The organism is Pseudomonas sp. LBUM1674 (assembly GCF_059695635.1).
Map to the genome: position 1 here is coordinate 5,618,622 of NZ_CP166779.1, position 230,686 is coordinate 5,849,307.

The following is a 230,686-nucleotide window of genomic DNA, read 5'->3' on the forward strand; positions in this document are numbered from 1 at the left end:
CGCTGGACAGCAGCCCGGAACTGGTCAACGAAGATCCGCTGGGCGAAGGCTGGTTCTTCCGTTTCCAGCCAACCGACGCCTCGGCTGTTGCCAAATTGCTGGATCAGGACGCTTACGACCGTCTGATCAAAGCCAACGCCGAAGCCTGAGGAGCGCTGACATGACGCAAGTAAATCTAACAACCGCCAACGAATTCATCGCCCGCCACATCGGCCCGCGTGCCGGCGATGAGCAAGCCATGCTCAACAGCCTCGGTTTCGACTCCCTGGAAGCCCTGAGCGCCAGCGTCATTCCGGAAAGCATCAAAGGCACTAGCGTGCTCGGCATGGACGACGGTTTGAGCGAAGCCGATGCACTGGCTTTGATCAAATCCATCGCCGCCAAGAACCAACTGTTCAAGACCTACATCGGCCAGGGCTACTACGGCACCCACACGCCGTCACCGATCCTGCGCAACCTGCTGGAAAACCCGGCCTGGTATACCGCCTACACCCCGTACCAGCCGGAGATTTCCCAAGGCCGTCTCGAAGCGCTGCTGAATTTCCAGACCCTGATCAGCGACCTGACCGGCCTGCCGATCGCCAACGCCTCGCTGCTGGATGAAGCCACCGCCGCCGCCGAAGCCATGACCTTCTGCAAGCGCCTGAGCAAGAACAAGGGCAGCCACGCCTTCTTCGCATCAAGGCATTGCCACCCGCAAACCCTCGATGTACTGCGCACCCGTGCCGAGCCATTGGGCATCGACGTCGTAGTCGGCGACGAGCGCGAACTGAGCGACGTGACGCCGTTCTTCGGCGCGCTGCTGCAATACCCGGCGAGCAACGGTGACGTATTCGACTACCGCGAACTGACCGAGCGCTTCCACGCGGCCAATGCTTTGGTAGCCGTCGCCGCTGACTTGCTGGCCTTGACAGTGCTGACCCCGCCGGGCGAATTCGGTGCCGACGTGGCCATTGGCAGTGCGCAACGCTTCGGCGTGCCGCTGGGCTTCGGTGGCCCGCACGCGGCGTACTTCTCCACCAAGGATGCGTTCAAGCGCGACATGCCGGGCCGTCTGGTCGGCGTCTCCGTGGACCGTTTCGGCAAGCCGGCCCTGCGCCTGGCAATGCAGACCCGCGAGCAACATATCCGCCGCGAGAAAGCCACCAGCAACATCTGCACCGCGCAGGTTCTGCTGGCCAACATTGCCAGCATGTACGCCGTGTACCATGGCCCGAAAGGCCTGACGCAGATCGCCAACCGCATTCATCACCTGACCGCGATTCTGGCTAAAGGCTTGAGCGCACTAGGCCTGAGCGTCGAGCAAGAAAGCTTTTTCGACACGTTGACGATCAAGACCGGCGCCAACACCGCCAAACTGCACGAGCAGGCCCGCGCCCAGCAGATCAACCTGCGCGTAGTCGATGCTGAGCGTCTGGGTCTGTCGCTGGATGAAACCACCAGCCAGGCTGACATTGAAACCCTGTGGCGCGTGCTGTCTGACGGCCAGGCGCTGCCAGACTTCGCTGCGCTTGCCGCAAGCGTTGCAAGCGCGATTCCAAGCGCCCTGGTTCGCCAGTCGCCGATCCTCAGCCACCCGGTGTTCAACCGTTACCATTCGGAAACCGAGCTCATGCGCTACCTGCGCAAACTCGCCGACAAGGACCTGGCGCTGGATCGCACCATGATCCCACTGGGTTCGTGCACCATGAAACTCAACGCCGCCAGCGAAATGATCCCGGTGACCTGGGCCGAATTCGGCGCCCTGCACCCGTTCGCCCCGGCCGAGCAAAGCGCCGGTTACCAGCAACTGACCGATGAACTGGAAGCGATGCTCTGTGCCGCCACCGGTTACGATTCGATCTCGCTGCAACCGAACGCCGGTTCCCAGGGTGAATACGCCGGCCTGCTGGCGATTCGCGCCTATCACCAGAGCCGTGGCGAAGACCGTCGCGACATCTGCCTTATCCCCTCCTCCGCCCACGGCACCAACCCGGCCACCGCCAACATGGCTGGCATGCGTGTGGTTGTGACCGCCTGCGATGCCCGCGGCAACGTCGACATCGAAGACCTGCGCGCCAAAGCTATCGAGCACCGCGAGCATCTCGCGGCATTGATGATCACCTACCCGTCAACGCACGGTGTGTTCGAAGAAGGCATCCGTGAAATCTGCGGCATCATTCATGACAATGGCGGCCAGGTGTACATCGACGGCGCCAACATGAACGCGATGGTCGGCCTCTGCGCCCCGGGCAAGTTCGGCGGCGACGTGTCGCACCTGAACCTGCACAAGACCTTCTGCATTCCCCACGGCGGTGGCGGCCCGGGTGTCGGCCCGATCGGCGTCAAGTCGCACCTGACGCCGTTCCTGCCGGGTCACGGCACCATGGAGCGCAAAGAAGGCGCGGTCTGCGCCGCACCGTTCGGCAGCGCAAGCATTTTGCCGATCACCTGGATGTACATTCGGATGATGGGTGGCGCGGGTCTCAAGCGTGCATCGCAGCTGGCGATCCTCAATGCCAACTACATTTCCCGTCGCCTCGAAGAGCACTACCCGGTGCTGTACACCGGCAGCAACGGCCTGGTGGCGCACGAATGCATCCTCGACCTGCGCCCGCTCAAAGACAGCAGCGGCATCAGCGTCGATGACGTCGCCAAGCGCCTGATCGACTTCGGCTTCCATGCCCCGACCATGTCCTTCCCGGTCGCCGGCACGCTGATGATCGAGCCGACCGAAAGCGAATCCAAGGAAGAACTGGACCGCTTCTGCGACGCCATGATCCGGATCCGCGAAGAAATCCGTGCGGTGGAAAACGGCACCCTGGACAAGGACGACAACCCGCTGAAAAACGCCCCGCACACCGCAGCGGAGCTGGTGGGTGAATGGACGCATCCGTACAGCCGCGAGCAAGCCGTATACCCGGTCGCGTCGTTGATCGAAGGCAAATACTGGCCACCGGTCGGCCGGGTCGACAACGTGTTTGGTGATCGCAACCTGGTTTGCGCCTGCCCGTCGATCGAAAGCTACGCTTAAACCAATGAGGGGGCGGTTGATCCCGCCCCCCTTTTGCAAACACACCACAGTCCTCTGTGGGAGCGAGCTTGCTCCGGGCGGCGTTCCGACGATAGCGGTCTTTCAGTCGACACCTATGGTGAATGTCAGACCGTCATCGTCGGAACGCCGCCCGGAGCAAGCTCGCTCCCACAGGGAATTGCGCCAACTTCCAGATTCCGCCAATTCCCATAACAAGAAACCGGAGAACAACCATGGCTTTAAGCGTGTTCGACCTGTTCAAGATTGGCATCGGCCCCTCCAGCTCCCACACCGTCGGCCCGATGCGCGCAGCCGCGCGTTTCGCCGAAGGTTTGCGCCGTGAAGGGCTATTGACCGCAACCACCTGCGTCAAAGTCGAGCTCTACGGCTCCCTCGGCGCCACCGGCAAAGGCCACGGCAGCGACAAGGCGGTATTGCTCGGCCTGGAAGGCGAACACCCGGACACCGTGGACACCGAAACTGTCGCTGCTCGCCTGCAAGAGATTCGCGGCAGCGCGCGCTTGAACCTGCTCGGCGAACACAGCATTGCATTCAACGAAAAAGAACACCTGGCGATGATCCGCAAGCCGTTGGCCTATCACCCCAACGGCATGATCTTTCGCGCATTCGACGCCGCTGGCCTACAGATCCGCAGCCGCGAGTACTATTCCGTCGGTGGCGGTTTCGTCGTCGATGAAGACGCCGCCGGCGCTGACCGGATCGTCGAAGACGCAACAAAACTGACTTTCCCGTTCAAAAGTGCCAAAGACCTGCTCAGTCACTGCAGCACCTACGGCTTGTCGATCAGCCAGGTGATGCTGACCAACGAAAGTGCCTGGCGCCCTGAAGCGGAAACCCGTGCCGGCCTGTTGAAAATCTGGCAGGTCATGCAGGACTGCGTTGCTGCCGGTTGCCGCAACGAAGGCATCCTGCCCGGCGGCCTGAAGGTCAAACGGCGGGCGGCGGCGCTGCATCGACAGCTGTGCAAGAACCCGGAATCGTCCTTGCGCGACCCGCTCTCGGTGCTGGACTGGGTCAACCTGTACGCCCTGGCGGTCAACGAAGAAAACGCCAACGGCGGACGTGTTGTCACTGCGCCTACCAACGGTGCAGCGGGAATCGTCCCGGCCGTGCTCCATTACTACATGCGCTTTATCCCCGGCGCCACCGAAGACGGCGTCGTGCGCTTTCTGCTGACTGCCGCCGCCATCGGCATTTTGTACAAGGAAAACGCCTCGATCTCCGGCGCCGAAGTCGGCTGTCAGGGTGAGGTCGGCGTGGCGTGCTCGATGGCGGCCGGCGCCTTGTGCGAAGTGCTCGGCGGCACCGTGCAACAAGTGGAAAACGCCGCCGAAATCGGCATGGAACACAACCTCGGCCTGACCTGCGACCCGATCGGCGGACTGGTCCAAGTGCCGTGCATCGAACGCAATGCCATGGGCTCGGTCAAGGCCATCAACGCGGTACGCATGGCCCTGCGCGGCGACGGCCAGCACTTTGTGTCCCTCGACAAGGTCATCCGCACCATGCGCCAGACCGGCGCCGACATGAAAAGCAAATACAAGGAAACCGCCCGTGGCGGTTTGGCGGTCAACATTATCGAGTGCTGATGCCCACGCGCATCCGCACACTTTTTCAGGAGCTGAATATGTCCACCGAACCATTGCTGAAAACCCCGCTGCACGCACTGCACATCGAACTCGGCGCGCGCATGGTGCCGTTCGCCGGCTATGACATGCCGGTGCAATATCCGCTGGGCGTGATGAAAGAACACCAGCACACCCGTGAGCAGGCCGGGCTGTTCGATGTCTCGCACATGGGCCAGATCCGCCTGACCGGCGCCAATGCCGCCAAGGCCCTGGAAACCCTGGTCCCGGTGGACATCATCGACCTGCCGGTGGGCATGCAGCGCTACGCGATGTTCACCAACGAGACCGGCGGCATTCTCGACGACCTGATGGTCGCCAACCTGGGCAACGACGAACTGTTCCTGGTGGTCAACGCGGCCTGCAAGGATCAGGACCTGGCGCATCTGCAACAACACATCGGCAACCAATGCACCATCGAGCCGCTGTTCGAAGAACGCGCGTTGCTGGCGTTGCAAGGCCCGGCTGCCGTCACCGTGCTCGCACGCCTGGCGCCTACAGTTGCGAAGATGACCTTCATGCAGTTTGCCCGCGTGCAACTGCTGGGCGCAGATTGCTTTGTCAGCCGTTCGGGCTACACCGGTGAAGACGGGTTCGAAATCTCCGTCCCGGCCGCCAGCGCCGAAGCCCTGGCGCGCGCCCTGCTGGCCGAACCCGAAGTGGCGGCCATCGGCCTGGGCGCACGCGATTCCCTGCGCCTGGAGGCCGGCCTGTGCCTTTACGGCCACGACATGAACACCGAGACCTCCCCGATCGAGGCCAGCCTGCTGTGGGCCATCTCCAAACCTCGGCGTGCCGACGGTGCGCGGGCCGGTGGTTTCCCTGGCGCTGAAAGCATATTCGCCCATCAGCAAGCCGGTGTCAGCCGCAAGCGTGTCGGTCTATTGCCTCAGGAACGCACGCCAGTGCGCGAAGGGGCAGAGATCGTCAACGAGGCAGGCGACATCATCGGTACCGTATGCAGCGGCGGTTTCGGTCCGACGCTGGGTGGCCCATTGGCCATGGGTTATCTCGACACTGCCTATACCGCTCTCGACACACCGGTATGGGCGATCGTACGTGGGAAAAAGGTGCCTTTGCTTGTAAGCAAATTGCCATTTGTTCCACAACGCTACTACCGTGGCTGATTGACTGTTTCTATAAGTAACGCGATTGCGTTAACAGCGCACTAATGTGTAACGCAATCGCCATAAAACAGTGCGTACCGGCTGCTCTAAGCTTCGTTTATGAACGTTGCTTATAACGATTGAAAACAACTGAACACTTCCAACGCATAAGGCCGCACTAGTTGCGGCACATGCGCGTCGACGCCAGCAAATCCGGGCCCTTCACAGGGCTTGTTTTTTCTCCCGTAGTTGGCGTAGAGTTTGTTCACTGTGTTTGCATGGGTCGCTTGGAATCGTGACCTGGGCAGTAGCCTACAAGTTAGCTACATCCCGTTCGACGTCTTCTTACTCTCCTGCAACCAGCCCCAGTACTCTTTCATGAGAAGGAGACTGTCATTAATTTTTTGCGTCAAAGGAAATAAGAAATGTCCCAACGTCAGAGCGGTACCGTCAAGTGGTTTAACGACGAGAAAGGTTTTGGTTTTATCACTCCTGAAAGCGGTCCGGATCTGTTCGTGCATTTCCGCGCCATCCAGGGCAACGGCTTCAAGAGCCTGAAAGAAGGCCAGAAAGTGACTTTCGTTGCTGTGCAAGGCCAGAAAGGCATGCAGGCTGACGAGGTACAGGCAGAAGCCTAACCTTCTGTTACGAAAAAGCCCCTGATGGTGACATCAGGGGCTTTTTTGTGCGCATAAATCCGTAAAATGGCTTCTTTTGCGCCGAGAGCCCTGCCATGTCGAAACACCTGCTCAAACCCCAGGGTGAGTTTCCCGCCGCTGGCCTGGGGCGTCGCCTGGCAGCGATGTTCTATGATTTCTTGCTGTGTACCGCCCTGCTCATCGTCACCAGCGGCATTTACAAGATCATTCAGATGGCGATCATCGGCGAAGACAAAATGCGCGCCCTGACCGAAGCCGGTGCACTGGACGGTGACCCGTTGCTGTCGACGGTGCTGCTGTTCGTGCTGTTCGGCTTCTTCGCCAAGTTCTGGACCTGGTCCGGCCAGACCCTGGGCATGCAGGTCTGGGGAGTCCGCGTGCAGAACGCCGACGGTACCGCCATCAGCCTGTGGCAGGCGCTGTTGCGGTTTGTGGTGTCGATTGCATCCTTGCTATGCGTCGGGCTGGGGTTCTTCTGGTCGCTGTTCGACAAGCAGAAACGCAGCTGGCATGACATGTATTCCGACACCCAGCTCGTTCGTATCCCGAAGAAGAGCAAGTAATTCAGCCATACGAAAACCACTGTGGGAGCGAGCTTGCTCGCGATGGCGGCGTATCAGTCAATATTGATATGACTGACAGACCGCTATCGTCGGAGCGCCGCCCGGAGCAAGCTCGCTCCCACAGTTTTTGCGACTGGATGATAGACCTCAGGCGTTACCGGCCAGTTTCATCCGCGCCGCCTGGGTAAAGTCGAGCATGCGCTTGAGCGGCCGAATCGCCTGCGGAATCAACGCCGGATCGACAAAGATCTCATTCGTCCCCTCCTTCAAGCTCTTCAGCGTGCGCTCAAGGGTATTCATCGCCATCCACGGGCAATGTGCGCAACTGCGGCACGCTGCGCCGTTACCGGCCGTTGGCGCTTCGATGAAGACCTTGTCCGGGCACAGTTGCTGCATCTTGTAGAAGATGCCGCGGTCGGTGGCGACGATGAGGGTCTTGTTCGGCAGGCTTTGCGCCGCCGCGATCAGCTGACTGGTGGAACCGACGGCATCCGCCAGTTCGATCACCGCCGTCGGCGATTCCGGATGCACCAGGATCGCTGCATCCGGGTACAGCGCCTTCATGTCTTCGAGCTGCTTGGACTTGAACTCTTCGTGAACGATGCAGGCACCGTCCCATAGCAACATGTCCGCACCGGTCTGGCGCTGGATGTAGGTGCCCAAATGCTTGTCCGGGCCCCAGATGATGGTTTCGCCGTTATCCATCAGGCTTTCGACGATCTCCAGCGCGCAGCTGGAAGTCACCACCCAGTCCGCCCGCGCCTTGACCGCCGCCGAGGTGTTGGCATACACCACCACCGTGCGTTCCGGGTGCTGATCGCAGAACGCCGAGAACTCGTCTACCGGGCAACCCAGGTCCAGCGAGCAGGTCGCTTCCAGGGTCGGCATCAGAATGCGTTTTTCAGGATTGAGGATTTTGGCGGTTTCACCCATGAACTTCACACCGGCGACCACCACGGTCCTGGCCGGGTGAGCATTGCCGAAGCGGGCCATCTCCAGCGAGTCGGAGACGCAGCCACCGGTTTCTTCGGCCAGGGCCTGAATGACCGGATCGCAATAGAAATGCGCAACCAGCACCGCGTCCTGAGCCTTGAGCTCGGCAGCGATGGCAGCGCGGTAATAAGCCTCTTCCTCGGCCGTCAGCGGCTTGGGCTGCTTGGCGTCGAGGTGGGCTTGAACCAGAAGGCGTTCGGAAATCTGCGTCATGTTCGCAAGACCTGCAGGCGCTTTCGCGCGAAAGTCGAGTATACACCCGGCTCCGGACCCTTCAGGGTACCGCCGGGAGAGTGAGTATCATCAGGCATGGACAACGTTGAAGCTGCGCAAGGCTACAGAATATCCCGTGGATGCAAAAGATGATTCTGACCTGGCGGTGCAGCCCCGGACCGAGTCGAACTCAAATCGCGGGCAAAAAAAAATCCGGAAATCCTCACTTGCGTGGGCCTTCCAGACTTTTAAAACTGCTACAAAAATGGTGGGTCGTGTGGGATTCGAACCTACGACCAATTGGTTAAAAGCCAACTGCTCTACCAACTGAGCTAACGACCCGCTGTGTGGTGCGCGTATAATACTGATTTTTAAGGACTATTCAACACCCAATTTGAAATAAATCAAAAATAAGCTGTTGGGTCGCTGATTCCGGCCGCCGCGAAGCCTTCTGCACGCAGGCGGCAGCTGTCGCATCTGCCGCATGCACGGCCGTTATCGTCGGCCTGGTAGCAGGAAACGGTCAGGCCGTAATCGACGCCCAGCTTCACGCCGGCCTGGACGATCTGTGCCTTGCTCAGGTTCTGCAGTGGCGCCTGGATGCGAAAGCCATTGCCCTCTACTCCGGCCTTGGTCGCCAGATTGGCCATGCGCTCGAAAGACTCGATGAACTCGGGACGGCAGTCCGGGTAACCGGAATAATCCACCGCATTTACGCCGATAAAGATGTCGCGCGCGCCGAGCACTTCAGCCCAACCCAGTGCAAGGGACAGAAACACCGTGTTGCGCGCCGGCACGTACGTTACCGGGATGCCCTCGCCCGCCACTTCCGGCACATCGATGCTGCTATCGGTCAGCGCCGAACCGCCGATACCATTCAGGTTCAGGCCTATCACCTTGTGTTCGACCACACCCAGGTCGCGAGCGACACGTTCGGCGGCGTACAGTTCGGCATGGGACCGCTGACCGTAGTCGAAGCTCATGGTGTAGCAGCTGTAGCCTTCGGCGCGAGCCATGGCCACGACCGTCGCGGAATCGAGGCCGCCGGACAGCAGGATGACCGCACGTTTTTCAGAAGAATCAAGATGTTCAGTCATTTCAGCGCCCCGGCTCGTCATTCCATAGATATTTATGCAGCTGCAATTGCAGGCGCACTGGCAGGTTGTCCGCCACTACCCAGTCCGCCAGGTCCCGAGCGTTCAGGTCATGATGACTTGGCGAGAACAGCACTTCGCCGGCACGCCGGTCCAGACCGTACTGGATCAGCTTGGACACGGCCCAGTCATAGTCTTCCCGCGAGCAGATGACAAACTTCACCTGATCGTTGGGCGTCAGCAGCTCGATGTTCTCGTAGCGGTTGCGGTGTGCTTCTTTTGAGCCCGGGGTTTTCAGGTCGACGACACGACTGACCCGAGAATCTACCGCCGAGATGTCCAGGGCACCACTGGTTTCCAGTGACACTTCGTAACCGGCGTCACACAACTGCTTGAGCAATGGGATGGCATTGGGTTGTGCCAACGGTTCGCCACCGGTGACACACACATAACGCGGACGAAAACCGGCCACTTGCTCGAGGATGTCGTCGAGGGTGCGAACGGTGCCGCCACTGAACGCATAGGCGCTGTCGCAGTATTGGCAACGCAATGGGCAACCGGTCAGCCGCACAAAAACAGTGGGCAGCCCGGCAGTCCGCGTTTCACCCTGCAACGAGTAAAAAACTTCGGTGATTCTCAATGTGTCTTGCATAGTCGCCACGGGCAGGACAGCTAAACAGGCTGTCCGCCTCCGTCAGGCACTTAAAGGAACCCCGCCAACGCGCAGATCCCAAAAAGCGTGTTTCATAAAAAGGGCGTGAATTCTAACGAAAAAACCCGCGACAAGCGCGGGTTTCTTCGAAACAGGTCAAGCAGCCTTACATTTTTTGCAGATCACGCTGGGCCAGCTGAGCGGCGGAAGTGCCCGGATATTGGGACACAACCTGTTGCAGAATGCCTTTGACCTTGTCGGGATGACCAAGGCGACGTTCTACATCAGCAAGCTTGTACAGCGAATCAGGCACTTTGTTGTGCTTTGGATACAGCTGCGAAACCTTGGCAAATGCCTGGCCTGCGCCTTGCAGATCACCTTTGGCCAGGTTCACTTCGCCCAACCAGTACTGGGCGTTGCCCGCGTATTGGCTATTCGGGTATTTGCGCAGGAATGCGGCAAAAGCCTGGCTGGCCTTGTCGAAATCCTTGGCCTTGATCAGGTCGAAGGCTGCATCGTAGTACAGTTTTTCCTTCGCCGGATCAGCCGGTTCGCTACCCGCGGCGGGTGCTTGAGCGGCGGCTGCCCCTGCTCCTGCACCAGCTGCTGCACCGGGGGCGTTCAAATCGCCACCGGGGGAAGAATTATCGGGAGTCGCGGCTGGTGCAACGCCGGATCCTATGCGCCGATCAAGGTCCTGATATCGCTCCAGGCTCTCCTGCTTCATGCGCGCTACATCATTTTGCAGAACTTCGATGATGCCTTGTTGGCGCGAGATCTGCTCCTGCATCGATTGCAGTTGGTTGAACAGCTCGCCCTGTGCCGAGACAGGGGCCGAAACCCCTCCCCCGGCATAGGCGCCGTTCGTACCGTAACCCGCAGGCGGATAACTGCTCCCGCTATTGTTATAGCCGGAGTTGTCCTCGACCACAGGAACCGCAGCCCACACCGCAAGGGGTGCGAGGCTGAGAGCCAAAACAGTTACAGCACGACGGCACGTTCGCATGGCGAATTACTTACGCAGTTCGACGCGACGGTTTTGAGCCCAGGACTGCTCGTCGTTGCCGGTAGCAACTGGACGCTCTTCGCCGTAGGAAACCAGTTCCAGCTGAGCTGGGGAAACGCCTTGCAGTACCAGGTAACGCTGAACGGCTTTCGCACGACGCTCGCCCAGTGCCATGTTGTACTCACGAGTACCACGTTCGTCGGTGTTGCCTTCCAGAACAACGCGAGCGCCGTTTGCTTTCAGGTCTTTGGCGTGAACGTCCAGAGCGCGCATGGCTTCTGGCTTCAGGTCCGAACTGTCGTATTCGAAGTAGAAAGTGGTGATGGCGCGCAGAGCAGCTTCTTCGCTCAGGGAACCATCAACGGCACCGGTGTTTGCGCCGTAACCAGCGTTTGGATCAACAGCCACTGCGCCTTCACCGGCATTGTCGCCGCCTTTGGACGAGCAACCAACGGCTACGGACAAAGCCAGAGCCAGAGCAGCAAACTTACCAAACTTCAGCATTTCCATCGTGAAACTCCTAATGAACCCCAATGTGTTAAGTACAACGTGTAGCGCCGCGTCAGTTCAGGTAAGGGGACCAGGACGGTTCTCTGACTTCGCCTTGTGCGGTAGGAAGCGGGAGCCTCACGCGTCCATTAATGGACACGAGCATCAAGACTCCCCGGCCCTGCTGGCGGGTGGCGTAGATTACCATGGTGCCGTTGGGCGCAACAGTGGGCGACTCGTCCAGAGTGCTATCAGTGAGGATCTTTACACTACCGCGCTGCAAATCCTGGGCCGCCACCTTGAAATTGGTGAAACCTTCCTGGCGATGAATCATGACCAGGGTCTTTTCGTCAGCCGACAGTTTAGGGTTGGCGTTGTAGTTACCAATGAAGGTCACACGTTCCGCACCACCGCCACCCGCGCTGGTCTTGTAGATCTGTGGCTTGCCGCCACGGTCGGAGGTGAAGTAGATGGTCGAACCATCTTTACCCCAGAACGGTTCGGTGTTGATGCCGGGACCGTTGGTGACACGGGTGATCTGACGCGAACCCAGGTTCATCACGTAGATGTCCGGGTTACCGTCTTTCGACAGCACGAATGCCAGGCGATTGCCATCCGGCGACCAGGCTGGTGCGCCATTCAGGCCTTCGAAGTTGGTGATCTGCTCACGGCGACCGGTGTCGATGTTCTGCATGAAAATGCGTGGACGCTTCTGCTCGAACGAGACATAGGCGATGCGCTTGCCATCCGGTGCGAAACGCGGCGACAGGATCGGCTCGCGCGACTGCAGCAAGGTGACAGCACGAGCACCGTCATAGTCCGAACGTTGCAGCGTGTAGCGCGTGTTCTTCTCGGAGAAACGTTCGGCGGTCACGTACAGCAGACGCGTCGAGAACGCACCCTTGATACCGGTGAGTTTTTCGAACGACTGGTCCGCGATGTAGTGCGACATGTCGCGCAGCTGATCGACGCTGCCCGAGACGCTGCCGGTCAACACTTGCTGTTCGGTGGCGACGTTGAACAGTGCGTATTGAACCTGCAGGCGACCGCCCGCTGGTGCAACGCTGCCGACCATGACGTACTGGGCGCCCAGTGCCTTGAAGTCACGGAAGATGATTTCGCTGGCCTGGCTCGGCTGGCTGATCATGTTCTGCTTTGGAATCGGCGAGTAGTAACCCGAGTTACGCAGGTCGTTACCGATGATTTCGGCCATGTCGTCCGGCAGCACGCTGCCGCCCTGGTTGCCGAATGGAACGACGGCGATCGGAGTAGCCCGATCGCTGCCGCTGGTAACCAGAATGTTTTTTTCATCTGCTGTCGCCATACCTGCCAGGCAGCAGATAACGACAAGCATTCCTCGAAGAAGGTTTCTCACAAGGCTAGATCCTCAGGTGTGAATGTCATCTTGAATGAACGATAGGGAGCGAAATCGCTCGGTTTCATTCCCTGCATTTCTGTCAAACGTCCAATATTCTTGACCGCTGCAACCGCCGAAGCGTCGAACGGACCATCGCCGCTGGACCTGGCCACGCTGACCGAGGTCAAGGTACCGTCCGGCAACATGCCGATTTGCAACACGACCGTCATGCCTTTGCGCGCCGAAGGTGGACGAGCCCAGCCTTCTGCTGCGCGAGCACGAATCAGGTCATCGAAACTGCCGGCGACTTCGTCACCCTGCTCATCCGCCAAGGCCTGCTGACGCTGCGGCGTGTCGGAAAGCAAATCTGCCAGGGCCTGGGCCTTTTTGTCTTCGGCGGATTTACGTGCCGCTTCCTGCGACTTTTTCTTCGCAGCATCGGCAGCAGCTTTCTTCTTCGCGTCTTCGGCGACTTTCTTCTTCGCCTCTTCAGCTTCAGACTTCTTCTTGGCGTCTTCCGCGGCTTTCTTCTTCGCGTCTTCGACGATCTTTTTCTTCGCTTCTTCAGCGGCCGCTTTCTTGGCCTCTTCTTCAGCTGCTTTCTTGGCTTCTTCTTCAGACTTCTTCTTGGCTATATCAGCCAATTGTTTCTCTTCGGCCTTTTTGGCTTCGGCGGTCTTCTTCGCTTCGTCGGCTTTCTTGGCTTCATCGGCTTTCTTGGCTTCATCAGCCTTTTTTGCCTCTTCCGCTTTCTTCGTCTCGTCGGCCTTCTTGGATTCTTCGGCTTTTTGAGCGGCGTCTTCCTTCTTTTGTTCCGCGGCCTTGATCGCTTCCTGTTCGATCTTTTTCTGTTCCATCTGTTCGACTTCGGTCTGGCGCGCGGCGGATTTCTTCGCCTCACCTGCAATCTTCTGATTGGTCTGGGTGGTCGCCTGACTTTTCGATTTCAGCTGGTACAGGGTCGCCTGGACAATTGGCTTGGCCGGCGGCAGTTCCGGTGTGAAGGCAAAACTGACGAACAGCATGCCAAAAACCAGCACGTGCAAGACCAGCGCCCAGACACTAGGCCAGAAATAGCTTTCCGAGGCGGACGGCTCTCGCATTTGCTGCATCAGGGTGCCTCGGTAATCAAGCCAACATTACCGACCCCGGCTTTCTGCAACCCGCCCATGGCACCCATGACGGCACCGTAATCGACGGTCTTGTCGCCGCGGATGAACACCTGGGTGCGCTTGCCGCCTTCGGTACCGGCGCGAATGATCTTGGTCACCGCGTCGGTCATTTGCGGCAAGGTCATGGCCTTGTCCTGCTGCTTCTCGGTGTCGACTTCGCTGCCAAGGTTCCAGTAGTAGGTCTTGTCAGCCTTGATCGAAATGGTCAGGACCTGGGTGTTGTTGTCCTGCGGCAAGGCTTCGCTGGAAACCTTGGGCAGATCAACTTTCACGCCTTGATTGAGCATCGGTGCGGTCACCATGAAGATGACCAGCAGTACCAGCATCACGTCGATGTAAGGCACCACGTTCATCTCGGCAACCGGCTTGCGCTTGCGTCGAGCTCGAGCGATTAAAGCCATTGGAAATTACCTGCTTATTCTTCGCTGGTGTGCACTTTGCGGTGCAGGATCGCCTGGAATTCATCGGCGAAGGTGTAGTAACGGCTCAGCAGGGTTTCGCTGCGGGCAGCAAAACGGTTGTAAGCGATAACGGCCGGGATCGCGGCGAACAGACCGATCGCGGTGGCAATCAGCGCTTCGGCGATACCTGGGGCCACAGTGGCCAGGGTCGCTTGCTGGGCAGTGGCCAGGCCACGGAAGGAGTTCATGATGCCCCAGACCGTACCGAACAGACCGATGTAGGGGCTGACGGAACCGACGGTGGCGAGGAACGGCAGGCTCTGCTCGAGCTTCTCTTCTTCACGGGAAATGGCGACGCGCATCGCACGGGCCACGCCTTCCATGACCGCTTCCGGATCAACGCCAGACTGCTGACGCAGACGGGAGAATTCCTTGAAACCGGCACGGAAGATTTGCTCGACGCCCGAATCCGGGTCAGGGTTGCTGCCCGCCTGGCGGTAGAGCTTGGACAAATCGATGCCCGACCAGAAACGCTCCTCGAAGCTCTCCAGGGCACGTCGACCGGCGCGCAGCAAGTTGCTGCGCTGAAAGATCATGATCCATGAGGTCACCGATGCGGCTACCAGGATCAGCATTACCAGTTGCACCACGATACTGGCATTGCTGACCAGGCTCCACATGGAGGAATGGTCGACGACGTTAGCTTCCACGCTTTATCTCCTGCTTTGAGTGTGTACCCGCGCCGCTCACGTCGGCAAAGGCCGTACGTAGAGCTTCGGGAATGGCCCGGGGTTTTAAACTGTCGGTGCGCACACAGGCCACCAGAAACTGCCCTTCACAGAGCAGCACATCATCCGTAGCCCGCCTGACCTGCTGCTTGAAGCGCAGGCTGGCACGGTTCAATTCGATTACCTCGGCGCTTACCAGCAGTTCGTCGTCCAGTCGCGCCGGCGCGTGGTAACGCGCTTCGCTGGAATGCACGACAAACAACAGGTCCTCACCTGCCAGCGCCGACTGGGCAAAGCCCAGCTCCCGGAGCCGCTCGGTTCGAGCCCGTTCCATAAACTTGAGGTAATTGACGTAATACACGATGCCGCCCGCATCGGTGTCCTCGTAATAAACGCGACAACGAAATGCGAAAGGCCCAAGCCCGTTTTGCGCGCGCATACTCTAGTGCTTACTCCTCAGGTTGCCAATCCGGCCAGGCAACTGTTTTTCATTGTTCTGCGGCTTTCTCGCAAAAGTACGGTCCTAGGACAGCACAATGCCCGAAAATTCAGCGCGCAAAAGTTAATTAATCGTCCACGGCATCGAGGAACTCGTCTACCACGGGCATCTCGCCCAATCGTGACGGAATGTTTAAGCCGAAATGCAGATAGGCATGCCGCGTCACCACCCGCCCCCGCGGTGTGCGCATGATGTAGCCCTGCTGGATCAGGTACGGTTCCAGCACGTCTTCGATGGTGTGGCGTTCTTCGCTGATCGCGGCCGCCAGGCTGTCCACCCCGACCGGGCCGCCATCGAATTTCTCGATCATGGTCAACAACAGACGTCGATCCTGGTGATCGAAGCCGCGCTCGTCGACGTCCAGCAGGTTCAAGGCCAGGTCGGCGATCGGCTTGGTGATGTGGCCCTTGGCCCGCACCTCGGCAAAGTCCCGCACCCGGCGCAGCAAACGGTTGGCGATCCGCGGAGTGCCGCGGGCGCGGCGGGCGATTTCAAAGGCGCCTTCCGGGTCCAGGGGCAGCCCGAGGATGGTCGCCGAACGGCTGACAATCGTTGCCAGATCGGCGGTGTTGTAGAACTCCAGGCGCTGGACGATGCCGAAACGGTCGCGCAACGGGTTGGTCAGCATGCCGGCCCGGGTGGTCGCGCCGACCAGGGTGAACGGCGGCAGATCAAGCTTGATCGAGCGTGCCGCCGGCCCTTCGCCGATCATGATGTCGAGCTGAAAATCTTCCATGGCCGGGTACAGCACTTCTTCGACGATCGGAGACAAGCGATGGATCTCGTCGATGAACAGCACGTCGTGAGGTTCGAGGTTGGTCAGCAGCGCGGCCAGATCACCCGGGCGTTCAAGGACCGGACCCGAGGTGCTTTTGATCGAGACGCCCATTTCCTGGGCGATGATGTTGGCCAGCGTGGTTTTACCCAGCCCCGGCGGGCCGAAGATCAGCGTGTGGTCCAGGGACTCGTTACGGCCACGGGCCGCCTGGATGAACAACTCCATTTGCTCGCGAACGGTCGGCTGGCCAATGTATTCGGCCAGGCTGACGGGACGAATGGCCCGGTCCTGGACTTCCTCGCGGTCACGGGGAGCACCCGTGGCGGCGATCAGACGATCAGCTTCAATCACTTAAATCATTCCCTTCAGGGCGCGACGAATCATGTCTTCACTGCTCAAACCTTTCTCCTTGATCGCGGCAATCGCCTTGCTGGCTTCCTGCGGCTTGTAGCCCAGGGAAATCAGCGCGCTGACCGCGTCATTTTCGGCGGTGGCGACCGGAGCCGCATCCGGCCCGCCCGGCTGGTTTGGCACCAGGGCGAACATCGCCGGTACAGTTTCCCAGGCCTTGAAGCGGTCTTTGAGTTCCACCAGCAAACGCTCGGCAGTCTTCTTGCCCACGCCCGGCACCTTGGTCAGGGCCGAGGTGTCCTGGGACTGCACGCAACGCACCAGCTCATCGACTTCCAGACTCGACATCAAGGCCAGGGCCAGTTTCGGCCCTACACCATTGAGACGGATCAACTCGCGAAAAAAGTCTCGCTCACGCTTGCCGAAGAAGCCATAGAGTAACTGCGCGTCTTCGCGTACGACTAAATGGGTGTGCAAGGTCAGCGGTTCACCGACCGACGGCAAGCGATACAGCGTGGTCATGGGCACTTCCAGCTCATAGCCCAGACCATTTACATCCAGAATCAGGTGCGGCGGCTGTTTCTCAGCCAGTGTGCCGCGCAAGCGTCCAATCACGTTTCAGATCCTTGAGCGTTGGCCAGATCAGTGCTGGCGACTGACGGAACAAGGGTTTTGCGCCGACGACCCAGGCGCAAAACCCTCACTCCATAAAAAATGATTGCCGATGCTATCAGAGACGCAGGCGCCCGCCACGACTGCGTGCCGCGCCCAGGCCATGCGGCAACAGGCTGGAACGGGTGTGAGCATGGCAAATGGCAATGGCCAGGGCGTCCGAGGCATCGATTTGCGGCTTGCTGGTCAATTTCAGCATGTGCATGACCATCATCTGCACCTGCTCTTTATTGGCCGCGCCGGTGCCGGTCACGGCCTGTTTGACCTGGGTGGCGGTGTATTCGGCGATTTCCAGGTTTTCTTCGGCGCCGGCAACGATCGCTGCGCCGCGGGCCTGGCCGAGCTTCAACGCCGAGTCGGCGTTGCGCGCCATGAACACCTTTTCGATGCCCATGGTCACCGGCCCGTAGGTCTGGATGACTTCACGCACGCTGCGATAGACGATTTGCAGGCGTTCGTGCAACTCGCCGGAACCGGTGCGGATGCAGCCCGACGCCACGTATACGCAGCCACGGCCGGTATCACATACCACGCCATAACCGGTGATGCGCGAACCGGGGTCGATACCAAGAATTAAAGTCATAACGCCTGCGGAAAGAGATCGCGGTGGCCTCAGGATAACCGTGTAGGAGCTGCCGAAGGCTGCGATCTTTTGATTTTCGATCTTTAAAGTCAAAAGATCGCAGCCTTCGGCAGCTTCTACAGTCAGGGCGTGTGAAGGCAGCGATCTTTTACATGGGCATCAACCGAGCTGTGCGGCAACCGACTCAGGAATGTCCGCGTTGGAATAAACGTTCTGCACGTCATCCAGGTCTTCAAGCATGTCGATCAGCTTGAGCACCTTCTCGGCGCCTTCCAGGTCCAGTTCGGCACTGGTGGTGGGCAGCATGACGATTTCCGCGTCATCACCTTTGAAACCGGCGGCTTCCAGGGCGTTACGCACCGAGTAGAAACCGGCGAACGAGGTAAACACGTCGATGGACCCGTCTTCGTGGGTGACAACGTCATCGGCGTCGGCCTCCATGGCCGCTTCCATCAGCGCATCTTCATCCACCCCTGGCGCGAAGGAGACCTGGCCCTTGCGCTCGAACAGGTAAGCCACCGAACCGTCGGTACCGAGGTTGCCTCCGCACTTGCTGAACGCATGGCGCACAGCCGCTGCGGTACGGTTGCGGTTGTCGGTCATGCACTCGACCATCACCGCCACACCACCTGGGCCGTAGCCTTCGTAGGTCAGTTCGACCATGTCGTCGGTGTCGGCAGCACCGGCACCGCGGGCCACCGCGCGATCGATGATGTCGCGGCTCATGTTCGCACCGAGCGCCTTGTCCAGCGCCAGTCGCAAACGCGGGTTGGAACCCGGATCAGCGCCACCCTGACGGGCAGCAACAGTCAGCTCACGAATCCACTTGGTGAAAATCTTGCCCTTCTTGGCATCCTGACGTTCTTTGCGGTGCTTGATGTTCGCCCACTTGGAATGACCCGCCATAACTCGCTCCGAATTCTCTTTGAAACATTGCCCGCCACGCCATGACGCGCCAGCCGGCAAACAAAAATCTCGACCTGTCTATAAAGAAAGGGCGCATCCGAAGATGCGCCCGCAAGGTCAGCCTTACTCAGCTTTTGGCGTTTCGCGCAGACGAATGTGCAGTTCGCGCAATGCCTTGGCATCGACCAGACCCGGCGCCTGAGTCATGACGCAAGCCGCGCTCTGGGTTTTCGGGAAGGCGATCACTTCGCGGATCGACTGGGCGCCGGTCATCAGCATCACCAGACGGTCCAGACCGAAGGCCAGGCCACCGTGCGGCGGCGCGCCGTATTTCAGGGCGTCGAGCAGGAAGCCGAATTTCTCTTCCTGTTCCGCTTCACTGATACCCAGCAGACGGAACACCGACTGTTGCATTTCCTTGCGGTGGATACGGATCGAACCGCCACCCAGCTCGGTGCCGTTCAGTACCATGTCGTAGGCACGGGAGAGCGCGGTCGCCGGGTTGGCTTCCAGTTCTTCCGGGGTGCACTTCGGCGCGGTGAACGGGTGGTGCAAGGCGGTGAAGCTGCCGTCGTCGTTCTCTTCGAACATCGGGAAGTCGACCACCCACATCGGTGCCCACTCGCAGGTCAGCAGGTTCAGATCGTTACCGACCTTGATCCGCAGCGCGCCCAGGGCTTCGCTGACGATCTTGGCTTTGTCGGCACCGAAGAACACAATGTCACCGTCAACCGCGCCAACGCGATCAAGGATCGTGTTCAGGGCCGCTTCAGGGATGTTCTTGACGATTGGAGACTGCAGGCCTTCGACGCCCTTCGCGCGTTCGTTGACCTTGATGTACGCCAGGCCCTTGGCACCGTAGATGCCGACGAACTTGGTGTAGTCGTCGATCTTGCTGCGCGGCATGCTCGCCCCGCCCGGTACGCGCAGAGCGGCAACGCGGCTTTTCGGATCGTTGGCCGGGCCGGAGAAGACCTTGAATTCAACTTCTTTAAGCTGATCGGCAACGTCGACCAGTTCCAGCGGGTTACGCAGGTCCGGCTTGTCGGAACCGTAACGACGCATGGCCTCGTCCCAGGTCATGTGCGGGAATTCAGCGAATTCCACATCCAGCACTTCCTTGAACAGGTTGCGGATCATGCCTTCGGTAATGCCGATGATGTCTTTTTCATCGAGGAAGCTGGTTTCGATGTCGATCTGGGTGAATTCAGGCTGACGGTCGGCACGCAGGTCTTCGTCGCGGAAGCACTTGGCGATCTGGTAGTAACGGTCGAAGCCGGCCACCATCAGCAGTTGCTTGAACAGCTGCGGCGATTGCGGCAAGGCGAAGAACGAACCGGCGTGAGTACGGCTCGGCACCAGGTAATCGCGAGCACCTTCCGGGGTGGCGCGAGTCAGGATCGGCGTCTCGACGTCGAGGAAGCCGTTCTCGTCCAGGTAGCGACGGATGCTGGTGGTCATGCGCGAACGCAGACGCAGTTTCTCGAGCATTTCCGGACGACGCAGGTCGATGAAGCGATAACGCAGGCGGGTTTCTTCGCCGACGTCGGAGAACTCGTTAAGCGGGAACGGCGGGGTTTCCGCTTCGTTCAACACTTCCAGCTCGTAGCCCAGCACTTCGATCATGCCCGACGCCATGTTGGCGTTACCGGCACCGGCCGGACGCAGGCGCACCTTGCCGGTCACTTTAACCACGTATTCGCTGCGCACGCGGTCGGCGGCGGCGAAGGTTTCAGCGCGGTCCGGGTCGAACACCACCTGGGCCAGACCGTCACGATCACGGATATCGAGGAAAATCACCCCACCGTGGTCACGGCGACGGTGAACCCAGCCGCAAAGGGTAATTTCCTGGCCTTCCAGGCTTTCGTTCAGTTGGCCGCAATAATGGCTGCGCATCATGGTAGTGGTTTCACTTCTCGTAATTCGAAATTCGGTTGGAGACCTTGCTCATATCCTGCCCTCGTGAAAGGCGCCAGATAAATGCAAGAGCTCGCACGTGTCGTTCAACTCAGGCTCAAGACCCTAGTCAGCTTTGTCGCCGCCGGCCAGGTTCTTCTTGGAACCGGTCTTGAAATCGGTTTCGTACCAGCCGGTGCCGCTGAGGCGGAAGCCCGGCATGGACAGCATCTTTTTAAGCTCTGGCGCCTGGCAGGCAGGGCAGTCGACCAGCGGTGCTGCGCTGATCTTTTGAATGGCTTCCAACTGATGACCACAGGAAGCACATTGATAGTCGTACATCGGCATGGGGGTTGTCTCGGCGATCAGATTGCTACCGCACACGCTGGGTTTTGCGGCAAAGAGCGGGATTATATCCATTAAATGCAGCCTGTGCAGCCGTAAGACTGCACAGATCGACACTCAACGCATTCCACCGCACCGCTAGGCCGTAGCCGGGCAATTCCCTTCCTTCAGGCTGTGCACCACACAGACAACCCGTACCAGCGCGCTGAAATTCTTCACCCCGCCGTGCCGCAAATGCACTTCACGGTCCACGTGAGACAGCAGCGTACTGATCGAGCAACGATTGACCTTGGCCATTTCGCCCAAAATATCCCAAAAAACCTGTTCAAGCCGCAAACAGGTCGCAAAACCATTCAAACGCACTGAGCGGGATAATGGCTGGACCAGCCCCATATCGAATTCGCTGACAAATGGATCGATCCTTATATCCCTGGGTCGACCACCCCTTACCTCGCTTTGCCTGCCTTCATTAACCATACCGTTGACACTCCTTTGCCATGCCTGGTTTGTATAAGAGCCCTGTTGCGATTCTTATAAAAACGCAGACGCAAAGTTATCTCCAGATGACTTTATGACCATCAACGTAGGATAAGCCAACAGCTGAAGACAGATTATGGAGACCGTCCTGGTCAGAACGTTTTCCCACACACCCTGGTGCCAAATCAGTCTAGCGCGAACAACACCGGACGCGTGTCATCCGCGCTCGAGTCTGTTACTGATCCAGCAGTGAACGCAGCATCCACGCGGTTTTCTCGTGGACCTGCATGCGTTGGGTCAGCAAGTCGGCCGTCGGCTCGTCACTGACTTTATCGAGCAGCGGGAAAATCCCGCGCGCTGTACGCGTGACCGCTTCCTGCCCCTCGACAAGTTGCCTGATCATGTTGTCGGCACTGGGCACACCCTCTTCTTCCTTGATAGAAGAAAGACGCGCATAAATGGAATAGGCACCCGGGGCCGGAAAGCCGAGCGCACGAATTCGCTCGGCAATCGAGTCGACAGCCAGGGCCAACTCGTTATATTGCTCCTCGAACATCAAGTGCAAGGTCCGAAACATGGGACCGGTGACGTTCCAATGGAAGTTATGGGTTTTCAAATAAAGTACATAAGTGTCCGACAGCAGGCGCGAGAGCCCCTCGACGATGGACTTGCGATCCTCTTCACTGATTCCGATATCGATTGCCATGTGTTTCCCCTAAAGGTGATGAAATTCATCCGACAGGTGCAGCACCACTCTAGCAAGCCTGTCACCGCACCGCAGCCCTGGATGCCCCGGTGATCTGCGACAAATCGTCCCCGGTGAACCGCTGGACTCCTTGATTTGAGTAGCCTGCGGCTTTGCTGTTAAATAGGCAGTGTGTTGTCAGCCTCTATTTTTCCGGGTGCTGCGCATAGGCTGATAGCGGGTACGTGTCCAACGCCTCTTATTGTTCCGAAGCGAACCGTGCTCCGTCAGCTCTTCCTTGTGAACCGTCTTAACGTGAGTTAATCAAAATGTTGAAAATCGTCCACCTGCTAATGGGCGCAGCAGCGCTGCTGCTGTCCTTCATCCCTAGCCTGCAACCCGAAGCTGTTCCTTACCTGCAACAACCCGATGCGCTGTACCTGGCCTTTTTCGGCCTTCTCAACCTCACCCTCGCACCTGTCATTCCCTACTGGAACAAAGGTGCGCGTCATCAATTGCAAATCCTGGTCAGCGTCCTGCTGGTCCTGGCTGTTGTCTTGCAAACCCTGACGCTGATCGCGAAGATGCCTGTCATCGCCGGTCAACCTGCCGTTCTGTTCAGCCTGATCGCTGCTCTGATCGCCGTTCTTATGCACCTGGCCATCAGCTTTTACAAATCGTCACCGGCCGCCGCGTCGCCAAGCTATGACATGAGCAACCGCGATACTGGCACCGTCAAGTGGTTCAACACCTCCAAAGGCTTCGGCTTTATTTCCCGTGACTCCGGCGATGATATTTTCGTGCATTTCCGGGCCATTCGGGGCGAAGGCCATCGTGTCCTGGTCGAAGGCCAGCGCGTAGAGTTCTCCGTCATGAATCGTGACAAGGGCCTGCAAGCCGAAGATGTGATCGCCGCGTTGCCGCGACGCTGATTCAAGGCTGAAAAAAAACCGCGAACAGCCTGGCTGTTCGCGGTTTTTTATTGCGCGTCCATTGAGCCCCGCGGGTTCAATAGTGCGGCGGCGGCGCTTCTTCTTCGAAGGATTCGAACTGGCCGACCATTTCCTCCTGGCGCTTGAGCAATGCCGCCATTTGCAATTGCAGGCGTTCAACCACCCGCTGCTGTGCCGCCAGCACATCATTCAATGCCTGGATGGTGTCATCCTGAAACGCCATTTGGCTCTCCAGATCGGTAACGCGTGCTTCCAGGCTCATGATTCAGCCCTCCGGAAAAAACGTGAAATCATCGGTTAACACCAGGCGCAGCCGTTCGCGTATCGCCGCGACCTGCTCTGCACTGTAAGGCAACGCCTGGTGCTTGCCCCAGACCGGGGCTGGCCACGCCGCGTCCTCACGCTTGCGCACAATCACATGCATGTGCAACTGACTGACGACGTTACCCAGGGCCGCGACGTTCAATTTGTCCGCGTCGAACGAGTCCTTGAGCGTTTCCGCCAGCGCAGTCGTCTCCTGCCACAGCTGCTGTTGATCTGCGACATCCAACTGAAATATCTCGCTGATATCCTCGCGGCGTGGCACCAGGATGAACCAGGGATAGTTCGAATCGTTGGACAACAGCAACCGGCAGAGTGGGAAATCCCCGATCGGTAGCGTGTCTTGTTGAAGTCGTGGATCTAAAGCGAACATCGCGCGCACTCCCGCCTGGTCATTCATTTTTCAGCTTAGCGCCCGTCCAGTGAGACGGCGCACCAAGCGACAGGACGGCAGCATACCCGCGATTGGCGCGTGCTTCACGCCCAAACCCGTCAAAGCGAGCCTGAGCATGAACAAGCGACCCAACATGGGACATTTTTCGTCGGATCGCACCAACTCAGAACCAACGCGGACAAAAAAATGCCGAAATGACTGATTAACAAGGATGTGTTCAAATTTTCCAGAGGGCGGCACTGTGTGAATTCAGCACAGCGATCAATATTTTTTGCACCAAAACCGCACAGTGCGTCTACGCTGAGTGCGACGGGCATCCGCCGTTTACTCAATGGCGGGGTGAACCGGTAACGTTTTTGGTGGTCACGCAGTCGGCCGAGGTGACGCAACACCATGCAAACCATGGCGTCAAGCACCTGCAAAACAGGCTTGAACCCCAGGTTTCATGAGGTTTTTACAGCGCCAGACAGGCCTTCAGAAAAAAACCGCGATGGATTTCTGATTTGTGCACGCTTGTTGCATTCACACCCACATCGCCTTTATAGCGTCCGCTGGAAGCGGAAGCCGTCAAGGCACATAAAAACAGCGGCAGGGTTGCCCGATGGAGATTCAAACGTTTCACCAGGGACTCTTTTTACCGATACTCAAGCCCAGGAAAACGACGCTGAAGTTGTCAATCCACTTGCGTCGGGGCTGTAAATTTGCGACATCTACCGAGCCATTTGCGACAGGGTCGTAAAGAAGCTGAAAGGTGAGGTACGCAAGTATCGCCAACATGGTCGGCGTGATATAAGTTTGCGCCGACACAAAAAGAAAGAGCCGCCCAGATAATAAACCAGGTGGGACGGCAGTACTCTTCTAAAAACCAAAGGAGCAAATCACGATGCGCGTGATGAAGTGGAGCATGATCGCACTGGCAGTTGCAGCAGCAGCCGGTACTCAATTGGCAACGGCCGCACCTTTCGTAGGCGACCAGGCCGAAGCCAAAGGTTTTGTTGAAGACGCAAAATTCGACTTGCTGCTTCGCAACTACTATTTCAACCGTGACAAGAAAGACGGCGCAGTCGATGACAAAGACTGGACCCAGGGTTTCCACGGTGTATTCAGCTCCGGTTACACCCAAGGCACCGTAGGTTTTGGTGTTGACGCCTTCGGTTACCTGGCGATCAAACTGGACGGTACCGACAAGCACTCAGGTTCAGGCAACCTGAGCACTAACGCTGCCGGCGAAAACAATGACAGCCAGGGCAAGGCAGGCGGCGCAGTCAAAGTGCGCGTTTCCAAAACCGAACTGAAATTCGGTGAAATGCAGCCGAGCACCGCGCCAGTGTTCGCTGTTGGCGGCTCCCGTATCCTTCCGCAAACGGCCACCGGTTTCCAACTGCAGAGCAGCGAAGTCAAAGACCTTGACCTCGAAGCCGGCCACTTCTACTCGGCGAGCAGCCAGGACAAAAACTCCAGCAAAGGTGGCCTGTACGCCAACTACGCCGGTGTTGAAGCCAACACCATCGATTATGCCGGTGGCAAGTACGGCATCACCGAGAACCTCAGCGCATCGCTGTACGGCGCCCAGCTGGAAGACATCTGGAACCAGTACTACGCCAACCTGAACTACACCATTCCAATGGGTGGCGATCAGTCGGTCAACCTGGACGGCAACATCTACCGCACAGACGATACCGGTAGCGCTAACGCGGGCGAAATCAGCAACACAGCCTACTCGCTGGCAGCTGCTTTCTCGTTCCTGAAAGCTCATACCTTCACCCTCGGCTTCCAGAAAGTTAACGGCGACACTCCGTTCGACTACATCGGCGTGGGCAAGAACAACCGCGGCGGCGACTCGATCTTCCTCGCCAACTCCATCCAGTACTCTGACTTCAACGGTCCTGGCGAGAAGTCGGCTCAAGCACGTTACGACCTGAAAATGGCCGAATACGGCGTTCCTGGCCTGAGCTTCATGACCCGTTACGTTAAAGGTTGGGATATCGACGGCAGCAGCACGCCGGCAGGCAGCCCTTACACAGGTCTGTATGGCGAAGATGGCAAACACCACGAAACCAACCTTGAAGCCAAATACGTAGTACAGGCTGGCCCGGCCAAGGATCTGTCCTTCCGCATCCGTCAAGCATGGCACCGCGCCAACACTGACCAAGGCGAAGGCGATATCAACGAGTTCCGTCTGATCGTCGACTACCCGCTGTCGATCTTGTAATCGAAAGCAGTTAGTTTACCGAAATAAAAAAAGGCCCATCTTCGGATGGGCCTTTTTTATTGGCTACTGCATGCTGTTTAACGAATCGGGTTCTGCTGAACCCCTCTGACCGAAAGGTCAAACATGAACTACCCCTTTCATTACGCCGGGGCGGAGTCCTGAACTACTCGAATGACCCGCTGCGGAAACGGAATATCGATCCCGGCCGTTTTCAGCCGATCGCGCGATTGCTCATTAAACATGAACATCACACTCCAATAATCGGCAGTTTTCACCCACACGCGCAGGGAAACAGTGATCGAACTGTCACCCAGGGTGGAAATCACCGCTTCCGGTGCCGGGTCGGTCAATACACGCGGGTCCTTCGCCAGTTCGAGCAGTACTTCACGGGCTTTCTGCAAATCCGCCTCGTAATCCACACCCACATCAAACACCACCTTGCGGGTTGGCTGACGGTTAGTGTTGGTGATGATGCCATTCGACAAATTGCCGTTAGGGACGATGATGGTTTTGTTATCGCCGGTACGCAGCACGGTATGGAAAATCTGGATGCTGTCGACGGTACCGGCCACACCCTGGGCTTCAATCCAGTCGCCAATGCGGAACGGACGGAACAACAGAATCAGCACGCCACCGGCGAAGTTCGCCAGGCTGCCCTGCAAGGCCAGACCAATGGCCAGACCAGCCGCACCGATGGCGGCAACAAACGAAGTGGTTTCCACGCCGATCATCGAGGCCACGCTGACGATCAGCAACACCTTGAGAATAATATTCGCCAGGCTGCTGATGAAGCCTTGCAGCGCCAGGTCGGCGTTACGCAGCGCCAGCAGCCCGCCGAGCTTTTGCGTCACTTTGTTGATCAGCCACCAGCCAATGGCCAGGGTGATGATCGCCAGCAATACACGACTGCCATATTCCATGATCATCGGAATCCAGGCCTGGGATGCCTTGACCAGATTGTCCACTTCAGCATTCAAATCCATCTTCTTTCTCCTGATTCCCGGCTACCCGGCACGCGAAAAATGAGCGGCAGAAAAGACACGCCCTTTGCGGGCTCCATCGTTTCTGCCATCGGGCCTCGGACGCCGAAAACGCCGAGAGGTTCCCGCCCGAAAGGTCAATCGCGGAAGTTGTTGAACTGCAGCGGCATGTCGAAGGTCTTGGCGCGCAGGGCGGCGATGGCTTCTTGCAAGTCGTCACGCTTCTTGCCGGTGATGCGCACCTGCTCGCCCTGAATCGCGGCCTGGACCTTGAGCTTGGCGTCCTTGACGTGGGCGACAATTTTCTTCGCCAGCTCCTTGTCGATGCCTTCCTTGAGGACCGCTTCCTGCTTCATCAGCTTGCCAGAGGCATAGGCATCCTTGACTTCAAGGCACTGCACGTCGATTTTGCGCTTGACCAGGGCCAGCTTGAGGATCTCAATCATTGCTTCAAGCTGGAAATCTGCCTCGGCGGTCAGGTTGACGGTCAGGTCCTTTTCCTTGAACTCGAAGCTGCCTTTGCCTTTCAGGTCATAACGACGATCGAGTTCCTTGACGGCGTTCTCGACCGCGTTGGTGACTTCGTGTTTGTCCAGTTCGGATACCACGTCGAACGACGGCATGTAATTTCTCCAATAAAAGGGCATGCTCGATCACGATGGAGCACGCCTGGCTTGCGGTTAAAATCCGCGCTGATTATAACGGGTCTTTCCCATCATTCACTGCGAGCCTCCCATGCGCGCGATAAACAGAGCAAAAAGCTGATGTCCACCACCTGGCATGTTCTGGGCGCCGGCAGCCTTGGCACCTTATGGGCTACACGCCTGGCGCGAGCCGAGGTGCCGGTCCGGCTGATTGTGCGCGACGCCGCGCGCCTTAAGGACTATGGCGCGGCAGGCGGGTTGACGCTGGTCGAGCACGGTGAAGCACAACGCTATCGCGTCCCCGCCGAGACGCCCGACAGCGCTGAACCGATCAATCGACTGCTGGTGGCCTGCAAAGCCTACGATGCCGAGCAAGCCGTGGCCCGAGTGGCGCCGCGCCTGGCCCCTGGCGCAGAGTTGATTCTGTTGCAGAATGGTCTTGGCAGTCAGGATGCCGTCGCGGCACAGGTGCCGCAGGCGCGCTGCATCAGCGCTTCAAGCACTGAAGGCGCCTTTCGCGATGGCGACTGGCGTGTGGTATTTGCCGGACACGGTTACACCTGGCTGGGGGACGCCGGTCATCCGGTGGCGCCGATCTGGCTGGATGATCTGGACGCCGCAAGTATTCCCCACGAATGGAGCACCGACATCCTGACCCGGCTGTGGCGAAAACTGGCGCTCAACTGTGCGATCAATCCGTTGACCGTGCTGCACGATTGTCGCAACGGCGGCCTGCAGGACCATCATTGCGAAGTCGCTACCCTCTGCGGCGAACTGACGGAACTGCTCGAGCGTTGCGGACAACCGGCCGCCGCCGAGGACCTGCAATCGGAAGTCGAACGGGTGATCCACGCCACCGCCGCCAATTATTCGTCGATGTATCAGGACGTCAGCCACCGGCGCCGGACCGAAATCAGCTACCTGTTGGGTCATGCCTGCAAAGTGGCCTCCCGGCATCAGTTGAACCTGCCGCACCTCAATCAACTTCAGCAACGGTTGAGGACCCATCTGCATAGCCTTGGATTGCCCAGCGAGTGAGCAGCGGCTACGCTGGCCACTTGTTCCTTCTCAGCGATGAACCTGATGCCATTGCGCCAGCGCCTCGAAAACCTTCCAGTCGGCCAGAAACTGCTGGCCGCCCTGCTGGTGCTGTTGACCACCGTCCTGCTGGTCGCCAACCTGACGTTTATCAGCGCTGCGTACTACATTTCCCAGGAAAGCATGGCACCCCAGGCCTTGCAGACCATCGGACGCCTGGTGTCCAACCCGAGCCTGGTGTCCGACGCCCTGAAGTCGCCGCAAAGCGCCGAACGCTTGCTCAACGAACTCAACAGTTATTCCCCCCTGCGCGCAGCGGCCCTTTATGACGGCAAGGGCGAGCGGCTGGCGCAGCTGCAGCATGGCGAAAAGCTGAAGCTGCCGGAGCGCTACCGGCATATCGAATCCTGGCAGGCCACCGAGTTTCGCAGCAATCAAGTGATCACCCTGCCCCGCCCGGGCACTGCGCCCGGGCACCTGTTACTGGTGGCCAGCAGCGAATTGCCGATGGCGTTCTACACCGGCACCCTAACCGCCAGCCTCGGGATTCTGATCTTCAGCGTCCTGTTGTGGCTGGTGATCGCCCGCCAGATCAAACGGCTGATCACCCGGCCGATCCATCAGCTCGAGGAGTTGTCCCGGCAAGTGACCCGGGAGGAGAACTACGCCCTGCGCGCCTCTCGCGGCAACCATGACGAAATCGGCAGTCTTGCCGAGGCATTCAATACCATGCTCTCGCGCATCGAGGCCAGGGAACAGCAACTCAAACGGGCCAGGGATGATTCCCAGGCTGCTTATGATCAGGCCCAGGGCCTGGCCGAAGAAACCCGTCATACCAATCGCAAGCTGGAACTGGAAGTCCAGGTGCGCAGCAAGATCGAAAAGAAGCTCACCGGGTTCCAGAACTACCTCAACAGCATTATCGACTCCATGCCCTCGGCGTTGATTGCCCTCGATGAACAACTCTATGTCACCCAGTGGAATCAGGAGGCCAGCGCCCTGTCCGGCACGCGCCTGGACGAGGCCTTGAACCAGCCGATTTTCCTCGCCTTCGAGCCGCTCAAGCCGTTTCTGCCGCAGCTCAAGCAAACCGTCGAACAGCACACGGTGGCCAAGATCGAGCGCGTGACCTGGTTCAAGGACGAAGAACCCAGGCACTACGCCCTGACGTTCTATCCGTTGATGGGCGGCGCCGGGCGTGGCGTGGTGATCCGGATCGACGACATCACCCAGCGCCTGTCCCTGGAAGAAATGATGGTGCAATCGGAAAAAATGCTGTCGGTTGGCGGTCTCGCCGCCGGCATGGCCCATGAGATCAACAACCCGTTGGGGGCGATCCTGCACAACGTGCAAAACATTCGCCGACGGCTGTCCCCCGACCTGCCAAAAAACCTTGAACAGGCCGAGCAAATCGGTGTTCAACTGGAGACGGTCAACCAATACCTGCAAGCGCGAGAAGTGCCGCAGTTGCTCGATGGCATTCAACAGGCGGGTGCCCGGGCGGCGAAGATCGTCACCCATATGCTCAGCTTCAGCCGCCGCAGCACCCGGCAAATGGCCCCCTGCGATCTGCCGGCGTTGATCGATCAAGCTGTGGAAATTGCCGGTAACGACTTCGACCTGGCCATCGGTTTCGATTTCAAGGGTCAGGCGATCATTCGCCAGTTCGATCCGGCATTGGGCCCGGTGCCCGGTACGGCCAACGAACTGGAACAGGTACTGCTCAACCTGCTGAAGAACGCCGCGCAAGCCATCCACCAGCGCGAAGACGACCGCGAACCGGGGCGGATCATTCTGCGCACCCGGCTGAATCCTCCCTGGGCGGAAATCCAGGTCGAGGACAACGGCATCGGCATGAGCGAGAGCGTGCGCAAGCGTACATTCGAGCCGTTCTTCACCACCAAGGAAATCGGCCAGGGCACCGGTCTTGGCCTGTCGGTTTCATATTTCATCATCACCAACAACCACAAGGGCCAGATGGAAGTGCAATCGACCCTCGGACAAGGCACCTGCTTTACCTTGCGCCTACCCTTGGCGGGCACCCCGCTCGTCTCTCAAGAACTCAATCAGCTATCGAGGTAACCATGGGCTTTCGCTTGTCGAAGATTTACACCCGCACCGGCGACAAAGGCGAAACCGGGCTGGGCGACGGTCGCCGCGTGCCCAAGGACCATCCGCGGATCGAGGCCATTGGCGAGGTCGATACGCTGAACAGTCAAGTGGGTGTGCTGTTGGCCGGGTTGGCGGCGGAATGCGCTGTTTATCCGGCGTTGAACGAGGTGATCGAGATTTTGGCGCCTTGCCAGCATCGCTTGTTCGACCTGGGTGGTGAGCTGGCGATGCCGGTGTATCAGGCATTGGATCTGGTAGAGATCGAGCGGCTGGAAACGGCGATCGATGTGTGGAATGAAGAACTCGGGCCGCTGGAGAACTTCATCTTGCCGGGTGGCTCGGCGTTGATTGCCCAGGCTCATGTCTGCCGCAGCCTGGCCCGCAGTGCCGAGCGGCGGTGTCAGCAGTTGAATGCGGTTGAGCCGTTGGCCGGCGTCGGGCTGGCCTATATCAATCGGTTGTCGGATTTGTTGTTTGTGGTGGCAAGGTTGATTGCCAAGCGGCAGGGGGTTGCGGAGATTTTATGGCAGCCGGCGGCCAAACCCGGAGTTTAGTCGGCGCCTGTCAGGACGCCATCGCGAGCAAGCTCGCTCCCACAGTGGACCGGGTTCTTCCTGAAGAAATGCGATCCACTGTGGGAGCGAGCTTGCTCGCGATGAGGCCGGTAGCCTCACCGCAGAATCAAGCCTGAGGCCAGAACGCCCGAATCCCCGCCACACCCTGCGCCCCTGCTGCCCAAGCCTTCTGCTGCTCCGCCGGGCCAACGCCACCGAGCAAGAACACCGGTTTGCTGAAACCTTCGATCAACGCCGAAGCCTGCTCCCAACCCAACGGCTGAGCATCAGGATGGGTCATCGTCGGCTGCACCGGCGACAGTGTCACAAAATCCACACCCATCTGTTCGGCCAGCGCCAATTCTTCAGCGTCATGGCAAGACGCCGCCAACCAGCGCGACGCCGGTAGCGGGCGGCCTGCTGCTGCGTACTTGCGCAGTTGCTTTGAGGTGATGTGCCAGCCGGCAGACGGAAAATCTCCCAGCCATTCGAATGGGCCCTTGATCATCAACTGCGCCTTGCCGGCACACAGCCCCGCTGCGTCCACCGCCAGATCGCGGTACTTCGGATCGTAACCGTTGGGTGCCCGCAGCTGGATCAGTTTGATGCCACCGGCAATGGCTTTCTGGATACCGCGCAGCAAGGCCGGGGTGTCCAGGTCTTCAGGGGTGATCAGGTACTGCGCCGGGAGTCGTGCCGCCGCAACGATCGGCTGGTTAGCCGCCGGGAACTCGTAGTTCAGCAGGTCACGGTGCGCCACCCACTCCAGAGGCTGGCCCTCGGCCCCGTGAGGCTCGCCGGAAAAGTCGGAGACTTCCCAGACATCCAGCAACACCTGCTTGTCGGGGTAATCATGCCGGACCTTGATCAATGGGCGCGCCGCGTTGACCACGATACCCAGCTCTTCGTTGAGTTCGCGGGCCAGGGCCGTTTCGACGGATTCGTCGTCCTCGATCTTGCCGCCCGGAAACTCCCATAGACCACCCTGGTGTTGGGTATCGGCACGGCGGGCGATGAGGATCTTGCCACTGCTATCGCGGATGACGGCGGCGGCTACGTGCACTCGTTTCACTGTCCGACCTCCTCCAGACCTGCCTTCTGCCAGGCCTTGAAGGCTGGCCATTGGTAGATCGTGTTGACGTAGGCTTCGTCCACCGGGGGCAGCTTCACCTGATAGGTGCGCAGGCGTACCGCGATCGGCGCAAAAAACGCGTCGGCCAGGGTCGCGCCACCAAACAGGAACGGACCGGTTTCGGTCGCGACGGCGCGGCACTCGGCCCACAACGCCAGCATGCGTTCAATGTCTGCCTGGACGTCAGTCGGCATCGGCGACAGCGGGGCGTCGCGGCTCAGGTCGAACGGCATGTTATTGCGCATGGCGAAGAACCCGGAATGCATCTGCGCACAGGCCGAACGCGCCTGGGCACGGGCGGCGGTGTCTTTGGGCCAGAGCCCGGCTTCGGGAAACTGTTCGGCCAGGTATTCGGCAATGGCCAGGGAATCGGCGATGGTGCCGTGTTCGGTCTTCAGCAGCGGGACTTTCGCGGTGGGCGAATGCTTGAGCAGGCGTTCGCGGGTGTCCGGCTGGTTCAGCTTGATCAGTTCTTCGGTGTAAGGGGCGCCAGCCAGGTCGAGGGCCAGGGCGCCGCGCAGGGACCAGGAGGAATACAGTTTGTCGCCGATGATCAGGTGGAGGCTCATGTTCGGGACCTTTTGATGGAGGGAACAAGCCAGTCTATGCAGTGACTGACAGACCGTCATCGCGAGCAAGCTCGCTCCCACATTTGATCCTGCAGTACACACCTGTTGTGTTCACTGAAGATCCCCTGTGGGAATCCTGCAGTACACACCTGTTGTGTTCACTGAAGATCCCCTGTGGGAATCCTGCAGCACACACCTGTTGTGTTCACAGAAGACCCCCTGTGGGAATCCTGCAGCACACACCTGTTGTGTTCACAGAAGACCCCCTGTGGGAGCGAGCTTGCTCGCGATTGTAGCGACACGGTCTAAACGTAATTACGTGCGGTATTCGGCGTTGATCTTCACGTACTCGTGGGACAAGTCGGTAGTCCAGATGGTTTCGCTGCAATCGCCGCGACCCAGTTCGATACGGATAGTGATTTCTGCCTGCTGCATCACCGCCGCGCCCTGGGCTTCGGTGTAGGTCGAGGCGCGGGCGCCACGGCTGGCGATGCACACTTCGCCGAGGAACACGTCGATCTTGCTCACGTCCAGGTCCGGTACGCCGGCACGGCCGACGGCGGCCAGGATGCGACCCCAGTTCGGGTCGGAAGCGAACAGCGCGGTCTTGATCAAGGGCGAATGAGCCACTGTGTAGCCAACGTCCAGGCACTCCTGATGATTGCCGCCACCGTTGACTTCGACGGTGACGAACTTGGTCGCGCCTTCGCCGTCGCGAACGATGGCCTGGGCCACGTCCATGCACACTTCGAATACAGCCTGCTTGAGCTTGGCGAACAGTTCACCGCTCGCGCAAGTGATTTCCGGTAGCGCAGCCTGACCGGTGGCAATCAGCATGCAGCAGTCGTTGGTCGAGGTATCGCCATCGATGGTAATGCGATTGAACGACTTGTTGGCGCCGTCCAGCATCAGGTTTTGCAGTACCTCGCGCGCGACTTTGGCGTCGGTGGCGATGTAGCCGAGCATGGTCGCCATGTTCGGACGGATCATGCCCGCGCCTTTGCTGATACCGGTGACGGTGATGGTCACGCCGTCATGCTGGAACTGGCGACTGGCGCCCTTGGGCAGGGTATCGGTGGTCATGATGCCCGTGGCGGCAGCTTCCCAGTTATTCACCGACAGGTCATCGAGTGCGGCTTGCAGCGCGCCTTCGATCTTCTCGACCGGCAGCGGCTCACCGATCACGCCGGTGGAGTACGGCAGTACCTGGCTGGCATCGACGCCGGTCAGTTCAGCCAGTTTGGCACAGGTGCGCTCGGCGGCGGCCAGGCCTGGTTCACCGGTGCCGGCATTGGCATTGCCAGTGTTGGTCAGCAGATAACGTACCGAGCCTTGTACACGCTGTTTGGCCAGGATCACGGGAGCTGCGCAAAACGCGTTCAGGGTGAACACGCCCGCCACGGTGGAGCCTTCGGCACAGCGCATGACCACGACGTCCTTGCGCCCGGGGCGCTTGATACCGGCCGAGGCGATACCGAGTTCAAAACCGGCAACCGGGTGCAACGTTGGCAAAGGACCAAGACCAACAGCCATGAATGCGCTCCTTAATAAATGATGTCAGCACCGTTTTCAGGAAGAACGGTGGTTTAAATGGCAAAACGCCGCGACGGCTGATGCCGGTCGCGGCGCGGTATTTCAACGTACGAAACGGGTGTTACTGGATCTGCCCGTGGCAATGCTTGAATTTCTTGCCCGAACCGCAATAGCACAGTTCGTTGCGACCCAGCTTCTGTTCGTTACGTACCGGCGCGGTGGCGAGGGCAACGTCGACCTCTTCACCGAGCAGTTGCGGCTGCTCAAGACCCGGTGCTTCATCGTGCTGGAACTGCATGCGCGCCGCCAGTGCTTCGGCTTCCTGACGCAGACGCTGCTCTTCTTCGATCGGGTCTTCGCGGCGAACCTGAACGTGGGACAGCACTCGGATCGAATCGCGCTTGATCGAATCCAGCAGCTCGGAGAACAGCGTGAACGACTCGCGCTTGTATTCCTGCTTCGGGTTCTTCTGGGCGTAACCACGCAAGTGGATGCCATGACGCAGGTGATCCATGGTCGACAGGTGGTCTTTCCACAGGTCGTCGAGCACACGCAGCACGATCTGCTTCTCGAAGGTGCGCAGCGCCTCGGCACCGGCCTGGTCTTCTTTCTCGTTGTACGCCGCGATCAGTTCGTTCAGCAACTTCTCGCGCAGGGTCTCTTCATACAGATGATCGTCTTCGTCAAGCCATTGCTGGATCGGCAATGCCACGCCGAAGTCGCTCTGCAGCGCCGCTTCCAGACCGGCCACGTCCCACTGCTCAGGCAGCGATTGCGGTGGAATGTGCGCACTGACAGTGGCGCTGAGCACGTCCTGACGGAAGTCGGAGATGGTTTCGCCGATGTTGTCCGCGGCCAGCAACGTATTACGCATGTGATAGATCACTTTACGTTGTTCGTTGTTGACGTCGTCGAACTCGAGCAGTTGTTTACGAATGTCGAAGTTACGGCCTTCAACCTTGCGCTGGGCCTTCTCGATGGCGTTGGTCACCATGCGGTGCTCGATCGCTTCACCGGACTGCATGCCCAGGGCCTTCATGAAATTCTTCACCCGGTCCGAGGCGAAGATACGCATCAGGCTGTCTTCCAGCGACAGGTAGAAACGGCTGGAGCCGGCGTCACCCTGACGACCGGCACGACCACGCAGCTGGTTGTCGATGCGGCGCGATTCGTGACGCTCGGAAGCGATCACCTGCAAGCCACCCGACTCCAGCACTTGCTGGTGACGTTTCTGCCAGTCGGCCTTGATCTGGGCGATCTGCTCCGGCGTTGGATTCTCCAGGGACGCAACTTCCACTTCCCAGTTGCCGCCCAACAGGATGTCGGTACCACGACCGGCCATGTTGGTGGCGATGGTCAGTGCGCCCGGGCGACCGGCCTGGGCAATGATCTCGGCTTCCTTTTCGTGGAACTTGGCGTTCAGAACCTTGTGTTCGATGCCTTCCTTGTCGAGCAGATCGGACATGTGCTCGGACGTTTCGATGGTTGCAGTACCCACCAACACCGGACGGCCCTGGGTCATGCATTCCTTGATGTCGTTGATGATCGCCGCGTATTTCTCTTCGGCGGTCAGGAACACCAGGTCGTTGTAGTCTTTACGCGCCAAAGGCTTGTTCGGCGGGATCACCATGACCTGCAGGCCATAGATCTGATGGAACTCGAACGCTTCGGTATCGGCGGTACCGGTCATGCCGGACAGCTTGTTGTACAGGCGGAAATAGTTCTGGAACGTGGTCGAGGCCAGGGTCTGGCTTTCGGCCTGGATGTTCAGGTTTTCCTTGGCTTCGATGGCCTGGTGCAGGCCTTCGGACAAACGGCGACCCGGCATGGTACGACCGGTGTGTTCGTCGACCAGAACCACCTGACCGTCCTGCACGATGTATTCGACGTTGCGATTGAACAGTTTGTGCGCACGCAGGCCAGCATAAACGTGGGTCAGCAGGCCCAGGTTGTGGGCCGAATACAGGCTCTCGCCTTCAGCCAGCAGGCCGACGCTGGTCAGCATGTCTTCGATGAACTGGTGACCGGCTTCGTTGAGCTCGACCTGACGTGTCTTCTCGTCGACGGTGTAGTGGCCGGCCTTGGTGACTTCGCCTTCCACTTCTTCGACGTGCAATTGCAGCTGCGGGATCAGTTTGTTGATCTCGATGTACAGCTTGGAACTGTCCTCGGCCTGACCGGAGATGATCAGCGGGGTACGGGCTTCGTCGATGAGGATGGAGTCGACTTCGTCGATCACGGCAAAATTGAGTTCGCGCTGGAATTTTTCTTCCATGCTGAACGCCATGTTGTCGCGCAGGTAATCGAAACCGAATTCGTTGTTGGTGCCGTAGGTGATGTCGGCGGAATACGCCAGACGTTTCTCTTCCGGCGGCTGGAACGGCGTAACCACGCCGACCGACATGCCGAGGAATTCGTAGAGCGGACGCATCCAGTTGGCGTCACGGCGGGCCAGGTAGTCGTTCACTGTCACAACGTGCACGCCCTTGCCGGACAACGCGTTGAGGTAAACACCCAGGGTTGCCACCAGGGTCTTGCCTTCACCGGTACGCATTTCCGCGATCTGGCCTTCATGCAAGGTCATGCCGCCGATCAGCTGGACATCGAAGTGGCGCATACCCATGACGCGCTTGCCGGCTTCGCGGGCGACCGCAAAGGCTTCCGGCAGCAGCTTGTCGAGGGTTTCCCCTTTGGCGATGCGGGCCTTGAACTCGTCAGTCTTGGCACGCAATTGATCGTCCGAAAGGGCCACCATTTGCTCTTCGAAGGCATTGACGAGTTGCACCGTCTTGAGCATGCGTTTGACTTCACGCTCGTTCTTGCTTCCAAAAAGTTTCTTTAACAAAGGCGCAAACATATCGGCAGGATCTTCCACACTAAAGGGATGGAGGGCGGCCCCGTGAGTCGCCCGAGCAGCCCTCATGGCCGCATGCGAACGAGCATTCTACCCGGAAACGATGGTGAGGAAAGTGGCGTTATTCCACGATGCCGGCACAGCGCTGTGACGGGGCCCACTTAAAATAAGGGCTTTTTGCTGAACTTCAAGCCGTTCACGGCATAAGTTACTCGTTGATTTAATGGGTAAAGCGCTCGCAACGCAATGGGTCGGGCGCATGCGGTGCTTTCTGCTACCATGGCCGCTCTGTTACTTCAGGTGTCTGATCATGGCATTTCGCCCTCTTACGGCCAGAGCACCCGCCGTTCTGCTTCGCGAAGCCAAACCGCTCAAAGCCATCTTTGGCCACGCCCAACGCCTGGGTCATTTGCAACGCCTGGTGGAAAGCCAGTTGCAGCCCGCTGCCCGTGAACACTGCCATGTGGCGTCGTGGCGCGATGGCAGTTTGTTGCTGATTGTCACCGACGGTCACTGGGCCACTCGTTTGCGTTACCAGCAAAAGCGTCTGCAGCGGCAATTGCAGCTGTTCGATGAGTTCGCCAGCCTGACGCGGATTCTGTTCAAGGTGCAGCCGCCGACCGTTCAGCAAGGGGCGGCTGGCCATACCATCAGTTTGTCGACCGATGCGGGGGCAACCATTCAGGCCACGGCCGACGGGATCACTGATCCGAATTTGCGGGCGGCGCTGGAGCGACTTGCGGCGCACGCCAAACCCAAAGCCTGACACAGATCTAACTGTGGGAGCGGGCTTGCTCCGGGCGGCGTTCCGACGAATACGGTGTGTCAGCCAATATAGATGTCGACTGACACTCCGTCTTCGTCGGAACGCCGCCCGGAGCAGGCTCGCTCCCACAATTTGACCGTGCCCGCTTGCTAGCGGCGTTTGCTGCCGCCGAGCAATGACCCCATCAAACCCCGTACCAGTTGTCGGCCCAACTGATTGGCCGCCTGGCGCATCGCCGATTTCAACGCCTGACCGGCCGCCGTGCCGAGGAATTCCCCGGCCTTGTCGGTGAAACTTGGCTCTTCGGCTGCCGGTTTACCTGGAGCGGCGTCTGGCTCTGGGGCCAATCCTTTGCGCCCCATCAGCACTTCATAAGCAGATTCCCGATCAATCGGCTTGTCATACCGCCCCTTGAACGGCGACCCGGCGATCAGCACGGTGCGTTCGGTCTCGGTCAGCGGCCCGATCCGCGATTGCGGCGGTGCAACCAATACACGCTGGACCATTCCCGGCGTGCCCTTGTCTTGCAGGGTGCCGACCAGCGCCTCGCCGATCCCCAACTCCGTCAACACCGACAAGGCGTCAAGTGCCGGGTTCGGCCGGAAGCCCTCCGCCACTGCGCGCAGGGACTTCTGCTCCTTGGCGGTGAACGCGCGCAATCCATGCTGGATGCGCAGCCCCAACTGAGCCAGTACGTCATCCGGCAAGTCGCCCGGCGATTGGGTGACGAAATACACGCCCACACCTTTCGAGCGAATCAGCCGCACGACCTGCTCCAGTCGGTCCTGCAAAGCCTTGGGCGTACCGGCGAACAACAAATGCGCTTCATCGAAAAACAGCGCCAGCAGCGGTTTGTCCCCATCACCACGTTCCGGCAGTTGCTCGAACAGTTCGGCCAACAGCCACAACAGGAACGTTGCATAGACCTTGGGTGCTTCGTGGACCAGACGACTGGCATCGAGCAAGTGAATACGCCCGCGACCATCGGCGCCCGGCTGCAGAATATCTTCGAGTTGCAGCCCCGGCTCGCCAAACAGCGCTTCTGCACCCTGTTGTTCCAGGGTCGCCAGACGCCGCAACAGTGCCTGGCTGGAACCCGTGGTCATCAGCGCGGCGTCGTCGCCCAGCAATTCAGGCTGGTCACGCAGGTGATTGAGCAGCGCCTTCAAATCCTTCAGGTCCAGCAGCAACAGCCCTTCGCGGTCCGCGACCTTGAAGGCGGCATACAGCGCCGATTGCTGGCTGTCGGTCAACTCCAGCAGGCTGCCCAGCAGCAACGGCCCCATTTCACTCAAGGTGGTGCGCAAGGGATGACCGGACTGACCGTGGATATCCCACAGGGTCACCGGATACGCCTGGGGTTTGTGATTCAGCCAAGACATCCCGGCAATTCGCTCGGCGACCTTGCCTTGAGGAGCACCGGCAGCGCCCAGGCCGCACAGGTCGCCTTTGATATCCGCCGCAAACACCGCCACGCCGGCGTCACTGAAGGCTTCGGCCAGGCGTTGCAAGGTGACGGTCTTACCGGTGCCGGTGGCGCCCGCCACCAGGCCATGACGGTTTGCCAGACGCATGGCCTGGGCAATCGGCTGTCCCGCGAGGTCGGCACCGATAACGAGTTGCAGCGAATCAGGCATTTTGTCACCCCATGATTAATCTTTGATCCTTCACGGCCGATATAAAAGACTGAATAGCGTCGGTAATTCCCTAAGGAGAGTACGGAAATATCAGCTTGTTTTCACTGCCGCCCATTGTGCGCTCCTTTATAAAAGCACGCCTTTGGCACCACGACCTAAGCGGAACCCCAAGCCATGAACAAAAACCTGCGTTTCAGCCATAAAATCCTGCTTGCCGCCGCCCTCATTGTCATTGCCGCCTTCGCCTCGTTCACGCTGTACAACGACTATTTACAGCGCAACGCCATTCGCCAGGACCTGGACAACTACCTCAATGAGATGGGGGATGTCACCGCCCACACTATCCAGACCTGGCTGGCCGGTCGTATCCTGCTGATCGACAACCTCGCCCAGAACATCGCGATCAATCCTGAACAGTCCACCGTCGCCAGCCTGCTTGAACAGAAAGCCCTGACGTCGACCTTCATGGCGTCTTACCTGGGAGACGCCACCGGCAGCTTCACCATTCGCCCGGACGCCAGAATGCCCGCCGGTTTCGACCCACGGGTGCGCCCTTGGTACAAAGGCGCCGAAAGCAGCAGCACGGCGACCCTGACCGAACCTTACATCGATGCGGCCACTGGCCAGACCATCATCTCCATCGCCACCGCCTCGAAAAAGGCCGGGCAAAGCGTCGGCGTAGTGGGCGGCGACCTGAGCTTGCAAACCTTGATCGACACCCTCAGCGCCCGCGACTTCGACGGTATGGGATACGCCTTCCTGGTCAGTTCCGACGGCAAAATCCTGGTTCATCCGGACAAAGCCCTGGTGATGAAGACCCTGAGCGAGGCGTATCCGGACACTACCCCGCGGATCAGCAGCGACTTCAGTGAAGTGCAGGTGGACGGCAAGACCCGCATCGTCACGTTCACCCCGATCAAGGGCCTGCCCTCGGTCAACTGGTACATCGGCCTGTCGGTGGACAAGGACAAAGCCTTCTCGATGCTGACCGAGTTCCGCGCCTCGGCGGTCGTCGCGACTGTCATTGCCGTGGCCATCATCATCGCCCTGTTGGGCATGCTGATCCGTATCCTGATCCAGCCGTTGCATGTCATGACCCGCGCCATGGCAGACATCGCCGACGGTGAAGGTGACCTGACCAAACGCCTGACCATCCATAACAACGACGAATTCGGCGTTCTCGGCACCGCGTTCAACCGCTTCGTCGAGCGTATTCACGGCTCGATCCGCGAAGTGTCCTCCGCCACCGGGCAAGTCAACGAAGTGGCGTTACGCGTGGTAGCGGCCTCGAACTCGTCGATGTTCAACTCCGACCAACAGGCTTCCCGCACGAGCAGCGTCGCCGCGGCCATCAACCAGCTCGGCGCTGCCGCCCAGGAAATCGCCCGCAACGCGGCGCAAGCGTCGAGTCAGGCCAGCGATGCCCGCAGCCTGGCCGAAGATGGTCAGCAAGTGGTGGGGCGCAGCATTGCCGCGATGAATCAGCTGTCGAGCATGCTCAGCGTCTCAAGTAGCAACATCGAATCGCTGAACAGCAAAACCGTGAACATCGGGCAGATTCTGGAAGTGATCACCAGCATTTCCCAGCAAACCAACTTGCTGGCGCTTAACGCTGCCATCGAAGCGGCGCGTGCCGGTGAGGCCGGTCGTGGTTTTGCCGTGGTGGCCGATGAGGTCCGTAACCTGGCCCACCGGACGCAGGAATCGGCGCAGCAGGTGCAGACCATGATCGAGGAACTGCAAGTCGGCGCCCGCGAGTCCGTCAGCACCATGAGCGACAGCCAGCGTCACAGCCAGGACAGCGTGGAAATCGCCAACCTGGCGGGTGAGCGCCTGAACAGCGTGACCTTGCGAATTGGCGAGATTGACGGCATGAACCAGTCCGTGGCGACGGCGACCGAGGAACAGACGGCTGTGGTGGAATCGATCAATGTGGACATTACCGAGATCAATACGTTGAATCAGGAGGGGGTTGAGAATCTGCAATCCACGCTGCGCGCTTGTGTTGATCTGGAGCAGCAGGCGGGGCGGCTTAAGCAGTTGGTCGGCAGTTTCCGTATTTAGTGCCTGATAGGGCCCCTTCGCTGGCAAGCCAGCTCCTACAAGGATTTGCGTGAACCCTGTAGGAGCTGGTTTGTCGGACCGCCGCACCGCAGCGAAGGCGGTCTGTAATACACCGCAACCCCCTCACTGACACCCCAGCCGCAAAACCCCAACCGAACAACTATCCTTCATAAAGGTCAACCAAGGGAGAACAACGGACCGGAGGGATGTTCATCGTGCATATCGCTGACATAACCATGTTCTACGCCCCTGCCAGCGGTGGCGTGCGCACTTATCTGGATGCAAAACATCGTCGCCTGGGCATCAAGCCGGGCATTCGCCACAGTTTACTGATCCCCGGATCGTCCTTGAGTGAACAGGATGGCGTTTACACGGTTCCGGCACCCGCCCTGCCCTTCGGCAAAGGTTATCGTTTTCCCCTCCGTCTCGCGCCCTGGCGCAATGTCCTGCAGGATTTGCAGCCCGACCTGATCGAAGTCGGCGACCCTTACCTCACCGCCTGGGCTGCGCTGGATGCCCGCAGGCAACTCGATGTGCCGGTGATCGGCTTTTATCATTCGGACCTGCCGCTGCTGGTCAGCAATCGTATGGGCAACTGGGTCACGACCAATGTCGAAGCCTATGTCAGCAAGCTCTATGGCAACTTCGACCGGGTCCTGGCGCCGAGCCGGGTGATGGCCGACAAGCTGACCGGTCTGGGGGTGAAGAACGTTTTTGTGCAGCCCTTGGGCGTCGACCTGCAGACCTTCCATCCCTCTGCACGGGACCCGGGCCTGCGGGCCGAATTGGGGATTGATGAAAATACTCACCTGCTGATCTTCGCCGGACGCGGCTCCAAGGAAAAAAACCTGCCGGTCCTGCTCGACTGCATGAAACGATTGGGGCGACGCTATCACCTGCTGCTGGTCGGTTCGTCGATGCCAGCCCTGGTGCCGGATAACGTCACCGTGGTCGATGAATTCTGCCCGGCGGCGCAAGTCGCCCGGCTGATGGCCAGCGCCGATGCGCTGTTGCATGCCGGGGATCAGGAAACCTTCGGCCTGGTGATTCTTGAAGCCATGGCCAGTGGCATTCCGGTGGTGGCCGTGGCGGCAGGGGCGTTTCAGGAAATCGTCACCGATCAATGTGGCCTGCTGTGCCCGCCGAACAATTCAATGGCGATGGCCAACGCTGTGCGCGAACTGTTCGGTTCGGGGAGCGCCGTCTTGGGCAAACAGGCCCGCCGCCATGCCGAGCAGCATTACTCCTGGGATACGGTGGTCAACAGCCTGCTGGGGCACTATCACGCCGTGCTCGGCAGCCACTGGCCGCTGATTGCCAATGGTTGAGCTCATGAGCCGGCCCAGCCTGTTACTGGTGCTGCACGATGTCGCACCGCAAACCTGGGCCGATTACCAACCCTTTGTCGCTGCCGTCGACGCCTTGGGCGCGGTGCCAATGACCTGGCTGGTGGTGCCCGATTTTCACAAGCACAATAATCTGGACGTCCATCCGGAATTTCGACGTATGCTCACCGGCCGGGTCATCCGTGGTGACGAACTGGCGCTGCACGGCTACTTTCACTGCGACGAAGGCCCCGCGCCCAGCACGCCACGAGACTGGTTCATGCGCCGGATCTATACCCACGAAGGCGAGTTCTACAGCCTGTCCCAAGACACCGCCCTCGCCCGCCTGCGCGCCGGCATCGAGGTGTTCCGCCGTTACGACTGGCCACTGGCAGGTTTCGTCGCCCCGGCCTGGCTGATGAGTGAAGGCACGCGCCAGGCCTTGCGCCAACTGCCTCTGAGTTACACCAGTGATCCGCAACACCTGTACCGCCTGCCGGATTTCTCTGCGGTCGACGCCCCCGGGCTGGTCTGGAGTGCACGCAGTGCCTGGCGTCGGGGCGTGTCGAAACTGCTCAGCGACCAGCGCGAACTACGCTGGCGGCAGGCGCCGGTGATTCGCCTTGGCCTGCACCCGGTGGACATGCGCCATCAGTTCTCCCGTACTTACTGGCTGCAGACGCTCAAGCGCCTGCTCGACGAGGGTCGCGTGCCGATGACCAAGTCTCATTGGTTGTCATTGCGAACCGACCGTGTCGGACGCGCCGCATGAGTCGCGGGATTCTGCTGCTCGTCGCGCTGCTCGCTGCGGTGCTGATTCCGTCACTACTGGGCGGTAACGAAACCTGGTCTCGACTGCAAAAATTTCCGCTGCAATGGCTGCTGATCATGTTTGGCATGATCCTGCTGTGCTGGGTGCTCAACACAATGCGCTTGCGTTTGTTGCTGGGGGATCAGCGCGACAAGGTGAGCCGGGTCAAAAGCCTCGGGGTGGTCATGGCCGCCGAGTTCGCTTATTGCGCCACGCCCGGCGGCAGCGGCGGACCGCTGACCATCATGGCATTGCTGGCGCGCAATGGCGTGCGTCCGGCCAGGGGCAGCGCCGTGTTCGCCATGGATCAACTGAGCGACCTGCTGTTTTTCCTCTGCGCACTGAGCGGGATTCTGATTTATGCCCTGTTCCAACACTTGAGCGAACGCATGGAGTGGCTGCTGACCGTCAGCGCCGTGTCGATGTTTGGCGGCTTGCTCACCTGCGTGGTGGTGGCGCGCTATCACCGTTTACTGATTCGTCTGAGCGGTCGCTTGCTCGTTCGTCTCAATGTCAAAGGCGCCACACGCCTGCGATGGGCGCGAAAACTCCTGCACTTCCTGGCAGCCTTCACGGACACGCTGAAGTTGCCCTTTCAGACATTGATCACGGTGTTTGCCCTGACTTGCCTGCATTGGGTCTTGCGCTATAGCGTGCTGTATCTGGCGTTGCGCGGGCTCGGAGCGGATTTGCAGTGGGCCTGGAGCTTTCTGATCCAGATGCTTTCATTGAGTGCGGGGCAATTCAGCCTGTTGCCCGGTGGTGCCGGGGCGGCGGAGCTGACCTCAGCGGCGTTGTTGGCGCCGATGGTGGGGAAATCCACTGCGGCGGCGGCGATTCTGATCTGGCGGGCGGTGACCTATTACTTCTATTTGCTGGTCGGCGGGCCGGTGTTTTTGCTGATGCTTGGGCGGCCGTTGTTGAAGAAATTGCTGAAGTTCAAGCAGGCTTAGGAAGTTGCCAGGGCTGAAGTTTTTTTTGATCGTGTACATATCCGTTGCTGCGGTAACGGCCGCTTGGGGTTCCGCCGTCAGGGCGGAACCCCAAGTCGCCGTGACGACAAAAACGGATATGTACACGATCAAAAAACCGGGACGGCCATAACTCGAAGAATATCTCCAGGCTTCAAGACCTATTCACCGATAACCCGTCAACTGCAGGTACAAAGTCAGGCTCGGGATTCAAAGCGTCCCACAACTCGGCAGCACCAGGAAACTCCGTACCATCCTCAGCGCTCAAATCTTGCGGATCATAACGGCTCAAACACCCCTCACCCAACGTGGCGGGCGCCCTTGAAGTGGCTTTATCGAGTGGATCGGCCATAAACATATCCTCAGGTCAAAAACGACAAAAGGCCTGACGCGATTGAACGCCCAGGCCCTTCGAATTTCAACCGCGCAGTATCGCTGTCAGAACACAACGGTCTTGTTGCCGTGCACCAACACCCGATCTTCCAGGTGATAACGCAGGCCACGAGCCAGTACCATCTTCTCGACGTCGCGACCGAAACGCACCATGTCTTCGATGCTGTCGCTGTGGCTGACGCGCACCACGTCCTGTTCGATGATCGGACCGGCGTCCAGCTCTTCGGTCACATAATGGCAAGTAGCGCCGATCAACTTCACGCCACGCAAGGATGCCTGGTGATACGGCTTGGCACCGACAAACGACGGCAGGAAGCTGTGGTGAATGTTGATGACCTTATGGGCATATTCACTGCACAGCGCGGGCGGCAGGATCTGCATGTATCGGGCAAGTACCACCACTTCGGCATCGTGCTGTTTGACCAGGCGCGAGACTTCGGCGAATGCCGGCTCTTTATCCTGCGCATTGACCGGCACATGGTAGTAAGGAATGCCGTGCCACTCGACCATGCTGCGCAAATCGTCATGGTTGGAAATCACGCAGGAAATTTCACAATCCAGTTCGTCGCTGTGCCAGCGATGCAGCAAGTCGGCCAGGCAGTGAGACTCGCGACTGGCCATCAACACCACGCGCTTCTTCTGCTCGGTATCGGTGATGCGCCAGTTCATCGAGAACTCTTCGGCAATGGGTGCAAACGCTTCGCGAAAGGCTTCGATACCGAAGGGCAGCGAATCGGCACGAATTTCGTGACGCATGAAGAACCAGCCACTGAGATTGTCCGAGTGGTGGCTCGCTTCAGTGATCCAGCCATTGTGTGACGCCAGAAAGTTACTGACTTTAGCAACGATGCCGACGCGGTCCGGGCAAGCAATCACCAGCCGAAATGTGCGCATGAGGGTCAAACTCCAGAACTTCGCAAAGGCCGCCATTCTAGCGATTGCGCAGCAAAACTGCAGTATTGATCACGTCTTGCGTTGCACGAAGGCTGGCGACACGGGTTCCGGCTACACCTGTCACCCGCGCGATGGTGTTCTTATAGCCATTCTTCAAGTGCCCAAATGTGACTATCTGTGATGCCTGGTGACGATCATTTAACTGCGCCTCCGATTTGGGACCTATTCAACGCAACTAAATTAAATAAACTCCGGTTAAATGTTTACTTGATGAAACAGCCTGACTATTATTGCCGCACTGTCACCTAGCACCCAGCGCCCAACATAAGGTAGTCCTCATGTCCTTGATCAACGAATACCGTGCCACCGAAGAAGCTATCAAAGAGCTGCAAGCCCGTTTGAAGAATCTGTCCCAAGACGACAAACTGCAAACCGAGCTGGAATTCGAAGGCAAACTGCGCACCCTGATGGGTGAATACTCCAAGTCCCTGCGCGACATCATCGCGCTGCTGGATCCAGAGTCCAAAACCAAAGCTCCGCGCGGTGGCGCAGTAAAAACTACCGGCACCAAACGTGCTCGCAAAGTTAAACAATACAAAAACCCGCACAACGGCGAAGTCATCGAAACCAAAGGTGGCAACCACAAAACTCTGAAAGAGTGGAAAGCCAAGTGGGGCGGTGATGTGGTTGAGGGTTGGGCTACTCTGCTGGGCTAAGCCGCAGCGCTTTGTCAAAGACTCGTCCGCGACAAAAAATAACGCCAGCAGATGCTGGCGTTTTTTTATGCCGGCGGTCAAGCCAGCGATATTTTCGTTTTCACAGACTCAAACGTTTGCGTAATTCCTGAACATAATGGTGCCATTCATTCAGCACCTCTCGCTGAAACGATGTAGCGGTAGCGCTCAATTGGGCTGAGGCTTCGGCGAAAGTTTCCAGGGTATTGGGCGCCCCCCACTCGAATGTCGTCAGACGCTTCTGACAGAATATTCGCCATTGCTGTTGCTCTTCGAAACTCAACGTATCGGGGAAGTTGCGTGCGCGATATCGAAACAATAATTCCGGCAAGCGTTCATCATCGAAAGGCCAATGCGCTTGTGCCAACTGTGCAGGGTCCGCCGCCCTGACTTGCTCACAAAGACGCCGATCGCGATCACCGATAAAACCATCGTATAACTGTTGCTCGGGATCCTGGCTCGGAGTGAAATCCTCGTTGGCATAAATGGCCTGAACTTTATCTCGCCAAACTGTTTGTGCGTCACTTAGTCGCAGCGCGCGCTCCTGGTAGAGCGCCATGTCCAGTCCCAGCCGTTGCTGATCTTTGGGACGAAGCACCGACAGCGGCGCCACCACGGGACATTTATTGATGTGGATGAGCTTGAGCGGTACCGGCAACTCGCCATCAGCCAGGTCATCGCGACGGGTATACAATCGCTGGCGCAAGGCTTCGGCATTCAGGTCAAGCAAGCCCTGGGGCTCGAGGTGCAAGTCACAGACAATCAAGGCGTTCTTGTTGCGCGGATGCCAGGCCAGGGGCAACACCACCCCGATATAGTTGCGCGCCGCCGAAAAACGTCCGGAAATGTGCACCATCGGCTGCATCAGTCGAATCTGATCCATCACTTTCTGTTTACCGCGCAATTGAAACAGCCAGTCATATAACTTCGGCTGCTTTGCGCGAATCAGCCGCGCAAGGGCAATCGTGGCGCGAACGTCCGACAGCGCTTCATGGGCATGGCCGTGATCGATACCGTTGGCGGCGCTCAGGCGCTCCAGCTTGAGCGTCACCCGCCCCTCATCATCCGTCGGCCAAACGAGGCCATCAGGGCGCAAGGCGTAAGCCGCACGCACCACATCGATCAGGTCCCACCGACTGTTGCCGCCTTGCCACTCACGCGCATACGGGTCGAAAAAATTGCGGTACAAGCTGTAACGGGTCATCTCGTCGTCGAAACGCAACGTGTTGTAACCGGCCCCACAGGTGCCGGGCGCAGCCAGTTGGGCATGCACCCGGGTCATGAAATCGGCTTCGCTCAAGCCTTGCCCGGCCAGTTGGGTCGGCGTGATACCGGTGATCGCGCACGCCGCGGGATGAGGCAGGATGTCATCACTGGGCTGACAATAAAGATTGACCGGCTCGTCTATTTCATTGAGTTCAAAGTCAGTGCGAATCCCCGCCACTTGCAGCGGACGGTCGCAACGGGGATTGATGCCCGTGGTTTCATAGTCGTACCAGAAGATCGAGGTCACGGGCTATTCCTGAACTGAAGATCGGCAAAGTCTAGGCGTTCACACCCCGCCCCGGCCAGTCATCTTGCCATTCAATCACCTCGGCCGCTTAATCGTGCACTACATAGTGATGTCGTTTTCCCCCGGGAGGCTGCTAGCATCCCACGGACAGACTCCCGATCAGGCCACATCATCAGGTTGCCCATGCTCGAGACCACAGCACCGCCAAGGAAAGCAACGCTGTCCCCGCCACTGGATACGCGGCTCCAGATCGAAACGCCGGAAGGCATCGACTTGCCATTGCGCCCGGCCGGGTTGATGGTGCGTGCGCTGGCGTTCTCCATCGACCTTGGCCTGCGTGGGTTGATCCTTGGCCTGCTGTTTATTGTCCTGGCATTTCTCGGCAAGCTCGGCGCCGGTCTTGGCTCGATCCTGCTGTTCGTGGTGAGCTGGTGGTACATGGTGCTGTTCGAGGTGCTCAATCAGGGCCGCTCGCCAGGCAAGCAGTGGATGGGCCTGCGGGTGGTCCATGACGATGGCACGCCAGTCGGCTGGTCTGCTTCGCTGCTGCGTAACCTGCTGCGATTTGTCGACATGTTGCCGTTTGGCTATTTCCTTGGGGCCATCAGCTGCCTGCAGCATCCCCACTTCAAGCGCCTCGGCGACCTGGCCGCCGGCACGCTGGTGATCTACCGCGAACAACCGCTCACCCGCCCCCAATTACCTGTCGCAGAGCCCCGGCGCCCGACCTTTGCCCTGGCGCTGGCCGAGCAACGCGCCATCCTCGGGTTTGCCGAACGCCAGGGTGAACTCTCTGAGGCGCGGGTCACTGAACTGGCGGCCATTCTCGCGCAACCCTTGCAGGTTCCAGCGCCACAGGCGGTGGCCGAGCTCAACGCAATTGCCCGCGGCTTACTGGGCCCCGCATGAAGCAAAGTCTTTTCGAGAATCGCCACAAGGCCGAATGGGAGCAGTTTTCCCAGCTGCTTGAAAGACTGGAACGAAACCAGCACGCCTCGCGTACCGCCCGTTTCCCAAGTGATTATCGTCGTCTCTGTCACCACCTGGCCTTGGCCCGGGAGCGCGGTTACAGCAGTTTCCTGATCGACTCATTGCAGCAACAGGTCCTGCGCGGCCATCAACAGCTTTATCGGCATCGCAGCCGACCGGGTGCCAAGGCGCTGGGTTTCATCCTGGCGGACTTTCCCCGACTGGTGCGTGAACAGTGGCGCTTCGTGCTCGCCGCCGGCCTGATGTTTTTTGGCAGCCTGATCGGTTTCGCCCTGCTGGTGTATCTGTTTCCGGACCTGATCTACAACCTGATCCCCGCCGAACAGGTCAGCGAGATGCAGAGCATGTATGACCCCAATGCCGGTCACCTGGGGCGCTCGGCGGAACGGGCGGCCAGTGAAAACTGGGTCATGTTCGGCTATTACATCATGCACAACATCGGCATTGCCTTTCAGACCTTCGCCAGCGGTCTGCTGTTTGGCCTGGGCAGCGCGTTTTTCCTGTTCTACAACGGCTTGATGATTGGCGCGGTGGCTGGGCACCTGACGCAAATCGGCTATGGCCAGACCTTCTGGTCCTTCGTGATCGGCCACGGTGCCTTCGAACTCAGTGCCATCGCCCTGGCGGGTGCCGCGGGCCTGCAACTGGGCTGGGCATTGATCGCACCGGGACGCTTGCGCCGCGCCGAGGCCTTGCGATTGGCAGCGGGTAAAAGTGTGCTGCTTATTTACGCAGTGATGGTGTTTCTGCTGATTGCAGCGTTTATCGAAGCTTATTGGTCGTCGATGACCGGAGTCGCGCCACTCACCAAGTACCTGGTCGGCGCGGCGCTCTGGTTACTGGTGGCGATGTATCTGCTGTTGGCCGGACGGACCCGCCATGCGCCTGAGTGACGCCAGTGTGGTGATTCGCCCGCGCCTCGGCTGGGAAGCCATGGACCTGGGCGTGCTGCTGAGTCAGCGCCACCGACGCCTGCTGATGACCAGTTGGGCCATCGTGACCTTGCCGATCTTCGCCCTGCTCAGCCTGCTGCTATGGGATTCACCCACCCTTGCCGTGTTTATTTTCTGGTGGCTCAAACCCGCGTTCGAACGCCTGCCGCTGTTCATCCTGTCCAAAGCCATGTTCGGTGAAACACCGACCTTGAAACAGGCGTTGCGCCAATGGCCGCGCTTGCTCAAGCCGCAACTGCTGGCCAGCCTGACCTGGCGACGCCTGAGCCTGAGCCGCAGCTTCCTGATGCCGGTCATGCAACTCGAAGGCCTCAAGGGTCAAGCGCGGGAGCAGCGTTTGCAGGTGCTGTTACAGCGTAACGCCGGCGCCGCGAAGTGGCTGACGATCATTGGCGTGCATCTGGAAGGCGCCCTGTGGATCGGCTTGATGGTGCTGTTCTACCTGTTCCTGCCGCAACAAGTAGAACTCGACTGGAGCTGGCAGACATTGATCTCCGCCGCCACACAGGACTGGCGCTGGCTGGAACACCTGACCAACTTGTTTTACGCACTGGTGCTGGTGGTCTGGGAACCGGTCTATGTGGCCTGCGGTTTCAGCCTTTACCTGAACCGGCGCACGGTGCTGGAGGCCTGGGATATCGAGCTGGCGTTCCGCCGCATGCGCCAACGCCTGGGCAGCGTCGCCGTCACCCTGCTACTGGCGGTGCTGCTGGTGCCAACGGCGCAATCCACGTGGGCCGCCGAGCCGATCATTTCACCCGACAGCCCGCGTCTTCTGGAGCAGCCGCTGACCAGCCAGGCCTCCCGGGACAGCATCAAGGCGATCCTCGACCAGCCTCCGTTCAAGAACAAGGAAACGGTCACGCGCTATCGTTTTGGCGAAGACACGCCGACCACCGCCTCCCCGAACAATGACCGAATACCCGAATGGCTGACAGCGCTGCTCAACCTGTCGACCACGCTGATTGAGGTTGTGCTGTGGGGGACAGTGGTCGGCACCATCGGCTTTTTGCTCTGGCGTTACCGGGACTGGTTGCAAGCCTTCGTCAGCCGCCGCCCGGTTTTGCCCGGTAAAATCGTGCGGCCGTTACCGCAGCAGGCGTTCGGCCTGGACCTGGACCGCGAAACCCTGCCCGCCGACATCGCCGCCAGCGCCGAACGCCTCTGGCAGACCCACCCCCGCGAAGCCCTCGGCTTGCTCTATCGCGCCCTGCTCAGCCACTTGCTGCATGACTTCGACCTGGCATTGAAACCCGCCGACACCGAGGGCCAGGTGCTGGACCACATCGAACGGCTGCAACAACCGGCGTTGCTGGCCTTCAGCAAGACCCTGACCGGGCACTGGCAGAACATGGCCTACGGGCATCGCCTGCCCCCCGCCCCCGTGCAACAACAACTCTGTGACGGCTGGCGTGCCTTGTTCGGCCCGGGAGCCGCCCGTTGAATCGACGCTCCGCGATTGCAGTCGGCGCCTTCCTCGCCGTGCTACTGGGCGCGCTGAGTATTTACCTGTACCTGCAGGCAACGCCGTATCAGGAGGTGATCGATCACGGTCCCTCGCCCGAGGCCCTGGCCAATCCATATCTCGCCGCCGAGCATTTCCTGCGCAGACAGGGCTTGACCGTCAGCCACGCCGACAGCCTCGACATCCTGCCCTCTATCGAACCGCGCCAGCATAGCCTGTTGTTGCTCGGTGACCGGTCCAACATGACCCCGCGCCAGATCGATCAAGTGATGAACTGGACCCGGGCCGGCGGGCGCCTGTTGTTCGTTGCCCAGTCGCTGTGGGATGAACAACTGGGCCAGAGCAATGACCTGCTGCTCGACCGGGTCCAGTTGCGCCAGTTGCTGAGCAAAAACCTCAAGGGCCCGCCACCCGACAGCAGGGCCGATCCCTACCCGAAGTTGACCAAGCTGTACCTTGAAGACGAAGACGCGCCGGCGTACGCCGGCTTCGACACCGCCTTCCATCTCGAAGACCCGAAAAACCTCGCCCAGGCCTGGGCCAACAGCGCCAAGGCCACGCATATGATGCAGCTCAATCACGGGCTCGGTTCGCTCATCGTGGTCACCGATGCCGACCTGTGGAAAACTCCGGCCATCGATCAGTACGACAACGCCTGGCTGCTCTGGTACCTGACCGCGGATACCCAGGTGACCCTGCTGTTCAACACCGATCACGACAGCCTGCTGACGTTGCTGCTGCGCTACTTCCCCCAGGCGCTGGTGGCGCTCATTGCCCTGATCGGTGTCTGGTTCTGGCGGGTCGGCGTGCGTCATGGCCCGGTGCTGGAACCGGCGCCGCGGGCCCGTCGGCAACTCCAGGAACATCTGCGCGCCAGTGCCGATTTTCTGTTCCGGCGCAAGGGTCAGGCCAACCTGCTGCACGCCTTGCAACTAGACATCCTGCGCCGCGTGCGGCGCCGTCATCCCGGTTTTGAACAACTCGGCACCGCCGAACAATGGCGGGTGCTCGCACGCCTGACCGGCCAATCCACACGCGCTATCAGCCAGGCCATGAGCCCGCGACCGGAGCAACGGCTTTCCAGCGTTGAATTCAGCCGTCAGGTCGCCCACCTGCAAATCTTGAGGAACGCCTTATGAGTGAACAGATCGAGCCCGACGCCCCGAGCCACGCCGACCAGCAACGCCAGCGCGCCAGTCAGTTGGCGCAGGCGGTGCGTAGCGAATTGCAGAAGGCGGTCATCGGCCAGGACGCGGTCATCGACGACGTGCTTACGGCCCTGATCGCGGGTGGCCATGTGCTGCTCGAAGGCGTGCCGGGACTGGGCAAGACCTTGCTGGTGCGGGCGCTGGCGCGCTGTTTCGGTGGCGAGTTCGCGCGTATTCAGTTCACCCCGGACCTGATGCCCAGCGATGTCACCGGGCACGCGGTGTATGACTTGCAGACCGAGCAATTCAAGCTGCGCAAGGGGCCGTTGTTCACCAACCTGTTGCTCGCCGACGAAATCAACCGCGCCCCGGCCAAAACCCAGGCGGCGCTGCTCGAAGCCATGCAGGAACGCCAAGTGACCCTCGAAGGCCGCGCCCTGCCCATCGTGCAGCCGTTCATGGTGCTGGCCACGCAAAACCCCATCGAACAGGAAGGTACTTACCCACTGCCGGAAGCCGAACTGGATCGCTTCATGCTCAAGGTCCGCATGGACTACCCCGACGCCGACCAGGAGCTGGACATGGTCCGCCAGGTCAGCCGCTCGACCCGGGCCGACATGCTCGACGTGCAACCGCTGCGCACGGTGTTGCAAGCCAAGGATGTGCTGGCCTTGCAGCGCATCGCCAGCGACCTGCCGCTGGACAATCAGGTCCTCGACTACGCCGTACGCCTGGCCCGCACCACCCGCAGCTGGCCCGGGCTGACCCTCGGTGCCGGGCCGCGGGCTTCCATCGCGCTGGTGCGTTGCGCCCGGGCGCGCGCGCTGTTGCGCGGTGGCGAGTTCGTGATTCCGGATGACATCAAGGGGTGTGCCCTGGCGGTATTGCGTCATCGCGTACGCCTCGCGCCGGAGCTGGACATCGAAGGGCTTGAGGTCGATCACGTGCTGCGCCAACTGCTCGATCAAGTGCCGGCACCGCGGTTGTGAAACCCTCCCGCCTGCTGTTGATCTGGCTCGCGATCCTGCTGGTCATCGGCATCGTCCTGGGCACATTGCGGGCGCTGGACATCGTGATTCCAGCGAGTCTGCCGTCGATCAGCTGGGGATTGCTCCTGGCACTACTGGCCCTGGCGATACTCGACGCCATTCTCCTCAAACGCCTGCCCTCGCCCCGCATACAGCGACACATGCCCGGCAGCCTGGCGCTCGGCCGTTGGGGCGACGTGCGACTGGAGGTCGAGCATGACTTTGCCCAGCCACTGAACATTCAGCTCTTCGATCACGTACCGCACGGCCTGAGTTTCGAAAACCTGCCCCTGTCGGTCGAGCTTCAACCCGGCCTGCGCAGCCAGATCGACTACCGCCTGCGCCCGCTCAAGCGCGGCCACTTCAGCTTCGAACGCTGCGAAATCAGCCTGCCGAGCCCATTGTGCCTGTGGTCCGACAAACGGCTGCTGAGCGTGACCGACATTACCCGCGTCTACCCCGACTTCGCCCGCCTCTACGGCGGCCAGCTGCTGGCGGTGGACAACTGGCTCAGCCAACTCGGCGTGCGCCAGCGCCAACGACGCGGCCTGGGCCTGGAATTTCATCAGCTACGGGAATTTCGCGAAGGCGACAGCCTGCGCCAGATCGACTGGAAAGCCACCGCCCGCCAGCGCACACCGATTGCGCGGGAGTACCAGGACGAGCGTGACCAGCAGATCATGTTCATGCTCGATTGCGGCCGGCGCATGCGCAGTCAGGACGATGAACTGTCGCACTTCGACCATGCACTCAATGCCTGCCTGCTGCTCAGTTACGTCGCCCTGCGCCAGGGTGATGCCGTGGGCCTTTGCACCTTTGCGCACGAGCAGCCACGCTACCTCGCCCCGGTCAAAGGCGCCGGCCAACTCAACCGATTGCTCAACCAGGTCTACGACCTCGACAGCGGCCAACGCAGTGCCGACTACCAGGGCGCTGCAACCAAGCTCTTGGCTCGGCAGAAACGCCGGGCCCTGGTGATAGTGGTCACCAACCTGCGGGACGAAGACGACGAAGAACTGCTCACCGCCGTCAAACGCCTGGGCAAGTCACATCGGGTGTTGGTCGCCAGCCTGCGCGAAGACGTGCTTGACCGTTTGCGTCACACACCGGTGCAGACCTTTTGCGAAGCGCTGACCTACTGCGGCACCGTGGACTTCCTCAATGCACGGGCCGAACTTCATGAGCGATTGAACGCCCATGGGGTGCCGGTGGTGGATACGATTGCTGTCGAGTTAGGCACCGCGTTGGTGACGCGCTATTTGGAATGGAAGAAGGCCGGGGTGTTTTAGTTGCTGCCACGACGTAACAGCAAGATCAAAAGATCGCAGCCTGCGGCAGCCCCTACATTGACCGCGTTCACCGACAGTGTTGCGGACGAACATTGACCCTGTAGGAGCTGCCGCAGGCTGCGATCTTCTGCTGTATCAGGCAGATGCCGGCATCGGCTGAAAACTGAAGTACTGCTTCAACGCCTCGACCAATTGCCCGTACTCCGGCGGTGCCCGTTGCAGGCAGAATCCGGCGTCGTAATGGTGGGGTGTCGCATCTTCATGGCACCACAGGCAGCAGGCATTGAGGTCGATCACCTGGTGGCAGCCACCTGCCATGGGGATTTTCAGGCGCAAATCGAAGTCGGCACCGATCATCATCGGCAACTGGCTGATGAGCATCAGCCCGTCTTCGGAGACGTTACCCAGAAAGCCAATGGGTTTGTCGGTAACGCTGTTGAACACTCGAAGAAAATACGGCAGTTGATGCCGCTCGATACGGCGGTCGATGAACATGCTGAATTCGCTACGCAAGGCCCTTAAGCAGAGCCGCACTAATGCTTCGGAACGGGCCTTCTACTATAAAGGCGCGCTCTCCCTGATCCTGGTGCGACAGTCTTTGAACCGCTTCCACTGACGCCTGCCGATCACAGGTGTTTCCCCGGCCTGGAAAAGGTTCTGAAACCGATCTATTCGACTATAGCTCACCACCGCCGCTGATCCAGTCTTCAATCGGGCTGCCGCCATCAGAACCGGGTCGGGCGAACGGTCGCGGTGCTGCGCAGCGGATACTGGCCAAGCGATTGCAAGGTTTCCAACCGGGCGCTCGCGCGGAAGGCATATTCACTCTGCGGGTACGAGGCGATGATGAACTGATAGGTTTGAGCGGCATCAACGAACAGTTTCTGACGTTCAAGACACAAACCGCGCATCATCGACACTTCCGGCCACAAATAAGACCGTGCCCTGCTTGCGCGTTCGACTTTGGACAGTTCGAGCATCACCTGCTCGCAATTGCCGCGATCATAGGCGCTGTAGGCGTTATTCAAATGATGGTTCATCGACCAACGGGTGCAGCCCGTGACACTGAGGGCAAGGGCGGCTATGAGCACGAATCGCATGAGGGGTCTCCTGTCTTGAGCTCTGTATCGACCCGTTGGCGGAAATCTTCAGGAATGTTCGTTTTAAAGAAACAAGCGAATAACAAAGTTCTTCACAAAAAGTAGTGCACACGAACAATGACTACACCTCGAGAGCATAGTAGCCTCACTCAGCGCTTGAACTCAGGAGTCTTTGCATGTCCGTCCGTCGTACCAAAATCGTCGCTACCCTTGGCCCGGCCAGTAACTCGCCGGAAGTTCTCGAACAGCTGATTCTGGCTGGCCTGGACGTCGCCCGTCTGAACTTCTCCCACGGCACCCCCGACGAGCACAAGGCTCGCGCGAAGCTGGTGCGCGACCTGGCAGCCAAGCACGGCCGTTTCGTCGCCCTGCTGGGTGACCTGCAAGGCCCGAAAATCCGTATCGCCAAATTCGCCAACAAGAAGATCGAGCTGAAGATCGGTGATCAATTCACCTTCTCCACCAGCCATCCTCTGACCGAAGGCACCCAGACCGTGGTCGGCATCGACTACCCGGACCTGGTCAAGGATTGCGGCGTGGGCGACGAGCTGCTGCTCGATGACGGTCGCGTGGTCATGCGCGTCGACACCGCCACGGCAACCGAATTGCACTGCACCGTGCTGATCGGTGGCCCGCTGTCGGACCACAAAGGCATCAACCGTCGCGGCGGTGGCCTGACTGCACCGGCGCTGACCGAAAAAGACAAGGCCGACATCAAGCTCGCCGCAGAAATGCAGGTCGACTACCTCGCCGTGTCCTTTCCGCGTGACGCCGCCGACATGGAATATGCCCGTCAACTGCGCGACGAAGCGGGCGGCACTGCCTGGCTGGTGGCGAAGATCGAACGCGCCGAAGCCGTGGCCGACGACGACACCCTCAATGAGCTGATCAAAGCCTCCGACGCCGTCATGGTTGCCCGTGGTGATCTGGGTGTGGAAATCGGCGACGCCGAGCTGGTGGGTATTCAGAAAAAGATCATTCTGCACGCACGCCGTCATAACAAGGCCGTGATCGTGGCGACCCAGATGATGGAGTCGATGATCCAGAACCCGATGCCGACCCGCGCCGAAGTGTCCGACGTGGCCAACGCCGTACTCGACTACACCGACGCCGTGATGCTGTCGGCCGAAAGTGCGGCCGGTCTGTACCCGCTGGAAGCTGTGCAGGCCATGGCCCGCATCTGCATCGGCGCTGAAAAGCACCCGACCAGCAAGACCTCCAGCCACCGCATCGGCAAGGTCTTCGAAAGCTGCGACCAGAGCATCGCCCTGGCCGCCATGTACACCGCCAACCACTTCCCGGGCGTGAAGGCGATCATCGCCCTGACCGAAAGTGGCTACACGCCGCTGATCATGTCGCGCATCCGCTCTTCGGTGCCGATCTACGCGTTCTCCCCGCACCGCGAAACCCAGGCCCGTGCGGCCATGTTCCGTGGTGTCTACACCGTACCGTTCGACCCGGCATCGTTGCCGCCTGAGCAAGTCAGCCAGGCCGCGATCGACGAGTTGCTCAAGCGCGGCGTCGTGGAGAAAGGCGACTGGGTCATCCTGACCAAGGGCGACAGCTACCACACCATTGGCGGCACCAACGGGATGAAGATCCTGCACGTTGGCGACCCGATGGTCTGAGTGATCGGTTGCTGAAAAACAAAAGCCCTGCCATGTGAATGGCGGGGCTTTTTGGTGCTCGTTCCCACGCTCTGCGTGGGAATGCCTCAACGGACGCTCCGCGTCCGCTCTAGGGACGCGGAGCGTCCCGGGCTGCATTCCCACGCGGAGCGTGGGAACGATCGACCGCGAAAATCAATGCCGGTTGATAAACCCCGACAACGCCGCAATCGCCTCCGGCGAGCGCAGCCGCTGGGTGAACAACGCGCCCTCTTCTTCTATGGTCTTGCGCAGCTGCTCGCGATCCGGGGCTTTCATCAATTGCTTGCTGATCCGCACCGCTTCCGGTGGCAGCGACTCGAAACGCAACGCCATCTCCCGCGCCTTGGCCAATGCCGCTTCGCCACTGCCCAGGGCTTCGGTCGCGATGCCCCATGCGGCAGCTTGCTCACCACTGAAACCTTCGCCCAGCAACAACAATTGCGCCGCTTTGGCCTGCCCCAGCAACCGCGGCAGGATCAGGCTGGAACCGAATTCCGGGCACAAACCGAGGTTGACGAACGGCATGCGCAACCGCGCATCCGAGCTGATGTACACCAAATCGCAATGCAGCAGCATTGTCGTGCCAATGCCCACCGCAGCACCGGCCACGGCGGCAATCACCGGCTTGCGGCATTCGAGCAGGCTGAGCATGAAATGAAACACCGGGCTGTCGAGGCTGGTCGGCGGTTGCTGCAGGAAGTCGGCGATGTCGTTGCCAGCGGTGAAGCACTCGGCGGACCCGGTGATCAGCACTGCGTTGATTTCCGGGTCGGTATCGGCCTGTTCCAGCGCTTCGGCCAAGTGGCTGTACATGGCGCGAGTCAGGGCGTTTTTCTTGTCGGGGCGGTTCAGACGCAGGGTCAGCAGGCCGCGTTCGCGCTCAAGTTGGATGGCATTGGTCATGGAGGTCTCGCGTCTGAAAAAATCAGCGCTCAACCGCGGGGCAGAAAAACATCGGCCAGCAGTTGGTTGCGCGGCAGTCCCGCCAGGTACAGGCGCCGGGCAAAGGCGTCGACACTGTCGGGAGCTCCGCAGAGTAAGGCTTGGGTTTGCCGGGAAACAAGCCGCAGTTGCGCCAAAGCCGCGGGCAACTCGGCCGGGATCCACAACTCGACGCTTAGATTCGGACGGTTGGCGGTCATGGCTTGCAGGGGTTTGGCCAGATAATGTTCATCGGCATCATGGGCCAGGTGAATAACGCGGATAGCGCCTTGGTGGTCCTGCCGCAGTGCTTCACGCAAAATGCCGAACAACGGTCCAAGCCCGGTGCCGGCGGCCAGCAGCCACAACGGCCGGGTATTCCAGTCCACATCGTAATGCAAGGCCCCGCCGCGCAACTCGCCGAGACGGATCGCATCGCCGATCCTCAATTGTCGGGCCGCATCGCTGAATTCCCCAGGCTGGCGACAGTCGAGGTGAAACTCCAGGAAGCGGTCTTCTTCCGGCAGGCTGGCGAGGGAGTACGGCCGCGCGACGTTGCCCGCCCACAACACCAGATGCTGCCCGGCGCTGTAGCGCAAAGGACGTTCCGGGGTCAGGCGCAAACGCAACACACTGGCGCTCAACCAATCGACGGCAGCCACCTGGGCCGGGCGACCGTCCTGTTGCGGGTCGAAGGTGTGTACCTGCAAGTCCTCGACCACCTGACACTGGCACGCCAGGCGCCAGCCTTGCTGACGCTGGTCCGCGCTCAGGGCATCGGGTCGGCTATCGTTCGGCAGCCCCTGTACACACTGCACCAGGCAGGCATGACAGCTACCGGCGCGGCAGCTGTAGGGCACTGACACACCGTTGCGATTCAAGGCATCGAGCAGATTGCTCCCGGCTGCAACAGACCATTGGCGCGCGCCGACCCGTAACTCAGGCATCAACGTTCTCCCATGCCGCCGCCGGCCACGCGGGTCAACGGCTCATCGAAGTGGCCCGTGAAAAACGCCAGCCACAGCAGTAGCAAGGCCAGGGCGAAGGTGCCAGCTGCGAGGGCAAAGCGTTTTAGCAAGAGGCGCTGGATAGCGTTATGGGGCAATCGTTGACTCACCATGCGAGGGGGGGTGTCAGAGTGTCCTACTCTACAGACCGAATGCCACTTTAGTGGGGCGACCGATAAATGACCATTCAATTTCCGGGGTGAAAAACCGACGTCAACGCCATGCCACACAGTCGACATGGGTATGCGACCAACGTTTGACCGACCGAGCGTGTGCAGGCCTGCGAGGCGCGGTATACTGCCGCGCCTTTTTAGCGTCGCGCCAGCTTGCCCGGCGTGCCTTGAAAGGTGCTTGCAACCGACCGATGCACCCAAGCTGCAAGCACCTTATTGAATGTTCCCGTCTTTTAGAGGAGCGCGACTCATGACCGTGATCAAGCAAGACGACCTGATACAGAGCGTTGCCGACGCCCTGCAGTTCATTTCCTATTACCATCCCGTTGACTTCATCCAGGCGATGCACGAAGCCTACCTGCGCGAAGAATCGCCAGCGGCCCGTGACTCCATGGCGCAAATCCTGATCAACTCGCGCATGTGTGCCACCGGCCACCGCCCGATCTGCCAGGACACCGGCATCGTCACCGTCTTCGTCCGCGTGGGCATGGATGTGCGTTGGGATGGCGCCACCATGGGCCTGGACGACATGATCAACGAAGGCGTGCGCCGGGCTTACAACCTGCCGGAAAACGTCCTGCGTGCTTCGATCCTCGCCGACCCGGCGGGCGCTCGCAAGAACACCAAGGACAACACCCCGGCGGTCATCCACTACTCCATCGTTCCGGGTAATACCGTGGAAGTGGACGTGGCGGCCAAGGGCGGCGGTTCCGAGAACAAGTCGAAAATGGCCATGCTCAACCCGTCCGACTCGATCGTCGACTGGGTGCTGAAGACCGTGCCAACCATGGGCGCCGGCTGGTGCCCACCGGGCATGCTCGGCATCGGCATCGGCGGCACCGCCGAGAAAGCCGCGGTCATGGCCAAGGAAGTGTTGATGGAATCCATCGACATCCACGAGCTGAAGAAGCGCGGCCCGTCCAACCGTATCGAAGAAATGCGCCTGGAGCTGTTCGAGAAGGTCAACCAACTGGGCATCGGCGCCCAGGGCCTGGGCGGCCTGACCACCGTGCTCGACGTGAAGATCATGGATTACCCGACCCACGCTGCTTCGTTGCCGGTGTGCATGATCCCCAACTGCGCCGCAACCCGTCACGCGCACTTCGTGCTCGACGGTTCCGGCCCGGCGTCCCTGGAAGCGCCACCGCTGGACGCCTACCCGGAAATCGTCTGGGAAGCCGGCCCGTCGGCCCGTCGCGTCAACCTCGATACCCTGACCCCGGAAGACGTGCAGAGCTGGAAGCCGGGCGAAACCGTCCTGCTCAACGGCAAGATGCTCACCGGTCGCGACGCTGCGCACAAGCGCATGGTCGAGATGCTGAACAAGGGCGAAACCCTGCCGGTGGACCTGAAAGGTCGCTTCATCTACTACGTCGGCCCGGTCGATCCGGTACGCGAAGAAGTGGTGGGCCCTGCAGGTCCTACCACCGCGACGCGAATGGACAAGTTCACCCGTCAGATCCTCGAGCAAACCGGCCTGCTGGGCATGATCGGCAAATCCGAACGCGGCCCGACCGCGATCGAAGCGATCAAGGACCACAAAGCCGTGTACCTGATGGCGGTCGGCGGCGCGGCTTACCTGGTGGCGCAAGCCATCAAGAAATCCCGCGTGGTGGCTTTCGCCGAACTGGGCATGGAAGCGATCTACGAGTTCGACGTGAAAGACATGCCGGTTACCGTTGCGGTGGATAGCAAGGGTGAGTCGGTGCACATCACCGGTCCTGCCATCTGGCAGAAAAAGATCAGTGAAAGCCTGGCGGTAGAAGTGCAATAACTGCGCTGAAACGCCAACGAAAAAACCGGCCTGTCGGCGACGACAGACCGGTTTTTTTTCGGCCTCAGAAAAACCGAACATATAAATCGGGCTGACCTGTCAGATGTGACAGGTCACAGCCAGCGCCTCCCCTGATAAGTTGAATGCACTTATGCGACCTTGTCAGGCGGAAACGGAAATGGCCACGGAAGATCAAAAAGGCAGCATCAATATTTCGGCCCCCACCCAACCCAAGATCGGCGGGGCCATTGCCAGCTTTGGCAGTTGGGGGGCTGTGGGCACCACCGGTTCAGCCTCGCTTGAATTGCCGCTGCCGATTTCCAGGGCGCCCAATCGTGACCTGGTGCCTGCCCTTTCGCTTGGCTACAGCAGCCATGTGGGAAACAGTCCATTTGGTATCGGATGGCATTTGAGCGTCAACGCCATTACGGTGCGAACGAGCAAGGGTGTACCGTTTTATGACAACAAGGATCTGATCGTCGGCCCCGACGGTGAGACCTGGATGCCCGAGCTTGACGCTGATGGCGAGCTCATCGAACACAATGAAACCGTCGACACGACAACCTATCGAAGGGTCCGTTATCAGCCCCGGATCGAGGGCGGTTTCGCCAGGATCGAACGGTGGTTCGGTGACAACGACGTTGCGGGCTTCTGGTTGATTCATAGCGCCGATGGCAGCATCCATATGTACGGCAAGACGCTGGCGTCGCGCCGGGCCGAACCCAGAGACCAAAGCAAACCGCTGGAGCCTGAACGCACAGGCGTTTGGCTGCTGGACGAAACCGTCAATACTCGCGGTGAGCACATCGTCTATGAGTACAAGGCGGAAACAGCTGAGCCTGCCGCACAGCAGTTTCGCGACTATCGTGCCCAGCGTCATTTGCATCGGGTGCTTTACGGCAACGCAGTGGCGCAGTCGACGCTGTATTCCTGGAACGCCGATGGCTGGACAGATGTGCAGTTCCACTTTCATCTGCTGTTCGATTACGGCGAACGCAGCCACGATCTGACGGTAAAACCGGTCTATGGCCCACCTTACTCACAGGACGGTGATCAATTCGGCGAATGGATCGTACGCCGCGATCCGTTCTGGAATTACGATTACGGATTCGAATTGGGCACTCGCCGCCTTTGCCACCAGGTGTTGATGTTTCACCATTTCAAGCCCGACCTGGGTGACTCGCCAATACTGGTTCAGCGCCTGCTGCTGGAGCACCACATCAATCCTCTGGATTACAGCCATCTGACCGCCGCCCACCTTCAGGCTTATGATGGCCAGGGCAGGGTCGAGAGCCGGCCACCGATGGAATTCAGCTACGTGCCCTTCGATCTCCAGAAGCAACATCCGGGCTGGAGCGGCTTCCCAGAGATGCCGGGGCTCAATGACGGCCAGCGCTACCAGCTGGTGGATTTGTACGGCAAAGGCATGCCGGGCGTGCTATGCCACCATGACAAGGCCTGGTACTACCGTGAACCATTGCGCGCCGACAGTGGCGGCGATGACGTGCACTATGGCGACTTGAAAGAACTGCCATACATTCCCATCGCCGATAGCAGCAAACCAATGCGCCAGACCCTCAGTGACCTGAACGGTGATGGCAAGCTGGAATGGGGACTGCACGCCCCGACCATGAATGGCTTTTTTACGATGCACCCCGACCGCCAATGGTCGACGTTCGTCCCCTATAAAGCCTTCCCGCTGGAGTACTTTCATCCCCAGGCGCAAATGGCTGATCTGGTGGGTGACGGTCGCACCCATGTCGCCCTGATCGGCAGCAATAGCGTGCGTCTGTATACCAATCTGGGCGATGACAGCGGTTTCAGCGCAGGCACTGATGTGCCACACGACAATGACGATGCCCTACCACTGCCGAGTAGTTCGCAAACAGAAATGGTGGGGTTCAGTGATGTATTGGGCAGCGGTAAACAGCACCTGTTCCGCATCCGCCACGACAGTCTGGAATGTTGGCCCAACCTGGGCCATGGCCGCTTCGGAAAGAAGATCACGCTCACTGCACCAAAATTCCCTTACGAGCGTTTCAACGCGTCGCAGGTCATCCTGGCGGACCTGGACGGCTCGGGCGCAACCGACCTGATTTACCTGGAATCCGACCGCCTGCGTGTGTTCATGAACCACAGCGGCAAGGGTTTCGCTACTGATTCCATCAACCTGCCATGGCCCGAAGGCGTGCGTTACGATCACTTGTGTCAGGTCACCACTGCCGACCTGCTGGGACTCGGCTGCACCAGCCTGGTCTTGACCGTTGCGCACATGTCCCCACGGCACTGGCGTTATGACTTCGTCAAGGCCAAGCCGTACCTGGTCAATCGCAGCAACAACAACATGGGCGCACTCAGTTTCATCGACTACCGCAGTTCGGCGCAGGAGTTTCTGGACGAGGAAAATGAGCAAAAGGATAAGGTCGTCGAGTCCGGTGTGCCGTTCGCGATGCATCTGGTCAAGCGTCAAACCCAGGTCGATGAAATCACCGGTAATCGACTGACCCAGCTCATGAGCTACCGTCAGGGATATTACGACCCCTTCGAACGGGAATTGCGCGGCTTTGGCCTGTTACTGCAAACCGACACCGAAGCCAGCGAAGTGGAACGCGCAAGCCCGGGATTCACAGCGCCGATCTTGAGCAAGACCTGGTTTCACATCGGCAAATCCATCGATCAGCCTCGGGACGATTATTACGAGGGCGACCCGGACGCTGTAGACCTGCAACCCACCCGACTGGAACGTTTTCATCAGCGCGATGGGGTGGCTGAACCCATCGACATGCCACCTGACGAGCAAACCGCCCGGGAGATCGCACGTGCACTCAGTGGCTCGACCTTGCGCACTGAAGTGTTCGCTGCTGATGCTCCCACAGTGCCATATGCCGTGGCTGAGCATCGCTTTCAGGTCCGCATACTGCGCTCGAAAGGTGAGCACTACCCTTACTCCGTGCTGCAACCCATGGCACTGGAATCGATCAGCTATCAATACGAACCTGAAATGCCGGATGACCCTCGTTGCCAGCACAGCCTCAATCTGAGATGGAACGAATTCGGCAGCGTGCTCCATGCTTTCGTCGTCTACTACGCACGGCGCAAGACCGACGCAACACCACCCTTTGCCGACGAACATGAAAACCGCTGGTGGACGGACGCCCACGACGATGCGCAACAGTGCTGGTACTTGACCGAATCCAAAGCTGAATTCATCCATGTTAACCATGATCAGACCTGGAAACCGGGAATGCCTTATCGACTGGGGCTGCCCTATCGCGAACGCAGTAATGCCCTGGTTCTGGAAAAGGCGCGGCTGAATACAAAAGACATCTGCCACAAGAACTTTGTCGAGTGGAGCATGGATGATGGGGAATGGGCGAAACAGTCGGTGCTCGCCGGTATGTCCATGCAGTTCTACATCGATCCTGCCACCGGCCAGACAATGGAAAAGGGCAAGGCAACGTTCCATGCACTGCCAGGCTACGTGGAAATCGCCGAATTGGACGCCAACGCCCTGAACGCTTACGACAAGCTCAAGGATGACAACGGCGACATGCCCTTCAATCTTTACGAAAAACTCGAATCAGTGGGTTACCACACCATGGGGTGGTTCCTGCCCGAGGTCGAACAACCCGAACCTGCGACCCCGCCCGACGCCAAGGACCACCTGTGGTTCGTGCACCGTGGTTTCCCCGGTTATCATGGCGCGGACGGTTTTTACAACATCCAGCATTTCCAGCAGACCCGGAGCCACGGCATCACCAAGGTCAGTTATGACCCCTACTGGTGCCTGCACACGGCCATCGAATTGCCGGACGGTTGCACGACCCAATCCCTGAATACCGATTACTGCACATTTCTTCCCGCAGCCATCGAAGACCCCAATCGCAACCTGCAGGAGGCGCGCTACAACGCCTTCGGTGAGGTGCTGGTTACCAGTTTTTATGGTACCGAGCTGGGCGAGAAGGTCGGCTTCCATTCACTGCGTAACTATTTGCCGCCTGACGACCGCAGCCCGACCCGCGCCATCGAAACGCCTCGGGAAGCCATCGGCAATTATGCGATGGCCATGTTCAGCGATGCTTTCAGCTGGATGGGCCGGATTGCGGCGACCGAATTACCGGGCGACGACTGGCGGGACTGGGCACGAGCAAACGGCTTTGTACTACCCAGCGGCCACCTCTGTGACCGCGCCCGCCAGCATCTTTTGCAGCTCGAAAACCCAAGCGCGGACGAACAGCTCCTTCAGCACTATGTCGAGGCCGCTCACCGGGAACCGGTCCACGTCGCAACCTTGCAGGCGGATCGCTATCCGGGCGACCCGGAGTTGCAGATCCGCATCGCCATCATCCACCAGGATGGCTTCGGCCGCGTGCTGCAAACCAAACAGGAAGTCGAACCCGGCAAGGCCTGGGTGGTGATGGACGACAGCACGTTGAAACTCAAGGACGATGGCACCCCGGAGGAAGCCGAAGCCTCGCGCCGCTGGCGGGTCAGCGAACCGGTCGAATACAACAACAAGGGCGAAAAAGTACGGATCTACCGGCCTTACTTCGCCGATAAGTTCCACCGTATCAAAGACGAGTCGCTACGTACGTTCGCCTATCACGATCAACAGTTCTACGACGCCGCCGGCCGCCCGACTCGCACCGTCCTGGCGAAAAGAATGGCGCAAGGTCCCGACTCGGAACTCAAGCCATTGCGCCGGGAGATGCGCTATCGCTGCTGGTACACCATCGCTTTCGATGAAAACGACCTGTTTGACCCGCCACCAGCCCCGATAAAACGCAATGGATGGACGCTCCATTGAACGTTCACGTGAACACCCCGCAGCTGGCGGTCATCGACAACCGCGGTCTGCCGATACGCCAAGTGGCGTACTGGCGGCGCGATGCCGACGAACTCATACCCGAGTCGCGGATCACGGCGCGGCACAATGATAGCGTCGGGCGGCTGGTGGCGCAGCGTGATCCGCGATTTCTGGCGCCCACGTCCCGACCGAACATGACCACGGTTTATAGCCTGTCGGGTGGCGTGTTGCTGACCGACAGCGTCGATGCCGGTTGGCGGCTGGGGCTGCATGGCGAAGCCGGGGCGACGCAGGAGGCTTGGGACGGTCGAGGCAGTCATTGGCAGAATGAATACGATAAACAGCAACGGCCCGTCGCAATCCATGAACAGACACGAGGTTCGGATTCACGAACCCTCGAACGCCTGACCTACGCCGGTAATACCGTCGAATTCGTCGCGCGAAATCAGTGTGGGCGGTTGATCCGTCACGATGACACGGCTGGCACGTTGCACTTGCAGGAGTACGGTTTACTGGGTGAACTGCTCATCCAGAAACGGCAATTTCTCAAAACCCTGCAACCCTCCGACTGGCCGCCATCACTTGAAGCTCGCAACGGATTACTCGAGCCCGGGGAAGGCTTCCAGACTCGCCGACGCTACAGCCCTGGCGGTGAACTGCTTTGCCAGGTCGATGCCCGTGGCCATCGCCAGTCCTGGCAGTTCGACCAGGCTGGCCAACTGCAACGGGTGCAGCTACAACTCAAGGAAAACACCACCGGGCAAACGATACTGCACAGCCTCAGTTACAACGCCCTGGGGCAGATAGAGTCGCAAACCTGCGGCAACGGCACGACCACCAGCTCGCAGTTCGACCCGGCCAATGGCCGTCTGCTAAGACTGCTGACCGACCGCGTCGGCCGCGAGCGCTTGCAGGAACTAAGCTACCTGCACGATGCAGGTGGCAACGTCGTAAAAATGCGGGATCACACGCAACCCACGCGCTATTTTGCTAACCAGATGGTTGAGGCTATCAACCTGTACACCTACGACAGCCTGTCCCAATTGATCAGCGCAAATGGCCGCGAAGCCTTGGGCCAAAGCATCCGTCCGGAGTTGCCCGAACTGATGCCCAATCCTGGCGACAGCAGTCGTCTGCTCAACTACACCGAACACTACGACTATGATCGGGGCGGCAACCTCATTGTGCTGCGCCACGAGAGCGCCCATCACGGACAGGCACACCGCCGAGCGTTCAAGGTCGCCGAAGACAGCAACCGTACACTGCCCTGGGATGAACAACGACCGCCGGATTTCGTTCACGGTTTCGATGCCAATGGCAATCTGCAAAACCTCAATCCCCACGACCGGAATATGCTGTGGAACGGGCAAAACCAGCTACAACAGATCACTCAGGTCAGCCGACAGGGTGGCGAGGAGGATGCTGAATACTACGTTTATGACCATCAGCGCCTGCGCGTGCGAAAACAGCAGTGCAGCGTCGCCAGCGGCGTTACGCATGTGCGTGAAGTGCGGTATTTGCCTGGGCTGGAAATCCGCACGCTGGATGACAGCGAACATCTGGAAGTCATCACCATTCAGACCGAGCGCGGTCAGGTGCGCTGCCTGCACTGGGTCACCCCGCCCCCCGACGATATCCAGCAGGATCAGTTGCGCTACAGCCTCAACGATCATTTAGTCTCCAGCACCCTGGAGCTGGACGGTCAGGCTGACATCATCAGTCATGAAGGCTACTACCCCTACGGCGGCACGGCCTGGTGGGCGGCGCGCAATGAAGTCGAGGCGAGCTACAAAACCGTCCGTTATTCGGGCAAGGAACGGGATGCGAGCGGGTTGTATGACTATGGGTTGCGGTATTACGCGCCTTGGTTGTGTCGGTGGATTTGTCCGGATCCTGCCGGTGCAAGCGACGGTCTGAATGTGTACGGGTTCTGTGGCAACAATCCGATCAGCCGGATCGATCCTGATGGGCAGATGTGGCAAGAGCACAATACGGATGCCTCTTTGCTGGACAGCGCGCTTGAGCAATTGCTGGACAATGAGCAGAGCTTGATAGCCCGTTATGGCTTGTCAACGATTGCTCCTCGGCAGCCCGAGCAAGACGATGACGAGGAGTCGATGTCTGATCCAGGGTCACCCGGTTCCTCTCATAGTAGCGCCTCGTCGGGCGGACCCACCAGTTCTGACAGTCCGACAGCCATTCAAGACAGCACTCTGGATGACCTGCAACGCATCAACCCTGAGTTTTATTACCAATGGAATGAAAAAAATCTGCTAATGAGAGGAAATTTTGGCGCCAAGGTATACCGGGCGGATCGGCGTACGCCTGATGAGGTAGCACGGCAGGGTTTCAATCCCTCTGACGATTTCGGGGGCGTTCGGAAAATGATCCGTGGAGACGCCTTGATTGTGGCCGCCTCACTCGAAGGAGCGCTGTATTACTCAACGACCTCGGACCATGAATATTATTTTTATGAAATCGATGCCAGTGAGATAAGTGGAGTCTCCCTGCTTGAAAATATGGTCTCGAATAGCCAGAAAATGTATGAACATCTCGGCATAAGCTTCCGGACCCCGGACATGGACGTGGACGAGGACGAGGACACAGACATGGACACGGCCCCGAGCTACACTCTTTTCGATCATACTGGAGGCGCCCACTCGATGGATGAAGTGCATTTGGGCCACGAAGAAGTGGTAACGCTAGGCAGTAACCATATTCGTTCATTGGGAAAAATGGAGAATGAAAGGCAACGAATACGCGACGCCTCCCGTCACTGAATATCGATCAATTGTCACCTGACACTGCGCATCCGCTTCATCAAGATCGAGACGGGGAGGTCACTGGCGCAAGATAGCCCGCATGCTATCTTGCGCCTCCTATCATTGGCCTGATTACCCCATGCTCCCAACGCCCCGCCCCCTGCGCCTGGCGCTCTATACCTTTGTTATCGTTGCCGGCGCAGCCCTCGCCGCCACCCTGGCCATACGCCACGCCGAGCGTCAGGCGCTGGTGGAAGACGCTGCCCGCGCCAACCAGCAATTGGGGTTGTACGCCACGTCTCTGCACACCCTGATCGAGCGTTACCGCGCCCTGCCCGCCGTGCTCGCCCTGGACCCGCAATTGCGTTCGGCACTCAAGGGCCCGCTGAGCCCCGAGCAGCAGGATGCGCTGAACCGCAAACTGGAACAGATCAACGGCGCGGCCGAGTCCTCGACCCTGGAATTGCTCGATCACACCGGTCTTGCCATCGCCGCCAGCAATTGGCGTTTGCCCAGCAGTTACGTCGGCCACAACTACGGTTTTCGCCCCTATTTCAGCCAGACCCGCACCCAGGGCACCGGGCGCTTTTATGCGGTGGGGGTGACCAGCGGAATTCCCGGTTACTTCCTGTCCAGTGCGGTCACCGATGACGATGGCCGGTTTCTCGGCGCGATGGTGGTCAAGCTCGAGTTTCCGGAACTGGAGCGCGAATGGCGCCAGGGCAGCGACACGCTGCTGGTCAGTGACGCACGCGGGATCATTTTCATCGCCAACCAGCCGGGCTGGCGTTATCGCCTGTTGCAACCGCTGAACGACGCCGATCACGCCGAACTTAAAGCCACCCGTCAATATGACAAGCAGCCCCTGACGCTGCTGGACTATCAATCCCTGCACCGTTTCGACGACGACAGCGATCTGACCCGGGTCGATGGCCCTGACGGCAAGGCCGAGTACCTGTGGGAATCCCTGCCGTTGGCCGCCGAAGGCTGGACGCTGCATCTGCTGCGCCGCCCGCAAGTGGCCTTTGAGGATGTGCGCAACGCGGCGCTGGCCGCTGCCGGGTTGTGGCTGGCGCTGGTGTTCCTGCTGCTGTTCCTCAACCAGCGCTGGCGCCTGGCAAAAATGCGCCAGCGCAGCCGCGAAGAGCTCGAACAGCTTGTACAAGAGCGTACCCGTGACCTGCGCACGGCTCAGGACGGTCTGGTGCAATCGGCCAAACTCGCCGCCCTCGGCCAGATGTCCGCCGCGCTGGCGCATGAAATCAACCAGCCGCTGACCGCCCAGCGCATGCAGCTGGCTACGCTGCGGCTGCTGCTTGATCACGGTCGAGTCGATGAAGCCTACAAGGCGCTCAAACCGGTGGATGACATGCTGACGCGCATGGCCGCCCTCACCGGTCATTTGAAAACCTTCGCCCGCAAAAGCCCCGGCGGCTTGCGTGAACGCCTGGACCTGGCGGCGGTGGTGGACCAATCATTGCAGCTGCTCGACACGCGCCTGCGCGATGAACAGGTGAGCACGGTGCTGCACCTGACGCGACCGGCCTGGGTGCGGGGCGATGCGATTCGCCTGGAGCAGGTGCTGATCAATCTGCTGCGCAACGCCCTCGATGCGATGCAGGATAAACCCTGCAAGCGCCTGGAAATCCGCCTGGAAGCAGACGAACAACGGTGGCGCCTGAGCGTGATCGACAACGGCAGCGGCATCGCCGAGGAAAACCTGGCGAAGGTGTTCGATCCGTTCTTCACCACCAAACCGGTGGGCGATGGCCTGGGCATCGGTCTGGCGGTATCCTTCGCCATCGTGCACGAATCGGGCGGACGCTTGAGCGCCGACAATCACGACAACGGCGCGGTGTTCACCCTCACCTTGCCGATCGATCCAGAGGCCAATGGCGCATGCTGAATTCAGTGATAGTGGTCGACGATGAAAGCAGCATCCGCGACGCCGTCGAACAATGGCTGAGCCTGTCGGGTTTCGAGGTGCAGCTGTTCAGCCGTGCCGATGAATGCCTGGCGCAGTTGCCGAAACATTTCCCCGGGGTGATCCTCAGCGACGTGCGCATGCCCGGCATGACCGGCCTGGAACTGCTGGCCGAAGTGCAGCGCCGCGATGCCGATCTGCCGGTGATCCTGCTGACCGGCCATGGCGATGTGCCGATGGCGGTCGAGGCGATGCGCGATGGCGCCTACGACTTCCTCGAAAAGCCCTTCACCCCCGAAACCCTGCTTGGCAGCCTGCGTCGCGCGCTGGACAAGCGCCGGCTGGTCCTGGAAAACCGCGCCCTGCACGAGCAGGCGGACAATCGCGCCAAACTCGATGCCACGCTGCTGGGCGTGTCCCGTGGCATGCAGACCTTGCGTCGGCAAGTGCTGGACCTGGCGGCGCTGCCGGTCAACGTGGTGATCCGCGGTGAAACCGGCAGCGGCAAGGAACTGGTTGCCCGTTGCCTGCATGACTTCGGACCCCGAGCAGCCAAGCCGTTCGTGGCCTTGAACTGCGCGGCGATCCCCGAGCAGTTGTTCGAGGCCGAGCTGTTCGGGCATGAAAGCGGCGCGTTCACCGGTGCTCAGGGCAAGCGCATCGGCAAGCTTGAATACGCCGATGGCGGCACGCTGTTTCTCGATGAAATCGAAAGCATGCCCCTGGCCCAGCAGGTGAAATTGCTGCGGGTGTTGCAGGAGCAGAAGCTCGAGCGGTTGGGTTCCAATCAGAGCATCCGCGTGGATTTGCGGATCATCGCCGCGACCAAGCCCGACTTGCTGGACGAAGCGCGGGCCGGACGCTTTCGTGAGGATCTGGCCTACCGACTGAACGTGGCCGAGTTGCGCTTGCCACCGTTGCGCGATCGGCGCGAAGACATCCCGTTGTTGTTCGAGTCGTTTGCGCAGAATGCCGCCGAGCGTCTGGGGCGCACTTTCCCACCCTTGAGCGGGCCGCAGTTGAGCCATCTGCTGAGCCACGACTGGCCGGGCAATGTGCGTGAACTGGCGAACGTCGCCGAGCGTCAGGTGCTGGGACTGGACGAGCCGGAACCACCGGGCGTCGATCCCGGGCAGTCGCTGGCGGCGCAACAGGAAGCGTTTGAAGCGCATTGCCTGCGCGCGGCACTGACCCGGCACAAAGGTGATGTGAAAGCGGTGCTCGAAGAACTGCAACTGCCGCGCCGCACCTTCAATGAAAAGATGCAGCGGCATGGGTTGGCGCGCGAGATGTTTTTGCCCGACAGTTGAGGCCTGCAGTGCCCGTTATGGCCCCATCGCGAGCAAGCTCGCTCCCACAGTGGATCTGTGTACGCCAAACATTGTGGGAGCGAGCTTGCTCGCGATGGGGTCGGCTCAAGCCACGAAAACTCCCGCCCATCATAAGCAACTTTCCGCTCACACAAAGCCAGACATAAGCGGAAATCCGCTCATCAAACCCCGCAACCCCCTCTAAACCGGCCCTCCCCCGATTGGCACAGCTCCTGCTATAGCCCCTGCAGGCTGCGTTTAACTGCGCTCCACAACAACAATTAAACGAAGGATCCTTCAATGGATAACTCCAATACCCTGCCCCTTGGATCGGCTGCCGTTCCGGCCAAAGCAAGAACCACCTCCAGCCGCATCAAGTCGATCTTCAGCGGCTCTGTCGGCAACATGGTCGAGTGGTATGACTGGTACGTCTACGCTGCCTTCTCCCTGTACTTCGCCAAGGCCTTTTTCCCCAAAGGCGACACCACTGCTCAGCTTCTGAATACGGCGGCGATCTTCGCCGTGGGCTTCCTGATGCGTCCGATCGGCGGCTGGGTGATGGGCCTGTATGCCGACAAGGTCGGGCGCAAAAAGGCGTTGATGGCCTCGGTGTACCTGATGTGCTTCGGCTCGCTGCTGATCGCCCTGAGCCCTGGCTATGAAACCATCGGCATCGGCGCGCCGATCCTGCTGGTGTTTGCCCGTCTGCTGCAGGGCCTGTCGGTCGGTGGCGAGTACGGCACCTCGGCCACGTACCTCAGCGAAATGGCAACCAGGGAACGTCGCGGCTTCTTCTCCAGCTTCCAGTACGTGACCCTGATCTCCGGTCAGCTCATAGCACTGGGCGTGTTGATCGTGCTGCAAAATACCCTGACCACCGAAGAGCTGTACGCCTGGGGCTGGCGCATTCCGTTCGCCATCGGCGCGCTGTGTGCCGTGGTCGCGCTGTACCTGCGTCGTGGCATGGAAGAAACCGAGTCGTTCACCAAGAAAGAAAAGGCCAAGGAAAGCGCCATGCGCACCTTGATGCGCCATCCGAAGGAACTGATGACCGTGGTCGGCCTGACCATGGGCGGCACCCTGGCGTTTTACACCTACACCACCTACATGCAGAAATACCTGGTGAACACGGTCGGCATGAGCATCTCCGACTCCACCACCATTTCGGCGGCCACGCTGTTCCTGTTCATGTGCCTGCAACCGCTCGTTGGCGGGCTGTCGGATAAAATCGGTCGTCGGCCAATCCTGATTGCCTTCGGCATCCTGGGGACGCTGTTCACCGTGCCGATCCTCACCACCCTTCACACCATCACCACCTGGTGGGGCGCGTTCTTCCTGATCATGGCAGCGCTGATCATCGTCAGCGGCTATACCTCGATCAACGCGGTGGTCAAAGCCGAACTGTTCCCGACCGAAATCCGTGCGCTGGGCGTTGGTTTGCCGTACGCACTGACCGTGTCGATCTTCGGCGGTACCGCTGAATACATCGCGCTGTGGTTCAAGAGCATCGGCATGGAAACCGGTTACTACTGGTATGTCACTGCGTGCATTGCCGTGTCGCTGCTGGTGTATATCACCATGAAAGACACCCGCAAGCATTCGCGGATCGAGACGGACTGAGTTCGCCAACGCAACAAAAACAGGGGCAGACCTTAACGGGTCTGCCCCTTTTTATTTAACCGACAAAAAACCCTGTAGGAACCGGCTTGCTGGCGAAGGTGTGTCAGTCGACATCCACTTGGCTGACACACCATTGCCAGCAAGCCGGCTCCTACAGGGAGCGAGGCGACTGGAAATTAGCGGTTCGCCCTTGCACTATGGCCCGATCCCGAAAGAATCCCCCAGGAACCCCTTCCATGCCCGACGACATCCACTTCTACGAACCCGCCAATGGCCATGGCCTGCCCCACGATCCGTTCAATGCGATCGTCGGCCCGCGCCCCATCGGCTGGATTTCTTCACAGGATGCCAACGGCCGCTTGAACCTGGCGCCCTACAGCTTCTTCAACGCCTTCAATTACATCCCGCCAATCATTGGTTTTTCCAGCGTCGGCCGCAAAGACAGCCTGAACAACATCGAACAGACGGGCGAATTCGCCTGGAACCTGGCGACCCGGCCGCTGGCCGAGCAAATGAACCAGAGCTGCGCCATGGTCGCGCCTGAGGTCAACGAATTCGAGCTGTCCGGACTGACGCCGGCCGCCTCGAAAATCATTCAGGTGCCACGGGTGGCGGAAAGTCCGGTGTCGTTCGAGTGCAAGGTCACCCAGATCATTCAGTTGCAGCGGGCAGACGGAAACGTGGTGCCCAGCTGGTTGATCCTCGGCGAAGTGGTCGCCGTGCATATCGCCAAATGGTTGCTCAAGGACGGGGTGTACGACACCGCCGCGGCAGAACCGATTCTGCGCGGCGGCGGGCCAGCGGATTATTTCCAGCTGGGGCCTGAGGCATTGTTCAAGATGTTCCGCCCGGGAGCGGTCAAGTAATTACCAGATCAGGTCGCCGTCTTCGCCGACGCCCTTGAGGCGAGTCAGTTCCAGGGCGGCAGCCTCGTCCGCTTCTCTGGCGGTCTTGAACGTCTGGTCTTCCAGCAGTTTGTTGAAGCGCGGTGCACCCGAGCCACCGATTGGTTTGGTGGCAATCGCCGCGTAGTAACCACCCTCACGGGGCACTACGGCCGATACGGCTTCGAAGGTTTCAAAGGCTTTGCGTGCCATGTCGCGGATCCTGGCTAATGGAGAATGGCGCCATTAAACCTTCAACCGGCCAGTTTGTGTACCGGTGCTTGTGCGTGACCCGAGGCCTGACCCGCCGAGACGTCCCTGAAGGTATGGAAATCCAGGCTGTTGACCACCAACTCCTGCACCAGCTCGGCAAAGATCTCCATGGCCGGGCTGTTGAAATAGGCGGTCATGGCTTGTTGATTGATCCAGAAACCGGACACTAGCCACAACTCGGAATCGCACTGCGAATGCTGCAAGGCAAAGCTCAAGCAGCCAGGCGCGTTACGCGACGGCTCGATCAAGGCACTCAGGCGCGCACCGAGTTCTGCCGAACGCCCGGCGCGGGCGCGGACAAAGGCCATATGACTGACGGGGATCTGCGTAGACATGTTCAACCCTCCCAGGTAGTCGACCGCAGCCGTGGGACGGGCTGCGACAGGATCCAAGGTTAAGCGCCCGGACGCAGCCGCGTTAGTCGATTCCTGCCGGCTTGTTGCACAATCCTGCGCGGCTGTACCCGGCACCTGTAACAACCTGTAAAACCTGTCACCGGGCTGTCATACGACTTTCAAGCAAGTTTTCCGGGCACTGAACGGTCTTGGCAGTGCGCCCTCTCCAGCCCGTGCAGAATCAGGCAAGCTTTTCGCAGGATATGTCTACCGCTGTGCCTTGCACAAACTTAAGCTCTGCTCATTTCCAACGCCGCAAAGAGGATGCCTGCATGTCGTCACTCGATCATTCTCAGGCCCCGCTGGACGCCGACATGGAGAAGCAGCGCACGGAACTGGCCGCCATCATCCGCCGTAACACGCAGGACGATGGCACTTATGCCACTGCCGTCGGCTCGCTGTTCATGTCGCGCCACAGCCAGTCCCATGAGTTTGCCCCGGTGCTGGCGCAACCGGCGCTGTGCATCATGGCCCAGGGGCGCAAGGAAGTGCGGCTGGCCGACGAGTTCTTCAACTACGACCCGCTGAATTACCTGGTGGTGTCAGTGTCGATGCCCTTGAGCGGACGGGTCGTGAATGTTTCCCCCGAAGAACCCATCCTCGCCGTGCGGCTGGACATCGATCCCGCGCAAATCACCGCACTGATTGCCGACGCCGGCCCGATCGGGGTGCCCGCCCGGCCCACTGGCCGCGGCCTGTATGTCGAGCGGCTCGACACCGCGATGCTCGACGCCGTACTGCGCCTGGCTCGCCTGCTGGACACTCCGAAAGACATCGCCATGCTCGCGCCGCTGATTCGGCGGGAGATTCTCTACCGACTGTTGCGCAGCCAGCAGGGCCATCGGCTGTATGAAATTGCCATCACCAACAGCCAGAGCCATCGCATCAGCCAGGCCATCAAATGGCTCAACGGCAATTATGAGCAGCCGCTGCGCATCGATGATCTGGCCAAGGAAGTGAACCTGAGCGTGTCGACGCTGCATCATCGGTTCAAGGCAATGACGGCGATGAGTCCGTTGCAGTATCAGAAGCAGTTGCGCTTGCAGGAGGCGCGGCGGTTGATGCTGGCCGAAGGGCTGGAAGCGTCGGCGGCGGGGTATCGGGTGGGGTATGAAAGCCCGTCGCAATTCAGCCGGGAGTACAGCCGGTTGTTCGGCGCGCCGCCGCTTCGGGATTTGGCGCGGTTGCGCTTGAGTGTTTAGATGAGATTTGCGTTGGATTTACCAGCCTCATCGTCGGAACGCCGCCCGGAGCAAGCTCGCTCCCACATGGGATCTCCTGTGAACACAAAATTTGTGAACACCTCCGATCAACTGTGGGAGCGAGCTTGCTCCGGGCGGCGTTCCGACGATGAGGCCAGTACAGTCAACCCACCTCTAGAATCAGGCGCTGAGCACCCGACAAGCCTCTGCCGGCAAGGTCACCGACACCGGATTGCCAATGCTCAACCCAAACCCCTGACACGGCGTGCTCAACGCGGTAAACGACACCCCGGAACACTCCACGGTGGTTTCAATCGTCGCGCCGATATCGCGCACGAACGTCACCTTGCCCAGCAAGCGATTGCCCGCCGTAGCCTGCGGCTGCGACAGTTGCAGGTCTTCAGGGCGAATCAGCATCCTGACCTTCTCCCCCACCACTATGCTGCTGCAAATCGGCACTTCCAGGGCATCACCACCCGGCAAACCAATTTTGCCGTTGCCCAGCGCGGTGGCCGGGAAGATGTTGCCCGAGCCGATGAAGTCCGCGACGAATTCGTTGGCCGGATGGCGGTAGATCTCGATCGGCGTCCCCACCTGCTGCACCCGATGCTCACCCAGCACCACGACTATATCGGCCATGGTCATGGCTTCACGCTGGTCGTGGGTCACCATGATGGTGGTGATGTTCAGGCGCTGTTGCAGTTGTCGGATTTCCACCTGCATGGATTCGCGCAGCTTGGCATCCAGCGCCGACAACGGCTCATCCAGCAGAAGGATTTTCGGGTGATTGGCAATGGCTCGGGCAATCGCCACGCGCTGGCGTTGACCGCCGGAGAGCTTCGACACCGGACGGTCGATCATTTCCTGCAATTGAATCAGTTGCAACAGCTCCACCACCCGCGCCTGCTGATCAGCCTTGCTCACCCCGCGCAGTTTCAGCGGATAGGCGATGTTTTCCCCCACGGTCATGTGCGGAAACAGCGCCAGGGATTGAAACACCATGCCGAAATTGCGCTGGTGCGCCGGAGTGTGGCCGATGTCTTCACCGTCCAGGCGAATCTCGCCGCCGCTCAGGGTTTCAAGCCCGGCGATCATCCGCAGCAAGGTGGTTTTGCCGCAGCCCGACGGGCCGAGGAAACACACCAGTTTGCCCTCGGGCAAATGCAGGTTCACATCCTTTACCGCGCAGGCCGAGCCATAATGTTTCTCGACGTTTTCCAGAATCAGACCAGACATATGAATCACCTCAAGAATCAGAACGAAACGCCACCTTCACCGACCAGCTTCTCCAACGCCCAGATCAGGACGAAGTCGATCAGCACGATCAGCACGGCAAACGAGAAAACGGTAGGGTCGAGCGAAGACACGGTGCGGCTGTACATCCAGATCGGCACGGTCATGACGTCGATGGTGTAGAGGAAATAGGTCACGGTGAATTCGTTGAACGAGACGATGAACGCCAGCAGCATCCCCGCCAGGATCCCCGACTTCATCAACGGCACCACCACATCGACGATCGCCCTCAGCGGTGAGGCGCCGAGCATTTGCGCGGCCTCTTCAACTTCGCTGCCGATGGATAACATCGCGGCAGTGCAGTTCTTCACCACGAACGGCAACGCCAGAATCACGTGGGCAATCACCAGGCGCGAAGTGGTCATCTGGAACGGCAGGCTGTCGAACACCAGCAACAACGCCAGCCCCAACACCACCATCGGGAACACCAATGGCAGCGACATCAGTTGCAGCGCCACGGCCTTGCCGCGGAACTCGCAACGGGTCAGCGCGTAAGCCGCCGGTACCGCGACGATCGTGGCGAACACCATGGTCAGGCATGCCACCATCAGACTGGTGGTCATGGCCTTGCCAAGGCTCAGCACATCGCTGGAATCGGGCGAGACGAAGGTGTTCCAGGCGGCCTTGTACCATTGCAGGCTGTAGCTGCTCGGCGGGAAGTCGAGGTTCGATGCACCACTGAACGACATCACGATCATGGTCAGGATCGGCAACACCGCCAGCAGCAGGATGAAACCCGAGAGGATGCCGGCAAACTTGCCGGTCTCGCCGGGCAGCAGCCCATAACGCTTCTTGATCAGGGTGCTCATTGGGAAGCCTCCAGCATGCGCCGACGACGGCCGGTGATGTATTCGGACAAGGTCATGATCGCCAGAGTGGTGACAATCAGCACCACACCGGCAGCGGATGCGGCGGGCCAGTTCATCAGCGGCGCGATCTGGTCATGCACCATCACCGCCAGCATCGGCACGCGGCGGCCACCGAGCAGCAACGGCACCACGAAACTGCTGGCGTTGTAGGCGAAGACCAGGGTCGCGCCGGTAATGATCCCCGGCATGCTCATCGGCAGCACCACCTGGCGGAACACCTGCAAGCGACTCGCACCCAGGGTGGCGGCGGCTTCTTCGTAAGTGCGGGCGACACCGCGCATGGCGCTGGCAATCGGCAGCACTGCCAGCGGGAAGGCAGTCTGCACCAGGCCCATCAGGACGCCGTTCTGGTTGTACAGCAGCATGATCGGGCGCTTGATCAGGCCCAGGCCCATCAGCGCCTGATTGAGCATGCCGCCAGGACCCAGGATCACCAGCCAGCCGTAGCTTTGCAGCAGCAGGTTGACCAGCAACGGCAACAACACCGCAGCGAGGAAGATCCGTCGCACAAAGGGCGAGGTCAGCCGCGACATGGTGTAGGCCACCGGGATCGCCAGTACGACCGCGATCACCGCGCTGATCAAGGCCAGGCGCAGGGTCAGCAGCAAGGATTTGAGGTAATAGGGTTCCAGCAGCTGGGCGTAACTGGCCAGGCTAAACCCGGTCCATTCCGCGCCCTTGGTGCCTACGCTCATGCGCAACACCAGCAGGCTGGCTGCAATCAGCACGCCCAGAAACAGCATCGACGGCGAGAGGAAAAACCAGGCGCGGGTCGTCGGCGAAACACCCCGGGTGGCGCGCTCGGGGGCCACGCTTACCGGGTGAGTCAGAGGTTGGTGTTCCATAGCAGTGGTCTCGTCAATGGAAAGCAGCTGGCAAACACAAGCCTTGAAACCACATCAGCCCACTGTGGGAGCGAGCTTGCTCGCGATTGCAGACTGACATTCACCATCGATGTCGACTGACAGATCGCTATCGCGAGCAAGCTCGCTCCCACAGGGGATCTTCAGTGGCTGAAGATCCTGTGTTCGCCACTCGATCAGGAAGAAAAGATTTCCGTGTAGCGACGAATCCATTGGTCATGCACGGAGGCCAGGAAGGCGTTGTCGTGCATGATCGCCTTCTCGGCAATCTGCTCCGGCGTGAGGATGTACGGGCTCTTGCGTGCCTCGGCGGAGATGATCGCCTTGGCGTTGACCGGGCCGTTGTAGATGTCTTCGGCCATCTTGCCCTGCACCAGCGGGTCCAGGGAGTGGTTGATGAAGGCGTAGACCAGGTCGGTATCGCCTGGACGATTCTTCGGCATCACCGACAGCATCAGGTCGGTGTAGAAGCCTTCCTTCATGCCGAAGGTGGCGCCCAGACCGTAGGCCGGATCGCGGATCTGTTTCGGGAAGAATGCCGGTGCGTACAAGCCGCCCATGTCCAGCGAGCCGGTGCGGAACAGCTCGGCGATCTGGTTCGGGTTTTCCCCCAGGGTCACCACGCGATCCTTGAGTTCGGCGAGTTTCTTGAAGCCAGGTTCGATGTTGTGCTCGTCACCACCGGCCAGTTTGGCGGCGATGATGATCAAGTCCATGGCCTCGGTCCAGTTCGGCGGCGGCAGGAAGATGTTCGGTGCCAGGTCGGCGTCCCACATCGCGGCGTAGCTGTCCGGCGCTTCTTTTACGGTGCGGGTGCTGTAGACCAGACTGTTGCACCACAGCAGGTAACCAATGCCGTGGCCACTGGCGCCGGTGCGGTATTTCTCCGGCACGTCGACCAGGTTGGGAATGCGGTTGAGGTCGGGTTTTTCCAGCAGCCCGGCGGCGGCCAGACCTTCGGCGCCGACGCCAGCCAGGGTGATGACATCGTACTGCGGACGATCACCGGCGGCCTTGAGTTTGGCGACCATTTCCGAGGTGCTGCCGGTGCGGTCGGCGATGACCTTGCAACCGTACTTGTCCTCGAAGGTGGCTGCGATGTTGCGCAGTGCGGCCAGGCCGGTGTCATCGGACCAGGTCAGCAGGCGCAGGGTCTTGCCCTGGAAGCGCGTGTCGCTGGCATTGGCCCGGACGAAGGGCAGACTCATGGCCGCTGCGGCTACGGACGCCACGCCCACGGTTTTGATGAATTGACGTCTGTTCAGATCATGATCGCCCATGAAGGACTCCCTTTGTTTTTGTAAGTATGAGGTGGGTCGCAACCCTTGCATCCGCGCGGTCGAATCTGCTTGAAGCCCCGGTTTCAAAGGGCAAGAGCGGCGTCGACAGCTTCATCCTGAGGTCGTGCAAAACACCTGACTATCGATAAAAACTCATTGAAGCCATGACGACAGTGCATGCCTCATCAAGAGGCATGCATTGACCGTTTTCGAGCCGTCAGAGCGCTCGAATCACGTGTTTTATTTCTTGAAAAGCCTGTAAGCCCCACGGTCCCAGCTCGCGGCCGATGCTGCTCTGTTTGTAGCCACCCCAGGCGGTCTGCGGGAAGATCACTTGCGGCGCGTTGATCCACACCAGCCCCGCCTGCAAGGCATTGGCGACCCGATCCGCAGCCTCGGTGTCGCGAGTGACCACGCTGGCCACCAGGCCGAACTGGCTGTCATTGGCCAAGGCAGTCGCCTCGGCTTCGGAGGTGAAACTGCGCACGCAGATCACCGGACCGAAGATTTCTTCACACCACAGCGCACTGTTGAGGGGCACTTCGGTGAAAATCGTCGGCTGCAAAAAATAGCCGCGCGGCAGGTCTGCCGGGCGATTGCCGCCGCAAACCAGGCTGGCGCCGGCACTCAAACCGCGATCGATGTGACCGAGCACACGCTGGTATTGCGCCTGATTGACCAGTGCGCCCATTTCCACGTTCGGGTCGAACGGATCAGCGACGCGAATCGCTTCGGCGCGAGTTTTCAGTTTCGATAGAAACTCATCGGCCACCTCATCGGCGACCAGCACGCGGCTGGTGGCCGAACACATCTGCCCGGCGTTGAAGAAGCCGCCGCCACAGGCCACTTCAACGGCCAGTTCGAGATCGGCATCGGCGAGCACCAGCAACGAGGATTTACCGCCCAGTTCCAGGCTGACGCCCTTCACCGTTTCCGCTGCCCGTTGCATCACTTGCACGCCGACCGCATTACTGCCGGTGAAGGAGATCTTGGCGATTCGCGGATCAGCCGACAGCGGCGCACCGACCGCCAGGCCAGTGCCGCAGACCAGGTTGAACACACCCTTGGGCAGACCCGCCTCGGCGATGATAGCGGCCAGTTCCAGCTCCGGCAGCGGAGTGACTTCCGAGGGTTTGAGCACCACGCAGCAACCGGCGGCCAACGCCGGGGCGAGTTTCCAGGCGGTAGTGACCATCGGGAAATTCCACGGCACGATCAGGCCGACCACACCGCAAGGCTCACGGCGCAGGCGGGCGCTGAAGTCGTCGGTGGGCAGCTCCACGGCACTGTCTTGCCTGGCGTCGAGTCCTTCGGCCAGACCGGCGTAATACTCGAACGTGGCGACCACGTCATCGACATCGATGGCCGCTTCGAACAGCGGTTTGCCGTTGTTGCTCGACTGCAAATGCATCAACTGCTCGCGACCGGCCTGCACGCCCGCGGCGATTTTGCGCAGGATCGCACCACGCTCGGCACCGGTGGTGGTCGACCAGCCCTTGAAGGCTTCGGTCGCCGCGCTGACGGCTTGATCGACAGCGCGTTCATCACCGCCGTTGACGGTGGTCAACAAGGCTTCGGTCGCGGGGTTGATCACCCGCAGATGTTCGTTGCCGGCGGACCATTGGCCATTGATGTACAGGCCATCGAGCGTCGTAGGAAAACTCATTTCGACACCGCCTGCATCCACTGGGTCTGGTCGATTTCGATCAGCGTCGGGCCTTGGCGATCGGTGGCGGCGCGCAGCGCACTGCGCAGTTGCTCGACACCGTTGACGGCTTCGGCCGCACAACCCAGCGCCTTGGCCACGCCGATGAAGTCCGGGGTATAGATGTCCACGCCGACCGGCTCGATGGCGCGGTTGACCATGTATTTCTTGATCTCTTCGTAGCCCTGGTTATTCCACAGCAGGACGATCACCGGGGTGCGCGCTTCAACGGCGCTGGCCAGTTCCGGCAGGGTGAATTGCAGGCCGCCGTCACCGATCAGGCACACCACTGGAGGTCGGGCGCCGTTTTCAATGCTGCCACCGAGCCAGGCGCCAATCGCTGCCGGCAACGCATAGCCTAGGGTGCCGTAGCCAGTGGACGAGTTGAACCAGCGACGCGGGCGTTCCGGGTTGAACGTCAGGTTGCCGGTGTAGACCGGCTGGGTCGAATCGCCGACGAAAACGGCGTCCGGCAATTCGTGCAAGACGGTTTCCAGGAAGCGCGTTTGAGCCAGGGTCGGCGCGTCCCAGGTGGCGGCGAGCTCTTCGCGCAAGCGTGCAGCACGAACCTGGCCCCAATCGTTGCGGCGTTCGGCCAGCGACTTGTGGGACAGTGCGACCAGCAAGGCTTGGGCCGCATTGCGCGAGTCCGATACCAGCGCCACGTGCGGTGGATAGTTGCGTACGGTCTGGTCCGGGTCGATGTCCACGCGCAGCAATTTGCCAGGAATCTCGAAACCACCGGCGAAGGTCACGTCGTAGTCGGTCTCGGCCAGTTCGGTGCCAATCGCCAATACCACGTCGGCCTCGGCGACCAACGCGCGAGTGGCAACCAGACTCTGGGTCGAACCGATCAGCAACGGATGCCTGGATTCGAGCATGCCTTTGGCATTGATGGTCAGGGCCACCGGCGCATCCAGCAGTTCGGCCAGTTCAGTCAGTTCGGCAGCCGCATCGATGGCGCCGCCACCGGCGAGAATCAGTGGACGCTTGGCGCGGGCGAGCAACTCGGTCATGCGGTTGATCGCGCTCGGCGAAGCACCGGCGCGGTCGATGTTCACCGGCAGGCTGGCGAGCAGGTCATCGGCCTCTTCGACCAGCACGTCCAATGGGATTTCGATGTGCACCGGACGCGGACGACCGGCCTGGAACAGGGCAAAGGCACGGGCCAACACGCCCGGCAGTTCCGACGCCGACATCAAGGTGTGGGAGAACGCTGCCACACCGCCGACCAAGGCACTCTGGTTCGGCAGCTCATGCAGCTTGCCGCGTCCGCCGCCCAACTGGTTGCGGGTCTGTACGCTGGAGATCACCAGCATCGGGATCGAATCGGCGAAGGCCTGGCCCATGGCGGTGGTGATGTTGGTCATGCCAGGGCCGGTGATGATAAAGCACACGCCCGGTTTGCCGCTGGTGCGCGCATAGCCGTCGGCCATGAAGCCGGCGCCCTGTTCGTGACGCGGAGTGACGTGGTTGATGCTCGACCGGGCCAGCCCGCGGTACAGCTCCACGGTATGAACCCCGGGAATGCCGAACACCTGCTCCACACCGTAATCTTCGAGTAACTTGACCAATACTTCGCCGCACGTCGCCATGTCATTGCCCTTCTTGTTCGTTTGAGACGCCGGGCCTGCGCAGTGTTTATGATGAGTCGACAGGTCCCAGGGATGGCCTCATTGGAACGGGCGACACGTAGCCGCAACAATGGATAAAAAGTCATACTAGCCATGTCCTCACGTCATACCTTGGATCCCAATGAAACGATTGCCTCCCCTGTCGGCGCTCCACACTTTTCTGATCACCGCGCAGTGCTGCAACTTCACCCGGGCCGCCGAGCAGCTGTACATCACCCAAGGCGCGGTGAGTCGGCAGATCGCCGGACTGGAAGATCATCTGGGTTATGAACTGTTCATTCGCCAGGCCCGCGGCCTGGACCTGACCGCACAAGGACGGGAGTGGCTGCCCCGGGTCCAGCAGATTTTCGGCTTGATCGACGAGGCGGTGGAGCAGATCGGCGAGAAGCGCGAAACCCTGCAACTCAAAGCGCCGACCTGTGTCATGCGCTGGTTGTTGCCGCGGCTGTTGCAGTGGCAACGGGAACGTCCGGATGTTCCGGTAGAGCTGACCACCACGGTCAAGCATGGGGTGGATTTTCATCGCGAACAGTTCGATGCGGCGGTGATGTATGGCGCGCCACCGGACAGTGCGCGGGCCTCTTATCACCTGTTCGACGAACAACTGACGCCGGTCTGTTCCCGTCCAATGCTCGAAGGGCCGATGGCCTTGCAATCACCTGCCGATCTGCAACAACACCTGCTGCTGCACCCGACGCGAGATGAGCGAGATTGGAACGCCTGGTTGAAAGCGGCGGATATTCAGCTGAGCAATGTCGGCAAGGGCCAGCATTTCGAAACGCTGGACCTGGCGATGTCTATGGCGTCTCAGGGAACGGGCGTGGCGATTGGAGATTGGTCGTTGATTGGCGACGACCTGAGTGCCGGAAGGCTGGTCATGCCGTTTGATTTGAAGGTAAAAACCGGGTTGGCGTACTACCTGGTGTTTCCCGACAAACCCGGACCTTCGCCGAAACTGCGCGAGTTGATGGGGTGGCTGGTGGAGCAGGCCCAGTCGCGCTGAATCGGGTTACCACTTCATCTCGCCCTTGGCGACTTTGGCGCTCAGCTCCAGGGAGCTTTCTTCACCGAGGCTCGGGTAACGTTTTTTCATCGCGGCGATCAGCGCGGCGGAGTCTTTGGCGTTGGCGGTTTGTTCGTCGAAAACCTTGATGTAGTTGGCGGTAAACTGCACAGCGGCCAGGGAGCGTGCGCTTTCACCGAGGTAATGACCCGGCACGACGGTATCCGGTTTCAAGGATTCGATGGTGTGCAGCGTCGTCAGCCAATCGGCATGGGACTGCGGGGTTTGGGTGTCAGCCATCCACACGTGAATGTTTTCTGCCACCACCACACCGCCGACCACCGCCTTGATCGACGGGATCCATACAAAAGTACGATCCGGCTGCTGGCCGTCCAGGCCGATCACCTGCAATTTCTGCCCTTCAAGTATCAGGCCGTCGCTCTTTAGCACGTTCGGCACGATGGTTTTGGCCGGCATGTCAGCGCCCATTTTCGGCCCCCAGAACGCCAGTTTGCCGTCGACGGTTTTCTTGATGTGATCCACGGTCGGCTGCGAGGCGAGCACCTTGGCATTGGGGAATGCAGCGATCAGGGTGTCGAGGCCGAAGTAGTAATCCGGGTCACCGTGACTGATATAGATGGTGGTCAGTCGTTTGCCGCTGGCGCGGATTTTCTCCACCACCTGTTCGGCCTGGGATTTGCCGAATTGCGCGTCCACCAGGATCGCGTCCTTCTCGCCGCTGACCAGCACCGAAGTCACCGGGAAGATTGCTTTGTCGCCGGGGTTGTAGACATCCAGGGTCAAGGTCGATGCCGCCGCGTGGGCCGCGAAACCGAGAGTGACCGCGGCCAGCAAAATGTGCTTGAGAGTTGTGAAGCCGATCATCTGTTGCTCCGTTGTCGATGGCCAGGGTTGGCCGATGGCTCTGTAGGAGCTGTCGAGTGAAACGAGGCTGCGATCTTTTGATCTTGCTTTTGAAAACGCAGATCAAAAGATCGCAGCCTCGTTTCACTCGTCAGCTCCTACCTCGGACAGAGCATAGTTGCCAGACTCGATACAAAAAATGCGATGCTGGGACATAGTTTGTTTCTGAAATCGGGCAAATCATGGATCGTCTACAAGCAATGCAGGTGTTCGTCACGGTGGTCGACCTCGGTAGCCAGTCGGCCGCCGCCGATCACCTGGATCTGTCGCGCCCGGTGGTTTCCCGGTACCTGGCGGAGCTGGAGGGTTGGGTCGGCGCGCGCTTGATGCACCGCACCACCCGCAAGTTGAGCCTGACCGCCGCCGGCAGCGAACTCCTGCCCCGCTGTCGGCAGATGCTCGAGCTGTCCGCGGACATGCAGGCCGCCGTCAGCGAACCGGACGATGCGCCGCGCGGCCTGCTGCGCCTCAGCGTCAGCACCTCGTTCGGCCAGGCGCAACTGGCGGACGCCATGGCCGAGTACGTCAAGCGCTACCCCGGCGTCAGCGTCGATTTGCAAATGCTCGATCGCACGGTGAACCTGGTGGATGAGCGCATCGACCTGGCGATTCGCACCAGCAATGACCTGGACCCGAACCTGATAGCCCGGCGGCTGACGGTCTGCCGCTCGGTGATCTGCGCCTCCCCTGCTTACCTGCGTGAGCACCCGACACCGCAACGGGTCGAGGACCTGAGCCAGCACAATTGCCTGACCCACACTTACTTCGGCAAAAGCCTGTGGCATTTCGAGCAGGACGGCGAGCAGGTATCAGTACCGGTGCAGGGCAACATCAGCGCCAACGAAGCCAGCACGCTACTGCGCGCCACCCTGGCCGGTGCCGGCGTGGCGATGTTGCCCAGTTACCAGGCCGGTGTGCATATCCACAGCGGCGAACTGATTCGCCTGCTGCCCGAGGCCGAGCCGCGGCAGATGAACATGTACGCGGTGTATGCCTCACGCAAGCACATGCCGGCGACGTTGCGCAGCATGCTGGATTTTCTGGTGCTCCGGTTTCCGGAAGAACCGGCGTGGGATATCTGCCTGTAAACACGTCCCCCCTGTAGGAGCTGGCTTGCCAGCGAAAGCGGAGGGTCAGTCAGCATCAATGTTGGAAGTGACGACGCCTTCGCTGGCAAGCCAGCTCCTACAGGAGGCGTCAGCGTTTACAGAGAGCATCAACGGGGGACATCAGCGTTACAGCGGGAATCATCGTTCTGAATACCGGGTTACATACGCAGACCGCTTCACTGGCATCTCACGGGCACTGACCTATGCTCAATGTAATACCCAAGGGTATTCGTTCAGAGGTCAGCGCCATGAACATCAAAACAAGAAGGTACCTCGCGATTTTCATCACCTGCGCAGCCACGCTTGCGCTGTATGGCACGGCGGCCTGGCGCGTCGAGCAGTTGCGCCAACTGCCCCGTGAAGCCGCGAGCTGTAACTTCGAGCGCTGCATGCCCCATAACGCGACCCTCAACGCCCTCCGTTGACAAAGGGGATCAGGTCTCGTTGCCCTGATCGGCCTTCAAGCGGTCGCGAAAAGCCTTGGGCGAGATCCCCACCCGGCGTCGGAACAGGCGCGTGAAGTTGGTCGGATCGGAGAACCCCAACACGTCGGACATTTCATAAATGGTCATGCTGGTATAGGTCAGCAAGCGCTTGGCCTCCAGCAACTGACGTTCATGCATGATCTGCAATGCGGGTTGCCCCGCCAGTTCACGGCATGTGCCGTTGAGGTGGGACACGGAGATCCCCAGCCGATGCGCCAGGTCTTCGACCTTGACGTGCTGGCGGTAGGTTTCTTCCACCAACTGGATAAAACCGTTGAGGTATTCCCGGGCTCGCTGCGGACGCTGGCTGGCGGAGCGGCGCTGAAGCACCTGACGGCTGACCCACACCATGATCACACTGACCAGCGAATGCATGAGCATCTCGCGCGCCGGTTGATGGCCGGTGTACTCGTTTTGCAGCGCGACAAACAGGCTGTTGAGGTACTCGCCGTCCTTGCTCGCGGGATAACTGTCAGCCTGGGCCAGGGCGTTCACCGCGTTGCCCAGTTGCGCCTGCAGATGGGCGACCAGCGGCGCGGCGAGGGTCACGACAAACCCTTCGACATCTTTGGAGAAGCGAAAGCCGTGCACCGACAGCGGTGGCAGGATCTGGATCGCCGGTTCAGTCAGTTGCGTACGTTTGCCTTCGATTTCAAGCTCTGCCTGACCTTTGAATACGAAGAGCAACTGGCATAAATCGGCGTGACGGTGGGGTTTTATTTCCCATTGGTGTTCGCGGCTGCGTTTGGAAATGGTTTCACAGTGCAGCAAGTCCGGGGTCGGCCAGTCCAGGCTTTCACCATAGAGCTTGAACACTGGAATCGAAGGCAGGTCAGGCTTGTTCATCACTTCAATCCAGGCCTCAGGGGTGGCGGGCGATAATCGCACCGATTGGCAGAATGTACAGGTTTCGGCTCAGTTTTCACCTTCAATGGACAGACCCGCAAGTGAAAAATGCAAGCATCCGGTCCATAAAAATTATCCGCGCATCGCCGAGTCGGCACTCGAGTCTTTTGTCGACTCCGAGCCGGGTCGAAAAAACCCTTGCAGAAAATGACGACGGACTTCCGTACGAGGCTATCGAATAGCCTGCTACCGACTTACACTGGCGAGCACTTACCCGCTCGCCTTGCTCCTGGCGGGTGTCAATCACTGCCCGCAGGTTATACCGTGACCAACCTCAACCAGCCTGATACGCCCAAGCCGGCCATTCGCAGCGTGTTGATCGCCCTGATGCTGGCAATATTTCTCGGCGCACTGGACCAGACCATCGTCGCCGTTTCGATGCCGGCCATCTCCGCGCAATTCAAGGACGTCAGCCTGTTGGCCTGGGTCATTTCCGGCTACATGGTGGCAATGACAGTTGCAGTGCCGATCTACGGCAAATTGGGCGATCTGTACGGCCGCCGCAAGTTGATGTTGTTCGGCATGGGCTTGTTCACGCTGGCTTCGTTGTTCTGCGGCCTGGCACAGAGCATGGAGCAACTGGTGCTGGCGCGGATTCTCCAGGGTATCGGTGCGGGCGGGATGATTTCGGTCAGCCAGGCGATCATCGGCGATATCGTTCCACCTCGGGAACGCGGTCGCTATCAGGGCTACTTCAGCAGTATGTACGCGGTGGCCAGCGTCGCCGGACCGGTGCTCGGTGGCTACATGACTGAATACCTATCCTGGCGCTGGGTGTTTCTGATCAATTTGCCGCTGGGCCTGGGCGCATGGCTGGTGGCCAATCACACACTGGTAGGGCTGCCGGTGCCGCAGCGCAAACCGATCATCGATTACTTCGGCACGTTATTGATGATCATCGGTTTTACCACATTGTTGCTGGGCATCACCGAGGTCGGCCAGGGCCATTCCTGGCGCAGTGCCGAAGTAGTGGGCCTGCTCGCCTGCTCGGTCGTGGTCCTGGGGTTGTTTGTCTGGCATGAGCGTCGTGCGCGGGAGCCGTTGCTGCCGATGCATCTGTTCGCCAACCGCAGTGCGGTCCTGTGCTGGTGCACGATTTTCTTCACCAGTTTCCAGGCGATCTCACTGATTGTGCTGATGCCACTGCGCTTCCAGAGCGTCACTGGCGCCGGGGCCGACAGTGCCGCGCTGCACCTGCTGCCATTGGCCATAGGCTTGCCGATCGGGGCGTATTTCGCCGGGCGCCGAACCTCGGTGACCGGACGATACAAACCGATGATCCTGACCGGCGCCGTGCTCATGCCGGTTTCGATTCTTGGCATGGCGTTCAGTCCGCCCCAGGCCTTTTTGCTGAGCAGCCTGTTCATGTTACTCAGCGGTATCGCTTCCGGCATGCAGTTCCCGACTTCGTTGGTGGGGACGCAAAACGCGGTGGATCAGCGCGACATCGGTGTGGCCACCAGCACCACCAACCTGTTCCGCTCGTTGGGTGGCGCCGTGGGCGTGGCATTGATGTCGGCGCTGTTACTGGCGCTGTTGCAGGATTCGGGTTTCGCCCACCTGGCCGGCTCGTCAATAGTTGCCGAGGGCAGCTCGGGGAATGTCTTGCTGGACGGCTTGAACGCTGCGCCGGGAGATGCGCAGAATGCCTTGCGAGCGGAATTGTTGCTGACCTTTCGGCATTTGCTGATGGTCAGTGCGGCGGTGTCGCTGCTGGGGCTGGCAGCGGCGATTGCCATGCCGAACAGGGTGTTGCGGGGGCGGGAGGACAAGGTTCGGTAGATAAACCGAGTCGCCTGCATTCGCGAGCAAGCCCGCTCCCACAGTGGATTTTGGGTGTACACAAAATTTGTGTACACATCGATCAAATGTGGGAGCGGGCTTGCTCGCGAATGCGGTCTGTCAGTCACCGCCATTCAAGGGCTGTAATACCCCACAGCCACCAGAAAATGCCCGACCTTTTTCAGGTAGGCATGCTTGTCCTCGACTTTGCCGGTCACCGGATTTTTCCAGCGATATTCATATTCGCCATAATCCTGCTTGGCCATCAGCGCCAGAATCGGCTCGCCCACCGCCTTGCCCTCCGGGTCCTTGATCTGGCCGAAATCGGTGTTGATCAACCGCAAACTGGTGCCATGGGCAACGTAACGCTGGTTGTTCAGGTCAACGACGAACACATACAAGTCATCCTCCAAGTAACCGCCCTTGAGGGAGTTGACCGCCTCCAGCGTACCCTTCTCGTCCTTGGCCAGATCGGTCGCCGCTTTGTTCAGCAAGGCCATCGCCTGCTCCGCCGACGCCCGTGGCAGGTAATACCCCACCGCCAGGATCCTCTGACCCACGCGCTGATAGAACACATGCTTGCGTTCGATCTTGCCGTCGGACCGGTTCTGCCAACGGTACTCCGCTTGCTGAATACCGTTACCCTCGGGTACTTTCAAGGCATCCTTGAAGGCTTTCTGCAAATCCGGCCCGAGCACATCGGACACGTCACGACCAATCAACGCCGAAGACGGCCCGCCGCTGGCGAGCATCACGCCCTTGGTGTCGACCACGAAAACATAACGATCCTTGTCGACGAACTCGCCCTGGCGGCTGAACGCAGCGAAGGCCTTGTCGCCATTGTCGTGGTAGTAGGCCAGGGCCTTTTCCAGCAAGGCAATGGCAGCCCGGCTGTCATCCTTTTCCGTTCCGGCGGCTTGAGCCTGGCCCAGACACAGCAAAACCATCGCGCCCAGCAAGGCCAACTTATGCAAAACCCCCATTGCGCATTCCTCGTTCTTGTCGGTGTTTCAAGAGCGTAGACGGCTTGGGGATATGTACGAATATTCCGGGGAACCCAGCTCACTATGGTGAGCATGGGTCTTGTGAAGTGCCTTGTGGCGAGGAGGCTCCCTCGCCACAGCCAGACTATTACGGCCGGGCGCGCAGCTGCTGCGCCAGATTCTGAATCTGCGCCTGCAGGGTGTTGATGTTGCGCGTGACCTGGCCACGGAAGGCGTCGAATTCGGCGGTGGTGGCGCCTTGTGCCGCACTCGGACGATTGTCCTGCTGGCTCTTGAGGACAATCATGTCTTGTTCCAGACGATCGATGGCAGCGCTCGGGTTGCCTTGCTTCTTCAGCGCGGCGATGTCGGCGCCGAGGCTTTTCAGCTGAGCGTCAATCTTGCTGGTGTCGGACGGGGCACTTTTCAGCGCGGCCAATTCACCGTCCAACGCTTTGACCTGCGCCTGCAATTGCGTGTTGGCGCTCTGTTGTTCGGTGTTCTGGGTGGCCAACTGCGCCAGTCGCTTATCCAGCTCGGTGGATTGCGTAGTCATCTGCGCCAGACGCTTGTCCAGTTCAGTGGTTTGCGCAGTCATTTGCGCCAGACGCTTGTCCAGCTCGGAGGTCTGGCCGGCGACACCTTGCTGCTGCTTGCCCTGGTCCTGAAGTTTGCTTTCCAGCTGTTTGATCTGCAGCTTCAGCGCTTCGCTGTCGCTGCTGACATTGGTCTGGCTGGCGACCACCTTGCCGGAAATGTCCTGCAGGCGCCCCGCCGCGTCCTCGCTGATACGGGCGAAGCTTTCCTGGGTCGCCACCAGTTGCTGTTCCATCAGCGAGATTTGCTGAAAGCTCCACCAGGCAAGGCCGGCGAACGCAAAGAACAAGGCGCCGACCAGCGCCCACAACGGGCCGGTGCTCGGACTTTTGACCTTGACCACTGGGGTCGTGCGCGAACGCACCGAGGTGCGAGTGGTGGGCACAAAATCATCGTCGTCGAGGCTGTCGGCACGCAGGCTCGGTACATCGTCGAAGTCGTCGTTGGCATCGTTACGCATGGACATTGAGTCAACCTTTGTGGAACGCGGTGATGGCTTGATGCGGCGAGTATAACCCCCACTGCCGCACCGATTGACCCTGCCGTCCGGACGCGGTTCATTACAGACTTTTTTCAGTGAATGTCCTGGGCCTTCCACCAGCCGCAGAATTCATCCAGGGCCGTCCACAGACTGACCTTCGGATCGTAATCCAGATAATGCCGCGCCCGGCTGATGTCCAGGGTGAAATTTTTGTTCATGACCTGCATGCCCAGGCGCGACAGGGTCGGCTCGGGGCGGCCCGGCCACAGCTTGCACACGCCTTCGTTGAGCGCCGCCACGGTGTAGGCCAGGCCGAAGGAACGGTAGCGGGTGACCTGCGGCACGTCCATCCTGCGCATCACGTAATTGACTACATCCCACAACGGCACCGGCGTACCGTTGCTGATGTTGTAGGCCTTGCCCAAGGCTGAGCCCGTCGCCAGCAAGCTGCTGAGCAACGCTTCATTGAGGTTCTGCACGCTGGTGAAATCCACCTTGTTCAGACCGTTGCCGATTATTGCCAGGCGACCTTTGCGTTGCATGTTCAGCAACCGCGGGAAAATGCTCATGTCGCCGGCACCCGTGACGAAACGCGGGCGCAGGGCCAGGGTTTCGAGGCCGAATTCCTGGGCACCGAAGACCTTTTGCTCAGCCAGGTATTTGGTCGCCGCGTAGGGATGCTTGAAGCGCTTGGGCACCTGTTCTTCGGTCAATCCCAGATGGTCGCGGCCATCGAAATAGATCGATGGCGACGACAAGTGCACCAGTCGCCGAACTCGCTGTTTCAGGCAGGCTTCGACCACGTTTTCGGTGACCTGTACGTTGCCTTGATGAAAGTCCTGGTAGCGCCCCCACAACCCGACAGCGCCAGCGCAATGGACCACCGCTTCGATGCCGGAACACAGGTCACGCGCCAGTTGCGGGTCACTCAGGTCGCCCTGAATGAATTCGGCACCACGGCGCACCAGGTGCTCCACACTTTCGGCCCGGCGACCGTTGACCCGCACGTCCAGGCCCTGTTCCAGGGCGAAACGCGCAAAACGCCCGCCAATGAAACCGCTGGCGCCGGTAACCAGAATCTTCATGAATTGCTCCAACAAATGCAGGTGCAAGCTTCAAGCTACACGCTGCAAGTTAAAAACGGTCCGCAAGCGCTTTACTTGCAGCTTGCAGCTTGACGCTCAAGGCTGCTCCCAGGGCACCAGCCATTGCTTCGATGAGCGCACCAATTGATCGGTGAGCAACCCCAACAGCTGACCGCCATTGCGCCAATGATGCCAGTACAGCGGCACATCGATCGGCCTATCGGGCAAAAGCTCGCGCAAAACGCCTCGTTCCAATTGATCGCGCACCTGCAGCTCAGGCACCAGTCCCCAACCCAGGCCGGCCTCCGTGAGACGGATAAAGCCTTCGGACGATGGACATAAATGGTGTTCGAAACCGCCGTCCACGCCCAGAGAGGCCAGATAGCGATGCTGCAGGAAGTCATCCGGACCGAATACCAGCGCCGGGGTTCGGGCCAACTGATCGGCACGCACACCTTCAGGAAAATGTCGGGCAATGAAGGCCGGGCTGGCCAGCGCGCGGTAGCGCATCGCACCCAGCAACACACTGCGCGCGCCAGCCACCGGGCGCTCGCTGGCGCAGACGCAGGCCGCCACTTCGCCTGCGCGCATGCGTTTGAGGCCGACGGTCTGGTCTTCGACCACCAGGTCCAGCAGCAAATGTTGTTCGGCACAGAAGTCGCCCACCGCCACCGCCCACCAGGTGGCCAGGCTGTCGGCATTCAGGGCGATGCGCAGGCGTTCCGGCAGCCCTTCTTCGTCCAGCGCCGGTACCAACGTTTGCAGATCCCGCTCAAGCAAACGCACCTGCTGCACATGGTTGAGCAACCGTCGGCCGATGTCCGTCGGGGCGGGCGGCGTCACCCGTACCAACACTGGCTGGCCAACCCGCGCCTCCAGCAACTTGATGCGCTGGGAAATAGCCGATTGGGACAAACCCAGCACCTGCGCCGCGCGTTCGAATCCAGCCTGCTCGACCACCGCGGCCAAGGCAGAAAGCAATTTATAGTCGAACATCAGTTTTCCTAATGAGCGATCAGCACTATTGGTTTTTCTTATACAACGATGCACCGGAGAATAGCCAGCAAGCACTCTTGAACAAGGCACACCGACATGGCTGGCGAAACTTCATTAGCAACCCTGCTGCGCAGCATGAGCCCGCAACTCAACGCCGGCGAATACGTGTTCTGCACCCTGCGCGACGGCAAGCTGCCTGCTGGCCTTGAGATCGTCGGCAGTTTCCGCGAACAGGAAGGGCTGACCGTGATTCTCGAACGTTCCCACGCCGAGAGGGCCGGTTTCAGTTTCGACTACCTCGCGGCCTGGATCACCCTGAACGTGCACTCGGCCCTCGAAGCCATCGGCCTGACCGCCGCGTTCGCCACCGCATTGGGCCAGGCCGGGGTCAGCTGCAACGTGGTCGCCGGCTACTACCACGATCACCTGTTCGTCGGCCTGGCCGATGCCGAACGGGCCATGCAGGTGCTGCGGGATCTGGCAGCCAACGCGGAGTAAACCTTATGTGGCAAAGCTATGTGAACGGCCTGTTGGTGGCCGCTGGGCTGATCATGGCGATCGGCACCCAGAACGCCTTTGTGCTGGCCCAGAGCCTGCGGCGCGAACATCACCTGCCGGTGGCGGCGCTCTGCGTGACGTGCGATGCGTTGCTGGTGGCGGCCGGGGTCTTTGGCCTGGCGACGGTGCTGGCGCAGAACCCGACCCTGCTGGCCATTGCCCGTTGGGGTGGCGCGGCGTTTCTGCTGTGGTATGGCAGCCTGGCGCTGCGTCGGGCCTGCTCGAAACAAAGTCTGCAACAAGGCGAAAACCAGACGGTCCGCTCACTTCGGGCAGTCATGCTCAGCGCTCTGGCCGTGACCCTGCTCAACCCGCATGTCTATCTGGATACCGTGCTGCTGATCGGCTCCCTCGGTGCCCAACAAACGGAACCCGGCGCCTATGTCGTGGGTGCGGCAAGTGCGTCGTTGTTGTGGTTTTTCACCTTGGCGCTCGGCGCTGCCTGGCTGGCGCCGTGGTTGGCGCGGCCGAGCACCTGGCGAATTCTTGACCTGATGGTGGCCGTGATGATGTTCACCGTAGCGTTCCAGTTAATCAGCGCCGGTTGATTTATTCCAAAAGGCTCTGGAACCTCTATTCCACACAGTTGTTGCGTGGTTATGCCGCACCCCCGGTGCTATGATCCGAACCCTGCGCCGCAAAGAGTACAAACTCCCCGGCGCTAGTTTGGCCGCCCGTGATCGGCCTTGCGCTCACCGCAACTGACCTGATTAGGAGAATCATCATGGCTTTCGAATTGCCGCCGCTGCCGTACGCACACGATGCCCTGCAGCCGCATATTTCCAAGGAAACGCTGGAATACCACCACGACAAGCACCACAACACCTATGTCGTGAACCTGAACAACCTGGTGCCAGGCACCGAGTTCGAAGGCAAGACCCTGGAAGAAATCGTCAAGACTTCCTCGGGCGGCATCTTCAACAACGCCGCTCAGGTCTGGAACCACACTTTCTACTGGAACTGCCTGGCGCCAAACGCCGGCGGTCAACCAACCGGCGCACTGGCTGACGCGATCAATGCTTCCTTCGGTTCGTTCGACAAGTTCAAGGAAGAATTCAGCAAGACGTCCATCGGCACCTTCGGTTCCGGTTGGGGCTGGCTGGTGAAAAAAGCCGACGGCTCCCTGGGCCTGGCCAGCACCATCGGCGCCGGCAACCCGCTGACCAGCGGCGACACCCCGCTGCTGACCTGCGACGTCTGGGAACACGCCTACTACATCGACTACCGCAACCTGCGTCCGAAGTACGTCGAAGCGTTCTGGAACCTGGTCAACTGGAAGTTCGTGGCTGAGCAGTTCGAAGGCAAAACCTTCACCGCTTAAGATCGATGCCAGTCAGAAAACCCGGCTTTTTTAGCCGGGTTTTTTTATGGCGTATGAAAAGCATACATCCATAAATAATGGGTCGTCTGTCCGGCCGCCTTCGCGAGCAAGCTCGCTCCCACATTTAATCTCTGGCATTCACAAATATGCGTTCACAGAAAATCAACTGTGGGAGCGGGCTTGCTCGCGAAGAACGATAACGCGATACATCTGAACGAGCGCCTGTCTACCCCTGCGGATCGACGTTATCCAGCGCCCGATTTACCGCCAGTTCCGCCAGCATGATGATCTGCGCAATGGCCAGCGCAGTGCTGCGTTGAGGGCCGGTCAGGTAGGTGGCGAAATCACTGGCGATGACGTTGGCTGAAGCTAATGACTCGCAGGCGTGGGCGAGGAGGGATTCAGTGTCCATGTCCGGGACGATCATGAAGAGGGTGTTGGGGCGATAGGGTCTGGCGGTTTCGAAGGGGGGATCGGGAATTAATTTGTCCATTAAAACAATCCTTTTGCAGTGGCGCCACCCATTGCCGTTTCTCACACGGCGAAGTGGTGGCAGCTATGTGCGAGGTGAGAAAACCGGTTATGGACACCCGGCCAGACCGAAGTCTGCCCGCACACAGCCGCCATAACGCATCGACGGCCAGCGGATAAGCTGGCGGCGATTATGCGGTTACTGGCACTGGATGACCATAATTTGCCGGGTTCTCACGCCCGATCGCTGAGTTTTCAGCGACAGTTAGAGGCTATTGAGTCCGCTTCCGACGGACAACCTGAAAACTGTGTGGGAAAAGTCTGGCGTTTTTACATGTGCTTAAACACGTAAAAGCGGAACGCGGAGCGTCCCTGGCGTCGTTCCCGCTCGCAAGCTTGGGAATGATCAATCGGGGGCAGCAGGAATTGATTGGTCGGCTATCAGGCCGCCTTCGCCGGCAAGCCGGTCTCGCTCCCACAAGGGTTCCGGGTACATCCATAAAATCCAGGTCGGCTGTCAGGACGTCTTCGCCGGCAAGCCAGCTCCTACAAGGGGCCGGGTACATCCGTGACATCAGGTCGGCTGGCAGACCGCCAGGATCAAGATCAAAAGATCGCAGCCTTCGGCAGCTCCTACAGGGGGTCAGCGTACATCCGGCAGAGATTGGTCGGCTGGTAGGCCGCCTTCGCTGGCAAGCCAGCTCCTACAATGATCGGCGTACACCAACGCTCTCCACCACTCAACAGGCCGAGCGTTAGCTCGCCTGCAGCTCTTGATCTTGATCCACCCGCCCCTTCGGGAGGCTGAGTGGAGGTGTTCATCCGGGGAGTGGCGCGCAGCGCCGTTCGACGCAGTCGAACACGCTGCATGTAGGTCGTCGCGAAGCAGACCGGAGGGCAGTGTCCCCGGATGGATACCGGAGCGAAGGAACGCCGAGCCTTAGCGAGGGGCCGGACGCCGGGGCGAGACCTTTTGGTTCCTTTTGGGGCGTTTGCCAAAAGGGACTCGCTGTAAGAGCGAAACCATAAGCGGCCGTTACCGCAGCAACGGATATGTACTCAACCACCAAGAACCTGGTCGGCCCAAAGGCCGCCAAGATCAAAATCAAAAAACCCAGCCTTCGCCAATTTCCCACAATGAAACCAGCATTCACCCCCTTGCCCCAACGCCACAGCCGTCTAACATCTACCAGAAGGAAAATAAGTCAAAATCCCCCCTCAAGTTGAAGGACTCAACAACCGACACAGTACGAATAGGGAAATTACGCCCGGCAACAGCATTTCGGCCAACCCACAGGCAAATGCCCCTGTGCTGGATTGTCCCTTTGACTGCCATCACCGGATTGCCAATACTCATGGCAACTTGATGCTACCCGCACGGAACAAGGAATGACTCTTTGAAGCTGGAACTCAAGAACAGCTTGTCGGTGAAGTTGCTCCGGGTCGTACTCCTGTCGGCATTGATCGTCGGCGTGGTCTTGAGCTGCGCGCAGATCGTTTTCGATGCTTATAAAACGCGCCAGGCCGTGGCCGGCGATGCCCAACGCATCCTCGACATGTTCCGCGACCCCTCGACCCAGGCCGTCTACAGCCTGGACAGGGAAATGGGCATGCAGGTCATCGAAGGCCTGTTCCAGGACGACGCCGTGCGCCAGGCCTCCATCGGCCATCCCAACGAGGCCATGCTCGCGCAAAAGTCTCGTGAGTTGCAGCAATCCAACAGTCGCTGGCTGACCGACCTGATCCTGGGCAAGGAACGCACCTTCACCACCCAACTGGTGGGTCGCGGCCCTTACAGCGAATATTACGGCGACCTGAGCATCACCCTCGACACCGCGACTTACGGCCAGGGGTTTATCGTCAGTTCGGTGATCATCTTCATTTCCGGGGTATTGCGCGCCCTGGCCATGGCACTGGTGCTGTACCTGGTCTACCACTGGCTACTGACCAAACCGCTGTCGCGCATCATCGAGCACTTGACCGAAATCAATCCGGATCGTCCCAGCGCACACAAGATTCCACAGCTCAAGGGCCACGAGAAAAACGAACTGGGGATCTGGATCAACACGGCCAATCAGTTGCTCGAGTCCATCGAGCGCAACACCCACCTGCGTCACGAGGCGGAAAACAGCCTGCTGCGCATGGCCCAGTACGATTTCCTCACCGGCCTGCCAAACCGTCAGCAATTACAGCAGCAACTGGACAAAATCCTGACTGACGCCGGCAAATTGCAACGGCGGGTCGCGGTGCTCTGTGTCGGTCTCGATGACTTCAAGGGCATCAACGAACAGTTCAGCTACCAGACCGGCGACCAACTGCTGCTGGCCCTGGCCGATCGCCTGCGGGCCCACAGCGGTCGTCTCGGCGCCCTCGCCCGCCTGGGAGGCGACCAGTTCGCCCTGGTTCAGGCCGATATCGAACAACCCTACGAAGCGGCCGAGCTGGCCCAAAGCATTCTCGATGACCTGGAAGCGGCGTTCGCCCTCGATCATCAGGAGATCCGCCTGCGCGCCACCATCGGCATCACCCTGTTCCCCGAGGACGGCAACAGCACCGAGAAGCTGCTGCAAAAGGCCGAGCAGACCATGACCCTGGCCAAGACCCGCTCGCGCAACCGGTATCAGTTCTATATCGCCAGCGTCGACACCGAGATGCGCCGCCGTCGCGAACTGGAAAAAGACCTGCGCGATGCCCTGGCCCGTAACCAGTTCTACCTCGTCTACCAACCGCAGATCAGCTACCGCGATCACCGGGTGGTGGGCGTCGAGGCGTTGATTCGCTGGCAGCATCCCGAGCACGGGATGGTACCACCCGAATTGTTCATCCCGCTGGCCGAGCAAAACGGCACCATCATCGCCATCGGTGAATGGGTACTGGATCAGTCCTGCAAGCAGTTGCGCGACTGGCATGACCAGGGTTTCGCCGACCTGCGCATGGCGGTCAACCTGTCCACCGTGCAGTTGCACCACGCCGAACTGCCACGGGTGGTCAACAACCTGCTGCAGATGTATCGCCTGCCACCGCGCAGCCTGGAACTGGAAGTCACCGAAACCGGCCTGATGGAAGACATCAGCACCGCCGCCCAGCACCTGCTGAGCCTGCGCCGCTCCGGTGCACTGATCGCGATCGACGACTTCGGCACCGGTTATTCGTCATTGAGCTATCTGAAAAGCCTGCCGCTGGACAAGATCAAGATCGACAAGAGCTTCGTGCAGGACCTGCTCGACGACGACGACGATGCGACCATCGTTCGGGCCATTATCCAGCTGGGCAAGAGCCTGGGCATGCAGGTGATCGCCGAAGGCGTGGAAACCCCGGAGCAGGAGGCCTACATCATTTCCGAGGGTTGTCATGAGGGTCAGGGCTATCTGTATAGCAAGCCATTACCGGCGCGGGAGTTGAGCGCTTATTTAAAACAGGCTCAGCGCAGTAACGCCGCTATTTTGTAGAAGATCAAAAGATCGCAGCCTCGTTTCACTTGACAGCTCCTACATGGACCGTGTGCTTCTGTAGGAGCTGTCGAGTGAAACGAGGCTGCGATCTCTTGATCCAAACAACACAACTCCCGCGTGAATAAGAAATATTTCCAGCTACAACCCTTTACACATAATGCGAAAGATTTGCATTATGTCGCAGTTTTGCGCCTTTATTGCGCCATTCCACCCCCTCTCGAAGCAGGATGTTCGCCATGATTCGTATGCCTCTGGCTACCGCCAGTCTGTTGGCCATCGCTATTTCCCTCGCCGGTTGTGGCGAAGGCAAAGACAAGGCTGCCGCTCCGCAAGCGCCTACTCCAGCCGCCACCACCACGGCGCCGGCTCCGGCTGTTGCGCCTGCTGCTGCTAGTAAAGTCGACGAAGCCGCCGCCAAAGCCGTTGTCGCGCATTACGCCGACATCGTCTTCGCCGTTTACAGCGATGCCGAATCCACCGCGAAAACCCTGCAATCCGCCGTCGACGCCTTCCTCGCCAAGCCGAACGCCGACACCCTGAAAGCCGCCAAGGCCGCCTGGGTTGCCGCTCGTGTTCCTTACCTGCAGAGCGAAGTGTTCCGCTTCGGCAACACCATCATCGACGACTGGGAAGGTCAGGTGAACGCCTGGCCACTGGACGAAGGCCTGATCGACTACGTCGACAAGTCCTACGAACACGCACTGGGTAACCCGGGCGCCACCGCCAATATCATCGCCAACACTGAAGTTCAGGTCGGCGAAGACAAGATCGACGTCAAGGACATCACCCCGGAAAAACTCGCCAGCCTGAACGAGCTGGGCGGTTCCGAGGCCAACGTCGCCACCGGTTACCATGCCATCGAATTCCTGCTGTGGGGTCAGGACCTGAACGGCACCGGCCCTGGCGCCGGCAACCGTCCGGCTTCCGACTACTTGGAAGGCACCGGCGCAACCGGCGGTCACAACGAGCGTCGTCGCGCTTACCTGAAATCCGTGACCCAGCTGCTGGTCAACGACCTGGAAGAGATGGTCGGTAACTGGAAGCCGAACGTGGCCGACAACTACCGCGCCACCCTGGAAGCGGAACCGGCTGAAAGCGGCCTGCGTAAAATGCTGTTCGGCATGGGCAGCCTGTCCCTGGGCGAACTGGCGGGTGAGCGCATGAAGGTTTCCCTGGAAGCCAACTCCCCGGAAGACGAACACGACTGCTTCAGCGACAACACCCATAACTCGCAGTTCTACGATGCCAAGGGCATCCGTAACGTCTACCTGGGCGAATACACCCGTGTCGACGGCAGCAAGATGGCCGGCGCCAGCCTGTCGTCCCTGGTGGCCAAGGCTGACCCGGCTGCCGACACCGCACTCAAGGCCGACCTGGCGGCGACCGAAGCGAAGATGCAGATCATCGTCGATCACGCCAACAAGGGTGAGCACTACGACCAACTGATCGCCGCCGGCAACACCACTGGCAACCAGATCGTCCGTGACGCTATCGCTTCCCTGGTCAAGCAGACCGGCTCGATCGAAGCGGCCGCTGGCAAACTGGGCATCAGCGACCTGAACCCGGACAACGCTGATCACGAGTTCTGATCAACACTGGCTGAACAAAAGGCGACCTGCGGGTCGCCTTTTTCATTCCCCCACGGCGATCGTTCCCACGCTCTGCGTGGGAATGCAGCCCGGGACGCTCCGCGTCCCATCCAGAGCCGAACGCGGAGCGTCCGTTGAGGCATTCCCACGCGGAGCGTGGGAACGATCATCTGACACACATCAACCAAACGATAATTCCTCTTATTCAATCCCCCCTGCCCTGTTAGACTTTGCGCCCTTGTTTTGCTCGTCTTGCAGGATGTCTGATGCCCTCGCTGCCTCTTCGCTTGTCCGCACTGTTGCTGGCCCTGGGCCTGAGTGCCTGCGATGACGCCCCGAAGTTCACCCAGGCCGAACCCGGTGAAGCCCGGTCCGGTGGCAGCGCGACCGTGCGCAAGACCGATCACAATTCATTTTCCCTGCCCTCCGCCAACCTGCCGCCCTCCCGGCGCGTGGACTTCAGCGTCGGCAACAGCTTCTTTCGCAACCCGTGGGTGATCGCCCCGTCGACCACCACCGCCCGGGATGGCCTCGGCCCCTTGTTCAACACCAACGCCTGCCAGAACTGCCACATCAAGGACGGCCGCGGTCATCCGCCCGCGCCTGACGCACCCAATGCCGTGTCAATGCTGGTGCGCCTGTCGATTCCCGATACGCCGGCCTACGCCAAGGTCATCGAGCGGCTCGGTGTCGTCCCGGAGCCGGTCTACGGCGGGCAGTTCCAGGACATGGCCGTGCCCGGCATCGTCCCGGAAGGCAAGGTGCGGGTCGATTACACGCCGGTGCCGATCCGTTTCACGGACGGCACCGAAGTCCAATTGCGCAAACCGACATTGCAGATCACCCAGCTCGGCTACGGACCGATGCATCCCGATACCCGTTTCTCGGCCAGGGTAGCGCCGCCGATGATCGGCCTGGGTTTGCTCGAAGCGATTCCCGAAGAGGCGATCCTGGCCAATGCCGAGGCCCAGGCCCGCGAAAAAAATGGCATTGCCGGGCGCCCGAACCGGGTCTGGGATGACGCGCAGCAGAAAACCGTCCTCGGGCGCTTTGGCTGGAAGGCCGGGCAGCCGAACCTCAACCAGCAGAATGTGCACGCGTTTTCCGGCGACATGGGCCTCACCACAAGTCTACGCCCTGTCGATGATTGCACCGACGGGCAAACCGCGTGCAAGCAGGCACCCAACGGCAATGGCCCGGCTGGCGAGCCCGAAGTCAGCGATAACATCCTGCGCCTGGTGCTGTTCTACAGCCGTAACCTCGCCGTACCGGCTCGCCGCGATGTCGGCACACCGCAAGTGCTGGCCGGCAAGAACCTGTTTTTCCAGGCCGGCTGCCAGTCCTGTCATACCCCCAAGTACACCACCGCCGCCAACGCCGCCGAACCTGAGCTGGCCAATCAAGCGATTCGCCCGTACAGCGATCTGCTGCTGCATGACATGGGCGACGGCCTGGCCGACAACCGCACCGAGTTCCAGGCCAGCGGCCGCGACTGGCGCACGCCGCCCTTGTGGGGCATCGGCCTGACGCAGGCGGTCAGTGGCCACACCCAATTCCTGCATGACGGCCGCGCCCGCAACCTGCTCGAAGCCGTGCTCTGGCATGGCGGCGAAGCACAAGCGGCGCAGCAACAGGTTTTGTCTTTCAATGCCGGGCAGCGTGCTGCGTTGCTGGCGTTCTTGAATTCCCTTTAATACCTATTCCTCAAGCGGGAGCCCGACATGTTCCGTCCCAAATTGTTGTTCACCAGCCTTGCCGCGCTAGCCCTGGGTGCCTGCTCACCCCAAGACCCGCAAGCGGTCACCTCGGCGGCCATCGCCAAATCGGTGATCCTGCCGACCTACACCCGCTGGGTTGAAGCTGATCGCCAATTGGCCGTCAGCGCCCTCGCCTACTGCGAAGGCAAGGCAGACCTCGACACCGCCCGCGCCGATTTCCTGCATGCGCAAAAAGCCTGGGCCGAGCTGCAGCCTCTACTGATCGGGCCGCTGGCCGAAGGTAATCGCGCCTGGCAGGTCCAGTTCTGGCCGGACAAGAAAAACCTCGTCGGTCGTCAGGTCGAGCAACTGGTCACCGCTCAGCCGCAAATCGATGCCGCCGCCCTGGCCAAGTCCAGCGTTGTGGTGCAAGGCCTGTCCGCCTATGAATACATCCTGTTCGACAGCAAGCCTGATGTGGCCAACGCTGAACAGAAAGCCAAGTACTGCCCGCTGCTGATCGCGATTGGCGAGCGTCAGAAACAACTGGCCGAAGATATTCTCAAAGGCTGGAACAATACCGATGGCATGCTCGCGCAGATGAGCAAGTTCCCGAACCCGCGTTACGCCGATTCCCACGAAGCCATCGCCGACTTGCTGCGGGTGCAAGTCACCGCCCTCGACAGCCTGAAGAAAAAGCTCGGCACGCCGATGGGCCGCCAGAGCAAGGGTGTGCCGCAACCGTTCCAGGCCGATGCATGGCGCAGCCAGTCTTCCCTGACGGGCCTGGAAGCCAGCCTCGCCGCCGCCAGGACCGTGTGGGAAGGGGTCGACAATAAAGGCCTGCGCGGCCTGTTGCCGAGCGAGCAGAAACCCTTGACCGACAAGATCGACGCCGCGTATGCCGCATCCCTGAATCTGTTCGCCAGCAACCAGCGTTCGCTGACTGAAATGCTCAACGATGATGCCGGCCGCCAGCAACTCAACGATATCTACGACAGCCTCAACGTTGTCCACCGCCTGCACGAAGGCGAACTGGCCAAGGCGCTGGGCATCCAACTGGGCTTCAACGCCAACGACGGTGACTGATGAGGGCAAGTGCCATGCTGCGACGCCAGGCTCTGACGTTAGGGAGTTTGCTGCTGGGTGCGGTGACACTGGGCGGCTGGACGCTGTTCAGGCAGAAGGATAAAAGCCCGCTGCTGCTCTCGGCCCGGGACGATGGCGACGGCAAGCACTACGCCGTCGGTTATCGGCTGGACGGCACCCGGGTGTTCGCCACCCGGGTCGGCCAGCGCTGCCACGACATCATCAACCACCCCACGCTGCCGATTGCGCTGTTCGTCGCCCGTCGTCCGGGCACCGAGAGCTATCTGATCGACCTGCGCGACGGTGCGCTGCTGCAAACCGTGGCCTCGCAGCCGAACCGGCATTTCTACGGTCATGCGGTGATTCACCAGAGCGGCGACTGGCTGTACGCCACCGAGAATGACACCTCCGATCCCGGTCGCGGCTTGTTGGGCGTGTACCGGTTCGAAGGTGAACGTCTGGTGCACAGCGGCGAGATGTCTACCCATGGCATCGGCCCGCATCAAGTGTCGTGGATGCCCGATGGCGAAACCCTGGTGGTGGCCAACGGCGGCATCCGTACCGAGGCCGAAAGTCGGGTCGAAATGAACCTCGACGCCATGGAACCGAGCCTGGTGCTGATGCAACGCGATGGCACCCTGCTGAGCAAGGAAACCCTCGCCCAGCCAATGAACAGCGTGCGCCATCTGGGGATCGCCAGCGACGGCACCATCGTCGCCGGCCAGCAGTTCATGGGCCCGTCCCACGAATCATCGGAACTGCTGGCGATCAAACGGCCGGGGCAGCCATTCGTGGCCTTCCCTGTGCCCGAGCATCAATTGCAGGCCATGGGGCACTACACTGCCAGTGTCGCGGTGCATGGCGAACTGCGGCTGGTCGCCTTGACCGCGCCACGGGGCAACCGGTTTTTCATCTGGGACCTGGACAGCGGTGAGGTGCGCCTGGATGCGCCGCTCCCCGATTGCGCCGGGGTCGGTGCGGTGGCCGACGGGTTTGTCGTGACCTCGGGTCAAGGACGGTGCCGGTACTACGATTGCCGCCAGACCAGCCTTGTTGCCAAACCGCTGGAGCTGCCTGCGGGGCTCTGGGATAACCACCTTCATCTGATTTAGGAATTGCGGCGTTGCTGATGCCGCCAAGATCGCAGCCTTCGGCAGCTCCTACATTGGAATGCGTACCCCTGTAGGAGCTGGCTTGTCGGATCGCCGCACCGCAGCGAAGGCGGCCTTGAGATCAGCGCAATGTCCAGTGACGCCTTCGCCAGCAAGCCGGCTCCTACGGCGAAGGCGATCTCAAGATCACCGCAACATCCAGCGGCCCCTTCGCCAGCAAGCCGGCTCCTAAGGCAATCTCAAGAACAGCGCCATGTTCAAGGGCCCCTTCGCCGGCAAGCCGGCTCCTACAGGGATCGGGGAAACCCGGAAAACATCCATTGGAATCACCTACGCACTCGGAGTAATGTGCCGGACTGTATGCCCTGATTTTCTCCAAGGAAGTGGAAATATGCTGCGTCGCCGCATGTTGATCATGTTGGGTGTTGTTCTGCTGATCGTGCTGGTCCTGGCCGGTTACAAAGCCTTCTCCATCTACACGATGATTCAGGGCTTTTCCGCGCCGAAACCGCCGATCAATGTCGCTGTGGCCACGGCCACCGAACAGCCGTGGCAAGACCGTCTGCCAACCGTTGGCACGCTCAAGGCCCTGCAAGGCGTGGACCTGAGCCTGGAGACCGATGGCACCGTCATCGACTTGCAGTTCGAGTCAGGGCAGAAGGTCAAGGCCGGTCAACCACTCCTGCGACTCGACAGCGCCGTAGAAAGTGCCTTGCTGGAAACCGCTCTGGCCGACCTCGGGCTGGCCCAACTCGATTACGGTCGCGGTAGCCAACTGGTGGGCAGCCAGGCCATTTCCAAAGGCGAATTCGACCGACTCTCGGCGGTGTTGAAAAAGAGCAAGGCCACGGTCAATCAGCTCAAGGCGGCGCTGGGCAAAAAAAGCATCCTGGCGCCGTTCAGCGGCACCATCGGCATTCGCCAGGTGGACGTCGGCGACTATGTGGCCAGCGGCACCATGATTGCCACCCTGCAAGACCTGAGCAGTCTCTACGTCGACTTCTTCGTGCCCGAGCAGTCAGTGCCGAAGATAGCCATCGGGCAGCCGGTGCAGGTCATTGCCTCGGCCTATCCGGCGGAAAACTTCCACGGCACCATTACGGCAATCAACCCGAAAGTCGAAAACAGCACGCGCAACGTTCAGGTCCGCGCAACCCTGGCCAACCCCAACGGCAAGCTGCTGCCCGGGATGTTCGCCAGCCTGCAGGTGATGTTGCCCGATCCGCAGCCGCGCATCGTCGTGCCGGAAAGTGCGATCACCTACACCCTTTACGGCAATTCGCTGTACGTCGTCGCGCAGAAAAAAGCCGAAGACGGCAGCCCGGAAAAAGACGACAAGGGCCAACCGATCCTGATCGCCGAACGGCGGTTCATCGAAACCGGCGAGCGCCGTGATGGGCAGGTGATGATCACCAAAGGTGTGCAGAGCGGCGAGCAAGTGGTCACGGCCGGCCAGATCAAACTGGACAACGGTGCACACATTGCCATCAGCGACGACAAGACTTTAGCCGAGAAGAACAGTCCGCCGCGCGCGGATTGATCAAGGACCCCCTATGGCTTTTACCGACCCGTTCATCCGCCGCCCGGTGCTCGCCACCGTGGTCAGCCTGTTGATTGTGCTGCTGGGCTTTCAGGCCTGGAGCAAGCTGCCACTGCGCCAGTATCCGCAAATGGAAAACGCCCTGATCACGGTGACCACGGCTTACCCCGGGGCCAACGCCGAGACCATCCAGGGCTACATCACCCAACCGATGCAACAGAGCCTGGCCAGCGCCGAGGGCATCGACTACATGACCTCGGTCAGTCGCCAGAACTTCTCGGTGATCTCGATCTACGCGCGCATCGGCGCCAACAGCGATCGCTTGTTCACCGAGCTGCTGGCCAAGGCCAACGAAGTGAAGAACCAGCTGCCCCAGGACGCCGAAGACCCGGTCCTGAGCAAGGAAGCCGCCGACGCCTCGGCGCTGATGTACATCAGTTTCTTCAGCAAGGAGTTGAGCAACCCGCAGATTACCGACTACCTGTCGCGGGTCATCCAGCCAAAACTGGCGACCTTGCCAGGCATGGCCGAAGCCGAGATTCTCGGTAACCAGGTCTTCGCCATGCGCCTGTGGCTGGACCCGGTGAAACTGGCCGGTTTCGGCCTGAGCGCCAGCGACGTCACCGACGCCGTGCGCCAGTACAACTTCCTTTCCGCCGCCGGCGAAGTGAAAGGCGAGTACGTGGTCACCAGCATCAACGCCAATACCGAGCTCAAGTCCGCCGAAGCCTTTGCCACGATTCCGCTCAAGGTAGATGGCGACAGTCGCGTACTGCTCAGGGATGTCGCGCGGGTGGAAATGGGCGCGGAAAACTACGACACCATCAGTTCCTTCGGTGGCACACCCTCGGTGTACATCGGCATCAAGGCGACACCCGGCGCCAACCCGCTGGACGTGATCAAGGAAGTGCGCAAGATCATGCCGGACCTGGAAGCCCAGCTCCCGCCGAACCTCAAGGGTGAAATTGCTTACGACGCCACGCTGTTCATCCAGGCCTCGATCGACGAAGTGGTGAAAACCCTGTTCGAAGCGGTGCTGATCGTAATTGTGGTGGTGTTCCTGTTCCTCGGTGCGCTGCGTTCGGTGGTGATCCCGGTGGTCACCATCCCGCTGTCGATGATCGGCGTGATGTTCTTCATGCAGATGATGGGGTACTCGATCAACCTGCTGACCCTGCTGGCGATGGTCCTGGCCATCGGCCTGGTGGTGGACGACGCCATCGTGGTGGTGGAAAACATTCACCGACACATCGAAGAAGGCAAGACGCCGCTGGATGCGGCCATCGAAGGCGCCAGGGAAATCGCCATGCCGGTGGTCTCGATGACCATCACCCTGGCCGCGGTCTATGCGCCGATCGGCTTCCTGACGGGGCTGACCGGGGCGCTGTTCAAGGAGTTCGCCCTGACCCTGGCCGGGGCGGTGGTGATCTCGGGAGTCGTCGCCCTGACCCTGTCGCCGATGATGTGCGCCTTCTTGCTGCGCCACGATGAAAACCCCAGCGGCCTGGCCCATCGCCTGGACCTGATTTTCGAAGGCCTCAAGCGTCGTTACCAGAGCCTGCTGCACGGCACGCTCAACACCCGGCCGGTGGTGCTGGTGTTCGCGGTGATCGTGCTGTGCCTGATCCCGGTACTGCTCAAGTTCTCCAAGTCGGAACTGGCACCGGATGAGGATCAGGGCATTATCTTCATGATGGCCAATGCCCCGCAACCGACCAACCTCGACTACCTGAGCGCCTACACTGACGAGTTCATCACGATTTTCAAGGCGTTTCCCGAGTACTACTCCTCGTTCCAGATCAATGGCTTCAACGGCGTGCAATCGGGCATCGGCGGTTTCCTGCTCAAGCCGTGGAACGAGCGCAGCCGCACGCAAATGCAGATCCTGCCCGAGGTCCAGAGCAAACTGGAGAGCATTCCCGGGCTACAGATTTTCGGCTTCAACCTGCCCTCCCTGCCGGGGACTGGCGAGGGCTTGCCGTTTCAGTTCGTCATCAACTCCGCCAACGACTACGAGTCGCTGCTGCAAGTGACCGACCGGGTGAAAAAGCGCGCGCTGGAATCGGGCAAGTTCGCCTTTGTCGACCTCGACCTGGCCTTCGACAAGCCCGAAGTGGTGGTGGATATCGATCGCGCCAAAGCCGCGCAGATGGGCGTGTCCATGCAGAATCTGGGCGGCACGCTGGCGACGTTGCTGGGTGAAGCGGAGATCAACCGCTTCACCATCGAAGGTCGCAGCTACAAAGTCATCGCGCAGGTCGAGCGACCTTTCCGGGATAACCCCGATTGGCTGAACAATTATTACGTCAAGAATACCCAGGGCGAACTGCTGGCCCTGTCGACCCTGATCACCGTGACCGACCGGGCGCGTCCACGGCAACTGAACCAGTTTCAGCAACTCAACTCGGCGATTCTTTCCGGGGTCCCACTGGTCAGCATGGGCGAAGCCATCGACACCGTACGCCAGATCGCCCAGGAAGAGGCACCGCTGGGTTATGCCTTCGACTACGCCGGCGCATCACGGCAATACGTCCAGGAAGGCAGTGCGTTGTGGGTCACCTTCGCCCTGGCCTTGGCGATCATTTTCCTGGTACTGGCCGCTCAGTTCGAAAGCTTCCGCGACCCGCTGGTGATTCTGGTCACCGTGCCGCTGTCGATCTGCGGCGCGTTGATTCCGTTGTTCCTGGGCTGGTCGAGCATGAACATCTACACCCAGGTCGGCCTGGTGACATTGATCGGGTTGATCAGCAAACACGGGATCCTGATCGTTGAGTTCGCCAATCAGTTACGCAAGGACAAAGGGCTGACAGCGCGCGAGGCGGTGGAGGAAGCCGCGGCCATTCGACTGCGTCCGGTGTTGATGACAACCGCGGCCATGGTGTTCGGCATGGTGCCGTTGATCATCGCCACCGGTGCGGGCGCGGTCAGCCGGTTCGACATCGGTATGGTGATCGCTACGGGGATGTCGATCGGGACACTGTTTACGCTGTTTGTGTTGCCGTGCGTGTACACATTGCTGGCAAAACCCGACAAACCTGTAAACGCATAACCCACTGTAGGAGCCGGCTTGCTGGCGATGGTGTGTCAGCTACGTTAGTGTCGACTGACACACCATCGCCAGCAAGCCGGCTCCTACAGGGGTTGGTGCAAGTCTTGAGACACTGGAATAAAAAAGGCCTCGCATTTGCGAGGCCTTTTATTTTGGCTTCAATCTGTTCAACTCTGCGGCCTCAGTCCTTGAGAAAGTCCGAACATGAACAGCAATAAATCATGATCGGGTTGGGTGGCCACGACTGCCTTCGCACCCCGTGGCATAAGACAACGCGCATCCCCGTTCATCGAACTGAGGATTCGCGGGCGAGGCTGCTCCCAAACCGCCAGCGCCAGTGAAGCAACTGCCAAGGCTCCTACCAGGAACAAACCTCGTGCAATTTCGAGTTTCATTGCTATAAACCCTTGATAGCGCTGCCAAACGCCTTCTCATAAAAGTAGATGAGTTTTTGCCAGTCCGTCGTGCTGAACGACGAGTGGCGGCGCAATTGCTTCATGTCATGGGCAGCGGCATGACGGGCGGTCAACCGCTGCCGGCACTTCTCCAGGTCGATCAAGGCCACCTCGACCCTGGCCGCATCGCCCTCACCGGTGACCCGGACGAAAACGTGCTTGAGGTAGAGGCAGCTGTGCTGCCAACGCCCCTTGTGCATGCGGGCCAGATTCTCGGCCAGATCCTTGAGCACGCGATCATGTATCGCTTCACCGTGGCGCTCACGACCGCCGCCGGCATACCAATGTTCGATTTCCTCAAAGCCGTCCAGCGACTTGGTCACCAGCAAGGCACGCCATTTGTGCACCGGGTCGCGCTGTGCACCGCAGAAAACAATTTCCGGAACGCGCACGTCGATCTGGCTCAGACCGATCAGTGCATCACGTTCGCGCAATACCGTCGGCCGACCGAACGGATGCTGCCAGCTGCGATAGATATGCCCGGTCTGTCGTTTAGTGTAGAGCAGCATTCCATCGCTGCCCCGAACGCGCTGCACGCCACTTTCTCCACCGCGTCGGACGTTGGGCTCTTCTACCCATTCGCCGCGCAGATTCCAGAAGTAGTCGAAGCGCTCCTGGGGAGCCGATTCCGCTGCACATTGCACTGCCATCTGTTACCTCTTGCGTAATACGTACACTCGCCACATGGCGTAGAGCGGTAAAAAATCCAGTCGTTGCTGGATACGGAAACCCGCCTGCTCGAATTCCTTTTCGACCGTAGCAGCCGGTAACACAAAACGATTTTGGTAACTGACCTGCCCACGGGTTCCTTCAAGCCGCTTGCGTTTCCACGCTTTGAAGTTGCCGTCCACCCACAATGAAAGAATCACGCTGTCACGGGTGACGCGCTCGAATTCACGCAAAATGGCCAATCGATGCTTGGCTTCACCGATGTGGTGGAGTAACCGCATGCAGAAAATGCTGTCGACGGCGTTATCGGGCAAGGCGATGTCGAAAGCAGAAGTGTGCAAGGGTTGTACCCGTTTCACCACGTCGGCAGGTTGCGCCTGCAGGGCAATCTTGATCATCGACTCAGAGTTGTCGGCTCCGATGATGGCGCGATTGGCTTTTTCCGCCAGCAATGGCCAGAAACGCCCCGCGCCACAGGGTAAATCGAGGACCAGCCCCGGTTCCCCAACCAGTTTGAGCGCCCTTCGCGCCACTTGCTCGTCACGCCAATGCGACAGGCGGCGAGCGAGGCCAGCCTGATGCTTGCGCAAGTAGTGTTGAGCGTGTTGATCGTCGTACTTTTCGGAAAAATCGAGTTTGATCGGGCCGTCCATCATCAGGTCTCCAGAACATCTGATGGACCCACGATAGGCAGCGCCGTGTCGGTGTCAGGTCATGCCTTTGTGAAAAAATCGTTATGTAAAATGTCGAATTATTTCGAGGTTTTACATGGTGGCAGTGATAGCTCTGGGCCACCAAGGCAATACTTGATCAGGAATCGCTCTGGCTCAACTCCACCTGAAAGCGGCAGCCGTTCGGTTCCATGTTCGTCAGACTGACGTTCCAACCCTGGTTTTCGCAAATCCGCTGCACCAGCGACAGACCGAGCCCCAGGCCCTCACCGCGCTTCTCGTTGCCCCGCACGAATGGCTGGAACATCGCTTCGCGTTTTTCCTCGGGAATGCCGACACCACTGTCCTCGACCACAAAACCGGTGGTCGTCAGGGTCAAGCGGATGAACCCGTGTTCGGTGTAATGCAGGGCGTTACGCAGCAGGTTGCCCATGACCGCTTGCAGAAGGGTGGCGTTGTAGCAGGTGCTTGCCGGGTCCCCCGCTTCGAAGATCAGGCTCAGCCCCTTGGCCTCGATCGGCTCGCGCCAGAGATGGAGAAGCCCGTCCGCCACCTGGCTCAGGGTTTGCTGCGGCGCGATGCTGGCGTCGTCACGTTGCGCGCGCGCCAGCATCAGGAAGGTTTGCACCAGCTCACGCATCTCTTCGCAGGCTCGGGCGATTCGCTCGACTTGAGCACGACCCCGTTGATCGATACCGGGATTTTCCAGCAACAACTCACAGGAACTGGCCAGCACCATCAACGGCGTGCGCAGTTCGTGGCTGACGTCACTGGTGAACAAGCGCTCGCGGGACAACGCCTGGCGCAAGCGCCCCAAGGTAGCGTCGAAGGCGACGGCCAGCTCCCCGACTTCATCAGCGGCGTAATCCGGTGCCAGGGGTGGTGCCAGCCCCAACAATTGGTCGCGGTGACGGACCTGACGGGCCAGCCGCACCACCGGCGCCATGACCTTGCGCGCCAGTACCCAGCCGAGAAACACGGCCAACGCCAGGCTCAGCACGAAACCCACCAGTACCACGGCAAACAGCACCCGCTCGCGCTCCTCGAAATCGCTCTGGTCCTGCATCAGCACGTAACGCCGGCCGTCGACGACTTCGACCATCGCGTGGTACGACAGCTGCTCGCGAAACACTTCGTGAAAACCAGGGTCCAGGTGGCGCAAATCCTTGGGCAATTCGAAGTCGCCCGGCCCGCCACTGAAATAGAACAGCTGGTCCGGCTCCGGGCGATGGCTCCAGTCCGACACACTGTCCATCAGCAGCAAGCGTTGCAGATCGCCGCCCAGACCCGCCGAAATCAGTTTCTCTTCCACCAGGTGCACGGTCGCCACAATGCCCATGGCGAAGGCCCCTGCCACCAATGCGCTCATCAGCGCAAAGGCGATGATGATCCGTTGCGCAAGGCTCTGTCTAAACTCCATCACGGCCTTCGGCCAAGCGATAGCCCACACCGTGCACGGTCTGCAGCAAGGGCTTGGCGAACGGTTTGTCGATCACCTGGCGCAATTGGTGGACATGGCTGCGCAGGCTGTCGCTGTCCGGGCAGTCGTCGCCCCACAGCGCCTCTTCGAGAATTTCCCTGCGCAGGACATGAGGACTTTTCTGCATCAGCACGGCCAGCAACTTCAGGCCTACCGGATTGAGTTTCAGCAGCCGCCCTTCGCGGGTGACTTCCAGGGTATCGAGGTCGTAGCTCAGATCGCCGACTTGCAAGGTGCGGCGACCGCCACCCTGGGCCCGACGCATGACCGCTTCAATGCGCGCTGCCAGTTCAGACAGGGCAAAGGGTTTGATCAGGTAATCATCGGCACCGGACTTGAAGCCTTGCAGGCGGTCGTCCAGTTGATCGCGAGCGGTGAGCATGATCACCGGTGTGTCGCGGCGGGCGTCTTCGCGCAGGCGCTTGCACAGGGTGTAGCCGTCGATGCCGGGCAACATGATGTCGAGTACGATCAAGTCGTAATGCTCGGTGGCCGCCAGGTGCAGACCTGACAATCCGTCCTGCGCGCAATCCACGGTATAACCCTTGAGCCCCAGGTAATCGGCCAGATTGGCCAGGATATCGCGGTTGTCTTCAACCAATAGAATTCTCATGGGAACCTCCTGCATACACAGTAACGGCCGTCTTGGCCCGCGCAGCTTAAGGCCAAGTGTGGCTCAGGGCCAGAACTGCGTGCAGATGTCATTCCAGGCCACCTCCCCGTTGCGGCCTTGACGACTTTTTCACTGTTGGTTCACAGGCTGGCGACAGGACGAGGCCCAGACTGCGCGCGGTTGCACGCTTCAAATCATTCAACCGACCAAGGACCTGCCATGGTGTCGACCCCTTTTCGCTGCGCCTCGCGCCCTCTCAATCCCTGGCTTTGCCTGGGTGTCCCCGCTGTCGTGGCGATCATTCTGCTGCTGCTTGAACTGACGTCCCTGGACATGGACCTGGCCAGGCTGTTCTATGACCCGGTCGCGGGGGATTTCATCGGGCGGCATAGTTACCTCCTCGAAAACATCCTGCATGACCGAGCCAAGCAAGTGGTCATCGCGTTCTCGGTGTTGGCCATTCTCGGCTTTATAGCCTCTTTTTTCATGGACAGGCTCAAGCCGATCAAACGGGAACTGGGCTGTCTGGTGCTGTCTCTGGCTTTGGCGACTTCCTTTGTCACGCCTGTCAAAGCAGTGACGGCTGTTCAATGCCCGTGGAGCCTTGAACAGTTCGGCGGTCATGAAACCTACAGCGAACTGCTCAGCCCGCGCCCGCCAACCGACAAACCCGGCCGTTGCTGGCCTGGCGGCCATGCGGCGACCGGTTTCACCCTGTTTGCGCTGTTCTTTGTGCTGCGCGATCGTCGCCCGCGCCTGGCGCGTACGGCATTTGTTTTTGCCTTCACCCTGGGCTCGGTGTTTTCCATCGGCCGGATGATGCAGGGCGCGCATTTCTTTTCGCACAACGTGTGGACAGCGATTTTCTGCTGGTTGATTTGTCTGGGGTCTTACTACTACATCCTGTATCGACCGGCTTTCAAGGCTGAGCGCGTACCCGAAGCAAAACCGGTCAACGCCTGAAATACAAAACCAATGTGGGAGCGAGCTTGCTCGCGATGACGGTAGAACAGACACCTGTGTAGTGACTGCCAGAGCGCTATCGCGAGCAAGCTCGCTCCCACAGGGGGGGCGGTGTGGTTCCAGGATTCGGGGAAATCCGGGCAATAAAAAACCCCGCCTGCTTTCGCAGACGGGGTTTTCATGTACGGGGTAAGGCTGGCTTACATCATGCCGCCCATGCCGCCCATACCGCCCATGTCTGGCATGCCGCCGCCAGCTGGTGCGTCGTCCTTGATCTCGGCGATCATGGCTTCGGTGGTGATCATCAGGCTGGCAATCGACGAAGCCGCTTGCAGAGCCGAACGAGTCACTTTAGCCGGGTCCAGGATACCCATTTCGATCATGTCGCCGTATTCGCCGGTCGCAGCGTTGTAACCGTAGTTACCCGTACCCTGCTTGACCTTGTCGACTACTACGCTTGGCTCGTCGCCGGAGTTGGCAACGATCTGACGCAGTGGCGCTTCAACAGCGCGACGCAGCAACTGGATGCCAACGTTCTGGTCATCGTTGTCGCCTTTCAGCTCGCTGATGGCTTGCAGGGCACGAACCAGTGCCACGCCGCCGCCAGGTACCACGCCTTCTTCAACGGCTGCACGGGTAGCGTGCAGGGCGTCTTCAACGCGGGCTTTCTTCTCTTTCATTTCAACTTCGGAACCAGCGCCAACCTTGATCACTGCAACGCCGCCGGACAGTTTGGCCAGACGCTCTTGCAGTTTTTCACGGTCGTAGTCGGACGAAGTGTCGGCCACTTGCTGACGGATCTGCAGAACGCGAGCCTGGATGTCAGCCTCAACGCCGGCACCGTCGATCACGGTGGTGTTTTCTTTGGACAGGATCACGCGCTTGGCATTACCCAGGTGTTCCAGGGTAGTGCTTTCCAGGCTCAGACCGATCTCTTCGGAGATAACGGTACCGCCAGTCAGGACAGCGATGTCCTGCAGCATGGCCTTGCGACGGTCGCCGAAGCCTGGAGCCTTGACGGCTGCGACTTTAACGATGCCACGCATGTTGTTCACAACCAGAGTCGCCAGGGCTTCGCCTTCGACGTCTTCGGCCACGATCAGCAGTGGACGGCCGGCTTTGGCAACGGCTTCCAGCACTGGCAACATTTCGCGGATGTTCGAGATCTTTTTGTCGACCAGCAGGATCAGCGGACCGTCCAGCTCGGCAGTCATGGTCTCTGGCTTGTTGACGAAGTACGGGGACAGGTAGCCACGGTCGAACTGCATGCCTTCAACAACCGACAGTTCGTTTTCCAGGCCCGAGCCTTCTTCAACAGTGATCACGCCTTCTTTACCGACTTTTTCCATGGCTTCGGCAATGATGTCGCCGATGGAGTTGTCGGAGTTGGCCGAGATGGTGCCGACCTGAGCGATGGCCTTGGTGTCAGCGCAAGGCTTGGACAGGGCTTTGAGCTCTTTGACGATCGCGATGGTCGCTTTGTCGATACCGCGTTTCAGGTCCATCGGGTTCATGCCGGCAGCGACGGCTTTCAGGCCTTCGTTGACGATCGATTGAGCCAGAACGGTAGCGGTGGTGGTGCCGTCGCCTGCGTCATCGTTGGCACGGGAAGCAACGTCTTTGACCAGCTGCGCGCCCATGTTTTCGAAGCGGTCTTTCAGCTCGATTTCTTTTGCAACGGACACGCCGTCCTTGGTGATGGTCGGAGCGCCGAAGCTCTTCTCGATGATCACGTTACGGCCTTTAGGGCCGAGGGTCGCTTTTACTGCGTCAGCCAGGACGTTGACACCGGCGAGCATTTTCTTGCGGGCGGAATCGCCGAATTTAACTTCTTTAGCAGCCATGATCGATATTCCTTAAATACTTTGTAGTAGCGGGAAAATGAGCGGGGATTCAGCCTTCGATAACAGCGAGGATTTCGCTCTCGCCGATAACCAGCAGGTCTTCGCCGTCGACTTTCACGGTGTTGCTGCCGGAGTACGGGCCGAACACAACCTTGTCACCCACTTTCACGGCCAGCGCGCGCACTTCACCGTTTTCCAGTGCTTTGCCCGGGCCTACAGCGAGGACTTCGCCCTGGTTTGGCTTTTCAGCAGCCGAACCTGGCAGGACGATACCGCCAGCGGTTTTCTTTTCTTCTTCGCTGCGACGGACGACGACGCGGTCATGCAGAGGACGAAGCTTCATTGTCGATCTCTCCTAATTGTGGTTTTCATCGGCCGGTGTAGTCCCGGCGGGTTTAACAAATCCGGCGAAGCCGGGTGCGGTTCGGCAAGCGAACCGCGGAAGTCTGTCTGGCGTAATTGCCAGAAACCTTGCGGTGACAGTTACATAAGGGCGTACAAGCCTATTACAAGGGCGGGGGTCAAAAATTTTTCACGTTGTCGCACCGAAAACGAACACGGCACCCGAAGGTGCCGTGTGCTGAAACGATTACTTGGGATCGCGGTGTTCGAACTCGCCTTCGATCACGTCCGGTTCGCGCCCCAGAGGCTGACGCGGAGCCGGACCGCCACGGGGTTGCAGGTCATCGGCGAACGCACGCTGGCGTATCGCCTGTTCCTCGGCACGCTGGCGCATTTTATTGGCCAGCAACCGACGCGAGATCGGCAGCAGCATGATCAGGCCCAACACGTCAGTGACGAAGCCTGGCAGGATCAACAGACCGCCGGCCAGGGCCAGCATCAAGCCTTCGAGCATGGTCTGGGCCGGCAGCTCGCCGCGGTTCAGGCTTTCACGGGCACGCAGTGCAGTGGCCAGACCGGCGATACGCAGCACGAACACGCCGAACATCGAGCCGAGTATGACCAGTAGCAGGGCCGGGAAAAACCCGATCGCCCCGCTCACCTTGACGAATACGAACAGCTCCAACACCGGAAACAGTACAAAGAGCAATAAAAAAGGGCGCATCAAATGGTTCCTCAACGCAAGAATGCCTTGCCAGTCTTCCCTAGATGACGTCGCCGTTTCGTGAATTCAAGCGTCGGCCCCTGCATTTTTCGGCCAATGCTCGGCGTGAGCCAGGAAAACCAGGGCTTCCCGGACTTGTGTCGGCGTATTACACGGAGCCTGGAACGGCAGCCAGTACAGTCCCTGACCAATGCGCAGGTGCATGCCTTCGGTGTCGATACCCGCCAGTTGCGCCGGTTCGCTCTTCGGCAGGCCGGCCAGTTCGACGTAATGAGCGATGGCCTTGGCGTGATCGGCATTCATGTGCTCGACCATGCTCAACTCGGCCTTGCCGGCGAACGGGTTCGCCAGGGTCAACTCGTCGACCCAGTGAATAGCGCCGAAACCGCCGATGTAACGATGGCGCACCGGCTTGAGCACCCAGAAATCGAAATCGTGGGCCTTGTGGTAGCTCTGCGAATCAGGGAAATAGCGATAGTAACGGTCAGCCGCCGCTTCGATGGCGGCCTCGTCCTCGAGCTTTTCTGCTTCGGCGAGGTAGGTCAGGCGACCGACGGCTTGCACGTCTTCGGCCCCGCGCTCGCCGACGAACAATGAGCATTTCGGATCTTTTTGCAGATTGTGGGTGTGCTGGGCGATACGGCTGATCAGGATCAGCGGCCGGCCCTGCTCGTCCAGACAATAAGGAACCACGGAGCCAAACGGGAAACCGGGCATCGCCTTGGAGTGTGTCGAGAGCACTCCTCGATATTCCTTGAGAAGCAATTCTCGGGCATTCTTGGCCGCTTCAACGCTCAATTTATGACTCCTTATATAAATCCGTCTAAAATACGGACGGGCACCTGGAATAAGTTCCAGTACGCCATCGGCGCAGTTCTCATGTGCAACCAGGCATCAGGTGCAGATCGAGAGGCCTTTTGGAAGGAAAACCACTCTGACCTGCTACTGGGGCATGCGAATGCAACTCACTGACAAAGTAATCATTATCACAGGCGGTTGCCAGGGTTTAGGCCGCTCCATGGCCGAGTATTTCGCAGGCCTTGGCGCGAAGCTGGCGCTGGTGGACCTGAACCAGGAAAAACTCGACGACACCGTCGCCGCGTGCAAGGCCAAGGGTATCGAAGCCCGCGCCTACTTGTGCAACGTCGCCAATGAAGAGCAAGTGACGCACATGGTCGCCCGGGTGGCCGACGATTTTGGCGCGATCCATGGTCTGGTCAACAACGCCGGGATCCTGCGCGACGGTCTGCTGGTCAAGGTCAAGGACGGCGAGATGACCAGGATGAGCCTGGCCCAATGGCAGGCGGTCATCGACGTCAACCTGACCGGTGTGTTCCTGTGCACCCGGGAAGTCGCGGCGAAAATGATCGAGCTGAAGACTGGCGGCACGATCATCAATATCTCGTCGATCTCCCGCGCCGGCAACGTCGGCCAGACCAACTACTCCGCCGCCAAGGCCGGGGTGGCTGCAGCAACCGTGACCTGGGCCAAGGAACTGGCACGCTACGGCATTCGTGTGGCGGGCATTGCACCGGGCTTTATCGAAACCGAAATGACCTTGGGCATGAAACCGGAAGCGCTGGAGAAGATGACGTCCGGGATTCCGCTCAAGCGCATGGGCAAGCCTGAAGAGATTGCTCATTCGGCGGCGTACATTTTCGAGAACGACTATTACACCGGGCGGATTCTGGAATTGGATGGCGGGATGCGCATTTAAGGACTGCCAAAAACCACTGTGGGAGCGAGCTTGCTCGCGATAGCGGTGTGTCAGTCACCATCACTGGTGAATGTGACACCCTCATCGCGAGCAAGCTCGCTCCCACAGGTTTTGCGTTTTATCCGAAGGATATCAATCGTCGCTGATGATGATATTCGGCATCGCCGGCGTCACCGCCTCCTGCAACACAATCCGCGCGCCGACATGGCGGGCGAGTTCCTGGTAAACCATTGCGATAGGGCTGTCCGGCTCGGCGATCACGGTTGGCTTGCCGCCATCGGCCTGCTCACGGATAGCCATCGCCAGTGGCAGCGAAGCCAGCAGCTCAACGCCGTACTGGCTGGCCAGCTTCACACCACCACCCTCACCGAACAGATGCTCGGCATGTCCGCAGTTGGAGCAGATGTGCACGGCCATGTTTTCCACCACGCCCAGCACCGGGATGTTGACCTTGCGGAACATCTCCACGCCCTTGCGCGCGTCCAGCAGTGCCAGGTCCTGCGGCGTGGTCACGATCACCGCACCGGCCACCGGGACTTTCTGCGCCAGGGTCAACTGAATGTCGCCGGTGCCAGGGGGCATGTCGATGACCAGGTAATCCAGGTCGCCCCAGGCCGTTTGCGTGACCAGTTGCAACAACGCACCGGAGACCATCGGCCCGCGCCAGACCATCGGCGTGTTGTCGTCGGTCAGGAACGCCATGGACATCACTTCAACGCCATGGGACTCGATCGGCACGAACCATTTCTGATCCTTGATCTTCGGTCGGGTGCCTTCGGGGACTCCGAACATGATGCCCTGGCTCGGGCCGTAGATGTCCGCGTCGAGAATCCCGACCTTGGCGCCTTCGCGGGCCAGGGCCAGGGCCAGGTTGGCGGCGGTGGTGGATTTGCCCACGCCGCCCTTGCCCGACGCCACGGCTACGACATTCTTGACGTTGGCCAGGCCCGGAATCTGCGCCTGGGCCTTGTGCGCGGCGATCACGCTGGTGATGTCGACGCGGGCGGTAGTGACGCCGTCGAGGCCTTCGATGGCCATTTGCAGCATCTGTGCCCAGCCACTTTTGAACAGATCGGCGGCATAACCCAGTTCCAGCTGGACGCTGACGCGATCGCCCTGGATGTCGATGTTGCGCACGCACCCGGCGCTGACCGGGTCCTGGTTCAGGTAAGGGTCGGTGTATTGGCGAAGGACGGCTTCCACCGCTGCGCGATTGACGGCGCTCATGGGCAACTCCGATAGCAAGACTGGAAAATCAGGCGGGTATCCTAACCGTTCTAGGTCATAGACGGCATGCCCGCCGATGATTTGTGGCAAACACATCCCTGTGGCAAGGGAGCTTGCTCCCGCCGACCGGTCCGCGCTCGGGCGCAGCAGTCGCGAATGGGCTAACCCGGTTTTCCGGACAGATCGGCATCGCCGCGTTCGGGGCGGCTTCGCCACCCAGCGGGAGCAAGCTCCCTCGCCACAGTTTTTTGCGATCGCCGCATTTGGATACAGGCACACGGGGTGAAAAATATGCGCCGGCGCTTTATAGTGGCCGACCTCCGTTTCATCAAGTAGCCGAGCCCCATGTCCGAGCCACGCAAGATCCTCGTCACCAGCGCCCTGCCCTATGCCAATGGTTCGATCCATCTTGGCCACATGCTGGAATACATCCAGACCGATATGTGGGTGCGCTTCCAGAAGCACCGCGGTAACCAATGCATTTATGTCTGCGCCGACGACGCCCACGGTTCGGCCATCATGCTGCGCGCGGAAAAGGAAGGCATCACCCCGGAACAACTGATCGCCAACGTCCAGGCTGAACACAGCGCCGACTTTGCCGAGTTCCTGGTGGACTTCGACAACTTCCACTCCACTCACGCCGAAGAAAACCGTGAGCTGTCGAGCCAGATCTACCTGAAGCTGCGCGACGCCGGGCACATCGCCACGCGTTCGATCACGCAGTACTTCGACCCGGAAAAGAAAATGTTCCTGGCCGACCGCTTCATCAAGGGCACTTGCCCGAAATGCGGCACCGAAGACCAGTACGGCGACAACTGCGAAAAATGCGGCGCGACCTACGCACCGACCGACCTGAAGGATCCGAAGTCGGCCATCTCCGGCGCCACTCCGGTGCTCAAGGATTCCCAGCACTTCTTCTTCAAGCTGCCGGACTTCCAGGAAATGCTGCAGGCCTGGACCCGCAGTGGCACCCTGCAAGAAGCCGTGGCCAACAAGATCGCCGAATGGCTCGATGCCGGCCTGCAACAATGGGACATTTCCCGTGATGCGCCGTACTTCGGTTTCGAGATCCCCGACGAGCCGGGCAAGTACTTCTATGTCTGGCTGGACGCGCCGATCGGCTACATGGCCAGCTTCAAGAACCTGTGCGACCGCAAGCCGGAACTGGACTTCGATGCGTTCTGGGGCAAAGACTCCACAGCCGAGCTGTACCATTTCATTGGCAAGGACATCGTCAACTTCCACGCCCTGTTCTGGCCCGCCATGCTCGAAGGCGCCGGTTTCCGTAAACCGACCGGGATCAACGTGCACGGCTACCTGACGGTCAACGGTCAGAAAATGTCCAAGTCCCGTGGCACCTTCATCAAGGCCCGGACCTACCTGGATCACCTGTCGCCGGAATACCTGCGTTACTACTACGCGGCCAAGCTCGGCCGTGGCGTCGACGACCTGGACCTGAACCTCGAAGACTTCGTGCAGAAGGTCAACTCCGACCTGGTCGGCAAAGTCGTCAACATCGCCAGCCGTTGCGCCGGTTTCATCCACAAAGGCAACGCCGGTGTACTGGTGGCGGGCAATGCCGCGCCGGAACTGACCGAAGCGTTCCTCGCCGCAGCGCCGAGCATCGCCGAAGCTTACGAAGCTCGCGATTTTGCCCGCGCCATGCGCGAGATCATGGGCCTGGCCGACCGTGCCAACGCCTGGATCGCCGACAAGGCGCCGTGGTCGCTGAACAAACAGGAAGGCAAGCAGGAAGAAGTCCAGGCCATCTGCGCCCTGGGCATCAACCTGTTCCGCCAACTGGTGATCTTCCTCAAGCCGGTACTGCCGCTGCTGGCTGCCGATGCCGAGGCGTTCCTGAACGTCGCGCCGCTGACCTGGAACGACCACGCCACCTTGCTCAGCAACCATCAGTTGAACGAGTTCAAGCCGTTGATGACCCGTATCGACCCGGTGAAAGTGCAAGCCATGACCGATGCTTCGAAAGAAGACCTGACCGCCAGCCAGACCGACACCGGCGACGCCGCGCCTGCCGGCAACGGCGAGCTGGCCAAGGATCCGCTGTCGCCGGAGATCGAGTTCGACGCCTTTGCCGCGGTCGACCTGCGCGTCGCCCTGATCGTCAAGGCCGAACACGTGGAAGGTGCCGACAAGCTGCTGCGCCTGACCCTGGACATCGGTGATGAGCAACGCAACGTGTTCTCCGGGATCAAGAGCGCTTACCCGGATCCGTCCAAGCTGGATGGTCGCCTGACCATGATGATCGCCAACCTCAAGCCCCGCAAAATGAAATTCGGCATCTCCGAAGGCATGGTGATGGCCGCCGGTCCCGGCGGCGAAGAAATCTACCTGCTCAGCCCCGACAGTGGCGCCAAGCCAGGTCAGCGCATCAAGTAACGCTCTGCGGTAAATCGATCCCACAGTCGTGCCCGGCGCGCCTGTGGGATTTTCATGTCTGGCCCACCCTCCGTCCTTGCCGGATAATGCCTAACCTTGTTAGACAGCTCCATTGGAAAGCCCCCGTTCTTGCCGGCACGATCATGACCGAGATACTGCTTACGCTTATCAGCACTGCCCTGATCAACAACCTCGTGTTGCACTGGCCGCTGGGCGTCGATCCACTGCTGGGCACCGAACGCCGCCAGGTTCATGCGTTGGGTCTGGCGACGACTTGCCTGATGCTGATCGTCGGCATGCTCGGCTATGCGCTCTACCACTGGCTGCTGATGCCGCTGGAGCTGACGCCGCTGCGCCTGTTCGTATTTCTGCCGCTGAGCGTTCTGTTGATCGCGCCAATGTTGAAGCTGCTGGCGCGGTTGTTTGCGAAGCTTTCGTTTGAAGGCCTCTGGCCGCTGTTGCTGGGCAACGCCGGCGTGCTCGGCCTGGCGCTGATCAATGTTCAGAACGACAAGGGATTCTTTCACGCCACGGCCATGAGCCTGGGCGCCGGGCTGGGTTTCTGGCTGGTACTGAGTCTGTTCAGCGACTTGCGCCAGCGCACACTCGATAACGATGTCCCCCTGCCCTTTCGCGGCCTGCCGATCGATCTGATCGGTGCCGGACTGATCGCAGTGGCTTTTCTCGGATTCAGCGGGTTGATCAAAACATGAGTCTGATTCAACGCATCGACGCCCTCTTGCCGCAGACCCAGTGCGGCAAGTGCGGCCACCCCGGATGCAAGCCGTACGCCGAAGGCATCGCCAGCGGCGAGCCGATCAACAAGTGCCCGCCGGGCGGCAGCGAAACCATCGCGGCCCTGGCTGAACTGCTGAAGGTGCCGGTGCTGGAGCTGGACATCAGTCGCGGTGCGGCGCCCGCGCAAATCGCCTATATCCGCGAGGCCGAGTGCATCGGTTGCACCAAATGCATCCAGGCTTGCCCGGTGGACGCCATCGTCGGTGCAGCCAAACTGATGCACACGGTCATCGTCGACGAATGCACCGGTTGCGACCTCTGTGTAGCGCCCTGCCCGGTGGATTGCATCGAGATGCGGCCGTTGCCGCTGGCCACGGTAGTGCCGGTGGTCGGCGGCCTGGCGTTCAGTCTTGAACAGCAACAGGCTCGCGCCACCAAACGCGATCACGCGCGGCGCCGGTTCGAACAGCGCAACGCCCGCTTGCGTCGTGAAGAAGAACAGAAACTCGCCGAGCGCCACGCCCGGGCGCAACGCGCCGTCCCGCAGCACAGTGACGTGACGCTCGATCCGGTGCAGGCAGCTCTCGAACGCGTACGCGCGCAAAAGGCCGCCAATGCCGATGCGGTGTTGAAAAAGGCGAAGATCGATCTGGCGATGAGCCGCGCGCAACTGAACAAATCGCTCAAGGCTTTCGGGCATCCGCCGACGTTCGAACAGCAATCGCAGCTGATCGTGCTGCAACAGCAGTTCGAGGCCGCCGAGCAAGTCTTGGCCAGACTGGAGAGCGGTGCTGCACCTGCCCCGGCGCCTGTTGTCCCGGTGAAGAATGCGCAGCTGAATCGGGCGAAAATCCAATTGGCCATGCGCCGCGCCGAACTCAAGAAAGCTCAAGCCAGTGACGCACCGGTCGAACACATCGCAGCGCTGGAGCGCGCAGTCACTGAAGCCGAGCACCAGGTGGATGCCCATGCCCCTTCTTGAATCGGCCGACGAGCGCCTCCAGCAGGCCATGAAGCTGGTATTGCTGGCCACGGTGCCGGGGCTGCTGATGTTGTTCTGGTGGTATGGCTGGGGCGTGTTGATCAACCTGATTCTGACGGGTATGACCGCACTGGCGGTTGAAGCAATGGTGTTGCAACTGCGCAAGCGTCCCATCAAACCGACATTGAGCGATGGCAGCGCGCTGGTCAGTGCGACGCTGCTGGCACTGGCTTTGCCGCCTTATTGCCCGTGGTGGCTGACGGTCAGTGCTGCGGCTTTTGCGCTGTTGTTTGGCAAACACCTGTATGGCGGCGTCGGCAGGAATCCGTTCAACCCGGCCATGCTCGGTTTTGCCCTGGTGCTGGTGGCCTTTCCCCAGCAGATGACCCACTGGCCATCGTCCCATGGCATGGACCTGCTCGGTGGCTTGCGGCAGGTGTTCGGTTTCACTCTCGGCCAGACGCCGGATGCCTGGGCCCAGGCCACGGCACTGGACAGCCTGCGGATCAACAAAAGCCTGACCATGGACGAACTGTTCGCCGATAACCCGGCATTCGGCCACTTCGGCGCGCGTGGTGTGGAATGGGTCAACCTGGGCTTTTTGGCGGGCGGCGCGTTTCTGCTGCAACGGCGGGTGTTCAGCTGGCACGCGCCGGTCGGCATGTTGGCCAGCCTGTTCGTGATCAGTCTGCTGTGCTGGAATGGTACCGGCTCCGATTCCCATGGTTCACCGCTGTTTCATCTGCTCACCGGCGCGAGCATGCTGGGTGCATTCTTCATTGTCACCGAACCGGTGTCCGGCGCCAAAAGCCCCGGTGCCCGACTGCTGTTCGGCGCGGGCGTGGGCCTACTGACGTATGTGCTTCGCACCTGGGGCGGCTATCCGGACGGCGTAGCCTTTGCCGTACTGCTGATGAACCTCTGTGTACCGGCGCTGGAGCGGATTGCCGCCTCCAGGCAGGAGCGGGTTGAACCATGAGCCGAGCGTCGAGCGCTGTGATTCTGGTGTTGCTGTCGGGCCTGGGGATAGGTGCGACCTACCTCGTGCAGCACACCAGCGCGCCGCGCATTGCGGCTGAACAGCGCCTGATCGACAGTCGGAACCTGCTCGACCTGCTGCCCCCTGATAGCTACGACAATCAGCCTCTGGAACAGCCACTGGGCCTGGCAAACATTGTCTTGCCCAACAGCACACTGCTGGGGGGTTACCGGGCGACCAAGGCGGGTAAACCCGGCGCGGTATTGCTGCGCAGCCAGACCCTGGGCTATGCGGGTGCCATCGACCTGCTGATCGCCATCGATGCAAACGGCAAACTGCTGGGCGTCAAAACCCTCAGACAATCGGAAACCCCGGGGCTCGGCGCCCGTATTGCCGATTGGCCCAATACCTGGCTTCAGATTTTCACCGGGAAATCCCGAACCGAACCTGCCGACAATGGCTGGGCGTTGAAAAAGGACCAGGGACAATTCGATCAGGTCGCCGGCGCGACCATCACTTCCAGAGCAGTGATCAACGCCATTCATGACGCGTTGCGCTATTTCGACGAACACTCGCAACAGCTGATCGGGAGCAGCGCCCATGAATAACTTATCGACTCTGCAAAACTCGCTGATGCTGGCGCCACTGGTCGGCGCGACGGACTCACTGATGAAGGCCCTGGGCTTGTGGCTGATGTTCTTCGTGGTGAGCAGTGCCTTTGGCCTGTGCATGGGTGCCTTGCGACCTCGGCTGATTCCGGCGACTCACGTATTAGCCGGCGTCGTGCTGGCAGCCACGCTGACCAGTTGCGCTGAACTCGGGGCGCAAGCCTGGTCGCTTCAATGGCATCAACATTTGGGGTTGTATGCCGGATTGATTGCCTTGCAATGCGTCGTCATGGACCAGAGCGGTTTTTTCCAGCGTACATGGCGTGATCGCCTGCGCCTGTGTGGCCTGTTCGGCGCGCTGATGACGGGTATGGGCCTGCTGCGAGAGCTTATGGGCAGCGGCACACTGGCAGGCCACCTGCCGTGGCTGGCTGGCGCCACGCAACCGGACTGGCAAGGCTGGGTCCTGACCGCCGACGGTGGATTGCGCCTGGCTATCCTGGCGCCCGGTGGATTCATTCTGCTCGGGCTGCTGCTCGCCGCCTGGCAGGCCTGGGCGCACCCGACTCCTTCACACTGACTGTCTTCGAGGAAAATCACTGTCCATGAATGCTGCAAAACGCCTGGAAATTTTCCGCAGGTTTCACGAAGACAACCCGGAACCGAAAACCGAACTGGCCTACTCGTCGCCGTTCGAACTACTGATCGCCGTGATTCTTTCGGCACAGTCGACCGATGTCGGCGTCAACAAGGCCACTGCTAAACTCTTTCCGGTGGCCAATACTCCAGCCGCGATTCATGCCTTGGGCGTCGAGGGATTGTCGGAATACATCAAGACGATCGGATTGTTCAACAGCAAAGCGAAAAACGTGATCGAGACCTGTCGCTTGCTGGTGGAGCGCCATGGGGGCGTAGTGCCGCAAACTCGAGAAGAACTGGAAGCGCTACCCGGCGTCGGCCGCAAGACGGCCAACGTGGTGCTTAATACCGCCTTCCGTCAGCTGACCATGGCCGTGGACACCCATATCTTCCGGGTCAGCAATCGTACCGGGATTGCTCCGGGCAAGAATGTGGTCGAGGTCGAGACAAAACTGATGAAGTTCGTGCCGAAGCAATACCTGCTCGATTCCCATCACTGGCTGATTCTCCACGGTCGCTACGTCTGCCTGGCTCGCAAGCCCCGCTGTGGCAGTTGCCGGATTGAAGACCTGTGCGAATACAAGCACAAGACCTCGGACGATTGAGGCGCTATTAGGTTTTTTGATTTATCGATTGAAAAAATCTTTTTTACCCGCCGCACGAATGTCGATATAAGGAGCGCCAAAGGCAGTCTTAGCCTGGAGTTGACCTTATGAGTACTGGCAAAGAGCAATTGGACGTAGAAGACGACTTCACCCCCGTCGAGGCTGATGACGCCGAACCTGTTGTTGAAGTGGCAAAGACCAACCTCAGTAAACGCCGCACCATTGACAATCTGCTGGAGGAGCGCCGACTGCAAAAGCAATTGGCCGATTACGATTTTGATCTATGACACCTCAAAAGCCTCCCGAAACGGAGGCTTTTTACCACGTGCCGCCCCCTGATAAACGCCTAACGCCTATCGTCAACGTTGCCACCGTTACACCAGACCATTGCGTTGCGCCAATTCGATCAGATCGACCAGGGAACGCGCATTGAGCTTCAATAACAAGCGCGTCTTGTAAGTGCTGACGGTTTTATTGCTAAGGAACATTCCGTCGGCAATCTCCTTGTTGGTCCTTCCCCGGGCCAATTGCTGCAACACCATCATTTCCCGCCCCGACAGACGATCCACCATATCGGATTCACTGGCATTGCCCAGATTGGAACGCACTGTGTGCAGAGCTTGATTCGGAAAATAACTGTAGCCTGATACCACAGCCTTTATTGCGCTGAGCAATTCAGTGAGTTCCTGTTGCTTGCAGACATATCCGGCAGCCCCCGATTGCATGCAACGCATGGAGAAATGACCCGGCACCTGGGACGTCAATATCAATACTTTCATTGGCATTGCTGCCGATGTCAGACGCGCAATGACTTCCAACCCATCGAGTTTCGGAATGCCAATATCCAGAATGACAATATCGGGCATAAGTTCGCGGGCAAGCTGTAACGCATCCACGCCATTATCTGTTTCTGCAATGACTTCGTAGCCATGACGCTCCATCAGCATACGTACCGCGAGACGAATGACGGGGTGATCATCCACGATCAGCACTTTATTCATGGGCAAGTCCAATTTCGCTGTTCGAATTTTTAGAGCCCGCACAATAGCCTAGTCGTTTCGCCCATGGCATGCCGCCCCCCCCAGCCACCCACAGCAAGAGACATTCCCTACATACAACACAGATTATTCCTACAAAAATTCTTCGAATACACTGCATCAGAAAACTTATCAGGCGCTCGACCGGCCATTCTTCAGCAGTTTTTTGTATCGATTTGCAACCATAAAACAAACAAAAAGACGCAGATCCCGAAAATCCGACCTGCAACGACGCTTGAACTATCCTGAAAAGTAACCGATATTTTCCAGACCCGGACGCACATTCAAAACGTTATCCATCCAGCGTCTTCTCACCCATACAGCCAAACAACAAACAAAGATCCTAACACAATGAAACAGATATACCCGAAACACTAACAAACAGCTACCATCTCGAATAGCAGACCAAAACCGCCTCCACAAACCCAAGAGAAAAGACATACTTTAATGAGAACAAAACATGGAACATATAAAACAAAGAATCACCAATCCCCTGACACTCATCGCGATATTCGCAACCCTGTCTGAAACTTCAGCAGCGGTCTCCCTGCCCTTCCTTGATGATGAAGACAGAAACATCTACGTCTGGTTCTTGATCAGCTTTCCTTTTTATCTGCTCTTCCTTTTCTTTGCCACACTCAACTTCAACTATCGATCGCTTTACGCACCTTCCGATTTTGAAAAAGGCGAGCACTTCATAAAAGCGATGAACAAGGCCGGGCGCCCGGGAAAGAGTGAACCCAGGTTGACACACAAAAAACCGACCCGAAGCCAATCGACGATTGATCGCGGATCCACTCCCCCTCCCGGTTACGCACAGGACCCACCCGGGACGGATCTACAGACCGCGCCGGAACACTACGTCTGCCTGCCGGAGCGACTCAAAGACCTGTACATCATCGATGTACGCGGGATGAGCCAAAAAATCGAGATGGGTGCCTCGCTGAAAAATATTCAACAAGATCAGGGAAAAGGTGCGTATGCAATCGTGTTCGTCACCTGCACTGAATCACAGAGGCTACTGAAGGAGAGCCTATTCAAACATGCAAAAAACACAAAGAAACACAGTGGTGCATCGCTCTATGTTGCTTACAATTTGAATTCAAATGACGTGACGGTCATCGATCAAACGCATCCATTGACGTAGGAAAGTCAATAGCGATTGAAGACCAGGTAGAGGCAGACAGGAAAGTCATCAGCACGCGGCAACGCACTGTCAGGCAGAACATCCCCCATTCAGATCTGTGGCCTTGTCAAAGACAAGGCCACAGATTCAATTACGCTCGTCGCACTACGCTATCTGACCTCTCAGAACAGCTTGCGGCCTTTGTTCGCCGCAATACGCATGCGCAAGGCGTTGAGCTTGATGAAGCCCGCCGCATCGGCCTGGTTGTAGGCGCCGCCATCCTCCTCGAAGGTCGCGATGTTGGCATCGAACAGCGATTCGTCGGACTTGCGGCCAGTGACAATCACGTTGCCTTTGTACAGCTTCAGGCGCACGACGCCGTTCACATGAGCCTGGGAAGCATCGATCATCTGTTGCAGCATCAGACGCTCAGGGCTCCACCAGTAACCGGTGTAGATCAGGCTGGCGTATTTCGGCATCAGCTCATCCTTGAGGTGAGCCACTTCGCGGTCCAGAGTGATCGATTCGATCGCACGGTGGGCGCGCAGCATGATGGTGCCGCCAGGGGTTTCGTAGCAGCCACGGGACTTCATGCCCACGTAACGGTTCTCGACGATGTCGAGACGGCCGATACCGTGTTCGCCACCGATACGGTTCAGGGTCGCCAGCACGGTGGCCGGGGTCATTTCGACACCGTCCAGCGCCACGATATCGCCGTTGCGGTAGGTCAGTTCCAGGTACTGCGCCTTGTCAGGAGCCTTCTCCGGGGAGACGGTCCATTTCCACATGTCTTCTTCGTGCTCGGTCCAGGTGTCTTCCAGCACGCCGCCTTCATAGGAGATGTGCAGCAGGTTGGCATCCATCGAGTACGGGGATTTTTTCTTGCCGTGACGCTCGATCGGGATGTTGTGCTTTTCAGCGTAATCCATCAGCTTTTCACGGGACAGCAGGTCCCATTCACGCCACGGAGCGATGACCTTCACGCCTGGCTTCAAAGCATAGGCACCCAGTTCGAAACGCACCTGGTCGTTACCCTTGCCGGTCGCGCCGTGGGAAATGGCGTCAGCACCGGTTTCGTTGGCGATTTCGATCAGGCGCTTGGCGATCAACGGACGAGCGATGGAAGTACCCAGCAGGTACTCGCCTTCATAAACGGTGTTGGCGCGGAACATCGGGAACACGAAATCACGCACGAATTCTTCGCGCAGATCGTCGATGTAGATTTCTTTTACGCCCATGGCCTGAGCCTTGGCGCGGGCCGGTTCGACCTCTTCGCCCTGACCCAGGTCAGCGGTGAAGGTCACGACTTCACAGTTATAAGTATCCTGCAGCCACTTGAGGATCACCGAAGTGTCCAGGCCGCCGGAATACGCCAGAACGACCTTGTTTACGTCCGCCATGCCATCACTCCACGGGGTTCTACGGAAAGCCGTCAAGTCTACCGGTCATGCAGAATAATTTACAGAGGCGCGACAGCTTATGACGACGAAGCGACAGATTATGTCAAGCGAGCGACGATTACAGCGCGTTCAGGACGTCGATGCCGCGCTCGCCGTCGCCGTGGCGCGAGGGGTCGGCTTTTCGGTCGGCGCCACCCGCGCGAGATGCACATTGACCCGACGGTTCTTCGCCCGGTTGGCGGCAGTGGTGTTGGGCGCCAACGGATAACGTTCACCGTGGAAGCGCAGGATGATCTGCGACGCCTGAACACCGTTGGCCTTGAAGAACTCCATGACCGCCAGGGCCCGGCGCCGCGACAGGTCCCGGTTGGTCAGGCGGTTGCCGCTGTTGTCGGAGTGACCATCGAGCTCGATGTGATTGACCGTCGGGTCGGCCTTCATGAACTCCAGCATCATTTGCAATTGCGCCTTGGCCTGCGCGTCGAGATCGATGCCTTCGCCGGGGAAGCCGATCCGGGATTGTCTGACCTGCTCGAAACTCTTCGGCAGCAGCTTCGCCACACAGCCCTGGTATTCGTTGAAGGCCTTGCTGAACTTGACCGGCAACAGACGCACTTCCGATACCCGGCCATCGCCCGAATATTGCCGCACCACTGGACTGCGGCCGTCCATCAAGCCACTGATCAAGCGCCCGGCCTGTATGTGCGAGCTGTTGAACAGCACATTGCCACTACCGATTCGCACGGCACCGAGGTTGATGTCGCCGCGCCCCGGCTGCCATGGCGCCGCAGCCGCCAGCAAGGTCGCCGAACCGCCGCCGATCATCGCGTTATAAGCTTTCAGACGAAACGTCGCCTGCTCACCGGCGCGGCGCACGAACTCACCCGAGCCAAAATCGGTGATCGGCTGAGTCAGGCGGCATTCGAACGGGTCACCTTCGACCGTCCACTCGATGCTCTCCAGGCGAGTCTGGAACGTGAGCGCCATCGCAGGAAGGCTGGCAAACACACTGAGCAAGGCTAAATAACGCTGGCGCACGGGAGGCTCCACTGGCTTGTGCAACAAAAAGACCGACACACATAGGTTCACGGCATACCTGTCGGATATCGGAAGCTTTCCGCAAAACTTGATAGCGAGTGCCTGGAAGAGTCTTTTCCGGTAGCATTCCCCAGAGTTTGACCCGCCTGGAATCCCCTCATGTCCGACCGCCTGACCCTGCTGCGTCCCGACGACTGGCATATTCATCTTCGCGATGGTGCCGTGTTGACCAATACCGTTGCGGATGTCGCGCGCACCTTTGGTCGCGCCATCATCATGCCCAACCTGGTACCTCCGGTGCGCAACGCCGCTGAAGCCGACAGCTATCGCCAGCGGATTCTCGCTGCACGCCCGGCCGGCAGTCGTTTCGAACCATTGATGGTGCTGTACCTGACCGACCGTACCCAACCCGAAGAAATTCGCGAGGCCAAGGCCAGCGGTTTCATTCACGCCGCCAAGCTGTACCCGGCCGGCGCGACCACCAATTCGGACTCTGGCGTCACCAGCATCGACAAGATCTTCCCTGCACTCGAGGCCATGGCCGAAGTCGGGATGCCCCTGCTGGTCCACGGTGAAGTCACCCGTGGCGATGTCGACGTGTTCGATCGCGAAAAAATCTTCATCGATGAGCACATGCGTCGTGTGGTCGAGCGTTTCCCGACGCTCAAGGTGGTGTTCGAACACATCACCACCGCGGACGCCGTGCAGTTCGTCAACGAGGCCTCGGCCAACGTCGGCGCGACCATCACCGCGCATCACCTGCTGTACAACCGTAACCATATGTTGGTGGGCGGGATTCGGCCGCACTTCTACTGCCTGCCGATTCTCAAGCGCAATACGCACCAGGAAGCGCTGCTCGACGCCGCCACCAGCGGCAGCGACAAGTTCTTCCTCGGCACCGACTCGGCGCCCCATGCCCAGCACGCCAAGGAAGCCGCGTGCGGCTGTGCCGGTTGCTACACCGCTTATGCCGCGATCGAGATGTACGCCGAAGCCTTCGAACAGCGTAACGCGCTGGATAAACTCGAAGCCTTTGCCAGCCTGAACGGCCCGCGTTTCTACGGCCTGCCGGTGAACACCGATCGCATCACCCTGGTCCGCGAAGAGTGGACCGCACCGACCAGCCTGCCCTTTGGCGAGCTGACTGTAATCCCGCTGCGCGCCGGTGAAAAACTGCGCTGGCGCCTGCTGGAGGAACACGCGTGAGTGAAGACCATTTCGACGACGAACAGGACGGTCAAGGCGGCGGAGGTGGTTCGCGCCACCCGATGGCTGAGCGCTTCCGTGGATACCTGCCCGTTGTTGTCGACGTTGAAACCGGGGGTTTCAACTCTGCCACTGACGCCTTGCTGGAAATTGCCGCAACCACCATCAGCATGGATGAAAAGGGGTTTGTATATCCCGATCACACTTACTTCTTCCGTGTCGAGCCGTTTGAAGGCGCGAACATCGAAGCCGCCGCCCTGGAATTCACCGGGATCAAGCTCGATCACCCGCTGCGCATGGCCGTGAGTGAAGAAGCGGCACTGACCGATATCTTCCGCGGCATCCGCAAGGCCCTGAAGGCCAACGGTTGCAAGCGGGCGATTCTGGTCGGGCACAACAGCAGTTTTGACCTGGGGTTCCTTAACGCGGCTGTCGCGCGCCTGGACATGAAGCGCAACCCGTTTCATCCGTTCTCCAGCTTCGATACCGCCACCCTTGCAGGCCTGGCTTACGGTCAAACGGTACTGGCCAAGGCCTGCCAGGCCGCCGATATCGACTTCGACGGTCGCGAGGCCCACTCGGCTCGTTATGACACCGAGAAGACGGCCGAGCTGTTCTGCGGCATCGTCAATCGCTGGAAGCAAATGGGCGGCTGGGAAGACTTCAACGACTGACTGCAATTGCAGGTTCAACTGTAGGAGCTGGCTTGCCAGCGAAGGCGTCTGTCGCCACACCACAGAATTACTGTGTATGGAAGGACCCCTTCGCTGCGATGCGGCGATCCGACAAGCCAGCTCCTACAGGAGTCAGCTGTGCGGCAAGTATCCAGCCCATAAAAAAACCGGCCTCCAGGGCCGGTTTTTTTATGCCTCGAACATGCCTTACAGCGCGGCAGCGTTCTCGGTCAGGTAAGCCGCGACGCCTTCGGTCGAAGCGGTCATGCCTTTGTCGCCTTTTTTCCAGTTGGCAGGGCAGACTTCGCCGTGCTCTTCGTGGAATTGCAGAGCGTCGACCAGACGGATCAGCTCTTCGATGTTACGGCCCAGCGGCAGGTCGTTGATGATCTGCGAGCGGACAACGCCTTTGTCGTCGATCAGGAACGCGCCACGGAAAGCCACGCCGCCTTCGGACTCAACGTCGTAGGCCTTGGCGATTTCGTGCTTCAGGTCGGCCGCCATGGTGTAACGAACTTCGCCGATACCACCATTGTTGACCGGGGTGTTGCGCCAGGCGTTGTGGGTGAAGTGCGAGTCGATCGAAACGGCGATCACTTCAACGTTGCGCGCCTTGAAATCGGACATGCGGTTGTCCAGAGCGATCAGCTCGGACGGGCAAACGAAGGTGAAGTCCAGTGGGTAGAAGAACACCAGGCCGTATTTGCCTTTGATGGCCGACGACAGGGTGAAGCTGTCTACGATTTCGCCATTGCCGAGTACGGCCGGTACGGTGAAGTCAGGGGCTTGCTTGCCTACGAGTACGCTCATTGGATATCTCCTGGTGTAAAAACGTGAAGTTCCGGGTTTGCGCCAGCCTGCCACCTTCAGGCGACAGCCCTGTGACACGCACCCCCTCCATAAGGACCGGCCATCATACACTGCGTTTTTGAGCTGTCCTTAACGGTTTTTCGCAGACAGGCTAAAATGCCATTGAGGGGTTACTGGCATATTGCTTAGGAGAGAACCGTTCGTCAGCCACCTCCCCTTATAACGCGAAGCTTTCAGAAACCACTTTGACAATCATTCTCGTTAACATTAAGATCCATCGCAATTGAGTCACAACCAGCGACGGTTTTCACTTATGTATGTCTGCCTCTGCACTGGCGTCACCGACGGCCAAATCCGCGATGCGATTTATGAAGGATGCTGCAGCTACAAGGAAGTCCGCCAGGCTACCGGTGTTGCCAGCCAATGCGGTAAATGCGCCTGCCTTGCCAAGGAAGTGGTGCGTGAAACCCTGACCAAACTGCAATCGGCCCAGGCTACGATTCCTTACCCCGTAGAATTTACTGCCGCGTAAATACCCTGTTTCTAAGAACCGGACTTGATGTCCGGTTTTTTTATGCCTGAATATCAATCGCTTACGCTCTAGACGCGGAACACAAACATTCTTATTCCGATTAATTTTCACTTAACTTTCAATAACTTAGGTTTGACACTCTTAATTGTGCGGCTCAAACTCTGCCTTATAGACAGCTAATACAGGGCAGGACCCCATCATGAAAGGCGACATTACAGTCATCCAGCATCTCAACAAGATCCTTGCCAATGAGCTGGTCGCGATCAATCAATACTTTCTGCATGCGCGCATGTACGAAGATTGGGGTCTGAACAAGCTCGGCAAGCACGAATACCACGAATCCATCGACGAGATGAAACACGCGGACAAGCTGATCAAGCGCATCCTGTTCCTCGAAGGCCTGCCTAACGTCCAGGACCTGGGCAAGCTGCAGATCGGCGAACACACCCAGGAAATGCTGGAGTGCGACCTGCGTATCGAAAAAACCGGTCATGCCGATCTCAAGGTGGCGATCGCGCATTGCGAAACCGTTGGCGACTTCGGTAGCCGTGAATTGCTCGAAGACATCCTTGAATCCGAAGAAGAACATATCGACTGGCTGGAAACCCAGCTGGGCCTGATCGATAAAGTCGGTCTTGAGAACTATCTGCAATCGCAGATGGGCGAAGAGTAAATCAGCGCCCGCTGAACTCGAGACATTAAAAAGCCCCGCTCTCTTACGAGGTGCGGGGCTTTTTTTGTAGGAGCTGGCTTGCCGGCGAACAACGATGACGCGGTGTTACTGATAGACCGCGTTATCGTTCTTCGCGAGCAATCGAGCGTCGACCGGCTGCTCCTACAGGAAGCCAATCAGGCTTCAGTCTTGCCAGCTGCGGCTTTTTCAACAGCAGCCTTGATGGTGGCTTGCAACGAACCATCGGCAGACATTTCAGTCATGATGTCGCTACCGCCGACCAGTTCACCACCGACCCACAGTTGCGGGAAGGTTGGCCAGTTGGCGTATTTTGGCAGATTGGCACGGATTTCCGGGTTCTGCAGGATGTCCACGTACGCGAACTTCTCACCACACGCCATCACGGCCTGCGCGGCTTTCGCAGAAAAGCCACACTGCGGGGCATTCGGCGAACCTTTCATGTAAAGCAGAATGGTGTTGTTGGCAATCTGCTCTTTAATCGTTTCGATGATATCCATGGAGCACCTCGGCTGAACTTTCCGACTCAAGGGTCGGCACGGTGGCGCATTGTAACGGAAACCCGAGCGCCATGCTCGGTCTCCCCGACAGACATGTTCAAGCGGCCACCACGGTGACTGGTACTCCGTTCAACGCCGCATTGCCCGACAACTCATCGAGCTGACATTCATCCGTCAGGTCGTTGGCACTGGCGCCTGGCTGGCCACTGGCAATCGTCATCTGCACACCCGGCCGCGCATGGCCCCAGCCATGAGGAAGGCTGACCACGCCTTTCATCATGTCCAGGCTGCCAAGCACTTCAACTTCGATGACACCGACCCGCGAACTGACCCGCACTCGCTGCCCGTCGTTGAGCCCCCGACTGGCCAGATCGTCCGGGTGCATCAGCAATTGATGGCGCGGCTTGCCCTTCACCAGGCGGTGATAGTTATGCATCCACGAGTTGTTGCTGCGTACATGACGGCGGCCGATCATCAGCAACTCATCAAAGGCCGGAGCTTGCAGGGCGGCGAAACGCGCCAGGTCGGCAAGGATCGCCGCCGGTGCGGCCTGAACTCGCTGGCTGGCGGTTTTCAGACGTGGCGCCAGGTTGGACTTCAGTGCCCCGAGATCGACACCATGCGGGTGATCGAACAACGTCGCCAGCGACAGCTTGTGCTGCGAAGCATCGCCATACAGCCCCGCCCGCAAGCCGCGATCGATCATCTGCGCCGGCGGGACCGTCGGCTTCAATTCCTTGCCGGTCTTCGCGGCAAAGGCCTTGGCCAGCCCGACGAAAATTTCCCAGTCATGCAACGCACCTTCCGGTTTGGCCAGAATCGCGCGGTTGAAGCGCGTCACGTTACGTACCGCGAACATATTGAAGGTGGTGTCGTAGTGATCGTTTTCCAGCGCCGAGGTCGACGGCAGGATCAGGTCGGCATAACGCGTGGTTTCATTGATGTACAGGTCGACGCTGACCATGAACTCCAACCCGTCCAGCGCCTGTTCCAGTTGCCGGCCATTGGGAGTGGAGAGCACCGGATTGCCCGCCACGGTGATCAGCGCCCGAACCTGCCCTTCCCCTTCGGTGAGCATCTCTTCGGCCAGCGCCGACACCGGCAGTTCGCCAGCGTACTCGGGACGCCTGGACACCCGACTCTGCCACAGATTGAAGTGCCCGCCCGAAGTCGACGCCACCAGGTCCACTGCTGGTTCGGTGCACAACGCCCCGCCCACGCGATCGAGGTTGCCGGTGACCAGATTGATCAGTTGCACCACCCAATGGCACAAGGTGCCGAACGCCTGGGTCGAAACGCCCATGCGCCCGTAGCAAACCGCTGCCTGCGCAGCCGCGAAGTCCCGCGCCAGTTGGCGGATCTGTTCGGCCGGCACGGCGCACAGCGGGCTCATGGCCTCGGCAGTGAAACTCGCGACGGCGACACGCGCTTCATCCAGACCGTCCACAGGCAAATGACTGTCGCGGGTCAGCCCCTCAGCGAATAGGGTATTGAGTAGCCCGAACAACAAGGCCGCATCACCACCCGGGCGCACGAACAGATGCTGGTCGGCCATCGCCGCCGTTTCGCTGCGGCGCGGATCGACCACCACCACTTTGCCGCCCCGGGCCTGAATGGCCTTCAGGCGTTTTTCCACGTCCGGCACGGTCATGATGCTGCCATTGGACGCCAGCGGATTGCCGCCCAGGATCAGCATGAAATCGGTGTGATCGATGTCCGGGATCGGCAACAGCAAACCGTGGCCGTACATCAGATGGCTGGTCAGGTGATGGGGCAATTGGTCGACCGATGTCGCGGAAAACCGGTTGCGGGTTTTCAGCAGGCCGAGAAAGTAGTTGCTGTGGGTCATCAGCCCGTAGTTGTGCACGCTGGGATTGCCTTGATAGACCGCCACCGCGTTCTGGCCGTGACGTTCCTGAATCGCCGCCAGGCGTTCGGCGACCAGGCTGAAGGCCTCTTCCCACTCGATAGGCAGCCATTCACTGCCGACCCGCCGCATCGGCTGGCGCAGGCGGTCCGGATCATTCTGAATATCCTGCAGCGCAACGGCCTTGGGACAGATATGCCCGCGGCTGAACGTATCCTGGGCATCACCCTTGATCGAGGTGATCTGCACGCTGCCTTCGGCCTCGGTGGTTTCGATGGTCAGGCCACAGATGGCTTCACACAGGTGGCAGGCACGGTGATGGAGAGTCTTGGTCATGGCCAGTCTCTGTCTTGTTCTGGGCGGGCATTGTCGGCCGCGGGAACAAAACTATGGCGCGTGACCCGGCGTCGCGCCAGCGAGGTTCGTCTTGTGAATCGGTGACCATCAGGCCAGCCGATGGCGTTCGGGATCAGTTTGGCGGCAGGTTCGCCGGCGCCTGCAACTGGATCTCCTGAATGGTTTCGATCTGTTCCTGGGCGAGATGAACGCCGGTGAGTTCGCCGATCAGCCGCCAGTGCTCGTCGAGACCGGTGCTGATGGTCGCCATGCGGTCGATCATCCGACGGCCGGCAGCCTTGGTGACCTCGTCGTTACTGCGCATCAGCTCGAAGGACATCGAGGTCATGGACGCAGTGAGATGGGTGAGGGAGCGGGCCGTGAGGCTGAGTAATTCCATTAACTGCTGTTCTTTCGATTCCATTCCAAAGGCTCCCTACGTCGCTTGAATCTTAGTTATAACCCAGCCCCCTGCTTTATCAAATGTTTCAGTCCGCAAAAGCGGCCAATGGCCAGCAGAAAACCGACCATCGCCATGCCAACCCCAACCCGTTTTATTGCAAAGCCCTGCGGGCCCAGTGTACAAATGACCGGCTGCTGTCAGGAAACAGGCTTCAAAAGCGCTACTGCGGTCACCCCGTAGCCCCTCTGGAATCCCCTAACACCGTAGCCCCTATTGGTAAGACGCGACATTTAATTATAAGATCGCGCCTTCCCCTATTTCGTCGCCCCGTGCGGCTTACGCCGCAGGTCTCGCCCGTTTTTCAGTTAAACAAGGCTTTGAGTATCTGCGGTCTGTTGCAAAAAGGTAGTCAATGATGAGCGCAAGGCACTTTCTCTCCCTGATGGATTGCACGCCCGAAGAGCTGGTCAGCGTGATCCGTCGAGGCGTTGAGCTCAAAGACCTGCGTAACCGCGGCGTACTGTTCGAGCCCCTGAAAAACCGCGTGCTCGGGATGATTTTCGAGAAGTCCTCGACCCGCACCCGAATTTCGTTCGAAGCCGGCATGATCCAGCTCGGTGGCCAGGCGATCTTTTTGTCGCCGCGCGACACCCAACTGGGCCGTGGCGAGCCGATCGGCGACTGCGCCATCGTGATGTCGAGCATGCTCGATGGCGTGATGATCCGTACTTTTGCCCACAGCACCCTGACCGAATTCGCCGCCAACTCCCGCGTACCGGTGATCAACGGCTTGTCCGATGACCTGCACCCGTGCCAGTTGCTGGCCGACATGCAGACGTTCCTCGAACACCGCGGCTCGATCCAGGGCAAGACCGTGGCCTGGATCGGCGACGGCAATAACATGTGCAACAGCTATATAGAAGCGGCGATCCAGTTCGACTTCCAGTTGCGTGTCGCGTGCCCGGAAGGTTTTGAGCCCAACCCGGAATTCGTGGCCAAGGCCGGCGATCGGGTGACCATCGTCCGCGATCCGAAGGATGCCGTGCGCGGCGCCCACCTGGTGAGCACCGACGTCTGGACCTCCATGGGCCAGGAAGAAGAAACCGCCAAGCGCCTGAAGCTGTTCGCGCCGTTCCAGGTCAATCGGGCCCTGCTCGATCTGGCCGCAGAAGATGTGCTGTTCATGCATTGCCTGCCCGCCCACCGTGGCGAGGAAATCAGCCTCGACTTGCTGGACGACAAGCGCTCCGTCGCCTGGGATCAAGCGGAGAACCGGCTTCACGCACAAAAGGCCCTGCTCGAGTTTCTGGTCGAGCCGGCGTATCACCACGCATGAGCCATCCCTTACTGCTTAACCTGCGCAACCTCGCTTGCGGCTATCAAGGCCAGCGGGTGGTACAGAACCTCAACCTGCATTTGAATGCCGGTGATATCGGTTGCCTGCTGGGCTCTTCGGGCTGCGGCAAGACCACTACCCTGCGGGCGATTGCCGGTTTCGAACCGGTGCACGAAGGTGAAATCCAGCTGGCCGGGGAAACAATCTCCCGCGCCGGCTTCACCCTCGCCCCGGAGAAGCGCCGGATCGGCATGGTGTTCCAGGACTATGCGCTGTTCCCGCATTTGAGCGTGGCCGAAAACATTGCCTTCGGGATCCGCAAACATCCGCAGAAAGATCGCGTCATCGAAGAGCTGCTGGAACTGGTCAACCTGAAAAACCTCGGCAAGCGCTTCCCCCATGAGCTGTCCGGTGGCCAGCAGCAGCGTGTCGCCCTGGCCCGGGCCCTGGCACCGGAACCACAACTGCTGCTGCTCGACGAACCCTTCTCCAACCTCGATGGCGAACTGCGACGCAAGCTCAGCCACGAGGTACGCGACATCCTCAAGACCCGTGGCACCAGCGCGATCCTGGTGACCCATGACCAGGAGGAAGCGTTCGCGGTGAGCGACCATGTGGGGGTTTTCAAGGAAGGTCGTCTGGAACAGTGGGACACGCCCTACAACCTGTATCACGAACCGCTGACGCCGTTTGTGGCCAGTTTCATCGGCCAGGGTTACTTCATTCGCGGTCTGTTGAACAGCCCGGAGTCGGTGCAGACCGAGCTGGGCGAGTTGCGCGGCAACCGGGCTTACACCTGGCCGATCGGTGGGGCAGTGGACGTGCTCCTGCGTCCGGATGACATCGTTTATGCGCCGGACGACGGTTTGAAGGCGAAGATTGTCGGCAAGTCTTTCCAGGGGGCGTCGACCTTGTATCGCTTGCAGTTGCCGACTGGCGCGCAGCTGGAGTCGATTTTTCCGAGCCATGCCGATCATCAGGTGGGTGCAGAGGTCGGCATTCGGGTTGCGGCTGAACATCTGGTGCTGTTCCAGGCATCCGGCAGTACGGCGGCGCAGATTCCGGTGATCGAGCCCGGTGTCCGCCGCTACAGCACTGCCAGCTGATACACACGGACTTTTGTGGGAGCGAGCTCGGTCAACCCAGCATCAGCGTTCCGCTCGCAACGAGCGTCGCTCCCCGCCAATCTTCACCCGCCTCCCCTCCAGCTACACGCGATCCCCCTCCAGTCGGCAAAACAACTCCCCGCCCCGCTTCGAACACTGATAAGCCGTCAGGCGCGACCGATATCGGCGAACTTCGCCTGGGTGTGCTCGGCCAGCACGGCAGGTGCCAACTCGACTTCCAGACCACGACGACCGGCACTGACAAAAATGCTGACAAAAGGCTGGGCCGATGTATCGATAAAGGTGCGTAAACGTTTTTTCTGCCCCAGCGGACTGATCCCGCCCAACAGGTAACCGGTGGATCGCTGCGCAGCCGCCGGGTCGGCCATTTCGACTTTTTTCACCCCCGCCGCGTGAGCCAGGCCCTTCAAGTCGAGACTTCCGACGACCGGCACCACCGCCACCAGCAATTCACCTTTTTCACTGGCGGCCAGCAAGGTCTTGAACACCTGCGCCGGGTCCAGTCCCAGTTTCTCCGCGGCCTCCAGCCCATAGGACGCCGCCTTGGGATCATGTTCGTAACTGTGCACTCGATGTTCGGCACGAACTTTTTTCAACAAATCCAATGCAGGGGTCATGGCAGCTCCAGGCTTGGCGATAGAAGAAAAATACTGCGCTGGATTCTAGGACATTGATCGACAAATGGCTCTATTGCCGTGCTGTTTCAATGGCTTGGTGATGCCTTGTGCCGTTCGTCCATGTTCCGCCCGCAGCGTGAACGATGTGGTCATTGATGTGACTAATAGTTCGATTGTGACTGACGGTTCACTTTCGACCTTTGACAGCAGCGTTTCTTGTCTATATTTTTTCGAATACGAATACAGTACAAATGTCTCACCGCAGTACCCGGCAGTAAACCGAGGAACAGGATGGGGATCCTGCCTCGGTGAAAATCGCGCTTTGACCAAGATGAAAAAGCGCCCTACAACAACAAAAAACGAGGTTTTCAATGACAACTGCTTTACAACAACCGTCGCTCTCGAGCCAATGCATGGCCGAATTTCTGGGTACTGCGCTGCTGATATTTTTCGGTACCGGTTGCGTTGCCGCGCTCAAGGTTGCGGGTGCCAGCTTTGGCCTGTGGGAAATCAGCATCATCTGGGGCGTCGGCGTAAGCATGGCAATCTATCTCACCGCAGGCGTTTCCGGGGCGCACCTCAATCCGGCCGTCAGCATCGCCCTGAGCATTTTTGCCGATTTCGAAAAGCGCAAACTGCCCTTTTATATTTTCGCCCAAGTTGCCGGTGCGTTCTGTGGAGCGTTGCTGGTGTACACGCTGTACAGCAATTTATTCTTCGATTACGAACAAACTCACCAAATGGTCCGTGGCACTCAGGCCAGCCTCGAATTGGCGTCGGTGTTCTCCACCTTCCCCAACCCGGCCTTGTCTACCGCCCAGGCCTTCCTGGTTGAAGTCATCATCACTGCCATCCTGATGGGCGTGATCATGTCCCTGACCGACGACAACAATGGCCTGCCGAAAGGCCCGCTGGCGCCATTACTGATCGGGCTGCTGATTGCCGTGATCGGCAGCTCGATGGGCCCGTTGACCGGTTTCGCGATGAACCCGGCACGTGACTTCGGCCCCAAACTGATGACTTTGTTTGCAGGCTGGGGTGAAATTTCCCTCACCGGCGGGCGCGATATCCCGTATTTCCTGATTCCGATTTTTGCACCGATTGTCGGTGCCTGCCTCGGTGCTGCCGCCTATCGCGGGCTGATTGCCCGTCATCTGCCCAGCCCCATACCTGCTACAACGGACGCAGCACCGGCCATTGACGGCAAACCAAGAACCTCTTGATAGCGTTGGCGTGCGATCCTGCCCATTCGATCCCGCGCCTGATCCCACTCCCTTATTTCGTTCAAGGCAATCGACATGACCGACATTCAGAATAAGAACTACATCATTGCCCTCGATCAGGGTACGACCAGCTCCCGCGCGATCATTTTCGACCGTGACGCGAATGTGGTCTGCACCGCACAGCGCGAATTCGTCCAGCATTACCCGCAGCCCGGCTGGGTCGAACACGACCCGATGGAAATCTTCGCCACCCAGAGCGCGGTGATGGTCGAGGCCCTGGCTCAAGCCGGCCTGCATCACGACCAGGTAGCGGCCATCGGTATCACCAACCAGCGCGAAACCACCGTGGTCTGGGACAAGATCACCGGCCGCCCGATCTACAACGCGATCGTCTGGCAGTGCCGGCGCAGCACCGAAATCTGCCAGCAGCTCAAACGCGATGGCCATGAGCAATACATCAGCGACACCACCGGCCTGGTCACTGACCCGTACTTCTCCGGCACCAAGCTCAAGTGGATCCTCGACAACGTCGAAGGCAGCCGCGAGCGCGCACGCAAAGGCGAACTGTTGTTCGGTACCGTCGACAGCTGGCTGATCTGGAAATTTACCGGCGGCAAGGTCCATGTCACCGATTACACCAACGCCTCGCGCACCATGCTCTTCAACATCCACTCCCTGGAGTGGGATGCGAAGATGCTGGAAGTGCTGGATATTCCGCGCGAGATGCTGCCAGAAGTTAAGTCGTCATCAGAAATCTATGGCCACACCAAAAGCGGCATTGCCATCGGCGGTATCGCTGGCGACCAGCAAGCCGCCCTGTTCGGCCAGATGTGCGTCGAGCCAGGCCAGGCGAAAAACACCTACGGCACCGGTTGCTTCCTGCTGATGAACACCGGCGACAAAGCGGTGAAGTCCAAGCACGGCATGCTGACGACTATCGCTTGCGGTCCACGGGGTGAAGTGGCTTACGCGCTGGAAGGTGCCGTGTTCAACGGCGGCTCTACTGTTCAATGGCTGCGTGATGAACTGAAGATCATCAACGACGCCCACGACACCGAATACTTCGCCAACAAGGTCAAGGACAGCAACGGCGTGTACCTGGTGCCGGCCTTCACTGGCCTGGGCGCGCCGTATTGGGATCCGTATGCCCGTGGCGCATTGTTCGGCCTGACCCGCGGCGTGCGCGTGGATCACATCATTCGTGCTGCGCTGGAGTCGATCGCCTACCAGACCCGCGACGTTCTGGACGCCATGCAACAGGATTCCGGCGAACGCCTCAAGTCCTTGCGCGTGGACGGCGGTGCCGTCGCGAACAACTTCCTGATGCAGTTCCAGGCCGACATCCTCGGCACCCAGGTGGAGCGTCCGCAAATGCGCGAAACCACCGCACTGGGCGCCGCTTACCTGGCCGGTCTGGCCTGCGGTTTCTGGGGCAGCCTGGATGAGTTGCGCGGCAAGGCTGTGATCGAGCGCGAATTCGAACCGACCCTGGACGAAACCGCCAAGGAAAAACTCTACGCCGGCTGGAAAAAAGCCGTCAGCCGCACCCGCGATTGGGAACCGCATGAAGGCGCTGAATAAGCCAAGCTGAGTACTCGTATCTGTATGTAACTGGTAGGGAGCAGATTCCTCCGGCATCATGGGCAAATTTTGCACGGCAGCCCAAAGGACGCCCCATGAATCTGCCTCCCCGTCAGCAGCAAATCCTCGAACTGGTCCGCGAACGCGGCTATGTCAGCATCGAGGAAATGGCTACGCTGTTCGTCGTTACCCCGCAAACCATCCGCCGCGATATCAATCAGCTCGCAGAAGCCAATCTGTTGCGTCGCTACCACGGCGGCGCAGCCTACGATTCCAGCGTCGAAAACACCGCCTACGCCATGCGCGCCGACCAGATGCGCGATGAAAAACAGCGTATCGGCGAAGCCATTGCCGCGCAGATCCCCGATCACGCCTCGTTGTTCATCAATATAGGCACCACGACCGAATCGATTGCCCGGGCGCTGCTCAATCACAATCACCTGAAAATCATCACCAACAACCTGCATGTGGCCTCGATGCTCAGCGCCAAGGACGACTTCGATGTGCTGCTGACGGGGGGCAACGTGCGCCGTGATGGCGGTGTGGTTGGCCAGGCCAGTGTCGACTTCATCAACCAGTTCAAGGTCGACTTCGCCCTCGTGGGTATCAGTGGCATCGACGAGGACGGCAGCCTGCTGGATTTCGATTATCAGGAAGTACGGGTGTCCCAGGCGATCATCGCCAATGCTCGGCAGGTGATCCTAGCTGCCGACTCCAGCAAGTTCGGGCGCAACGCCATGATTCGCCTGGGGCCGATCAGCCTGATCGATTGCCTGGTTACGGATCAGCAGCCTGTGCCGGCCCTGGCGCAGTTATTGAATCAGCACAAGATTCGGTTGGAGGTGGTTTAACCCCCCTGCATCTTCGTCGTCTGCACCGACGCCTTCGCGAGCAGGCTCGCTCCCACAGGGTCTGCGCAACCCTTGTGGGAGCGAGCCTGCTCGCGAATAGGTCGTGCATGCGTCACATCCCCAGCGGCTGACCGCGCATCTGAATGTTCGAAAATTTTCCTTTCCCAGTCCTTCGATCAGTATTTTCAATCGAAGTTAGCTGGCTGTGGGCGCGTTTATGGGCTACCATTTTCGCAAATGAACATTAATGTTCGAAATCCAATACAGAAATCAAAAAGCCCGAGGCCAGCCGATGCCCACTTCTACCTTGCCTACGCCCCCTCTCGCCGAGGTCTACGATATCGCCGTCATCGGTGGTGGGATCAATGGCGTGGGGATCGCAGCGGATGCCGCCGGTCGCGGTCTTTCGGTGTTCCTTTGTGAAAAGGATGACTTGGCCAGCCATACCTCGTCGGCCAGCAGCAAGCTGATCCATGGTGGTCTGCGCTATCTCGAACATTACGAATTCCGCCTGGTGCGCGAAGCCCTGGCCGAGCGCGAAGTGCTGCTGGCCAAGGCGCCGCACATCGTCAAGCAGATGCGCTTCGTACTGCCGCACCGTCCGCACCTGCGTCCAGCCTGGATGATCCGTGCAGGCCTGTTCCTTTATGACCATCTGGGCAAAAGGGAAAAACTCGAAGGCTCGAAGAGTCTCAAGTTCGGCCCGGACAGCCCGCTGAAAAGCGAAATCAGCAAAGGCTTCGAATACTCCGATTGCTGGGTCGATGACGCGCGTCTTGTCGTACTCAACGCCATGGCTGCCCGCGAGAAAGGCGCCCACGTTCACACCCAGACCCGTTGTGTCAGCGCTCGTCGCACCAAGGGTCTGTGGCACCTGCACCTGGAACGCGCCGATGGCAGCCTGTTTTCGATCCGGGCCAAGGCGCTGGTCAATGCGGCAGGACCGTGGGTCGCCAAGTTCATCCGTGACGACCTGAAAATGGAATCGCCGTACGGCATCCGCCTGATCCAGGGCAGCCACTTGATCGTGCCGAAAATGTATGAAGGCGAACACGCGCACATTCTGCAAAACGAAGATCAGCGTATCGTGTTCACCATTCCGTACCTGAACCACTTCACCCTGATTGGCACCACCGACCGCGAGTACACCGGCGACCCGGCCAACGTGGCGATTACCGAAGGCGAAACCGATTACCTGCTCAAAGTGGTCAACGCCCACTTCAAGAAGCGCATCAACCGCGACGACATCCTGCACAGCTATTCCGGCGTTCGTCCGCTGTGCAATGACGAATCCGACAACCCGTCGGCCGTCACCCGCGATTACACCCTGGCCTTGTCGGGCACGGGCGAAGAAGCGCCGCTGCTGTCGGTGTTCGGCGGCAAGCTCACCACTTACCGCAAACTGGCCGAGTCGGCGCTGGCGCAACTGGCGCCGTACTTCAAGGACATCAAGCCACGCTGGACCGCCAGCGCGACCCTGCCGGGCGGCGAAGACATGACCACCCCGCAGGCACTCAGCTCGCGGATCCGCGACACGTTCGACTGGGTGCCGAGCGAGATCGCTCGTCGTTGGGCCACCACTTACGGCAGCCGCACCTGGCGCATGCTCGAAGGTGTGCAGAACCTGAGCGACCTGGGCGAACACATCGGCGGCGGCCTCTATACTCGCGAAGTCGATTACCTGTGCAGCGAGGAGTGGGCGACCACGGCGCACGACATTCTGTGGCGTCGCAGTAAGCTCGGGTTGTTCACCACTGCGGATGAGCAGCAAAAGCTGGCGGATTATCTGAGCAAGGTCGAGCAGAACCGCAGCAAGATTGAAGCGGCCTGATCGGGAAACCGGTTAAACGAAAGCCCCTGATCTCACGATTCAGGGGCTTTTTTGCATTTCGCCAGACACCTTCCCCCCCTTGTGGGAGCGAGCTTGCTCGCGATAGCGGTTTCAACTCCAACATAGTTGCTGACGGATCCACCGCTATCGCGAGCAAGCTCGCTCCCACAGGGAATGGGTTGCTCCCAGATCGCATTCGGTTTTCCGAACGCGATCTGTCGATCGATTCGGTTAACCGGATAATCCAGCGCATAAAATACCGCCATAAATAATTAATAACCTTATAAATCAATAACTTGATCTATACGGCCTGGCCTGGCACGAGTCATGCTCTACACTCTTGGACGAATGCCTGTTGCGCGGACACTTCAGTAGCCGGCAGCCATTCGAAGCACAAAAGGGCCGATGAACTGGCTCCATAAAAAAAACAATGTCGAGGAAAATTTGATGCGCATCGTTCCCCATCTCCTGGGCGCAGCCATTGCTGCCGCTCTGATTAGCACTCCAGTTTTCGCTGCCGAACTCACCGGCACACTGAAGAAGATCAAAGAGTCCGGCACCATCACCCTCGGGCATCGTGACGCTTCCATTCCGTTTTCCTATATCGCGGATGCTTCCGGCAAGCCAGTTGGCTACTCCCACGATATCCAGTTGAAAATCGTTGAAGCCATCAAAAAAGACCTGGACATGCCCAACCTCCAGGTCAAATACAACCTCGTGACTTCGCAGACCCGTATTCCGCTGGTGCAGAACGGCACCGTGGATGTCGAGTGCGGTTCCACCACCAACAACGTCGAGCGTCAGCAGCAAGTTGCCTTCTCCGTCGGCATTTTCGAAATCGGTACCCGCCTGCTGTCCAAGAAAGACTCCAAGTACAAGGAATTCGACGACCTCAAGGGCAAGAACGTCGTGACCACCGCGGGCACCACGTCCGAGCGTATCCTCAAGTCGATGAACGCCGACAAGCAAATGGGCATGAACGTCATCTCCGCCAAAGACCACGGCGAGTCCTTCCAGATGCTGGAAACCGGCCGCGCTGTTGCCTTCATGATGGACGACGCCTTGCTGGCGGGTGAAGCGGCCAAGGCCAAGAAGGCCGATGACTGGGCCGTCACCGGCACTCCACAGTCCTACGAAATCTACGGCTGCATGGTCCGCAAGGGTGACGAGCCGTTCAAGAAGGCGGTCGACGACGCGATCATTGCGACCTACAAGTCGGGCGAGATCAACAAGATCTACGAAAAATGGTTCATGCAGCCGATCCCGCCTAAAGGCCTTAACCTGAACTTCCCGATGAGCGACGAGCTCAAGGCCCTGATCGCCAATCCGACCGATAAAGCGGCTGACGAAAAGAAATCCTGATTTCTGACTAACCTTATCTCCTGAGAGGGTCTCTGCCCTTTCAGGGATGGTCACTCCCTGCTGGCATTTTCTGGAAACACTCGAACCGGTGGCTGTCGAGCCGCTCGTGTGTGCCTGACCGTCAAGGTCGGATGGGAACGGAGCTTCCCCAAGCGGGCATTTGTACATCGATCGAATCCGAGGGGAGACCCTAATGAATTACAACTGGGACTGGAGCGTATTCTTCAAGTCCACCGGCGTGGGCAGCGAGATTTATTTCGACTGGTACCTCTCCGGTCTGGGCTGGACCATCGCCATCGCCGTCGCCGCCTGGATCATCGCGCTGCTGCTGGGCTCGATCCTGGGCGTCATGCGCACGGTGCCGAACCGCATCGTATCGGGCATCGCGACCTGCTACGTCGAACTCTTCCGTAACGTGCCGCTGCTGGTTCAGCTGTTCATCTGGTACTTCCTGGTACCCGACCTGCTGCCTGCAAACTTGCAAGAGTGGTACAAGCAGGACCTGAACCCGACCACTTCGGCCTTCCTCAGCGTCGTGGTGTGCCTGGGTCTGTTCACTGCCGCACGTGTTTGCGAACAAGTGCGTACCGGTATCCAGGCGCTGCCCCGCGGCCAGGAAGCCGCCGCTCGCGCCATGGGTTTCAAGCTGCCGCAGGTTTACTGGAACGTACTGCTGCCCCAGGCTTACCGGATCATCATTCCGCCGCTTACCTCGGAATTCCTCAACGTCTTCAAGAACTCCTCCGTCGCGTCGCTGATCGGCCTGATGGAGCTGCTCGCGCAGACCAAACAGACCGCCGAGTTCTCCGCCAACCTGTTCGAAGCGTTCACCCTGGCGACGCTGATCTACTTCACCCTGAACATGGGCCTGATGCTGCTGATGCGCGGCGTCGAGAAGAAAGTCGCCGTGCCTGGCCTGATTTCCGTAGGGGGTAAATGATGGAATTCGACTTCTCGGGCATCATCCCGTCCCTGCCGGGTTTGTGGAACGGCATGGTCATGACCCTGCAACTGATGGCGCTGGGCGTGATCGGCGGGATCATCCTCGGCACCATCCTCGCACTGATGCGTCTGTCCCACAGCAAACTGCTGTCGAACATTGCCGGCGCCTACGTTAACTACTTCCGTTCGATCCCGCTGCTGCTGGTCATCACCTGGTTCTACCTGGCGGTGCCGTTCGTGCTGCGCTGGATCACCGGCGAAGACACCCCGATCGGCGCATTCGCGTCGTGCATCGTGGCTTTCATGATGTTCGAAGCGGCGTACTTCTGCGAAATCGTCCGGGCTGGCGTGCAGTCGATTCCCAAGGGCCAGATGGGTGCCGCCCAGGCCCTGGGCATGACCTATGGCCAGATGATGCGCTTGATCATCCTGCCGCAAGCGTTCCGCAAGATGACCCCGCTGTTGCTGCAACAAAGCATCATTCTGTTTCAGGACACCTCGCTGGTCTACGCGGTCGGCCTGGTGGACTTCCTCAATGCTTCGCGCGCCAGTGGCGACATCATCGGTCGCTCCAACGAGTTCCTGATCTTCGCCGGTTTCACCTACTTCATCATCAGCTTTGCCGCCTCGCAGCTGGTCAAGCGTCTGCAAAAAAGGTTCGCCGTATGATCTCTATCAAGAACGTCAACAAGTGGTATGGGGACTTCCAGGTACTGACTGACTGCAGCACCGAGGTCAAAAAAGGCGAGGTGATCGTGGTGTGCGGGCCGTCCGGCTCCGGCAAATCCACCCTGATCAAATGCGTCAACGCCCTGGAACCGTTCCAGAAAGGCGACGTGGTGGTCGATGGCACGTCCATCGCCGACCCGAAGACCGACTTGCCGAAACTGCGTTCGCGCGTGGGCATGGTGTTCCAGCATTTCGAACTGTTCCCGCACCTGAGCATCATGGACAACCTGACCATCGCGCAGATCAAGGTGTTGGGTCGCAGCAAGGATGAGGCTTCCAAGAAAGCCCTGCAACTGCTTGAGCGCGTCGGTCTTTCGGCCCATGCCAAAAAGCATCCCGGGCAACTTTCCGGCGGTCAGCAACAGCGCGTGGCGATTGCCCGTGCGCTGGCGATGGACCCGATTGTCATGCTGTTCGACGAACCGACCTCGGCGCTCGACCCGGAAATGGTCAACGAAGTGCTCGACGTGATGGTGCAACTGGCTCACGAAGGCATGACCATGATGTGCGTAACCCACGAAATGGGCTTCGCCCGCAAAGTGGCGGACCGCGTGATCTTCATGGACCAGGGCAAGATCATCGAAGACTGCAAAAAAGAGGATTTCTTCGGCGACATCAGCCACCGCGCCGAGCGTACGCAGCACTTCCTCGCCAAGATTTTGCAGCACTAAGCACCGGGCACTTGCTCAAAGCCTCACAACTTCCCTGTGGGAGCGAGCTTGCTCGCGATAGCGGACTGACATTCAACATCAATGTTGAATGTCACGGCCTCATCGCGAGCAAGCTCGCTCCCACAGGGGCCGGTGGTGGCTCACGATCAAGTGTTGTGGTTGACCCAAGGCATCTGTGATGAAATGCGACCCCACTCTTTACCGCGCCGCGCCGCCATCACTCGCCGTGAAACCTCGTCTGATTCGCCATCTGTTCCTGCCGCCGCTGGTCATCGCCCTGATGATCGGATTGGGTTACCTCGGCTTCTGGGTCAGTGAGCACTACGGGATTCGCAGCCTCAGCGAGAACGGCCAGCGACAGCTGGAACTGCACGCACGCGCCGTCGAGAGCGAGATCAGCAAGTACACCTACCTGCCCAGCCTGCTGGAACTCGAATCCAGTGTTTCCAGATTGCTGGCCGACCCGTCAGCCGAACACCGGCAGACGGTCAATGAATACCTCGAAGGCCTGAACCGGCGCAGCCGCAGTCGGGCTATCTACGTGATGGACACCACCGGCCGCGTCATGGCCACCAGCAACTGGCGCGACGTCGACAGTTACCTGGGCGAAGACCTGTCCTTTCGCGCTTACTTCCAGAACGCCGTTCGTGGCCAGCCGGGACGCTTCTATGGCATCGGCAGCACCAACGGCGAGCCCGGTTACTACCTGGCCCACGGCCTGGAAGAACGCGGCAAGATCATCGGTGTGGCGGTGGTCAAGGTCCGCCTCGAAGCCATGGAAGAACGTTGGCAGCGGGCGCGCCTGGAGGCCTTCGTCAGCGACGAGAACGGCATCATCATTCTTTCCAGCGATCCGGCGCGGCGCCTGAAATCGGTGATACCGCTGAGCGAAGAAACCAAGGAAAAACTGGCCCGCAGCCTGCAGTACTACTGGTTTCCGCTGAACGAACTGCAACCGCTGGCCCGGGAAAAACTGGCCGAAGGCGAGGAAAAACTGACCTTCCCGGCCAACAGCGAATTGATGTCCGAAGAAGAAAACATCAGCTACCTGTCGCAAACCCGCCCGCTGAGCGACACCCCGTGGAATTTCACTCTGCTCACCCCCCTCCAGGATTTGCGGCGTGAAGCGATCAACCAGGGAATTCTGGTGGCGGTGGCATTTGCCCTGGTGGCGTTCCTGCTGATCGCCTGGAACGAGCGGCGCAAAGTGATCGCCACCCGCCTCGCCGCCCGGGAAGCCTTGCAGGAAGCCAACAATCAACTGGAGCGTCGGATTACCGAACGCACCACCGACCTGCGCGCCAGCAACGAACGGCTCAAGGGCCAGATCCGCGAACGCCGGCAGGCCGAAGAGACCTTGCGCCGCGCCCAGGATGAACTGGTGCAGGCCGGCAAACTCGCCGCCATTGGCCAGATGTCCACCAGCATCGCCCACGAACTGAACCAGCCGCTCGCCGCCCTGCGGACCTTGTCCGGCAACACCGTGCGTTTTCTGGAGCGCGGTCAGCTGGACGTCGCCAGCACCAACCTCAAGACCATCAACGAACTGATCGACCGCATGGGCCGGATCACCGCCAGCCTGCGCTCCTTTGCCCGCCGCGGCGACGACAAAGGCCAGGCCAGCCTCGGCAAGGCAGTGGACGCCGCCCTGCAAGTGCTCGGCAGTCGAGTGGAAGGCGCGCACCTGCAACTGCATCGCGACTTCGCCGACCTGCAGGTGCAGATCGACCAGACCCGACTGGAGCAGATCCTGGTCAACCTGATCGGCAATGCCCTCGATGCCATGCAGGCCCAACCATTGCCAGCGTTGTGGCTCGAAGGCGAGGTGTTCGACGGCAAATATCGCCTGCGTGTGCGCGATAATGGCCATGGCATCGACGTCGAGACGCGCAAGCATCTGTTCGAACCCTTCTTCACCACCAAACCCGGCGAACAGGGCCTGGGCCTCGGCCTGACGCTGTCGGCGAGCCTGGCCGCGGCCACCGGCGGCCACCTGGGCGTCGAACACCCGGCCAGCGGTGGTACCTCCTTCGTCCTCAGTTTACCGTTGGTAAGCCCCCTTCACGCCGAGCCAATATGAACAACGACCTTAGTGTGCTGATCGTCGAAGACGACCCCCATGTACTGCTCGGCTGCCAACAGGCGCTGACCCTGGAAGACATTCCCTGCGTGGGCGTGGGCAGCGCCGAAGAAGCACTGGAGCGCGTCGGCGATAACTTTGCCGGGATCGTCATCAGCGACATCCGCCTGCCGGGCATCGACGGCATGGAGCTGCTGACCCGGCTCAAGGCCCGTGATCGCAGCCTGCCAGTGGTGCTGATCACCGGTCACGGCGACATCTCCATGGCCGTCGGCGCCATGCAAAAAGGCGCCTACGATTTCATGGAGAAACCCTTCTCTCCCGAACGCCTGGTGGATGTCGCCCGTCGTGCGCTGGAACAACGCAGCCTGGCGCGGGAAGTCTCGTCGTTGCGCCGGCAACTGGCGGAACGGGACTCCCTGGAAGGCCGCATCATCGGCCGCTCGCCGGCCATGCAGGACCTGCGAGAACTGATCGCCAACGTCGCCGATACCTCGGCTAACGTGTTGATCGAAGGTGAAACCGGTACCGGCAAGGAACTCGTCGCGCGCTGCCTGCATGATTTCAGTCGTCGCCATACCCGACAATTCGTCGCGTTGAACTGCGGCGGTCTGCCGGAAAATCTGTTCGAGAGCGAAATCTTCGGCCATGAAGCCAACGCGTTTACCGGTGCCGGCAAACGGCGAATCGGCAAGATCGAACACGCCGACGGTGGCACGCTGTTCCTCGACGAAGTGGAAAGCATGCCCCTGCCCTTGCAGATCAAACTGCTACGGGTGCTGCAGGAACGCACCCTCGAACGCCTCGGTTCGAACCAGAGCGTGGCGGTGGATTGCCGGGTGATCGCGGCGACCAAGTCCGACCTGGACGAATCAAGCAAGGCCGGGGAATTCCGCAGCGACCTGTATTACCGCCTGAACGTGGTGACCCTGGAACTGCCACCGCTGCGCGAACGTCGCGAAGACATCCTGCAACTGTTCGAACACTTCCTGCAGCAGTCGTCCCTGCGCTTCGACCGCGCGGTGCCGGAACTGGACAACCAGACCTTGTCAAACCTGATGAGCCACGACTGGCCAGGCAACGTGCGCGAACTGCGCAACGTCGCCGAACGCTTTGCCCTCGGCCTGCCGGCCTTCAAGAAGTCCGGCGCCAGCGGCAATAATCAGGGCCTGGCTTTCGCGGAAGCCGTGGAAGCCTTCGAACGCAACCTGCTCGGCGACGCCTTGCAACGTAGCGGCGGCAACCTGACCCAGGCCAGTCTGGAACTGGGCATGGCCAAAACCACGCTGTTCGACAAGGTTAAGAAGTACGGGCTGAGTCACTGAGGGAGCTGAGCGGCGGCCGTAGCTGGCTTGCCGGGTGTACACAAATCCCGAGTCCGGCAAAAATCCAATGTAGGAGCTGGCTTGTCGGATCGCCGCACCGCAGCGAAGGGGCCGGCACATTCAATATCATTGTTGCCTGAAACACCGCCTTCGCTGCGATGCGGCGATCCGACAAGCCAGCTCCTACAGGGGTCCGGGGTTACAGGAGGTTCGGCGACGGCACCGGATCAATCTGCGCCCAATGCGAAGTATCTTCGCGATGGGCCTGCAAGTACGGCAACACCGCCGCCAGCAACGGCGTCTTGAACGCTTCCTGGAAGCGATGGGCCAGTCCTGGAATCAGCTTCAGCTGACTGCCGCGGATATGCGCCGCCAGATGCACTCCATGCATCACCGGCAACAGCGGATCGGCGGTGCCATGCACCACCAGCGTCGGCACCCGTAACTGGTTGAGCAGCGCCACCCGGCTGCGCTCGGCGAGGATCGCCATGATCTGGCGCTTCACGCCCTCGGGGTTGAACGCCCGGTCGTAGGACTGCGCGGCCTGATGCAGCAGGGCCTGCCGATCATCGCTTACCGTCGGGCTGCCCAGCGCTGCCAGCAAATCGGCCTGCTGCTCGAGTGCCACTTCGCGATTCGGCGCACCGCGCCGTGACAGAAGCTGCACCAGCGCCGCGCTCGGCGCCGGCAAGCCTTCGGCACCGGAGCTGGTCATGATCAGGGTCAGGCTCTCGACCCGTTGCGGCGCCATGGCCGCCATATGCTGGGCGATCATCCCGCCCATGCTGGCGCCCAGCACGTGGAACTGCTCGACGTGCAAGGCATCCATCAGCCCGAAGGCATCGTCAGCCATGTCGGTCAGGGTGTACGGCGCCGCCACCGGCAGACCGAGTTTGTAGCGCAGTACTTCGAAGGTCAGGTTGGCGTCGATGGGCGTTTGCCGCCAGGTCGACAGACCGACATCGCGATTGTCGTAACGGATCACTCGAAAGCCCTGCTGACACAGCGCGACCACCACTTCGTCCGGCCAATGAATCAACTGCCCGCCCAGGCCCATCACCAGCAACAACGCCGGATCCGACGCACGACCGATGCTCTGGTACGCCAGGCTCACCTGCGCCAGATCGACCCGTTCAGTCGGAACATCCACCTCACAACGAGACGCCGCCAAGGACGGCAGGCTGAACAGCACGGCCAGAAAAATGGCCCCTGATAAAAACAAAGCACGCATGAAAAACACCAAAACGCAGAACCCCAGTAGAGCGCGAGTCTGATGATATTTGTTCAAGCGCGCTGCCACAGTTGCGTGACAGTTTGATGAAGATCGCTGAATGGTCGATGCGATAACTATGTAGTGCCAATGCCCCGCCGTATTTTCCTTAAATGGCTCGCTCAAGGAGCGGATTCACCACTCCCCACACCGAGCCCTGTAGCCATGACCGATAGACTTCTCTTCGACCTCCCCTCCCCGGCGCCGGCTGTCATGCCACCCTTCTCCCCGGTGCTGCCCCTCCACGACGAAAGCCTGTTTCTGAGTGCCTCGGCACGCTGGCGCGAAAGCAGCCAGGGCTTACGCAAACTGGTTGCGACCAGTCCGGGAATGCGCGACACGCTCGATCAACTGCTGAAACAGCAACTGGATCTGGATGGACAACAAGCCGGCTTGCTCTTCGTCGCCACCGATGAGCAGCCGGAATATTTTGTCAGCTTCACCCATGCCTGCGCCTTCGTCCTGCAACACCCGACACTCGAGACAACGCTTGATCAGCGCTGTCGAGTGACCGGCCTGAATCAAGCCCATCCGCTGTCGACCCTGACACCGTTACAAATGCTCGAGCGACTCAAGACGCTCGACCCGGAACAATCGCACGGCGAGCGCTGGCGAACCTTTTGGGACACGCGTGCCCCCGGCACTGCGGTATCGCGACAAGAACGAGTGATACAGCTTTACCGTCAGCATTTCGAGGCGACCACCCAATTGGCATTCGCCCGCAAAACCCTGACGGCGGAACAGTTCAAACCCCTGCTGTTGATCATTGACCCGCCCGTCGGGGCGCTGACTCTGAACAACCAGCCCATCCACACCGAGCAACTGGCCCTGGTGTTGAGCAACCACAGCAGAGTCAAACTCACTGGCGCGTGGGTCATTTCCACGGGAGATGCGGCTAGCGCCAGCCAGTTGCTGTATCTGCCCAGCCGGCCCGTCGCAATCCAGAGATTCGATCAACGCAGCGACATGGAAGACTGGCTGTCCCGACAGGCACTCGTCCCGACCGGCTTGCCGACCGATAACATACGCTATGAATACACCGCCAAAACCGACCCGTTGATGGTCGGCGCAAGCGATCTGTTTGCGGCCCACCAGCAGGCGCAGGTCACTGCCTTACGCCACGGAACCCGCGGCAAGTCCGGATTGGCGGCGCATGGTGCGCAATCTCTCGTCCAGGCCGACCAGGTTGATCGACAGCGTAACCACATCACCTTTTTCGCCTCGCCACCCAGGCTGGAAGCTGCCGATGACCCTACCGGGACAGCTGAAACGTCACTGTTCGGCAACCTGTATGCCGATATCCCCTGGTCCTTGCGCCAGGCGACGCTGAAAAAACAGCGCGATGCGCTCGAAACACTGGTGGAAGAAGTTCGCGAGGGTGAGGGCCTGCAACCGTTCAAAGACTCGCTCAAAGCCCTGGAAACCGCCGAACAAGCCGCCGACAAGGCGGCCTCTGGCTTGTTGAACCGGTCACGCGCACTGGATCTGGTCACGTTCCAGCAGGAATTCACCGCCCTGCACAACGCGCACAAGGCAGGACTGCACGCCGAAGCCGCACTGCAACTGGCCCTCAAGCAACTGGACGACGATGAGTGCAGCCTGCTCAAAGCCCTGCTGGATACGCCCGACGATCCCGGCCCCGACTTGGTGGCTGCCAGCCTCACCCTATCGATGACCGAACAGGAGGGTGACACCTCCACGGTCACCGTCCAGGAACTCAAAGGCGCATTAATCCTGACCCGGGCGCAGGTGCTCGCCGACGCCGATTCACCGCACAGCGTGCTGCTCTACTGGCTCGGCACGGGTGGTGGCCTGCAACGGTTCGCCAACCGTCGCGAGCTGGAACGCCAGGTATTCAAGCTTCACGATCGCAACGACGGGCTGACAGTGCAGCCAAAAAAAATCACTGGCGACGCGCTCCTGTATGGCTTGAACCAACTGACCAGCGACTTCGAAGAACAGGCCGGTGCAATACGCCAGCGTCACGCCGAATCGACCGAAGCCGTGCAACGCGCCGAACAGCTGGAAATATTGCGTATAAAAACCCTCGCCACCTTACAGGTTCCGGTGCATATCGCCCGAAGCCTGGCCGTCGCCCATCTGCTGGAGCAGGACCAAAGCGCAACCCTTGCCTCAAACCTGCCGGACTGGCTCAGTAAACTGACCGCGGCTGACCGTACCGAGCTCAAGAGCCTGATCGAAGCGTACATCCCGGCGATGCAACGCAGTCACCAACTCATGACAATCGCCCTGGAATCCCGTGACGACTTCACCCGCAAACACCTGCACGCCCGACTAAGCAAAGACTTCTCGACCGAGGGACATTTTGCCGTACAAGTCGATCTGCCCGACTCGACCACGACTGAAACAGCGTCTGAATCAGGGCCAGGCGGAGTCAGGAAGACGACGGTCATAGTGCCCAGCGCCACGCGCAGCAAAATGTCGCTCGAAGACCTGGCACAGCTCAATATCGACAACGTTCATTCGGTACTGCAGGACTCACTGTCCCAGCGTCTGATCTTCATGCGGCTGGAGGTCACCGCTGCGCAGAAAAAAGATCGCATTCGCCTGCTGAACGGAATCAATCTGACCTATCTGCGCAAAGTCTTGCCGGAGCTGGACTTGCCAAAAGCCTATGAGCAGCTGATCCTCGACGCGTTCAATGGCTCAGCCACCGAGCCCGTCTTCGTCAAGGAGCATCGCCGGGAAAGTCTTATCGAGCCCTGGCGCCTGATGCTCAAAATACAGGGTGAATGCGCGCGACTGCAAAATCACATCACCAGCGAAGAGTTACAGGTGCTGAACATCGCCATCGACGCCAGCACCCCAGAGGGGTGGGTCGCCAAAGGCAAGCGCGTCGCCCTGCTGCCGGCTTCCCTGAAAGTGGGTGGCAAGGACACCCCCCGAGAAGGTCCCGTCACCCTGTCGGGCGTGACCTTTATCGAAGAACAGCTCAGCGGAGTCACCCTGCTGTACCTGCCCGACAGCCACGATGGTCAATTTCTGCGCCGCTACGACAGTCTAGAAGCTGCGCGCAAAGGTCTTTACACCTTGTGCGGGAATGACAAGTGGATCGACTATCTGGCTAACAGAACTTTGCAAGGTAACGTCAGGGCGCATGTAAGTCGTATCAATCAGGCCGTGGAAAAAAACTTCGATGGCATGATCGAGGTCGGGGTGCGCTGGCCGACGACCACCTCGCTGGCCGCCCACCTGCTCGATGCTCATATGGGTCGCCTGCTCGAAGCCCATCGCGGCACCTCGCGCTCCAACGATGAGCTGTTCTTCGAGCGATACGCCTTGAAAGGCCCGCGCGCCTTCAACTACATAAAAATGGCTGTGGGCATACTGCCCTTCATTGGCAGCGCTATTGCCCTCTACGATGCCTGGACGAGCGCGAATCAGGCGGTGGCCGCCTTTTTACGCGGAGAGGTAGGGGACGGCGTGGCGGAGCTCGGATCGGTGCTGTTGTCGCTGATCGACGCCGCCATGGATCTGCTGCCCGGCGAAGCGGCATTCTCGGTCGGTTCCAAGGCGGCTCGCTCACTGACGCGCGCTCGCCAGCTTCACAGGCTGGTCAGACATGTGCCCGCGATGCATGGCGTATCGCAGCGCCAGGCCCGACATGTAGTCGCACGCTTCGCCAGCTACGAATATGAAAAACCGATCTCGCTTTCTGGTGTGCAGCCAGCCACCCATGGCCTCTACCGTGGCATTTTCCGACATGCCGACGGTGATTTCATCGTGCGCCAGGGGCGCATCTTTCAGGTTGAACTCAGCAAGGATTCACGCAATTGGCGTTTGTTCGGTAACTCCCGAAAAACCTACAAACAACCGATTGCCCTGGATGAAGCGGGTCGTTGGGACACCTGGTACGGTGTTTATGGGACGACCTTCGACGGTGGCGGGCTGGGGGGTGGTCAAGTACTTGGGCATTTGGCCGATGCGTTCGATCCAATCTGGCCGCAGGTTATTCGTCAACGATTGCCACGCTTTTGGAGTGATCGGGTTTATCGTCGAGTGGGTCAGTTGGAGGACATAACTGATGATCTTGCCCGTCGATACAACATCCAGAGATTGCAAACGACGGCGGCGCTCGATCAATACAACGAAACTCTGGAACTCTATGAGCTTGCCCGTCGACCAAAAGCCGATACACCACAACCTGATGCTGAACTCAAACCACTGAGCAAAGCTCAGCAAGCACATCTTTCCCAACTTGTGGAGACTGCCGATACAGCGTGCGCCAACGATATCGATTTGATCATTGCGCGATACGATGCATTGGAAGATTTGAAGAGCCTGGCCAGACGCGATGACGCAACCGACGTGCTTGCGCGAAGCGAGTGCGCCTGGGTGCTGGCTGACCGCTTCGCTCTGCGCCACCACTTTGTCAGTCAACGAATTGATCTATTGGTGGAGCAGGCTGATGACTTCTTGCGGGAGCTGGATACGGTGCCGTCAGGGAGCCTTCAATATCTGAGCATTCTGGAGAAAGTGCGCAAAGTGCGTGTAAAAATCGTGAGCGAACTGGATCAGTCAGAGGAACTCATAAACCAGTCGGATCGCTGGTTCCGTAAAATCACCCCCCCAAAAAAACACGAGATAAACAAGACACCTGAAGAAATAAGGTACGCAGCACTGAAAGAGAAAATTGAATCATTGAATCAAACCAACACTGTCACCGTGCTGACTGTGAAAATCGGCCATCTGTTGGAAATGGTCAAGCGTGTTGGCACTACCACCGACACGTACTGGCTCGAGCTGCAACGACAAACAAAGAATTTGCGCGCCAAAATGGAGCAGGTCGTTTTAATGCATCATGACCTGACGAAAACCGTCGTCACCCGAGATCAGCGCAATAAGATACTCCGGGAATGTTTTGATGTTTACACGCAATTCCGTCGCGGCATGCGAGCCTGGACCGCCAGTTATCCTCAGCATTTCCATGTGGAATCGGTTGAACCGCTGCTGACGAATATCGATAAGTTGACCGAGCGAGCCCGCAAAGGCATCGGCAAGACTCCAGTCGTTAAACCGGTAGGGAAAATCAACAAAAAAGTCTTCATCACCGAAGATGATCAATTGCTTATCGGGACTGAGAGACTGGAGAAAACGACCCAAACACGACAATACGTCATGACCGGACCGGGTGGAACCGAGGTCGTCTGGGAGCAAGGCAGCAACGGCAAGTTCCGCCTGTTGAACCCGCCAACTCAGGCACCAGCACCGATTCAAACGGATCTCGCAACGTTAGTGACCGATGCCCGGAAACGCCTGGATGACCTGCCGGCACATCAAGCCCAAGTCCAGACCTATGCCAGGCAGGACACGCTCCCTGTCGACCTGGAGCACATGATGGTATTCGAAGCGGACACATTGACCAGCAGCGCACGGCGCATCGAAATGATGGATGCTACAAACCCGATCATTCAAGAACTGCGCGACAAGGCTACGGAACTCAGAATCATTGGCCGACAAATGCGCACCTCCCAGTCACTGGCAAGTAAAAAACCTACCGATGGTATGTTGGACGACCTGATCGGCCAGAACGCAGTGGAAATCCGCAAAACCCGCCCGCTGAAAAACCTCGGAAAGCGCAAGGACGGGCGAAGCGATCATATGCAGGAATACGACGTATGGAACACGACAAGCACGCCTGACGAACTGCTTTGGTATGCCCACTTCCACTACTCCAGCGCAAAACCGGTGATGCGAGAATTCGAAAAAGCCCACTTGAAATTGCCTGAACATCGGTTTCTGACCCACGCTGACGACGCCGACCTGCCCTACGCCGATATTGGTCGACGATCACCTGTCGTTGCTCGCTTCGAAGCAATTTGAGTCCGAGGGAAGGTGGGGTGCCCGCCTCCAATTCTCCCCTGTGTTAGCTGAAACAAAGACGCCGTTGAGTCAACAGGCTCAACGGCTTCTCGTGCGGCCGGATCAGCTTCAGGTGTTTAAGCCAACTGACTGCGCAACTGCCGAGCCGCCGCCACCATGCTCACCAGCGCCGCCTCTGTCTCCGGCCACGCCCGGGTCTTCAACCCGCAATCCGGATTGACCCACAGCCGCTCGGCCGGAATCCGCTGCACCGCCTTGCTCATCAACTTGACCATCTGCGCTGTGTCCGGCACCCGTGGCGAGTGGATGTCGTAGACGCCCGGGCCGATGTCGTTCGGGTAGTCGAACGCTTCGAATGCCTCCAGCAATTCCATGTCCGAACGCGAGGTTTCGATGGTGATCACGTCGGCGTCCATCGCCGCGATGGACTGGATCACGTCGTTGAATTCGCTGTAGCACATGTGAGTGTGGATCTGGGTTTCGTCACGTACACCCGAGGCGGTCAAGCGGAACGCTTCCACTGCCCAATCCAGATATTCCTGCCATTGCGCCCGGCGCAGCGGCAGGCCTTCACGGAATGCGGCTTCGTCGATCTGCACGATCTTGATGCCGGCGGCTTCCAGGTCCACTACTTCATCGCGCAGGGCCAGGGCCAGTTGTTGCGCCTGGACTTTGCGCGAGACGTCTTCGCGGGGGAACGACCACATCAGCATGGTCACCGGACCGGTCAGCATGCCTTTCATGACCTTGTCGGTCAGGCTCTGTGCATAAGTGATCCAGTCAACGGTCATGGCAGTCGGACGGCTCAAGTCGCCATAGATGATCGCCGGTTTCACACAACGTGAACCATAGCTCTGGACCCAGCCGAAACGGGTGAAGGCATAACCATCAAGCTGCTCGGCGAAGTACTCGACCATGTCGTTGCGTTCGGCTTCACCGTGCACCAGCACGTCCAGGCCCAGGCGTTCCTGGACTTGCACGGCGTGGCGGATTTCGCTGTGCATGGCGTCGGTGTAATCGTTGGCCGACAGCTTGCCTTGCTTGAAGGCCTGGCGTGCCAGGCGGATCGAACCGGTTTGCGGGAACGAGCCGATGGTGGTGGTCGGGAACGCCGGCAGTTTCAGGCGAGCACGCTGCTGTTCGATGCGCTTGGCGAACGGAGAGTGGCGTTGACTGTCTGCGACGCTGATCGCTGCGATACGCGACTGCACGTCGGCTTTGTGAATACGTGGCGACTCGGCACGACTGGCCTGGATCGCACGGCTTTCGGCCAGGGCGGTTTGCACCTTGGGCGATTGCGGGTCGTTCAGGGCATCACGCAGGACGGCGATTTCGCCACACTTCTGCACCGCGAAGGCCAGCCAGCTTTTCAGCTCCGGATCGAGTTTGTCTTCACGCTCCAGGTCCACCGGGCTGTGCAGCAGCGAGCAGGAACTGCTGACCCACAGGTTGTCGCCGAAACGTTCCTGGGCAAATTGCAGTTGTGCCAGCACGGGCTCCAGCTCACAACGCCAGACGTTACGCCCATTGACCAGGCCCACCGAGAGAATCTTGTAGGTCGGCAGGCGATCGAGCACGTGCAGCAGTTGGTCGGGCGCACGCACCGCGTCGATGTGCAGGCCTTGTACCGGCAAGCCGACCGCCAGGCCGAGGTTGTCTTGCAGACCGCTGAAGTAGGTTGCAACCAGCTTTTTCAGTGGTGAGTACTGAAGGATGTGATAGGCGCGCTCGAAGGCGTTTTTCCAGGCTTGCGGCAGGTCGAGGGTCAGGATCGGTTCGTCGATCTGCACCCACTCCACGCCTTGTGCGGCAAGGCGACTGAGGATTTCAGCGTAGACCGGCAGCAGGCGCTCCAGCAGGTCGAGCTTGTCGAAGTCGTTGCCATCGCCCTTGGATTTGCCCTTGCCCAGCCACAGGTAAGTCATAGGGCCGATGATCACCGGTTTGACGGTGTGGCCCAGGGCCTTGGCTTCGTCGACTTCATCGAACAGCTGTTCCCAGCTCAGCTTGAACTGCTGGTCTGCGCTGAATTCCGGGACCAGGTAGTGGTAGTTGGTGTCGAACCACTTGGTCAATTCCTGGGCGTATTGCGCCTTGCCATGTTCACCGCCGCAGCAGGTCGCGGTAGCGCCACGGGCCATGGCGAACAGGGTGTCGAGGGTTGGCAGGCCGCGTTCGTCCCTGGCGCTGTCAAACCGCTCGGGGATCACGCCGAAAGTCAGGGAGTGGGTCAGCACCTGGTCGTACCAGGCGAAGTCGCCGACCGGCAGCAGGTCGATGCCGGCGTCTTTCTGCAATTGCCAGTGGGTGGCGCGCAGTTGGCGGCCGACGCTTTTCAACGTGTCCTGATCGAGGTCGCCCTTCCAATAAGATTCGAGGGCTTTTTTCAGTTCGCGATCCGCGCCGATGCGTGGGAAACCAAGTGTGTGGGCCAGAGCCATGTGTTTCTCCCTAAATAAGATGCCGTAAAACATGGCGCTATTGTCGACAGCAAAGCCAACATGAGACAAACTCAACCTTTTCGTGTTGATCACAAGTTTTCCTCATGGAGCCGCCGGTGCTTGAAATCCGTCACCTGAAGACCCTGCACGCCTTGCGCGAAGCCGATAGCCTGGTCGATGCCGCCGATCGCCTGCACCTGACCCAGTCGGCCCTGTCCCACCAGTTCAAGGAGCTGGAGGAGCGCATGGGCATGCCGCTGTTCGTGCGCAAGACCAAACCGGTACGCTTCACCAGCGCCGGGTTGCGCCTGCTGCAGCTGGCTGACGCTACCCTGCCACTGTTGCGTGGCGCCGAGCGCGACATCGCGCGGCTGGCCGGCGGCACCGCGGGACGTTTGCACATGGCGATCGAGTGCCACAGTTGCTTCCAGTGGCTGATGCCGACCATCGACCAGTTCCGCGATGCCTGGCCGGAAGTCGAACTGGACCTGGCCTCGGGCTTCTCCTTCGCCCCGCTGCCGGCCCTGGCCCGTGGCGACCTGGACCTGGTGGTGACGTCCGATCCGCTGGAGCTGGCCGGGATCACCTATGTGCCGCTGTTCACCTATGAAGCGATGCTCGCGGTCGCCAACCAGCACCGTTTGGCGGGCAAGGCCTACATCGTCCCGGAAGACTTGCTGACGGAAACGCTGATCACCTACCCGGTGGAACGTGATCGGCTGGACATTTTCACCCGTTTCCTCGAACCGGCCGACATCGAACCGGCCCAGGTCCGCACCTCGGAACTGACAGTGATGATGATGCAACTGGTGGCCAGCGGACGCGGAGTGTGCGGCATGCCCCATTGGGCGCTGCATGAATACAGCTCACGGGGTTATGTGAAGGCCAAGCGACTCGGAGAGAAAGGGTTGTTTGCGACCTTGTATGCGGGGATTCGTGCCGACATGCTGGATGCGCCGTACATGCGTGATTTCCTGCTGACGGCCAAGGACACCTCGTTCTCGACCCTCGATGGCGTCAGCGCCGTCCGCTGACCCTTGTAGGAGCGAGCTTGCTCCTACAGGGCACGGCGCGTTCGCGCACGCTGGAGGGGAACGCCACCTGTCAGGCTGTCCGTCGTTGCTCAAGCATCAGGCGCACGGCCAGTCCCGACAGTACAAACCCCATGAAGTAGCGTTGCACTGACAGCCAGCTCGGGTTGTTGACGAACCATGAGGCAATGCCTGCAGCGAACACTGCGATCAGCAGGTTGACACTGAAACTGACGCCGATCTGGGTCAAACCGAGAACGATGCTCTGGGTAAACACAGAGCCATGCTCAGGTGTGATGAACTGTGGAAACACCGAGAGGTAAAACACCGCGATCTTCGGGTTCAGGGCGCTGGTCAGAAAGCCCATGGTGATCAGTCTGCGCGACGAGTCCGGCGGCAATTGCTGCGCCTCGAAAGGTGAACGCGCCCCCGGCTTGACCGCCTGCCAGGCCAGCCACATCAAGTACAGCGCGCCGGCCCACTTCAGCACTTCATAGGCCATCGGCACCGCGAGGAACACCGCGGTCAAACCGGCAGCCGCCGCGAACAGGTGCACGAAGAATCCCGCGACCACGCCGAGCAACGAAGTTACACCGGCCTTGCGTCCCTGGCAGATCGACCGGGAGATCAGATAAATCATGTTCGGTCCCGGCGTCAGTACCATCAGCAACGCGGCGGCAGCGAAAATCAGCAAGTCTTGAAGCGGGATCATGGCAGGTCCTTTGCGTTAATCATCAGACGATCGCAGTCAGCGAGGCTCGATAAAACGGCAGGATCAGGTCCCGTGTCAATGGCGCCAGCGTGAGATCGCCGTCGGTGGTCGGGTCGATCCAGCGCACCTCTTCGATCTCCGCCGCCGGGGATACGTCTGTATCGATGGTCAGCTGAAAGAGTTCGGCCTGGACGACAAAACCCGGCTCGTTGGCGGCCGGTGCCGAAAATTGCCCCAGGTAGGTGGCGTGTGCCGGATCGATGACCAGGCCCAGCTCTTCATCCAGTTCACGGGCCAGGGCGTGAACCGGTAGCTCATGGGCTTCGATCTTGCCGCCCGGTTGCATGAAGGCTTCAGTGCCGCGCTTGCGGACCAGCAGGGTGCGGCCGTCAGGGCCGATCAACAGGGCGGCGGCGATGCGGATGATGTCGGGCGAAGCGGCGGATGCAGGTGTCATGGATCAACAATGGCCTTGAATGCAAAGGCGCAAGGATCACATGAGGGTGGGTGCCGGGCAACCCATGATCAATGCAGGGCTGGGGCAACCTTGTCCGCCTCGAGAATCGCGCCGTTCAGATCCTCAGGTATCTTCACAAAAATGGCGTACTTCGCCCCTTCCATGGCTTCGAAAGCGATCAGCTTTTCCACCAGCGCCCCGTTCAACACCTTGCCGGCATTGAGCAGCAACATGCCGTTGTCGGCATTGAGGTTGCGCGCCAGAATCATGCCCGCCGCCACGTTCCGGGTAGTCAGCACCTTGACCGAAGGATCGGCCAACGAGACATCGCTCAGGTACGCCGCACAGACCTGGATGAAATCCTCCACCATCCCGGGATCGTAGAGCCGCCCGGCATAGTTACGGATATAGACCAATGCTTCATCGCTGTTCATCTGCCGCTCGAGAATCAGCCCACGCTGCAACTCGATGAAATCCACCGCCAGTTTCAGCAGCCGTGAACCGAACGGAATCGCCTCGCCCTTGAGCCGGTCGGGAAAGCCATTGCCATCCCAGCGCTCCTGATGGTGAAGAATCAGCCGCGCCGCATCCTTCATCGGCTCGAGCGTCATCAACAGCGACTCGCTCTGTTTCGGATAGCCGCGGTAGCGTTCCCGATCGTTGTGATGCAGCAGGTCCGCCGGCGCGGTCATCATGCTGTCTGTCCAACTCAGCTTGCCAATGTTGTAGAGCGCAGCGGCCATGGTCAGGTCGCGACGGGTGCCTTCGTCCAGGTCATGCCGTTGGCAGTAGACCCGCACCAGCTCGATGATCTGGCGGTTGGTCTGTTTGGCCGGTGACAACCGCAGGTTGGCCAGCAGCGAGAACACCTCGGTGCTGGTGACGTAGCTGTGCTTGAGTTCTTCGTAGGCCAGGTCGAGCATGTCGGCGGTCTGCTGCAGCTCGGCGGTACGGGAGGCGACGTGTTTTTCGAGGGTGGCATTGAGCAGCTTCAATTGCTCGTTCTGATCCCGCGTCTCCTGCACCAGACGCAAGCGTTCACGCTCGGAGTGCTGGTAGGCCAGGGATTGTCGCAACGTCAGCAACATCTCCTCATCGTGCCAGGGTTTGCTGATGTAACGATGAATCTGCCCTTCATTGATGGCTTTGATAATGGCCGACGGATCGGCGTAACCGGTCAGCATGATCCGGGTGGTGTCGGGGTAGCGCTGATGGATATGGGCCAGCAGCGTGGCGCCGTCCATATTGGGCATGCGCGCATCGGTCATCACCAGGTCGATGGACTGTTGCGCCATGATGTCCAGGGCCTGGGCACCGCTGGTGGCCAGCAGCACGTCATAGGGTTGGCCGCGCAACAGACGACGCAGGCTGTTGAGGATCGACTCCTCATCATCGACCAGCAGCACTTTGGGTTTATCGGTCAATGTCGTGGGGAGTTGCTCTTCCATGGCGTCACCTCGAGTGAAACGGCTGTATCGCAGTCAGGATCCGAACAAACATTCCCTATTGTCGGAGCCTGAGCTTCAGGCTAGATGATTTTGCACGTGATCCGGAAATGATTCGTTGATTCAGTAGCGCTAAGTGCCGGACAGAGGTCTATGCTCAGCTGACTCGGATCCATAATCTGTACGTTCGGCCAGGTGATCAGGGAAAGGATGCCCCGCTATGGACACACCCCACCATAAAGCTGCCAGTCCCGGCGCATGTCGATGAATTCATTGCTGGCACGGACCAACCGGCGGATTCTGATCGTCGACGATACTGCTTCGATTCATGCCGACTTCGCGAAGATTCTCAGTCCGGCCTCGTTCGACGACGACAGTCTGATCAGCGCCGAAAATGCCCTGTTCGGCACCTCCGCGGCGATTTCACTGCAAAGTTTCCTGCTCGATTCGGCGTTTCAGGGCCTCCAGGCACTGGACAAGGTCGAGACCGCGCTGGCCAACGATCTGCCCTACGCCATGGCCTTCATCGACATGCGCATGCCACCGGGCTGGGACGGGCTGGAGACCATCGAACGGCTGTGGCAGGTCGATCCCAAGCTGCAGGTGGCGCTCTGCACCGCCTATTCCGACTATTCCTGGGAAGACATCGACGAGCGCCTGGAGTTGGGCGATCGCTTGCTGATTCTGAAAAAACCCTTTGATGCCATCGAAATCCGCCAGATGGCGAGCGCGTTGACCGCCAAATGGCAGATGACCGAAGACGCGGCGCTGAAAATGTCACTGCTGGAGCAGGCCGTCGAGGAACGCACCCGGGAGCTGTCCGATGCCAATATCATCGTGCAGAACAGCCCGACCATCCTGTATCGGTTGCGGGGCGAACCGTCGTTTCCGTTGATGTACATCTCCCACAACATCACCAAATACGGGCACATTGCCGCGGCGCTTGTGGCGTCGGCCAACTGGGCCCAGGAGCTGATCCATCCCGACGATCAATCGAAAGTCGACACTGCCATGGCCCGGGTGCTCGACCGCCATGCGGCGGGCGCCTCCATCGAGTTCAGGATGCGCACCGGCAAAGGCGCCTGGCGCTGGGTGGAAAACCGCTACATCCCGGTGCGCGACAATGAGGGCCGCTTGCTGGAAGTCGAAGGCATCATCATCGACATCACCGAGCGCAAACTGGCCGAGGAGAAAATCGCCTTGCTGGCCCGCACCGACGGGCTGACCGGGCTGGCCAACCGCGCGACGTTGATCGAGCGGCTGCACCAGGCGTTCGCTGCCGCGCGACGGGGCGCGGCAACCTTTGCCATGTTTTACCTGGACCTGGATCACTTCAAACGCATCAACGATACCCTGGGTCACCCGGTGGGCGACCTGCTGCTGCAAGAGGTGGCCCGCCGGATCAAGGCCTGTGTGCGGGAAAATGATGTGGTCGCGCGCCTCGGCGGTGACGAGTTCGCGATCTTGCAGCTGGACGTCAGTGACCCGACCCATTCCGCAGCCCTGGCCGCCAAGGTCCGCGATGCGCTGGTGGTGCCCTACGCCCTGGCCGGCAATGATGTGCGGGTCTCGGTCAGCATCGGCATCAGCAGTTACAGCCCGGCCAGCACCAACGCCGACGGCCTGCTGACCCAGGCCGACATGGCGCTGTATCGCTCCAAGGAAAAGGGGCGTAACCAGTACCACTTCCACTCCGAGGAGATCAACCAGGAGGTGGTCGAACGCATGGCCATCGCCAGCGACTTGCGCGGAGCCATCGAACACGAGGAACTTGAACTGCATTACTGGCCGGAAGTGGACCTGAGCAGCGGCAGGATCCTCGGCATGGAAGCGCAGGTCAGCTGGAACCACCCCGAGCGCGGGCTGCTGGAAGCCTCGACGTTTCTGCCCGCAGCGGAAAAGACCGGCACCATCGTCGCCCTGGGTCACTGGGTACTGAATCGCGCCTGTCAGCAAATGCGCCAGTGGCGCGATGAAGGCATGGCGCCTCCGGTGATTGCGATCAAGCTGTCCCTGGCCCAACTCAAGAGTGGTCCCGAGCTGATTTATGACGTGCTGCGCACCACCGCACGCTGGGAACTGTGCCCCTGGGACCTGCGCTTCGACGTCACCGAAGCGACGCTGGCCCAGACCAAATGGACCCACAACGATGTTCTGCCACGCCTGCGTGAGCTGGGGGTGAAGATCGCCATCGATGATTTTGGCACCGAGTATTCCTCGTTCGATTACCTCAAGACCTACCAGGTCAATCACCTGAAACTTGCCCAGGCCTTCATCCACACCGCAGCCCGCGACCCGGCCAGAGCGAACACGCTGCGCGCAATCATCAACTTCGCCCGGGAGGTAGGGATCGGCATCATTGCCGAAGGCGTCGAAACCCAAGAGCAGCGCAGCTCGCTGATGGCCACCGGCTCTGCGATGAACGCCCAGGGTGATTACTTCAGCAAAGCCGTCAGCAGCCAGCAGGCCGCCGAGTTGCTCAAGGCCGGCAGCATCGTGCCTGCGAGCCATGACTTCGGGCCGATTCTGGACAACCCGCAATGCTCCACGAAGGACAAGGGATGAAAACCCCTTTCGTGCGAACTAACCGGCGCATTCTGATCATCGATGATACGCCCACGATTCATGAGGATTTCCGCAAGATCCTGGGCCCGGAGCCCGAAGGTGAACAGACCCTCGCCGGCACGGAAGAAGCCCTGTTCGGCACGCTGCAGCTCGATCGTCTGACGTTCCAGCTCGACTCGGCCTATCAGGGTCAGGAAGCCCTCGAACGGGTCCAGTGCGCACTGGACGAAGGTCGACCTTATGCCATGGCCTTCATCGACATGCGCATGCCACCGGGCTGGGATGGCCTGGAGACCATCGAACAGCTGTGGAAGGCCGACCCGCACCTGCAAATTGCGCTGTGCACCGCCTATTCCGATTACAGCTGGGAGGACATGGCCGAACGGCTGGAATTCGGCGACCAGTTGCTGGTGCTGAAAAAACCCTTCGACAGCCTGGAAATCCGGCAGATGGCCAGTGCCCTGACCTGGAAGTGGCAGATGGCTCAGGACGCGGCCATGAAAGTCCTGAGCCTGGAGCAAACCATCGAGGCCCGGGTCCTCGAACTGCTCAAGGTCTCGCATCTGTTGCAGTACGACGTCCTGACCGAGCTGCCCAACAGTACGTTGCTCGGTGACCGCTTGAACCAGTCACTGGCGCTGTCCCGGCGCCATGATAAGCAGCTGGCGGTGATGTTTCTGGGGCTCGACCGCTTCAAACGCATCAACAACGCACTGGGCCATCCGGCCGGTGACCAGATGCTCAAGCAGGTCGGGCGCAATCTGTTGGCCTCGGTGCGTGAGTCCGACTCGGTGTTTCGCTACGGTTCGGACGAATTCGTGGTGATCCTCGCAGACATCCGCCACCCCCAGCAGACCACGGGCATCGCCGAAAAACTCCTCAAGGCTATCCGTGCGCCCCAGCACATCGCTGGCCACGACCTGAGCGTCACCGCCAGCCTGGGCATCAGCGTCTATCCCGACGACGGCTTCGATGCCATCTCGCTGATCAAGAAAGCCGAAACCGCGATGCGCAACGTCAAGGAAAGCGGCCCGAACGATTTCAGTTTTTTTATCGACGAAATGAACCAGCGTGCCCGGGATCAGCAAAGCATCGAGACCGGCCTTCGCCTGGCGCTGGAACGCAACGAATTTGTCCTGCATTACCAACCCAAGCTGGACCTGGGCAGCGGTCAGGTGGTCGGTGCCGAAGCCTTGATCCGCTGGCATAAACCGGGGCATGGCTGCGTCTACCCGACAGATTTTATCGGCGTGGCCGAAGACAGCGGCCTGATCGTCCCGTTAAGCAAATGGGTGCTGGCCCAGGCCTGTCGACAAGCCTGCTTGTGGCAGGCGGCCGGGCTGCCGAAGATCTGCATGTCGGTCAATGTATCGGCCATCGATTTTCGCCAACGGGACTTTGTCGACGGCATCGAACAGGTACTCAAGGACACCGGTCTGGAGCCGGCCTTGCTCGAACTGGAAATCACCGAAGGCGTGTTGATGCAAAACATCGATGCCACCGTCACCGCCCTGAACCGGATCAAAGCCCTGGGGGTGCGACTGGCCATCGATGACTTCGGCACCGGTTATTCCAGCCTGAGTTACTTACGGCGCTTTCCCATCGATGTGTTGAAAATCGACCAGTCATTCATTCGCGGTTTGAGCAGCGACAGCAATGACGCCGCCCTGGTCAGCGCGATCATCAGCCTGGGCCGCAGCCTCAAGCTGACCATCATTGCCGAAGGAGTGGAAACCCTCGAGCAGCTGGATTTCCTCAAGGCCCACCAATGCGAGGAAGGCCAGGGTTACTACTTCAGCAAGGCCGTGGAACCGGAGGCCTTCGTCCGGTACCTGCGGTCGGTGAAGCCCTCTTCATCCGCCGCCACGTAAACGATGCGCAACGATACACAGGCCATCGGCCAAGGAATCATCAGATGTCGCCCTTCTTTCACCGCCTGCTTCTGGTGCCGTTGTTCGGGCTCTGTCTGAGCGCTGGCGCTGCCCCTTTGGATGAACCACTCAAACCACTGCCGGCGGTGCCCCAGCAAAATCCGCTGCGAGTCGAACTCGGTCGCCAGTTATTCAACGAACCACGCCTGTCGGTCAACAGCTCGTTATCCTGTTCAAGCTGCCATCAGCTGGAAAACGGCGGCGCCGACAACAAGGCATTTTCCATCGGTTTCGCCGGTCTTCCGGTCGGGATCAATACCCCCAGCGTGTTCAACGCCAGCCTGAACTTTCGGCAATTCTGGAATGGTCGAGCCGACACCCTGGAAACCCAGATCCACGAAGTGGTGCAGAGCCCCAGCGAAATGGGCAGCAACTGGGAGCACGTCGTGCAGACGCTGTCCGCCGATTCGGCTTATCAGGCCTCATTTGCCAACGCCTACCCGGACGGCGTGACCATGAACAATGTGCAAAACGCCCTGGCCACCTACGAACGCACGCTGCTCAGCAAAAACTCACGCTTCGACCAATACCTGCTGGGTGATACCGACATTCTTACCCGGGAGGAGAAATACGGTTACCAGCGCTTCAAGGAATACGGCTGCATCGCCTGTCATCAAGGGGTGAATATCGGCGGCAACATGTTCCAGAAGTTCGGGGTGATGGGCGATTACTTTCAGGTTCGGGGCCAGGCTGTGGAATCCGACCTGGGCCGTTATCTGGTGACCCGGGACGAAGAGGATCGCAATGTGTTCAAGGTACCCAGCCTGCGCAACGTCGCCGTGACCGCGCCGTACTTTCACGATGGCTCGGCCAGCACCCTCGAAGACGCGGTAGACGTGATGTTCAAGTTCCAGCTCGGGCGCATTCCTTCCACCGAGGACAAAAACCTGATCATCAAATTCCTCAAGACCCTGACCGGTGAATGGGGAGGCAAACCCTTATGAGGATCTCTCGCCGCCGCAACCTGGCGCTGTTGGGCATCGTCGCCGTGATGCTGGCCTCGACGCTGCTGTTCCTGTACCTCAAATCCAACTCGAACCAGACCACGACCTACGCCGAGTCCCGGGACCTGATCGGACGGATCAAACAGTTGAATGCCCAGTGGGAAACCGAGATTCTCAAGGCCAGGATCGCCATCAGCCACAACTACGACCCGCTGGTCGCACCGCTGACCGAGATGACTGACCTGTGGCAACGATTCGATACGATGGCGTCCAGCCACGGCCGCAACGACTCGCCGACCTGGCGCGCCAGCCATGACGTTTACCAGAAAACCCTCCAGGAAAAGACCCGGCTGGTGGAGCAGTTCAAGTCGCACAATGCGGTGCTGCGCAACTCGCTGGCGTTCCTGCCCACTGCCGAGGACGACATTCAGCAACAGCTGGCGCAGTTGGTGGACGGCGACAAACTGCAACTGCAGAACATCGCTACCGACACATACGACTTGCTGCTCAGCAGCCTGGAGTTCGCCCAGGTTATCTCCGACGACAAGGCTGCCGACATTCTGCTCGGGCTGAGCAAACTGGGGGTGAACAAAGAGCGTTTACCTGAACAGTTCCACAGTCCGATCGATATTCTGAGCAACCACATTTCACTGATCCTGCGCGAACAACCGGTGGTCAATCGGTTGCTGCAAAACATCGAAGCCATTCCCATGGCCGAACGCCTGGACGACATTACCAGCCTGCTGAACAAGGATCAGCAGCGGGCCGACGCGGTCGACCAGCGCTATCACTTCTACATGCTGCTGTTTTCAGTCCTGCTGGTGCTGTTGCTGGTGTACCTGGCGATTCAGCTGATGCGCAGTTTCACGGTGATCCAGCGCGTCAACAAAGCCCTGCAATCCGCCAACGACGATCTTGAACTGCGGGTGGAAGAACGCACCCGCGAGCTCAAGGACACCCAAAGCGAACTGCTCGACACTGCGCGCCAGGCCGGTATGGCCGAAATCGCCACCAACGTGTTGCACAACGTCGGCAACGTGCTCAACAGCGTGAACATTTCCGCCGACCTGGTCTCGCGCAAACTGCGCGCCAGCAAGGCCCAGGGCCTGGGCAAGGCCATGCAGCTGATCAACGGGCATCCAGGCGACCTCGGTACCTTTCTCACCCAGGACGAGAAAGGTAAATTGCTGCCCGGCTATCTCAATCAACTGGTGGACGCGATTGCCCTCGAACAACAAGGTATGACCGAGGAACTGGCGCAGCTGAGCAAAAGTGTCGACCACATCAAGGACATCGTCGCCACCCAGCAATCCTATGCCGGCGCCAACAACCTGATGGAACCGCTGCACATCAGCGAACTGCTCGAAGACGCCCTGCGCATGAATGCAGGCGCCTTGACCCGGCATCACGTCAAGGTGATCAAGGAGTACAGCGAGGTGCCGCAGGTCATGGGCGACAAGCACCGGCTGCTGCTGATCCTGATCAACCTGATCAGCAATGCCAAGTACGCCATGTCCGAGCTGGGCAATCGCCCGCGGCAAATGACCCTTGGGGTAAAAATAGTCGAGGATTCGATCCTGCAAGTCAGCGTCAAGGATGACGGCGAAGGCATCGCCAAGGAGAACATGACGCGCATCTTTGCCCACGGTTTCACCACCCGCAAGGAAGGCCATGGTTTCGGCCTGCACAGCTGTGCCCTGGCTGCCATCGAGATGAACGGCCACCTCACCGCCCATAGTGACGGACCGGGCAAAGGCGCGCTATTCACCTTGCAGATCCCGCTTGAAATCGTTCCGGAGCATGCATGAGCGAGCGTTCGAACCGGCGTATCCTGCTGATCGACGATACACCGTCCATTCATGTGGATTTTCGCAAGATACTCATGCCAACACCGGCACCGACCGTCGAACTGGACGAGATGGAAGCGGCGCTGTTCGGCACTGAAGTCAAAACCGCCGGCGCCCTGTTCGAGCTGGACTCGGCGTACGGCGGGCAGGAGGGGCTCGGAAAGCTCAAATGGGCGCTGCAGGAGAACCGTCCTTACGCCCTGGCCTTTGTCGACATGCGCATGCCCGAGGGCTGGGATGGCGCGCAGACCATTGAATACCTGTGGCAGCAGGACCCGCGCCTGCAGGTGGTGGTCTGCACCGCCTATTCCGACTATTCCTGGGATGAGTTGCTCGATCGCTTGCACGCCCACGACCGCTTGCTGATTCTGAAAAAGCCGTTCGACAATATTGAAGTGCAGCAGATGGCCAACACCCTGCTGACCAAATGGGACATGACCGAACGGGCCAGCATGCAGGTCGACCACTTGGGGCGGATGGTCAAACGCCGAACCCGGCAGCTCACGGAAACCAGCGTTGAGCTGCAGCGGGAAATCGATGAACGCAAACAGCTTGAATCGCAACTGGTGCAATCGGAAAAACTCGCCTCGCTGGGGCAACTCGCGGCGGGCGTCGCCCATGAAATCAACAATCCCATCGGCTTCATTTCTTCCAACCTTGGCACCCTCGATGGCTACTTCAAGCAGTTGCAGGAAATGCTCGACGCCTATCGGGATGCCGAAGAGGCCATCGGCTCCAGCGAGCTTATCGAGCGCTTGCAACAGCTGCGCGAACAGGTCGAACTGGAGTTCCTGCGCGATGACATTCCGCTGTTGATCAAGGAGTCCAAGGACGGGATCAACCGGGTCAGCCAGATCGTCAAGGACCTCAAGGATTTCTCCCGCGTGGACGCCAATCAGGAATGGCAGTGGGTCAACCTGCAACAGGGCATCGAGTCGACGCTGAACATCGTCGCCAATGAACTCAAGTACAAGGCCGATGTGATCAAGGAGTATCAGGAGCTGCCTGACATCGAGTGCCTGCCTTCGCAGATCAACCAGGTGATCATGAACCTGATCGTCAACGCCTCCCAGGCCATCGGCCCGGAACGCGGCACCCTCACCCTGCGCACCGGGCATGAAGCTGAAAAGGTGTGGATCGAGGTGCAAGACACCGGCTCCGGCATCGCGCCGCAGAGCCTGCAGAAAATCTTCGACCCGTTCTTCACCACCAAGCCGGTGGGCCAGGGGACGGGGCTGGGCTTGTCGCTGTCGTATGGCATCGTGAAGAAGCACCGGGGGGAGATTTCGGTGCGCAGTGAGGTTGGCGCAGGGACCACGTTCAGGGTCGAGTTACCTATATACCAAACAAAACCAGCAGCCTGAAACACGCTCCCCGCTTGCCCGCGAAGACGTCAGCCCCGACAACCCGATAGGTAGATGCGCCCAGCCAGGGCAGCACTCGGCCGGGACAAGGCGCTCCCAGGCTAGATAATCCTTTTCAGCTGAGTGGGTTCACTCCTTGGGGCATCACCCTTCACGACACTTCTGACCACATACCTGGGCCGGTGCTTGGTTTCCATGTAAATCCTTCCGATGTATTCCCCCATGACGCCGATCCCGATCAGTTGCACACCTCCCAGAAACAGAATCGCCGTTATCAGCGAGGGAAAACCGGGCACTTCGTTTCCATACAGAAGTTTGTCCAGCAGCATATAAGCCGCACAGGCCAGCGCCAGCAGCGAAATGGCACCGCCGACGTAACTCCATACCCGCAATGGCACCGTACTGAACGAGGTAATGCCTTCCAGCGCCAGGTTCCACAGCTTCCAGCCATCGAACTTGCTCTTGCCTGCCGCTCGCGATGCACGGTCGTACTCAATGACCACCGTGCGAAAGCCGGCCCATGCCAGCACACCTTTCATGAATAGCTGCTGTTCGGGCAGGGTCTTGATGACGTCTACTACCTTGTGGTCCATCAATCGAAAGTCACCGACGTTTTCTTCGATGGGCGTGAAAGAAATCCGCTTGAGCAAGTGATAGAACATCGCCGCGCCATGGCGTTTGATATAACTGTCGCACGCACGACTGCGGCGTTTGGCCAACACCACTTCAGCGCCGTTTTTCCATTCTGTGATGAGTCGGGGAATGACGTCGATCGGATCTTGAAGATCCACATCCATGGGGACAATCACATCGCCACTGGCGTATTCCAGACCCGCGAACAACGCCGGCTCCTTGCCAAAGTTGCGCGAGAAATTGATCAATATCACGTTGCTGTCGCCCAAGGCGATCGCACGGACCAGGTCGGATGTTCCATCCGTGCTGCCATCGTCGATGAATACGATTTCAACCTGATACTCGCGCAAGTCCGGATCCTCGCGCACGGTCTGATAGAACAATCCAATAGCCTGCTCTTCATTGAATACCGGGACTATCAATGAAACCTTCATGCCTCGCGCTCACGAAGCACTACAAGTGTGTAGCTGGAGAATCCTTTCCATAAGTCCTTCATGCCGCTTCCTGATCTGCGTTTCGACGACTTCAGGGTAGAACCGGTGCGAATGCCGGTCTACTGTCACAAATTACAGGTAGGCAAGCGTGTTCAGGTCAACGCTCGATCGGGCGATGGAGTTGCGAACCCATGACCATCGCGCTTCACCAGTGCAGCACCTTGATCGGGACGGGCTCTTTCATGACGATAAAACCGTAGTCGCCCAGCAGATAAATCCGGTAGTACTGGTTCTCCAGCAACGGTGGGTAACCCTGGTACCCCACCCGGGTTGCGTTGCGTCGATCCCGCTCGGACACCACGTTGGTGATGCCCAGTTTCGGCAGGTTTTCGGCCATCACCAAAAAGTCGATGTTCAGCAGGTAGTGCAACACCGGCATCTGCTTGAACGAGCCCGCAGCGCCCCCCAGCCAGTGATCGGAATAGGTCACTGACAGGTAAATGCGCTTGGCCTCGCGCAGTTCCCGACGGGACGCAATGTCGTACGCCATGCTGGATACCGCGCTGGAAGCGAAGACTTTCTGCACCGTCAGCACCCGACCATAGGCATACGACAACGACAGCATCGCCAACAGGGGAATCACCAGCAGCAGTGGCAGCCGCTCGTGGATGTGGGCCAACGCCAGGTGGCTCAAATAGAACAGCAACAGCAACAGGACCGCGAAACCCATCAGCGTCCTGGCCCCTTCATTGAAGTCGCGGAAAAACAGCGCCATCCCCGACACCAGCAGCGTCACCACCGGCACTGTCAGCACACAGATCAGGCCGATCAGCATGTTCTTTCCCGGGCTGTCCGGACGCGCCGCGACCTTGAGCCCCAGCCAAACCGCCCCGGCCAGGGCACACAGCAACAACCCGGCGAACACCCAGGCAAATCCGCCGTGGAACAGCAGCACGACTTTCTCCAGCACCCGGCCGATGTTGATGTGCAGTTGCAACAGCGGCTCGGCCGACCAGTTCAGCAAGGACGTACGATTGTGTTGGGTGAACGGATAAGCACTGACGGCGTAAATCAGGCAGCCAAGGATTGCCTGAGCCAGTTTCCAGCCGAGCAGACCGCACCACTGCGGCCAGGCCAGTCTGTCATTGGCACCTTTGAGTGCCTCGAGGCAACACAGCCCGAGAAACACATTGAAGCTCACCTGGTACAGCCCCAGCGCCAGGGCAACCAGCAAGGACGGCACCAGCCACTGCAGAATGCGCGAAGGGTGACGAAAGGTGATCGCGTAGATCACCGCCACCAGGCTCAAGGTCATGGCGGGGCCGTCGTATTGATAGGACAGGTTTTGCAGGAAGAAGGGGTTGTACCACAGCGGCAACACCACCAGGCAGCAGGCCAGCGTCGGCTGCGGGTAGTAATGAAATGTCAGGCGGGTCAGCGCCGCGGCCATGGCCAGCGTGGCAATCAACAGCGGCAAAGGAAATATGTTCGGCGCGCTGCTGCTGAACGTCAGCACGTTGTAAAACAGCTCGGTAAACAATCGCCCCTGCTCCGCCCAGGCCATGCCCGCCGAGAGCGAACGCCAGTTATCGTCGATATACGGATAGTCGGCGAGGATCAGCGGCAGGACGTACACCAGGATGGCGAGCAGAAAAAACAGCCAGACCTGACGGCCTCCAAGTTCTTCGCTGATCAGTCGCTTGAACCGGCCCATGCTAAAGCCCGAGCCGGTCTTTACCGCCGACAATGTCCTTGACCACATAGCGCGGCCGATGCTTGGCTTCGATGTAGATGCGGCCCACGTACTCGCCGAGAATGCCGATGCCGATCAGCTGTACGCCGCCGAGAAACAGGATCGCGGTCATCAACGACGGGTAACCGGGGACGCTGTTGCCGAAGAAAATCTTGTCCAGCACCATGTAGACCGCGTACAGCACCGCGAAGATCGAAATGCCGCCACCGATGTAGGTCCACAAACGCAACGGCACCGTGCTGAAGGAGGTCACGCCTTCCAGCGCCAGGTTCCACAGTTTCCAGCCATTGAACTTGCTGCTCCCCGCCACTCGCCCGGCGCGCTCGTACTCCACGACCACCGTGGTGAACCCGGCCCACGACAGCACGCCCTTCATGAACAACTGATGTTCCGGAAGTGCGCGAATCACATCGACCACCTTGCGGTCCATGAGTCGGAAATCACCGACGTTTTCTTCGATCCGGGTGTAAGCGATACGGTTGAGCACCTGGTAGAACAGCGCCGCGCTGAGGCGTTTCAGGACGCCGTCGGCGGTGCGATCGCGGCGTTTGGCGAGCACCACATCGGCGCCTTTTTGCCATTGTTCAATCAACCGCGGGACGACGCTGATCGGATCCTGCAGGTCTACATCCATCGGGATCACCGCATCGCCGCTGGCATATTCCAGGCCGGCGAACAGCGCCGGCTCCTTGCCGAAATTACGCGAGAAGTTGATCAGCAATACCTGTTCATCGGTTTGCGCCAGGGCCTTGATCTGCTCGGCCGTGCGGTCGGAGCTGCCATCGTTGATGAACACGATCTCGAACTCGACCTGTTCAAGTCGCAACTCACGCCGCACCGCTTGATAAAACAGGTCGATCGCCTGTTCCTCATTGAATACCGGGACGATCAACGAGATTTTCATTGCTCACGCTCGCGAAACACTACGTATTTCGAAAACAGAAAACCCAGCACCAGGCTCAAGGCCGAAAACAGGGCCACTGTCAGCAGACCATGAAACCGCCACACGTCACCGGCATGGCCGACGCCCAGGCTCAGGGCCCCCATGGTTCCCAAGAATAGAAGATAACCGCCGAACGAGGCCTTGGCATCGAAGGTATACAGCGCGTTCATGTAAAAGGAAAAAGAGGCGGCAACGCAGAAGGCTGCCAGGTTGCTCAGGGCCTGACTGAAGTCGGCCGCCACACTCAGCAGGAAGAAGATTTGCCAGTGGATCAGCGTATTGGCGACCCCGACCACCGTGTAACTGGAAAATCCTTTCCATAAGAGCCTCATGGTGCCACTCCATTGCGCGTCATAAGGCTTTGAACCTTTCTACTGTCAGAAATCACAGGCCTGATGTTCTTTCGGACCAGCGGTTCCTTGTACCCGTGGACGCGGTCTGCTTTTGTAGGAGCTGCCGAAGGTTCGGGCCGCGTTCGGACGATCTTTTGATCTTCCTGAATGCAAAAGCCCCGATCACTTGACCGGGGCTTTGGCATTTCAAGCGTGTCGACTTATGAAGCCGAACGCACCGCGCCTTGCGACACGTTGGTCGGTTGCAACTTGAACACGTAGAACAATACCATCAGCAACACCAGGAACGCCGGGCCGACATAGAGCGCCACGCGGGTGTCCGGGAAGTAGGCCATCAGCCCGACCACCAGCACCAGGAACGCCAGCGCCAGGTACGAGCTGACCGGGAACAGCCACATGCGGTATTTCAGGCCGGCACGTTCGCTGGCGCTCAGGCCTTTGCGGAACTTGAGCTGGGCCAGCAGGATCATCACCCAGGTCCAGATCGCGCCAAAGGTGGCAATCGCGGTGACCCAGACGAAGACCTTCTCCGGCACCAGGTAGTTGAGCAGCACCCCCAACAGCAAGGCACCGATCGACAGCAGCAGCGCACGACGCGGCACGCCGTTGCTGGAGGTCGTGGCGAAACCGGCTGGGGCCTGACCGTTCTGCGCCAGGCTGTAGAGCATGCGCCCGGTGCTGAAGATGCCGCCGTTGCAGGACGACAGCGCGGCAGTGATCACCACGAAATTGATGATGCCGGCCGCGGTCTTGATGCCCAGACGCTCGAAGGTCATCACGAACGGGCTGCCCTGGGTGCCGATTTCGTTCCACGGGTAGATCGACAGGATCACGAACAACGCGCCGACGTAGAACAGCAGAATCCGCCAGAACACCGAGCCGATCGCGTTGGGAATGGTCTTCTGCGGGTTCTTCGCTTCACCGGCGGTCAGGCCGATCATCTCGACGCCGAGGTAGGCGAACATCACCATCTGCAGAGACATCAATACGCCTTGCACGCCGTTGGGCATGAAGCCGCCATGGGCCCAAAGGTTGGAAATCCCCAGTGCGACGCCGTCGTTGCCGAAGCCGAACGCGATCACGCCGATACCGCCTACCACCATCGCAATGATGGTGACGATCTTGATCAGGGCGAACCAGAACTCGAATTCACCGAAGGCTTTCACCGCGATCAGGTTGATCGAGCCCATGCTGATCAACGCCGCGAGTGCCCAGATCCAGCGCGGCACGTCGGGGAACCAGACGCCCATGTACACCGCCACCGCAGTGATTTCCGCGACGCAGGTCACCAGCCACAGGAACCAGTAGTTCCAGCCGGTGAGGAAGCCCGCCAAGGGGCCGAGGTAGTCTTGGGCATAACGGCTGAAGGAGCCGGCGACCGGGTTGTGCACCGCCATCTCGCCGAGGGCGCGCATGATCACCAGGATCGCCAGACCGCCGATGATGTAGGACAGCATGATGGCCGGGCCGGCCATTTCGATGGCCTTGGCCGAACCGAGGAACAGGCCGACACCGATACAGGCACCGAGCGCCATCAAGCGAATATGCCGTTCGCCGAGTTCGCGTTTAAGCGGGCCGCCCTGAGCGGTCTCGCCGTGGGGCAGGTGATTGCCGACTGGCATAGGGGTACAACCTCGTCTTGTTATTGGATATGACCACCGAGTGTCGAAGCGCTGACCGATAAGCCATTGCTTGCCTGAAACCGGACCTGCTTCGTGGGCAGGAGCGTCTTGCAGGATAAAACCTGCAAGATCAGCGGGGCGTGCAGTATAAAAAGCTTCCTATAGGGATTTTCACTCTATAAACCACAAGATTCAGCGAGAACTCTCGGGAAAGGCGCGGTTTGCGGAGGGGCATTACCTGGCTTGTGTAGGATTATTCGCTGCGGAAACGGCGCGGAGTATTGCACGACAATGGTGCGTCGTCATGTCCCTCCCAAGGCAGTATTTACTACTCGACAGGTCTAGCTAAGGCATTTCAGCCTGCATCAATCACTGTGGCGAGGGAGCTTGCTCCCGCTCGGCTGCACAGCAGTCGTAAAACCAGAGAACCGGTTTTCTCAGACAAACCGCGAATACAGAATTTTCGGCTGCTGCGCAGCCCAGCGGGAGCAAGCTCCCTCGCCACAATTGAAAGTGGATCCATGACATTTGGGTGTCCACAATTTTTTCACCAACGCCAACCACCGTCTAAGCTTCAAACAAGTCCGAACAATCGGCGAGAATGGATCAGTCGACTATGGGCGTTTTATGGCAAACCGATTCGAGTAAAACTGTGGTTCCGACTGAACGAGTGGATGAAGCGCCTTTACCTGAAAAACCTGGTCGTTCCCGGCACGGCTGGGGGGCCTTTTGGTTGTTGCTGCTGATTATTGCGATTGTCGTGGGGCTGGCTGCCGCCAAGGAAATGCGTACCTCGAAGTTTCAATCCCGGGAAGTCAGCAAATTTGCCTCATCCCTGAAATATGACATGCGACCCGGTCCCAGCGACGCCATTCTCTACCCCGGCGCCGGGCCTTTCGATCTGCGTCTGGGCTACAGCTCCCTGGATGAGTTCCTGCCACGGCTGCTCAAGCGTGACTACGTCATTGCCTCGCAAACCCGCTTTTCCGAGGCGCTGATGAACTACAGCGACAAGGGCTTTTTCGTGCCCTATCCAGAGAAAATTCAAACTGGATTGTCGATCACCGATTGCCGTGCGGCACCGCTTTACCAGTACAAATACCCGCAACAACTTTACTCAAGCTTTGAGGCGATCCCGCCGGTGGTGGTCAGCAGTCTGCTGTTCATTGAAAACCGCTTCCTGCTCGACCCTCGTCAGCCCCAGGCCAACCCCGCCGTGGATTGGCCTCGGTTCGGCATGGCGGCGTGGTCCCAGGTCGCTAAATTGCTGCACCTGCCGGGCCAGTCGGCGGGGGGCAGTACCCTGGCGACGCAACTTGAGAAGTACCGGCACTCGCCCGATGGCTTGACCGTCTCGGGCGCGGAGAAAATTCGCCAGATGATTTCCGCCAGCGTGCGCGCCTATCAGGCCGGTCCGGATACCCTCGTGGCCCGGCAGAATGTGATTCGCGATTACCTCAACAGCGTGCCACTGTCGGCCGTACCGGGTCACGGTGAAGTGCATGGCATGGCCGAAGGTTTACGCGTCTGGTACGGCGCCGACTTCAATGAGGCCAACGAACGGCTGACCAGCGCCGCGACAGATCCGAAAAGCATGGCGGAAAGAGGCCTGGCCCTGCGTGAAATGCTGTCACTGATGATTGCCCAGCGCCGCCCTTCCCATTATCTGACCAAGGGCCATGATGAATTGGCCAGCCTTACCGACAGCCACATTCGCCTGCTGGCCCAGAATGGCGTGATCGATGCGCCCCTCGCGGCAGCGGCGTTGGCCAGCAAGGTGACCTACCGCGACTGGCTGACCCAGCCCACTATCCAGCCGATTGAAACCAACAAGGGCATCAGCGTGGCGCGCAGTCGGCTCGGCGGGTTGCTCAATCGTCCGCTGTACGACCTCGATCGCCTCGATCTCTCGGCGACCAGCACCTTGCAAGGCGACCTGCAAGCCCAAGCCACCGAGTACCTCAAGCACCTGGCCGACCCGGCCTTCGCGGCACAGATCGGCTTGATCGGTGAACGCCTGCTGACCCCCACCAGCACCACGCAGGTACGCTACAGCTTCACCCTGTTCGAACTGACCCCGGACGGCTCACGGGTGCGGGTACAGACTGACAGCACCGACCAGCCGTTCGACATCAACGAAGGCAGCAAACTGGAACTGGGCTCCACGGCAAAAATGCGCGTGCTCACCACCTATTTGCAGATCATCGCCGAGCTGCACGATAAATACGCAACGATGACCATCCCGGAACTGAAGAAGGTCGATGTCCCTGACCAGGACCGCCTGAGCCGTTGGGCCGTCGACTATCTGATCCAGAATAAAGACCGCAATCTGCAAGCCATGCTGGGCGCCGCGCTGGATCGCAAATACTCGGCCAGCCCCGGCGAAGCTTTTTTCACCGGTGGCGGGCTGCACACCTTCGTCAACTTTCGCAAAGAGGACAACGGCCGCCTCCCGACGCTGCGCGATGCCCTGCGTGAGTCGATCAACCTGCCGTTCATTCGGCTGATGCGTGATCTGGTGCGCTACACCACGTATTCAGGCCCCAGCAACAGTGCCGAATTGCTCAAGGACGATCGCGACCCTCGGCGTCAGGAATACCTGGCCTCGTTCGCCGACCGTGAAGGCACCTCGTTCCTGCTCAAATTCTGGAAGAAGTACAAGAACAAGGACACCCGGGCGCGACTCGAGACTTTTCTCGACAGCATGCGCCCGACCCCGATTCGCATGGCCGCCGTGCATCGTTATCTATTCCCCCAGGCCGACCAGGAAAGCTTCAACCGCTTCGTGCGCTCGCACCTCAAAGGCGCCAAGCTCACCGAAAAACTCACCGACGAACGTCTTGAGCGGCTGTACCTGAGTTACGGACCCGGCTCGTATGACTTGCCGGACCAGGGCTTCATTGCCAAGGTGCACCCGCTGGACTTGTGGCTGATCGGCTATCTGTTGAACAACCCCGATGCCAAGTTCAGCCAGATCGTCAAAGCCAGCCAGTTCGAACGCCAGGAGGTCTACAGCTGGCTGTTCAAAAGCCGGCACAAGGGTGCCCGCGACAGTCGCATCCGCACCATGCTGGAAATCGAGGCGTTTCTCGATATTCACCAGCGCTGGCAGAAAGTCGGCTACCCATTCGATCACCTGGTGCCGTCACTGGCCACCGCCATCGGCAGCTCCGGCGATCGCCCGGCGGCGTTGGCCGAACTGATCGGCACCATCCTCAACGACGGGGTACGGATGCCGACACTGCGCATCGACAGCCTGCACTTCGCGGCGAACACGCCCTATGAAACCAGATTGATCAGTAATCCGGACGCCGGCAAACGGGTGATGCCGTCCGAGGTGGCCACGGCCATGCGCGAAGCCTTGTCGCAGGTGGTGGATGCCGGCACGGCCAAACGTGTCTCCGGCAGTTTCATAACACCCGATGGCAAACCATTGGCCATGGGCGGCAAGACCGGTACCGGCGACAACCGCATCGAAGCCATAGGCTCCGGCGGCCGGATCCTCAGCTCGAAATCGATCAACCGCACCGCGACCTTCGTGTTCTTCATCGGCGATACCCACTTCGGCACCATGACCGCGTTCGTGCCCGGGCGCACGGCCGAAGCCTTCAAATTCACTTCGGCGTTGCCGGTTCAGGTGCTCAAGGGCATGGCGCCGATTCTGACGCCGTATTTGCAACCGGGCAGCGCGTCACAGTGCCTCCCCGTGGACGGTTCGTCCGTGGCGGCAGCCAATCCGGTTTCGCGACGCTGAATTTACCCGGTAGCAGGTGGTATTCCGTTATTTTTCAGATTCGAATATTCAACGGTTTACCGGCTAAAAGCGCCGGTTGGACGCAGTTATTCAGACTTTTTTTTTGAGCCCCGACAGATAGGCTGATCACTCCTTAAAACAATCAAGGATGATTGCCATGACCGACTCCACCACGCCTGCCCAAAACACCGATAAAGGTCGGCACTACGACTTCATCAAGAACACCATCAGCGACACCTTCAAAACCGCTACCCTCAGCAGGGGCCTGGCCCTGGCGGCCACTCCATTGAACATGCAGCCGTGGTACACAACGGTGCCCGCCTCCCATCATGCCAAGCTCAAAGCCGCCAACCTCAAGGCCTGGGGCTCGCAGAACCAGGTGGATCAACTGTTCAAACAGCTACAGGACGTGCATTCGTTTGCCAAGCCCCTGCTCCAGGCGAAGCTCAAGGAACGCTACGGAATCGAGCATGACGTCAGCACGACTTACCTGCACCTATACCTGCCCAAGGATTTGCCCTGGTATACGCCGGTTAACGTGTTGGGCGGTGTCACTACCCGAACCGTCTCCCTGCTGGATGCGGCGCTGCACAACTTCGCCAAGAACGAAACGGTTCGTGCCGACTCGCAATTCATCACCCAACCCGACAATCGCGGGCACTTCGATGTCATTGCGCTCCAACACAAAATGACCATCAGCCAGTTCCAGGCACTTTGCCGGGAACTGGATATCGGTGCGCTTTACAAAACACACCTCGAAAGCTATCTGCTTCCCGGCGAACCGGTTGCCGAAGCCTTCATCAAGCTTAAGGTGACCGAAAGCCAGAAAGATGCACTCACCGTCGCCGCGCAACTGGCGTTGATGACCGGGCATATCCAGTACGACGCCTACAAGCTGATACTGGATCTGGCCAGGGACGAACCGCAACTGCGGCTCAATGGCAGACCAATGAAGTGCCGCGACCTGTCGATGATGGGGACGCACCTGACCGGAATTATGCTGCTGTACCCCGCCGAGCTCGACAGCAACGGCATTCGCCGTCTCATTGCGTACGTCCCGCAAGACCCGGATCACCCGCTGAAGGAGTACGAATCAACCGACCAGTTCATGACTGAACTGGCGCGCCAATTGCGCGAAAACAAAACCGGCGAATCATCAAAGCAAAGTTACCAACAATTCTTCAGCCAATTCGTCGATCAGCAGCAACGCGGGCACTTTTTCGCTGATCTTGATCAACGCCTCAGCACCTTGAAATGGCACGACAAGGAGGATCCGACGGATCAACGTCCAACGTGGCGCGAAGAGCCCATATCGTCCCCCCACTTACAATTCCAGCCCCTGAACTTCTCCGCAAATTACTGGGCACACACCTACCGGCAAAAACTCAACAAGATCCTCAACGACGCACGGGAAATCGCCGTGTCCACCGCCGACACGGACAGCAAGGCGCGCTGGGCCTGGTGGGACAATTTCAAGAAGATCGTATCGGACATTTTCAATGTCGCCCTGCTGGTCGCCACACCGTTCGTTCCGGGATTGGGCGAACTGATGATGGCCTATACCGCTTACCAACTGACCAGCGACGTGATTGAAGGGATTGTCGATCTGGCCGAAGGTCTCGGTCTTGAAGCGGCCGAACATGTGATCAGCGTGGTGACGGATGTCATTCAACTGGCGGCTTTCGGGGCGGCTGCTGAAATAGGCAGCGCGTTCAAGCTCAAACTGTCGCCGCTGGTCGAAGGCATGAAACCCGTCAAGCTACCCGATGGCAAACAAACGCTGTGGCATCCCGATCTTGCACCTTACGAACAAAAGAATCTCACCTTGCCCGCGGATTCGAAACCCAACGAACACGGCCTGCATCGAATCGCCAATCAAGACATCCTGCCGCTGGAAGACAAGTTCTACGTCGTCGAGAAAGCCTCGACAGAGCCGACCTCCAGCACGCACCGCATCAAGCACCCCACTCGTCCGACTGCCTACTCGCCCAAAATGGAACACAACGGTCACGGCGCCTGGGTGCACGAGGCGGAGAACCCGGGAGACTGGGAAGGTGAAACATTGATGCGCCGTCTCGGCCACAACGTCGATCGCTTTTCTCCCGCAGAGCTGGAGCAGATCCGCATCAGCAGCGGCACTGAGGACAATGCCCTGCGCCGGATGCATGTCGACAATGCCGCGCCTGCGCCGGTGCTGGCCGATACCATCAAGCGCTTCAGTGCGTATGACGAGATCCGGAAAGAGAGTGCGAACATCCGTGGCGGACGCCCGATCGATCCTTCGTCGGTCTGGTTTGAGCCGATGATGACCGGGCTACCGGGATGGCCTCCCGAGCGGGCGCTGAAGGTATTTGAAAGCGCCGACTTGACGGGCAATTCGCGCACCTATGGCAACACCGATGCAACGGACGGCAATACCTTGAGCATCAGTCTCGCCGATCTCACATCCGGCAAGCTGCCCGATCGCGTCGTGGGCTTTCTGAATGAGTCCGAGCTCAAGACCCTGCTCGGTAGCGATGTACCGAGTGCCGAACGCACCCAGGCATTACGTGATCACTTGGCGGACGCCGTCGACGCACGCAAAGGCGAGATATCCAGATATGTGTACCAGGCAGGGGAAAGGTCGAACGAGGCTGATGTGCGATTGCTGAGGCAAACGTTTCCGGACATTCCGCTCACCCTCACGGAAACAATCCTGACTCAGGCCAAGGCAGCCGAGCGGCAGAGAATGACTGATGAAAATCGCTTGCCGCTACGGGTGAAAACCCAGGCACGTGAATTCAATTTTGAAGCCTCCAGCGCTCGAGCCTACGACGGCTTTTATCGAGATGAGCTGGTGGTACCGGATACCGAGCGGCTGGCGCTGAACACGCTCAAATTCAATACCGACAGCTTTGGCGACTTGCGCATTGAGGTGCGTGACGGCACTTATGACGGCACGTTGCGTTGCAGCGTCGGCCCGGATGACGCTGCAACGGTTCGGCGGCTGATCAGGGATGAGCATGGCCAATACGAGGTGCTCGACGCAACCAACAAGAAGCTTCACGAAGCCGGCGACTTCTACGAATCGATTCTGCGCGCCCTGCCAGACGACAAACGTGCGGCCGTGGGCTACCAACGCGGTCAGGGCCGGCTGTTGAAATTGTGGATCATGGAAAAATGTGCCCCTGCTGCCGAACGCCGAACCGTGATGGCAGAACCGCCGATTCGCCCGGTTGCCGGTATCGAAACCGAGAGTCTGGTGCGTGGGTGGCCCTGGAATTCCAAGGCAAAGACCCCGCAAGAGAGGGTCCAGAACCTGTACCCGGAATTGAGCGAACAGCAAGCAAAAACTTTCGTTGAAGCGTTGCGCGCCAAGGGTGATCCCGACCAGGCCATTGACCGGCTCAGTGATGAACTCAAGGCGTTGCGCAATACATTACAAAGATGGCGTGACGAACAACTCCCCATGCTCGATAGCCATGATGTGCTTGACCCTAGCAAGGGCCTGCAAGACTTCAACCGCGGTGGCAGTCACATTTCTGAACGGCTCCTTGAATGTTTCGAACGCAAAAGCGAGGCATTCGGCGAACGCAGTGTCCATCCGGAAGGCGGCTATACGCTGGATTTGTCCAACGACTTGTTTGGTCCGAATCTCGATCGCTGGTGGAAGGATCTGCGTGAGCAACCCAATATAAAAAAATACCTCGACCAAGTGACCGTGCTGAACGTGGACAACGCGCGTTTTTCTCCTGGCCCCCAGGGCCTGTTGAGTGACTTCCCCCACATTCGTCATTTGAGCGCCCGCTACAGCAACCTGGCCGAACTACCGTCCAGTATCGGCAAGATGCATCTGCTCGAAACCTTGCGCCTGTCCAACAACAGCATCAGATTAACCCCGGAGTCCGCCGGCCAGTTGAGAGACCTCACTCACCTGGAGACGCTAAGGCTGGACGCAAATCCATTGATACAACCGCTGGATGTCGGTCGTATGCCCAGACTGAAAGTGCTGAGTCTGAGAACGACCGATCTCGACGCTTGGCCGGCGCGCCTTTTCAAGGACGGGGTTACCGCGAAATCTCGCCCGCGTGGTTTTCATCTGGACCTGCGGGGCAGTCCGGTCAAAACCATACCCGAGGTCGTGCCTGGCTCCGATCACGCGTTGATCGTGGCTCGCACGCGTCTGGATACAAAGAAGCTTTACGATGTCGATCGAGTCCGGTTGGGAACCTACCGCGAGTCGGTAGGCCTTGCTCCCGAACAAGCCTACGAACAGGCAGCGACCGATGAAATAGTCCACTGGAGGTCGTTACCGGACGACTCGGAAATTTTCAGTTTCTCCACTGGGGTCGGAACGTATCGGGCTGAGTCCTGGGACGATTTGGCGTCGGAACCCGGCGCCGAGGATTTTTTCAGAGTTATCCGCAAACAAAGAGAGAGTAAAGACTACGAGGATCCTGAGTCGCGAACACAGCTGACCAGGCGGGTCTGGCAGATGATCGATGCCGCCGCCCTGGACTCCGACCTGCGCGAGGAACTGTTTAAACAGGCCCGTCACCCTGAAACTTGCGCTGATGCCGGATCACAATTGTTCAACAACATGGGAGTAAAAGTGCTGGTGTCGAAGGCTCGCACGGAGTCGACGTCTGCACTGGATTTAGAAAACAACCTTGTCAAATTGGCCAAGAGTGCTGCTCGTCTGGAACAGGTCGGCGAGATTGCCAGAGTCGAGATCGGCTCTCAGCTCGAGAAGAGCAAGCGCGTACCGCGCGTACCGGATTACCACGCGCCGGATGAGGTGGAAGTGCATTTAGCGTTCGAGACGGGATTGGCCAAGCGTCTGGATTTACCGTGGCAGTCTGAAACCATGCGGTATCGGCTAACGTCCCGCGTCGACAACAAAATGATCGACACCGCCTATAGGACGGTCATCGAACGTGAAGAAGGTGACGGATTGGTCAACCAAATGATTGATCCATTCGAAAATCCGTTTTGGGATAAACATTTGCGAGCCACTCATCCGGCGGAGTTCAACTCCAATGATCGCCTTTTCACATCGAAACAAGCGCTGCTCGAAGATTTGCGCATAGCCCAAAACGACTATGCCAACGCCAAGGACACGAAGGAACTGGCCTCGCGCCATAGAACGCTTGAACAACTGGCCAGGCAGCTGCAGGTCACGGAGAGTGAAGTGTTTACCGGAGAAGAAATGACCGAGCAGTTTTATGAACAGCAACTGTCGGAGATGAGCTATGAACGAAACGAGCTGGCCAGAAAACTGACCCGTGAGGCGATGGCAAGCGCCGGAATCTAAAAATGCAACACGCCGTAGTCGCTATTGATTAATTCTGGGCCAGCCCCGAGTGTCATCCACTCGGGGCTGGTTTTCTATCGGAGCTTTGTTCAGCCTGATTCCGAATCCCAGATAACTGTGACATTGCCCGAATAGCTTCGGGAGAAGCCCGGCTTGAGCATTTCCTCAACCGCCCCACGCGCTACCTCAAAATGCAGAGTGCCGGGTTTGCGGTCCAGGTAAAAGCCAGGCTGAAACAGCTCGGTGCCACTGCCATCGCGCAGTAACGGACGCCGTTTCACTGGCTGCCCCACCGCATCCGTCAACCCGGCAGGCAGCGTGACGCCGACTTCGAGCGGCACCGCATGGCCAGCGGTCGGCTCCCACAAGGCACAGTTGTTACCACTGGCGTATTGGCATTGCAGACTCATCTTGAAGCGGCTCGAGACGGATATATTAAAAGTCTGATCGCGGAACAAACGAGTAGGTCTACGTCCTTGCGTCAACCAGGGCTGCCAACCGCCCTGCGGCTCCAGCACAACGCGATTGCCGCCCGGGGGAATGTCGACTTTCAGGGTGTGCGTCACGTCCAGGGAAAAATTCAGGGTCAGCTGCGGGTCGGCCGGGATCATGACATCGCCCATATCGAAATCCTGCCCCGGGCCGACGGTGTACGTCACAGTGCCTGTGTAAGCCCCCGAAACCATTTTCAGCGGATCAGGGGTGCGCAATTCGTACGCATATACAAAAAATTGATAACGCATGGCGAGTGGGATGTCGAATTTCGGTTTCTTGCTGCACACCCCGGCGCCTTCGGGGACTTTCCAGAAACTGTTGTAGCCATACTCGCCAGCTGTGGCCCCCTGCACGCTCTGGCAAGGGGGGGGCGCGTAGCTCCAGGCTCCACCTTCCCACAATTCGTTCCACCACTGTCCTCCCGTCAACTCGCGCACCGGCAGGGGAAGTAGCGTTTCATGACCAATGCCCGCGATCCTCAATTGTAGGACTTCGGTATCGCCCGAGCTGTGAGTGACGGTCACGTCTCGCCAGTCGGAAGGAATTTTCGCCATCCCCCCCTGACGTGGATCAGCATGATAGGCCAAAATCGGCGCATTGGCGGTGAATGGAATTCGGGCAACCAGGCTGAATAACCCCGAAGGCTCACATGCCGCTGGCACCTGACGACAAAACCCCTCCGACTGCGTCTGATTCTTGAACTGGTTTTTTTGCGGATTCGCCGCATCAGGCTGGAACGTGGCCTCAATGTTATGCACTTCAGCCCGCGCCACAACAGTGACCAGTGCCGACAGCAATCCGACGCACGCCGCGCCACTCCACCGTTTGATGCATTTCCTGCTGAACAAACTCATCGTCTTTATATCTCTGGCACAGTGTCTTGAAATCCAGCGTCTGGGCGCCCCGCCTTTACTCCCCTGGTGCGCTGGCACTGAACAACAGCAGTACGTTGCCGCTGTACTCCCCTGCCCGGTAACCCCCGGCCGGTTTCACGGGAGCGATCTCCAGCATCACTCGCTTGCCCGTCGCCGCATCGGCCGCCGACACCACTTGCCGCGGTGCAATGTCAGGGCTCAACTCCACCCCGTTGAAACTGACCCGCAGCGCAATGTCGTCGCCCGGCCTGCCATTCGACAGGTACGGGGCGGCTTCCAGGCGTGCTTCAATCGCGCTGGTGTTATGGCGCACATCGAAATTCTTGCGCACGCTGCTCAGGGTTGAATTCGAGAGGTTCCAGTTCATCCGCTGTGGCCGGTGGATCCAGTCCGATTCGGCCGGGATCACGTAAAACGAAAGCGTCGGGATAGCCACCGATACCTCGAAGGTGTGCTCTTCCCGGGCAGCCCAGGTCAAAGAGCCCGTCAGTGCGGTCATTGCCGTCAGCGCGACGGCGGCGCATTGCTTGATCATGTTTGTTACCCGTTGCGTCAGTGGAAGACCGGCCTGGCTGCTTTCGATTGGGTGCTTTTTGTGCTTGGAATGCTGGTTTGACGTCGCCACAAATCTCTGTGGGAGCGGGCTTGCCCGCGATGGCGGCATTCCCTGCGCCATTGATGTCGACCGACACACCGCCTTCGCGGGCAAGCCCGCTCTCACAGGGTGCTGCGGTGATATCGAGATTGAATTCCAGCCATGAAAAAGCACCCCGATGGGCCTAGCGGCTGGCGATCTTCAGGACTTTTTTGCTGTCGCCTTCGATCAGGATGAAGCGGTATTCGCGCCCCTTTTCCTTGTCGAAGCCAAATGACTTGCCGGCCATGACGTGGTGTTTGGTGGTCGCCCCACAGTCACTCTCATTGCTCAATGAGCAGCTTTTGAATTCATCGACGATAAGCACCGTGTTGCCGTTATTGCGTAACTCGTAGCGGCTGTCGGTCTCATTGATGGCGCTCTCAAAACGGGCGTTTTTCGGCCGAACGAAGAAGACCGTGCCGAACCCGGTCATCACGTTGACCCCCGCCGACAGGTTTTTTTTGTAGTCTTCGCGCTCTTCGCTGGAGACAGCGAACTCATCTTCCTTTTCCGGCACCACCGGCACGAAACGCACGCGGAAGTAACGCTCACGGTCGCGCTCACCCATGTACAACAGGCGAGTGCCCTGCATGCCCTGGGCCGGCACGATCAGCCGTGCAGGGCTGGCCATCACGCCGTTGCGAGACGCGCCATCGGCGGCGGTCTCGACCGGGATTTCCTTAGGTGTACCGTCGGTGTCGTAGACGATTTCCAACACGTTGACCTTTACAAAGGCCGTGCTGTCACCGCTGTTGAATACACGTTTCAGGTAAGTACTTTTATCAGCATCCAAATAGTCATACACAGTGCCGACATTGATCTGCGGCCCGGCCTGAACCGTCAGGGAATAAACACAGAACACACACATCCATAACAGACGCTTCATCACCCAGATCCTCACAAAAATTAAAAGATGGCCATGCCCAAGGTCAGACTTCGGAATCCCAGATCACGATGACATTGCCTGAATAGCGTCGGGAGACGCCCGGCTGGAGCATTTCCTGAACGGCGTCGCGGGCCACTTCGAAATGCAGGGTGCCGGGCTTACGATTTACGTAAACGCCAGGCCGGAACAATTCGGTACCTATACCGTCGCGCCGCAGTGGACGACGATTCACCGGTTGCCCCGCCGCATCAACCAGTCCAACGGGCAGCGTCACGCTGACTTCAAGCTGTACCGCGTGGCCGGCGGTCGGCTCCCACAATGCACAATTGCTACCACTGCCGTACTGGCATTGCAGGTTCATCTTGAAGCGGCTCGACGCGGATAAATTGAACGTCTGGTCGCGGAACAAACGTGTCGGTTTACGGCCCTGTGACAGCCAGGATTGCCAACCGCCTTGCGGTTCCAATATGACGCGATTGCCACCCGGCGGAATCTCCACTTTCAGGGTGTGCTGGACGTCGAGGATGAAGTCCAGGACCAGACTGCTGTCGTCCGGATGCATCAAAGGGCCCAAGTCGAAATCCGCGCCGGGGCCAAGGGTGTAGGGCAACGAGCCGGTGTACAGCCCGCTCGACATACCCAAGGGGTTAGGCGTGCGTAATTCATAGGCAATATCGAGCGTGTCGAACGACATGGAAGGAATTCTGAAAGCGGCCACCTTGGTACAATCGGCCTCCACCGGAGCTTTCCAGAAAAAACGATAACTGTGCGTGCCGTACAGCCCTACCCCGCTGTAACCACAAGGGGGAGGTGCATTGACCCAACTGCTATTGGTCCAAAGTTTCCGGTGGCCTTCCAGGTTGTCTGTTACCCCTGCCAGACTGGCCGCTGAATCACTCAAGTTGTAGGTAGAACCAATACCAATGATGCGCACCTCGACGGGTTCCGCTTCCTGGGTTTCCATATTGGTGACCGTCAGCTGTCTCCAGTTGGCCGGTACCTTCAAAGGAACGCCTTCGTCGGGTGCTATCGCGCGACTGGAATTGAAACGAACCGGAATCTGAATGCTGAACGTATTGTTATCGACGCACTCGCTCGGGTAACTGGCGCAGTAACCACTGTTCTCTGTTTTATTGATGAATTCATTTTTATTTGGCTTGGAAGGGTCCGGCGTGAACAACGCCCTGATCTCTTGATTCACCGCCTTTGCCGAAGGCAGTGCAACTGCCATCAACAGTCCAAGCAAACATGCAGACCTTTTCATACAATCAACCCGCCTTTTGATCCGTGGGTGTAGCATCGGCCAGAGTGTCCGGCGTGCAACGCAGATCTCCGATCATCAACACGTTGTTTTCACTGCGATGACGGCTCGCATCCAGGCGGAATTGACACAACAACTGATTGTCCTGGCGCACTTCCAGCGTCGGCGAGCCGGCGTTCATTTCCATCGAGAAGAACCCGTCAACTTCCGTCACCCCGCGGCTGGCGTGGTTGATCACGTGATGGCCCTTGAGCGGCCGTCCTTGCGCATCGACCAGTCGGCCGAGCACAGTCAGGGTTTTCATCACCCGGATCTTGCGGTACTCCACCCCGCCCTTGTTCAGGTGATAGCGGGTGCGCGCCGGCTCGATGGTGGCTGCCGGCACGTGATTGCCTTCGAAGTCGAAACTCACCGAGCTGTTGTGATACGCGGTAATCGGGATGAAGTTGCGTCCCGGCTTCAATGCCGCGCTGCCACCGCTGTAATCGTCGGCGCGCAGGGCGATGTCATCGAGGTCCGATTCCACATCGACAATCAGCCCCGCGCCGCGCACCTCATGCTGGCTGGTCAACAGCATTTGCTCACCACCGACGACCAGGGTGCTGTCCACGTTCAGGCCTCCGGTGTAGTTGCCGTTGTAGGACGAACGCTGAATGAAGCCATCGCCATTGATCGCGTCGGTGCGAAAATTCGCCAGGCTCGACACGCCGACGCCGTAGGTGTCGGTCAGTGCGGTCACCGAGACGTTTTGCAGTACATGATCCTTCAAGTCTTTGCGCCAGCCGATCGAGGCATTGTTGTCGCGGCTTCCATCCCGTGCGGTACGCGAACCGATGCTGCCGGTGATCTGCTGGCCGGGCGCGCCCAGCGCCAGATTGATGCTCAGGTCGACACCGCGATTGCGCGCATTGCCGCTGCTGAAACTGCCGGGACGGTCGAACAGCGACAGCCGCCAGTTGCCATCGCTGCCGAATAGCACGGTGCGTTGGTTCCAGCCCAGATCAAGGCCGACGCCTTCGATGTTGCCCTCGCTGTGGGATACCCGGGCGTTGATCGAACTCTTGCTGCTGAGCCGATGGTTGAGCGCCAGGGATGAGTTGCTGGTCTCACCGGCGAATACATTGCGCTGGCGGATCCGGGTACCGTCCGGCAGGGTTTCGTAGAGGTTGGTGGTATCCAGCCAGCTGCGGTTGTGGCTGACCACGATGCTACCGGAGCCATAGTTATAGAGGCTTTGCAGATCGAGGCCGGTGCCATGATCCTGTGTCTGGTAGACGTTGGCGTACAAGCTGATGTGGTTGGCCAGGGTCCAGTCGATGGAACTGCCGTATTGCAGTTTTTCGCGAATCTGCCGCGCCGACAGCCCGAGAATCACCCGTGGGTGCATCAGGTAATTGACCGAAGCGCCTGCCGTGGCACTGCCGTTGGCCTGTTGATCCCAGTTGCTGAGCAGTTTGTTTTCTTCTCCGGCAAACAGGTTATAGCGCCAGCGATCGTCGAGGTTGCGCCAGTTGTTGGGCTTGTACACCAGCTCCTGGGTGGTGGAGGTAATCTGGCCATCTTCAACCAGACGCACTTCCACTTCGTAGATCCCGCCCGGCAACGGACGGGTGTCGAGGGTCTGCAAGCCGGCGGGCACCGACTGGGTGTTGATCAGCAGACCGTCGCGGTAGATCTCCACCGATCCCTGGCGATTGGCCGTGACATAGATCGGATAGACGCTGGGCATCGGGCTGTTGATCGCCAGGCTGTCGGAGCTGCCATACATGACGCCGACGGCGGTATCGGGGCTGGTGCCAAACGTGCGCGGTTGGCGGGTCAGCCCTTCGGAATTGGGGGTGAAATAGCCCAGGCGCAGAAAACTGCCTTGCAGTTCGCGCTGGGTGTAGAGCTCATGCACTGCGTGGTAAAGCTTGTCATCCGGACCGCCGAGGCGGGCCAGCTGCATGTTGAACGTCTGGCTCCAGTTACCCAGGCTCGCGCTCGCTTCAAGTCCGAAGCGACCGCCCAGGTCCTGATCCTGGCCACCATTGAGGTTGAGCTGGTTACGCACCATCAGACCGCGGCTGCCGCCATCGGGCTGCTCGTAATAACGCTTGGCTTGCACATCGCGCTCAGCGTTTTCGGTGAGGATCGAGACCAGCGAGTTTTCCAGGTTGTAGTGCACGGCCAGCACCTGATCCGGACATGAACCGGAGCAATTGCCCAGCAGCACGCCTGGCTTGAGATAACTCGCCCATTTTTCCCGCTCAACGGGGCCAAAGCGGTTGTCGCTGGTGTCGGTGAATTCGAGCAGGGTGATGCGATCATCACGAGACAGCACTACCATCGCCTCCCCCAGCGGCTGTTGATCGAGTTCCACCCGAACAGCCAGAGGCACATCAAAGAAATGCTCCTCGAAATCCGCCGGCAGACCTTTGGCCTGCGCCAACAGACTGCGCGGTGTCGTTCCGGCGGAAGAAACGGGAGCCGCCACTGCACTGGCACAAAACAACAGCGCAAGCGCAGCCGCGATGGGTGTCATCGGGAACATGAACTCTTACTCTGATTACGAACAAGTTGAAGTCCGACGGGACAAATACTTATTATCCCGTCGGGTAACGCGACCTGGACCAGTCAGCGTTTAGTACCTGATCGCTCGATCAACGAGTGGCGACTGGAGGAACGGCGTCGAAGGTCATTGCCACGACACCGGTGTAATCGCCAGCAGGGGGAATTGTCGTTGCATCCGCCAAAGCAATGTTCATCGGCGCACGGTAATTCACGTCTGACTCGGCCTCACCCACAATCGGTTGCGGAGTTGTCGACAGTTCAACGTTATTGATTGTGACTTTCAGAGCAGCGGTATTGGAGCCAGAGATCAATGTTGCTGGGCTGTCCAGGCTGGCGTTAACCGAACCATTGTTGTTACGGATATCGAAGAACCCGTTAACCTCACGCATTTTGCCAGAACTCGGCTGGAAGCTCATGTCCTGGTCCTTGTTGACCAGCTCAGGATCGGTCGGTACCACGTAGAAACCGTTGGTCGGCACGTGGGCGACGATGCTGATGGAGTGAGCGGCTTCGCCCGCGGCAAATGCCCCGGTGGAACCCAGCGCCAGAAGAGCCAATGGGGCAGCGATTGCGAATTTCTTGAACATCGTTCAGTACCTGTTTACTTGATTAGGATCGGTTCATTGAAAGTTCAAAAGTCGCTTCCCTGTCATGGGTCGTTTTGTTTGAACTTCCAACGCCGGTGCATCTTCGCCTTCCCGTTCCGGAAAGTAAGCAGGCAACTTCCTAGGAGCGCGTAGTAAAACCACCTTACAACTCGAAGGAAAAAGATACAAAAAATCAGAATGTAAAACAGTGACTGTAAGTTGCGGACTACATACAGATTTATTAAAAAAACCATACAGGGATTTCGCGTAATAGATACTAGACTTATAAGGACTTTAGAATAAAAGCTCAACCATTATTAGAGCAATTGCTTTAAGTAATTCAAAAACCCTGATTTCGCAAAAAAACACCCGTCATTCGGGGATATTTTCTGCGCAATTACACAGTTTCAGTGAACCACCGCTCGTCTAAAGGACCTGCCTCTGGCAAAAAAACGTCTTGCTCTTTCTCTAAGATATATCTTAAGTTGTATCTAAACACGACGAGAGCAAGCAAAAAATGAGAGACCATCATTCCCAGCACCGTGAACATAACGATGGCCGCGACGGCTTCGAAAAACGTCCGGGGCCCGGCCGCGAACGTGGTGGGCGCGGCCCGCGGGTCTTCGCCCCGGGCGATTTGAAATTGCTGCTGCTGGCGCTGATTGCCGAGCAGCCCTGCCACGGCTACGACCTGATCCGCCAGATCGAAAACATGTTCGACGGCGCCTACAGCCCCAGCCCCGGCGTGATCTATCCGACCCTGACCTTTCTGGAAGAAAGCGAAATGATTCAGGGCGACGCCGAGGGCGGGAAAAAACGCTACAGCGTGACCGACGCCGGTCGCGTTTCCTTGAGTGAGCAAGTGATTGCCCTGGACGGCGTGCGCATGCGCATCGAAGTCAGCAAGCGCTCATTGCGCGGCCATGATCGGCCGGCCGAAATTCACGAAGCCGTGCACAACCTGCGCCATGCCTTGCAAATGCATCATGGTCGCTGGAGTCCGGAAGAAATCCTGCGAGTGCGCGACCTGCTCAACAACACCGCCAAAGCCATCGTCGACGGCCCCGCCGTTCAAGCCGCACAGGAGAAAGCCGAATGACCGATGTTGATACCCAAGCCATTCACCGCGTCATGCATGAAATCAAACGTCGTCGCCTGCAAGTACTGCGAGTGGTCGACCTGACCCCGAGGATGCGCCGGATTACCTTGGGCGGCCCTGAGCTGGCAGGCTTCGTCAGCCTCGGCACCGACGATCACGTCAAACTGCTGTTCCCGCAGAACGCGGCGGAACAGGCAACGCTGGAAACCCTGGTCCTCGGGGCCGGCAAAGACCAAGGCCCGATGCCAGCCATGCGCGACTACACCCCGCGACGTTATGACCTCGACACGCTGGAGCTGGACATCGACTTCGTGCTGCACGGTGACGGCCCGGCCGCGACCTGGGCCGAACAGGCAAAACCCGGCCAGTTCCTGCACATCGGCGGACCACGGGGTTCGATGATCGTGCCGGATATATTCGACAGCTACCTGCTGATCGGCGACGAGACCGCCCTGCCCGCCATTGCCCGGCGCCTGGAAGGCCTGGCGGCCAACCGCCGGGCACTGGTGATCGTGGAGGTGGAGAACGGCGCCGAACAGCAAAAGCTCGAAAGCCCGGCGCAGGTCGATGTGATCTGGGTATTGCGTGAAGGCGGCAGGAACAACCTGCTGACGACCGTGAAAGAGCAGCAGGTGCCCAGCGGCAATCTGTACGCCTGGGTGGCGACCGAGACCAAAGTGTCGCGGCAGATTCGTCGGGTGTTGCTGGATGAGCATGGGCTGGACGAGCAGTTCGTCAAAGCAGTGGGCTATTGGCGGCTGGATGACAGTTCTGACGAATGACAGCCTCTAGGGCCCTATCGCGGGCAAGCCCGCTCCCACAGGTTATCACTGGAGTTCACAGATTCTGTGCACACCCAATAACCCTGTGGGAGCGGGCTTGCCCGCGAAGGCGATTTCAGCATCGCTACAGGTCCGCCCCCCTGCCAAGTCGCGCCGGCCATCGATCCAACGCGATCAACAGCAATCCAATCCCCACAAACCCCACCAGCAACCCACCCGCATTGATAAACACCTGTGGATAACCCAACTTGTCGACATTAACGAACGGATACGGATAAGCGGCCAGCAGATGCCCACGCAGCAACGCATAAGCGAAGTACACCAGCGGATAGATCAACCACAGCGCGATGTGCCGTAGACCTAAGGTGCCTTTGGGCACACAGCACCACCACCAGCCCAGAAACAGCAGCGGCATCACATCATGCATCAGCTCATCAGCCAGGAACTGCCAGCCTTCGGGGTGCCATAAATGGCGCAACAACAGGCTGTACGCCAACCCCACCACAGCCATACTCACCGCAATGCCACTGCTCACCCCCGGCTGCAAAAACCAGCGTCGCGCCGCCGACTCGCGGGACGTCAGCTCACACGTCAGCACAGTGGCCACCAGCGTGTTGGTCAGCACGGTGAAATAGCTGAAGAAACTCACCAAGCCGCCCAGCAGGCTGGCTTCGATACTCCAGCGCAAGTAAAGAATCAGATACAGCTGAATGCTCAATCCCGTCCAGCCGAGGATGGCAGCCATGGCAACAAAGCGACGCCGCGCGGCAGACGGTCTGACCATGTTCAGACCGGACGCTTGGTGCGCATCAACTTCACATACAAGCGTTCGACCTTCTCCCGCGCCCACGGGGTTTTGCGCAGGAAGGTCAGGCTGGATTTAATGCTCGGGTCGCTCTTGAAGCAGCGGATATCGATGCGCTCGGCCAGCCCCGACCATTCGTAGTGCTCTACCAGGGCATTGAGGATCTGCTCGAGCGTCACGCCGTGCAGCGGGTTGTTGTTCTGTTCGGTCATGCCAGGCCTTCGAGCGAGTAGGAATTGGAAGCCGCGCACCTTAGCCGAGGGCTTCCTCCGGGGAAAGCGATCTGTGCGCTACTCGTTAAATGTAGGTGAACCTGTAGGAGCTGGCTTGCCAGCGAAGGCAATTTCATAGGCGACGAAACTGTTGACTGATCCCCGCTTTCGCTGCGGTGCGGCGATCCGACAAGCCAGCTCCTACAGGGATCTTCGGTGGATATGGGATTTGTGTATTCGCCGACTGTTACCAAATTCGAAAGGATCCATGTCAGTAAAAGTCCTTTCTCTATGTGTAACAGGACATTATCCTTACACCCGCCAAGCTGAAACGCTTCCGCCGCCCGCTTCATCTCTGCTGCTTTCCGTTCATCCCCAGAAAAAGATCAAGAATTTCTTCCCTATGCCTTATTTTCAATCTTCGCGAGACAGCGCTGTCTACACGACTGTTGCCAGCCGAAAAGTCCTGAACATGATGGGCGGTTTCGCCGCTTTAAGCCTCGCGACCTGTGTTCAGGCTGCTCCGGCTTTCGACAGCGATTCACCGTGGATGCTCGGCGACTGGAATGGCACGCGCACCGAGCTATCGGCAAAAGGCTACGACTTCAAAGTCGATTACACCGGTGAAATGGGCAGCAATCTGCATGGCGGCTACGACCACGATCGCACCGCCCGCTACAGCGATCAGTTCGGCTTTGGCACCCACCTGGACCTGCAAAAAATCCTCGGTTGGGACGACGCCGAATTCCAGCTGACCATCACCGAGCGCAGCGGCAACAACATCAGCAACGACCGGATCAATGACCCACGGGTCGGTGGTTTCACCTCGGCCCAGGAAGTCTGGGGGCGTGGCCAGACCTGGCGCCTGACGCAGATGTGGTATCAGCAGAAATTCTTCGACCAGAAGCTCGACATCAAGGTCGGTCGCTTTGGCGAAGGCGAGGACTTCAACAGCTTTCCCTGCGATTTCCAGAACCTGGCGTTCTGCGGCTCGCAGGTCGGTAACTGGGTCGGGGGCATCTGGTACAACTGGCCGGTCAGCCAGTGGGCGATGCGGGTCAAATATCACCTGACGCCGGAGCTCTACGCGCAGATCGGCGCTTACGAGCAAAACCCGTCGAACCTTGATCGCGATAATGGTTTCAAGCTCAGCGGCAGTGGCACCCAGGGCGCGATTCTGCCCGTGGAACTGGTGTGGTCGCCGAAGCTCAATGGCCTGCCGGGTGAATACCGCGCCGGTTACTACTACAGCAACGCCAACGCTACCGATGCCTACAAGGACAGCAATGGCCAACCGGCGGCCCTCAGCGGCGAGGCTTACCGCAGCGCGTCAAGCAAACACGGCGTGTGGCTCGGTGTGCAACAGCAACTGACCAGCCGCGCCAGCGACAACTCCCGCGGCTTGAGCGTGTTTGCCAACGGCACGATGCACGACAAGAAGACCAACGCCATCGACAACTATGTCCAGGCCGGCGTCGTCTACAAAGGCCTGTTCGATGCCCGCACCCGGGACGATATCGGTTTCGCCGTCGCTCGGGTTCACGTCAACCCGGCCTATCGCAAGAACGCCGAGGCGACCAACCAGGCTCGCGCGGTATCCGATTACGACGACCCGTCGTTCCTGCCACCGCAAGACACCGAATACAGCGCCGAACTCTATTACGGCGTGCACGTCACGAACTGGCTGACCGTGCGCCCGAACCTGCAATACATCCGCCACCCCGGTGGCGTGGACAAGGTCGATGACGCACTGATTGGCGGGATCAAGATCCAGTCGTCGTTCTAACAAACACCACAACACCCTGTAGGAGCTGGCTTGCCAGCGAAGGCGGTGTGTCAGCCGGCGCAGATGTCAACTGACAGTCCGCTTTCGCTGGCAAGCCAGCTCCTACAGGGGACCGCATCAACCGAACCATTTTTATCTGAACCCTGCCCGCACAGGATCATCATCTACAGTGAACTTGCGCGGGACTACTTAAAACGTCACGGAGAACCACACTATGAGCACTGATGGTGCTTTGAGTCGAAGCCGTCTGCTGCCGAGCCTGCTCGGTATCCTGCTTCTGCTAATGGGCCTGGCCATGCTGGCCGGGGGGATCAAGCTGAGCCTGCTCGGCGGCTCGCTGTATTACCTGTTGGCCGGCATCGGCCTGGCACTCACCGGCCTGCTGCTGATTGCCGCGCGCCGCGCTGCGCTGGGCCTGTACGCACTGGTGCTGTTCGCCAGCACCCTGTGGGCCCTGTGGGAAGTCGGCCTCGACTGGTGGCAACTGGTGCCGCGCCTGGCCATGCTGTTTGCATTGGGCATCGTCATGCTGCTGCCGTGGTTCCGTCGTCCGCTGTTGCGCACAGGCGCTGCGCCGATGGGCACCGGCGCCTTGAGCGTGGCCATGGTGCTGGCGGGCGTTGCCGCGCTGGCCAGCCAGTTCACCAACCCCGGTGAAATCAAAGGCCAACTGGACCGCGACAGCGTGCCGGGCATGACCAACACCGCCCCGGCCATGCCGGACGGTGACTGGAACTCCTACGGCCGCAGCGCCCATGGCGATCGTTACTCGCCACTGGCCCAGATCACCCCGCAGAACGTGAATAAACTGGTACCGGCCTGGACCTACCGCACCGGCGACCTGCCAGGGCCGAACGACCCGGGTGAAACCACCGCCGAAAACACTCCGCTGAAAGTCAACGGCATGCTCTACGTGTGCACGCCGCACAGCCAGGTCATCGCCCTGGACCCGGACACCGGCAAGGAAATCTGGCGTTTCGATCCGAAGCTCTCCACGCAGAACGCGGAGAATTTCAAGGGTTGGGCGCACATGACCTGCCGTGGCGTGACCTATCACGATGATGCCGTCTATGCCTCCGAGCAGAGCCCGACCGGTACTGCCAGCACGACGCCCGTCAGCACCGTCTGCCCACGTCGCATCTTCCTGCCTACCGCCGATACGCGCCTGATCGCCCTCGACGCCGACACCGGCAAGATGTGCGAAGACTTCGGTGACAAAGGCCAGGTCGATCTGCGCGCCAATATCGGCGGTTTTACTGCTGGCGGCTACTACTCCACCTCGCCACCGGCGGTCACCAAGGATCTGGTGGTGATTGGCGGCCACGTCACCGACAACGTCTCCACCGACGAGCCCAGCGGCGTGATCCGCGCGTTCGACGTGCACACCGGCAAGCTGGTGTGGAACTGGGACAGCGGCAACCCGGACGACACCACCCCGATTGCCGAAGATGAGGTCTATACCCGCAACTCGCCTAACATGTGGTCCATGTTCGCCGTCGACGAAAAACTCGGCATGCTTTACCTGCCGATGGGCAACCAGACCCCGGATCAGTTCGGTGGCGATCGTACGCCTGAATCGGAACTGCACGCCGCCGGCCTGACCGCCCTCGATATCGCGACCGGCCAGGTGCGCTGGCACATGCAGTTCACTCACCATGACCTGTGGGACATGGATGTCGGTGGCCAGCCAACCCTGATGGACCTGAAAACCGCCGATGGCGTGAAGCCGGCGGTACTGGCGTCCACCAAGCAAGGCAGCATCTACGTGCTGGACCGCAGCACCGGCAAACCGATCGTGCCAATCCACGAAGTACCGGTGCCGCAAGGCGCTGTCGAAGGTGACCGCACCTCGCCGACCCAGCCGAAGTCCGAGCTGAACCTGATGCCGCCGCCGTTGCAAGAACGCGACATGTGGGGCGTCACCCCGTTCGACCAGCTGATCTGCCGGATCGACTTCAAATCCATGCGCTACGACGGCCCCTTCACCCCGCCATCGCTGCAAGGCTCGATCGTTTATCCAGGCAACTTCGGCGTGTTCGACTGGGGCGGCATCGCGGTTGACCCGGTGCGTCAGATCGCTTTCGTGAACCCGAGCTACATGGCGTTCAAATCGAAAATGATCCCGGCGTCGGAAATCGCCGCCCAAGGCCCGCGTAAAAGCGAAACCGAAGGCGTGCAGCCGAACAAAGGCGCGCCGTACGGCGTGGTCCTCGAAGCACTGCTGTCACCAATGGGCCTGCCGTGCCAGGCGCCAGCATGGGGTTACGTGGCGGCGATCGACCTGACCACCAGCAAAACCATCTGGATGCACAAGAACGGCACCGTGCGCGACAGCTCGCCGGTTCCGATTCCCCTGAGCATGGGCGTGCCAAGCCTGGGCGGGACTTTCACCACCGCCGGTGGCGTGGGCTTCCTCAGCGGCACCCTTGACCAGTACCTGCGCGCCTACGACGTGAAAAACGGCAAGCAATTGTGGGAAGGCCGCCTGCCAGCCGGCGCGCAAACCACACCGATGACCTACACCGGCAAGGACGGCAAGCAATACGTGCTGGTCGTAGCCGGCGGTCACGGTTCGCTGGGCACCAAGCAAGGTGACTATGTGATTGCGTACAAACTGTCCGAGTAAGTTTTAGCGGCAGTCAAATCAAAGGCGACTCCCGTGAGGGGGTCGCCTTTTTTTGTGTCTGATGCAATCCCCGCCACACCCCCAAATCCCTGTGGGAGCGAGCTTGCTCGCGATGACAATCTAACATTCAACAATGATGTCGACTGATACACCGCTATCGCGAGCAAGCTCGCTCCCACATTTTGATCGAGTCGGCCTGAAAAATTTGCGCACGTCCTACAGATTTAGCGGGTCCTGGGGAGGATTCCGACAGGCTCTATCGGTTGTCGTGTCGGAAGTTGGAAGGATAGGCTTTGGAAGTCGCTGCAAATCAGCGATCGGGCGTCGCGGCCCGAATTAGCTTACTTGGTGCATAATCACCCGCCCCAACCGACAACCCTTCAATGCTTGTCGTTTGGTCTTATGGTGGCTGTGCGTGGGATACCTTCGGGTATGCCGGGTTTTCCAAGTGGCTCGGTCCGCGAACCTGCGCACAGCTGCCACCTTTGATTGCGTCGCGGCGATCAGTGGCAGCTCCATTACCTACTTGGAGCTTCACCATGTTCAAACAAACCCCGAATCCCCCCGAAACCGACGCCGTTTCCCCCTGCGAATCCGCCGACTCAAACAAACCCAACGATGCCGCCGAACGCGCCCTCGATGTCCATTTCCCGTCGATGGCCGACATCAAGGCCACCCCGCGCACGCCCAACACCCTGTTCACAGTGGACCCAAAGGCCACGACCGAAACCCTCGTGGTTTATCTGGTCGAGACGCTGGCCTCAGTCGACGTGATGGTTCATCACCTGGTGGATCATCTGGACGGCGGGTCGCGCAATGCCCTGTTGGGTATATCGAACAGCATCATGCTGGCGGAGATCACGGCGAATCGGGTGCTGGATCAAATTGACCCACCGCATTAAGCGTGGTGCACACTGAGGCGTAAAAAACGGTCTGGAGGGTGCCGGGCATCTATGGACGCTTCGAATGCCGCCGATAAGAGAAAAGAAAAATCAACCTACGTGGGTTGAGCATGGATTGCCCGATCTGCGTAGTCTTGAGCGTGAGTTGCGTTCGGCCGCGATAGAAGAAATTGATGCAGCATCTGATCATGAGACAGCGATTGAGCTGGTGGCGCACCACTTGGGATTCATCGATCCTGCCGTCATTTCAATTGATGTCGTTACCCCCCTGGGACTGGTGACAATCCATAGGGGCAGCATCTATCACATCGTAGAAAAACGGTCTGATGCACGTGAGCGCTATGTCAAGATTGCACTTGATACGCTGAGTGGACCGCTGGAAGTCTGGAAGGTCGCCTATGACGATGATTCATACCGCCTGGCCTACATCGGAGCGTATGAGGCCAAAAGGCAAATGTTGGTGGTGGTTTCAATCAGGGACGGTCTGATGCTTTGGAACTTCATGCAAACCGACGCCAAGTCGCTGAACAAGCATCGTCACGGGGTGCTGCTGCATAAACGTTATGAGGCTTTCTGACCGCCAAAGAAAAAGGGCAGCTCTTTCGGACTGCCCTTAAAAATCTTGCTTGATATTCATATACACACCCTCAAGCAGGGGTGTGGAGGTCTCACCCTACGCTGATGTCCAGCCATCGACGGGGTTCCTACGCCAGTTATTGCCGCTGGAGGCAACTGGTTTCGCGCTCACGACCATTATTAACGCCCCATCAAAAAAGAGCAACCGCCTGGCAATCATTGGCTCCCCAGTAGATCAATCATCGTGACGCGAAGCTTGCGCCAAGCCTTTCCTTGACCTGCGCAACCGCCAGGATGCATTTCCACTTATCGAGCATTATACCCCGCTGCGTTCTCAGTTTTTTCGCGAGCAAGCTCACTCCTGCAGTGATCCAACCGAACACCTTGAATTAATCGCGACCATTGAAACCACCCCCCACCTGCCCCATCTAAGACCCATACCCCATTGCGCAGGTGCCCCATGAGCGACCAGCAAGAATTCCCTGAAAACCCCAGCGAATACGCCGACCCGGATAACGTCGAACATCACTCCACCGGCAAAGGCCTCGCCCTGCCAGGCCAGAACCTGCCGGACAAGGTCTACATCATCCCGATCCACAACCGCCCGTTCTTCCCGGCCCAGGTACTGCCGGTCATCGTCAACGAAGAACCCTGGGCTGAAACCCTGGATCTGGTAAGCAAATCCGATCACCATTGCCTGGCCCTGTTCTACATGGACACGCCCCAGGAAGATCCGCGTCATTTCGACACCTCGGCCTTGCCGCTCTACGGCACGCTGGTCAAGGTGCATCACGCCAGCCGCGAAAACGGCAAGCTGCAATTCGTCGCCCAGGGCCTGACCCGCGTGCGTCTCAAGACCTGGCTCAAGCACCATCGCCCGCCGTATCTGGTGGAAGTCGAATACCCGCACCAGCCCACCGAGCCGACCGACGAGGTCAAGGCTTACGGCATGGCGCTGATCAACGCGATCAAGGAACTGCTGCCGCTCAACCCGCTGTACAGCGAAGAGCTGAAGAACTACCTCAACCGCTTCAGCCCCAACGACCCATCGCCGCTGACCGACTTCGCCGCCGCGCTCACGTCGGCCACCGGCAGCGAACTGCAGGAAGTGCTCGACTGCGTGCCCATGCTCAAGCGCATGGAAAAAGTGCTGCCGATGCTGCGCAAGGAAGTCGAAGTTGCGCGCCTGCAGAAGGAGATTTCCGCCGAAGTTAACCGCAAGATCGGCGAGCATCAGCGCGAGTTCTTCCTCAAGGAACAGTTGAAGGTCATTCAGCAAGAGTTGGGCCTGACCAAGGACGACCGCAGCGCCGACATTGAGCAATTCGAACAGCGCCTGGAAGGCAAAGTCCTGTCGGCTCAGGCGCAAAAACGCATCGACGAGGAAATGAACAAGCTGTCGATCCTCGAGACCGGTTCGCCCGAGTATGCGGTGACCCGCAACTACCTCGACTGGGCGACCTCGGTGCCATGGGGCGTGTACGGCGAGGACAAACTTGACCTCAAGCACGCGCGCAGGGTGCTGGACAAACACCATGCCGGCCTGGACGACATCAAGGACCGCATCCTCGAGTTCCTCGCCGTCGGAGCCTACAAAGGCGAGATCAGCGGCTCTATTGTGCTGCTGGTCGGCCCGCCGGGCGTGGGTAAAACCAGCGTCGGCAAATCCATCGCCGAATCCCTCGGTCGGCCGTTCTACCGCTTCAGCCTCGGCGGCATGCGCGACGAAGCCGAGATCAAGGGCCACCGCCGCACCTACATCGGCGCGCAGCCGGGCAAACTCGTCCATGCGTTGAAAGACGTCGAAGTGATGAACCCGGTAATCATGCTCGACGAGATCGACAAGATGGGCCAGAGCTACCAGGGCGACCCGGCCTCGGCGCTGCTGGAAACCCTGGACCCGGAACAGAACGTCGAATTCCTCGACCATTACCTGGATTTGCGCCTGGACCTGTCGAAAGTGCTGTTCATCTGCACCGCCAACACCCTGGACTCGATCCCCGGCCCGTTGCTGGACCGGATGGAAGTGATCCGCCTGTCGGGCTACATCACCGAAGAAAAGATCGCCATCGCCAAGCGTCACTTGTGGCCCAAGCAGCTTGAGAAAGCCGGTGTCTCGAAAGGCAGCCTGGCCATCAGTGACAGCGCATTGAAAGCCTTGATCGATGGCTACGCCCGTGAAGCCGGGGTGCGCCAGTTGGAAAAACAACTGGGCAAACTGGTGCGCAAGGCCGTGGTCAAGCTGATCGACGAGCCGAAAGCAGTGATCAAGCTTGGCCCGAAAGACCTGGAAGCCTCACTGGGCCATCCGGTATTCCGTAACGAGCAAATGTTGTCCGGCACCGGCGTGATCACCGGGCTGGCCTGGACCAGCATGGGCGGCGCGACCCTGCCGATCGAAGCCACACGCATTCACACGCTCAACCGTGGCTTCAAACTCACCGGGCAACTGGGTGACGTGATGAAGGAATCGGCGGAAATCGCCTACAGCTACGTCAGCTCCAACCTGAAGTCGTTTGGCGGTGATCCGAAGTTCTTCGACGAGGCCTTCGTTCACCTGCACGTTCCCGAAGGCGCCACCCCGAAAGACGGCCCGAGCGCCGGCGTGACCATGGCCAGCGCCCTGCTGTCCCTGGCCCGTAATCAACCGCCGAAGAAAGGCGTGGCCATGACGGGTGAGCTGACGCTGACCGGGCATGTCCTGCCGATTGGTGGGGTGCGTGAGAAAGTGATTGCGGCGCGGCGGCAGAAGATCTTTGAGTTGATTCTGCCGGAGCCCAATCGCGGGAGTTTCGAGGAGTTGCCGGACTATCTGAAGGAAGGGATTACCGTGCACTTTGCCAAGCGTTTTGCGGATGTGGCGAAGATATTGTTCTAAGCAAAAAAACAATGTTAAAAATGGCCGGACATCGTCTGGCCATTTTTTTGTATCGAACGACAAATTGTATATCGAAACCTCACCTTGCAATCCTGCTGACACTATTAATATTCCAGGCGTATTGCGAGCGACACTTACAAGAACCCAACGCTTAGCACCGACAAGCAACAACATCCTCGGGGCATTGGACCGCATAAAATTTTACAATCATGAATTACCTACGAAGATATTTTTCAGCAATATTATTCGCTTCCCCCACTTGTGTTTAAAACAGATTTTTTATCGCGATTAATTCTAAAGAACCTGGCAGAAGTGACAGTACCGACAACAACAACCCCTTGTTATACTCATACTCGCAATCTTTTAAATCAATCAGAAGGGAATCACATGACCATTCAAAAACCTTCCACCAAAACAAAGTCTACCGGCTACTTTAAAGTAAGCCGAAACGGCGAGCCGTTTTTCTTAAGTGACAGAGTTATGACATACCGCTCCGGTGAATATATAGTTATCGAGGGGGCCGAAAAATGGGGAACTGCAGAAGCACGTGGCTTTATATTGACCATTCACCAAGACACTCCGAGCGGGCAACAAGACTATGACCGGGACGACACCAAAAGCCTGAGAAGCGTTGAGTATTACAACCACAGTGGAGTAGGCGAGCCGGGCGGATACGCCCAGACCGGACAGTTCGATGCCAAGTTAGATAACGTCACTAAAAAACATCACATAACGTTTAAACTAAAATTTGCCCCCATTGGCGAGGTTGAAGGTGAGCTCGAAGTCGCCGAATAAAAGCTGATTCAGCTTCGATTTTTTATCCCTCGCACCAGAGCCTCATGGGTTAGCATTTTCCTCTACCCGGCTCTGGTCACAATTTGTCTCATCTTCAGCTATGCTCGCCGTTCGTCGTGAATGCCGGAGCAGCTGCCCTATGTCCCCCACCCGCCTGTTGGTCCCCCTCGCCCTCGCCTTGCTGGCCGCTTGCGCCACGCAGCCGAAACAGAACCTGACCGTGGAAAAACAAAGCGCGTGCCCGGCAAAACTGCACAACGGGCAGACCCTGATCCTGACCCTACCCAGCAACCCGACCACGGGTTACCGCTGGGCGATCCAGGACTCGGCCGGTGGCGTGTTGCGCGCGCTCAGCCCCGAGGTTTACAGCAACCCGGAAGACGCTGGTCTCGTCGGCGCTGCAGGGGTCTCGACCTGGCGCTTCCAGGCCATCGCGAACGGCACCGGGCGCTTGCGCCTGACATCCCAGCAGCCTTGGGCACCGGAAGTACTGCCGGTGGAAACCTTTGATTGTGCGATCTCGGTCAACTGATTGTGGGCTGGTTGATTCTGGCGCTGATGGGGGCAGTGACGTTTCTCTATGGCGTGAGTGTGCAGGCGGCATTGCTGTGCCTGCTGGTGAAGCCATTGCCGGTACTGGCCTTGCTCGGTTGGCTGCACGACGCTCCACCCAGCGAGTATCGACGCTGGATCAGCCTTGGCTTAATTTTCTCCTTGCTCGGCGATGTGCTGCTGGCGTGGCCGGGGGATTTGTTTGTGTTCGGTCTCGGGGCGTTTTTGCTGGCGCACCTGGCTTATTTGAAAGCTTACTTGAGCGATTGCAGGCGGTTGGCGGTGTTGCCCTTGATCATCGCGCTGGGTGTCGGTGCGGTGTTGCTGGGGATTTTGGTGTCCAGTGGCCTGGGGCTATTGCTGATTCCGGTGATCGTCTACGGTCTGGCCATCAGCGCGATGCTCTGGAGGGCGCTGGCCCGACTCGGCACTGACGTGCCCAAGCGCTCGGCGCTGTTGGCGGCGGCGGGTGCCGTGGCGTTTGTGTTTTCCGACAGCGTGATTGGCATCGACCGCTTTGTCGCGCCGTTCCATGCCGCGCCTTACGTCATTATCCTCAGCTATTGGCTGGGGCAATGGGGGATTACGGCGTCGGCGTTCACACAAAAGCCGCGTTCAACCGTTTAAAAGATCGCAGCCTTCGGCAGCTCCTATATTGAAATGCGATCCCCTGTAGGAGCTGCCGCAGGCTGCGATCTTTTGATTTTGCGGTTTATCAGACAACCCGCGCATCCGCGCGCCAAGTTGGCTAAAATGCCGGCCTTTTCCACCTACGCCGCTGGAACCGCCGTGAGCAAAGACCCCGATCGCCTTTTCGCCCAGCCTTTGGCCCAGGTGCCTGACTTCGCCTTCAATGAGGACGTGGTGCGGGTGTTCCCGGACATGATCAAGCGCTCGGTGCCGGGTTATCCGACCATCGTTGAAAACCTCGGCGTGCTCGCCGCACAGTTCGCCCAGCCCAACAGCGTGCTCTACGACCTCGGTTCGTCCCTCGGTGCCGTGACCCAGGCCTTGCGCCGCCATGTGCGCACCGACGGTTGCCGGGTGATCGCTGTGGATAACTCCGCAGCCATGGTCGAGCGCTGCCGCGAATACCTCAACGCTCAGGACTCGATGTTCCAGGAGTTGCTGCCGGTTGAAGTGATCGAAGGCGACATCCTCGCCCTGCAATTCCAGCCGGCCTCGGTGGTGGCGCTGAACTTCACCCTGCAATTCATCGCCCCGGACCAGCGCACCGCGTTGCTGTCGCGCATCCGCCAGTCGCTGCTGCCCGGTGGCGCGCTGATTCTTTCGGAAAAGCTGCGCTTCAACGATCCCGAAGAGCACGCGCTGCTCACCGACCTGCATGTCGCCTTCAAACGCGCCAACGGCTACAGCGAACTGGAAATCGCCCAGAAGCGCAGCGCCATCGAAAACGTCATGAAGCCCGACAGCCTCGAAGAACACCGCGAGCGCCTGCTGGCCGCCGGGTTCTCGAAAGTCGTGCCATGGTTCCAGTGTCTTAACTTTGCCTCGTTGATTGCCTTGCCATGATTGATCTGTCCCCCCTTGCCCGCCGCCTGGCCGGTACGCCGCTGGCCGAGTGGGCCAATACCCTGCAGCGTCAACTCGACAAGAAAATGGAAAAGGGTCATGGCGACTTGGAGCGCTGGCAGAGCGCGCTGGACGCCTTGCCGAAGATCCAGCCGAGCGAAGTCGATTTGCTCAATGGACTGACGCTGGACACCGATTGCGACGATGAAACCCGTGCACAAATGCACACGGCGCTGATGGGCCTGTCGCCGTGGCGCAAAGGGCCGTTCGATCTGTTCGGCGTACATGTCGACACCGAATGGCGCTCGGACTGGAAATGGTCGCGGGTTGCACCGCACCTGGATCTGAAAGGCAAACGCATCCTCGATGTCGGCTGCGGCAATGGCTATTACATGTGGCGCATGCTCGGCGCGGGTGCCGACAGCGTGATCGGTGTCGATCCGAACTGGCTGTTCTTCTGCCAGTTCCAGGCGGTTCAGCGCTACCTGTCCGAACCCAACGCCTGGCACTTGCCGTTTCCCTTTGAGGATCTTCCTGCCAATCTGGAGGGGTTCGACACAGTGTTTTCCATGGGCGTGTTCTATCACCGTCGCTCGCCGATCGAGCATTTGCTGGCGCTGAAGGATTGCCTGGTCAAGGGCGGTGAATTGGTGTTGGAGACGCTGGTGATCGAGGGCGATCAGCAGCAGGTGCTGGTACCGGAAGATCGGTACGCGCAGATGCGTAACGTGTGGTTCCTGCCGTCGGTACCGGCGCTGGAGTTGTGGTTGCGGCGTGCCGGGTTCAGCGATGTGAAGTGCGTGGATGTCAGCGTGACCACGGTCGAGGAACAGCGCGGGACGGAGTGGATGAAGTATCAGTCGTTGAGCGACTTCCTGGATCCGCAAGACCACAGCAAGACCGTTGAAGGCTTGCCGGCGCCGATGCGGGCGGTGATCGTCGCCCGCAAATAAACCCCAATCTTCCGGACACCGATAAACCTGTGGGAGCGGGCTTGCCCGCGATGGCGTCGGCACATCAAACATTGATGTCGACTGAACCACCGCTATCGCGGGCAAGCCCGCTCCCACAGGTATCGGTGTTTAGTCTGAAGGTTTTGCTCTTCGGGCCTTGAAGAACTCGCTTAAAACGGCCCCGCACTCCTCTGCCAGCACTCCGCCTTCATAAAGCACCCGGTGATTCAAAAAGCCCTGGGTAAAAAACTGCCCCTGGCTCTGCACAATCCCGGCTTTCGGCTCTAAAGCGCCGTACACCACCCGCGCTATCCGCGAATGCACGATCAAACCGGCGCACATACTGCATGGTTCAAGCGTCACGTAGAGCGTACTGCCCGGCAGGCGGTAGTTACTCGCGGCCTGCGCTGCGGCGCGGATGGCGACCATCTCGGCATGGGCGCTGGGGTCGTTGCCGCTGATCGGGCAATTAAAGCCGCGACCAATGATTTCCCCGTCCTGTACCAGCACCGCGCCCACCGGCACTTCGCCCAGCGCTGCACCTTGGGCGGCGAGCGCCAGGGCTTCACGCATGAATTCACGATCACGGCTGCGATCAATGATTGCCACGGGACGTATCTGACGCATCAGGCCACCTCGATGGCGGCCATCAGGCCGGTTTCCATGTGGTCGATCACATGGCAATGGAACATCCATACCCCCGGATTATCCGCCACCAGCGCCACCTGGGCCCGCTCGTTCTTGCCCAGCAGGTAGGTGTCGGTGAAGTACGGAATCACCTTGTGCCGGTTCGAGGCGATGACCTTGAAGCTCATGCCGTGCAGATGAATCGGGTGCTGATACTGAGTCATGTTTTTCAATTCGAAAATGTAGCTCTTGCCCTTCTCGAGCTTGGCAATCGGGCGGTCGGCGCAGGTCTTGTCGGTGATGTCCCAGGCCTTGCCGTTGATCTGCCACAGGCTCGGCGGCCTGCCGTTGTCGACGTTCACCGACACCGAACCCACCCATTCGAAATTGAAGTTGAGTTTCTCGGCATTGGCCAGGTCCGGCTCGGCCACCGGGTTGGCGGGCAGCGCAGGCGGCCACGCAGTCGGTGCATCAGTGTTCGCCACCGAGCGCAACGTGCCCAGGCGTACCGGGCCATTGCGCAGGGAAAGCTCCTCACCGGCTGGCGGCGCCTTGATCGCCAGGCAAATGCGCATGCCGGGGCCGAGCCAGTATTCCTTGCCCAGTGGCCGCGGCTCGATGGGATTACCGTCCAGCGCGTAGATCTGTGCTTCGACGCCAGGGATATTGAGGCGGTAAGTCAGGGTGTTGTCGAGGTTGAGCAGGCGCACGCGGGTAATCTGCCCGGCGGGCAAGTCGATCACCGCTTGCGACACGCCATTGATCGTCGACAGGCGCCCGGCCGTGCCGCCACGGGCCGCTTCGCGAGGAATGCTGAACGCGACGAACGCGCCCACTTCATCGACGTGCCAGCTCTTGAGGCTCAAGGTCTTCTCGTACTTGAAACCGGTGGGCTCGCGCTCTTCGATGATCAGCGGACCGACCAGGCCGCGCCCGAGTTCTTCGCTGCTGTTCACGTGCGGGTGATACCAGTAGCTGCCGGCGTCGGGCACGCGGAATTTGTAGTCGAAGTATTCACCCGGCAACACTGGAAGCTGCGACACATAGGGCACGCCGTCCATTTCCAGCGGCAGGCGGATGCCGTGCCAGTGGATGGTGGTCGCGACCGGCAGGTGGTTGATGAAACGCACCCGCAGCCATTCACCCTGACGCACCCGCAACTCGGTGCCCGGCGCCGACGGGCCGAATGCCCAGGCTTCGGTTTTGTGCCCGGCCACCAGCTCGACGTCCAGCGGTGCCGCGATCAGCTCATAGTCGTGGCCCGCATCGGCGTCGGCCATTTTGCCCAGCCAGTACCGTGAGGCGCCTCCCGCTCCGACGCCAACGACAACAAGACCGGCCAGGCCACCGAGGATTTGGCGACGGGTAAAGGACATGAACTCAACTACCTCACGTATCAGCGACAGGCGCGGGGGCCTGTAAAAGGCGAATACGATACACCTGCGGTTGAGAAACAGTAAGGGTGGCGCGGCGGATGGACGCAGTAGACAGTTAGGCCCCCAAAAGATCGTCCGAAGGCTGCGATCTTTAAAGGGCTCGCTTACCTCTCAAGCCCTAACAAAAGATGAACAACGCCACCCTCCAGCATCATGACGCCCGGCACACCCGCCGCCGTCAAAGCCTGCCGATCCATCCGCCCCACATCCCGCAACTCCACCCGAACCCGGGTCAGCGCCACGGCCTTCTGCGACTTGAGGTTATCCACACCGCCCAACGCCGCCACGACATTCGCCGCCAACCCGCAAACCGGCTGCGCAATCACCTTCGGCTCATCCACCACCAGGTCCGGGGTCAACGCCTTCCAGAACGCCTGCTGCATTTTCTCGAACATGTTCAGTTCTCCAGAACCAGTGAAGTATCGACCGTCGCCTCGTGGTACAACCGCAGTGCCTCGCGCACCTGCTCGGCGCTGTCCAGTCCCAGCACCTGCTGGGCGATGGCCTGGCAATCCACCAGGTCGACTTCGCGAACCGCTGCCTTGATCGCCGGAATCAACGGCACGCTCACCGACAGTTCGTCCACCCCAAGGCCCAGCAACAACGGCACCGCCAGTGTCTCGGACGCCATGGCCCCACACACTCCGACCCATTTGCCGCGGGCATGGGCGGCCTTGACGGTACTGGCGATCAGGCGCAGCACCGACGGATGGAAGCTGTCGGCCTGAGCGGCCAGGCGTGGGTGATCGCGGTCCATGGCCATCGTGTACTGAGTCAGATCGTTGGTACCGATCGAGAAGAAATCCACCTCCGGCGCAAACAGGTCGGCCATCAGCGCCGCAGCCGGTACTTCAATCATGATCCCCAGCTTCGGCAGCTCACCGAGACCCGCGGCCAGCGCCTCTTCCTCGAGCAACTGCCGGGCCAGTCGCAGCTCCGACAGCTGCGTGACCATCGGCAGCATGATGTGCAGACGCGCCAGACCTGCGCAGGCAAGGATGGCCTTGAACTGATCGCGCAATAGCTGCGGACGCTCCAGGCACAAGCGAATGCCGCGCATGCCGAGGAACGGGTTGGTTTCGCTGTCCATCGGTACGTAGGCCAGAGGTTTGTCGCCGCCGACATCCAGCGTGCGCACCACCAGACTGCGTGATGGCCCCAGGGCGCGAGCGATAGCGCTGTAAGTGGAGGCCTGTTCTTCATGGCTCGGCGCGTGGTTGCGATCCAGATAAAGAAACTCCGAACGCAACAGACCGACGCCCTCGCCGCCCAGGGTCAGGGCCTGCTCGGTCTCGCCCAGCGAGGCGACGTTGGCCGTTACTTCGACGTGATGACCATCACGGGTGCAGGCGGCAAGCGTAGCGTGTGCCAGGACATGCTGATGACGTTGCTCCTGGCGCTGATGATCGACCCGCAGTTGCTCGATGGCCGCCAGTTCCGGGTCCAGGTGCAGCTCGCCCTTGTCAGCGTCGAGCAACACCAGGTTGCCATTCCTCAGCGCCAGTACCTGGACCGGCAACCCGCAGACCGCCGGCAAGCCAGCCGCCCGGGCGAGAATCGCGACGTGACTGGTGGCCCCCCCACCCACCGTGGCGAACCCCAGGACCTTGCGGGTATCGAGCCCGGCGGTCTGGGACGGTGTCAGTTGATCGGCGATCAGGATCGCCCCTTCGGGCAGCTCAATCGCCTGATCCTGCACGCCGAGTATCCGCTTGAGCACCCGTTGGCCGACGTCCGCCAGGTCTGCCGCCCGTTCGGCCAGCAATGCACTGCCTAGGCCCTTGAACAAGGCTGCCGTCGCCTCGGTCGCTCCGCGCCAGGCAAACGCCGCGCTCTTGCCTTCGCTGATCAGCGCATCGGCCTGATCCAGCAAACTCGGGTCCTCGAGCAGTTCCTGATGGGCCTTGAAGATCTCTGCCTGAGCCTCCCCGGTGGCCTGGTCACGCAATTGCTGCAAGGCCAGATTCGCCTCAGCCAAGGCCCGGGACAGATGCTCGCGCTCAACCTGCGCACCGAGGCCGGACTCGCTGACCTCGAGCGTCTGCTCGGCGATCTGCACCACCTGGCCAAAGGCCGAACCCGGTGATGCACACACACCGCGCAACACCTTCAACGATAAAGGCTCAAGTGTTTCGACTGGCGCTGGCACCGCCACTGTTTCCCCACAGCCTGTGGTCAGCAATGTGGCCAGCGTCCTGATCGCCTCTTCAGCCTCCGGGCCCGCCGCACTGACTTGCACGATATCGCCAAAGGCCGTCTGCAACGCCATGATCGCTACCAAGGATTTGGCGTTCGCGCGCTCCTGCTGTTTATGCAGGTAAATGCTTGCCGAAAAACCTTTGGCAGCCTGGGCGAACACTGCGGCGGGACGGGCATGCAAGCCGTTCGGGTTGGCCAGTGTCACAGGTTTGGAGAACAGTGCCTCGCCCTCCTCCGCCACCGGCTCATCGGTAATCTGCTCTACGGGACGCAAGCTCAGCAGCGGCTGGCCTCCTTCCACCCTGCCCGTTTCCGGCACTAACCAAGTGAAGGGTTCACCGCTGACCACCACCATCAAGGTCAACAGACTGCGGGCGTTCAAGGCGATGCAATCGGCGTCGAATGCGATCAGCGCCTGCCCTGCTTCAACCCGCTGACCCTCCTCCACCAACCGGGTAAAACCCTTGCCGGCCAGGTTCACGGTGTCGAGCCCGATGTGCATCAACACCTGAACGCCGTTGTCGTCGGTGATGCTGATGGCATGCCCACTGGCCTGAACATTGCTGATCACCCCCGCCAGCGGTGCGCTCAGGGTTTGCGAGGTGGGGTCGATGCACAGGCCGTCGCCAATCACGCGACTTGAGAATACCGGATCCGGCACCTGGTCCAGCGGCATCAGCACGCCGGACAAAGGTGCCAGCAGTTGCAATTGTTGGGGTGTGGCCATGACGTCACCTGCTGTTTTGTTCTTTATAAAAGACTAGCGATCTCGCGATACCGGGTGGAGCTGCCGCAGGCTGCGATCTTTTGGCGTCTTCAAGGACGTTAAAGATCAAAAGATCGCAGCCTTCGGCAGCTCCTACACGGTTATGCGGTGTTCAGTTCCACCAGTATTCGACCTGCAATCCGACATTCGCACCGTGCCGCGCCGTGCCAAAGGCTCCGGTGTCCGACAACGCCGACCCCTTCGCCAGCTCATTGGCTGCCCGTTTGGCTGCCTGGTTCCAACTGGCATAGGTGTAATACACACGCACTTCGGGCCGCGCCCAGAATTCCGGCCCCTTGGGCGACCAGGTCGGCGCGAAGGTGAACTTGCTCAGCTTGCGCGTGCCGCCCGTGGCATCTACCTGATCGTGCCCCAATTCGGTCACCAGTTTGAACTGCTCGGTGAGCGCGTAGGCTGGACGAACACCGAGGGACATCCAGTTCTGATCCCTACCTTGCGGGCGCACATCTTTTTGATAAACCGCCTGGATTTGCCCGCCAAATCGCGGCGTCAGCTGCCAGTCGAAGAACTCCACTACTCGGTAGCTCTTGTTGCTGTCATCCAGCTTCACGTTACCGGTATAGCCCAACCCGGTGCCGGGGCCTTCGCCGTACTGGAAGGCCAGTTTGTTCTTGCCGCCCAGAAAACCTTGCTGCACATGCTGGGTGGTGATTGCCCAGCCACGGTGTGCGTCGCGACTGTCAGGTTTGTCGATGTAGCTCAGGCCGAACTCCAGTTCACCCCCGGGGTTGGTGTCGAAGCCGGCGACATTGAAATCGTGGCGGTTGATGTAGTCCTTCTGGTACAGGTTGTCCTTGCGCGAGAAGGCATAGCTGTATTTCAGATCGCCGATCAACACGTCCTCGATACCGCCGCCGGTAGCGCTCTGGTTCCAGTAGTAGAAGTCGGAAATATGGATATCGTTCCGTTTGTAATAACGCCGACCGGCCCACAGCGAACCGCCGTTGAGGCCGGGCATGTTCGACCATTGCGCGTACAGCTGCGGCAGGCGCACCGAACCGTTATCGCCCTTGAATGTCAGGCGGCGGTCGTACTGGTTATACAGTGAGGCCATGCCGTCGACGCTGAGCACCGAACCATCGTCCAGGGTGAACAGATCCTGACGCAACTCCAGCTCCCCATACTGTTCACATTCGTTACCCAAACGATATTTGGTTTGGGCACCCGGCAACTGGAAACATGATTGGGAACTGCTGTTGACCGAAGTACCGACGCCGCTGCGCAAGTAACCGCCAAACTCCAGGGCCTGCACCGACAGTGGCAATGCCAGGCATACGCACGCGAGCGCAAGACTGCGATTTATTGTTGTTTTCAAGAACCACCCCATTATTTTTATTGTGTGCAGCCACAAAACCGACGCGCAAAAATCCCCCGCGCAAAGTTCTGCGTGTTTTTTTAAACCGGTGTTTTTTAGTGGTCGGTCAGTCGGTCAGGTGCAAAACCAGCGACTCATAAGGCCGCAAATAGACCTGTCGATTTCGCGGCGGACAGTCCGGGTAGTTGCTGATGACCAGACGTTGGGCCATCGCCTCGCTGATCACTTCATCCGGCAACAGGACTTCGCATGGCGTGCCGTAGAAGTTGTTCAACACCAGCAAACGCTCACCCAGGCCTTCACGCACATACGCCCAGAGTTGCGTATGTTCAGGCAACAATTGCCGGTAGACGCCGTCGGATATCAGCGCTTCAGTGCGACGCAAGGCGATCAGCTGACGGTAGTGATGCAGCACGGAATCCGGGTCATCGAGTTGGGTAGCGACGTTGATCTGTGCCGAGTTGGCCGGCACGCCAATCCAGGGCTCGGCAGCACTGAAGCCTGCGTTCGGCTCGGCGTTCCAGTGCATCGGCGTACGACCGTTGTCCCGGGACTTCTGCATGATCGCTGCCATGTTGTCGGCGTCACTGGCACCCGCCTCACGCTTGAGCCGGAAGATATTCAGCGTCTCGACATCGCGGTACTGATCGATGTGATCGAAACCCGGATTGGTCATACCCAATTCCTCGCCCTGGTACACGAATGGCGTGCCCTGGAGGAAATGCAGCGCGGTGCCGAGCATTTTCGCCGACATCACCCGATATTCGCCGTCATGGCCAAAACGCGAGACCACCCGTGGCTGGTCGTGGTTACACCAGAACAGCGCATTCCAGCCACCACCGGCCTGCATGCCGGTCTGCCAGTCGGAGAGGATGCGCTTGAGTTCGAGGAAGTCGTAGTCGGCGCGAATCCACTTCTGCAGGTTCGGGTAATCGACCTTCAGGTGATGGAAGTTGAAGGTCATCGACAGCTCTTTCGACTCCGGCCGCGAGTAACGAATGCAGTGTTCCAGGCTGGTGGACGACATCTCGCCGACGTTGATCAGGTCATGGCCTTCGAACACTTCGCGGTGCATTTGCTGCAGATATTCATGGACGTTCGGGCCGTCGGTGTAGAAGCGTCGACCGTCGCTGTCGTCGTCGGGAAAATCCGCCGGTTTCGAGATCAGGTTGATCACGTCCAGACGGAATCCGCCCACGCCCTTGTCCCGCCAGAAACGCATCATCCTGAACACTTCGGCGCGCACCTTGGGGTTGTCCCAGTTCAGGTCGGCCTGGGTGTGGTCGAACAGGTGCAGGAAGTACTGACCGGTCTGCGCCTCGTACTCCCAGGCCGAACCACCGAACTTGGATTCCCAGTTATTCGGCTGGTCGCGCCAGATATAGAAGTCGCGGTACGGATTGTCGAGACTGCTGCGGGCCTGCTGGAACCAGCTGTGCTCGATGGAGGTGTGGTTGACCACGATATCGAGCATCAGCTTGATCCCGCGCTTGCCGGCCTCGGCGATCAGCAACTCGCAATCGGCCATGGTCCCGTAGCTCGGATCGATGGCGTAGTAATCACTGATGTCGTAACCGTTGTCGCGCTGGGGCGAACGCAGGAACGGTGTGATCCACAGGCAATCGACGCCCAGCCAGTGCAAGTAGTCGAGCTTGGCCACGACACCGAGCAAATCACCCGTGGGGTTGCCGGCGTGGCTGTGAAAGCTTTTCGGGTAGATCTGGTAGATCACCGAACGTTGCCAGTCTTGCATGGCGTTATTCCTTCTTGAATGTGGCACGAACCCCGTAGGAGCTGACGAGTGCAACGAGGCTGCGATCTTTTGACGTTGTTTTTAAAGGCAAGATCAAAAGATCGCAGCCTCGTTGCACTCGTCAGCTCCTACAGGTGAATGCGGTCTGTCAGGCAACCCGGTATCCCGGCCGAACGATTTTCATGCTCAACCCGCAGGTCAGAACAAACGGCACGACCAAGGCAATCACCATCCCGATCACGAACATCGGAATGAACTGCGGAATGATCGAGATAAAGCCGGGCAAGCCCCCGACGCCGATGGCCGAGGCCTGCACCTTGTTCAGCGACAGGAAGATGCACCCCAGGGCCGAGCCGATCAGCGCGGCATAAAACGGAAACTTGTAGCGCAGGTTGACCCCGAACATCGCCGGTTCAGTGATGCCGAAGTAAGCAGAAATCGCCGAGGTCGAGGCCATGCTTTTGTCCCGCACATTACGGGTCATGTAGAACACCGCCAGTGCCGCGCTGCCCTGGGCGAGGTTGGACATGACGATCATCGGCCAGATGAACGTACCGCCCTGGGTGGAGATCAGCTGCAAGTCGACCGCGAGAAACATGTGATGCATGCCGGTGATCACCAGCGGCGCGTAGAGCAGACCGAAGATCAACCCGCCGACCATCGGCGCCAGGTCGAACAGCATGACCACGCCTTCGGTGATAAGGATGCCCAGGTGTCGCGTTACCGGGCCGATCACCGCCAGCGCCAGCACGCCGGTGACGACGATGGTGGTGATCGGCACCACGAGCAATTGCACCGCGTTCGGCACCCGTGCCCGCAGCCATTTCTCGATGACGCTCATGACGTAGGCGGCCAGCAGGATCGGCAGGATCTGCCCTTGGTAACCGACCTTCTCGATCTGGAACAGCCCGAGGATGTCGAAGTACGGCAGGCTCTGCCCTTCCAGACCGGCCACCGCCTTGCCGTAGTTCCAGGCGTTGAGCAGATCGGGGTGAACCAGCATCAGGCCGAGCACGATGCCGAGGATTTCGCTGCCGCCAAACCGCTTGGCCGCCGACCAGCCCACCAGCGCTGGCAGGAACACGAACGAGGTGTTGGCCATCAGGTTGATCAGGCTCCAGAGCCCGTCAAGCCTGGGGTAGGCGTCCAGCAGGGTCTGGCCCTCGATGAACATGCCCCTGGCGCCGATCAGATTGTTGATGCCCATCAGCAGGCCGGCAATGATCAGCGCCGGCAGGATCGGCATGAACACATCGGAAAACACCCGCACCAGACGCTGCATGGCGTTGATCTTGTCGGCGCTTTTCTGTTTGACGTCGGCGATGGTTGACGCCGCGAGACCGGTTTGACGGCGCAATTCGGCGTAGACCTTTTCCACCTCGCCGGGACCGATGACCACCTGGAACAGACCCCCGGTGAAGAACGAACCCTTGACCAGGTCAATCTGGTTCAGCGTGGCGCTGTTGACCAGGCTCGGGTCCTTGAGGGCCAGGCGCAGCCGGGTGACACAGTGCGCGGCCTGCTCGAGGTTGTCGCTGCCACCCAGGCTTTGCAGCAGCTCGGTGACGATGTTCGGATAGTCGTGGCTCATGCTTGATCTTCCGCTGTGGTTTTTTGTTATTGGCAGCACGCCGAGGTGAAAAGTACTCGTCTGTACGAGTTAAAGCAACAACTCGTACAGACGAGTTTCAATTTGTTTAAAATCTTCCAAACCTACAGACGATGAAATTTCCTACATCCGAAACGGATGAAATCCATACCTGCATGGACAATTCCCTACCCGGCCCTTAAGGTTCAAACCCTTGAGCATCGCGCCATAGAGCCATCCCCATGAGTAAATACAACCAGATCTACAGCGATCTGCTTGCCAGTATCACGACCGAACGTCTGGAACGCGGCGCCCGATTGCCTTCAGAAACCGAACTGATGGACAGCTACCAGGCCAGTCGCGGCACCGTGCGCAAAGCCATCGAACAACTTCAGGAGCGCGGTTTCGCCCAGAAGGTCCACGGCAAAGGCACCTTCGTGCTGTCGACCAACCCGATCGAATTTCAGCTCGGTGGCATCGTCAGCTTCCAGGAGACTTACCCGCGACTGGGCAACGACGTCAGTACCGAGGTGGTGGAGTTCACGCAGTTCCCTCTTGAAGGTACTCTGCTGGAACACATCCAGGCTGAAGCAGGCAGCCTGATCATCCGGATCAAACGCGTGCGGCGTATCGACGGTAAACGGGTGATCCTCGACATCAACCATTTCGTCAGCGAGGTCATTCCCGGCCTGTCCCGCGACATCGCCGAGCATTCGATCTACGCCTTCATCGAGCAGACCCTGCAGCTGCAAATCGCCTATGCCCAGCGCACCATCGAAGCGATGCCGCGCAGCAAGGACGACCAGCAACACCTGGACCTCGACGGTCAGAGTCATGTGATTGTGGTCAGCAACCAGACGTTTTTGCAGGATGGCAGGCAGTTCGAGTACACCGAATCGCGGCATACCCTGGACAAGTTCTACTTTTCGGATGTGGCACGGCGCTGACAGCGCACAATCAAGAGGGTGTTGTGCGGTACATATGCAGTGCACTCCCCTTGAGCGAATGAACCACTCTCAGTGGCCATTTCTCAAGGATGAAAAAGCATGAACTCACCCGAAACCCGCCCTCTGCCAAACGCTGCCGACAAGGCGGCCCTCAAGACGATTGCCGCGACAGTTGTACCCGCCTGCCCGAGCCTGCAGGACGTTGCGCACGAGGTTGCCAGCGATCTGCTCAGAAAACAGGGCCTGCCGAACCTGAACCCCGATCAGATTTATTTCCACCGCTTCAGGGCCGCCCAGAGCAGTGCCAAGACGTTCACTGGCTGGGAGCACATCCTCGAAAAACCCTACGAAACCTTGACCCTCACGCAACTGGTCATCCATCGCTTTCGCGTGACGGACAAGGACAACGCGGATCTGCTGGACCTTTACGGCGGGTTTTACACGGCCGGACCCGACGTCGAGAATTTCAATGAAACCAACGAGGTCCGCCTGCACGGCAACGAGGTCTTGAAGGCCTTCTGGGATATCGACTTCAGCACGCTTTACCTCGATCGGCTGACCGCATTCTGGAGTAAGTCCTCGGACGACTTCCGCACGCTGGCCAAATGCAATTTCCTCAGTTGCGCTGTTCACGCGCTGGAGTTGAAGCAATTGAGCGGCGATGACTTTCAGCGTGCCATCGACGCGGTCATTGGCCCTGTTACCTGGCCCGTCAGCCTGAAAATGCTGCAATCGACACATCCCGTCGGCAACGAAGTGCGCGCCCTGGATGTCATTGGCCACGTTGCCACCAACCTGCTGCGCATCGTTGATCCCAATGGTCGGCAAATTGTCTATGTTCCCGGTGAAGCCAATGCGTTCCAGGTCATGGAGACCGAAGCGGACATGCATTGGTGGATCGTGGAACGGATGAATGACGAAACGTCTCGCAAGGCATTCATGGCTCACTTCCCCTTGGCTGATCGACACGACATCGAGCAGAACATCACCGATGTCATGAACCGGTTGGTCAGCACCTGGGGCAAGTCCGACCATCACCTGATCAATCAACTCAACCGAGCGGTCAAGGGCGATGCGTTCAGTTGGCTGCGCGAGTCAACCCGTAGCGCCATGTACGCCGAAGCCAGCCTGTCACTGACCTCCAACTCGGATTTGCGCAAGAAATTGTGGATCGGTTACCTGAGCGCCGGCCTCAAGGTGTTTGGTCCCATGGCCGCTGTTGGCTGGCCCGTCGCTCTCCCGGTCATCGGGGCCAGCATTGCCAACATGGGTCTGAACATCGATCAGGCGGTCAATGGCAAGACGGCGGCCGAGCGCAAGGCAGGTATTCTCGGAGCAGTCATCAGTGGCATTGATGCCTTGTTCAACATTCCGTTTCTGAAAGGCGCGGGCACGACGCTGGAGGTTGGCGCACGGGTTGAAGCCGCCGAAGTGGCCGAACTGCCTGAGTTAACCAAACAGACGGAATCGCCCTTTGTGAGCGATGAGCAGGCGGGAGCCATTGGACCGGACGAACTGGATATCCCTGCGCAAGATCCTGAGCAACCCGCATTGATTCCAGCTGAAACCGCTTCCCCGCCAGCAATACCCGACAAGTACCAATCCAATGAGCTGCTCGACGGCCTGGACCCGATCGACGAATCAGGGAAATTCCAGGGCATCTACAGACTCGACTCCGAACCGCCATACGCCGTTGTGATCAACGGCGACGCGTATTACGTACGCTACTTCCCGGACTCCAGGGGCGGTGGCTATTGGGCCATCGTCGATCCGGAGAGACCCAATCAATTCGCTCATTCATTGCCGATTCGGTTGAATGCCGAAGGTCAATGGGAGCGGGTGCGGTCGTTGAGGCTCAATGGAGGCGGTCAATGCCTCGGAAAAGGCTGTACGGTCGACCTGGAACTCGACGTTCGCGAACCGACGCCGACTCCGCCAACGAGTCAACCTGTCCTCGAACCTCACCCTTCGACTTTACGGCCCATCCAACTTGTCAGAACGGCGTTTGACACTGAGCCATCGCTGGCGGTATCGCTGCGAAACTGGGCGCTGGATTTACCCGAAGCCGCAGAGACACGCCCAAGTGCTGGAGGGAATCCCCTTGCGAATGAGCCGTACAACCAGCATTTTCAGTTCAGACATGAGCAATTGCTGAGGACCGCCCAACGCTATTTCGCAGACCTGCCCTGGTCCAACCTGCCACCGCGTCCCGCAATGCCCAGCATCAGTCCGGGCATGCCGATGGCCGATCTTATCGAGCGTATTTTTCAGTCAGCACCCGGTCTGGTCGTCAGTGAAACGCTGGATCGCATCACCAGCATGCGCTTCATCATCAAAAACATGCCCACACTGGCCCGTCACATTGACACGATTTATGTACGGCGCCTGCTCAGCGATTTCGCTCAGTCCGAGCTTAACGATTACTTCAGGACCGGGGTCATGTCCGAGGATTTGCAAGCCTATCTGACCGGTCTCGGCACTGATCCAGCGGGGGTTTTCAATGAGTTGGAACTGGTCAATACGGCCAGAGCGAACGGTGTGCGCATCCAGGCACTCGATTGTGCGGTCAACTACAAGTCGAACATCCTTTTCGCATCGCCCAGGCAGCAGGTCATTGCCAATTACATGGCGAACGACATCATGGCCAGTGACAGGCTCCTCGGTAATACCGGCAAGTGGGTCGTGTTGACTGGAATGGAAAACACCAACACGTTCAGAGGGATTTCAGGCATCAGTGAGTTACAGGGAGGCATCGGTTTGCGCATAGAAGAAGTCAATCCGGGAGAGGCCATTGGTGTCGACATCGATCCGGGTATCGAAGTGAGCACACCGGTGCCCCCCAACACCAACCTGATGCGCGGTACTTACGATCCGCTGTACGCAGATCTGCGTCTGCGGATGTCGGCGCCACCGGTGATCTGGAGTGAACAGCCACTGGAAAAACTGCTGTCTCGGCAAGGCATGTACCTGTTCGAGAAGTCGGGCGGCAACTACACGCTGGTTCACCGTAGCTCGCAAGGCATGCTTATCCGCACGCCGGTGCAGCGTCTGGCCGACGGCCACTTCGCCATCAACCGGCCCAACTGGCCTCAGGTCAACAACGTACCGTTCCACAGTGTGGAAAAACTGACACACGCACTGACCAAAATCGGTTTGACGCTGCAAAGCCGCATCCCTGACTAAACACCAAGCCTTCAATATTTCTCAAGGAGCGAGAAGTGAACACACTCGATACCAACAGCCCTGCCCTTTTCCCCGACCAGGCCGATGCGCGTTCGTTGAAGGCGCTGGTCCCGTCCTTTACCGAAGCCTGCCCTGACTTGCACGCGATGGCCTACGACGCGGCACAAGGCATTCTCGATAAGCACCGCGTCAAAGGCATAGACCCGGACAAGGTCTGGTGGCACCGCTTCAACAACACGTCGGTCAGCAGCAACCTGGCCTTTCTGTCCTGGGAACACTACCCCACGCCCTCCGAGTCGCTGACTTTGCCGCAATTGGTGGTCAAGCGTTTCCGTCCCAATGACCAGGACAACGCGGACCTTCTGGATAATTACGGTGGCTTCTACAACGAAGGCCCCCACGCCGCCATTTACAATCAAACCAATGAAGTCAGAATGTACCCCAGCAAGGTCATCAAAGACCTCTGGGCGATCAACTTCAGCGCGCTGTATCGAACAAAAATGGAGCGCTTCTGGACACTCCATTCCGAGGATTTTCGCACGCTTGCGAAACTCAACTTCCTCGCACGAGCGCTGGACGAGCATGAAGGTTCACGGCTCAACAACGAAAACCTGAAGACGGTGATCAAAGCGGTTACCAGTAATGTGACGTGGCCGATCAGCCGCGAAATGCTGGAAACCCAAGCGCCGACCCACCCCGGACTGAGCGTCTGCGCCCTGAACATTGGCGGTTATGCAGCCACCGACATTCTGTGCATCACCGACCGCAACGGCGTGCAGATTGTCTACACGCCGGGTGAAACCGACAGCTTCCACGTTCTCGCCACAGCGTCCGATCTGCATTGGTGGCTGCTGGAGCAAAACGATCAAGCGCAGAACCGGGCACGTTTCATGGCTCACTTTCCCCTTTCCGCGCAGCAGCAGGACGGCGACAACATTGGCCTGAACACCATGATCGACCTGCTCTATTCCACGTGGGGAAGAAGCGACCACCATCTGATCAATCAGCACGCCGAGCCGATTACGGGCGACGCTTTCAGCTGGCTGCGCGATGCCGTGAAAACACGCATGGCAGCCGACGCGAACCTGTCATTGAGCTCCAATGGTGATTTGCGCGAGAAGATGTGGATCGGTTACTTGAATGCCTTCGTCCACGTGTTCGGGTCTATGGCTGCATTTGGCTGGCCAGTGGCATTGGCGGCGGTCGGTGCCGGCATAGCCTCGATGGGCTTGAACATTG

The 230,686-nt window shown here is 59.4% G+C and carries 191 protein-coding genes, 1 tRNA gene and 1 pseudogene (2 of these 193 only partly in view); 98 read left to right on the forward strand and 95 right to left on the reverse strand.

The genetic code is table 11. The annotated features are described in order from the left end of the window. The 6 genes from gcvH to ACA067_RS25870 form a co-directional block, all read left to right on the forward strand. A protein-coding gene (gene gcvH / locus ACA067_RS25845) for a glycine cleavage system protein GcvH (protein WP_497459095.1) crosses the window boundary here: on the forward strand, positions 1-149 show its 3' end. The gene continues 235 nt to the left of window position 1, outside the view; the window shows 149 of its 384 coding nt (coding positions 236-384); the start codon falls outside the window, past its left edge; it ends in the stop codon at positions 147-149. A gap of 11 nt (positions 150-160) precedes the next feature. Further along, positions 161-3,013 carry an aminomethyl-transferring glycine dehydrogenase gene (gcvP, locus tag ACA067_RS25850; RefSeq protein WP_497459096.1) on the forward strand — a complete coding sequence of 951 codons (2,853 nt, stop codon included), beginning with the start codon at positions 161-163 and terminating at the stop codon, positions 3,011-3,013. 233 nt (positions 3,014-3,246) lie between these two features. Continuing rightward, positions 3,247-4,623, forward strand: coding sequence for an L-serine ammonia-lyase (locus ACA067_RS25855; protein ID WP_497459097.1), 1,377 nt, complete (start codon positions 3,247-3,249; stop codon positions 4,621-4,623). Positions 4,624-4,661: 38 nt separating this feature from the next. Next, a complete protein-coding gene (gene gcvT, locus ACA067_RS25860) occupies positions 4,662-5,786 on the forward strand; it encodes a glycine cleavage system aminomethyltransferase GcvT (RefSeq protein ID WP_497459098.1) in 1,125 nt (374 codons plus the stop codon). A gap of 404 nt (positions 5,787-6,190) precedes the next feature. After that, entirely contained in the window at positions 6,191-6,403 is a 213-nt protein-coding gene (locus tag ACA067_RS25865; protein WP_003175786.1) for a cold-shock protein, read from the forward strand. Positions 6,404-6,498: 95 nt separating this feature from the next. Then, positions 6,499-6,987: an RDD family protein gene (locus ACA067_RS25870; RefSeq protein ID WP_497459099.1), complete on the forward strand. Its 489-nt coding sequence runs from the start codon at positions 6,499-6,501 to the stop codon at positions 6,985-6,987. A 147-nt stretch (positions 6,988-7,134) separates the two neighbouring features. On the opposite strand, the gene nadA is transcribed toward ACA067_RS25870, so the two are convergent. The 19 genes from nadA to ACA067_RS25965 form a co-directional block, all read right to left on the reverse strand. After that, positions 7,135-8,193 (reverse strand): quinolinate synthase NadA, encoded by a 1,059-nt coding sequence (gene nadA, locus ACA067_RS25875; protein WP_497459100.1) that lies wholly within the window; start codon positions 8,191-8,193, stop codon positions 7,135-7,137. A 266-nt stretch (positions 8,194-8,459) separates the two neighbouring features. After that, positions 8,460-8,535: transfer RNA gene (locus ACA067_RS25880), tRNA-Lys, on the reverse strand. A gap of 62 nt (positions 8,536-8,597) precedes the next feature. Beyond that, positions 8,598-9,290, reverse strand: a complete 693-nt coding sequence (gene queC, locus ACA067_RS25885; protein ID WP_497459101.1) for a 7-cyano-7-deazaguanine synthase QueC — start codon at positions 9,288-9,290, stop codon at positions 8,598-8,600. 1 nt (position 9,291) lies between these two features. Continuing rightward, the gene (queE, locus tag ACA067_RS25890; protein WP_128872282.1) at positions 9,292-9,939 is read right to left on the reverse strand and encodes a 7-carboxy-7-deazaguanine synthase QueE; all 648 of its coding nucleotides are present in this window, start codon (positions 9,937-9,939) and stop codon (positions 9,292-9,294) included. Positions 9,940-10,105: 166 nt separating this feature from the next. Next, positions 10,106-10,945, reverse strand: a complete 840-nt coding sequence (ybgF, locus tag ACA067_RS25895) for a tol-pal system protein YbgF (protein ID WP_497459102.1) — start codon at positions 10,943-10,945, stop codon at positions 10,106-10,108. Between the two features lie 6 nt (positions 10,946-10,951). Beyond that, positions 10,952-11,455 carry a peptidoglycan-associated lipoprotein Pal gene (gene pal / locus ACA067_RS25900; protein WP_064679382.1) on the reverse strand — a complete coding sequence of 168 codons (504 nt, stop codon included), beginning with the start codon at positions 11,453-11,455 and terminating at the stop codon, positions 10,952-10,954. A gap of 52 nt (positions 11,456-11,507) precedes the next feature. Then, entirely contained in the window at positions 11,508-12,758 is a 1,251-nt protein-coding gene (tolB, locus tag ACA067_RS25905; RefSeq protein ID WP_371916822.1) for a Tol-Pal system beta propeller repeat protein TolB, read from the reverse strand. 47 nt (positions 12,759-12,805) lie between these two features. Next, entirely contained in the window at positions 12,806-13,903 is a 1,098-nt protein-coding gene (tolA, locus tag ACA067_RS25910) for a cell envelope integrity protein TolA (protein WP_497459103.1), read from the reverse strand. Then, positions 13,903-14,355, reverse strand: coding sequence for a protein TolR (gene tolR / locus ACA067_RS25915; protein WP_497462846.1), 453 nt, complete (start codon positions 14,353-14,355; stop codon positions 13,903-13,905). Before tolR ends, tolA begins: the two co-directional genes overlap by 1 nt. A 23-nt stretch (positions 14,356-14,378) precedes the next feature. Continuing rightward, a complete protein-coding gene (gene tolQ, locus ACA067_RS25920; protein WP_497459104.1) occupies positions 14,379-15,074 on the reverse strand; it encodes a protein TolQ in 696 nt (231 codons plus the stop codon). Further along, positions 15,064-15,531, reverse strand: coding sequence for a tol-pal system-associated acyl-CoA thioesterase (gene ybgC / locus ACA067_RS25925; protein ID WP_128872286.1), 468 nt, complete (start codon positions 15,529-15,531; stop codon positions 15,064-15,066). Before ybgC ends, tolQ begins: the two co-directional genes overlap by 11 nt. 127 nt (positions 15,532-15,658) lie before the next feature. Continuing rightward, on the reverse strand, positions 15,659-16,720 hold the full coding sequence (ruvB, locus tag ACA067_RS25930) for a Holliday junction branch migration DNA helicase RuvB (protein WP_497459105.1): 1,062 nt from the start codon (positions 16,718-16,720) through the stop codon (positions 15,659-15,661). Continuing rightward, the gene (gene ruvA, locus ACA067_RS25935) at positions 16,721-17,335 is read right to left on the reverse strand and encodes a Holliday junction branch migration protein RuvA (RefSeq protein WP_497459106.1); all 615 of its coding nucleotides are present in this window, start codon (positions 17,333-17,335) and stop codon (positions 16,721-16,723) included. Between the two features lie 115 nt (positions 17,336-17,450). Next, complete coding sequence (ruvC, locus tag ACA067_RS25940; protein ID WP_128872288.1) at positions 17,451-17,975, reverse strand: crossover junction endodeoxyribonuclease RuvC; 525 nt, start codon at positions 17,973-17,975, stop codon at positions 17,451-17,453. Between the two features lie 159 nt (positions 17,976-18,134). After that, on the reverse strand, positions 18,135-18,881 hold the full coding sequence (locus ACA067_RS25945; RefSeq protein ID WP_497459107.1) for a YebC/PmpR family DNA-binding transcriptional regulator: 747 nt from the start codon (positions 18,879-18,881) through the stop codon (positions 18,135-18,137). Positions 18,882-19,004: 123 nt separating this feature from the next. After that, on the reverse strand, positions 19,005-20,780 hold the full coding sequence (gene aspS, locus ACA067_RS25950) for an aspartate--tRNA ligase (RefSeq protein WP_497459108.1): 1,776 nt from the start codon (positions 20,778-20,780) through the stop codon (positions 19,005-19,007). 123 nt (positions 20,781-20,903) lie between these two features. Continuing rightward, positions 20,904-21,125: an FmdB family zinc ribbon protein gene (locus ACA067_RS25955; RefSeq protein WP_010457489.1), complete on the reverse strand. Its 222-nt coding sequence runs from the start codon at positions 21,123-21,125 to the stop codon at positions 20,904-20,906. Between the two features lie 135 nt (positions 21,126-21,260). Continuing rightward, complete coding sequence (locus tag ACA067_RS25960) at positions 21,261-21,599, reverse strand: ribbon-helix-helix domain-containing protein (protein ID WP_497459109.1); 339 nt, start codon at positions 21,597-21,599, stop codon at positions 21,261-21,263. Between the two features lie 235 nt (positions 21,600-21,834). Then, positions 21,835-22,305 carry a Dps family protein gene (locus tag ACA067_RS25965; protein WP_497459110.1) on the reverse strand — a complete coding sequence of 157 codons (471 nt, stop codon included), beginning with the start codon at positions 22,303-22,305 and terminating at the stop codon, positions 21,835-21,837. A gap of 308 nt (positions 22,306-22,613) precedes the next feature. Between ACA067_RS25965 and ACA067_RS25970 the strand changes: the two genes are divergently transcribed. Continuing rightward, positions 22,614-23,216: a cold-shock protein gene (locus ACA067_RS25970; RefSeq protein ID WP_497459111.1), complete on the forward strand. Its 603-nt coding sequence runs from the start codon at positions 22,614-22,616 to the stop codon at positions 23,214-23,216. 76 nt (positions 23,217-23,292) lie between these two features. On the opposite strand, the gene ACA067_RS25975 is transcribed toward ACA067_RS25970, so the two are convergent. From ACA067_RS25975 to ACA067_RS25985, 3 genes are all read right to left on the reverse strand, one after another. Beyond that, positions 23,293-23,499, reverse strand: coding sequence for a SlyX family protein (locus ACA067_RS25975; protein WP_150784334.1), 207 nt, complete (start codon positions 23,497-23,499; stop codon positions 23,293-23,295). Positions 23,500-23,502: 3 nt separating this feature from the next. Then, on the reverse strand, positions 23,503-23,931 hold the full coding sequence (locus tag ACA067_RS25980; protein ID WP_497462847.1) for an HIT family protein: 429 nt from the start codon (positions 23,929-23,931) through the stop codon (positions 23,503-23,505). A gap of 475 nt (positions 23,932-24,406) precedes the next feature. Beyond that, complete coding sequence (locus tag ACA067_RS25985; protein ID WP_497459112.1) at positions 24,407-24,574, reverse strand: hypothetical protein; 168 nt, start codon at positions 24,572-24,574, stop codon at positions 24,407-24,409. Between the two features lie 261 nt (positions 24,575-24,835). Between ACA067_RS25985 and ACA067_RS25990 the strand changes: the two genes are divergently transcribed. Continuing rightward, positions 24,836-26,164, forward strand: a complete 1,329-nt coding sequence (locus tag ACA067_RS25990; RefSeq protein ID WP_497459113.1) for an OprD family porin — start codon at positions 24,836-24,838, stop codon at positions 26,162-26,164. Positions 26,165-26,304: 140 nt separating this feature from the next. On the opposite strand, the gene ACA067_RS25995 is transcribed toward ACA067_RS25990, so the two are convergent. Continuing rightward, positions 26,305-27,147: a mechanosensitive ion channel family protein gene (locus ACA067_RS25995; RefSeq protein ID WP_497459114.1), complete on the reverse strand. Its 843-nt coding sequence runs from the start codon at positions 27,145-27,147 to the stop codon at positions 26,305-26,307. A gap of 134 nt (positions 27,148-27,281) precedes the next feature. Beyond that, positions 27,282-27,767, reverse strand: coding sequence for a YajQ family cyclic di-GMP-binding protein (locus tag ACA067_RS26000; RefSeq protein ID WP_018926510.1), 486 nt, complete (start codon positions 27,765-27,767; stop codon positions 27,282-27,284). 141 nt (positions 27,768-27,908) lie between these two features. Here ACA067_RS26000 and ACA067_RS26005 point away from each other — a divergent pair, with 141 nt between their 5' ends. From ACA067_RS26005 to ACA067_RS26015, 3 genes are read left to right on the forward strand one after another with little or no spacing between them, the layout of a single operon-like run. Continuing rightward, a complete protein-coding gene (locus tag ACA067_RS26005; protein ID WP_497459115.1) occupies positions 27,909-28,826 on the forward strand; it encodes a putative 2-dehydropantoate 2-reductase in 918 nt (305 codons plus the stop codon). A gap of 45 nt (positions 28,827-28,871) precedes the next feature. Continuing rightward, positions 28,872-30,908 carry a sensor histidine kinase gene (locus ACA067_RS26010; RefSeq protein WP_497459116.1) on the forward strand — a complete coding sequence of 679 codons (2,037 nt, stop codon included), beginning with the start codon at positions 28,872-28,874 and terminating at the stop codon, positions 30,906-30,908. 2 nt (positions 30,909-30,910) lie between these two features. Continuing rightward, a complete protein-coding gene (locus tag ACA067_RS26015; protein ID WP_497459117.1) occupies positions 30,911-31,492 on the forward strand; it encodes a cob(I)yrinic acid a,c-diamide adenosyltransferase in 582 nt (193 codons plus the stop codon). Between the two features lie 127 nt (positions 31,493-31,619). On the opposite strand, the gene ACA067_RS26020 is transcribed toward ACA067_RS26015, so the two are convergent. The 4 genes from ACA067_RS26020 to secA form a co-directional block, all read right to left on the reverse strand. Further along, positions 31,620-32,564 (reverse strand): Nudix family hydrolase, encoded by a 945-nt coding sequence (locus ACA067_RS26020; protein ID WP_497459118.1) that lies wholly within the window; start codon positions 32,562-32,564, stop codon positions 31,620-31,622. Further along, positions 32,561-33,193: a glutathione S-transferase family protein gene (locus ACA067_RS26025; RefSeq protein ID WP_497459119.1), complete on the reverse strand. Its 633-nt coding sequence runs from the start codon at positions 33,191-33,193 to the stop codon at positions 32,561-32,563. The genes ACA067_RS26020 and ACA067_RS26025 overlap by 4 nt, the downstream gene beginning before the upstream one ends. A gap of 315 nt (positions 33,194-33,508) precedes the next feature. Beyond that, positions 33,509-34,726: a bifunctional glutamate N-acetyltransferase/amino-acid acetyltransferase ArgJ gene (argJ, locus tag ACA067_RS26030; protein ID WP_497459120.1), complete on the reverse strand. Its 1,218-nt coding sequence runs from the start codon at positions 34,724-34,726 to the stop codon at positions 33,509-33,511. A gap of 121 nt (positions 34,727-34,847) precedes the next feature. Continuing rightward, positions 34,848-37,583, reverse strand: coding sequence for a preprotein translocase subunit SecA (gene secA / locus ACA067_RS26035; RefSeq protein WP_497459121.1), 2,736 nt, complete (start codon positions 37,581-37,583; stop codon positions 34,848-34,850). A 307-nt stretch (positions 37,584-37,890) separates the two neighbouring features. On the opposite strand from secA, the gene ACA067_RS26040 reads away from it, so the two are divergent. Beyond that, on the forward strand, positions 37,891-38,346 hold the full coding sequence (locus ACA067_RS26040) for a DUF721 domain-containing protein (RefSeq protein WP_497459122.1): 456 nt from the start codon (positions 37,891-37,893) through the stop codon (positions 38,344-38,346). A 149-nt stretch (positions 38,347-38,495) separates the two neighbouring features. Here the strand turns inward: ACA067_RS26040 and ACA067_RS26045 are convergent, their stop codons facing one another. After that, the gene (locus ACA067_RS26045; RefSeq protein WP_497459123.1) at positions 38,496-39,983 is read right to left on the reverse strand and encodes a helicase HerA-like domain-containing protein; all 1,488 of its coding nucleotides are present in this window, start codon (positions 39,981-39,983) and stop codon (positions 38,496-38,498) included. A gap of 174 nt (positions 39,984-40,157) precedes the next feature. Between ACA067_RS26045 and ACA067_RS26050 the strand changes: the two are divergent. From ACA067_RS26050 to gpgF, 5 genes and pseudogenes are all read left to right on the forward strand, one after another. Next, positions 40,158-41,189: pseudogene (locus ACA067_RS26050) on the forward strand (HAMP domain-containing protein); the annotation flags it as partial. 93 nt (positions 41,190-41,282) lie between these two features. Further along, positions 41,283-42,047 (forward strand): methyl-accepting chemotaxis protein, encoded by a 765-nt coding sequence (locus ACA067_RS26055; RefSeq protein WP_497462848.1) that lies wholly within the window; start codon positions 41,283-41,285, stop codon positions 42,045-42,047. A gap of 206 nt (positions 42,048-42,253) precedes the next feature. Next, complete coding sequence (gpgS, locus tag ACA067_RS26060; protein ID WP_497459124.1) at positions 42,254-43,375, forward strand: N-acetylglucosaminyl phosphatidylglycerol synthase; 1,122 nt, start codon at positions 42,254-42,256, stop codon at positions 43,373-43,375. After that, positions 43,368-44,144: an N-acetylglucosaminyl phosphatidylglycerol deacetylase gene (gene gpgD / locus ACA067_RS26065; protein ID WP_497459125.1), complete on the forward strand. Its 777-nt coding sequence runs from the start codon at positions 43,368-43,370 to the stop codon at positions 44,142-44,144. Before gpgS ends, gpgD begins: the two co-directional genes overlap by 8 nt. Next, complete coding sequence (gene gpgF, locus ACA067_RS26070) at positions 44,141-45,136, forward strand: glucosaminyl phosphatidylglycerol flippase (protein WP_497459126.1); 996 nt, start codon at positions 44,141-44,143, stop codon at positions 45,134-45,136. The genes gpgD and gpgF overlap by 4 nt, the downstream gene beginning before the upstream one ends. Positions 45,137-45,308: 172 nt before the next feature. Here the strand turns inward: gpgF and ACA067_RS26075 are convergent, their stop codons facing one another. Further along, positions 45,309-45,506 carry a hypothetical protein gene (locus tag ACA067_RS26075; protein ID WP_497459127.1) on the reverse strand — a complete coding sequence of 66 codons (198 nt, stop codon included), beginning with the start codon at positions 45,504-45,506 and terminating at the stop codon, positions 45,309-45,311. Positions 45,507-45,592: 86 nt separating this feature from the next. After that, entirely contained in the window at positions 45,593-46,441 is an 849-nt protein-coding gene (gene purU, locus ACA067_RS26080) for a formyltetrahydrofolate deformylase (protein ID WP_497459128.1), read from the reverse strand. Between the two features lie 338 nt (positions 46,442-46,779). Here purU and mvaT point away from each other — a divergent pair, with 338 nt between their 5' ends. Continuing rightward, positions 46,780-47,157, forward strand: a complete 378-nt coding sequence (mvaT, locus tag ACA067_RS26085) for a histone-like nucleoid-structuring protein MvaT (protein WP_007933316.1) — start codon at positions 46,780-46,782, stop codon at positions 47,155-47,157. A 100-nt stretch (positions 47,158-47,257) separates the two neighbouring features. Here mvaT and sbcB read toward each other — a convergent pair whose 3' ends face one another. Then, positions 47,258-48,688, reverse strand: coding sequence for an exodeoxyribonuclease I (sbcB, locus tag ACA067_RS26090; protein WP_497459129.1), 1,431 nt, complete (start codon positions 48,686-48,688; stop codon positions 47,258-47,260). A gap of 183 nt (positions 48,689-48,871) precedes the next feature. Between sbcB and ACA067_RS26095 the strand changes: the two genes are divergently transcribed. Genes ACA067_RS26095 through ACA067_RS26120 form a run of 6 tightly spaced genes read left to right on the forward strand, consistent with a single transcriptional unit; the run spans position 48,872 to position 55,561 of the window. Then, positions 48,872-49,597 (forward strand): RDD family protein, encoded by a 726-nt coding sequence (locus tag ACA067_RS26095; protein WP_497459130.1) that lies wholly within the window; start codon positions 48,872-48,874, stop codon positions 49,595-49,597. Beyond that, on the forward strand, positions 49,594-50,571 hold the full coding sequence (locus tag ACA067_RS26100) for a stage II sporulation protein M (RefSeq protein WP_497459131.1): 978 nt from the start codon (positions 49,594-49,596) through the stop codon (positions 50,569-50,571). Before ACA067_RS26095 ends, ACA067_RS26100 begins: the two co-directional genes overlap by 4 nt. Further along, positions 50,558-52,075 (forward strand): DUF4129 domain-containing protein, encoded by a 1,518-nt coding sequence (locus ACA067_RS26105; RefSeq protein ID WP_497459132.1) that lies wholly within the window; start codon positions 50,558-50,560, stop codon positions 52,073-52,075. Before ACA067_RS26100 ends, ACA067_RS26105 begins: the two co-directional genes overlap by 14 nt. Beyond that, positions 52,072-53,235: a DUF4350 domain-containing protein gene (locus ACA067_RS26110; RefSeq protein WP_497459133.1), complete on the forward strand. Its 1,164-nt coding sequence runs from the start codon at positions 52,072-52,074 to the stop codon at positions 53,233-53,235. Before ACA067_RS26105 ends, ACA067_RS26110 begins: the two co-directional genes overlap by 4 nt. Next, on the forward strand, positions 53,232-54,233 hold the full coding sequence (locus ACA067_RS26115; RefSeq protein ID WP_497459134.1) for an AAA family ATPase: 1,002 nt from the start codon (positions 53,232-53,234) through the stop codon (positions 54,231-54,233). The genes ACA067_RS26110 and ACA067_RS26115 overlap by 4 nt, the downstream gene beginning before the upstream one ends. Further along, on the forward strand, positions 54,230-55,561 hold the full coding sequence (locus tag ACA067_RS26120) for a DUF58 domain-containing protein (RefSeq protein WP_497459135.1): 1,332 nt from the start codon (positions 54,230-54,232) through the stop codon (positions 55,559-55,561). Before ACA067_RS26115 ends, ACA067_RS26120 begins: the two co-directional genes overlap by 4 nt. A 135-nt stretch (positions 55,562-55,696) precedes the next feature. Here ACA067_RS26120 and ACA067_RS26125 read toward each other — a convergent pair whose 3' ends face one another. Next, a complete protein-coding gene (locus tag ACA067_RS26125; RefSeq protein ID WP_497459136.1) occupies positions 55,697-56,056 on the reverse strand; it encodes a PilZ domain-containing protein in 360 nt (119 codons plus the stop codon). A gap of 230 nt (positions 56,057-56,286) precedes the next feature. After that, entirely contained in the window at positions 56,287-56,661 is a 375-nt protein-coding gene (locus ACA067_RS26130) for a tetratricopeptide repeat protein (RefSeq protein ID WP_497459137.1), read from the reverse strand. Positions 56,662-56,837: 176 nt separating this feature from the next. On the opposite strand from ACA067_RS26130, the gene pyk reads away from it, so the two are divergent. Continuing rightward, complete coding sequence (gene pyk, locus ACA067_RS26135; RefSeq protein WP_497459138.1) at positions 56,838-58,289, forward strand: pyruvate kinase; 1,452 nt, start codon at positions 56,838-56,840, stop codon at positions 58,287-58,289. Positions 58,290-58,463: 174 nt separating this feature from the next. Here pyk and ACA067_RS26140 read toward each other — a convergent pair whose 3' ends face one another. The 3 genes from ACA067_RS26140 to ACA067_RS26150 are packed head-to-tail and all read right to left on the reverse strand — an operon-like array spanning position 58,464 to position 60,336. Continuing rightward, the gene (locus tag ACA067_RS26140; RefSeq protein WP_497459139.1) at positions 58,464-59,213 is read right to left on the reverse strand and encodes an enoyl-CoA hydratase-related protein; all 750 of its coding nucleotides are present in this window, start codon (positions 59,211-59,213) and stop codon (positions 58,464-58,466) included. Between the two features lie 29 nt (positions 59,214-59,242). Further along, complete coding sequence (locus ACA067_RS26145) at positions 59,243-60,178, reverse strand: iron-sulfur-binding ferredoxin reductase (protein WP_497459140.1); 936 nt, start codon at positions 60,176-60,178, stop codon at positions 59,243-59,245. Continuing rightward, positions 60,178-60,336 (reverse strand): hypothetical protein, encoded by a 159-nt coding sequence (locus ACA067_RS26150; RefSeq protein ID WP_497462891.1) that lies wholly within the window; start codon positions 60,334-60,336, stop codon positions 60,178-60,180. The genes ACA067_RS26145 and ACA067_RS26150 overlap by 1 nt, the downstream gene beginning before the upstream one ends. A gap of 325 nt (positions 60,337-60,661) precedes the next feature. Here ACA067_RS26150 and ACA067_RS26155 point away from each other — a divergent pair, with 325 nt between their 5' ends. From ACA067_RS26155 to ACA067_RS26185, 7 genes are all read left to right on the forward strand, one after another. After that, entirely contained in the window at positions 60,662-62,185 is a 1,524-nt protein-coding gene (locus ACA067_RS26155; RefSeq protein WP_057960547.1) for a fumarate hydratase, read from the forward strand. Between the two features lie 178 nt (positions 62,186-62,363). Next, entirely contained in the window at positions 62,364-66,992 is a 4,629-nt protein-coding gene (locus tag ACA067_RS26160; RefSeq protein ID WP_497459141.1) for a SpvB/TcaC N-terminal domain-containing protein, read from the forward strand. Between the two features lie 8 nt (positions 66,993-67,000). Further along, on the forward strand, positions 67,001-69,772 hold the full coding sequence (locus tag ACA067_RS26165) for an RHS repeat domain-containing protein (protein WP_497459142.1): 2,772 nt from the start codon (positions 67,001-67,003) through the stop codon (positions 69,770-69,772). A 121-nt stretch (positions 69,773-69,893) separates the two neighbouring features. Continuing rightward, positions 69,894-71,660 carry a sensor histidine kinase gene (locus ACA067_RS26170; protein ID WP_497459143.1) on the forward strand — a complete coding sequence of 589 codons (1,767 nt, stop codon included), beginning with the start codon at positions 69,894-69,896 and terminating at the stop codon, positions 71,658-71,660. After that, complete coding sequence (locus ACA067_RS26175; RefSeq protein WP_497459144.1) at positions 71,654-72,988, forward strand: sigma-54-dependent transcriptional regulator; 1,335 nt, start codon at positions 71,654-71,656, stop codon at positions 72,986-72,988. The genes ACA067_RS26170 and ACA067_RS26175 overlap by 7 nt, the downstream gene beginning before the upstream one ends. Before the next feature lie 300 nt (positions 72,989-73,288). Continuing rightward, positions 73,289-74,608 (forward strand): MFS transporter, encoded by a 1,320-nt coding sequence (locus ACA067_RS26180; RefSeq protein ID WP_497459145.1) that lies wholly within the window; start codon positions 73,289-73,291, stop codon positions 74,606-74,608. A 236-nt stretch (positions 74,609-74,844) separates the two neighbouring features. Further along, entirely contained in the window at positions 74,845-75,474 is a 630-nt protein-coding gene (locus tag ACA067_RS26185; protein WP_497459146.1) for a flavin reductase family protein, read from the forward strand. Here the strand turns inward: ACA067_RS26185 and ACA067_RS26190 are convergent, their stop codons facing one another. Together ACA067_RS26190 and ACA067_RS26195 are read right to left on the reverse strand one after the other, a co-directional pair. Continuing rightward, a complete protein-coding gene (locus ACA067_RS26190) occupies positions 75,475-75,705 on the reverse strand; it encodes a hypothetical protein (RefSeq protein ID WP_497459147.1) in 231 nt (76 codons plus the stop codon). Positions 75,706-75,746: 41 nt separating this feature from the next. Next, positions 75,747-76,100: an antibiotic biosynthesis monooxygenase family protein gene (locus ACA067_RS26195; protein ID WP_497459148.1), complete on the reverse strand. Its 354-nt coding sequence runs from the start codon at positions 76,098-76,100 to the stop codon at positions 75,747-75,749. 332 nt (positions 76,101-76,432) lie between these two features. Here ACA067_RS26195 and ACA067_RS26200 point away from each other — a divergent pair, with 332 nt between their 5' ends. Beyond that, positions 76,433-77,362, forward strand: a complete 930-nt coding sequence (locus ACA067_RS26200; RefSeq protein WP_497459149.1) for an AraC family transcriptional regulator — start codon at positions 76,433-76,435, stop codon at positions 77,360-77,362. Positions 77,363-77,542: 180 nt separating this feature from the next. Here ACA067_RS26200 and ACA067_RS26205 read toward each other — a convergent pair whose 3' ends face one another. The 6 genes from ACA067_RS26205 to ACA067_RS26230 all read right to left on the reverse strand — a co-directional run bounded on the left by ACA067_RS26205 (position 77,543) and on the right by ACA067_RS26230 (position 84,967). Beyond that, positions 77,543-78,598 carry an ABC transporter ATP-binding protein gene (locus tag ACA067_RS26205; RefSeq protein ID WP_497459150.1) on the reverse strand — a complete coding sequence of 352 codons (1,056 nt, stop codon included), beginning with the start codon at positions 78,596-78,598 and terminating at the stop codon, positions 77,543-77,545. Positions 78,599-78,615: 17 nt separating this feature from the next. Then, on the reverse strand, positions 78,616-79,464 hold the full coding sequence (locus tag ACA067_RS26210; protein ID WP_497459151.1) for an ABC transporter permease: 849 nt from the start codon (positions 79,462-79,464) through the stop codon (positions 78,616-78,618). Continuing rightward, a complete protein-coding gene (locus ACA067_RS26215) occupies positions 79,461-80,369 on the reverse strand; it encodes an ABC transporter permease (RefSeq protein WP_497459152.1) in 909 nt (302 codons plus the stop codon). The genes ACA067_RS26210 and ACA067_RS26215 overlap by 4 nt, the downstream gene beginning before the upstream one ends. 194 nt (positions 80,370-80,563) lie before the next feature. Next, positions 80,564-81,667 carry an ABC transporter substrate-binding protein gene (locus tag ACA067_RS26220; RefSeq protein WP_497459153.1) on the reverse strand — a complete coding sequence of 368 codons (1,104 nt, stop codon included), beginning with the start codon at positions 81,665-81,667 and terminating at the stop codon, positions 80,564-80,566. Positions 81,668-81,884: 217 nt separating this feature from the next. Further along, the gene (locus ACA067_RS26225) at positions 81,885-83,333 is read right to left on the reverse strand and encodes an aldehyde dehydrogenase family protein (protein WP_497459154.1); all 1,449 of its coding nucleotides are present in this window, start codon (positions 83,331-83,333) and stop codon (positions 81,885-81,887) included. Continuing rightward, positions 83,330-84,967, reverse strand: coding sequence for a 5-guanidino-2-oxopentanoate decarboxylase (locus ACA067_RS26230; protein WP_497459155.1), 1,638 nt, complete (start codon positions 84,965-84,967; stop codon positions 83,330-83,332). The genes ACA067_RS26225 and ACA067_RS26230 overlap by 4 nt, the downstream gene beginning before the upstream one ends. Positions 84,968-85,127: 160 nt before the next feature. Between ACA067_RS26230 and ACA067_RS26235 the strand changes: the two genes are divergently transcribed. Then, positions 85,128-86,009, forward strand: a complete 882-nt coding sequence (locus ACA067_RS26235; protein WP_497459156.1) for a LysR substrate-binding domain-containing protein — start codon at positions 85,128-85,130, stop codon at positions 86,007-86,009. A 6-nt stretch (positions 86,010-86,015) separates the two neighbouring features. Here ACA067_RS26235 and ACA067_RS26240 read toward each other — a convergent pair whose 3' ends face one another. After that, entirely contained in the window at positions 86,016-86,894 is an 879-nt protein-coding gene (locus ACA067_RS26240; protein ID WP_497459157.1) for an MBL fold metallo-hydrolase, read from the reverse strand. Between the two features lie 221 nt (positions 86,895-87,115). On the opposite strand from ACA067_RS26240, the gene ACA067_RS26245 reads away from it, so the two are divergent. Both ACA067_RS26245 and ACA067_RS26250 read left to right on the forward strand, forming a co-directional pair. Continuing rightward, positions 87,116-88,021, forward strand: a complete 906-nt coding sequence (locus ACA067_RS26245) for a LysR family transcriptional regulator (RefSeq protein ID WP_497459158.1) — start codon at positions 87,116-87,118, stop codon at positions 88,019-88,021. Between the two features lie 269 nt (positions 88,022-88,290). Further along, complete coding sequence (locus ACA067_RS26250; protein ID WP_497459159.1) at positions 88,291-88,467, forward strand: hypothetical protein; 177 nt, start codon at positions 88,291-88,293, stop codon at positions 88,465-88,467. A gap of 9 nt (positions 88,468-88,476) precedes the next feature. On the opposite strand, the gene ACA067_RS26255 is transcribed toward ACA067_RS26250, so the two are convergent. Continuing rightward, positions 88,477-89,373, reverse strand: coding sequence for a helix-turn-helix domain-containing protein (locus tag ACA067_RS26255; protein ID WP_497459160.1), 897 nt, complete (start codon positions 89,371-89,373; stop codon positions 88,477-88,479). Between the two features lie 324 nt (positions 89,374-89,697). Between ACA067_RS26255 and ACA067_RS26260 the strand changes: the two genes are divergently transcribed. Beyond that, positions 89,698-91,215, forward strand: coding sequence for an MDR family MFS transporter (locus tag ACA067_RS26260; RefSeq protein ID WP_497459161.1), 1,518 nt, complete (start codon positions 89,698-89,700; stop codon positions 91,213-91,215). Positions 91,216-91,349: 134 nt separating this feature from the next. Here the strand turns inward: ACA067_RS26260 and ACA067_RS26265 are convergent, their stop codons facing one another. The 4 genes from ACA067_RS26265 to ACA067_RS26280 form a co-directional block, all read right to left on the reverse strand. Beyond that, positions 91,350-92,198: a cache domain-containing protein gene (locus ACA067_RS26265; protein ID WP_497459162.1), complete on the reverse strand. Its 849-nt coding sequence runs from the start codon at positions 92,196-92,198 to the stop codon at positions 91,350-91,352. A 148-nt stretch (positions 92,199-92,346) separates the two neighbouring features. Continuing rightward, on the reverse strand, positions 92,347-93,261 hold the full coding sequence (locus ACA067_RS26270) for an ATPase (RefSeq protein ID WP_497459163.1): 915 nt from the start codon (positions 93,259-93,261) through the stop codon (positions 92,347-92,349). A gap of 107 nt (positions 93,262-93,368) precedes the next feature. Beyond that, complete coding sequence (locus ACA067_RS26275; RefSeq protein ID WP_497459164.1) at positions 93,369-94,361, reverse strand: NAD-dependent epimerase/dehydratase family protein; 993 nt, start codon at positions 94,359-94,361, stop codon at positions 93,369-93,371. 96 nt (positions 94,362-94,457) lie between these two features. Next, a complete protein-coding gene (locus tag ACA067_RS26280) occupies positions 94,458-95,357 on the reverse strand; it encodes a LysR family transcriptional regulator ArgP (protein WP_497459165.1) in 900 nt (299 codons plus the stop codon). A gap of 96 nt (positions 95,358-95,453) precedes the next feature. Between ACA067_RS26280 and ACA067_RS26285 the strand changes: the two genes are divergently transcribed. The 3 genes from ACA067_RS26285 (at position 95,454) to ACA067_RS26295 (ending at position 97,236) form a co-directional block, all read left to right on the forward strand. Further along, entirely contained in the window at positions 95,454-95,855 is a 402-nt protein-coding gene (locus ACA067_RS26285; RefSeq protein ID WP_497459166.1) for an ACT domain-containing protein, read from the forward strand. A gap of 5 nt (positions 95,856-95,860) precedes the next feature. Continuing rightward, the gene (locus ACA067_RS26290; protein ID WP_497459167.1) at positions 95,861-96,463 is read left to right on the forward strand and encodes a LysE/ArgO family amino acid transporter; all 603 of its coding nucleotides are present in this window, start codon (positions 95,861-95,863) and stop codon (positions 96,461-96,463) included. Positions 96,464-96,639: 176 nt separating this feature from the next. After that, complete coding sequence (locus ACA067_RS26295) at positions 96,640-97,236, forward strand: superoxide dismutase (protein ID WP_497459168.1); 597 nt, start codon at positions 96,640-96,642, stop codon at positions 97,234-97,236. Between the two features lie 226 nt (positions 97,237-97,462). On the opposite strand, the gene ACA067_RS26300 is transcribed toward ACA067_RS26295, so the two are convergent. Continuing rightward, a complete protein-coding gene (locus ACA067_RS26300) occupies positions 97,463-97,729 on the reverse strand; it encodes a DUF6124 family protein (RefSeq protein WP_497459169.1) in 267 nt (88 codons plus the stop codon). Positions 97,730-99,104: 1,375 nt separating this feature from the next. Here ACA067_RS26300 and ACA067_RS26305 point away from each other — a divergent pair. From ACA067_RS26305 to ACA067_RS26335, 7 genes are all read left to right on the forward strand, one after another. Next, on the forward strand, positions 99,105-101,156 hold the full coding sequence (locus ACA067_RS26305; RefSeq protein ID WP_497459170.1) for a putative bifunctional diguanylate cyclase/phosphodiesterase: 2,052 nt from the start codon (positions 99,105-99,107) through the stop codon (positions 101,154-101,156). A gap of 239 nt (positions 101,157-101,395) precedes the next feature. Further along, a complete protein-coding gene (locus tag ACA067_RS26310) occupies positions 101,396-102,748 on the forward strand; it encodes an imelysin family protein (protein ID WP_497459171.1) in 1,353 nt (450 codons plus the stop codon). A 266-nt stretch (positions 102,749-103,014) separates the two neighbouring features. Further along, positions 103,015-104,442: a di-heme oxidoreductase family protein gene (locus ACA067_RS26315; protein ID WP_497459172.1), complete on the forward strand. Its 1,428-nt coding sequence runs from the start codon at positions 103,015-103,017 to the stop codon at positions 104,440-104,442. A 27-nt stretch (positions 104,443-104,469) separates the two neighbouring features. Continuing rightward, positions 104,470-105,534 carry an imelysin family protein gene (locus ACA067_RS26320; RefSeq protein ID WP_497459173.1) on the forward strand — a complete coding sequence of 355 codons (1,065 nt, stop codon included), beginning with the start codon at positions 104,470-104,472 and terminating at the stop codon, positions 105,532-105,534. A 14-nt stretch (positions 105,535-105,548) separates the two neighbouring features. Beyond that, positions 105,549-106,646: a DUF1513 domain-containing protein gene (locus ACA067_RS26325; protein WP_497459174.1), complete on the forward strand. Its 1,098-nt coding sequence runs from the start codon at positions 105,549-105,551 to the stop codon at positions 106,644-106,646. Between the two features lie 391 nt (positions 106,647-107,037). Next, a complete protein-coding gene (locus ACA067_RS26330; protein WP_497459175.1) occupies positions 107,038-108,186 on the forward strand; it encodes an efflux RND transporter periplasmic adaptor subunit in 1,149 nt (382 codons plus the stop codon). 13 nt (positions 108,187-108,199) lie between these two features. Next, complete coding sequence (locus ACA067_RS26335) at positions 108,200-111,235, forward strand: multidrug efflux RND transporter permease subunit (protein WP_497459176.1); 3,036 nt, start codon at positions 108,200-108,202, stop codon at positions 111,233-111,235. 167 nt (positions 111,236-111,402) lie between these two features. On the opposite strand, the gene ACA067_RS26340 is transcribed toward ACA067_RS26335, so the two are convergent. The 5 genes from ACA067_RS26340 to colR all read right to left on the reverse strand — a co-directional run bounded on the left by ACA067_RS26340 (position 111,403) and on the right by colR (position 115,123). After that, positions 111,403-111,630 carry a hypothetical protein gene (locus tag ACA067_RS26340; RefSeq protein WP_497459177.1) on the reverse strand — a complete coding sequence of 76 codons (228 nt, stop codon included), beginning with the start codon at positions 111,628-111,630 and terminating at the stop codon, positions 111,403-111,405. Positions 111,631-111,632: 2 nt separating this feature from the next. Then, entirely contained in the window at positions 111,633-112,340 is a 708-nt protein-coding gene (locus tag ACA067_RS26345; RefSeq protein WP_497459178.1) for a lipopolysaccharide kinase InaA family protein, read from the reverse strand. Between the two features lie 3 nt (positions 112,341-112,343). Beyond that, on the reverse strand, positions 112,344-113,012 hold the full coding sequence (locus ACA067_RS26350; RefSeq protein ID WP_497462849.1) for a class I SAM-dependent methyltransferase: 669 nt from the start codon (positions 113,010-113,012) through the stop codon (positions 112,344-112,346). A gap of 157 nt (positions 113,013-113,169) precedes the next feature. After that, the gene (locus ACA067_RS26355) at positions 113,170-114,450 is read right to left on the reverse strand and encodes a sensor histidine kinase (RefSeq protein WP_497459179.1); all 1,281 of its coding nucleotides are present in this window, start codon (positions 114,448-114,450) and stop codon (positions 113,170-113,172) included. Continuing rightward, on the reverse strand, positions 114,440-115,123 hold the full coding sequence (gene colR, locus ACA067_RS26360; RefSeq protein ID WP_008032118.1) for a two-component system response regulator ColR: 684 nt from the start codon (positions 115,121-115,123) through the stop codon (positions 114,440-114,442). Before colR ends, ACA067_RS26355 begins: the two co-directional genes overlap by 11 nt. Positions 115,124-115,342: 219 nt before the next feature. Here colR and ACA067_RS26365 point away from each other — a divergent pair, with 219 nt between their 5' ends. Beyond that, positions 115,343-116,086 carry a phosphatase PAP2 family protein gene (locus ACA067_RS26365; protein WP_497459180.1) on the forward strand — a complete coding sequence of 248 codons (744 nt, stop codon included), beginning with the start codon at positions 115,343-115,345 and terminating at the stop codon, positions 116,084-116,086. Positions 116,087-116,286: 200 nt separating this feature from the next. Here ACA067_RS26365 and groL read toward each other — a convergent pair whose 3' ends face one another. The 4 genes from groL to ACA067_RS26385 form a co-directional block, all read right to left on the reverse strand. Next, entirely contained in the window at positions 116,287-117,930 is a 1,644-nt protein-coding gene (gene groL, locus ACA067_RS26370; protein ID WP_497459181.1) for a chaperonin GroEL, read from the reverse strand. Between the two features lie 49 nt (positions 117,931-117,979). Next, a complete protein-coding gene (locus ACA067_RS26375; RefSeq protein ID WP_008155545.1) occupies positions 117,980-118,273 on the reverse strand; it encodes a co-chaperone GroES in 294 nt (97 codons plus the stop codon). A 246-nt stretch (positions 118,274-118,519) separates the two neighbouring features. Next, the gene (locus ACA067_RS26380; protein WP_128872612.1) at positions 118,520-118,996 is read right to left on the reverse strand and encodes an FxsA family protein; all 477 of its coding nucleotides are present in this window, start codon (positions 118,994-118,996) and stop codon (positions 118,520-118,522) included. A gap of 66 nt (positions 118,997-119,062) precedes the next feature. After that, positions 119,063-119,794 carry a HugZ family pyridoxamine 5'-phosphate oxidase gene (locus tag ACA067_RS26385; protein WP_497459182.1) on the reverse strand — a complete coding sequence of 244 codons (732 nt, stop codon included), beginning with the start codon at positions 119,792-119,794 and terminating at the stop codon, positions 119,063-119,065. 160 nt (positions 119,795-119,954) lie between these two features. On the opposite strand from ACA067_RS26385, the gene ACA067_RS26390 reads away from it, so the two are divergent. Then, complete coding sequence (locus ACA067_RS26390; RefSeq protein WP_497459183.1) at positions 119,955-120,713, forward strand: SDR family oxidoreductase; 759 nt, start codon at positions 119,955-119,957, stop codon at positions 120,711-120,713. A 132-nt stretch (positions 120,714-120,845) separates the two neighbouring features. On the opposite strand, the gene apbC is transcribed toward ACA067_RS26390, so the two are convergent. After that, positions 120,846-121,940 (reverse strand): iron-sulfur cluster carrier protein ApbC, encoded by a 1,095-nt coding sequence (gene apbC / locus ACA067_RS26395; RefSeq protein ID WP_497459184.1) that lies wholly within the window; start codon positions 121,938-121,940, stop codon positions 120,846-120,848. A gap of 345 nt (positions 121,941-122,285) precedes the next feature. Here apbC and metG point away from each other — a divergent pair, with 345 nt between their 5' ends. From metG to ACA067_RS26435, 8 genes are all read left to right on the forward strand, one after another. Further along, positions 122,286-124,337: a methionine--tRNA ligase gene (gene metG, locus ACA067_RS26400; protein WP_497459185.1), complete on the forward strand. Its 2,052-nt coding sequence runs from the start codon at positions 122,286-122,288 to the stop codon at positions 124,335-124,337. A gap of 143 nt (positions 124,338-124,480) precedes the next feature. After that, on the forward strand, positions 124,481-125,050 hold the full coding sequence (locus ACA067_RS26405) for an electron transport complex protein RnfA (RefSeq protein WP_497459186.1): 570 nt from the start codon (positions 124,481-124,483) through the stop codon (positions 125,048-125,050). After that, positions 125,047-126,057 carry an electron transport complex subunit RsxB gene (gene rsxB / locus ACA067_RS26410; RefSeq protein WP_497459187.1) on the forward strand — a complete coding sequence of 337 codons (1,011 nt, stop codon included), beginning with the start codon at positions 125,047-125,049 and terminating at the stop codon, positions 126,055-126,057. Before ACA067_RS26405 ends, rsxB begins: the two co-directional genes overlap by 4 nt. Next, positions 126,044-127,036: an RnfABCDGE type electron transport complex subunit D gene (locus ACA067_RS26415; RefSeq protein WP_497459188.1), complete on the forward strand. Its 993-nt coding sequence runs from the start codon at positions 126,044-126,046 to the stop codon at positions 127,034-127,036. The genes rsxB and ACA067_RS26415 overlap by 14 nt, the downstream gene beginning before the upstream one ends. Next, positions 127,033-127,644: an RnfABCDGE type electron transport complex subunit G gene (locus tag ACA067_RS26420; protein WP_497459189.1), complete on the forward strand. Its 612-nt coding sequence runs from the start codon at positions 127,033-127,035 to the stop codon at positions 127,642-127,644. The genes ACA067_RS26415 and ACA067_RS26420 overlap by 4 nt, the downstream gene beginning before the upstream one ends. Then, positions 127,637-128,224: an Rnf-Nqr domain containing protein gene (locus tag ACA067_RS26425; protein ID WP_497459190.1), complete on the forward strand. Its 588-nt coding sequence runs from the start codon at positions 127,637-127,639 to the stop codon at positions 128,222-128,224. Before ACA067_RS26420 ends, ACA067_RS26425 begins: the two co-directional genes overlap by 8 nt. A 25-nt stretch (positions 128,225-128,249) precedes the next feature. Further along, a complete protein-coding gene (nth, locus tag ACA067_RS26430; protein ID WP_497459191.1) occupies positions 128,250-128,888 on the forward strand; it encodes an endonuclease III in 639 nt (212 codons plus the stop codon). A gap of 107 nt (positions 128,889-128,995) precedes the next feature. Then, positions 128,996-129,175 carry a PA3496 family putative envelope integrity protein gene (locus ACA067_RS26435; RefSeq protein ID WP_007898493.1) on the forward strand — a complete coding sequence of 60 codons (180 nt, stop codon included), beginning with the start codon at positions 128,996-128,998 and terminating at the stop codon, positions 129,173-129,175. Between the two features lie 87 nt (positions 129,176-129,262). Here ACA067_RS26435 and ACA067_RS26440 read toward each other — a convergent pair whose 3' ends face one another. Next, positions 129,263-129,889: a response regulator gene (locus ACA067_RS26440; RefSeq protein WP_497459192.1), complete on the reverse strand. Its 627-nt coding sequence runs from the start codon at positions 129,887-129,889 to the stop codon at positions 129,263-129,265. 496 nt (positions 129,890-130,385) lie between these two features. Here ACA067_RS26440 and ACA067_RS26445 point away from each other — a divergent pair, with 496 nt between their 5' ends. Then, the gene (locus tag ACA067_RS26445; RefSeq protein WP_497459193.1) at positions 130,386-131,072 is read left to right on the forward strand and encodes a hypothetical protein; all 687 of its coding nucleotides are present in this window, start codon (positions 130,386-130,388) and stop codon (positions 131,070-131,072) included. A 161-nt stretch (positions 131,073-131,233) separates the two neighbouring features. Here ACA067_RS26445 and ACA067_RS26450 read toward each other — a convergent pair whose 3' ends face one another. Further along, positions 131,234-132,451 carry an argininosuccinate synthase gene (locus ACA067_RS26450; protein ID WP_007898502.1) on the reverse strand — a complete coding sequence of 406 codons (1,218 nt, stop codon included), beginning with the start codon at positions 132,449-132,451 and terminating at the stop codon, positions 131,234-131,236. A gap of 129 nt (positions 132,452-132,580) precedes the next feature. Then, positions 132,581-133,489 (reverse strand): flagellar protein MotY, encoded by a 909-nt coding sequence (locus tag ACA067_RS26455; RefSeq protein ID WP_497459194.1) that lies wholly within the window; start codon positions 133,487-133,489, stop codon positions 132,581-132,583. A 159-nt stretch (positions 133,490-133,648) separates the two neighbouring features. Here ACA067_RS26455 and pyrC point away from each other — a divergent pair, with 159 nt between their 5' ends. Then, the gene (gene pyrC / locus ACA067_RS26460; RefSeq protein ID WP_497459195.1) at positions 133,649-134,695 is read left to right on the forward strand and encodes a dihydroorotase; all 1,047 of its coding nucleotides are present in this window, start codon (positions 133,649-133,651) and stop codon (positions 134,693-134,695) included. Beyond that, the gene (rnt, locus tag ACA067_RS26465; RefSeq protein WP_497459196.1) at positions 134,692-135,369 is read left to right on the forward strand and encodes a ribonuclease T; all 678 of its coding nucleotides are present in this window, start codon (positions 134,692-134,694) and stop codon (positions 135,367-135,369) included. Before pyrC ends, rnt begins: the two co-directional genes overlap by 4 nt. Positions 135,370-135,576: 207 nt before the next feature. Here rnt and ACA067_RS26470 read toward each other — a convergent pair whose 3' ends face one another. Continuing rightward, complete coding sequence (locus ACA067_RS26470) at positions 135,577-136,179, reverse strand: peroxiredoxin (RefSeq protein WP_064679479.1); 603 nt, start codon at positions 136,177-136,179, stop codon at positions 135,577-135,579. Between the two features lie 313 nt (positions 136,180-136,492). On the opposite strand from ACA067_RS26470, the gene ACA067_RS26475 reads away from it, so the two are divergent. Then, positions 136,493-136,711: a bacterioferritin-associated ferredoxin gene (locus tag ACA067_RS26475; RefSeq protein ID WP_497459197.1), complete on the forward strand. Its 219-nt coding sequence runs from the start codon at positions 136,493-136,495 to the stop codon at positions 136,709-136,711. A 199-nt stretch (positions 136,712-136,910) separates the two neighbouring features. Then, positions 136,911-137,384, forward strand: coding sequence for a bacterioferritin (gene bfr / locus ACA067_RS26480; RefSeq protein WP_064679481.1), 474 nt, complete (start codon positions 136,911-136,913; stop codon positions 137,382-137,384). Between the two features lie 176 nt (positions 137,385-137,560). Here the strand turns inward: bfr and grxD are convergent, their stop codons facing one another. From grxD to plzR, 3 genes are all read right to left on the reverse strand, one after another. Further along, complete coding sequence (grxD, locus tag ACA067_RS26485; protein ID WP_046047090.1) at positions 137,561-137,902, reverse strand: Grx4 family monothiol glutaredoxin; 342 nt, start codon at positions 137,900-137,902, stop codon at positions 137,561-137,563. Between the two features lie 97 nt (positions 137,903-137,999). Then, positions 138,000-140,105, reverse strand: coding sequence for a molybdopterin oxidoreductase family protein (locus ACA067_RS26490; protein ID WP_497459198.1), 2,106 nt, complete (start codon positions 140,103-140,105; stop codon positions 138,000-138,002). 133 nt (positions 140,106-140,238) lie between these two features. After that, positions 140,239-140,529: a PlzR type 4 pili assembly inhibitor gene (gene plzR / locus ACA067_RS26495; protein WP_128872627.1), complete on the reverse strand. Its 291-nt coding sequence runs from the start codon at positions 140,527-140,529 to the stop codon at positions 140,239-140,241. A gap of 394 nt (positions 140,530-140,923) precedes the next feature. On the opposite strand from plzR, the gene argF reads away from it, so the two are divergent. Both argF and ACA067_RS26505 read left to right on the forward strand, forming a co-directional pair. Next, positions 140,924-141,844 carry an ornithine carbamoyltransferase gene (gene argF, locus ACA067_RS26500; protein ID WP_497459199.1) on the forward strand — a complete coding sequence of 307 codons (921 nt, stop codon included), beginning with the start codon at positions 140,924-140,926 and terminating at the stop codon, positions 141,842-141,844. Further along, positions 141,841-142,950: an ABC transporter ATP-binding protein gene (locus ACA067_RS26505; protein ID WP_497459200.1), complete on the forward strand. Its 1,110-nt coding sequence runs from the start codon at positions 141,841-141,843 to the stop codon at positions 142,948-142,950. Before argF ends, ACA067_RS26505 begins: the two co-directional genes overlap by 4 nt. A 167-nt stretch (positions 142,951-143,117) precedes the next feature. Here ACA067_RS26505 and ybaK read toward each other — a convergent pair whose 3' ends face one another. Then, positions 143,118-143,588: a Cys-tRNA(Pro) deacylase gene (gene ybaK / locus ACA067_RS26510; protein WP_497459201.1), complete on the reverse strand. Its 471-nt coding sequence runs from the start codon at positions 143,586-143,588 to the stop codon at positions 143,118-143,120. Between the two features lie 371 nt (positions 143,589-143,959). Between ybaK and ACA067_RS26515 the strand changes: the two genes are divergently transcribed. The 10 genes from ACA067_RS26515 to aauR all read left to right on the forward strand — a co-directional run bounded on the left by ACA067_RS26515 (position 143,960) and on the right by aauR (position 156,183). Beyond that, positions 143,960-144,811 carry an MIP/aquaporin family protein gene (locus tag ACA067_RS26515; protein WP_497459202.1) on the forward strand — a complete coding sequence of 284 codons (852 nt, stop codon included), beginning with the start codon at positions 143,960-143,962 and terminating at the stop codon, positions 144,809-144,811. A 75-nt stretch (positions 144,812-144,886) separates the two neighbouring features. Beyond that, a complete protein-coding gene (glpK, locus tag ACA067_RS26520) occupies positions 144,887-146,392 on the forward strand; it encodes a glycerol kinase GlpK (RefSeq protein ID WP_497459203.1) in 1,506 nt (501 codons plus the stop codon). A 95-nt stretch (positions 146,393-146,487) separates the two neighbouring features. Continuing rightward, on the forward strand, positions 146,488-147,243 hold the full coding sequence (locus ACA067_RS26525) for a DeoR/GlpR family transcriptional regulator (RefSeq protein WP_047599375.1): 756 nt from the start codon (positions 146,488-146,490) through the stop codon (positions 147,241-147,243). 292 nt (positions 147,244-147,535) lie between these two features. Then, entirely contained in the window at positions 147,536-149,074 is a 1,539-nt protein-coding gene (gene glpD, locus ACA067_RS26530) for a glycerol-3-phosphate dehydrogenase (RefSeq protein ID WP_497459204.1), read from the forward strand. Positions 149,075-149,521: 447 nt separating this feature from the next. After that, the gene (locus tag ACA067_RS26535) at positions 149,522-150,436 is read left to right on the forward strand and encodes a glutamate/aspartate ABC transporter substrate-binding protein (RefSeq protein WP_497459205.1); all 915 of its coding nucleotides are present in this window, start codon (positions 149,522-149,524) and stop codon (positions 150,434-150,436) included. 193 nt (positions 150,437-150,629) lie between these two features. Further along, positions 150,630-151,376: an amino acid ABC transporter permease gene (locus ACA067_RS26540; RefSeq protein WP_497459206.1), complete on the forward strand. Its 747-nt coding sequence runs from the start codon at positions 150,630-150,632 to the stop codon at positions 151,374-151,376. After that, on the forward strand, positions 151,376-152,047 hold the full coding sequence (locus ACA067_RS26545) for an amino acid ABC transporter permease (protein ID WP_497462850.1): 672 nt from the start codon (positions 151,376-151,378) through the stop codon (positions 152,045-152,047). Before ACA067_RS26540 ends, ACA067_RS26545 begins: the two co-directional genes overlap by 1 nt. Next, positions 152,044-152,778 (forward strand): amino acid ABC transporter ATP-binding protein, encoded by a 735-nt coding sequence (locus ACA067_RS26550; RefSeq protein WP_497459207.1) that lies wholly within the window; start codon positions 152,044-152,046, stop codon positions 152,776-152,778. The genes ACA067_RS26545 and ACA067_RS26550 overlap by 4 nt, the downstream gene beginning before the upstream one ends. 178 nt (positions 152,779-152,956) lie before the next feature. After that, positions 152,957-154,858 (forward strand): two-component sensor histidine kinase AauS, encoded by a 1,902-nt coding sequence (aauS, locus tag ACA067_RS26555; RefSeq protein ID WP_497459208.1) that lies wholly within the window; start codon positions 152,957-152,959, stop codon positions 154,856-154,858. Next, complete coding sequence (gene aauR, locus ACA067_RS26560; protein ID WP_497459209.1) at positions 154,855-156,183, forward strand: two-component response regulator AauR; 1,329 nt, start codon at positions 154,855-154,857, stop codon at positions 156,181-156,183. The genes aauS and aauR overlap by 4 nt, the downstream gene beginning before the upstream one ends. 199 nt (positions 156,184-156,382) lie before the next feature. Here aauR and ACA067_RS26565 read toward each other — a convergent pair whose 3' ends face one another. Then, positions 156,383-157,414 (reverse strand): alpha/beta fold hydrolase, encoded by a 1,032-nt coding sequence (locus ACA067_RS26565; protein WP_497459210.1) that lies wholly within the window; start codon positions 157,412-157,414, stop codon positions 156,383-156,385. A gap of 204 nt (positions 157,415-157,618) precedes the next feature. Between ACA067_RS26565 and ACA067_RS26570 the strand changes: the two genes are divergently transcribed. Next, a complete protein-coding gene (locus ACA067_RS26570) occupies positions 157,619-163,297 on the forward strand; it encodes a dermonecrotic toxin domain-containing protein (protein ID WP_497459211.1) in 5,679 nt (1,892 codons plus the stop codon). Between the two features lie 116 nt (positions 163,298-163,413). Here the strand turns inward: ACA067_RS26570 and metE are convergent, their stop codons facing one another. Next, positions 163,414-165,738: a 5-methyltetrahydropteroyltriglutamate--homocysteine S-methyltransferase gene (gene metE, locus ACA067_RS26575; protein ID WP_497459212.1), complete on the reverse strand. Its 2,325-nt coding sequence runs from the start codon at positions 165,736-165,738 to the stop codon at positions 163,414-163,416. A 116-nt stretch (positions 165,739-165,854) separates the two neighbouring features. On the opposite strand from metE, the gene metR reads away from it, so the two are divergent. After that, positions 165,855-166,772: a transcriptional regulator MetR gene (gene metR / locus ACA067_RS26580; protein WP_138968990.1), complete on the forward strand. Its 918-nt coding sequence runs from the start codon at positions 165,855-165,857 to the stop codon at positions 166,770-166,772. 70 nt (positions 166,773-166,842) lie between these two features. On the opposite strand, the gene ACA067_RS26585 is transcribed toward metR, so the two are convergent. The 3 genes from ACA067_RS26585 to nosR form a co-directional block, all read right to left on the reverse strand. Next, complete coding sequence (locus ACA067_RS26585) at positions 166,843-167,481, reverse strand: LysE family translocator (RefSeq protein ID WP_497459213.1); 639 nt, start codon at positions 167,479-167,481, stop codon at positions 166,843-166,845. A gap of 22 nt (positions 167,482-167,503) precedes the next feature. After that, on the reverse strand, positions 167,504-167,938 hold the full coding sequence (locus ACA067_RS26590) for an NUDIX hydrolase (RefSeq protein ID WP_497459214.1): 435 nt from the start codon (positions 167,936-167,938) through the stop codon (positions 167,504-167,506). Positions 167,939-168,006: 68 nt separating this feature from the next. Then, on the reverse strand, positions 168,007-169,386 hold the full coding sequence (nosR, locus tag ACA067_RS26595; protein WP_497459215.1) for a response regulator c-di-GMP phosphodiesterase, NosR family: 1,380 nt from the start codon (positions 169,384-169,386) through the stop codon (positions 168,007-168,009). 255 nt (positions 169,387-169,641) lie between these two features. Here nosR and ACA067_RS26600 point away from each other — a divergent pair, with 255 nt between their 5' ends. The 5 genes from ACA067_RS26600 to ACA067_RS26620 are packed head-to-tail and all read left to right on the forward strand — an operon-like array spanning position 169,642 to position 178,034. Further along, on the forward strand, positions 169,642-171,948 hold the full coding sequence (locus ACA067_RS26600; protein ID WP_497459216.1) for a putative bifunctional diguanylate cyclase/phosphodiesterase: 2,307 nt from the start codon (positions 169,642-169,644) through the stop codon (positions 171,946-171,948). Continuing rightward, positions 171,945-173,819 (forward strand): putative bifunctional diguanylate cyclase/phosphodiesterase, encoded by a 1,875-nt coding sequence (locus ACA067_RS26605; RefSeq protein ID WP_497459217.1) that lies wholly within the window; start codon positions 171,945-171,947, stop codon positions 173,817-173,819. Before ACA067_RS26600 ends, ACA067_RS26605 begins: the two co-directional genes overlap by 4 nt. A gap of 44 nt (positions 173,820-173,863) precedes the next feature. Beyond that, complete coding sequence (locus ACA067_RS26610) at positions 173,864-174,823, forward strand: cytochrome-c peroxidase (protein WP_497459218.1); 960 nt, start codon at positions 173,864-173,866, stop codon at positions 174,821-174,823. After that, the gene (locus tag ACA067_RS26615; RefSeq protein ID WP_497459219.1) at positions 174,820-176,631 is read left to right on the forward strand and encodes a DAHL domain-containing sensor histidine kinase; all 1,812 of its coding nucleotides are present in this window, start codon (positions 174,820-174,822) and stop codon (positions 176,629-176,631) included. The genes ACA067_RS26610 and ACA067_RS26615 overlap by 4 nt, the downstream gene beginning before the upstream one ends. After that, complete coding sequence (locus ACA067_RS26620) at positions 176,628-178,034, forward strand: ATP-binding protein (protein WP_497459220.1); 1,407 nt, start codon at positions 176,628-176,630, stop codon at positions 178,032-178,034. The genes ACA067_RS26615 and ACA067_RS26620 overlap by 4 nt, the downstream gene beginning before the upstream one ends. Positions 178,035-178,135: 101 nt before the next feature. On the opposite strand, the gene ACA067_RS26625 is transcribed toward ACA067_RS26620, so the two are convergent. The 5 genes from ACA067_RS26625 to ACA067_RS26645 form a co-directional block, all read right to left on the reverse strand. Beyond that, positions 178,136-179,101, reverse strand: coding sequence for a glycosyltransferase family 2 protein (locus ACA067_RS26625; RefSeq protein WP_497459221.1), 966 nt, complete (start codon positions 179,099-179,101; stop codon positions 178,136-178,138). A 205-nt stretch (positions 179,102-179,306) separates the two neighbouring features. Further along, entirely contained in the window at positions 179,307-180,815 is a 1,509-nt protein-coding gene (locus tag ACA067_RS26630; RefSeq protein WP_497459222.1) for a glucosyltransferase domain-containing protein, read from the reverse strand. Between the two features lies 1 nt (position 180,816). After that, complete coding sequence (locus ACA067_RS26635) at positions 180,817-181,758, reverse strand: glycosyltransferase family 2 protein (protein WP_497459223.1); 942 nt, start codon at positions 181,756-181,758, stop codon at positions 180,817-180,819. Then, a complete protein-coding gene (locus tag ACA067_RS26640) occupies positions 181,755-182,129 on the reverse strand; it encodes a GtrA family protein (protein ID WP_150745042.1) in 375 nt (124 codons plus the stop codon). The genes ACA067_RS26635 and ACA067_RS26640 overlap by 4 nt, the downstream gene beginning before the upstream one ends. Before the next feature lie 221 nt (positions 182,130-182,350). Then, the gene (locus ACA067_RS26645; protein ID WP_497459224.1) at positions 182,351-183,772 is read right to left on the reverse strand and encodes an amino acid permease; all 1,422 of its coding nucleotides are present in this window, start codon (positions 183,770-183,772) and stop codon (positions 182,351-182,353) included. A gap of 616 nt (positions 183,773-184,388) precedes the next feature. Here ACA067_RS26645 and ACA067_RS26650 point away from each other — a divergent pair. Both ACA067_RS26650 and ACA067_RS26655 read left to right on the forward strand, forming a co-directional pair. Continuing rightward, entirely contained in the window at positions 184,389-187,526 is a 3,138-nt protein-coding gene (locus ACA067_RS26650) for a transglycosylase domain-containing protein (protein WP_497459225.1), read from the forward strand. A 157-nt stretch (positions 187,527-187,683) separates the two neighbouring features. Further along, positions 187,684-192,819, forward strand: a complete 5,136-nt coding sequence (locus ACA067_RS26655) for an NEL-type E3 ubiquitin ligase domain-containing protein (RefSeq protein ID WP_497459226.1) — start codon at positions 187,684-187,686, stop codon at positions 192,817-192,819. Positions 192,820-192,908: 89 nt separating this feature from the next. Here the strand turns inward: ACA067_RS26655 and ACA067_RS26660 are convergent, their stop codons facing one another. From ACA067_RS26660 to ACA067_RS26685, 6 genes are all read right to left on the reverse strand, one after another. Then, positions 192,909-194,168 carry a hypothetical protein gene (locus ACA067_RS26660; protein WP_497459227.1) on the reverse strand — a complete coding sequence of 420 codons (1,260 nt, stop codon included), beginning with the start codon at positions 194,166-194,168 and terminating at the stop codon, positions 192,909-192,911. 55 nt (positions 194,169-194,223) lie between these two features. Continuing rightward, positions 194,224-194,724, reverse strand: coding sequence for a CS1 type fimbrial major subunit (locus ACA067_RS26665; RefSeq protein ID WP_497459228.1), 501 nt, complete (start codon positions 194,722-194,724; stop codon positions 194,224-194,226). A gap of 244 nt (positions 194,725-194,968) precedes the next feature. Next, complete coding sequence (locus ACA067_RS26670; protein ID WP_497459229.1) at positions 194,969-195,712, reverse strand: molecular chaperone; 744 nt, start codon at positions 195,710-195,712, stop codon at positions 194,969-194,971. 43 nt (positions 195,713-195,755) lie between these two features. Continuing rightward, positions 195,756-196,976 (reverse strand): hypothetical protein, encoded by a 1,221-nt coding sequence (locus tag ACA067_RS26675; protein WP_497459230.1) that lies wholly within the window; start codon positions 196,974-196,976, stop codon positions 195,756-195,758. A 4-nt stretch (positions 196,977-196,980) separates the two neighbouring features. Further along, positions 196,981-199,506, reverse strand: coding sequence for a CS1-pili formation C-terminal domain-containing protein (locus tag ACA067_RS26680; RefSeq protein ID WP_497459231.1), 2,526 nt, complete (start codon positions 199,504-199,506; stop codon positions 196,981-196,983). A 109-nt stretch (positions 199,507-199,615) separates the two neighbouring features. Next, the gene (locus ACA067_RS26685) at positions 199,616-200,113 is read right to left on the reverse strand and encodes a CS1 type fimbrial major subunit (protein WP_497459232.1); all 498 of its coding nucleotides are present in this window, start codon (positions 200,111-200,113) and stop codon (positions 199,616-199,618) included. Between the two features lie 517 nt (positions 200,114-200,630). Between ACA067_RS26685 and ACA067_RS26690 the strand changes: the two genes are divergently transcribed. Both ACA067_RS26690 and ACA067_RS26695 read left to right on the forward strand, forming a co-directional pair. Continuing rightward, on the forward strand, positions 200,631-201,212 hold the full coding sequence (locus ACA067_RS26690) for a PadR family transcriptional regulator (RefSeq protein WP_497459233.1): 582 nt from the start codon (positions 200,631-200,633) through the stop codon (positions 201,210-201,212). Further along, positions 201,209-201,994: a siderophore-interacting protein gene (locus ACA067_RS26695; RefSeq protein ID WP_497459234.1), complete on the forward strand. Its 786-nt coding sequence runs from the start codon at positions 201,209-201,211 to the stop codon at positions 201,992-201,994. The genes ACA067_RS26690 and ACA067_RS26695 overlap by 4 nt, the downstream gene beginning before the upstream one ends. A 124-nt stretch (positions 201,995-202,118) precedes the next feature. Here the strand turns inward: ACA067_RS26695 and ACA067_RS26700 are convergent, their stop codons facing one another. Continuing rightward, a complete protein-coding gene (locus tag ACA067_RS26700) occupies positions 202,119-202,778 on the reverse strand; it encodes a Pr6Pr family membrane protein (RefSeq protein WP_497459235.1) in 660 nt (219 codons plus the stop codon). 2 nt (positions 202,779-202,780) lie between these two features. After that, positions 202,781-203,011, reverse strand: a complete 231-nt coding sequence (locus ACA067_RS26705; protein WP_007944895.1) for a VF530 family protein — start codon at positions 203,009-203,011, stop codon at positions 202,781-202,783. Positions 203,012-203,414: 403 nt separating this feature from the next. Here ACA067_RS26705 and ACA067_RS26710 point away from each other — a divergent pair, with 403 nt between their 5' ends. The 10 genes from ACA067_RS26710 to cmoB all read left to right on the forward strand — a co-directional run bounded on the left by ACA067_RS26710 (position 203,415) and on the right by cmoB (position 215,612). Beyond that, positions 203,415-204,797, forward strand: coding sequence for a carbohydrate porin (locus ACA067_RS26710; protein ID WP_497459236.1), 1,383 nt, complete (start codon positions 203,415-203,417; stop codon positions 204,795-204,797). 214 nt (positions 204,798-205,011) lie between these two features. Continuing rightward, entirely contained in the window at positions 205,012-207,423 is a 2,412-nt protein-coding gene (locus ACA067_RS26715; protein WP_497459237.1) for a glucose/quinate/shikimate family membrane-bound PQQ-dependent dehydrogenase, read from the forward strand. A gap of 539 nt (positions 207,424-207,962) precedes the next feature. After that, positions 207,963-208,325 carry a DUF6124 family protein gene (locus ACA067_RS26720; RefSeq protein ID WP_497459238.1) on the forward strand — a complete coding sequence of 121 codons (363 nt, stop codon included), beginning with the start codon at positions 207,963-207,965 and terminating at the stop codon, positions 208,323-208,325. Positions 208,326-208,389: 64 nt separating this feature from the next. Beyond that, positions 208,390-208,902 (forward strand): PBECR2 nuclease fold domain-containing protein, encoded by a 513-nt coding sequence (locus ACA067_RS26725; RefSeq protein ID WP_497459239.1) that lies wholly within the window; start codon positions 208,390-208,392, stop codon positions 208,900-208,902. Positions 208,903-209,361: 459 nt separating this feature from the next. Continuing rightward, positions 209,362-211,779 (forward strand): endopeptidase La, encoded by a 2,418-nt coding sequence (gene lon / locus ACA067_RS26730; RefSeq protein WP_497459240.1) that lies wholly within the window; start codon positions 209,362-209,364, stop codon positions 211,777-211,779. A gap of 387 nt (positions 211,780-212,166) precedes the next feature. Next, positions 212,167-212,574, forward strand: coding sequence for a hypothetical protein (locus ACA067_RS26735; RefSeq protein WP_497459241.1), 408 nt, complete (start codon positions 212,167-212,169; stop codon positions 212,572-212,574). Between the two features lie 139 nt (positions 212,575-212,713). After that, entirely contained in the window at positions 212,714-213,106 is a 393-nt protein-coding gene (locus ACA067_RS26740; protein ID WP_497459242.1) for a protease inhibitor I42 family protein, read from the forward strand. A gap of 2 nt (positions 213,107-213,108) precedes the next feature. After that, positions 213,109-213,753, forward strand: coding sequence for a lysoplasmalogenase (locus tag ACA067_RS26745; protein ID WP_497462851.1), 645 nt, complete (start codon positions 213,109-213,111; stop codon positions 213,751-213,753). Positions 213,754-213,879: 126 nt separating this feature from the next. Further along, positions 213,880-214,659, forward strand: a complete 780-nt coding sequence (gene cmoA, locus ACA067_RS26750) for a carboxy-S-adenosyl-L-methionine synthase CmoA (RefSeq protein ID WP_497459243.1) — start codon at positions 213,880-213,882, stop codon at positions 214,657-214,659. Next, on the forward strand, positions 214,656-215,612 hold the full coding sequence (gene cmoB, locus ACA067_RS26755) for a tRNA 5-methoxyuridine(34)/uridine 5-oxyacetic acid(34) synthase CmoB (protein WP_497459244.1): 957 nt from the start codon (positions 214,656-214,658) through the stop codon (positions 215,610-215,612). The genes cmoA and cmoB overlap by 4 nt, the downstream gene beginning before the upstream one ends. Positions 215,613-215,741: 129 nt before the next feature. Here the strand turns inward: cmoB and tadA are convergent, their stop codons facing one another. The 7 genes from tadA to treP all read right to left on the reverse strand — a co-directional run bounded on the left by tadA (position 215,742) and on the right by treP (position 225,320). Continuing rightward, complete coding sequence (tadA, locus tag ACA067_RS26760; protein WP_497459245.1) at positions 215,742-216,239, reverse strand: tRNA adenosine(34) deaminase TadA; 498 nt, start codon at positions 216,237-216,239, stop codon at positions 215,742-215,744. Next, positions 216,239-217,615, reverse strand: a complete 1,377-nt coding sequence (locus ACA067_RS26765; protein WP_497459246.1) for a multicopper oxidase family protein — start codon at positions 217,613-217,615, stop codon at positions 216,239-216,241. The genes tadA and ACA067_RS26765 overlap by 1 nt, the downstream gene beginning before the upstream one ends. 164 nt (positions 217,616-217,779) lie before the next feature. Beyond that, the gene (locus ACA067_RS26770) at positions 217,780-218,070 is read right to left on the reverse strand and encodes a PTS sugar transporter subunit IIB (RefSeq protein ID WP_497459247.1); all 291 of its coding nucleotides are present in this window, start codon (positions 218,068-218,070) and stop codon (positions 217,780-217,782) included. A 2-nt stretch (positions 218,071-218,072) separates the two neighbouring features. After that, on the reverse strand, positions 218,073-220,601 hold the full coding sequence (gene ptsP / locus ACA067_RS26775) for a phosphoenolpyruvate--protein phosphotransferase (RefSeq protein ID WP_497459248.1): 2,529 nt from the start codon (positions 220,599-220,601) through the stop codon (positions 218,073-218,075). 151 nt (positions 220,602-220,752) lie between these two features. Continuing rightward, entirely contained in the window at positions 220,753-221,976 is a 1,224-nt protein-coding gene (locus tag ACA067_RS26780; protein WP_497459249.1) for a maltoporin, read from the reverse strand. Between the two features lie 106 nt (positions 221,977-222,082). Then, complete coding sequence (gene treC / locus ACA067_RS26785) at positions 222,083-223,729, reverse strand: alpha,alpha-phosphotrehalase (protein ID WP_497459250.1); 1,647 nt, start codon at positions 223,727-223,729, stop codon at positions 222,083-222,085. Between the two features lie 148 nt (positions 223,730-223,877). After that, positions 223,878-225,320: a PTS system trehalose-specific EIIBC component gene (gene treP / locus ACA067_RS26790; RefSeq protein WP_497459251.1), complete on the reverse strand. Its 1,443-nt coding sequence runs from the start codon at positions 225,318-225,320 to the stop codon at positions 223,878-223,880. Between the two features lie 239 nt (positions 225,321-225,559). On the opposite strand from treP, the gene treR reads away from it, so the two are divergent. The 3 genes from treR to ACA067_RS26805 form a co-directional block, all read left to right on the forward strand. Further along, positions 225,560-226,264 carry a trehalose operon repressor gene (treR, locus tag ACA067_RS26795; protein WP_497459252.1) on the forward strand — a complete coding sequence of 235 codons (705 nt, stop codon included), beginning with the start codon at positions 225,560-225,562 and terminating at the stop codon, positions 226,262-226,264. A 99-nt stretch (positions 226,265-226,363) separates the two neighbouring features. Then, positions 226,364-229,447 carry a membrane-targeted effector domain-containing toxin gene (locus ACA067_RS26800; RefSeq protein WP_497459253.1) on the forward strand — a complete coding sequence of 1,028 codons (3,084 nt, stop codon included), beginning with the start codon at positions 226,364-226,366 and terminating at the stop codon, positions 229,445-229,447. Between the two features lie 35 nt (positions 229,448-229,482). Further along, on the forward strand, positions 229,483-230,686 hold the 5' end (the start) of the coding sequence (locus ACA067_RS26805; protein WP_497459254.1) for a membrane-targeted effector domain-containing toxin. The gene runs 1,766 nt beyond the window's last position; only the first 1,204 of its 2,970 coding nucleotides appear in the window; the start codon lies at positions 229,483-229,485; its stop codon lies off the right edge, out of view.

What these genes read in the sequence shown, in the direction of transcription:
- gpgD (WP_497459125.1), top strand. Translation starts at nt 43,368, where the DNA reads ATGGTTGAGCTCATGAGCCGGCCCAGCCTGTTACTGGTGCTGCACGAT.
- colR (WP_008032118.1), bottom strand. Translation starts at nt 115,123, where the DNA reads ATGAGAATTCTATTGGTTGAAGACAACCGCGATATCCTGGCCAATCTG.
- ACA067_RS26130 (WP_497459137.1), bottom strand. Translation starts at nt 56,661, where the DNA reads ATGCGATTCGTGCTCATAGCCGCCCTTGCCCTCAGTGTCACGGGCTGC.
- ACA067_RS26320 (WP_497459173.1), top strand. Translation starts at nt 104,470, where the DNA reads ATGTTCCGTCCCAAATTGTTGTTCACCAGCCTTGCCGCGCTAGCCCTG.
- nth (WP_497459191.1), top strand. Translation starts at nt 128,250, where the DNA reads ATGAATGCTGCAAAACGCCTGGAAATTTTCCGCAGGTTTCACGAAGAC.
- ACA067_RS26145 (WP_497459140.1), bottom strand. Translation starts at nt 60,178, where the DNA reads ATGCCTGAGTTACGGGTCGGCGCGCGCCAATGGTCTGTTGCAGCCGGG.
- ACA067_RS26125 (WP_497459136.1), bottom strand. Translation starts at nt 56,056, where the DNA reads ATGTTCATCGACCGCCGTATCGAGCGGCATCAACTGCCGTATTTTCTT.
- ACA067_RS26590 (WP_497459214.1), bottom strand. Translation starts at nt 167,938, where the DNA reads ATGACACCTGCATCCGCCGCTTCGCCCGACATCATCCGCATCGCCGCC.
- bfr (WP_064679481.1), top strand. Translation starts at nt 136,911, where the DNA reads ATGAAAGGCGACATTACAGTCATCCAGCATCTCAACAAGATCCTTGCC.
- ACA067_RS26365 (WP_497459180.1), top strand. Translation starts at nt 115,343, where the DNA reads ATGGTGTCGACCCCTTTTCGCTGCGCCTCGCGCCCTCTCAATCCCTGG.
- tadA (WP_497459245.1), bottom strand. Translation starts at nt 216,239, where the DNA reads ATGCGTCAGATACGTCCCGTGGCAATCATTGATCGCAGCCGTGATCGT.
- ACA067_RS26475 (WP_497459197.1), top strand. Translation starts at nt 136,493, where the DNA reads ATGTATGTCTGCCTCTGCACTGGCGTCACCGACGGCCAAATCCGCGAT.
- ptsP (WP_497459248.1), bottom strand. Translation starts at nt 220,601, where the DNA reads ATGGCCACACCCCAACAATTGCAACTGCTGGCACCTTTGTCCGGCGTG.
- rsxB (WP_497459187.1), top strand. Translation starts at nt 125,047, where the DNA reads ATGAGTCTGATTCAACGCATCGACGCCCTCTTGCCGCAGACCCAGTGC.
- ACA067_RS25965 (WP_497459110.1), bottom strand. Translation starts at nt 22,305, where the DNA reads ATGGCAATCGATATCGGAATCAGTGAAGAGGATCGCAAGTCCATCGTC.
- ACA067_RS26415 (WP_497459188.1), top strand. Translation starts at nt 126,044, where the DNA reads ATGCCCCTTCTTGAATCGGCCGACGAGCGCCTCCAGCAGGCCATGAAG.
- ACA067_RS26720 (WP_497459238.1), top strand. Translation starts at nt 207,963, where the DNA reads ATGTTCAAACAAACCCCGAATCCCCCCGAAACCGACGCCGTTTCCCCC.
- ACA067_RS26570 (WP_497459211.1), top strand. Translation starts at nt 157,619, where the DNA reads ATGACCGATAGACTTCTCTTCGACCTCCCCTCCCCGGCGCCGGCTGTC.
- ACA067_RS26220 (WP_497459153.1), bottom strand. Translation starts at nt 81,667, where the DNA reads ATGGGCGATCATGATCTGAACAGACGTCAATTCATCAAAACCGTGGGC.
- aauR (WP_497459209.1), top strand. Translation starts at nt 154,855, where the DNA reads ATGAACAACGACCTTAGTGTGCTGATCGTCGAAGACGACCCCCATGTA.
- ACA067_RS26200 (WP_497459149.1), top strand. Translation starts at nt 76,433, where the DNA reads ATGTCGTCACTCGATCATTCTCAGGCCCCGCTGGACGCCGACATGGAG.
- ACA067_RS26425 (WP_497459190.1), top strand. Translation starts at nt 127,637, where the DNA reads ATGAATAACTTATCGACTCTGCAAAACTCGCTGATGCTGGCGCCACTG.
- ACA067_RS26195 (WP_497459148.1), bottom strand. Translation starts at nt 76,100, where the DNA reads ATGTCTACGCAGATCCCCGTCAGTCATATGGCCTTTGTCCGCGCCCGC.
- ACA067_RS26005 (WP_497459115.1), top strand. Translation starts at nt 27,909, where the DNA reads ATGTCCACCACCTGGCATGTTCTGGGCGCCGGCAGCCTTGGCACCTTA.
- ACA067_RS26115 (WP_497459134.1), top strand. Translation starts at nt 53,232, where the DNA reads ATGAGTGAACAGATCGAGCCCGACGCCCCGAGCCACGCCGACCAGCAA.
- ACA067_RS26355 (WP_497459179.1), bottom strand. Translation starts at nt 114,450, where the DNA reads ATGGAGTTTAGACAGAGCCTTGCGCAACGGATCATCATCGCCTTTGCG.
- ACA067_RS25955 (WP_010457489.1), bottom strand. Translation starts at nt 21,125, where the DNA reads ATGCCGATGTACGACTATCAATGTGCTTCCTGTGGTCATCAGTTGGAA.
- ACA067_RS26205 (WP_497459150.1), bottom strand. Translation starts at nt 78,598, where the DNA reads ATGTCTGGTCTGATTCTGGAAAACGTCGAGAAACATTATGGCTCGGCC.
- ACA067_RS26450 (WP_007898502.1), bottom strand. Translation starts at nt 132,451, where the DNA reads ATGGCGGACGTAAACAAGGTCGTTCTGGCGTATTCCGGCGGCCTGGAC.
- ACA067_RS25865 (WP_003175786.1), top strand. Translation starts at nt 6,191, where the DNA reads ATGTCCCAACGTCAGAGCGGTACCGTCAAGTGGTTTAACGACGAGAAA.
- ACA067_RS26040 (WP_497459122.1), top strand. Translation starts at nt 37,891, where the DNA reads ATGGCATTTCGCCCTCTTACGGCCAGAGCACCCGCCGTTCTGCTTCGC.
- nosR (WP_497459215.1), bottom strand. Translation starts at nt 169,386, where the DNA reads ATGGAAGAGCAACTCCCCACGACATTGACCGATAAACCCAAAGTGCTG.
- ACA067_RS26055 (WP_497462848.1), top strand. Translation starts at nt 41,283, where the DNA reads ATGTTCAACTCCGACCAACAGGCTTCCCGCACGAGCAGCGTCGCCGCG.
- ACA067_RS26700 (WP_497459235.1), bottom strand. Translation starts at nt 202,778, where the DNA reads ATGGTCAGACCGTCTGCCGCGCGGCGTCGCTTTGTTGCCATGGCTGCC.
- argJ (WP_497459120.1), bottom strand. Translation starts at nt 34,726, where the DNA reads ATGGCTGTTGGTCTTGGTCCTTTGCCAACGTTGCACCCGGTTGCCGGT.
- ACA067_RS26010 (WP_497459116.1), top strand. Translation starts at nt 28,872, where the DNA reads ATGCCATTGCGCCAGCGCCTCGAAAACCTTCCAGTCGGCCAGAAACTG.
- ACA067_RS25970 (WP_497459111.1), top strand. Translation starts at nt 22,614, where the DNA reads ATGTTGAAAATCGTCCACCTGCTAATGGGCGCAGCAGCGCTGCTGCTG.
- ACA067_RS26325 (WP_497459174.1), top strand. Translation starts at nt 105,549, where the DNA reads ATGCTGCGACGCCAGGCTCTGACGTTAGGGAGTTTGCTGCTGGGTGCG.
- ACA067_RS26240 (WP_497459157.1), bottom strand. Translation starts at nt 86,894, where the DNA reads ATGATCGGCTTCACAACTCTCAAGCACATTTTGCTGGCCGCGGTCACT.
- ACA067_RS26185 (WP_497459146.1), top strand. Translation starts at nt 74,845, where the DNA reads ATGCCCGACGACATCCACTTCTACGAACCCGCCAATGGCCATGGCCTG.
- ybgC (WP_128872286.1), bottom strand. Translation starts at nt 15,531, where the DNA reads ATGCGCGCGCAAAACGGGCTTGGGCCTTTCGCATTTCGTTGTCGCGTT.
- ACA067_RS25990 (WP_497459113.1), top strand. Translation starts at nt 24,836, where the DNA reads ATGCGCGTGATGAAGTGGAGCATGATCGCACTGGCAGTTGCAGCAGCA.
- ACA067_RS25975 (WP_150784334.1), bottom strand. Translation starts at nt 23,499, where the DNA reads ATGAGCCTGGAAGCACGCGTTACCGATCTGGAGAGCCAAATGGCGTTT.
- ACA067_RS26445 (WP_497459193.1), top strand. Translation starts at nt 130,386, where the DNA reads ATGGAACATATAAAACAAAGAATCACCAATCCCCTGACACTCATCGCG.
- ACA067_RS26155 (WP_057960547.1), top strand. Translation starts at nt 60,662, where the DNA reads ATGACCGTGATCAAGCAAGACGACCTGATACAGAGCGTTGCCGACGCC.
- ACA067_RS26695 (WP_497459234.1), top strand. Translation starts at nt 201,209, where the DNA reads ATGACCGATGTTGATACCCAAGCCATTCACCGCGTCATGCATGAAATC.
- metG (WP_497459185.1), top strand. Translation starts at nt 122,286, where the DNA reads ATGTCCGAGCCACGCAAGATCCTCGTCACCAGCGCCCTGCCCTATGCC.
- gcvP (WP_497459096.1), top strand. Translation starts at nt 161, where the DNA reads ATGACGCAAGTAAATCTAACAACCGCCAACGAATTCATCGCCCGCCAC.
- glpK (WP_497459203.1), top strand. Translation starts at nt 144,887, where the DNA reads ATGACCGACATTCAGAATAAGAACTACATCATTGCCCTCGATCAGGGT.
- ACA067_RS26585 (WP_497459213.1), bottom strand. Translation starts at nt 167,481, where the DNA reads ATGATCCCGCTTCAAGACTTGCTGATTTTCGCTGCCGCCGCGTTGCTG.
- ACA067_RS26645 (WP_497459224.1), bottom strand. Translation starts at nt 183,772, where the DNA reads ATGCCAGTCGGCAATCACCTGCCCCACGGCGAGACCGCTCAGGGCGGC.
- purU (WP_497459128.1), bottom strand. Translation starts at nt 46,441, where the DNA reads ATGCGCACATTTCGGCTGGTGATTGCTTGCCCGGACCGCGTCGGCATC.
- ACA067_RS26620 (WP_497459220.1), top strand. Translation starts at nt 176,628, where the DNA reads ATGAGCGAGCGTTCGAACCGGCGTATCCTGCTGATCGACGATACACCG.
- ACA067_RS26210 (WP_497459151.1), bottom strand. Translation starts at nt 79,464, where the DNA reads ATGAGCACCCTGATCAAGAAGCGTTATGGGCTGCTGCCCGGCGAGACC.
- ACA067_RS26250 (WP_497459159.1), top strand. Translation starts at nt 88,291, where the DNA reads ATGAACATCAAAACAAGAAGGTACCTCGCGATTTTCATCACCTGCGCA.
- ACA067_RS26635 (WP_497459223.1), bottom strand. Translation starts at nt 181,758, where the DNA reads ATGAAAATCTCGTTGATCGTCCCGGTATTCAATGAGGAACAGGCGATC.
- ACA067_RS26335 (WP_497459176.1), top strand. Translation starts at nt 108,200, where the DNA reads ATGGCTTTTACCGACCCGTTCATCCGCCGCCCGGTGCTCGCCACCGTG.
- ACA067_RS25960 (WP_497459109.1), bottom strand. Translation starts at nt 21,599, where the DNA reads ATGGTTAATGAAGGCAGGCAAAGCGAGGTAAGGGGTGGTCGACCCAGG.
- ACA067_RS26160 (WP_497459141.1), top strand. Translation starts at nt 62,364, where the DNA reads ATGGCCACGGAAGATCAAAAAGGCAGCATCAATATTTCGGCCCCCACC.
- ACA067_RS26680 (WP_497459231.1), bottom strand. Translation starts at nt 199,506, where the DNA reads ATGTTCCCGATGACACCCATCGCGGCTGCGCTTGCGCTGTTGTTTTGT.
- ACA067_RS26715 (WP_497459237.1), top strand. Translation starts at nt 205,012, where the DNA reads ATGAGCACTGATGGTGCTTTGAGTCGAAGCCGTCTGCTGCCGAGCCTG.
- ACA067_RS26270 (WP_497459163.1), bottom strand. Translation starts at nt 93,261, where the DNA reads ATGTCCATGCGTAACGATGCCAACGACGACTTCGACGATGTACCGAGC.
- ACA067_RS26625 (WP_497459221.1), bottom strand. Translation starts at nt 179,101, where the DNA reads ATGAAGGTTTCATTGATAGTCCCGGTATTCAATGAAGAGCAGGCTATT.
- ybgF (WP_497459102.1), bottom strand. Translation starts at nt 10,945, where the DNA reads ATGCGAACGTGCCGTCGTGCTGTAACTGTTTTGGCTCTCAGCCTCGCA.
- ACA067_RS26490 (WP_497459198.1), bottom strand. Translation starts at nt 140,105, where the DNA reads ATGACCAAGACTCTCCATCACCGTGCCTGCCACCTGTGTGAAGCCATC.
- ACA067_RS26380 (WP_128872612.1), bottom strand. Translation starts at nt 118,996, where the DNA reads ATGCGCCCTTTTTTATTGCTCTTTGTACTGTTTCCGGTGTTGGAGCTG.
- ACA067_RS26605 (WP_497459217.1), top strand. Translation starts at nt 171,945, where the DNA reads ATGAAAACCCCTTTCGTGCGAACTAACCGGCGCATTCTGATCATCGAT.
- ACA067_RS26565 (WP_497459210.1), bottom strand. Translation starts at nt 157,414, where the DNA reads ATGCGTGCTTTGTTTTTATCAGGGGCCATTTTTCTGGCCGTGCTGTTC.
- ACA067_RS26655 (WP_497459226.1), top strand. Translation starts at nt 187,684, where the DNA reads ATGACCGACTCCACCACGCCTGCCCAAAACACCGATAAAGGTCGGCAC.
- ACA067_RS25870 (WP_497459099.1), top strand. Translation starts at nt 6,499, where the DNA reads ATGTCGAAACACCTGCTCAAACCCCAGGGTGAGTTTCCCGCCGCTGGC.
- ACA067_RS26710 (WP_497459236.1), top strand. Translation starts at nt 203,415, where the DNA reads ATGCCTTATTTTCAATCTTCGCGAGACAGCGCTGTCTACACGACTGTT.
- ACA067_RS26550 (WP_497459207.1), top strand. Translation starts at nt 152,044, where the DNA reads ATGATCTCTATCAAGAACGTCAACAAGTGGTATGGGGACTTCCAGGTA.
- ACA067_RS26440 (WP_497459192.1), bottom strand. Translation starts at nt 129,889, where the DNA reads ATGAATAAAGTGCTGATCGTGGATGATCACCCCGTCATTCGTCTCGCG.
- queE (WP_128872282.1), bottom strand. Translation starts at nt 9,939, where the DNA reads ATGCAAGACACATTGAGAATCACCGAAGTTTTTTACTCGTTGCAGGGT.
- ACA067_RS26235 (WP_497459156.1), top strand. Translation starts at nt 85,128, where the DNA reads ATGAAACGATTGCCTCCCCTGTCGGCGCTCCACACTTTTCTGATCACC.
- ACA067_RS25945 (WP_497459107.1), bottom strand. Translation starts at nt 18,881, where the DNA reads ATGGCGGGTCATTCCAAGTGGGCGAACATCAAGCACCGCAAAGAACGT.
- ACA067_RS26025 (WP_497459119.1), bottom strand. Translation starts at nt 33,193, where the DNA reads ATGAGCCTCCACCTGATCATCGGCGACAAACTGTATTCCTCCTGGTCC.
- ACA067_RS26705 (WP_007944895.1), bottom strand. Translation starts at nt 203,011, where the DNA reads ATGACCGAACAGAACAACAACCCGCTGCACGGCGTGACGCTCGAGCAG.
- ACA067_RS26105 (WP_497459132.1), top strand. Translation starts at nt 50,558, where the DNA reads ATGCGCCTGAGTGACGCCAGTGTGGTGATTCGCCCGCGCCTCGGCTGG.
- treC (WP_497459250.1), bottom strand. Translation starts at nt 223,729, where the DNA reads ATGCAAGACTGGCAACGTTCGGTGATCTACCAGATCTACCCGAAAAGC.
- ACA067_RS26345 (WP_497459178.1), bottom strand. Translation starts at nt 112,340, where the DNA reads ATGGCAGTGCAATGTGCAGCGGAATCGGCTCCCCAGGAGCGCTTCGAC.
- ACA067_RS26405 (WP_497459186.1), top strand. Translation starts at nt 124,481, where the DNA reads ATGACCGAGATACTGCTTACGCTTATCAGCACTGCCCTGATCAACAAC.
- ACA067_RS26340 (WP_497459177.1), bottom strand. Translation starts at nt 111,630, where the DNA reads ATGAAACTCGAAATTGCACGAGGTTTGTTCCTGGTAGGAGCCTTGGCA.
- ACA067_RS26255 (WP_497459160.1), bottom strand. Translation starts at nt 89,373, where the DNA reads ATGAACAAGCCTGACCTGCCTTCGATTCCAGTGTTCAAGCTCTATGGT.
- lon (WP_497459240.1), top strand. Translation starts at nt 209,362, where the DNA reads ATGAGCGACCAGCAAGAATTCCCTGAAAACCCCAGCGAATACGCCGAC.
- ACA067_RS26505 (WP_497459200.1), top strand. Translation starts at nt 141,841, where the DNA reads ATGAGCCATCCCTTACTGCTTAACCTGCGCAACCTCGCTTGCGGCTAT.
- ACA067_RS26515 (WP_497459202.1), top strand. Translation starts at nt 143,960, where the DNA reads ATGACAACTGCTTTACAACAACCGTCGCTCTCGAGCCAATGCATGGCC.
- ACA067_RS26180 (WP_497459145.1), top strand. Translation starts at nt 73,289, where the DNA reads ATGGATAACTCCAATACCCTGCCCCTTGGATCGGCTGCCGTTCCGGCC.
- groL (WP_497459181.1), bottom strand. Translation starts at nt 117,930, where the DNA reads ATGGCTGCTAAAGAAGTTAAATTCGGCGATTCCGCCCGCAAGAAAATG.
- treP (WP_497459251.1), bottom strand. Translation starts at nt 225,320, where the DNA reads ATGAGCCACGACTATCCGAACATCGTCACCGAGCTGCTGCAAAGCCTG.
- ACA067_RS26230 (WP_497459155.1), bottom strand. Translation starts at nt 84,967, where the DNA reads ATGGCGACGTGCGGCGAAGTATTGGTCAAGTTACTCGAAGATTACGGT.
- tolA (WP_497459103.1), bottom strand. Translation starts at nt 13,903, where the DNA reads ATGCAGCAAATGCGAGAGCCGTCCGCCTCGGAAAGCTATTTCTGGCCT.
- nadA (WP_497459100.1), bottom strand. Translation starts at nt 8,193, where the DNA reads ATGACGCAGATTTCCGAACGCCTTCTGGTTCAAGCCCACCTCGACGCC.
- ACA067_RS26690 (WP_497459233.1), top strand. Translation starts at nt 200,631, where the DNA reads ATGAGAGACCATCATTCCCAGCACCGTGAACATAACGATGGCCGCGAC.
- ACA067_RS26470 (WP_064679479.1), bottom strand. Translation starts at nt 136,179, where the DNA reads ATGAGCGTACTCGTAGGCAAGCAAGCCCCTGACTTCACCGTACCGGCC.
- ACA067_RS26280 (WP_497459165.1), bottom strand. Translation starts at nt 95,357, where the DNA reads ATGTTCGACTATAAATTGCTTTCTGCCTTGGCCGCGGTGGTCGAGCAG.
- ACA067_RS26285 (WP_497459166.1), top strand. Translation starts at nt 95,454, where the DNA reads ATGGCTGGCGAAACTTCATTAGCAACCCTGCTGCGCAGCATGAGCCCG.
- ACA067_RS26175 (WP_497459144.1), top strand. Translation starts at nt 71,654, where the DNA reads ATGCTGAATTCAGTGATAGTGGTCGACGATGAAAGCAGCATCCGCGAC.
- ACA067_RS26545 (WP_497462850.1), top strand. Translation starts at nt 151,376, where the DNA reads ATGGAATTCGACTTCTCGGGCATCATCCCGTCCCTGCCGGGTTTGTGG.
- metE (WP_497459212.1), bottom strand. Translation starts at nt 165,738, where the DNA reads ATGGCTCTGGCCCACACACTTGGTTTCCCACGCATCGGCGCGGATCGC.
- ACA067_RS26375 (WP_008155545.1), bottom strand. Translation starts at nt 118,273, where the DNA reads ATGAAGCTTCGTCCTCTGCATGACCGCGTCGTCGTCCGTCGCAGCGAA.
- ACA067_RS26685 (WP_497459232.1), bottom strand. Translation starts at nt 200,113, where the DNA reads ATGTTCAAGAAATTCGCAATCGCTGCCCCATTGGCTCTTCTGGCGCTG.
- ACA067_RS26650 (WP_497459225.1), top strand. Translation starts at nt 184,389, where the DNA reads ATGGGCGTTTTATGGCAAACCGATTCGAGTAAAACTGTGGTTCCGACT.
- ACA067_RS25995 (WP_497459114.1), bottom strand. Translation starts at nt 27,147, where the DNA reads ATGGATTTGAATGCTGAAGTGGACAATCTGGTCAAGGCATCCCAGGCC.
- ACA067_RS26000 (WP_018926510.1), bottom strand. Translation starts at nt 27,767, where the DNA reads ATGCCGTCGTTCGACGTGGTATCCGAACTGGACAAACACGAAGTCACC.
- pyk (WP_497459138.1), top strand. Translation starts at nt 56,838, where the DNA reads ATGTCCGTCCGTCGTACCAAAATCGTCGCTACCCTTGGCCCGGCCAGT.
- ACA067_RS26640 (WP_150745042.1), bottom strand. Translation starts at nt 182,129, where the DNA reads ATGAGGCTCTTATGGAAAGGATTTTCCAGTTACACGGTGGTCGGGGTC.
- ACA067_RS25980 (WP_497462847.1), bottom strand. Translation starts at nt 23,931, where the DNA reads ATGTTCGCTTTAGATCCACGACTTCAACAAGACACGCTACCGATCGGG.
- ACA067_RS26275 (WP_497459164.1), bottom strand. Translation starts at nt 94,361, where the DNA reads ATGAAGATTCTGGTTACCGGCGCCAGCGGTTTCATTGGCGGGCGTTTT.
- gcvT (WP_497459098.1), top strand. Translation starts at nt 4,662, where the DNA reads ATGTCCACCGAACCATTGCTGAAAACCCCGCTGCACGCACTGCACATC.
- ACA067_RS26665 (WP_497459228.1), bottom strand. Translation starts at nt 194,724, where the DNA reads ATGATCAAGCAATGCGCCGCCGTCGCGCTGACGGCAATGACCGCACTG.
- ruvC (WP_128872288.1), bottom strand. Translation starts at nt 17,975, where the DNA reads ATGACTTTAATTCTTGGTATCGACCCCGGTTCGCGCATCACCGGTTAT.
- ACA067_RS26100 (WP_497459131.1), top strand. Translation starts at nt 49,594, where the DNA reads ATGAAGCAAAGTCTTTTCGAGAATCGCCACAAGGCCGAATGGGAGCAG.
- grxD (WP_046047090.1), bottom strand. Translation starts at nt 137,902, where the DNA reads ATGGATATCATCGAAACGATTAAAGAGCAGATTGCCAACAACACCATT.
- gpgF (WP_497459126.1), top strand. Translation starts at nt 44,141, where the DNA reads ATGAGTCGCGGGATTCTGCTGCTCGTCGCGCTGCTCGCTGCGGTGCTG.
- ACA067_RS26225 (WP_497459154.1), bottom strand. Translation starts at nt 83,333, where the DNA reads ATGAGTTTTCCTACGACGCTCGATGGCCTGTACATCAATGGCCAATGG.
- gpgS (WP_497459124.1), top strand. Translation starts at nt 42,254, where the DNA reads ATGTTCATCGTGCATATCGCTGACATAACCATGTTCTACGCCCCTGCC.
- ACA067_RS26045 (WP_497459123.1), bottom strand. Translation starts at nt 39,983, where the DNA reads ATGCCTGATTCGCTGCAACTCGTTATCGGTGCCGACCTCGCGGGACAG.
- ACA067_RS26765 (WP_497459246.1), bottom strand. Translation starts at nt 217,615, where the DNA reads ATGTCCTTTACCCGTCGCCAAATCCTCGGTGGCCTGGCCGGTCTTGTT.
- ACA067_RS26770 (WP_497459247.1), bottom strand. Translation starts at nt 218,070, where the DNA reads ATGTTCGAGAAAATGCAGCAGGCGTTCTGGAAGGCGTTGACCCCGGAC.
- treR (WP_497459252.1), top strand. Translation starts at nt 225,560, where the DNA reads ATGAGTAAATACAACCAGATCTACAGCGATCTGCTTGCCAGTATCACG.
- ACA067_RS26315 (WP_497459172.1), top strand. Translation starts at nt 103,015, where the DNA reads ATGCCCTCGCTGCCTCTTCGCTTGTCCGCACTGTTGCTGGCCCTGGGC.
- ACA067_RS26535 (WP_497459205.1), top strand. Translation starts at nt 149,522, where the DNA reads ATGCGCATCGTTCCCCATCTCCTGGGCGCAGCCATTGCTGCCGCTCTG.
- ACA067_RS26615 (WP_497459219.1), top strand. Translation starts at nt 174,820, where the DNA reads ATGAGGATCTCTCGCCGCCGCAACCTGGCGCTGTTGGGCATCGTCGCC.
- ACA067_RS26420 (WP_497459189.1), top strand. Translation starts at nt 127,033, where the DNA reads ATGAGCCGAGCGTCGAGCGCTGTGATTCTGGTGTTGCTGTCGGGCCTG.
- ACA067_RS25855 (WP_497459097.1), top strand. Translation starts at nt 3,247, where the DNA reads ATGGCTTTAAGCGTGTTCGACCTGTTCAAGATTGGCATCGGCCCCTCC.
- ACA067_RS26800 (WP_497459253.1), top strand. Translation starts at nt 226,364, where the DNA reads ATGAACTCACCCGAAACCCGCCCTCTGCCAAACGCTGCCGACAAGGCG.
- apbC (WP_497459184.1), bottom strand. Translation starts at nt 121,940, where the DNA reads ATGAGCGCCGTCAATCGCGCAGCGGTGGAAGCCGTCCTTCGCCAATAC.
- ACA067_RS26725 (WP_497459239.1), top strand. Translation starts at nt 208,390, where the DNA reads ATGCCGCCGATAAGAGAAAAGAAAAATCAACCTACGTGGGTTGAGCAT.
- ACA067_RS26075 (WP_497459127.1), bottom strand. Translation starts at nt 45,506, where the DNA reads ATGGCCGATCCACTCGATAAAGCCACTTCAAGGGCGCCCGCCACGTTG.
- mvaT (WP_007933316.1), top strand. Translation starts at nt 46,780, where the DNA reads ATGTCCTTGATCAACGAATACCGTGCCACCGAAGAAGCTATCAAAGAG.
- ACA067_RS26540 (WP_497459206.1), top strand. Translation starts at nt 150,630, where the DNA reads ATGAATTACAACTGGGACTGGAGCGTATTCTTCAAGTCCACCGGCGTG.
- cmoA (WP_497459243.1), top strand. Translation starts at nt 213,880, where the DNA reads ATGCCGGCCTTTTCCACCTACGCCGCTGGAACCGCCGTGAGCAAAGAC.
- ACA067_RS26245 (WP_497459158.1), top strand. Translation starts at nt 87,116, where the DNA reads ATGGATCGTCTACAAGCAATGCAGGTGTTCGTCACGGTGGTCGACCTC.
- ACA067_RS26290 (WP_497459167.1), top strand. Translation starts at nt 95,861, where the DNA reads ATGTGGCAAAGCTATGTGAACGGCCTGTTGGTGGCCGCTGGGCTGATC.
- ACA067_RS26330 (WP_497459175.1), top strand. Translation starts at nt 107,038, where the DNA reads ATGCTGCGTCGCCGCATGTTGATCATGTTGGGTGTTGTTCTGCTGATC.
- ACA067_RS26630 (WP_497459222.1), bottom strand. Translation starts at nt 180,815, where the DNA reads ATGGGCCGGTTCAAGCGACTGATCAGCGAAGAACTTGGAGGCCGTCAG.
- ACA067_RS26735 (WP_497459241.1), top strand. Translation starts at nt 212,167, where the DNA reads ATGACCATTCAAAAACCTTCCACCAAAACAAAGTCTACCGGCTACTTT.
- aauS (WP_497459208.1), top strand. Translation starts at nt 152,957, where the DNA reads ATGAAATGCGACCCCACTCTTTACCGCGCCGCGCCGCCATCACTCGCC.
- ACA067_RS26170 (WP_497459143.1), top strand. Translation starts at nt 69,894, where the DNA reads ATGCTCCCAACGCCCCGCCCCCTGCGCCTGGCGCTCTATACCTTTGTT.
- ACA067_RS26265 (WP_497459162.1), bottom strand. Translation starts at nt 92,198, where the DNA reads ATGGGGGTTTTGCATAAGTTGGCCTTGCTGGGCGCGATGGTTTTGCTG.
- glpD (WP_497459204.1), top strand. Translation starts at nt 147,536, where the DNA reads ATGCCCACTTCTACCTTGCCTACGCCCCCTCTCGCCGAGGTCTACGAT.
- ACA067_RS26140 (WP_497459139.1), bottom strand. Translation starts at nt 59,213, where the DNA reads ATGACCAATGCCATCCAACTTGAGCGCGAACGCGGCCTGCTGACCCTG.
- aspS (WP_497459108.1), bottom strand. Translation starts at nt 20,780, where the DNA reads ATGATGCGCAGCCATTATTGCGGCCAACTGAACGAAAGCCTGGAAGGC.
- ACA067_RS26215 (WP_497459152.1), bottom strand. Translation starts at nt 80,369, where the DNA reads ATGGAACACCAACCTCTGACTCACCCGGTAAGCGTGGCCCCCGAGCGC.
- plzR (WP_128872627.1), bottom strand. Translation starts at nt 140,529, where the DNA reads ATGGAATCGAAAGAACAGCAGTTAATGGAATTACTCAGCCTCACGGCC.
- ACA067_RS26525 (WP_047599375.1), top strand. Translation starts at nt 146,488, where the DNA reads ATGAATCTGCCTCCCCGTCAGCAGCAAATCCTCGAACTGGTCCGCGAA.
- ACA067_RS26190 (WP_497459147.1), bottom strand. Translation starts at nt 75,705, where the DNA reads ATGGCACGCAAAGCCTTTGAAACCTTCGAAGCCGTATCGGCCGTAGTG.
- ACA067_RS26295 (WP_497459168.1), top strand. Translation starts at nt 96,640, where the DNA reads ATGGCTTTCGAATTGCCGCCGCTGCCGTACGCACACGATGCCCTGCAG.
- ACA067_RS26675 (WP_497459230.1), bottom strand. Translation starts at nt 196,976, where the DNA reads ATGAAAAGGTCTGCATGTTTGCTTGGACTGTTGATGGCAGTTGCACTG.
- ACA067_RS26600 (WP_497459216.1), top strand. Translation starts at nt 169,642, where the DNA reads ATGTCGATGAATTCATTGCTGGCACGGACCAACCGGCGGATTCTGATC.
- ACA067_RS26435 (WP_007898493.1), top strand. Translation starts at nt 128,996, where the DNA reads ATGAGTACTGGCAAAGAGCAATTGGACGTAGAAGACGACTTCACCCCC.
- ybaK (WP_497459201.1), bottom strand. Translation starts at nt 143,588, where the DNA reads ATGACCCCTGCATTGGATTTGTTGAAAAAAGTTCGTGCCGAACATCGA.
- ACA067_RS26095 (WP_497459130.1), top strand. Translation starts at nt 48,872, where the DNA reads ATGCTCGAGACCACAGCACCGCCAAGGAAAGCAACGCTGTCCCCGCCA.
- ACA067_RS26015 (WP_497459117.1), top strand. Translation starts at nt 30,911, where the DNA reads ATGGGCTTTCGCTTGTCGAAGATTTACACCCGCACCGGCGACAAAGGC.
- ACA067_RS26660 (WP_497459227.1), bottom strand. Translation starts at nt 194,168, where the DNA reads ATGAGTTTGTTCAGCAGGAAATGCATCAAACGGTGGAGTGGCGCGGCG.
- queC (WP_497459101.1), bottom strand. Translation starts at nt 9,290, where the DNA reads ATGACTGAACATCTTGATTCTTCTGAAAAACGTGCGGTCATCCTGCTG.
- cmoB (WP_497459244.1), top strand. Translation starts at nt 214,656, where the DNA reads ATGATTGATCTGTCCCCCCTTGCCCGCCGCCTGGCCGGTACGCCGCTG.
- ACA067_RS26350 (WP_497462849.1), bottom strand. Translation starts at nt 113,012, where the DNA reads ATGGACGGCCCGATCAAACTCGATTTTTCCGAAAAGTACGACGATCAA.
- secA (WP_497459121.1), bottom strand. Translation starts at nt 37,583, where the DNA reads ATGTTTGCGCCTTTGTTAAAGAAACTTTTTGGAAGCAAGAACGAGCGT.
- ACA067_RS26610 (WP_497459218.1), top strand. Translation starts at nt 173,864, where the DNA reads ATGTCGCCCTTCTTTCACCGCCTGCTTCTGGTGCCGTTGTTCGGGCTC.
- tolB (WP_371916822.1), bottom strand. Translation starts at nt 12,758, where the DNA reads ATGGCGACAGCAGATGAAAAAAACATTCTGGTTACCAGCGGCAGCGAT.
- ACA067_RS26670 (WP_497459229.1), bottom strand. Translation starts at nt 195,712, where the DNA reads ATGAAGCGTCTGTTATGGATGTGTGTGTTCTGTGTTTATTCCCTGACG.
- ACA067_RS26390 (WP_497459183.1), top strand. Translation starts at nt 119,955, where the DNA reads ATGCAACTCACTGACAAAGTAATCATTATCACAGGCGGTTGCCAGGGT.
- ACA067_RS26310 (WP_497459171.1), top strand. Translation starts at nt 101,396, where the DNA reads ATGATTCGTATGCCTCTGGCTACCGCCAGTCTGTTGGCCATCGCTATT.
- pal (WP_064679382.1), bottom strand. Translation starts at nt 11,455, where the DNA reads ATGGAAATGCTGAAGTTTGGTAAGTTTGCTGCTCTGGCTCTGGCTTTG.
- pyrC (WP_497459195.1), top strand. Translation starts at nt 133,649, where the DNA reads ATGTCCGACCGCCTGACCCTGCTGCGTCCCGACGACTGGCATATTCAT.
- argF (WP_497459199.1), top strand. Translation starts at nt 140,924, where the DNA reads ATGAGCGCAAGGCACTTTCTCTCCCTGATGGATTGCACGCCCGAAGAG.
- ACA067_RS26740 (WP_497459242.1), top strand. Translation starts at nt 212,714, where the DNA reads ATGTCCCCCACCCGCCTGTTGGTCCCCCTCGCCCTCGCCTTGCTGGCC.
- ACA067_RS26300 (WP_497459169.1), bottom strand. Translation starts at nt 97,729, where the DNA reads ATGGACAAATTAATTCCCGATCCCCCCTTCGAAACCGCCAGACCCTAT.